This is a genomic window from Streptomyces sp. NBC_01537 (genome assembly GCF_045040445.1).
GTDB lineage: Bacteria > Actinomycetota > Actinomycetes > Streptomycetales > Streptomycetaceae > Actinacidiphila.
Genome location: NZ_CP109392.1, coordinates 8,105,529 through 8,335,522, shown reverse-complemented (window position 1 = coordinate 8,335,522; position 229,994 = coordinate 8,105,529). Strand labels below are relative to the sequence as shown.

Sequence of the window (229,994 nt, the reverse complement as noted above, 5' to 3'; positions counted from 1 at the left end):
CGGGCCGCACGGCGACGATCCTGATTTGGTCGCCATCGGGAGAAGGTACTGAGATCCGACCCAGCTTCATGTGTACAGCTCCTTCATCTATTCGAAACGTTTCGTATCGTATGACAGGCTGATGGCCTTGTCGATCCCGTAGTGCATTGGGGAATGAGGCCGCGCGTGGGTTAACTTGGCTCCGTGGCTGTACGAAGCGAATCGAGTCGTCGAGCGATCCTCGACGCGACCATGGATCTCCTTGTCCGCGACGGCAGGCGCGCCACCACGGTGCAGAAACTGACCATGGAGGCGATCGCCAAGCGGGCCAAGGTCAGCAAGGCGACGATCTACCGGTGGTGGCCGAACAAGGCCGCGGTCGTCATCGACGCCTTCATGGAGAACCACCTGGCGCACACCCGCATCCCCGAAGGGGTGCCGGTGCGCGACGCCCTCCTGGCGCACCTCAAGTCGCTGATCTCCCAGTACGCCGGCCCGCAGGGCAAGCTGGTCGCCCAGATCATCGCCGAGGGGCAGTACGACCCCGAGACGATGGCCAACTTCCGCGCGCGGTTCTGGCAGGAGCGCGCTGCGGCCGTCGAGAAGCTGATGCGCAGGGGAATCGACGAAGGCGTCTTCCGGTCCGACCTCGATCCGGGGACGGCAGCCCAGCTGTTCTACGCACCGGTCTACTTCCATCTCCTCTTCGGCGTCAGCCCGCTCGACGACGCGCTCGCGGAACAGCTCGTGGACCTGGGGATCCGCGGCCTGGAAGCCCATCCGTCGCCGGACGGAGAGTCCTGAGCTCCTCCGCCCGGCGGCGTCCCGAGTGCGCCTCAGGCCCTAGGGGGATCACACCGGCGGTGGGACGAACAATCCCCGGTCCGGGTCGTTGAACATCTCCTTGGACACGAACTCGTTCATCGGGTTGGAAGTCCCCCACACGTCCGAGGTCTCCGGGTCCTCTGTGCTGTACAGGTGGGGGTGCCAGGTGTCCTCGTCAAGGATCTCCAGCTCTGTGGTGTATTCCATGGTGTTGCCGTTGGGGTCGTGGAAGTACGTGAAGGTGTTGTCCCCGGCGCGATGCCGGCCGGGCCCCCAGACCTTGTGGACTCCGTCGCGCATCAGGCGGCCACTGCCGCGCATGTACTCCTCCAGCCCGCGCATCTCGAACGACGCGTGGTGCAGCGAGACATGCGGACACCGGGCGATCGCCATGCTGTGGTGCTGCGGGTTGCACCGCATGAACCACATGATCCCGCCGAGCTGCGGGTGCACGTTGGTGTCCGTGAGCCGGAAGTCCAGGTACTTCTCGTAGAAGGCCATCATGCGCTCGGGCTCGGGGGAATTGAGGACGACGTGAGACAGCCGCACCGGGATGTCCTCGCGCTCCTCGACCTTGCGATGGGTGCGAGCGGCGACCTCCGTGGAGATCTCGACGGTGCGCCCCTCCACGTCGAAGAACCGGAAGCCATAGCCGCCACCCAGCGTCTGCAGCGTGTCCGGCTCGCTGACCAGCTTCACGCCGTCGGTGGCGAGGCGGGTGGCGAGGCCGTCCACCGTGGCGCGGTCCGGGGCGCCGAAGGAGACCAGGTCGAGGCGCTTGTCCTGGGAGCGGCGGACCCGGACGACGTACTGCTCGGGCGAGCCCTCGGCGGCGAAGTACGTGACATCGCCGTCGGAACCGGCCTTGGTCAGCCCCCACTGCTGCTCGTAGAAGGCGACCTGCTTGTCGTAGTCCTGAACGGCGATGTCGACGTGCCGAAGGTGGGTGATGGGTTGGTCGTGCATGGTGAACTCCTGTGGGTGAAGCAGTGTTTGCACGCGCGCGGGTCAGGCCTGCAGGGTGTTCTCTTGCTGCGGCGGACTCATCTCGCGCCGGGGTTCCGGGGCGACTGCGAGAGGCAGGAGTCGGAGCAGCGCTTCGAGCTCTTCGGGGGTGTGTGCCGTCCCGAGCACATAGCGGTCGGGACGGACCAGGACGGCGGGGGCATCGACCGAGGTGAGCAGTTGGCCGACGTGCTGGGGGGAGGTCAGTACCGCGACCTCGGGCTCCTCCTCCAGCGCCTTGCGTACGGGATCGGGCAGCCCGGCCGTCAGTTCGGGCGTGGCCGCGAGCAGGAACCTGCGTCCCACGAGGTCGTCGAGCCGTGTCCCGTCGGGCAGCATCGGCTGCATCGAAAGACGTCCGGCGTGCGGGTCGGCCGGGCCCGTGTGCACACCCGGGCCCAGGGCGGGTGCAGACGGGTAGGCGTCGGCCGGGTTGGCGCGGATGTGCGCATCCCGCCGGGCGGCCATCACAGGGTCGGTGGTCTGGACGAGTCCGGCCATCGTCGCCGCCTGATGGACCCAGTACCTGGCGTGGTCCTTGCGTTCGGACTCGTAGGTGTGGAGCAGGGACTCGGGGGCTCTGCCACGTGAGACGAGCCGGATCTTCCACACCAGGTTGGCCACGTCCCGCAGGCCGGCGCACAGTCCCTGGCCGAACAGCGGAGGTGCCAGGTGAGCGGCATCACCCGCGAGGAACACATTGCCGACCCGCCACGACGTGGCCAACCGCGCGCGGAAGGTGTAAACGGCGATGCGGTCGGGATCGAAGTTCTGCGGCGTGAGAACACCTCGGCTCAACCGGGCGATGCCCGCCGGTGTGGCGATCTCCTCCCGGTCGTCTTCGGAGAGGACCTTGAACTCCATGCGCACCCGGTCACCGGGGAGCCTGATCCAGAGCGCGGGACGGGTGTGCCGGCCGAGGAAGACCATGTCCCCCTCGATGCCCGCCGTCCCTCGCAGGTGTCCGTCGACGACGAGCCACGGATCGTCGGTGCCGAGGTTCTCGCCGGATATCCCGAGCGTGCGCCTGACGGTCGAGGTGGCGCCGTCACAGGCGATGACCCATCGGGCGGTGAGCGTCTGTGTCGTCCCGTCCGGTGTTCGGACGGTACAGCAGACTGAGTCGTCACCTTGCTGGATGTCCAGCAGCGTGGTGCCGAGCCGGAGTTCCACATCGGCGAGCCGCGCCACTTCGGCGCGCAGCAGCCCGTCGACCTGAGGCTGGTGGAACAGGACCTCCGAGTACCATGCCTGGGGCCCCAGCTGCCCCGTGGCATGGGCCACCAGAGTCTCGCCGGCCTCGTTCTCCATGCGGTAGTCGCACATCGGTTTGATCCGGGCGGAGAGTTCCTCTCCCAGGCCCATGGCCTGGAAGGAACGCATGATCTCACCGTCGAAGTGCACGGCCCGCGCCTGTTCCCACAGCTCGGGCTCGCGTTCGATCCCCACGGCCCGTACACCGGCATGGCCCAGCAAAGCAAGGGCCATCACCCCGACGGGTCCACCACCGACAACGATGACTTCGTAGTCCTGTGACACCTGAACTCCATTAGCGGCTCGGGTACTTGGATGTACCGCTTGATCTCTGCACCCGCTCGCGTCCCCCGGACGACCTGGGCGCTCGGCGTCCGCGGCTCTAAGCGGTCTTGGTGAAGTCCGGTGCGGTACCGCGCCCCGTAAGGGGCGCGGGTAACTGCGCGACCAGCCCCCACCGGCCCGCGGTTTTGCCACCGTTCCTCCAGCGGAGCCCTTAGCGGCCCGTCGCGTGCCCTGGCACGGCGGGTCCGTCCACCGCGTCGGTGTCCGCGCCCGCCGGACGGGCGCGGTGCTCCTCATGGCCGGCTCGTCCGGACAGGCTGCCCGGGACCGGATTGCTCCCCGCCGACGGCGCACCGTCCGCCAGGACGATCTGCGCCCCCCGCCCGCTGAACTCGACGATGACGTCGTCACCGCGCCGCACCGTGACCTCACAGATCACTGAGCGGCCCTCCCACGAGCGGGTCACCGCTTCGGCGATCAGGTCGTCACCGAGGCGGCCGGGGCGCCGGAAGGCGATGTCCGCGCTCGCCGTGACGACCGGCGGGCCGAAGCTGTTGACGGCGCAGGCGAAGGTGGTGTCGGCCAACGCGAACACGAGCCCTCCGTGCACGATCGCGTGCCCGTTGACCATGTCCGGCCGGACCCGCATCCGTGCACGCGCCCGACCGTCGGCGGCCGACTCGACCTGTATTCCGAGGAGTTCGCAGGTACGGTCCTCGCTGAGCAGATGGCGCACGCTCTTCGCCACCTGACCGTCCGTGACGCGCTCCGCGTCATCGTGACGGCCGTCGGACGTGAACAGGTCGGGCGTCATGGACGCAGCTCCAGACCGAGCGGGCGGCCGTCGTACAGGTCATCGACACCAGGCGCCTGGTCGGGCATCATGCCGAGTTTGTCGCGCATCGTCAGGACGCACTCCAGACCGGCGCGAGCAGGAGCCAGCGAAGCGGGGCGGGTGCGCAGCGCCGCCCGGGCCGAGGCCGGTCCGTACCCGCCTCTCGTCAGCACGTCCAGGATCTGTTCGTCCCCAGTGGCGTGCAGCCACTTCCGCGCCGCCTCGAGGGCCGTGAGGTAGAGCGAGAGCTTTTCCCGCCCCGCCTGCCGCGTTGTAGGACCGGCCACGACACCCTGCCCAGGGAAGTCCGGCACCTCGTCCTCGACCGCGAGCAGCGAGACGAACCCTTCCTGTTGCGCCATCTCGTCCAGCGGCGGCCCCAGCCACGCCGCATCGATCGACCGTGAGCGCAGTGCCTCGAAGCGCTCGCGCACTCCGCCCACCGGCTCGAACTGGTACGCGCCGGGCGGGAGGCCATGCTGACCGAGGAGGTGACGGAGCACGACCGCGAAGCCGTTGTCCGGCGCATCGACGCCGAGCGTTGCGCCCCGCAGGCCTTCCAGCCCCCTCACCGAGGGCTGCGCGACCAGCCGGAGCGGTGTCGTCGACTCGATCTGGGCGACCACCCGGAGGTCGCCTCCGCCGGAGTTCCACACGACCAGGTTGTCGATGGCCGTGACGCCCGCATCGACGTCGTCGGTCAGGAGTCGGTCACGCTGATCCGTCGACGACTCGATCAGCACGGTCTCGACCTCAAGGCCGGCGTGGGCGAAGAAACCCAGCTCGTGGGCAACGACACACACGGGTGGCGGAACGAACACCGCCTGTCGAAAGCACGCCGTCATTGGAGCGCTCCTCTCTGCACGAGGTGCCCTCACACTAGGTCAATCGAAACGGAACGTCTAGGATCGCAGCCGGTAATCTTTTCATGCCTGCGACACGCAAGGGCGCGCTCGCAGGGCAGCGCGCACCACCCAGGTTGACCTGGCGAAATGAAGGAAGCCTGCGCTTCATACGAAACGGTCCGTTTAGTATCTCCCTCAGTGGAGAGCCGCCTTGGAGCCGGCCACCCCACGCACCCATTCGCCATCCTGAGAGGTGCATGACATGCCTGAAGCCGTCGTAGTCGCTGCCGCCCGCACGCCCATCGGGCGCGCTTTCAAGGGTTCCCTCAAGGATGTCCGCCCCGACGACCTCGCGGTGACGGCGGTCCGCGCAGCCCTCGACCAGCTGCCCGGACTGGACCCGACACGGATCGATGACCTTCATCTCGGCTGCGCCGAGCCGAGCGGCGAGCACGGTGCCAACATCGCCCGCCGGGTGGCTGTACAGCTGGGGCTGGACGAGGTGCCCGGCACCACGGTCAACCGTTTCTGCTCGTCCTCGTTGCAGACCGCCCGGATGGCCTTTCACGCCATCAAGGCAGGAGAAGGTCACGTCTTCGTCAGCGCGGGTGTCGAGTGTGTCTCCCGCTACCGGCACTTCGGACCCACCGGAGCGGATGCCGAAGACGTCTTGAACCCGGCATTCGAGCAGGCCAGGGACCGCACCTCGGAGGACGCGCGAACCAACCGCCTGTGGACCGATCCCCGCTCCGAGGGCCTGCTGCCCGACGTCTACGTAGGCATGGGGCAGACCGCGGAGAACGTCGCGGGCCTTTTCAAGATCAGCCGTCAGGAGCAGGATCACTACGCCCTGCGCAGCCAGCAGCTGTACGCCAAGGCCGCCGAGTCCGGGTTCCACGCCCGGGAGATCACCCCTGTCCGAGGGCCCGACGGCACGATGATCGCGACCGACGACAGCCCGCGCCCCGGCACGACGTACGAGGCCCTCGAAGGTCTCCAGCCGGCCTTCCGGCCCGGCGGCTCGGTCACCGCCGGAAACTCCTGCCCGCTGAACGACGGAGCCGCCGCCGTGGTCATCATGAGCGACGTCAGGGCGCGAGAGCTCGGCATCACTCCCCTGGCCAGGATCGTGGCCACCGGCGTGTCCGGCCTGTCCCCGGAGATCATGGGCCTGGGACCGGTCGAAGCCACACGGCGGGCCCTCGCGCACGCCGGCCTGTCGGTCGGGGACATCGACCTGTTCGAGATGAACGAGGCGTTCGCCGTTCAGGTCATCGCCTCCCAGCGCGAACTCCGCATCCCGCTGGAAAGGCTCAACGTGCACGGTGGGGCCATCGCGCTGGGGCATCCGTTCGGTGCGACCGGCGCCCGCATCATGACCACCTTGATCAACGGGCTGCGTACGCGCGACGCGCAATGGGGCGTGGAAACCATGTGCGTCGGAGGCGGGCAGGGCATGGCCATGGTGCTCGAACGCCTCAGCTGAATACCTCGTCGCGGACCTGGGGTCGTCGTAGCCAATGCTGGTCGCCGCGCCCGGCTGGAAACGCGCCAACCGGTCCACCCCGCCCGCCGCCCCGGAACCGCAGGGCTGCCTCTGTCAGGCCGGCGGCTCCGGAGCCGGCCCGCTGGTCCCCCGGACGACCAGCTTGGGGTCCAGCACCGCTTCCCGCGGCTCCAACGCCGGGTTCTCCAGCCGCTCCACGGCGAACCGCACCGCGTACTCGGCCATCAGCATCGCGTCCTGACGCACGGTCGTCAGGCCGATCGGCATCAGGTGGGAGAGGTGGCTGTCGTCGTAGCCGACGACCGACAGGTCACGCGGAACCTCGACACCGGCCCGGGTCAGGGACATCAACAGGCCCATCGCGCAACGGTCGTTGCCCGCCAGGACCGCCGTCGGCAGGGGCAGCCCGCTGTCCCGCTCCGCCAGGAGCAGGCGGCCGGTCTCGATGCCCGACCGCTCGGTGTGATCACCGGGAATCACCCGCAGTTCGGACTCCAGTCCGTTGCGGCGCATCGCGGCCCGGTAGGCACGCCTCCGCTCGGCCGAGCCGGGGCCATTGCCGCCGTCGATGTGCACGATCCGTCGGTGCCCCAGTTCGACGAGGTGGTCCATGGCCTGCCGTATGCCCTTGCTCTCCGCGGTGTGCACGCTGTCGACGCGGGCGTGGGGCACCCGGCGGCCGATCGAGACGGCGACCGTGCGGTGTCCGAGGGCGTCGAGGTCTGCGGCCGACGCGTCCGGGCCGAGCAGGAGGACCGCTTCGCAGCGGTGGCTGAGCAGCGCCTCGACCGCCTTGGCCTCCCCGCGCCTTTCGGCGGTGGCGGATAGCAGGATCTCGTAACCGAGTCGTTCTGCCTCGGAGTAGACGCCCTCGACCAGGTCGGCGTGGAAGCTCTGGTGGACGGTGAACATGAGGCCGAGAGTGCGGCTGCGGCCGCGGGCGAGCAGCCGGGCCGCGTTGTCCGGGCGGTAGCCGATCTCGTCGGCGACACGCAGGACCCGCTCGCGGGTCTCCTGGCTCGCCCCCGGCTGGTCGCGGAAGATGATCGAGACGAGCGCCCTGGACACGCCCGCCTCGGCGGCGACGTCGGCCATCGTGGGCCGCCGCCTGCCCGATGCATTCACCTGTTGAACCACCCTTCGACGCGCCCACCTTACGGGCAGTCCCGAAATCTCCCGGCAACAAGCTATTGACATGACATTTGGACAGGGGTCATCGTACTCGACTAGAGCGCGCTAGTAGAGCGCGCCAGTCAAGCCCTCCCAAGACAACTCCCGGAGTCTCCGGAGCGAAGGGACACCAGCGTGATGCCGTTCGAAGTGCTGACCATGGGCCGGGTCGGAGTGGATGTGTATCCTCTCCAGACGGGCGTGGGGCTGGCGGAGGTCACCTCGTTCGGCAAGTACCTGGGCGGCAGCCCGACCAACGTGGCCGTGGCCGCGGCCCGGTACGGGCGCTCCGCGGCCGTGATCACCAAGACGGGCCGGGACCCGTTCGGGGACTTCGTGCGGGCGGCGCTGGACGGCTACGGCGTGGACTGCCGTTTCGTCGGTACGTCGGACATCGCGCCGACCCCGGTCACGTTCTGCGAGATCTTCCCGCCGGACGACTTCCCGCTGTACTTCTACCGCCTGCCCAAGGCCCCCGACCTGGACATACGCCCTGAGGAACTGGACCTGGGCGCGGTGCGCGACGCCCGGATCCTGTGGATCACGGGCACCGGGCTGAGCGAGGAGCCGAGCCGTTCGGCCACCCTCGCCGCCCTCGGCCACCGGGCGAAGGCCGGTACGACGGTCTTCGACCTCGACTGGCGGTCGATGTTCTGGCAGGAGCAGGGCTCGGCACGGGCGTACTACGCCGAGGCGCTGCGTCACACCACCGTCGCGGTGGGCAACCTCGACGAGTGCGAGGTTGCCACCGGCGAGCGCGAGCCGTACGCCGCCGCCAAGGCGCTGCTCGCCGCCGGAGTGGAGCTGGCGGTGGTTAAGCAGGGGCCCAGGGGCGTCCTGGCCATGGGCCGGGACGGGACGGCCGTCGAGGTCCCGCCGGTACCGGTGGACGTCGTCAACGGCCTGGGCGCCGGTGACGCCTTCGGCGGCGCCCTGTGCCACGGGCTGCTGACCGGCTGGGACACGGCGCGCGCGGTGTCCTTCGCCAACGTCGCCGGCGCCATCGTCGCGGGCCGCCTGGCCTGCTCCGACGCCATGCCCACCGAGACCGAGGTGGCGGCGAAGCTGCGCGCGACGGTGCCTCAGGACCGGGCGACTCCAGACGACTTCGAACGTGAGGTGTGAGACGTGCTGTCCGACAATGTGAGCCGGATCGTGGGTGCCCGGGTCAACGACCCCGGGGCTGTCGCCACGGCAGCCGCCCGGCGTATCAGAGCCACCTCGCCGTTCGGCGAGCACGGCAAGGCCATGATCATCGCCGCCGACCATCCCGCGCGCGGCGCCAACGCCGTCGGCGGCGACCCCAGCGCCATGGCCGACCGCTCCAGACTGCTCGACCGGCTGTGCGTCGCCGTGGAGCGGCCGGGCGTGACCGGCGTGCTGGGCACGGCCGACATCCTGGAGGACCTGCTGCTGCTCGGCGTCCTGGACGGCAAGAGCGTCTTCGGTTCCATGAACCGGGCCGGGCTGGCGGGCTCGGTCTTCGAGATCGACGACCGCTTCACCGGCTACGACGCCCAGACCATCGCCGCGATGGGCTTCGACGGCGGCAAGATGCTCACCCGCATCGCCCTGGACGACCCGGCGACCCCGTCCGTCCTTCAGAACACCGCCCGCGCCGTCGATGAACTCAACGACCGCCGGCTCATCGCGATGGTCGAGCCGTTCATATCGCGGTGGCAGGACGGGAGGATCCGCAACGACCTCTCCCCCGATGCCGTGGTCAAGTCGATCACCATCGCCTCGGGACTCGGGCGGCGCACCGCCTACACCTGGCTGAAGCTGCCGGTCGTCGACGACATGGAACGCGTACTGGCCTCCTCCACACTCCCCGCGCTGCTGCTCGGCGGCGAGGTCAAGGACGCCGACGCGGCCTTCGCCTCCTGGGGCAAGGCCCTCAAACAGCCCACCGCTCAGGGCCTGGTCGTGGGCCGCTCCCTGCTCTACCCCTCGGACGGCGACGTGGCCGGCGCCGTGGACCGGGCGGTGAGCCTGCTGTGACCGACGTGAGCACGTACCACCTGCCGAGGGGGACGTCGGCCGACGGTCCGTACGACCTCCTGGTCACACCCGAGTCGGCGGGCTGGGGTCACTCAGGGCTCAGGATCCTGACCCTGGGGCCGGGCCAGGCGCACACACTGTTCACCGGGGAGTTCGAGTTCCTGGTACTGCCGCTGAGCGGTCGCTGCACGGTCGCGGTCGACGGGCAGACCTTCGAACTGGACGGCCGTAGGTGCGTGTTCGCCTCGGTCACCGACTTCGCGTACCTCCCCCGCGAATCGGAGGCCCTCATCGGCAGCGCGGCCGGAGGACGGTTCGCGCTGCCCTCCGCCCGTACCGAGCGGGGCAGCCTCCCCGCCCGGTACGGGCCGAAGGAGGACGTGCCCGTGGAGCTGCGCGGCGCCGGGAACTGCTCCCGCCAGGTCAACAACTACTGCCTGCCCGGCACCTTCGAGGCCGAGCAGCTCCTGGTCTGCGAGGTGCTGACGCCCGGCGGCAACTGGTCCTCGTACCCGCCCCACAAGCACGACCAGGCGCGGCCCGGGACGGAGTCCGAGCTGGAGGAGATCTACTACTTCCAGATCGCGGGCGAGAACGGCTTCGCCTACCAGCGGGTCTACGGCACCCAGGACCGGCCGATCGACGTACTCGCCGAGGTCCGCTCCGGCGACACCGTGCTCATCCCGCACGGCTGGCACGGCCCGTCGATCGCCGCACCCGGCTACGACCTCTACTACCTCAACGTCATGGCGGGCCCCGGGCAGGACCGCGCCTGGCTGATCTGCGACGACCCCGCCCACGGGTGGGTGCGCGGCACCTGGGACTCCCAGAGCGTCGACCCCCGTCTCCCCTTCGGCGGCGAGGAGGCCGGACGATGACGACCATCCGACTCACCACGGCCCAGGCCCTGGTGCGCTTCCTGGCGAACCAGTACAGCGAGCGCGACGGCCACGAGCAGCGGCTGATCCCGGGCGTCTGGGGGATCTTCGGGCACGGCAACGTGGCCGGGATCGGCCAGGCCCTGCTACAAGCCGCCGTCACCGGCGAGGCCGATCTGCCCTACTACCTCGCCCGCAACGAACAGGGCATGGTGCACGCGTCGGTGGCGTACGCCAAGATGCGCGACCGGCTGGCGACCTTCGCCTGCTCGGCGTCGACCGGCCCCGGCTCCACCAACATGATCACCGGCGCGGCACTGGCCACAACCAACCGGATCCCGGTCCTGCTGCTGCCCAGCGACATGTTCGCCACCCGCGCCGCCGACCCGGTCCTCCAGCAACTGGAGGACACCCGCGGCGGAGACGTCACCGTCAACGACGCCTTCCGCGCCGTGTCGAAATACTTCGACCGCATCTCCCGCCCCGAGCAGCTCATCCCCGCCGCGCTGGCCGCCATGCGGGTACTGACCGACCCGGTCGAGACCGGCGCCGTCACCCTCTCCCTGCCACAGGACGTACAGGCCGAGGCCTTCGACTGGCCTGCCGCGTTCTTCCGCCGCCGGGTCTGGCACATCGGCCGCGCGCTGCCCGAGCCGGATGCGGTCGAGCGGGCCGCCCGGCTCCTGCGCAGCGCCAGGAAGCCGCTGATCGTGGCCGGTGGCGGGGCCGTCTACTCGGGCGCCGAGACGCAGCTGCGGGCCTTCGCGCAGGCCACCGGCGTCCCGGTCGCCGACACCCACGCCGGCAAAGGCGCCGTGCCCTGGGACCACCCGTACGCGGTCGGCGGCATCGGCTCGACCGGCTCGTACGCGGCGAACGAACTGGCCAGGGAAGCCGACCTCGTCCTCGGCATCGGCACCCGCTACAGCGACTTCACCACCGCCAGCCACACCGTCTTCGCCAACCCCGATGTCACCTTCGTCAACCTCAATGTCGCCCGCCTGGACGCCGTCAAACACTCGGCCGAACCCCTGGTCGCCGACGCCCGCCTCGGCATCCAGGCCCTCGCCGCAGCGCTCACGGACTGGGCGACCGGACGGGAGTACCAAACGCACACCCGTGAGCTGATCGCCCGCACACGGAACATCGAGCAGGAGTGCCTCGCCCCCGACCGCAACACCGGCCCCCTGCCCGCGCAGACGCAGATCCTCGGCGCCCTGGGCGAGGTGCTCGACGACCGCGACGTGGTCATCAACGCCGCCGGCTCCATGCCCGGCGACCTACAACAGCTATGGCGGGCACGGGATCCGAAGGCCTACCACGTCGAATACGCCTACTCCTGCATGGGCTACGAGATCGCCGCCGGCGTCGGCGCCAAAATGGCCGACCCGTCCCGCGAGGTCGTCGTCCTCGTCGGCGACGGCTCCTATCTGATGATGGCCCAGGAGATCGCGACCATGGTCTCCGAGGGCCTGAAGGTCATCATCGTCCTCGTCCAGAACCACGGCTTCGCCTCCATCGGCTCGCTGTCCGAGTCGCTCGGCTCGCAGCGGTTCGGCACCAACTACCGCTTCCGCAACGGTGATTCCGGCCTCCTTGATGGCAGCGTCCTGCCCGTCGACCTCGCCGCCAACGCCGCCTCCCTCGGCGCCGACGTCCTGCACGCGACCTCCGTTGAGGAGTTCCGTACCGCGATGGAGAAAGCCAAGGCCGCGACCCGCACCACCGTCGTCCACATCGAGACCGACCTGTACGGGCCGAACCCTCCCGGGCACGGCTGGTGGGACGTCCCCGTCAGCCAGACCTCCGCCCTGGACTCCACCCGCGCCGCCTACGAGACGTACGCCGCCCACAAGCTCACCCAACGTCACTACCTGTAAAGCCCCGGCTGCGAAGGACCCCTCACCAGCCCTCAAGGTCGTCACCACCCGCCGGCCCCGGCCCACCCAGCACGTCACCGCTGGGTTCGGCCTCCCGACGTCCAGCTGACCCAACCCGGTGACGGCAGAGCCCTCTTCCTGCCCATCCCCACCCATTCTCTCCTCCAAGGACGTACACCATGGCAACGACGCCATCCGCCCTCCGCACCGTCGTGGGCAACCTGTGCCTCGGCTCCGCGCCCGATTCGTGGGGCGTCTGGTTCCCCGAGGACGAGCACCAGGTCCCGTACACCCGCTTCCTCGACGAGCTGGCCGAGGCCGGTTACCAGTGGCTGGAGCTCGGGCCGTACGGCTACCTCCCCACCGACCCGCAGCGTCTCAAGGCCGAGCTCGACGCCCGCGGCCTGCAGGTCTCCGGCGGCACGGCCTTTGGCGCGCTGCACCGCCCGGAGGCTTGGGACGAGATGCTCGCCCACGTCCGGCAGGTGGCCACGCTGACCGCCGCGGCGGGCGCCCACCACCTGGTCCTCATCCCGCCCATGTACCGGGACGAGAAGACCGGCGCGTTCACCGAGTCGCCGGAGTTGACCGCGCAGCAGTGGGCTGGCTTCGGCCGGGCCGCCGACCGGCTGGGCAGGCTGCTCCTCGACGAGTACGACGTACGCCTCGTCATCCACCCGCACGCCGACAGTCACATCCAGACGCAGCCGGAGATCGAGCGGCTGCTGAACGAGTCCGACGGCCGCTACACCAACCTCTGCCTGGACACCGGGCACGTCGCCTACGGCGGCGGCGACAACCTCGACCTGATCCGCCGTTTCGGCGAGCGGGTCGGCTACGTCCACATCAAGCAGATGGACCCCGAGATCCTCGCCCAGGTCGCTGCCGAGAACCTCTCCTTCGGCGAGGCCGTCAAGCGCGGGGTGTGCGTGTCGCCTCCGGCGGGAGTGCCCAAGCCGGCCGACGTGGTGGCTGAACTCGCCGCGCTGGACGCCGAGTTGTTCGTGATCGTCGAGCAGGACCTGTATCCGTGCGCCCCCGATGTGCCGCTGCCCATCGCGGTCAGCACGCGTGAGCACCTGGCCGGCTGCGGTCTGACCGGTATCCGGCGCCCCGCCGTCGACAAGTAGGTCCGGCACTGCTGAATCCCCTTCGTCCCCGGGCCGACAGCGGCCCGGGGCCCGCAGAAAGGACCACCACCCATGACTGTGCGCGTAGGCGTCATCGGCGCCGGCTGGATCGGCAAGGAGCACATCGGCCGCCTCACCGACACCGTCACCGGCGCCCGTGTCACCGCGGTCACCGACATCGACACCGCCCGCGCCGAGGAGGCGGCGGCGCCGGTCGGCGCCCGGGTCCTGCCCGACGGCGCGGCCCTGATCGCGGCGGACGACGTCGACGCCGTCCTCGTGACCTCCTGGGGCCCCACCCACGCCGAGCATGTGCTGGACGCGATAGCCGCCGGCAAGCCGGTGTTCTGCGAGAAACCCCTCGCGACGACCGCCGAGGACTGCCTGAAGATCATCGAGGCCGAGACGGCACACGGCCGCCGCCTGGTCCAGGTGGGCTTCATGCGCCGCTACGACGCCGGATACCGGCAGATGAAGCAGGTCATCGACTCCGGCCGCATCGGTGAGCCGCTGATCGTGCACTGCGCCCACCGCAACCCGGCCGTCCCGGCCTCGTACACCTCCGCCATGGCCGCCCTGGACACAGCGGTGCACGAGGTGGACGTACTGCGCTGGCTGCTCGACGACGAGATCATTTCCACCCAGGTGGTCACCCCGCGCGCCACGAGCAAGCGGTTCGCCCACCTGAAGGACCCGCAGATCATGCTCTTCGAGACCGCCAAGGGCGTCCGCATCGATCTGGAGGTCTTCGTCAACTGCCAGTACGGCTACGACATCCAGTGCGAGGCGGTCGGCGAGGAGGGACTCGTCCGGCTGCCCGACCCGCCCGCCGTCGGCCTGCGCAGCGCGGGACAGCACAGCACGCAGGTGCTCACGGACTGGGTGGGCCGCTTCGCGGACGCCTTCGACACCGAGTTCCGCGAGTGGATCGCGGGCCTCGCCGCCGGCGACCAACCCACAGGCCCCTCCGCGTGGGACGGCTACGCCGCCACCGTCATCACCAGCGCGACCGTCGAGGCCCTGGAATCGGGCCGCGTCGTCGCCACAGACCTCAAGCCCCGCCCCGCGCTCTACGGAGGTGCCGCATGAAGATCGCCCTCGACCCCTACATGTTCCGCGCCCTGCCGATCGACGACATGGTGCGCACGGTCGCCGAACTCGGCTACGAATACATCGAGTTGTCACCGCGCGACGACTTCATGCCCTTCTTCCTGCACCCGCGGGCGGACGACGAGCGCATCGCGCAGCTGAAGACCTCGCTGCGCACGCACGGGGTGAAGCTGTCCTCCGTCCTGCCCCTCTACAAGTGGTCCTCTCCTGACGAGACCGAGCGGCAGGCCGCAGTCCGCTGCTGGAAGCGGATGATCGAGATCACCTCCGACCTCGAATGCCCGCTGATGAACTCGGAGTTCAACGGCCGCCCCGAGCGCGCCGCCGAGAGCGAGGCCGCCTTCTGGCACTCCCTCGAAGAGCTGCAGCCCCTCTTCGAGCGGGAGGGCATCGCCTTGAACCTGGAGGCCCACCCGGACGACTTCTGCGAGGAGAACACCCCCGCTGTCGACCTGGTCCGCGCCATCAACAAGCCCTGGGTGAACTACCTCTACTGCGCCCCCCACAGCTTCCACCTCTCGGGCGCCTCGCAGGTCGGAGCGGACATCGCGGCGATGATGCGCTACGCCGGCGACAAGCTGAAGCACGTGCACATCGCCGACTCCTTCAACCACAAGGGATCCTCCGGCCTGCGCTACATCCTCAACCCGCCAGGCACCACGGCCCGCATCCACCAGCACCTGGACATCGGCCAGGGCGAGGTCGACTGGGACGCATTCTTCGGCACCCTGCGCGAGCTGAACTTCGACGGCGTCGCCACCGCCTGCGTCTTCGCCTGGGAGGAACGCGCCCGCGAATCCTCCGCGTTCATGCTCGACCGCATCACCAAGGAACTCCCCGCCTGAGACCGGCCGGCACACGCGGCGATCCCGCGTGAATAATTTCCAATAGAACCAGAGCACTCTATAAACCTCACTTACCGCAGCAAGTAAAGAAATCCTTGCCAAGCGCTGATCGACGCGCGGTAGGGCTATTTGACCTGCGGAAAAGCACTTCTCCACACACAAAAAAGGCGCACCTGAATATGCACCGAATCTCCGTAACCTATTCGTTAGAATTCGCCTCGGAAAACCGCATTGACACCTTCAACTAAAAGGGCATTAATTCTCACCAAAGAGGTTCCCCGCCAGGTCTTCGCCGAGACCAGGACCTCATTCCGTTCCGCGCCGCTCGAAAAATCCTCAGTCAGTCCCGCGCCCCCTGCGGGCCGACGGCGCCGGCGCATATTCCTCAAAGGAGAGGCTGGACCATGCCGCACACCGCTCACTCGCCCCGAAGAGCACGCCGGGTCTCCGGCTGGCGCGCACTCGCCGTCGTCCCCGCACTGGCTCTGCTCGCAGTGGGCTGTTCCCAGGGCACGGATGCCACCGCATCGGCTTCGGGCAAGGGAACGACGCTGAAGTCGGGCCTCGGCAGCAAGGCCAAGGACCGCAAGGTCACCTTCCTGCTCCCCCAGGACCCGGGAGACCCGTTCTGGACCACCATCGCGCAGGGCGCCAAGGACGCGGCGCAGCTGCTCAACCTCGACCTGAACATGCAGACCAGCTCGGGCGATCAGACCAAGTACAACGACCTGATCGGCAGCGCGGTCGCCGACAAGCCGGCGGCTCTGGCCGTCGTACTGGACGACCCCAACAAGTACACCGAGAACGTCTGCGCGGCCCAGAAGGCCGGCATCCCCGTGATGAGCTACAACATCACCCAGACGGGCAAGGTCGGCGCCTGCACGCTCGGCTTCGTCGGACAGGACTTCGAAGAGGTCGGCTATCTGCTCGGCAAGCGCCTCCTGGCCGACAACCCGACCATCGGCAAGGGCGATGTCGTCCTGACGCCCGTGGAGTTCCCGGACCAGGTCTACGCCGTCCAGCGCCACGCCGGCGTCCAGCGCGCCCTGGACGAGGTGGGCGCCAAGACGGACATCCTCGCCACGGGCATCGAGGACTCCGCCGCCCTGGACAAGATCACGCAGTACCTGCTCGGCCACAAGAAGACAGCCGCCATCGTCCCGCTGGGCGGCACCCCGCACCGCAACGTCGTCAAGGCCATGGAGGACTCCGGTGTGAAGGTGCCCGTCGTCGGCTTCGACCTGGCACCGCAGATCGTCACCGGTATCGAGTCCGGCGCCATCGACGCGGCGGCCGACCAGCAGGGCTACGTCCAGGGCTTCCAGACGGTCATGGAACTCGGCCTGAAGCTGGACTTCGGTCTCAGCCCGGCCAGCATCAACTCCGGTGGCAGCGGCCTGGTCGACAAGTCCAACGTCAGCATCGCCAAGGACCTCGCCGGCAAGGTCCGCTGACCACACCGCACCGACCTCCGGAGCCACCACATCCGCCGACGATTCGGCTCGGGGCGGCCAGGCACCATCGGCCGGCCGCCCCGCCACCTCAACCAGGAAGGCAGTACGACCATGAGCGAGCGGAGCGGTCAGGTGACCGCGGGAAGCATCCCGGTGGCAGGGGGCGCCGCCGTAGAGGAGGACGCCACAACAGGGGGCGAGACCGCCCAGAAGCGGACTCTCGCGGACTCCGCCCCCGCCACCACGACCGACCGGCTGGCCGAGCGCCTGCGCCAGGTCCGCGGGCGTGGCGCGCTGGAGATCGGCCTGGTCTTCGCCCTGGTGCAGCTCGGCTGCATCATCTACTACCTCGTGGACCCCGTGGGCTTCCCCTACCTGGACAAAGCGAACTTCAACGTCCTCAGCCAGAGCATCCCCGTGCTGGCGATCCTCGCCATCGGCGCCGGCGTCCTGATCATCGCCGGTGAGTTCGACCTGTCACTCGGCGCCAACTTCACCTTCTGCGCCCTGGTGTTCACCAGGTGGTACACCGACGGGGCGGGCGCCTGGACCGCCTCCGGCATGGCCCTGGTCACCGGTGTGGCGATCGCCCTTCTGAACGGCGTCCTCGTCACCAAGGCCAGGATTCCCTCCTTCATCGTGACGCTCGGCATGATGCTCTTCTGGGAAGGCGCGGCTCTCTTCTACAACGGAACCACGGCCGCCCTGCTGGTCCCCAGCGACACGGTCAAGCAGGTCTTCACCGCCGACCTCGGCTTCTTCCGCGGCCAGGTGCTGTGGCTGCTCGGCGTCGGTGTCCTGTTCTGGCTGCTGGTGCACCGGCACCGGCTCGGCAACCACATCTTCGCCGTCGGCGGCAACCCCGCGGCTGCCCGCGCGATCTCCATCAACCCCGACCGGGTCAAGATCATCGCGTTCGGCATCCTCGGGGTGTGCGTGGCGCTCGCCGCCATCCTGACCGCCGTCCGCACCGGTTCGGTCCAGCCCGGCACCGGTCGCGGCATGGAGCTCAAAGCGATCGCAGCCGCCGTCGTCGGCGGGGTCGCGCTGTCCGGCGGCCGCGGCAGCGTCCTGGGCATGGTCCTCGGCGCGGCCCTCATCCTCACCGTGCAGGACATCCTGCTTCTCGGCGGTGCGCCCGGCTTCTACCTGGACCTCTTCGTCGGACTGATCATCGTCGCCGCAGCCTTCTTCAACCGCATGATCGAGGGGATGGCGAAGTGAGCGCCGCCGAGCCCACCGCCGGAAACGGAGCAACCATGTCCCCCACTGCCGCTGCCACCGCGGAACGCACGGGTGAGGTCCTGCTGGAACTGTCCGGCATCACCAAGCGGTACGGAGCCAACACCGTCCTGGACGACGTCAGCTTCACCATCCACCAGGGCGAGGTCGTCGGCCTGCTCGGCGACAACGGCGCCGGCAAGTCGACGCTGGTCAAGGCGATGTCCGGAGTCGTCACCGTCCAAGAGGGCGACTACCTGTGGCGCGGCGAGAAGCTGACCACGATCAACCGCCAGGAGACCGAGAAGCGCGGCGTCGAGACGATCTTCCAGGACTCCGCCCTGGTGCCGTCCATGACCATCACCCGCAACATCTTCATGGGCCGCGAACTCACCAATCCTCTCGGGCTGATGAGGCTGAAGAAGATGGACGCGATCGCCGCACAGATCCTCGACAGCGTCGTCACCATCGAGGGCATCAAGAGCCCTCGCCAACTGGTCGGTTCGCTCTCCGGCGGACAGCAGCAGGCCGTGGCGATCGCCCGCGCGGTGCACTTCAAGCGCAGCCTGCTGATCCTGGACGAGCCGACCAGCGCACTGGCCGTACGCGCGACCGAGGCCCTCCTCAACTACCTGCTGCAGCTGAAGCAGGAGGGAGTCAGCTCCGTGCTGGTCACCCACAACCTGCACCACGCCTACCAGATATGCGACCGGCACATCGTGATGAACCACGGACGCAAGATCCTCGACGTACGCCGCAAGGACACCAGCGTCGAAGAACTCACCGCCGCCGTCGTCGAAGGGCCGGAGGGCCTGCGCCGCCACCGAGAGGGCAAACCCCTCGCCTAACAACACCCGCGCCGAAGTGACCCTTCCCCCAATGGCGAGGCCGGGCCTGCCGGACAGGACCGGCAGGCCCGGCCTCGTTTCAAAGCGAAGTGGCTGGTTGGTACCGGCTGCCCTGGGTTACTCCCAGTAGGTTCCAGCCAGGCTGCCGTCGTATCCGAGTACTTGGACGGCTGCCGTCACGCTCTCGAACATCTCGCAGAACAGCCAATTCAGCGCCGGCTGGGCACCTCAGCACGCATGACGACCCGTCATGACGTGCGTCAAACGTGCGTCACGTGCGTCGATCATGCGTCAAGATACCGCCCGTAACGCCCACAACGCACATGACGCACTCCGGCTAAAACCGCAGGTCAGACCCCCTTTGCGGCAGGCTCAAGGATCGCCACGCACTCCACGTGGTGCGTCATCGGGAATAGTTCGAACGCGCACCACCAGACCGGCCCGGTGGCCCTCGTCGGCACAGTACTCGGGCCGCGAACGAGGGAGGGGCCCGGGTCTCAGGCAGCGGCAGCGATGCGTCGGGCATCTCGCGGAGACGCCCGCGGACGTAGACTGCAGATGGCAGATGGGCACCAGGTCAGCCGGATGTCCTACGCGCAGCGTCACCAGCGCGAGCCGCGGCGGTGACGGACGCAGAGGTTACGTTCTGATTACCGACGGTGACCGGGTGGGGAATGTCGATCGCTTCGAGGACGGCCACGAGAAGGTCACGCAGCGGGCAGGAGCGGGGATAACGTTCACGGTGGGTCTGGCTCCCTGATGCCGAGGCGTCTGGGATCAAGGCGCGCCGTTCCGTGATGGCACACACCGGGAGGCGGCCCTGTGGCCCCGAGACCGGAGAGCGGGAACCAGGGCGGAGCGCGTGCATCGCAGTGCACATCGAGTGCACTCGAGAGGGAGAATCCCTGAGAAACGGCGAGAACTATCGAGACGTGTTTCCGCAGGTCAATGCGCACTTTGAGGAATCGCCCGAGGTCACAGAGAGTGCACCTCCACTGGTACTTCCAGTGGTTCACCGTGCTGTTCTTGACGGTCACTGTGGGCGCGGGGGCCCTGTACCGGGCGCTGAGCGCACAACGCGGGCACTCGGCTGAAGAACCCGCTCCGGCTCTCCCGGAACCGATTCGATAACCGCCGGGTAATCGGCGAACGAGGACCGCGGGAACAGCCGGTACGTCGGCACGTCGTCGACCTGCCAGAGCAGCACCGCGACAGGCCCCACCGTGGTCGACACCGCCTGGCCGGGACCGAAGGCCCGAGGATGCAGGTTCAACGGGCAGCCCTTCTCCAGCACCTGCCGGGCGGCCGGGCCGCTCAGCTCCAGTGTGGTGCGGTTCGCCGAGACGTCCACGGCCGATCCGGGGTCTCCTCCGAGTGCCTCCCGCAACTCGGCGGCCACGGCGGTCCCGTCGGCTTCTCGATGCGGCCGGCCGCATCGCAGGCGGGGTCGACGCGCAGGTTCACCATGGTGATGAACGGCCACTCGGTCAGCGTGACGCCGCGGGCACCGGTGATGACGGCGGCGCGCATCCGCTCCGCCTGATGTGCCAGGGGCTGGTTCGCAGGGCCACCGGGCCTGCGCTTGCGTCGATCGTCGGCTCAGCCATCTCGCCTGGTCCCTTCGGGGTCGTAGAGGACGGGTCGGCCACCTCGACGGGCACCAGGTCCTCGCCCACCGCGGCGAGCTGGGTCTCGCCGATCCTGGCCCGCCCGTCGGCGACGAGGGCGAGGGCGAAGGGGCGGCCGAGGGCCGGACTGTGGTAGCTGGAGGTGACGTGGCCGAGCATCGGCACCGGCCCGGCCTCGGGGGTGATGGGTACGTTGGGCGCGACGAGTTGGGTGCCCTCGGGCAGCCGGGTCCTGCGATCGCTCGGCAGCAGCCACCCGCATCTGGTGCCTGTTCGTCGACCGGCTGCCCGGCATGGCCGGCCACGTCGAAGAGCACGGCCCCTCGCTGGAGGCAATCGTCGCCGGTGACCCCGGCACAGCGGCACAGCTCGCCCGGAGCCATGTCGAGGGCTTCGAACGGGCCATTCGCGACGCCATCTGAGCTGCCCCCGGGAGGTCTCCGCGTCAGTGCGCGGCGCCCCGCGGATCCTCCCGGCGCAGGCGGGGCCTGCCCGCCAGGGTGGTCCACAGGTGGTGCGAGGCGGCGTCGTCCTCGGGGAGTCGGGCGATCATGTAGCGGACGCAGCGTTCGATCTTGACCCGCCACAGGCGGGCCGCCTCGTTTCCGTCGGCGTTGCGCAACGCGTCGTAGACGGCGGTGTCCTCGTCGGCGATGGTGTCGCAGGCCTGGCTGTAGTCCATGTCCAGAACCGTGACGAACATGCGCAGCCGGGCCGTGAGGCGTTCGAAGGTGCGGGCCGCCTGCGGGAGGTCCGCGGTACGGGCGAGGGCGTCCTGGAACCACAGGTCGACTTCACGCATGCGGGCGTGATCGCCGTCCCGGGCGGCGGCGTGGACCTCCGCCAGGGCCGCTGAGGCCGGAGCGAGATGCTCGCGGCCGAGCATGGCGACGCGGCGGATGAGCAGCGTACCGAGGCCGGCGCGCAGGGCGTAGAGATCGAGGACGTCCTTCGTCGTGACGGCGGGGACGGCGGTCGCGCCGTCCGGGAGCAGGTCGAGCATCCCCTCTTCGGCCAGCGCCCGCAGCCCCGCGCGGATGACCCGGCGTGAGAAACCCAGGCGGACCGCGAGCGGCGCCTCCCGGACACGGTCGCCGGGCCGGTGAGAACCGGCGAGGAGAGCTTCGCGCAGCAGGCCTACGACGGGGTCGGTGGTGATGGGGGCGCCGGGCGGAGCGTCGGGGGAGGTGATCCGGGGCGCCGTGGGGACGTCCGGGTGGCCGGCCGCGCGCCCGTCCGGGGCGTTCGAGTCGTTGTCAGGGCCGCAGATGGCCGGGATGTCGTACGGCGGGCGCGGAGCGGCGATCCGGGTGAAGGGAGCTGCGGAGGGCGTCCACGTGGTGGACCAGGTCAGCAGGGCCTCGCGCAGGCGGGGCAGGTCGGGGGCGGCCTCGCGAGGGAGCTGAGCACCGGCGGCGAGGAGGCGCTGGGTCTCGTCGGTCCACGTCGCCGAGGTGGGTGCGCGGTGCCAGCGCAGGCGCGGGGGCGGTAGCCCGGCCGTGTCCGGCCGCTCGGGGGTGCCGCACGCCTCCGCCGGTACGCCGTGCGCCAGCAGGTGCACGAATGTCCCGGCACCTGCTGCCGACGTCACCTGCTCCAGGAACGCGCGCAGGGCCGGAAGTTCCGTCCAGGGCGCGTCCTGCGTGTGCTGCTTGCCCCGCAGCGCTGCGAAGGCGCAGGCCACGGCCAGTACGTGGGATGCCTCCCGGTCCTGGCCGAACAGCCGGCCCGCGGCGGTCGGCGCAGAGGTGCGTACGGCCCCGCCGCCGCCCGCCCGGGCTGTCACGGCGAGCACGCACACCGGCGGGGCCACGAACAGACCGACCACTTCCTCGGCGCGGTCCGGCAGGGACCACGCCCGGCGCGGCCCGACCGTGGCGCGCGCCCTCGGCCGGACGCGGTGAGTCCGCCAGATCCGGCTCACCGTGCTCTGGCTCAGGCCGGTCTCGGCCGCCATGGAACGGGTCGACCAGGTTTGTCTCGCACCAGCCGGTGGCGGGGCGAGTGTGCGGCCGAGGACGTGCGCCACGGTGTCGTCGTCGGCAGCGGGAGGCCGCCCGGGACGGGGTTGCTCGTCCAGGCCGTCCAGCCGTTCGGCGAGGAAGCGTGCGCGCCACTTGCCGACCATGTCGCGCGAGATACCGAGGCGTTGGGCCACGGCGGTATTGGTGGGCTCGTCCGCGCACGCCAGCACGATCTGCGCACGCAGGGCCCGGGCCTGTGAGCAGGCGCGGCTGCGGGTCCTGAGCAGCAACGCGGCCCGTTCGTCCTCGGTGAGGATCACGGCGTTGCGGGGACGGCCGGCCATGACGGCAACCGTAGCCGAATTTCTGATTCAGATGTACCCCGGCATCCGCGGGACAGCGGGGGCATTGTTGGCGGTCCCCGGCCCTCACATACTTCGTTGCCACCGGGTGCCACGCTCCCGGGAGCCCGGGCCGATGACGCTCGCCGGGCAGCACTCACGACAGCGACAAGACATCAACCCCGACCTGCACCGGACCTGCGGTCCACGCGCTGCACTGCTCGCGCACCAACCACGTCATGCACAACCACGGGCGCTGATCCCGTCCTTCCAGAGAATCCGCGGAGGTGTGAGGTGACCGTCAACGACCCCTTGATGAGTCCGTTCGTCCTCAAGAACGTGACTCTGCGCAACCGCATCGTCAGCACGTCCCACGAGCCGGCGTACAGCGAGGACGGCCTGCCCAAGGACCGCTACCGCGCCTACCACGTCGAGAAGGCCCGTGGCGGCGTCGGGTTGACCATGATCGGCGGCAGCGCTCTCGTCAGCCGTGACAGCGCACCCGCATTCGGAAATCTGCAGCTCTGGAAGGACGAGGCGGAGCCTTGGCTGCGTCGGCTCGCCGACGAGGTCCACGAGCAGGGCACAGCCGTGATGACTCAGCTCACGCACCTCGGTCACCGCACCAGCAATTACGCCGACAACTGGGTCCCGGCGATCTCGGCGAGCAATGTCCGCGAGCCCGCACACCGCGCGTTCGCCAAGGCGGCCGAGCCATGGGACCTCGACCGGGTGCTGCAGGACTTCGTCGACGTCGCGCAGCGCTGCCGGTCCGCGGGGCTCGACGGCATTGAACTCATGACCTATGGGCACTTCCTGGACTCGTTCTGGACGCCTTTCTGGAACCACCGTGACGACGAGTACGGCGGCTCCTACGAAAACCGGATGCGGTACCCGCTCCGGGTCATTCGCGCCGTCCGCGAAGCGGTCGGTCCGGAGTTCGTCATCGGCGCGCGCATGACCTTCGACGAGGAGCGCGAGGGAGGCCTCGAGACGCACGAGGCACTGCGCATTGCCGAGGACATCACCGAAGCCGGGATCGACTTCATCAGCCTGATCAAGGGGTCGATCGGCACCGACGCCGACATGGCCCGCGTCATTCCGCCGATGTCCACGCCGGCCGCTCCTCACCTGGAGTTCGCCGGGCGGATCAAGCAGAGGCTCTCCGTCCCGGTCATGCACGCCGCCCGGATCAGCGATGTCGCCACCGCGCGGTACGCGATCGCCGAGGGCCTGCTCGATCTTGTCGGCATGACCAGGGCGTTGATGGCCGACCCCGAGTTGCCCAACAAGGTCCGTGACGGTCACACGGACCGGATCCGTCCGTGCGTCGGCGCCAACATGTGCATCGACGGCATCTACAGCTCCGGCTCGGCCTTCTGCATGCACAACCCGTCCACCGGCCGCGAGCTCGAGGTCCCCCAGCGCATCGACCGTGCGAGCAGGACGAGGCGCGTGGCGGTGGTCGGAGCCGGACCCGCCGGTCTGGAAGCGTCCCGCGTCCTCGCCGAGCGCGGTCACGACGTGCATCTCTTCGAGGCCGGCGACAAGGTGGGCGGGCAGCTGCTGCTGGCCTCGGTGGCCCCTCGCCGTCGCGATCTTCGCGGAATCATCGACTGGAGAACGGACGAGCTCGCCCGCCTGGGCGTTCCGATCTCACTGAACACCTACGTCGACGGCCCGACGCTCCTCTCGCAGCCATGGGACGTCGTGATCGTCGCGACCGGCGGCACTCCTGCGACACCCCGCATTCCCGGGGCCGGCCTGGTCCATGACACCTGGGACGTACTTGCCGGGGCGCGACGGCCGCAGGGGCATGTGATGGTCTACGACGACCACGGCGGCAACCAGGCGCTCGATGCGGTGGAGGCCCTCGTCCGAGGAGGCGCCACCATTGAGATCGTCACGCCGGAGCGAACGCTCTCACCCGACGTCGGCTCGCTCACGGCGTCCGGTTACTTCAACTCGCTTGCGGAGAACGGTGTCGCGGTCACCGTCCTCCGACGGCTGCACCGGGTCACCAGGACTCCGGAGGGCTTGGAGGCCGAACTCGGTGTGGACGGCTTCGCGTTCCGTGAGCACCGCACTTTCGATGCCGTCGTGGCTGAGATGGGCACCGATCCGGTCCAGGAGCTCTACGACGAGCTGCTTGATTCCTCGACCAACCTGGGGGCGGTCGACGTGGCGGAACTGCTGGCTCGCAGGCCCCAGTCGGTGGTGCGCAATGAAGACGGTTCGTTCCAGCTGTTCCGCATAGGGGACGCGGTGGCAAGCAGGAATGTCCATGCCGCGATGCTGGATGCGGCCCGCCTCTGCCGAACGATCTGAAACTCGTCGGCGGGCGACGGGTCAGAGCACGAGACACTCGCTCCCGGCCGCGTCCTGGCCCCCGTGGCGCGCCCGCTGGATCACCGCCCAGGCGGCTGCGGCGTCCTGTACGCCGATGCCGACGCTGCCGTAGAACACGATGTCGTCGGGATGCTTCCGGGCGGTCGCACGGCCCACGACGACGTCCCCGAGGCCGACGAGGTCCTCGCGTAGGAGGTCTCCCGACCGCAGTGCCGCCACGACCGGCCCGCAGTGCCCTGCGGCGGTGGCGGGGTCGTCGACGACGACGGCTCCCGCCCGGCGCAGCACCTCGGGGTCGGTCTCGCAGCGCGTCGGCTCGACGGATCCGACGCTCACCACGGTGCAGCCCTTCGCCAGCCAGGCACCGAGGACTACGGGCGTCTCGCTCAGCGTGCAGGCGGCGACGACATGGGCTTCCGCCACCGCCTCCTCGGCGGTCCTGGCGGCTGCCACCTCGATGCCGAGTTCGGCGGAGAGTTCGGCCGCGGCGGCCAGGCTGTTGCCCGGTGTGGGGCTCCAGATGCGCACCGTCCGCAGCGGGCGTACGCGGGCGATGGCACGTACGTGGGCCCGGGCCTGCACGCCGGAGCCGATGACCGCGAGCCGGGTGGCGTCGGGACGCGCGAGGACGGAGACGGCGAGGGCGCTCGCGGCGGCCGTGCGCAGGGTCGTCACCGTCGTCCCGTCCATCACGGCCACGGGGCGGCCGGTTTCCGGATCGAGCGCGGTGATCAGGGCGCTGACGTTGGGCAGTCCGCGCCCGCTGTTGCCCTGGTTGAGGCTGCCGAACTTGCAGACCGCGCCGGTGTCCGCCGACAGGCGGGAGGCGTAGCAGAAGACGATCGAGCCGTCGAAGCGGCTGGGATAGAGGATCTTGTCCGGCAGTTCGGCGGTCCGGTCGCCCAGGGCGGTGAACGCCGCCCGCTGGGACTCGATGGCGGTGTCGGGATCGAAGAGCGCCTCCACCTGACGCTGGGACAGGAAGAGGATCTCCTGCGGTGCTTCCGGCATGCGCTCCTGCCTCTTCGTTACGGGGCTCGCTACAGTAACCGGCTCCGGCGTCGGGCGGCGTACGGGCGCTGCGGCGCCGACCGGGCCCGCGTCGGCCGCCGCGGAGGACGCGCCGAGCGACACGCCGGCGGCGACGAGCAGGCTTCCCAGCAACTGCCCGGCACCGAAGCTTCCCGTGCCCACCACAGGTGCCGTCAGCGCGGCCGAGACCGGGATCAGGCCGGACAGCAGTGCCATGCCCACCGCGCCGATCCGGTGGATCGCGCCGAACCACAGCACGATGCCCAGCACCGTCACGGCCAGGATCTGCCACGCCAGGGCCGCAGCCTCCGCCCCGTCGGGCATCCGCACCCACGCCGAACCGTCGAGGGCCAGGCCCAGCGCCGCCGCCTCCACCGAGGCGATCGCGCACGCGCAAGTGGTCAGCAGCAGTGGCCCCAGCACTCTCAGCACCGGCACGACGAACAGGGCCATGACCACTTCCCCGCCCAGCGCCGCCAGCGACCAGAGCAGACCCGCCGCGTCCGTCCGCCCGAAGCCCTGGACCACCGCGGCCCCCGCCACCACGACCAGCGCTCCACAGGCCACCCGGCCCGAGGGGCGTCTCGACTCCATCAGCGGTGCCAGGATCGCCACCACCACTGGCGTGCATCCCACCACGACGCCAGGTACGGCGGGCTCGGCGGTGCGCTCGGCGGAGAGCACCGCCACGTTGAACCCGACCAGGCCCGCCGCCGACACCAGGGTGAGCCGCACCCACAGCCGTGGGGTGAGCCGGCGGACCGGCGCCCATCCGCGCCGGGTGCACAGGACGGCCAGCAGCAGGAACCCGAGGGCGTAGCGCACCGACTGCCCACCCAGGAACGGGTAGTGCGCCATCACGCTGCTCGCCACGAAGGACACGCCCACCAGCACGGCGGAGACGGTGCCCATCAGCACACCGAGCCGGTGCGACCGCGTCATCCGCGGCACGGCGCTCACGCCGGCCGCCCGAAAATCCCAGCGCCGGCAACCACCGCACTCGTCACTACCGCGCCACTTCCCTGTTCATGCCTCGTCGAAAACCCGAACCCCGGGTGCGCGAGTGGCCGCGCCAGGTGGGCGCACCCGCGCGCCCGGGGTGTGTCAGCCGCCGAGATAGGCGCTGACGATCTCCTGGTCCTCGGCCAGCTCGTCCGCAGGACCATGGAGTTTCAGGGAGCCGGATTCCAGAACGTAGGCGCGGTCCGCGACCTCGAGCGCGGCCAGGGCGTTCTGTTCCACGAGGAGCACCGTGGTGCCCTGCTCGCGGATCCGGACGATTGTTTCGAAGATGACGTCGACGAGCACCGGGGCGAGCCCCATGGAGGGTTCGTCGAGCAGCAGCAGCTGGGGCTTCGCCATCATCGCCCGCCCGACGGCGAGCATCTGCTGCTCGCCGCCGGACATGGTGCCCGCCTTCTGGTGGATGCGTTCCCGGAGCCGGGGGAAGAGCTCCAGGATCATCTCCCGGTCCTCGGCTATCCCCTCCTTGTCCTTGCGCAGGAAGGCGCCCATGTCGAGGTTCTCGTCCACGGTCATCTTGGGGAAGATCCGCCGCCCCTCCGGAGAGTGGGCGATGCCGCGCCTGACGATTTCGTGATCGGCCACACCGTTGAGCTTCTCGCCCTGGAAGGTCACGGTGCCGCGCCGCACCGGCAGCAGGCCGGATATGGCCCGCAGGGTGGTGGACTTGCCCGCGCCGTTGGAGCCGATGAGGGTGACGATCTCGCCTGGGTAGACGGTGAGCGACAGACCCTTCACCGCCGCGATGTTGCCGTAGTAGACGTGGATCTCGTCGAGTTCGAGCATCGGCTCGCGGGTCTCGGTCACGCCGTTGGCGCCGCTCATATCTTCTTGTCCCTTCCGGACTTCCCGAGATACGCCTCGATCACCCGCTGGTCGTTCCTGATGTCGTCGGGGCCGCCTTCGGCGATCTTCTCTCCTCTGTCGAGGACCGTGATCCGGTCGGAGACCTGCATGACGACACTCATGTCGTGCTCGATGAGCAGGACCGAGAGGTCCTTCTCGTCGCGCAGCCTGTGCACGAACGAGGTGAACGTCGCCGACTCCTGGGGGTTCATGCCTGCGGTCGGCTCGTCCAGCAGCAGGACGCTCGGGTCGAGCGCGAGCGCGCGGGCGATCTCCAGCCGACGCTGGTCGCCGTAGGAGATATTGCGGGCGTACTCGCCTGCGAACTTGCCGATGCCGACGAATTCCAGCAGCTCCCGAGCGGTCTCATGGGCCTCCCGCTCCTCGCGGCGCTGCCGGGGGGTCCGCACGATGGTGTGGAAGGGCCCCGCCTTCAGCTTGGAGTGCATGGCGACCTTCACGTTCTCCTCGGCCGTCATGAGGCCGAAGAGCCGGATGTTCTGGAACGTACGGGCCATGCCGAGGGCGGCGATCTTGTGCGGGACCAGAGTGGTGATGTCCCGGTCGCCGAGGACCACCCGGCCGCTGGTCGCCCGGTACAGGCCGGTGAGCACGTTGAAGAACGTCGTCTTGCCCGCGCCGTTGGGCCCGATCAGGCTGACCACGGACTGCTCGGGGATGGTGAAGCTGACGTCGTTGACGGCCACCAGGCCGCCGAACTGCACCGTGATGTGGTCGGCGCGCAGCTTCAGCCCGGTCTCGGTGTCCTGGGGCGCTGTCTGCGGAGTCGTCATGCCTTCTCCCCTGTTCCGTCGGCGGCGATGACGGGTTCCAGTTCCTCGTCCAGTTCGGGGGCCGCTTCCTCCATGTCGGCGTGCAGCGACTCCATGTCGGTCCGGCTGGGTTCCTTCAGGATCAGCCGGGTGCGGGATTCGGGCAGGATGCCCTCGCGCCGGAACAGCATCATCAGGACGAGGATGCCGCCGAACAGGAGGAAGTTGTACGAGGGGAAGTTGACGTTCGTCCCGAACTGTTCGTTGAAGGACGTGCCGAACTGCGGCAGCCCGGTGGAGTTGATCCAGGCGAGCACGAGCGCGCCCAGGATGACGCCCCAGACGTTGCCCATGCCGCCGAGCACGACCATCGCCAGCAGGGTGATGGAGATCGAGAAGTTGAACCGGTCGGGCAGCACACCGTTGACGTGCGTGGCGAAGGCGACTCCGCCCAGGCCTCCCGCCACCGCGCCGACCGCGTAGGCCGCGAGCTTGGTGCGCATCAGCGGTACGCCCATCATGCTCGCGGCGAGCTCGTCCTCGCGGATGGCCAGCCAGGCGCGGCCCAGCCGGCCCTCGCGCAGCCGCAGCGTGATGAAGACGACGAGCGCGGCGATCCCCACGAAGATCAGGTACTTCCACACCAGGTCGAACGGCCCGAGCTTGGTGGAGCCGATGGCGATCGGGTCGACCGGGGTGATGCCCTGGGCGCCGTTGGTCAGGTTGAAGCCACCGATGTTGTCGCCGTTCAGGAAGACCTGCGGGATGATCTCGCCGAAGCCGAGCGTCACGAGCGCGAGGTAGTCGCTCTTCAGGCGCAGGGTGGGCGCGCCGATGATCACGCCCCACAGTGCGCAGAACGCTCCTCCGACGATCAGCACCAGCCAGAAGCTGATGTGGATGCCCGGCCCGGACGCGCCGCCGAAGAAGTTGAAGTTGACATCGTAGAACTTGCCGGACATCAGCCAGCCCGCGACGTAGCCGCCGATGGCCCAGAAGGCGACGAAGCCCAGGTCCAGCAGGCCGGCGTAGCCGACCACGATGTTCAGACCGAGTGCGCAGATCACCCAGACCAGCGCCTCGTTGACCGAGGTGAGCGGCAGCCAGTTACGGAAGAACGTCTGGCCGTCGGGTCCGAGGCTGGGGATCATGTAGTAGTAGGCCAGGAACACCAGGACCGCCACGGCGGTGTATCCCAGCGGCCACCGCAGCCGGTGCGGTACGGATACGGATATGGAAGCCATGGGCTACACCTTCTCCGTGGTCGGTCGGCCCAGCAGGCCTTCGGGCTTGAAGACCATGAGCAGGATGAGGATGGTGAAGACCACTGTCTGGGACCACCTCTGGTGGAACCCGTAGGGCAGGCCGTCGTTGAAGCCCTGGATGACGCCGATCAGCAGGCCGCCCAGCACCGCGCCGGAGATGTTGCCGATGCCGCCGAGGACCGCGGAGGTGAAGGCGATGAGCCCCATCTGGTAGCCCAGGTTGTACGCCGTGGTGCCCACGACCTGCTGGTACATCACGCCTGCGGTACCGGCCAGCGCCCCGCCGATCAGGAAGGTGAAGGAGATGGTCCGGTTCACGTTGACGCCCATGAGCCGGGCGGCGTCCTGGTCCTGGGCGACGGCCCGCATCGCCTTGCCCTGCCTGGTGCTGGTGACGACCCACTTCAGCAGCAGCAGGACGGGCACGGTCACCGCGATGACGGCCAGCAGGCTGTAGTCGACCTTGAAGCCGCCGAACCCGAAGGACCCCTCGGGAAGAATGGTCGGCCACTGCTGGGGCGTCGAGCCGTTCCACTTCAGGCCGACGAACTGCAGGATGAAGCTCATGCCGACCGCGGTGATCAGCGGGGCGAGTTTGGGAGCCCGCCGCAAGCGGCGGTAGGCCACGAACTCCAGGGTCACGTTGACGCCGCCGCAGAAGGCCATGGTGGCGACCAGCGTGACGAGCAGGAGCACCCAGCCGAGGAGCGTGGAGGTGGTCTGGCCCATGACGGTGGTCAGCAGGAATCCGCTGAACAGGGCTCCGAGCATGAACAGGTCGCCGTGGGCGAAGTTGATCAGCTCGATGATGCCGTAGACCAGGGTGTACCCGAGCGCGATGAGCGCGTAGAGCATCCCGTTGTTGAGTCCGTCAGCGCCCGCCGAGAAGAACTGTGAGGGTGCGTGGATCAGGTTGACGCCGAGCCAGACGACGACGCCGAAGAGAATGGCGTACGTGACATAGCGCTGGAAAACCGCTTTGCGGTCGATCGTGGCTGGCACCACGACGCTGGTAGCAGCTGCTGCCATGAAGGGTCCTCGGGGGGTGAGATCACGTGCAGGGGAGCCGGCCGGAAGCCGGTCCGGGGCGGGCGGCACCTGGTCGGATGCCGCCCGCCCCGCAGGCCTCAGCTCAGCTGACGGGCCACGGCTTGAGGAACTTCTCCTCGTTGTCCTTGACGTTGATCACCGAGATGTCCAGGACGTCGACATCGCCCGTCTTCGGGGAGATGGTGAGCGTCTTGCCCACGGCCGACTCGTCGGCCGGGATGGATATCCCACTGCCCGAGAACACCTGGTCCCGGACGCCCGCCCGGGTCCCGTCGGACTGCTCGATCGCCTTCAGCATCACCTGCAGCGCCTCTACCGCGTACAGCGCGTAGTTGGTCGCCGGGTCGGCGCCGTACTTCTTCTTGTAGGCGTCGAGGAGCTTCGCGCCGACGCCACCCTGCTCGCGCAGGCTGGTGGTGGTCAGACCCGCGAAGGTGAGGTACGAGCCCTGGGCCTGCGCCAGCTTGTCGAAGTCCGGGTAACCGCTGAAGCCGTCAGGTGCTATCAGCTTCACCTTGGAGTTGTCCCCGAGGACCTTGACCTTGTCCTTGACCAGCTGGCCGCCGTTGTTGTCGAAGATGCCGCCGACGTAGATGCAGTCCGGGTTCGTCGCCTTGATGTTGGTGAAGAGCGCGGTGTAGTTCGGCTGCTTGAGGTCCCACGCCTCGTTGCCGAGCACCTTGATGCCCTGCTTCTTCGCCTCGTCCGCGAACGCCTTGGCGACACCGATACCGTACGTCTGGTTGTCGTTGAGGACGTAGCAGCTCTTGACACCCAGATCCTTGGCGGCGAACTGGGCTCCCGCCGCACCCTGGTAATCGTCGGTCGCGATGACGCGAGCGTAATTGCGCTTACCGGACGGGTAGTACTTCGCGGGCTCTCCCGGGTCCCAGGACTTCGTCAGACCGGGGTTGGTGTTCGCGTGCGACACCATCAGCATGGGGCCCTTCGGGTCCTGGTTCAGGACCGGGACCTCGATCTTCGCACAGCCGGAGTTGTAGGTGCCCATGACCGCGACCTCGTCGGTGTTGGCCACGTGGTCCTGCGCGTTCTTGGCACAGGTCGCGTCGTCCCAGGCTCCCTTGGCGGCAGTCGAGTCGTCGTAGACCTTGAGCTTCACCTTGTACTTGCCGGCCTTGCCGCCCACCTGGTCCAGGTAGAGCTTCATCGCGTTGATCGTCGACTCGGACGCGTCCTTGGACGCTCCCTGGAGCGGCAGGTCAACACCGATGACCATCGTGCCGCTGCTCGAGCCACCGTCCGAGCCGCCCGAAGCGCTGCCCCCGCAGGCACTTGCAGCGAGCCCGGCCACCGCGACCGTTGCGAAAATCTTGGCTGCTCTGAACATTCCACTCCTCAACGCCGAAGGTAATGGGAAATCTGGGGCTTCCACGTCACTTATAGGTCACGGCAAAGTTTTCATCAGGTTTCGGCATTGAATTGTTATCCATGCCGGGATGCGCCAAGAGGGCATGCGAGAACAGGGGGGCCCACGTGGGCCACCATCTCGCGAGGAATTAACTCGCCGGAAACGAATCTCCTGTATTCAGTCGACGAGACCGAAGAGTAACTTTCGGCGCCTTGGGTAACCTGCCGTTCCCGGCCGTGAGCCGATCCGGTCGGCCGTCACGCATTGCGCGGCGAACGCGCGTACTCCTATGTCCGTCGGCGCGTGCTGGACGGTCATGGGCATGTCTCCGTTGCGTGGCGGGAGCTTTCAAAGGGGTCAGCGGACGGCGATGCCGCCGCTGACGACAAGTGTTTCGCCGGTCATGTACGTGCCGTGGCACAGCTTCCAGACCCAGTCGGCGATCTCCTCGGGCTGGGCGGCCCGGCCCAACGGGATGGTGGAGACGGCCTGTTCGATACGACCGCCGGCGCGGGTGCCCGGGGTGTCGACCCAGCCGGGGGCGATGGCGTTGACGGTAATGCCGTCGGCGGCCAGCTCCTGGGCGAGGGAGCGGGTCAGGCAGACCACGGCCGCCTTTGAGGCGCTGTAGATCAGCTGGCCGGGCGAGACGGCGAAGGCGTCGATGGAGGCGAAGTTGACGACCGATCCGCCGCCTGCGCCGCGCAGTGCGGGGACGGCTTCGGCGGTGACGTTGAGGGTCCCGAGGACATTCACGTCGAAGATGCGCCGGTAGGTCGGCTCGTCGTAGTCGGCGAGAAGGGTGGGGGGATAGATGCCGGCGGCGTTGACGACAGCGCGCAGCCCCTCCGGGGAGCCGAGTGCCGTGGCAACGGCGGCCCGGTCGGTGATGTCCACCGCCACGGGCCGAAAGGCGGCCCCGAGCTCGTCGGCCACCTTGTCGAGGGCCGCGGTGTCGCGGTCCACACCGAGGACGGACCAGCCCTCGGCGAGGAACCGCTCCGCGACGGCCCGGCCCATGCCGCTGGCCGCGCCGGTCACCAGGGCCGCGGAGCGCGGGGGCCCCGAGTGCGTGGGCTCAGTGGGCGAGGAAGCCGCCATCGATGACCATCTCCGTTCCGGTGGTGAAGCTGGAGTCGTCGGACGCGAGAAAGGCGACGGCGCCGGAGATCTCCCGGACGTGGGCACGGCGGCCCATCGGGGTCTGCGGGATCACGCCGCCTTCCTTCTCGTGTTCGTTCATGGGGGTGCTGACTCCGCCGGGGCAGAGGGCGTTGACGCGGATGCCGTCGGCGGCCAGTTCGAGGGCGGCGGTCTTGGTGAGCGCGATCAGGGCGCCCTTGCTGGCGCAGTAGGCGACGTAGCCGGCGGCACCGACCACTCCGAAGATCGAGGCGACGTTGATGACCGAGCCGCCGCCGTTCTCACGCATCAGGGGTGCGGCTGCCTGGATGCCGAGCAGCGGGCCGGTGACGTTGACGGAGAGGGTGGCGTTCCAGTCCTCGGCGCGTTCTTCGAGGAGCGGGTTGACGTGGATGATCCCGGCGTTGTTGACCAGTACGTCCAGGCGTCCGGTGGCCGTCCGGGCATGCTGGACGGCCCGGGCCCAGTCGTCGGGTGATGTGACGTCGAGGTGCAGGAACTCCACGTCGAGCCCGGCCTCCTGGAGGCGGGCGGCAGTGGCCTTGCCCGCGTCGTCGAGGACGTCGCAGGCCAGGACCCGCGCACCTTCGGAGGCGAGCCGTTCGGCGTGCGAGGCTCCCTGACCGCGGGCACCGCCGGTGATCAGGACGGTCCTGCCGGACAGTCGTGCGCCGGCCGGCGTGCTGGGATGCGTACTCAATGCCGTCTCCTGGATGGGATGTACTGATCGGTGCGGCGGGCCCGGGCGTCGCGGCTCGGTTCCAGGACCGCTTCGCGGACTTGCTCAGAGGAGTTCCGCACGGGGAGACCTCCTTCACCAGCCGTGAGCGGGCTGGAGGGGGACGAGAAGGCTGGGGACCTGTGAACTGGCTCGGTGAGCGGGCCGGAGGGTGCGGGCCGGTCATGGTCCGGCGAGGTGATGTGCGTCCGCCCGTTGACCACCCCAGCGCTTGCGGAGAGTATGGAGACCTCCACGGCAATTGGTAAACCCTCGAAATTCCGAGGCTCCTCAAGGATCAGCCTTTGGCAAGCGCGATGACTCTGCAGCAGTTGACCTACTTCCTCGCCGCCGTCGAGCACGGCTCCTTCTCCGCGGCGGCGGAGGCGCTGTACATCGCGCAGCCGAGCCTGTCCGAGCAGATCCGGCGCCTGGAGCACTCGCTCGGCGTCCCGCTCTTCGTCCGCACCAACCGGAAGCTGGTGCTGACCGAGGCCGGACATCTGCTGCTGCCGCGTGCCCAGCACGTACTCGTCGCCACGAATGAGGCAGAGGAGTCGGTGCGCGGAGTGCGTACGCTCACCGGCGGCACCGTGGCCTTCGGCACCTTCAGCAGCGCGCAGCACCTGCTGCTGAGCGGCTTGATCACCGATTTCCGGGCCCAGCACCCGAAGGTGAGAATCCGTGTCGTGGGGCTGAACTCCTCCGAGGTCGCCGACGCCGTCCGTGACGGCGTACTGGAGGCGGGGCTTGTCGCCCTGCCGGTGGACGACCGCGGCCTGGACGTGAGCGGCGTCGTATGGACGTGCGAGGTCGTCTACCTCAGCGCCGATCCGTCGCGCGTCACCGAGCCGCCCACGGCGCAGCAGCTGGCCGAAGCGCCGCTCATCCTCCCCGAGGCGCGCTGGGGCAATATCGACCCCACCCGTCGCCAGCTGCTGGGGCGCGTCCAGAGAGCGGGCGTCTCCCTCAGCCCCGTGGCCGAGGTCGAATCCCCCGCCCTGGCCCTCACCCTCGCTGCCAGCGGCGTCGGCGACACCGTCATCTCCCTGCCCCTCGCCCGCTCGCTGGGGTATCTGGAGCGCCTGCACTCCGTCTCGCTGGACCCGCCCCTGCACGAGACGTTCGCGTTCATCACCCGGCGCGACGCCCACCTCTCCCCCGCCACGCGCGTGCTGATGGAACTGGTCACGAAGCACCTGGCGGCGCTGGAGACCTGTGACCCGGTGATCAGCCACATCGAGGGCGCCGGCGACGAGTGAGGCCCGGCCGCCCCTGACGAGCGCGGGTCGACCATAGGAAAAACCTATGGGCACGGCGTAAATCACGCATTCACCTAGAGCAGTGGTCCCGTCAATACTTTGGTCATCCTGACGGGCGGACCCACTCACCCCTGACCGCGTCTGGATGCAACGAAGCCCTCGCTCCGCACGCCAACCCCGCCCCGGTCCAAGGCCGCCGGGTGACGGCTTCGGAAGCCACCGTCCCGGACCACGAAGGGAACCCCCATGTCCCGCTACTGCGTCATCGGCGCCGGAGCCGCAGGCGTCTCCGCCCTCCAGCAACTGCGCCGGCGCGGCCACAGCGTCGACTGCTTCGAGAAGACGGACCGGGTCGGCGGCCACTGGCACACCGACTACGACGCCCTTCACCTCATCACCTCGCGCGACATGACTGCGTTCGAGGACTTCCCGATGCCCGCCGGGTACCCGCACTTCCCGCGCCGCGACCAGGTGCGCGCCTACATCGAGTCGTACGCACGCGAGCACGGCCTCTACGAGATCATCCGGTTCGGCACGGCCGTGACGAGCGTCGAGCCGGTCCCGGCCCCCGAGGGCGTCACGGACGCGCGGACGGGGTCGTACGGCTGGCGGGTGACCACCTCCGCCGGGGACGACGAGGTCTACGACGGCGTGCTCGTGGCCAACGGCCACCTGTGGGACCCCAAAATCCCGGACATCCCCGGCGAGTTCACCGGAAAGACGATCCACTCCGGCGTCTACAAGAACGTCTCGGAGCTGGGGGGCGACCGCATCCTCGTCGTCGGCGCCGGAAACTCCGGCTGCGACCTCGCCGTCGACGTCGCCCAGCACCGCCTGGACGCCGACATCGTCATCCGGCACGGCTCGTGGTTCCAGCCCAAGACGTACTTCGGCGTGCCACGCCAGGAAGTGCCGTTCCTGGCCGGCTTCTCGCCGCCGGAGCAGGACCTGATCAGCCGGCTCATGGCCCGCCTGTCGATCGGGGAGTGGAACGCCTACCCGGGCCTGCCCGAGCCCGAGGGAGCCACCCTCGCCGAGGGCCGCGCGGTCGTCAACGACCTCCTCCTGTACTGGATCCACCACGGCCGCATCACCGTCCGTCCGGGCATCGAGCGCTTCGACGGCAACACCGTCCACTTCAGCGACGGCACGGCCGGTGACTACGACACCATCCTGTGGGCCACCGGCTTCAACGTCCGGCTCCCGTTCCTCGACGACTCCCTCTTCCCCTACGCCGCCGGGGCTCCGGTGCGCTACGCGGGCGGCATCGTGACGGAAACCGCCGAGAAGCTGTACTTCATCGGCCTCATCGCACCGCGCGGTCCGCAGATCCCGGTCTACGGCGTGCAGACCAAGCTCGTGGCCAAAATGATCGAACTGCACGAGCAGGCGGGCCCGGGGGGCGCCCCGCTCGCCGGGTACCTGGCCTCCCTGCAGGAGCCCGAGACGGGCATCGACGTCGTCCGCGACGGCTGGCTCCGGCAGATGGCCGACACCGAGCGCCTGCTCGCCGCCTACGAGAAGTCCTCGGGCAACGGGGCACCCTCGCTCCAGCCGCTGTAACCGCAGTCCCGGGCGAGTGTCCGTCAGCCCCGCCCCCGGCACAGGTCCGGGGCGGGGCTGAGGGCGCGCGTTCAGAGGAAGCTGACGTTCTGGGCGAGGGCGAGCCGGCTGGAGTAGTTGATGGTGTTGGTGGCCGGGCGCATGTATGCGCGCCAGGCGTCGGAGCCGGACTCGCGGCCGCCGCCGGTCTCCTTCTCACCACCGAAGGCGCCGCCGATCTCCGCGCCGGAGGTGCCGATGTTGACGTTGGCGATGCCGCAGTCGGAGCCCTCGGAGGAGAGGAAGAGCTCGGCCTCCTGCTGGTCGCGGGTGAAGATGCTCGAGGACAGGCCCTGCGGAACATCGTTGTGCAGGGCGATGGCCTCCTCGAACGTGTCGTACGTCAGCACGTAGAGGACCGGGGCGAAGGTCTCCTCCCGGACGACGTCGGTCTGTTCGTCGACGCGGACGATGACCGGTTCGGCGTAGGCCGCCCCCGGGGCGGTGTCGGCCAGCCGGCGGCCGCCGCCCACGAGAACCTTGCCGCCCCGCGCCTGTGCGCGGGTGAGGGCGTCCTGCATGCTTTCGAGAGCCTTGGTGGAGATGAGCGGTCCGACGAGGGTGTTCTCGTCGAACGGGTCGCCGATGGGGAGCTTGGCGTACGCGGCCGTCAGCCGTGCGATGAGGGTGTCCGCGATGTCGCGGTGGACGATGAGGCGGCGCAGGGTGGTGCAGCGCTGTCCCGCGGTACCGGCGGCGGCGAAGACAATGCCCTGGACGGCGAGGTCGAGGTCGGCGGAGGGCGCGACAACGGCGGCGTTGTTGCCGCCGAGCTCCAGCAGAGTGCGCCCGAAGCGGGCCGCGACGCGGGGGCCGACCTCGCGGCCCATGCGGGTGGAGCCGGTGGCGCTGATGAGCGCGACGCGGGGGTCGTCCACGAGCTTCTCGCCGATGGTGCGGTCGCCGAGCAGCAGACGGTGTACGTCGAGGGGGGCGCCGACCTCTTCGGCGGCTTGGGCCAGCAGCCGGTCGCAGGCGAGCGAGATGAGCGGGGTGAGCTCGGAGGGCTTCCAGATCACGGTGTCGCCGCAGGCCAGGGCCACGGCGGTGTTCCACGACCACACGGCGGCGGGGAAGTTGAACGCGGAGATGACACCGACGACACCGAGGGGGTGCCAGGTCTCGGCGAGGCGGTGGCCGGGGCGTTCGGAGGCGATGGTGCGCCCGTAGAGCTGGCGGGACAGGCCCACCGCGAACTCACAGATGTCGATCATCTCCTGGACCTCGCCCAGCGCCTCCGAGCGGATCTTGCCCGCTTCGATGGTGATGAGGTCGGCCAGGTCGCTCTTGTGATCACGGAGCAACTCGCCCAGGCGTCGGACGAGTTCGCCGCGACGGGGTGCGGGGGTGGTGCGCCAGGTGAGGAAGGCCTCGCGGGTGGCGCTGATGGCCTCCTCGGTGTCAGCGGCGGTGGCGGCCGTCAGGCCGAAGAGGTCCTCGCCGGTGATGGGCGTACGGGCCTGGAAGTCGGCGCCTTCCTGAACGGTGACACCGATGCGCTCCAGGGCGGCACGGGCCCGGGCGCGCAGGTCCTCGGTGGTGGGCAGGGTGGTGCTGGTCATGATGCTCCCTTGGGGTTGAGGGGTGAGGAGGCCGGATCGGCGGGGTCAGCCGAGTGCGCCTCCCGGACAGGCCCTAGTCCCAGTTCCCTGGCGACCCGGGCGATGGAGCGGTTCTGCTGGTGCTCGTAGAGGGCGAAGGGGTCGAGGACTTCGCGGTCGATGGCGCCGGAGAGCCATTCGCTGTCGTAGGCGGCGCCTTCCTGGTCGTTGTTCCTGGAGCCCTCGCCGCTGAGGTTGGACTGGAAGATGCCGGCCGCGGAGCGGGGCAGGAAGTCCTCGTAGACAACGGGCTCGGCCCGGACCCAGCCCTGCTCCAGCAAGTCGCCGATGCCGGTCGGCGGGCGGCTTCCGTCCCGTGGCCGGTCGGGCGCGACCTGGTAGGTGAAGTACGCCAGCCCCTGGGTGGCGAGTTCTCGCTCGCTGCCGGGGACGTGCTCGGCCCACAGGGTGCGGGCGAGTTCGCTCCGGTCCTCCCCCAAGCTCTCGGCTTCGCTCGAGCAGGGGGGACCCCCATGGGGGTGGAGGGCGGCCTGCTGGTCGACGAGGGCGAGCAGGCGGTCGTAGAGGGCCCGGCCCTCGCGGGTGACGGCGATGCCACGGGCTTCGACCTCGCCGAACCGCACGCGCAGGGCACCGGTGATCACGCTGCCGTCCGGGGTACGCAGGGCGCGGGGCTCGGCCAGCGCCCGGAAGGACGTCTGACGCAGCAACAGGTCGGGGCCCTTCCAGTCCGGAGGGCCCTGGATGGCGTCGATCATTTCGACACCGCGCCGGGTCATGCGCCGGTAGAGCTCGTCGATGTCCAGGACGCGCGGGGTCAGGTGGTTGATATGGGTGCTGCGCACACCACCGATGTCCGCGGCGACGGCGGAGACCTTCTCCAGGGTCTCGTACCAGGCCTTGTCGATCGGCTCGGCCGACAATTCGAAGGCCTGCACGGCGAGCAGGAGGAAGCGTTCGGCTGCGGCGTCCGGCAGTTCCTTCTCCGCCTCGGCCCGGTCGGCCAGGGCGAGCAGCTCCGGCGGAAACAGCTCGCGGCCGGCGAGGAACGTCTCCAGGCGGGAGCGCAGACCGGCGTCGAAGAACCGCGGGTCCGCCGGGGTGAGCATGGACGTGAAGACGCGGAAGGGGTTACGTGCCAGTTCCTCGCCGTCGATGGGGCGGAACGCGGTCGATACGACGGGCACCGCGCTGGCGGCGGCCTCGCGCAGGTCGTAGAACCCCACCGGGTGCATGCCCAGAGCCCCGAAGATGCGGGCGACCTGCCGCAGTTCGCCGGGGGTGCCGACGCGGATGGCGCCGTGCCGTTCCGCGGTCACCCGGCTGATGGATCCCAGACGTTCCGCGTCGGCACCCTGCGCGCGCAGGACGTCCTCGTTGACCTCGCGCGAGACGTCCACGAGCGTGGTGTAGGCGGGGACCTCCCGCCCGTACATGTCCGAGAGCCGCGAGGCGAAGGCGGCGCGCAGTTGCCACTGGCTGATCATCGACGGTTCTGCCTCTCCATCGGGCTTTCGGTCGGGCGGTCGGGCGGGCGGGCGGTCACGGGAATTCACACCACGTGGGCTTCGGGGCGGATCTCGGCCCCGGCCCGGAAGCGGTCGGCGCTGAGGGGGGAGATGTCGATGAAGGGTTCGCGGTCCAGGCAGAGGTCGCGCACGATCTCGCCGACGGCCGGGGCCTGCAGGAAGCCATGGCCGGAAAACCCGGTGGCGTACAGGAAGTTGGCCAGTTCGCCGGAGCGTCCGATCAGGGCGTTGTGGTCCGGGGTGACCTCGTACAGTCCGGCCCAGCCGTCGGCGATCTCCATGTCGGCCAGCGCGGGGGCCTGCCGCCGCGCGGCGGCACGGAACAGCTCGAGCCAGTCCGGGGTCCAGGTGGTGTCGAACCCGTCAGGCTGGTCGGGATCGGCCAGGCCGAACAGCAGACCGTCGTCGCTGTTGTGGAAGTAGGCCGAGGTCGAGAAGTCGATGGTGAAGGGAATGCGAGGTGCCGGAGGTGTCAGCGGCTTGGTGAAAGCCAGCTGGCGACGCACCGGCCGCACCGGCAGGCTGACGCCGGCCATGTCGCCGATCTGCCCCGACCAGGCGCCCGCCGCGCAGATGACGGTGGAGCAGGAAATCGGGCCGCGGTCGGTGTGAACGGCGGTGGCACGGTCGCCGGCGGTGTCGATGCCGGTCACGGCGGTGTGCGGAGCGAACCTGACGCCGGCCCGGGCCGCGGAGTCGGCATATCCGTGGACGACCAGGGCGGGGCGGGCGTGGCCGTCGGCGGCTGAGTAGACGGCGGCCACGAGTCCGTCGGTGGTGATGTAGGGACACAGCCGGCGGGCCTCGTCCGGGCTGATCATGCGGCTGGGCACGTCCAGGCTGTTCTGGATCCGGACACTGACCTCGAAGTCCGCGGCCTGCTGGTCGCTGGTGAGCAGGAAGAGGTAGCCGACGCTGTCGAGACGGATGTCGGCGCCGGGGCGGTGCGCGAAGTCCTGGAAGGCCCGCAGACTCCGGTTGCCCAGTTCGATGTTGAGCGGGTCGGAGAACTGGGCCCGCACTCCGCCGATCGGTTTGCCGGAACTGCCGCAGCCCAGGTCGCCGCGCTCTACCACGACGATGTCGGTCACTCCGGCCTCGGCCAGGTGGAAGGCGATGCTGGCACCCATCACGCCACCGCCGATGATCACGACATCGGCGGTCGGCGGAACGGTGCGGAAGGTGGATGAGGTGGGCAAGAGGCCGATCCCTTTCCCGAGGCCGACGCCAGATCCGAAGAGGCATCCGTTCGGGGCGCGGCATGGGCTGTCAGTTTTGTGGTGAGAAGGGCTGATCAGCTATCTGCCTGTCATCGTGACGGCCCCCAACCGTTGACGTCTATGAACAGTTAGTGCGTCTGATCTATTAGGATCTCTATATGGACTGGACCAGCTCCCAGCTGCGCTCCCTGGTAGAGCTGCGCCGGCGCGGAACCATCACCGCGGTGGCACAGGCCCTGGGATACACCCCCGGCGGAGTCTCCCAGCAGATCGCCGCGCTGGAGAAGGCAACCGGCATGGAGCTGCTGCAGCGTGTGGGGCGACGGGTGGAGCTGACCGACGCCGGGATGACGCTGGCCGATCACGCCGAGCGGATCCTGTCCACGGAGGCCGAGGCGGTTCAGGCCCTTGAGCGCAGTCGCAACGAGATCTCCGGGGTGCTGCTGGTCGGCCTGTTCGCCACGGCCGCCGCCGAGATTCTGCCGCAGGCCCTGCGGCGGGTGCGCGAGGCCCATCCCGGGCTGGCCGTGCACAGTCGCGACATGGACGTGGACGAGGTGTACGACGCCGTCGCCTCCGGCGGCGTGGACCTGGCGCTGGGCCTGGACTACCCGGATCTGCCCATCCCTCGCGATCCGGCCCTGCGGGTGGTGCAGCTCTACCGGGAGCGGTTCTCACTCGCGGTGCCCGCCGGGTCGATGGACGGCCGCGAAGAAGTCGCCCTGACCGACACCCAGGACCTGGTATGGATCATGGCATCGGCCGACAGCTACTACGGCCGCGCCGTGCGCACCGCCTGCCGGCGGGCGGGCATCGAGCCGGATGTGCAGCACGAGGTAACGGACACCGCGGCCACCCTCGCGCTGGTCGAGGCGGGCATCGGGGTGAGCACCGTGACGGATCTGATGCTCAGGCTGCGCGCCTCACGCTTCGACGTTGTAAGGCTGCACGAGACGATCGAGCGGCACATCGTCGTGGTGTTCCGTTCCTCCGCCGAGCGTCGCCCCACGGTCGCGGCGCTGGTCGACGTCCTTCGGGCGGTGGCCGGGACCCGGCGCGGCATCCCGGCCTAGGATGGGCCTAGGCCGGGTGCAGATACGGCTCGCCGGCCGGCACCGCACGCCGCAGGGCATCGAGCATCGTGGCCAGCAGGGGATTGCTGTTCTCGGCGCGGTGCAACGCCATCACCCGGCGGTGCGCGGAGCGCTGCGTCAGGCGTGTGGCCTCGATCCCCTCACTGAGTACGTGACTGAGGGCCGGTACGACGGCCACTCCCAGGCCGGCGGAGACCAGCTCCCGCACCACGTCGTAGTTGTTGCTGCGGAAGGCGATCGCGGCATCGAATCCGGCGGCGGCACACAGCCGGGTGAGTGACAGGGCGCCAGCCGTGCCTTCCCGGCTGGTGATCCACCGCGCCCTGGCCAGGTGGGGAAGATGAGCGCCCAGGGCGCTGCCTTGTGCCCGCAGCAGTATGAGGTCCTCCCGCAACAGGTGATGGCAGGTCAGTCCGTCGGGCCACTGCCGCGGACTGAGCCCGTACTCGTACACCAGCGCGATGTCCAGGTCGCCGCTCCCGAGCGAGGCGATGAGCTCTTCGGGTTCACCCTCGTCAAGGTGGATCTGCGCGCGCGGATGCGTTTCGCCGAGCGCCGAGAGCGCGGCGGGCACCAGCCTGACGCTCGCCGTCGGGAAACTGCCCAGCCTCAGCCGGCCCGTGGCGCCGGTGGCGAGTTCCCGCACCTGGTAGTCCAGGTCGTCCATGGCGGCCAGCGCCCGCGCGCTGAGGTCGACCAGGCGGTGCGCCGCGGTGGTCGGACGGATCCCGTGCGCCTCCCGCTCGAACAGGACCAGCCCGGTCTCCTTTTCCAGGGCGGAGATCTGCTGCGAGATCGCGGAGGCCGTGTAGCCGAGGTCGCGGGCTGCGATGGCGAACGATTTGCTGCGGACGACGGCCTTCAATGTGAGCAGATGCAGAGGCTTCAGCAAGGCGGGCTCCTCAGAGGTGCGGAGGCCCGAGCATAAGTAATCCTTGGTCTGGGGCGTCAATGCTTTCGGTCTGCTGGGCCTTGTGGCGTGGCCTGGCCGGCGGACATCTTGGGGTGGCCGGGTCGAACACGACCGGCGAGCACAAGGAGCGAGCACCAGTGGCCACGACAGGGCAAGGCCTCGGCAGCATGGACGCGGCAGCAGTGACCGAAGCCCTCAGCCGGGGGAACTGCGGCGAGGTCGCCGGCGACGCCGGCCGCCGGGCACAGTACTCGGCAGATGCCTCCAACTACCGGCAGATTCCCCTTTCGGTGGTCTTCCCGCGCGAGCGCCTGCACGTCCTCAACGCCCTTGCCGTGTGCCGCCGCCTCGGCGTGCCGGTCACATCCCGGGGCGCGGGCACCAGCACCTCCGGGCAGGCCGTCGGTCCAGGGGTCGTGCTGGATTTCTCCCGCTATTTCAACCGTCTCATCGCCCTGGACCCCCAGGCGCGCACCGCGACGGTGGAGCCGGGCATCGTTCTGGACGATCTCCAGACGGCCGCCGCCGGGCACGGCCTGCTGTTCGGCGCCGATCCCTCCACGCACAGCCGGTGCACGCTCGGCGGCATGATCGGCAACAACGCGTGCGGAACCCACTCCTTGGCCTGGGGCCGCACCGCGGACAACGTCACGGAACTCGAAGTGGTCACCTACCGCGGCACGGTGGTCCGTCTCGGCGAGATGACCCAGGACGAGATCGACGAGGCCATGGCTGCCGGTGATGACCGCGCCCAGCTGATCGCCTCGCTGTACCGGCTCGCCCAGAGCAATCTGGCGGCGCTGCGCACCAAGCTGGGGCAGTTCCCCCGCCAGGTGTCGGGGTACGCGCTGGAGCACCTGCTGCCGGAGCGGCGCTTCAACCTCGCCCGTGCCCTTGTCGGCAGCGAGGGCACGCTCGCCGTGATCCTCTCGGCGACCGTCCGCCTCATCTCCCCGCCGCCCGCCCGGGCCCTGGTCGTCCTCGGCTTCGAGGACGCCTGCGCCGCGGCCGATGCCGTGCCCGCCCTGCTCAAGCACCGGCTGCTGGCGCTGGAGGGACTCGACCACGCGCTGACCGACATCGTCACCCGGCCGGAGACCCGCGCCGCGATCGACAACCTGCCCGCCGCCCAGGCGTGGCTGTTCGCCGAACTCGGCGGCACAGCCGACGAACTGCCGCTGCGGGCCGCGGAACTCGCCGGGACCGCCCGGCGGGCCACGGGCTTCACCGGCAGTGAGGTCGTCATCGATCCCGCGCGGGCCCGACGGCTGTGGCGGATCCGCGAGGACGGAGCAGGCCTGGCCACACGCCTGCCCGACGGCTCCGAAGCCTGGCCCGGATGGGAGGACGCGGCCGTCCCACCCGCTCAACTGGGCTCCTACCTGCGCCGGTTCACCCGGCTGCTCGCGCAGCACGATCTGCGGGGCGCGGTCTACGGGCACTTCGGCGAGGGCTGTCTGCACGTCCGTATCAACTTCGACTTCACCACCGCGCAGGGCACCGCAGTCTTCCGCGCCTTCGTCACCGACGCCGCCAAGCTGATCGCCGCGCACGGCGGCTCGCTGTCCGGCGAACACGGCGACGGCCAGGCCCGCTCCGAACTGCTGCCCCTGATGTACGGGCCCGAGGTCATCGCCCTGTTCGAGGAGTTCAAGAACATCTGGGACCCCGACAACGGCCTCAACCCCGGCATGATCGTGAACCCCCTGCCCGTCGACGGCAACCTGCGGGTCAGCCCCCACCGCACCCCGCTCCCCCTGACCACCGTCTTCCCCTTCCACACGGACGGCGGTGACTTCGCCAAGGCCACCCGCCGCTGCGTCGGCGTCGGCAAATGCCGCTCCGCAAGCCACCGCGGCGACGTCATGTGCCCCAGCTACCGGGTCACGCTGGACGAGAAGGACTCCACCCGTGGCCGCGCCCGCCTGCTGTACGAGATGACCCAGGGCGAAGTGATCACCGACGGATGGCGGTCCACGGAAGTCCGCGACGCCCTCGATCTGTGCCTGTCCTGCAAGGGGTGCAGTGCCGACTGCCCCGTCGGCGTGGATGTGGCCACCTACAAGTCCGAGTTCCTGCACCACCACTACAAGGGCCGGATCCGGCCCGCCTCCCACTACACGATGGGCTGGCTCCCCCTGCTGTCCCGGGCGGCCGCCCGTGTGCCGCGGCTGGTCAACGCCCTGACCTCCTCCCGCCTGGCCCCCCTCATCAAGCGGCTCGGAGGGATCGCCGCGCAGCGCGACATTCCCCGGTTCGCCGACCAGACCTTCCTGACCTGGTTCCGCGACCGCGCACCCCAGGGCGAGGGACACCGCGGCCCGGTCATGCTGTGGGTCGACTCCTTCAACAACCACTTCACCCCCGACGTCCTCAAGGCCGGAGTCGACGTGCTGGAGAGCGCCGGTTTCCGCGTCCAGGTCCCCGACGGCACCCAGTGCTGCGGACTGACCTGGATCACCACCGGACAGCTGGGCATCGCCCGCCGCATCGCCCAGCGCACCACCGCCGCCCTGGGTCCCGCCGCCGGCGCGGGCATCCCCGTCGTCGGCCTGGAGCCCAGCTGCACCGCCGCCCTCAGGAGTGACCTGCCCGAACTCCTCGACGGAAACGCCGACGCCCGCGTCATCGCCCGGTCCACCGTCACCCTGGCCGAGCTCCTCGTCCACCGGGCGCCCGACTGGCAGCCCCCACAAGTCGAAGCCACCTCGATCAGCCAGACCCACTGCCACCAGCACGCCACCTCCGGCTTCGGCGCCGACAGTGCGCTGCTGCGCCGCATGGGGGTCGACAACACGACGCTGGACTCGGGCTGTTGCGGCCTGGCCGGCAACTTCGGTTTCGAACGCGGCCACTACGACGTCTCCGTCGCCGCAGGCGAACAGGTACTGCTCCCCGCCGTGCGCTCGGCCGCACCGGACACGCACATCCTTGCCGACGGCTTCAGCTGCCGCACCCAGATCGCACAGCAGACGGACCGTACAGGCACCCACTTCGCGCAGCTCATCGCCCGCGCGCTGCCCCTACCGACAAGGAACACCCTTGACTGACGCACTCTCCCTCGTCGACGACTGGGGCCCCGAGAAGATCGTTGTCGTCTCCCACCGGCGCACCGGCATGAAGGGCGTCCTGGTCATCGACAACACCGCCCGGGGCATCGGCAAGGGCGGAACCCGCATGAGCCCCACCGTGACCGTCGGCGAGGTGGCCCGCCTCGCCCGTGTCATGACCTGGAAGTGGGCCGGCGTCGACCTCTTCTACGGCGGCGCCAAGGCCGGCATCGTCGCCGACCCCGCCTCGCGCGACAAGGAGGCGATCCTGCGGGCGTTCGCCCGGGCCCTGTCCAACGAGGTGCCCCGCGAGTACGTGATGGGGCTGGACATGGGGCTGACCGAGAGCGACGCCGCCATCATCCAGGACGAGCTGGGCGACCGCGGGGCCGCCGTCGGCACCCCCGAGCACCTCGGCGGCGTGGCGTACGACAAGCTCGGCGTCACCGGCTTCGGGGTCGCCGAGGCAACCGATGCCGCGGCCCGGCGCCAGGGCCTGTTCCTGGCCGGCTCCCGCGTCGCCATCCAGGGCTTCGGCGCCGTCGGTGCCGCCGCCGCCCGGCGGTTCGCCGAGCTCGGGGCCACCGTCGTGGCGGTCTCCACGGCCCACGGCGCCCTGCACGACCCCAGCGGCCTCGATGTCGAAGACCTCCTGGTCTCCCGCCAGGAGCACGGCGACCACTTCGTCACCCGCCTGGGCCGGGGCACCACGCTCGCTCCCGGGGCGGAACTCACCGTGGACTGCGACGTCCTGGTGCCCGCCGCACTGCAGGACGTCATCGACCACACCGCCGCGTACGAGATCAAGGCCAAGCTCGTCGTGGAAGGCGCCAATCTGCCCACGTCCGCGAAAGCCCAGGGCATCCTTGCCCAGCGCGGCATCACGGTGGTCCCCGACTTCGTCGCCAACGCCGGCGGCGTCGTCGCCGCCGCCTTCGCGATGGATGCCCGTTACTCCGGTTTCCGGCCGGACACCGCCAGGATCTTCGAGACGATCTCGACCAGGCTGCGGGCCAACACGGTCACTGTCCTCGAAGAAGCCGAGCGCCGAGAGGTAACCCCGCATGCCGCCGGCCGCGGCCTCGCCGAGGAACGCGTCCGTACTGCGATGCACAGCAAGGGGCGCATCCCGCGCGACTGATCCCGCCCTGGGGCGAGCATCCGCACGGATGCGCCCCCAGATGCGGGACCATGTCGACCGCTGCTGATCACAAAGCCGCAGATCAGGCACCCTTTGGTGCAGGTCCGTCATCGCCCCGCGCCGGGCCCGGTTCCCTGTCAGGCATCAGGGTCGCGGGCGTGCTTCTTCCGTTCGGCGAGTATCTCGATGAGTTCGCCGGCGCTCGCCATGGTGTGGCGTTCCACCTCGGCATCGATGGTGGCCGGGTCGCCGTCGAGGATCGCCTCGATGAGCCGCTCATGGACGTGCAGGGCGCGATCGGGATCGGAACGGGTGCTCTCGTCGACCATGATGGCGATGTTGATCTGGGCTTCCACGGTGGGCCACAAGCGTTCGAGCATGGTGTTCTCGGAGGCGGTCCAAACGGTCCAGTGGAGGTTGACGTGCGCCTGGTGGAGGCGGTTCGGGTCCTGGGCGGCGTGGGCCGCCTGGTACTCCTCCCAGCTGCGGCGGAGCTTCTCCTTCCGGGAGCCGTCGGGATCGTCGGCCAGGGCCCGGGCGGCCAGTTTTTCCAGGGCGACCCGGACCGCGGCCACGTCGGCGATGAACTTCTCGTCGATGTCGGTGACGACGACTCCGCGGTAGGGCTGCTGTTCGAGGAGTCCTTCGTGTGTCAGCTGGTAGACGGCCTCACGCAGGGTGGGACGGCTGACCCCCATCTGCTGGGCGATCTGGACCTCCCGAAGCCGTTGCCCCGGTCCCAGCTCTCCCGCCAGGATGGCCCGCCGCAACTCGTTCACCACGGCGTCGCGGCGGGTCTGGTTGTTGACCGGCCGGGGCCCGGTGGTTGCTTGGGGGGCGTGGTCACTCATGGGTCCTCCGCAGATTGTCAGACCACATAGTAGCCACCGCCATGACATCCTTGCGGTCCGGAAGCCGGAGAGTGGGCCGGCCGCCTCACGGGGCGATCAGGCGCCGTACTCGGTGACGCGCTCGGCGCTGACGGTGACGACGACTCTGGGCGTCGTCGCGGTCTCCTGCCAGGGCCGGCCCTCGTACTTGTGCGAGAGTTCGTCGATCAGCTCCGGCCCGCCGTCCCGGGTGATGGTGACCGGTCCACGGACGACGGCGTAGACGTAGGGGTTGTCGCGGTCGGTGATCAGGATGCCGGCGCGGGGGTCGCGCAGCAGGTTGAGGTGTTTTACGCGGCCCTCGACGGTGGAGAAGGCGATCCCGTCTCCGTCGTCGGTGGCCTTCACCCAGACTATGGACTGCTGGGGCAGGCCGTCCCTGCCGATCGTGGCGAGCGTCGCGAAGTTGGGCTCGGAGGCCAGTTTCCGTGCCAGTTCGGTGAGTTGGGGCATGTCGGTGACCTTTCGGCAGGAGACGAAGTTTCCGGGAGGGGGCGGCAGCAGGCCCCGCCCGGACCGGCGCAGCGGAGGCCGGCCCGGTGCGGTGGGCGGGGTCGCCCTTCCAGGTCGGCCGCCGGGGGCCGTTCAGAAGCGTACGGCGTCGATGAATGCCTGAAGTCCTGGTGTCTGCGGATCGTTGAAGGCCAGTTCCGGTGGCACGTCCTCCTTGATCAGGCCGTCCTCGAAGAAGCAGATACGGTCAGCGGCCTTGGAGGCGAAGGCCATGTCGTGGGTGACGATGCCGCATGCGATGCCTTCCTCCTCCTTCAGCTTGGTCAGCACGCCCAGCACCTCGGCCGCCACCGGCGGGTCGAGCGCGGACGTGATCTCGTCGCACAGCAGCAGACGGGGCCGCATCATCAACGCCCGTGCGATGGCCACCCGTTGGCGCTCGCCACCGGACAGCTGGGTGCACCGGCTGCGCAGGTGGTGTGCCATGCCCACCTCGGTCAGGGCCCGCTCGGCCCGCTCCAGCAGCTGGGCCTTGGACTCGCCGAGAGCGAGGCGGGGGGCGATGGTGAGGTTGTCGAGGACGTTCATGTGGGGCCACAGGGTGTAGCTCTGGAAGATCATTCCGATCTGGCTGCGGAGGTCCTTCCACGCGTCCTGGTACTCGCCGTCGCGCACGACGGCCTGGCCCGCGAGGTCGATGTCCCCGGCGTCCGGCTCCTCGAGACCGGCGATCACCCGCAGCAGGGTGCTCTTGCCGGAACCGCTCTTGCCGATGAGGACGGCGATCTCGCCGCTGCCGATCCGGAAGTCGGCCTCCTTGAGGACGGGGCGGCCGTGGAAGGACTTGCTCACACCGCGCGTGCGCACGAACGCGCCGTCGAGCCCCGCGTCGGCATCGGTGTCCGGTGTCTTGTCGAGGGTCGGGTTGGTCTCTGTCATCGTGATCAGACACCTTCCGGCTTGAGTACGGACTTGAGGGCGGGGTTGGCCAGGGCGGGCGGCCGCTGTCCGGGGCGCAGCCGTGCGAGCGTGCCACGCAGCCCTGACGTGGGCGGCTGGGCGCCACGCGAACCGCTGGTGATCAGGCGCCGCTCGATGTAGCTGGTGAGCAGGGTCGCGGGGAAGGCGATCACGAAGTAGAGGACGGCGACCAGGGTGAAGATCTCCATGGGCCGGTAGGTCTGGCTGGAGAGGATGTTGCCCTGGAAGGTCAGGTCCGCCAGTCCCAGCGCGGAGACCAGTGAGGTGTCCTTGAACATGCTCACGTTCAGGGACAGGATCGTGGGGATCTGCTGGCGGAAGGCCTGCGGCACGATGATGTGCCGCAGGATCTGCACCCGGTTCAGGCGCAGCATGTGCGCCGCCTCGATCTGCTCGACGGGCACCGACTGCATACCGGCGCGGTAGGTCTCCGACATGAACGCGGTCAGGTGCGCGGTGAGGGCAATGATGATCGAGAGCTTGCCGGGCAGGTCGAGACCGAGGAGCGCCGGAAGGGCGTAGAACACCCACAGCAGCTGGATCAGCAGCGGTGTGCAGCGGAACACCTCGATGTAGAACTGCGCCGGCCAGCGGATGACTTCGATCTTCGACATGCGGGCCACGGCGAGCGGGAAACCGAGGACGGCGCTCGCGACGATCACGATCGTCGAGATCTCCAGCGTCAGCCACAGCCCGTCCAGCAGCGTGGGCAGCGCGGGGCCGAGGACGCTCGTGTCGAACGAGTAGGCGAGGTTCACGGAATTCATCGCGGATTACCTCCGAAAGGACGGCGAGACCGGGTCAGGACTTGATCTCGAGGTCGCCCAAGGCGTCCACCTCGCGGTAGCCGGCCTCGGCGAAGGCGCGGTCGATCTCGCCGCTGGCCACCGAGTTGTCGATGGCGACGTTGAGGATGTCCATGGAGCGGGCGTCGATGCCGGCGGGGACGCCGTACGCCACGTGGTGCACGAAGATCGCCGGGTCGGGGACGATGATGCCGAGGGACTTGTCCTTGGTGGCCATGTCGACGGCGGTGCCCAGGTCGGTGAAGACGGCGATGGCCTTGCCCGCCTTCACGCCGGCGGCCGCGTTCTGGAAGGTGTCCACGCGAAGCTCCTTGGCCTTGGCCTGCTGCAGCGCCGCGTCCAGCGCGGAGCCCTGCGTGGTGGCGATGGGCTTGTTCGCGTCGAGGAGCTGCTTGCTGGTGCTGTAGTCGCTGTCACGCTCCGCCAGGAACACGCCCGGGTAGGACCAAGAGCCGTGGGTGAACCGGATCGCGAGGCTGCGCTCGACGGTCTGGTCGAGGTCGGCGGCGACGTCGTACTTGTCCGCCTGGAGCCCGGCGACGATGTTCTGCCAGGTGGTCGCCACCGTCTTGACCTTCACGCCGATGCCGGTCGCGAAGTTCTCCATGGGTATCAGGTCGGGTCCGGTGCACGTGCCGTCCGTCTTGACGACGATGGTGGGCGGGGCGTCGGCGCAGCCGACCCGCAGCACACCCGCCTTCTTGATCTTGTCGACCCAGGCAGCCTTGGCGGAGTCACCCGAACTGGCGACGGTCTGGGTCGAGCCGCCGTCCGAGCCGGCCTTCCCGCCGAAGTACCCGGCCAGCCAGGCCAGGACGAGAACTCCGACCACGTAGAAGGTGTACCTGCTCTGCTTGGTGAGGGCCATGGCTGGTGCTCCAGTGCTAGAGGCTGAGTGTGCGGGGTGTGGCATGGGGGGATTCGGTCTGTCCGGGGCGTGCGGGGCCGTGCTCGGCGGTACGTGAGCGGGCTCAGGTGGCGAGGAGAGCGCCGCCGTGGCGATGCCCCCTGCGACGGGCAGCTCCCGGCAGGTCTGTGTGGGGGGCAGGCGGTCTGCGAGTCGACGCACTGGAGGTGTCGCTCTCATGAGGCATCCGTAGATTGTCTGACAAGCAGCGAGATGTTCGGAAGGTTAGAAACGCGACTCCGCCGTGTCAATAGCCGAAATCTGGATGTTCCGATGAAGTGATCAGCCGACCCTGCGGCCCGCGATGACGGTCGCGCACCCCACGAACGGGGCCTTGACCTGGCCTTAAAGGGTGACGTGACGCCACTTCCGGCGCGTCGGGCAGCACGGCGTCCGACACTCAGGAACGGACCGCAAAACGGGCGCGTGGCCACGCAGGGCCGGTCGAGTCATTCACTTCCGGGCATTGACCGCGCCGGGTGATCCCGTCTACCGTCCCAACCAAGCCGCCGATTGTTTGACAATCTGCGATCTCGAAGGGAGGGCCCATGAGGTTCAGTCGCGCCTTGAACGTGGTGGACGCGCATGCCGAGGGCGAGTCCGGAAAGGTCGTCGTCTGCGGGGTCGGGCCGGTCCCGGGCGAGAACCCCTTCGACAAGATGCGCTACTTCGAGGGGCACTACGACCAGCTGCGCAAGCTCCTGGAGCCGACGGAGTACCCGGTGATGTCCGGCTCCAACACCATGTGCGTGGCCACGGTGCTTCTGGAGACCGGCGCGCTGCCCATGACCGAGCCCGTCACGCACCTCACGCTGGAGTCTCCGGCCGGCCTGAAGCTGGTCAACCAGCCCTCCTTCGTCTTCGTTGATGCCTCACCAGGAGAACCCGCTGATCCCCGGCATCACGAACGCCGTGTTCGCCGGGCCGCTCCACCACGAGCTGGACGAGGACGGCGCCGAGATGATCCGTCCAGGAACGCGACCGTCGACTCTCCCGGCCGGATCGACCGCTCCCCGTGCGGCACGGGCACCTCCGCCCGCCTCGCTGTACTGCACGCGTACGGCCTGCTGGAACAGGGGCAGCTCTTCCGGCACGAGTCGCTCATCGGCAGCCGGTTCGACGCCCGTATCGAGTCCACCACCACTCTGACCGCGCTGCGGCAGATGCCCTGACGACACGCTCGCGTGTCATGACATGACGCGGATCATTTGACGATCTCCAGTCGGGTACGTATGGCCGGCCCGCTGGTGAGAGGCGCCGCAGGCGCCCCTGTGAGGAGGTATACGACTTCATGCGGACCATCGTTGTGGGAGCCGGCGCCGTCGGCCTGGCCGCCGCCTACCGGCTGGCCAAAAGCGGCTGCGAGGTGACCGTTCTCGACGCCCGGAGCGCGGGCTCGGCCGCCTCGCACGGCAACGCGGCCAAGATCGCCCTGGCGGAGAGCGGCCCGGTGCCGGCGCCGGGCGTGATCCTGCAGTCCCTGAAGTGGATGCTGAAGCCGGACAGCCCGCTCTACGTCAAGCCCTCGCTCAACCCCGCCTTCGTGAAGTTCATGCTGACCATGGCACGGCACTGCACCGCGCGGGACTTCCGCCAGGGCCTGGAGACGACCCTGCGCCTCGCCGAGGGCACCATGGACCTCCTCGACGACTGGACCCGGGACGGCATCGCCTTCGAGATGCACAAGGCGGGCGTGCTGCTGGCCTTCGAGACGAAGGAACGCTACGAGGAGCAGCTCGCCTCCCTCGACATCTTCGAGAGCTTCGGCATGGTCGCCGAACACCTGCACGGAGACGCCGTACAGGCCAGGGAACCGGTGCTGAACAGCCGCATCAAGCACGGCCTGTTCTTCCCGGACGACCGCCAGGTCGAGCCCGACTCCCTCACCCGGGGCCTGCTCAAGCGGTGTACGGAACTCGGCGTCGAGATCCACGAAAACACCCCCGTACGCCGCTTCCTGCGCCAGGGCGACACCGTCACCGGCGTGCTCACCGACAAGGGCGAGTACACGGGCGACACCCTGCTGCTGGCCGGCGGCGTATGGACCGCCCGGATGGCCGCCCAACTCGGCGTCCCCCTGCCGATCCGGCCGGGCAAGGGCTACAGCGTCGACTACTCGCCCTCCCCGGTGCCGCTGCGCACGCCCCTCACGCTGGAGGACGCCCGTGTCGCGGTGACCCCGCTGAACGGCTATCTGCGGCTGGCGGGCACCATGGAGTTCGGCGGCCTGGAGGAGAGCATCAACCCCAGGCGCATCGCCGCGATCAAGCAGGCGGCCGCCGACTCCCTCACCGGCTGGGACAACCCGCCCGGAGAGGCCAGTCCGTGGGCCGGGCTGCGCCCGATGACCCCGGACGGCCTGCCGATCATCGGCCGTCTCGATCCCCTTCCCAACGTCTATGTCGCCTCGGGCCACGGCATGCTCGGGCTCACCCTCGCTCCGGCCACCGCCGAGATCATCACCGAGGCCATCACCACGCGCCGCCTTCCGTCCGTCGCCGAGGCGGTCTCGCCGCGCCGCTTCACCCGCCGGTGAATCGCACCGGCCTCCCACTGCCGACCCTTTTCCCTCATGCTGATATCAGGAGTTCCTTCATGAGCGCCCCCCAGTTCACCGGCATCCTCGCTGCCGTCGTCACCCCGCTGACCACGGACGGCTCGGCCGTCGACGCCGAGGGCATCCGGCGTCAGGCCGACCACATCATCGGCGGCGGCGTCCACGGCCTCGTGCCCGGCGGTAGCACCGGCGAGTTCACCACGCTGAGCCTCGGCGAACGCAAGCAGGTCACCGAGCTGTACGTCGAGGCCGCCGGCGGACGCGTCCCGGTCGTCGCCGGGACGGGCGCGCTCAGCACGGCGGACACCGTGGAGCTGAGCGTGCACGCGGAGAAGGCGGGCGCTTCCGCCGTGATGATCGTGCCGCCGTTCTACGACGCCCCCACCTTCGACGAAATGCGGGGCTTCTTCGGCGCGGTGTCCGACGCCATCGACATCCCGATCATGTACTACAACATCCCCTCGGCCACAGGCGTCAGCCTCGCGCCCGAGGAACTGGCGAAGCTGGCCCGGGAGACCGCGATCACCTCCTACAAGGACACCGGCGGCGACTTCACGTGGTTCTCCACCGTCCAGCAGCAGCACGCACAGGACATCACCGCCCTCAACGGCTGGGACACCCTCACCTTCGCCGCCCTCGCGAGCGGCGCGAAGGCCGGGGTGTGGGGCACCGCCAGCGTGATCCCCCAACTGTGCGCCGACCTGTACGACGCTCTCGCCGTCCGTGGCGACCTGCACGCCGGACGCGAGCTGTGGGCCAGGATCTTTCCGATCTGCCAGTTCCTGGAGTCCCACAACTACGCCTGCGGCATCAAGACCGGCCTCGGCCTCGTCGGCGTCAGCGCGGGCCCCACCCGCCGCCCCGTCCTGCCGCTCGCCCCGCAGTACGTCGCCGAGTTCCGCGATCTGCTCATCGCGGCCGGTGTCACGGTGACTGAGGAGAGCGTGGCCGCGTGATGGCCCCGTACCGCCGTATCGACGCGATCGACGTCCACGCCGAGGGCGAGCCGGGACGCGTGCTGATCGGCAGCCATCTGCACGTCAAGGGCGCCACGATGGCCGAGCGACTGCAGTACTGCGAGAAGCACCTCGATGACCTGCGCCGGCTCCTGCTCCGGGAGCCGCGCGGCTACCCGGCCCTGTGCGGCGCCCTGGTGCTGCCCCCGGCCGACCCGGCCGCCGACTTCGGCCTGGTGGTGCTGGAACAGGGCGGCTTCCGCCCCATGTCCGGCTCCAACCTCATCTGCGCGGTCACCGCACTCGTGGAGACGGGCGCGGTGCCGGTGAGCGAACCGGTCACGGAACTCACCGTGGACACCGCGGTCGGCCTCGTCCGCCTCCGCGTCGAGGTGTCCGGCGGCAAGGCCGCCCGGGTCACCTTCGCCAACGTCCCGGCCTTCGTGGTGGCCCTCGACCACGAACTGGACCTGCCCGAATACGGCCGTGTCCCGGTCGACATCGTCTTCGGCGGCCAGTTCTTCGTGCAGGCCCGCGCCGTCGACCTCGGCCTCACCCTGGAACGGTCCTCGGCCGGACAGCTCACGCGTGCCGGAGCCGTCCTGCGCACGGCGGCCCAGCAGCAGTTCCCGGTCAGTCATCCGCTCAACCCCGGCATCGACCAGATCGCCCTGACGATGATCCACGGCCCCTCGCCCACGCCCGGCGTCTCCGGCCGCAACACCGTCGTCCTGCCCAACGGCGAGGTGAACCTGGCCGACCCGGCCACCTGGACCGGCTCACTGGACCGCTCCCCGTGCGGCACCGGCACCTGCGCCCGCATGGCCGCCCTGCACGCACGGGGCGAGCTCCCTCTGAACACCCCCTTCGTCCACGAGTCGATCATCGGCACCACCTTCACGGGCACGCTGCTCGACACCACCCAGGTCGGGCCGCACGAGGCGGTGCTGCCGACGATCAGCGGACGCGGCTGGATCACCGGATTCAACCAGTACGTCCTGGACGACACCGACCCCTTCCCGCACGGCTACACCCTCGGCGACCTGTGGGGCGCCGCCGAACAGGAGCGCTGATGGAGACCACCGGAACGCAGTTCATCGCGGGCAAGCGCCGCCCCGGAACGTCCGGCGAGGAGTTCTCGGTGACCAATCCGGCCACCGGAGAGGTCCTGGCCACCGACACCCTGGCCGGCGCCGAGGACGTCGACGAGGCGGTCGCCGCCGCCAGGGACGCCTTCGCGGACTGGTCGCGCACCACTCCCGCCGAACGCTCCGAGACAATGCTGCGCTGGGCGGACCGACTCCAGGAGCGTGCCGAGGAGTTCGCCGACACCGAAAGCCGGATCGGCGGCAAACCGATCAGGCTGACCCGTGGCTTCGACATCCCCGGCACCATCGACAACGTCCGGTTCTTCGCCGGTGCGGCCCGCAACCTGGAGGGCCGCGCCTCCGGCGAGTACTCCGGCGACCACACCTCCACGATCCGCCGCGAACCCGTCGGCGTCGTCGGCTCCATCGCCCCCTGGAACTACCCGTTGCAGATGGCGGCGTGGAAGGTGCTGCCCGCCGTCGCCGCAGGCAACACCATCGTCCTCAAGCCGTCCGAACTGACCCCGCTGACCTCGGTGATGTTCGCGGAGGCGGCCCAGGAGGCGGGCATCCCGGACGGCGTCATCAACATCGTCACCGGCACCGGGCCCGCCGCCGGGCAGGCGCTGGTCACGCACCCCGACGTCGCCATGGTCTCCTTCACCGGTTCCACGGCGGTGGGGCGCCAAGTCGCCGCGCAGGCAGCCGGGCTGGTCAAGCGCGTCCACCTCGAACTCGGCGGCAAGGCTCCCTTCGTCGTCTTCGACGACGCCGACCTGGAGGCCGCGGCCCGCGGTGCGGTGGCCGGGGCACTCATCAACGCCGGCCAGGACTGCACCGCCGCCACCCGCGCCTACGTCCAGCGTCCGCTGTACGAGGCGTTCGTGGCCCGCGTCGCCGAGCTGATGGACGACGTACGCCTGGGCCCGGTCGACGACCCGGCCACCGACATGGGCTCCCTGATCTCCCTCCGGCAGCGCGACAAGGTCGCCGCCATGGTCGAGGGCGCCCGCCGGACCGGCGCCACCGTCGTACGCGGCGGAAGGATCCCCGACGGACCACTCGGCCGGGCCGCCTACTACGAACCCACCCTCATCACCGACGCCGCACAGGACTCGCCCATCGTGCAGCAGGAGATCTTCGGCCCGGTTCTCGTCTGCCTGCCCTTCGACGGCGACGACGAGGCACTCCGCCTGGCCAACGACACCCCGTACGGGCTCGCCGCCTCCGCCTGGACCACCAACGTCTACCGCGCCGGGCGGGCCGGCCGCGAGATCCAGGCGGGCTGCGTCTGGATCAACGACCACATCCCGATCATCAGCGAGATGCCGCACGGAGGCTACAAGACCTCCGGCTTCGGCAAGGACATGTCCGCCTACTCCTTCGACGAATACACCAACATCAAGCACGTCATGTCGGACATCACCGGCGCCCCGCACAAGGGCTGGCACGACGTGATCTTCACCAGCCACTGAACCACCGAATGGGAGTGTCATGACCGACTCGGCCGCTGCTTCCCGCTTCCGGGAGAAGGTCTGTGTTGTCACCGGCGCGGGCGGCGGTATCGGATCCGCGATCGCCAGGCGTCTGGCACGCGAGGGTGCCACCGTCGTGGTCTGTGACGTCGACGGAGCCGCAGCGGGCAAAGTCGCCGCGGAGATTGCCGCAGAGGGCGGGACAGCCGAGGTCTCGCGGTTCGACCTCGCGGACGCGAGCGCATGTGTCCAGGTCGTCGACAACGTGGTCGCCCGCCACGGACACCTCGACGTGCTGGTGAACAACGCCGGCATCAACCGACGCGGCGACCTCCTCGCCCTCTCCGAAGAGGACTGGGCGACCAGCTTCGCCATCAACGTGCACCCTCTGTTCCACCTGTGCCGGGCAGCGCTGCCGCACATGGCGTCCCGCGGCGGTGGAGCCATCGTCAACACAGCCTCGCAGTGGGGCCTGCAGCCGGCGCCGGGACACATCGCGTACAACGTGACAAAAGCCGCAGTCGTCGCCTTCACCCGCAGCCTCGCCCGGGACCACGCCAACCAGGGCGTCCGAGTCAACGCCGTGTGCCCGGGAGAGATCCGAACACCGATGGTGGAGGCGAATCTCGCCCGAACGGGACGCACCGTCGCCGACCTCGACGCTCTGGTCCCGTTCGGCCGCATCGGGACACCTGAAGAGGTCGCGGCGCTGGTCGCGTTCCTCGCCTCGGACGAGGCGCCGTACATGTGCGGATCCATTGTCGAGATCACCGGAGCGCAGGCAGTCGCATGAGCATCGAGACAACTTCCTCCGGCAGCCTTCTCCTTGCCGGAAAGACGGTCCTCGTCACAGGTGCGTCACGCGGCATCGGACTGGCGACCGCACTCGCCGCTCACCGCGAAGGCGCCTACGTCGTCGCGCACTGGGCCAGCAGCGAACAGGCCGCCCTCGACCTCCAGCGCCGCCTGGGAGACCGCGGATGTCTGGTCCGCGCCGATCTTCGTGACGCAGACGGGACGGAGACCATGTGGCAGGAGGCTCTGGCCTGGCGCGGCCGTGTCGACGTCCTGGTCAACAACGCGGGAGCCTGGCTCGGATCGCCTCTCGAAGACCCGGCACAGTGGCGCCAGGGGTGGGCCGACAACCTGGCCCTCAACCTCACCGGGCCTGCAGACCTCAGCCGCAACGCGGTGCTGCACTTCCGTGAGCGCGGCGCGGGCATCGTCGTCAGCGTGTGCAGCCGTTCCGCACACCGAGGGGACGACGCGGAACACCTGGCCTACGGCGCCGCAAAGGCGGGCTTGCTGGCCCTGACCAAGGGCATCGCCAGGGGATTCGCGGCCCACGGCGTCCTCGCCTACTCCGTGGCACCCGGGTGGGTCGCGACAGACCTCGCCGATGCAGGTGATGCGGATGGTGCGAGCGTGCCCCTGGGAGAGATCACTCCGCCGCAGGACGTGGCCGAGATGATCGTATTCCTGGCCTCAGGCCGTTCGCGTCATGCCACGGGCGCCACGATCGACATCACCGGCGCGGCCTACATCCGCTGAACATGGCCTGTGGAGAATGTCGATCGCTTCCAGGACGGCCACGAGAAGGTCACGCATCGGGCGGCGACTGCGTGGCCCCGAGACCGGGACCAGGGCGGAGCGCGTGCATCGCAGTGCACATCGAGGGCACTCGGCTGTCTCTGGCGAACCCGCTCCGGCCCTCCTGGAACCGACTCAATAGCCGCCGCCGTGCCGTCCTCGCCGTCCGGCCGGCCTCGCCTGACCCAAGCCGCGTGGTCGGCTCGGTCGCGGTCCTCCCGGCAGGTCAGCCCAGCTGCGCCGTGACGTGGTCGATGACCTCGCGGAACTCCACCGTCGGCGAGAAGTCCACGTACTCGCAGTCCTCCAGCGCCACGGGGACATGGCCGGGCGGCCAGTAGAAGGCCTGGCCCGCCTCGTAGATCTCGTCCCCCTCCTTCGTCAGCATCTTGAGCCGCCCCTTGAGCACGTATCCCCAGTGGGGGCACGGGCACATGTCGTCCGGCAGACCCTTGAGGGCCGGGCCCATGTCCGTGCCCTCGGGGAAGCGGACGAACGCCACCGTGATGTCGTCGCCGATCTCCTGCATGCGCAGCTCCATGCCGCCGCCCGCGATCGCGACCGGTGTGTCACTGCGTGTGGTCGCTGTCATTGCTCCTTCTCCTTCCTCCCTCCTTCCAGTCTCGCCGGTAGGGTCTGCGCATGCAGCGCGGATTCAGCCCGTCCGGCGTTTGAGGACACGCCCGGAGGGCGTTCGGGGTCCGGGGCGGAGCCCCGGCGGGTCCGGGCGGAGCCCGGAAACGACCTCCGGTCAGGGCGCGGCCAGCAGCGCTTCGCCCTCGCGCCGGAGCTTGGGCAGTACGTGCTCGGGGCAGCCCGCCACCCGCAGCGCGGCGTCGGCCGTGGCGGCGGCGAAGGCGGCGGGGTCGTGTTCGTGGTCGCGGCCGGGCGAGGAGCGGCGGATGAGGATGACGCCTTCGATGAGGCCGAAGACGAGGTCGGCGCGGACGGCGAGGTCTTCGGGGGCGAGGTCGGAGCCCGCGGTGGTGGCGGCCAGCAGGGAGGCGTAGGCGGCCTTGAGGTCGTCGCGGACGGCGCGGAAGGCGGCGAAGCGGTCGGCGCGGACCTCGGGCAGCAGATAGAGGGCGCCGAGGTTGTGGGGGCCGGTGCTCAGGAGAGCGGCGTCGGCACGGCAGAGGGCCCAGAGGCGCGCTTCGGCGGGGACCTCGTGGCGGGCGGCGAGGCCGAGGGCGAGGGCGAGGGAAGGGCGGACGGTGCCCTCCAGCAGGGCGGCGAGCAGGTCTTCCTTGCCGCCGAAGTAGTGGTACATGGAGGCCTGGCGCATGCCGGCCCGTTCGGCGACTGCACGGGTCGTGGTGGCGGCGTAGCCGCGCTCGGTGAAGAGCTCGGCGGCTGCGGTGAGGAGTTCCTCGCGGGCCGTGAGGCCGCTGTCCGGCCGCGTCTGCGCGCGCGGCCTTCCGACGCGCCGTCCCGTGGTGCTCATCCGACGATCGTCGCACATGCGCGCGGGCGGTCGGGACCGGACGTGGCGTGAGTGGTCGGTAACTCGCCCGAAACGGCCGGGCAATCGCACCGAAGCCACGCCCGCCTAATTTCTGTCGTGCGACAGAAATAGGGCCCGTAAACCGGAGAACCGACCGCAGAACCACAGAACCGGAGGTGCAAGCCGTGGCCACAGGGACGACACACGGAGCCCGGGACCATGCCCGCGCGCAGGAGGGCTCACGGGCCGATACCATGCCCATCCTTCCCGCGCGGGACTGGCCGACGCCACCGCCCGGCATCGCACCGGACCGCGTCATCTGGGCCGAGACCGTGGCCGGCGGCAACTACACCCACAAGGCCCTCGCACGCGGCGCCGAGCTCCGCCTCACCGACCTCGCCGGGGACGCCTGCGCGCACGTCCTGCTCTACGCGGACGGCCGCCCCTGGGAGCGGCTGAACGCCGCCGACACGGTCAAGGTCCTGTGGAACGCGTACCTCGGCGAGGGCCACCTCCTCCTCTCCGACCAGGGCCGCGTCCTCGCCTCCGTCATCGCCGACACCAGCGGCCACCACGACGCGCTGTGCGGCACCTCCACCGCCGTACGCAACACCGCGCGCTACGGCGACGGCTCGCCGCAGGGCCCCTCCCCCGCCGGGCGGGAGCTGCTGAAGCTGGCCGCGCTGAAGAACGGGCTGGAGCCGCGCGACCTGCCGCCGTCGGTCTCCTTCTTCCAGGGCGTACGGGTCGTGGCCGACGGAAAGCTCGAGTTCACCGGATCCGCCGGACCGGGGGCCGCCGTGACCCTGCGCGCCGAGCAGCCGCTGACCGTGCTGATCGCCAACGTCCCGCACCCGGTGGACCCGCGCCCGGACTACGTGTGCACCCCGCTCGAAGTGCTGGCCTGGCGCGCCGGGCCCACCGCCCCCGGCGACCAGCTGTGGGAGGCCACGCCCGAGGGCCGCCGCGCCTTCCTGAACACCGCCGACCACCTCGCCGCCAGGGGGATCGCATGAGCGTCACCACCACCAGCACCACCACCGTCCCGGCCCGGGCGCCCTGGTCCGCCGTGGTCCGCAAGGGCCAGCACCTCACCATCACCGACCTCGGCGGCAACCAGGCCGTGGACTGTCTGCTGTACGACGCCCACGACACCGCCGTCCGCTACAGCGCGCCCGACACCATCCACGCGCAGGGCAACATCTTCCTGACCACCGGCAGCGTGCTGCTCTCCAACGAGCACACCCCGCTGATGACCGTCGTCGAGGACACCTGCGGCCGCCACGACACGGTCGGCGGCGCCTGCTCCAAGGAGTCCAACACCCTGCGCTACGGCCACCACACCTGGTCCCAGCACGCCTGCGTCGAGAACTTCCTCGCCGAGGGCGCCAAGCACGGCCTGGGCAAGCGCGACCTGGTCAGCAACATCAACTGGTACATGAACGTCCCCGTCGAGGAGGACGGCACCCTCGGCATCGTGGACGGCATCTCCGCGCCCGGCCTGAAGGTCGTGCTGCGCGCCGAGACCGACGTCCTCGTCCTGGTCTCCAACTGCCCGCAGATCAACAACCCCTGCAACGGATTCGACCCGACCCCCGTAGAGATGACGATCAGCGAGGACGCAGAGGACGTAGAGGACGCATGCGCATGACGGGCTTCGACACCCTCCTCGTCGCCAACCGGGGCGAGATCGCCGCCCGCATCATCCGCACCGCCCGCCGCCTCGGCCTGCGCACGGTCGCCGTCTACTCCGACCCCGACCGCCCCGCGCCCCACGTCCGCCTCGCCGACCAGGCCGTACGCCTCGGCCCGGCCCCCGCCAAGGCCAGCTACCTGGACGTGGACGCCGTTCTGGAGGCCGCCCGCAGCACCGGCGCGGGCGCGATCCACCCGGGCTACGGCTTCCTCTCCGAGGACGCGGACTTCGCCCGCCGCTGCGAGGCCGCCGGCCTGGTCTTCGTCGGCCCGACCCCGCACCAGCTGGAGCTGTTCGGCGCCAAGCACACCGCCCGCGCCGCCGCCGAGGCCGCCGGGGTGCCGCTGCTGCCGGGCACCGGGCTGCTGCCCGGCCTGGAGGCGGCCACGACGGCGGCCACCGCGCTCGGCTATCCCGTCATGCTCAAGGCCACCGGCGGTGGCGGCGGCATCGGGATGCAGGCCTGCCACTCCCCCGCCGACCTCGCGGAGGCATGGGAGCGCGTGCAGCGGGTCGCCGCCGCGTCCTTCTCCTCGGCCGGGGTCTTCCTGGAACGCCTCGTCGAACACGCCCGCCATGTCGAGGTCCAGGTCTTCGGCGACGGCCACGGCCGCGTCCTCACCCTCGGCGACCGCGACTGCTCCCTCCAGCGCCGCAACCAGAAGGTCCTGGAAGAGGCCCCCGCCCCCGGCCTCCCCGACTCCGTACGCGCCCAACTCGCCGACACCGCCCGCGCGCTGTGCGCCTCGGTCGGCTACCGCTCCGCCGGGACCGTGGAGTACGTCTACGACGCCGCCCGCGAGCAGGCGTACTTCCTGGAGGTCAACACCCGCCTCCAGGTGGAGCACCCGGTCACCGAGGAGACGTACGGCGTCGACCTGGTCGAATGGATGCTGCGGCTGGCCCGTGGCGAGGCCTTCGAGCCGACCCCGCCCGCCCCGCGCGGCCACGCCGTCGAGGCCCGGATCTACGCCGAGGACCCGACGCGCGGCCACCGCCCCAGCGCGGGCGTGCTCACCCAGGTCGTCTTCCCCCCGGACGTACGGGTGGACGCCTGGATCGAGACCGGCACCGAGGTCACCACCTCCTACGACCCGATGCTCGCCAAGGTCATCGTCCACGGCGCCGACCGCGCCGACGCACTGGACCGGCTCGCCCGCGCCCTGGACGGCACGCGCATCGACGGCATCGAGACCAACCTGGGCCTCCTGCGCGCGGCGGCCGCCGAACCCGCCCTGCGCAGCGCGGCCCACACCACCGCCACCCTCACCTCGGTCACCGACCCCACCCCCCGCATCGAGGTCGTCCGCCCCGGCACCCTCACCACCGTCCAGGACTGGCCCGGCCGCACCGGCCTGTGGCATGTCGGCGTACCGCCCTGCGGCCCCATGGACGACCTGTCCTTCCGCCTCGGCAACGAGGCCCTGGGCAATCCCGAGGGCGCCCCCGGGCTCGAATGCACCCTCCAGGGCCCGCAGTTGCGCTTCACCCACCCCACCACCGTCTGCGTCACCGGCGCGCCGGCCGCCGTCACGGTGGACGGCACGCGCATGCCGCAATGGGAGCCGTTCACCGTCCCCGCCGGAGCCGTCCTGGACATCCCGGCCCCGGCGGAACACGGCCTGCGCACGTACGTTCTCTTCGCGGGCGGCCTCGACATCCCCGCCTTCCTCGGCAGCGCCGCCACCTTCACCCTCGGCCGCTTCGGCGGGCACGGTGGGCGCACCCTGCGCGCGGGGGACGTGCTGCACGGCGGCGTGCAGACCGCGACCGGCATGCGCATACCGCCCGACCGCCGCCCCGCCTTCGCCGCCGAGTGGCTGATCGGAGCGGTCGAAGGCCCGCACGCCGCCCCCGAGTTCTTCACCGAGCAGGACATCCACGACTTCTACGCCGCCGAGTGGAAGGTCCACTTCAACTCGGCCCGCACCGGGGTGCGCCTCGTCGGCCCCAAGCCCCGCTGGGCCCGCACCGACGGCGGCGAGGCCGGCCTGCACCCGTCCAACATCCATGACACCCCGTACTCCGTGGGCGCCGTCGACTACACCGGCGACATGCCGGTGCTCCTCGGCCCCGACGGCCCCTCCCTCGGCGGCTTCGTCTGCCCCGCCACCATCGTCACCGGTCAGCGCTGGAAGCTCGGCCAGCTCCGCCCCGGCGACATCGTCCGCTTCGTCCCGGTCACCGACAACACCTCCGCCGACCGCCCCGCCCCCTCCCGCCCCGCCCACCAGGACGGCGGCGTCCTCGACCGGCTCCCGGCGACCGACGCCCGCCCCAGCGTCACGTACCGCCGCAGCGGCGACGACAACCTGCTCATCGAGTACGGCCCCATGCAACTCGACCTCGCCCTGCGCATGCGCGTCCACGCACTCGCGGAGCGCCTCGCCGCCGACGGCCTGCCCGGCGTCATCGACCTCACCCCCGGCATCCGCTCCCTGCAGGTCCATGTCGACCCCGAGATCCTCCCCACCCCCAAACTCCTCGACCTCGTCCGCGAGGCCGAGGCCGAACTCCCGCCCACCGACCAGCTCCGCGTCCCCAGCCGCACCGTCCACCTCCCCCTCTCCTGGGACGACCCCGCCACCCGCGAGGCCATCGCCCGCTACATGGCCGGCGTCCGCGACGATGCGCCCTGGTGCCCCTGGAACATCGAGTTCATCCGCCGTGTCAACGGCCTCGACTCCGTCGACGACGTCTACCGCACCGTCTTCGACGCCGAATACCTCGTCCTCGGCCTCGGCGACGTCTACCTCGGCGCCCCCGTCGCCACCCCCCTCGACCCCCGGCACCGGCTCGTCACCACGAAGTACAACCCCGCCCGCACCTGGACCGCCGAGAACTCGGTGGGCATCGGCGGTGCGTACCTCTGCGTCTACGGCATGGAAGGCCCCGGCGGCTATCAGTTCGTGGGCCGTACGGTGCAGGTCTGGTCGAGCCGCAAGTCCGAACCCGAACAGCCCTGGCTCCTGCGCTTCTTCGACCGCATCAAGTGGTATCCGGTCGAGGCGGACGAACTGCTCGACATGCGCGCCGACATGGCCGCCGGCCGGCTCCGGCTCCGCATCGAGGACGGCGAGTTCTCCCTCGCCGACCACCAGCGCTTCCTCGCCGACAACTCGGACTCCATCGCCGCCTTCCGCGCCCGCCAGGCCCACGCCTTCGGCGCCGAGCGCGACGCGTGGGAGGCGGCCGGCGAGTTCGCCCGCGCGGAGGCGGCGGTGGCGCCTGCCGCCGCGGCTGCCGATGTCACGGTGCCGGACGGGGGGTGCGCCGTGGAGGCCGAATTCGCGGCGAGCGTGTGGCAGGTGGCCGTACGGCCCGGTGAGCGGGTGCGGGCGGGGCAGAAGCTGCTCGCCCTTGAGGCCATGAAGATGGAGTCCGCGGTCGAGGCGCCGGTAGACGGCGTCGTGGCCGAGATCCTGGTCGGGCCCGGGGACCAGGTGGACGCCGGCACGGCTCTGCTTACGCTGGCCCCGGCATGACGGGGCTTCCCCCACCCCGCCCCTTCCCGAAACCAGGGGCAAGCCCCCTGGACCCCCGAACGCCCTGCGGGCGTGTCCTCAATCGCCGGACGGGCTGAATTTTCAGCCCGTCCGGCGATTGAGGACCGGGTCCGGGCAGAGCCCGGTTTCGGGAAGGGGCGGGGTGGGGGAACACCCCTTTCGCCCACAGACCTGCATCTACCAGCCCACCACCCCAAGGAACCGCGATGACCGGACCCGCCCTCACCCGCGTGCGCGCCGCGTACAGCCGGATCGGTGAGACAGACCGCCCCGAGATCTGGATCGGCCTGCGCCCGCAGGCCGAGACGGAAGCCGAAGCCCGGGCGATCGACGCACGCGTCGCCGCAGGCGAGAGCCTCCCGCTCGCCGGGACCGTCGCCGCCGTCAAGGGCAACATCGACGTGGCCGGGCTGCCGACGACCGCCGGGTGCCCTTCGTACGCGTATGAACCGGCACAGGACGCCCCGGCCGTGGCCCGCCTCAGGGCTGCCGGGGCGGTGATCCTGGGCACGACGAACCTGGACCAGTTCGCGACGGGCCTGGTAGGGACCCGGAGCCCGTACGGCGCGGTGCGCAACGCGCATGACCCGGACCGCGTCAGCGGCGGTTCGAGCAGCGGGTCGGCGGTGGCCGTGGCGCTCGGGATCGCCGATATCGCGCTGGGTACGGACACGGCGGGCTCGGGCCGCGTACCGGCCGCGTTCAACGGGATCATCGGGATCAAGCCGACGTACGGGCTGGTCCCGACGGAGGGCGTGGTGCCGGCGTGTGCCAGCCTGGACTGCGTGACGGTGTTCGCCCGCGGCATCCCGGAGGCGGAACGCGCATTCGGCGTACTGGCGACCCCCACGGGAAGGACGGCGCAGCTGCCGGCCCGCCGCCCCGGCCCGTGGCGGGTGGCGGTACCGGCCACGGAGCAGCTGGGCGAGCTGGACCCGGGCTGGGCGGAGGCCTTCGAGGCGGCGGCGAGCCGCCTCGAGCACGCCGGAGCGGAGCTCCGGCGCATCGACCTCGCCCCGTTCACCGCCGCGGCGGAGCTGCTGTACGAGGGCGCGTTCGTGGCTGAGCGCTACACCGCCGTGGGCAGCTTTATCGACAAGAACACAAATTCCCCGGACCTCGACCCGACGGTCGCCCGGATCATCACCGCCGCCCGCGAGCTCCCGGCGCACCGCCTCTTCGCCGACCGGGACCGCCTGGCGGTCCTGCGCGAGCAGGCGATGACGGCGCTCGGCGACGCCGACGCGCTGCTGCTGCCCACAGCCCCCGGCCACCCCACTCTCGCCGAGGTCGCGGCCGACCCGCTGGGCGCGAACGCCCGCCTGGGGCGGTTCACCAATTCCGCCAATCTCCTGGACATGTGCGGGATCGCCGTCCCCGCGGGCGAGGTCAGCGGGCTCCCCTTCGGCGTGATGCTGATGGGCCCGGGATTCACGGACGAGCGCGTCGCCGCGGTCGCGAGGCTGCTGACGCCGGTCACCCGGCTCGCGGTCGTCGGGGCCCATCTGTCGGGGCAGCCCCTGAACCACCAGCTCGTCGGCCTGGGCGCACGGCTGGCCGCCACGACCACCACCGCTCCGGAGTACCGGCTGTACGCGCTCGACACCGAACCGCCGAAGCCCGGCCTGGTACGGGTACCGGCCGGGGAGAACGGTGCGGCGATCGAGGCGGAGGTCTGGGAGCTGCCGGTGGAGGGGCTCGGAGCCCTTCTGGCCGGGCTGCCGCGCCCCATGGCGCTGGGGAGGGTGACGCTCGCGGACGGCACGAGTACCCCGGGATTCCTGTGCGAACCCGCAGCAGTCGAACGCGCTGCCGATATCACGCATCTCGGCGGATGGCGCGCCTATCTCGCCAATTCGTGAATCGGCGTGATCCTTTCGAACGCCACATTTCCCCGCCGTAAATGAATCGAGCGGCCGCGCGACCATAAAGAGACAGGAGTTCGATCAGGCCCGGCGGGCATCGTACGACCCCGCCCGGGTCGCCCACCGGCGCGTTCCGCACCACCCCGCACGCCCCCACCCTGTTGACAGAATTCCGGACGCCGTCAACCGACGCCAACAGTCGTCGCACGTCACACGAACTACCTCCCGTCCCATGCCGGTTCATGTCGCGGGCGGCCACCCTTGACCGCTTCTGCGTGTCCCTGCCACCGTTCTCTCGGATTGCACAGGGGGGAATTCATGGCAGGGGAATCAGGAATACGCCGCCGCGCCGTCATAACCGGTCTCGGCGTCATCGCACCCGGCGGCAACGGCCGCAAGGCTTTCTGGGAACGCATAACCTCAGGCGTGAGCGCCATCCGCGGCATCACCCTCTTCGACCCGACCGGACTTCGCTCCCGCATCGCCGGCGAATGCGACTTCGACCCCGAGGCGCACGGCCTCGGCCCGCGCGACATCCGCCGCATGGACCGCTGCGTGCAGCTCGGCGTCGCCGCCACCCGGGAAGCCCTGGAGGACAGCGGGCTCGACATCGGGGCCGGCGCGCAGAACCCGGACCGCATCGCGGTGAGCATGGGTACGGCCATCGGCCCGGCCACCCGCATGGAGAGCGAGTACGTGGTTCTCAGCGACCGCGCCAAGCTGTGGGTGGTCGACCACACCTACGTCATGCCGTACTCGTACGAATCCCTCATCCCCAGCAGCCTCGCCGTGGAGACCGCCCGGCTGGCCGGCGCGGAGGGACCGGTCGGCCTGGTCTCCAACGGCTGCACCACCGGCCTGGACGCCCTCGGGCACGCCGCCGCACTGATCGAGGAGGGCTCGGCCGACATCGTCGTCGCCGGCTCCTCGGACTCCCCCATCACCCCCACGGCCGTCGCCGCCTTCGACGTCATCAGGGCCACCTCGCCCAACAACGACGACCCCGCCCACGCCTCCCGCCCCTTCGACCTCCACCGGGACGGATTCGTGCTCGCCGAGGGCGCCGCCACCCTCATCGTCGAGGAACTCGGGCACGCACAGCGCCGCGGGGCCCACATCTACTGCGAGATATCGGGCTACGCGGCCCGCAGCAACGCCTTCCACATGGCGGCCCTCAAGAACGACGGCCTGGACCTGGCCGAAGCCATCCGGGTAGCCCTCGACCGCGCCGAAGTGGCCCCGGAGGACCTGGACTACATCAACGCCCACGGCTCCAGCACCCCGCAGAACGACCGGCACGAGACCAACGCCTTCAAGACGGCGCTCGGCGAGCACAACGCCCGCCGCACTCCCATCAGCTCCATCAAATCCGTCATCGGCCACCCGCTGGGCGCGATCGGCTCGATGGAGATCGCCGCCTGCGCGCTCGCCATCGAAGAGGGAGCCGTGCCGCCCACCGCCAACCTCCACACCCCCGACCCGGACTGCGACCTCGACTACGTCCCGCTCACCGCCCGCGAGCAGCGCACCGACACCGTGCTGACCGTCGCCAGCGGCTTCGGCGGCTTCCAGTGCGCGATGGTGCTGACGAAGGCGGCAGCCGCGTGAACGCCGTGGTCACCGGCATCGGCATCGTCGCCCCCAACGGTCTCGGCACGGAGGCCTACTGGCAGGCGACACTGGCCGGGCGGACCGGCATCCGCCCCATCAGCCGCTTCGACGCCGACGGCTTCCCGTTGCGCCTCGTCGGCGAGATCGACGGCTTCACCGCCACCGACCACCTCCGCCAGTTCCGCGTCATGCAGACCGACCGCATGACCCATCTCGCCGTCGCCGCCACCTCCATGGCCCTGTCCGACGCCGGACTCGACCCGGCGGCCGACGTCCCCGAATACGACTTCGCCGTGGCCACCGCCAGCTCCATCGGCGGCGCCGAGTTCGGCCACCGGGCCATCGAACGGCTGTGGAGCGAGGGACCGCGCAAGATCGGGGCCTACCAGGCCATCGCATGGTTCTACGCGGCCACGACCGGCCAGATCGCCATCCTGCACGGCATGAAGGGCCCCGGCAGCGTGCACGCCGCCGAGCAGGCCGGCGGGCTCGAAGCCATCGCCCAGGCCCGGCGCGCCCTGCGCAACGGGGCACGGGCCGCAGTCACCGGCGGCACCGAGGCCCCGCTCGACCCCGGCGCCCTGGTCGGCCAGCTGCCGAACGGCCGCCTCAACCTCGGCGCCGACGACCCGGCGACCGCGTACGCCCCCTTCGCCGCGACGGCCTCCGGCCATGTGCCCGGCGAGGGCGGCGCGATCCTCGTCCTCGAAACCGCCGAGGCCGCGCGCGAACGCGGCACCCGCGTCCACGGCACCCTCGCCGGGCACGCGGCCACATTCGACCCGGCGCAGGGTCTCGGGCGGCCTCCCGCCCTGCGCCGGGCCATCCAACTCGCCCTCGCCGACGCCGCGCTCTCCCCGGCCGACATCGACGTCGTCTTCGCCGACGCCCTCGCCACCCGCGCAGACGACCGCGCCGAGGCCCGCGCCCTCTCCGAGGTCTTCGGCCCCTACGGTGTCCCCGTCACCGCCCCCAAGTCCATGACCGGCCGCCTCTACGCGGGCGGCGCCGCGCTCGACACCGCCACGGCGCTTCTCGCTCTGCGCGACCAGGTCATCCCGCCGACCGTCGGCGTCGACCGGGCCGCCCCCGACTGCCCCGTCGACCTGGTCATCGGTCAGCCCCGGGCGGCCCGGTTGCGCCACGCGCTGGTGGTGGCCCGGGGGTACGGGGGTTTCAACTCGGCGCTGGTCGTGGCCGGGGCCTGAGGGGGGAGGGGGCAAACGCCGGACGGGCTGTTTTTCAGCCCGTCCGGCGTTTGAGGAACACTCAACTCAGCCCACCGACGAGTACGCCACAACACCCCGCAGCAGCCCGTCGACCGCCTTGCGGGCATTGCGCCCGACCGGGCTGCCGTCGGGCGCCGCGGCAGCGATCTGCCCCAGCACGTCGATCAGCTGCTTCGTCCAGCGGACGAAGTCCCCGGCCGGCATGTCCGCATCGCGCAGCACCGCGTCCAGCCCGTGCCCCGAGGCCCACCGGTAAGCGGGCCAGGCGAACCCGAGGTCGGGCTCGCGCTGGCCGACGCCCTCGGCCTGGTTGATGCGGTGGGTCTCCTCAAGAGCGTCGAGGCGGCCCCAGATGCGGACCATCTCGCCGAGCGCGTCCCGGGCGTTGCCGCTGGGGAGCCGCGGCGGCATGGCGTCGTCCGCGGCGCGGGCTTCATAGACCAGGGCCGAGGCGCAGGCTGCGAGCTCGGCGGGGCCAAGCCCGTCCCAGACGCCATCCCGCAGGCATTCGCTGGCCAGCAGGTCGAGCTCACCGTAGAGGCGGGCGAGCCGACGGCCCTCGGGGGTGACGGTGTCGCCCTCCAGGTAGTCCAGGTCGGTCAGAAGGGCGCAGACGCGGTCGAAGGTGCGGGCGATGGTGTTCGTACGGCCTTCGATGCGCCGTTCGAGCTGACGGGTGTCGCGGTGGAGCCGGTGGTAGCGCTCGGCCCAGCGGGCGTGGTCCTCTCGCTCGTCGCAGCCGTGGCAGGGGTGGGCGCGGATGTCGGTGCGCAGCTGGGCGATCTCGCGGTCGTCGGCTGCCTCCGAGCGGGATCTGCGGTGCTTGGGCGGCCCGACGACACCGGCCGTGCCCGCCTTGGACCGCATCGCGGAGGCGAGGTCGCGCCGGGACTGGGGGCTGCGCGGGTTGAAGGACTTGGGGATGCGCATGCGGTCCAGCGCCTCGACGGGGACCGGGAAGTCGATCGGGGCGAGCCGCTTGACCTGTCTTTCCGCCGTGAGGACCAGCGGCCGCGGCCCGTCGTGCTGGAACTGCTCGCCCCGGGGGGCGTGCTGGCCGGTGGAGCGCCCGGCGGGGACGCCGGGATCGAGCACCAGGGCGAGCCCGGCGAACTTGCCGGCCGGGACGTGGATGATGTCGCCGGGCTTGAGCTTCTCCAGCGCATCGGCCGCGGCGGCCCGCCGCTGGGCGGTGCCCTGTCTGGACAGTTCGGTCTCGCGGTCCTTCAACTGTCTGCGCAGGTTCATGTATTCGTCGAAGTCGCCGAGGTGGCAGGTCATGGACTCCCGGTAGCCGTCCAGCCCCTCCTCGTTGCGCTGCACCTGCCGCGAGATGCCGACCACCGACCGGTCGGCCTGGAACTGCGCGAACGAGGTCTCCAGCAGTTCCCTCGACCGGTGCCGCCCGAACTGGCCGACCAGGTTGACGGCCATGTTGTACGAGGGCTTGAAGGAGGACCGCAGCGGATAGGTGCGCGTCCCCGCCAGACCGGCGAGCGCCGCCGGGTCGAAGCCGCGCTGCTGCCAGAGCACCACCGCGTGGCCCTCGACGTCGATGCCGCGCCGCCCGGCCCGCCCGGTCAGCTGGGTGAACTCCCCCGGGGTGATGTCGGCGTGGGTCTCGCCGTTCCACTTGACGAGCTTCTCCAGGACCACCGACCGGGCCGGCATGTTGATGCCGAGCGCCAGTGTCTCGGTGGCGAAGACCGCCTTGACCAGGCCGCGTACGAACAGCTCCTCGACGACCTCCTTGAAGGTCGGCAGCATGCCGGCGTGGTGCGCGGCGACTCCCCGCTCCAGGCCCTCCAGCCACTCGAAGTAACCGAGGACATGCAGGTCCTCGTCGGGGATGGACTTCGTCCGCTCCTCGACGATGGCCCGGACCTTGAGCCGGTTCTCCTCGTTGTTGAGGCGCAGGCCGACGGCCAGGCACTGCTGGACGGCGGCCTGGCAGCCGGCCCGGCTGAAGATGAAGGTGATGGCGGGCAGCAGCCCCTCCGCGTCCAGCCGCTCGATGACCTCGACCCGGCTGGGCGTCCAGACCCGGCTGCGCTGCCGCCGCTCACGCTCGCGGTCCGCCTCGCGGACCTTGCCGCGGCCGCGCCCGAAGCCGTTCTGGCTCTCCATGCGGGCCACGCGGACGAGATCGGGGTTGACCTCGCGCCGGGCCCGGTCGGGGGTGGCCGGGGTGGCGGCCGTGGTGCCGGGGGTGCCGCCGCCCTTCTCCTCGTACAGGTCGTACATACGGCGGCCGGCGAGCACGTGCTGCCAGAGCGGGACCGGGCGGTGCTCGGAGACGATGACCTCGGTGTCGCCCCGTACGGTGTCGAGCCAGTCGCCGAACTCCTCGGCGTTGGAAACGGTGGCGGACAGGGACACCAGGGTCACGGACTGGGGAAGGTGGATGATGACCTCCTCCCAGACCGCGCCGCGGAAGCGGTCGGACAGGTAGTGCACCTCGTCCATCACCACATAGCCGAGGCCGTCGAGTGCCTGGGAGCCCGCGTACAGCATGTTGCGCAGGACTTCGGTGGTCATGACGATGACGGGGGCGTCGCCGTTGACGCTGTTGTCGCCGGTGAGGAGGCCGACCTTCTCGGCGCCGTAGCGCTTCACGAGGTCGGTGAACTTCTGGTTGGACAGCGCCTTGATCGGCGTCGTGTAGAAGCACTTGCGGCCCTCGGAGAGGGCCAGGTGGACGGCGAACTCGCCGACAATCGTCTTGCCGGAACCGGTCGGGGCAGCTACCAGCACGCCCTTCCCGGCCTCCAGGGCCTGGCAGGCCTCGATCTGGAACTCGTCCAGGTCGAAGTCGTACAGCTCACGGAACGGGCCGAGGGCGGTGGCCTGGTCGGCCGCCCTGAGCTTGGCAGCGGCGTAGCGCTCGGCGGGGGACATCTCGTCACTCATCTTGAAAACGAGAGTACCGGCAGCCACTGACAGTGGGCGTGATCTTTATCCGTTCATAGCCCTGGGAGGTGGCAGGGAGTCCGGACGGGCCCTGGGTCAGGTCGCGTCGTCGTACCCGTCCGAGCCGCCTTCGAGCTCCTCGCGGCGGCTGGCCTGCTCGGGCAGCCCCGCCCCGACCGCCTCGGGAGTGAGGTCGAGATCGGAGGCCTCGTCGTCGTCCAGGTCGGCGTCGGGGTTGCCACGCCGGCGGCGACGGTCGTTGAGGAGGGAGATCGCGACGGCGATGAAGTACAGCACCCAGATCGGCCCGGCCAGCGCGAGCATGCTGAGCGGGTCGGTGCTCGGGGTCGCGATGGCGGCGAAGACCGTGATGCCCATGATCATGCCGCGCCACCAGCCGAGCATCTTCTTACCGCTCAGGATCCCGGCGAAGTTGAGCAGCACCAGCAGCAGGGGCAGCTCGAAGGAGAGGCCGAAGACCACGACCATGCGCGTGACGAGGTCGAGGTAGTCGTCCAGCGGCAGCAGGTTGTCCACGTTGGCCGGCGTGAAGCCGATCAGGACGGTGGCCGTCGTGGGGAGGATCTTGTACGCGAAGAAGGCCCCGGCCAGGAAGAGCGGGAAGCCCGCTCCGACGAAGCCGAGGGCGTACTTCTTCTCGGCCTTGTGCAGGCCGGGCGCGAGGAAGGCCCACAGCTGGTAGAGCCAGATCGGGGTCGCCAGCACGACGCCGGCCATCAGGGACACCTTGAGCGCGAGCGTGAACGGCGTGAGCAGGCCGTTCATCGTGATGTGCGCGCACTGCTTGTCCTGCGCGGTCTGCTTGGCGATCTCGTTCAGCGAGGCACTGCAGCCGACGGCCTTCAGCACCGGATCGACCAGGAAGGCGATCAGCTGGTTGTAGTACAGCGCAGCGACGACAGTGACCAGACCGATGGCAAGAACAGACTTGAAAAGCCGGTTGCGCAGCTCGCGCAGGTGCTCCGCGAGGGGCATACGGCCCTCGGGGTCCTTGTCCAGCTTTTCCGGCTTGCGGGCAGACTTGAGCAACCCACGTCCTCATCTCGTGCGGCAGCCGTCGTCGCCGTCGGCTTGGTGTGCCTGTCGTAGTGGCCTGGAGCGGCGCTGCTCAGCCCTGGGTGGTCTGGTGGGGCTGGGCCTGCGGGGTCTCGTTGACCGGACGGGCGCTGGTGACATCACCGGGGGCGGCCTGGATGGTCTTGGGCGCCGCCTGCTGCTCAGCGGTGGTGTTGTCGGCGGGCGGGCCGGCGGGAGCGACGTCGTCGTTCTTCATCGCCTTGGCCTCGCTCTTGAGGATGCGCATCGACTTGCCGAGGCCGCGCGCCATGTCGGGGAGCCGCTTCGCCCCGAAGAGCAGCAGAACCACGACAAGGATGAGGATGATCTCAGGGGCGCCGAGCTTGCCGAACATAAGCGAATACCTTCTCACCGAGGCGGCGTGGGTCCATGTCTGCCGAATACACCGGACGGATGTCCGATCTTTCGTTCTGCCAGCGATCGTAACCTGCGGGGGTGAACGTCTGGCAATCCCCCGGCATCCACGTGGTTTGCTGCCCCCGCCGCTCTCCTTTGGGGCTGCGTTGGCCAGCGTACCTCTCGATCATGTGAAGAACGAGGGGCCAAAGGCCCTGCCGGAGCCCGAGCGGCCTCCACAGCTCGCATACCAGGCATCGGCTCAGCGCCGGGCGGTGTCCCCGGCCCGCCTGATCAGCGGTTCTGTGGCCCGGCTGAGATCATGTGAAGCTCGTGAGAGTTCGTCGGTGCTGCGTCCCAGCTGCCGCGCCAGGTCCTGGACCGCGGCGAACACGCGGATGCCGAGGACACCGAGCAACAGGATGCCGGCGGTCGCGAGGCCGACGTAGAAGTAGAGCCACCACATACCGGCCGAGCCTAGCGGGCCAGCCGCATCGTGCTGACCCCGCCGCCGGTGAGCAGCTCGATGATGCGGTCACCGGCCGGCTTGCGCACCACCTCGCCGCAGTCGGGGCAGGTGAAGGAGTAGAAGGTCGTCTTGTGGCTGCCGCCTATCGCGAGCCGCATTTCGCTCGCGGCCAGCTCGAAGCGGCCCCGGCATTCGGGGCAGGCAGCCTTGAACACCACGCTGGGAACCATCGCCGCATCCTCCCCGCTACTCGCCGTACGCCGCCAGGGCCTGCGCGGCGGCCCGCTGGGCGCTGTCCGCGAGGTCCTGGGGCGAGACGATCCGGCCGTCGCGGCCCAGCCGCAGGGCAAGTCTGCGCAGGGACCCGGGGTCGGGAGTGCGCAGGGTGATCCGCAGGCCGCCGTCGGGGAGCTCCTCGGCGAGGTCATGGGGGTAGTACTCGGCGACCCAGCGGCCGCCCGGGCCGACCTCGACGACGACCTCGGGGTCGTCACCGGCCGGCTGGACCAGGCCCTGCGACAGGTCCCGGGGCTCCACCCGCGGCGGGTCCGAGGCCTGGTCCAGGATCTGGATCTCGGCGACCCGGTCCAGCCGGAAGGTACGCCGGTCCTCCGACAGATAGCACCAGCCCTCGACATAGGTGTGACCCACGGTGAACAGCCGGATCGGGTCCACCTCGCGCTCGGTCAGCGCGTCCCGCGACGGCGAGTAGTAGCGCATCCACAGCCGCCGCCCCTCGGTGATCGCCCGGTCCACATCCGCGAAGACGCTGCCCTCGGCCTCGAAGGTCACCGAAAGGCCCGCACTGGCCCCCGCCACCTCGCCCGCCGCCGCCTCCACCTTCGCCGTCGCCCGCAGCAGCGCCTGCCGGTCGCTCTCCCGCAGCCCCGGCAGATTGGCCACCGCCCGGGCCGCCACCAGCAGCGCGGCGGCCTCGTCGGCGGCCAGCCGCAGCGGCTGCGCCACATCGTCCACGTTGTGCCACCAGATCCGCTCGCCGTCGGTGTCGATGTCGAGCAGATCACCGCCCCGGAAGCTGGTGCCGCACAGCGGCAGTACGTTCAGGTCGCCGATCAGCTCGGCCTCGGTGACCCCGAAGGCCCGGGCGACATCGCTGACGCGCGCCCCCGGCCGTTCGCGCAGATACGTCACCAGGGACAGCATCCGGCGGGTCTGGTCGATCGCGTTCGCCATGTTCGGCGTGCCCCCTCAGCCCTTGGCCACGGCGCGCAGCCGGTCGATGACATCGGCCCGCAGCTCCGCGGGTTCCAGGACCACCACATCCGGCCCGAACTCCACCAGCCAGGCCTCCAGGCCGTGCCCGTACGGGATCTCCAGCTCGTCCCACTCGGCATCGACCGGCAGTATCTCCACGGAGCGCGCCCGCAGCGGATACCCCGAGTCGCGGCGCAGCCGGATCCGGGCGGTGCCGGTGGCGCCCTCCCCGGCCCAGCTCGCGACGGCGGCGCGTACGTCCACGTGGTCCGGCACCGGGGCGGTGAACCCGCCGCCGCGGACCTTGACCCGGCCGGTGATGCGGGAGAGCCGGAAGACCCGGACGGCACCCCGGTCGCGGTCCCAGCCGGCCACGTACCAGTGGCCGCGCCAGCACTCCAGCGCCCAGGGCTCTACCTGGCGAGGCTCGGGACGGGCGGCATTGGACTTGCGGTAGTCGAAGGCCACCGCCCGGCGCTCGCGGGCGGCGGTCATCAGCGGCTCGAAGGCCGGCTCGGGCGCCGGGATCCGGGGTTCCAGTGCGCTGTGCCCGCCGGACAGGGTCTGCTCCGCGGCGTCGTCGAAGGGCACACCGGCCGCCCGCAGCTTCTGCAGGGCGCCGCTGGCGGCCTCGGCGAAGCGGGCCTGCTGCCAGACCTTGGCGGCCAGGGTGAGGGCGGCGGCCTCCTCGGCGTCCAGAGCGATCTCGGGGAGCCGGTTGCGGTCGCGGCGGGCGAGGTAGCCGATCTCGCCGTCCAGGCTCTCGATGGTGTCGATCACCAGGCCGAGCTCGCGCAGATCGTCCTTGTCCCGCTCGAACATCCGGTTGAAGGCGTCGTCAGCGCCCTCGTGGTAGGCCTCGATGGATGTGCGCAGCTCGCGCTTGCTGACCGGGCGCCGGGTGTTCATCAGGCACAGCGCCAGGTTCATCAGCCGCTCGGCCTTGGCAATGGCCACTCGACGCAACCGTCCTTGTCCTGGATTCACGTTGCAGTTGCTCTCGATCGAGACCGTATCGCGCAGACGCTGCCCGGCAAAACCGGTCCCGGAAACCGCGAGAGCCCCTGCCGGGCAGGGGCTCTCAGCAGTGAACTGACGTCGTCAGACGGACAGCAGGTCCACGACGAAGATCAGCGTCTCGCCGGGCTTGATGGCCGGGGTCGGGCTCTGGTTGCCGTAGGCGAGGTGCGCGGGGATGGTCAGCTGACGGCGCCCGCCGACCTTCATGCCGGCCACGCCCTGGTCCCAGCCCTTGATGACCCGGCCGCCGCCGAGCGGGAAGGTGAAGGGCGAGTTGCGGTTCCAGCTGGCGTCGAACTCCTCGCCGGTGCTGAAGGCGACGCCCACGTAGTGGACCGTCACATTGTGGCCCGACTTGGCCTCCGGGCCGTCGCCCTCCCAGATCTCCTTGATTTCCAGCTCGACCGGGGGCTCGCCGCCGGGGAAGTCGATCTCGGGCTTCTCGATGCTCACGTGCTTGCTCCTCGTTGGATTTGCGGCAACCTGCTCATTCTTGCAGGTCTCAGGGCCGCGACTGCGGGACCGGCTAGAGGACGGCCAGGATGTCGACGGAGAAAACCAGCGTCGAGTTGGCCGGGATGCTGCTCTGCGCGGTGGAGCCGTAGCCCAGGGACGGCGGGATGACCAGCAGCAGCCGGCTGCCGACCTTCTTGCCCGTCAGGCCCTGCGTCCAGCCCTTGATGACCTGGTTGAGGGCGAAGGAGGTCGCCGATCGGTCCCAGCTGCTGTCGAACTGCTTTCCGGTCTTCCACAGCACGCCCTTGTACTGGACGACGACCGTGTCGGTGCTCTTGACCGCCTTGCCGTCACCCTCGATGACGTAGTTCGAGACGAGCTTGCTCGGCGGCGTCTTGGAGGACGGGACGGTGACGGACGGGGCCTTGCCGTCGGTGTTGGTGCCGATGACGGGCAGGCTCGCGTCGGTCTGCTTCACCACCGTGCCCTTGGCGTTGGTCGGGACGGTGGTGGTGGAGACGATGTCCACGACGAAGACCAGCGTGGAGTTGGCCGGGATCGTCGTGCTGACCGCCTGGCTGCCATAGCCGAGGCTCGGCGGGATCACCATCACCACCCGGCTGCCGACCTTCTTGCCCACCAGCGCCTGGTCCCAGCCCTTGATGACCGAGCTGGTGCCGATCGAGGTGGTGATGGCCTTCTTCTGGTCGTAGCTGTTGTCGAAGACCTTCGCCGACTTGTAGATCTGGCCCAGGTAGTTCGCCGAGATGAAGTCACCCTTCTTCACGGTCGCGCCATTGCCCTGCACCGTCGTCTCGGTGAGCAGCGTCTTCGACGCGGTACCGGTGCCCTTGGCGACCGTCGGCTTCTCGCCGAACTTCGCTCCGGCGGTGATCTTGGGAACAGCCCCGGTCGCGGAATCGGAAGAGCCCTTGTCATCGCTGCCGCAGGCCGCTGTCAGCAGCAGCGCGGGGACGATGAAGAGAGAAAGCAAGGGAGCGGAGCGACGCTTCCTTACAAGGGTGGTGGTGGGCGACGGGTGGGCAAGTCGGCGCACAGTAAATGCCTCAGCTCATTGGTGGTATCTGCGGGACAGCCCTTGGGCGGTCGGTTCGGTGCGCGCCACTCTACGACGCGCGAAGGGCCCCGTACGAGTAACGTACGGGGCCCCGCGTCGCATTCACATCAACTGCTATGGGAAGCACCACAGGTGCTCCAAAGGCGCTCACATACCGGCGATGAGCTTCTCCACCCGGTCGTCGACCGACCGGAACGGGTCCTTGCACAGCACCGTGCGCTGCGCCTGGTCATTGAGCTTGAGATGCACCCAGTCGACGGTGAAGTCCCGGCGCTGCTCCTGCGCACGGCGGATGAAGTCGCCGCGCAGCCGGGCCCGGGTGGTCTGCGGGGGCACCGACTTGGCCTCGAAGATCTTCAGGTCGTTGCAGATCCGCTTGGCCTGGCCGCGTTTCTCCAGCAGGTAGTACAGCCCCCGGCGGCGGTGGATGTCGTGGTAGGCGAGGTCTATCTGCGCGATGCGCGGGTGCGACATGGTGATGTTGTCGCGGGCCCGGTATCGCTCGATCAGCTGGTACTTCATCACCCAGTCGATCTCGGTGCCGATCGCGGCGAGATCGCCGCTGCCGATGGACTGCAGGGTGCGTCCCCACAGTTCGAGGACCTGCTCGATGACACCGCTGCGGATGCCGCGGCGCTCGCAGAAGTCCACCGCCTTGGAGTAGTACTCCTCCTGGATCTCCAGGGCGGAGGCCTCCCGGCCCGACGCCAGGCGCACCTTGCGGTGGCCGGTGATGTCGTGGCTGACCTCGCGGATGGCCCGGATCGGGTTCTCCAGGGTCAGGTCGCGCATCACCGTGCCCGCCTCGATCATGCGCAGCACCAGGTCGGTGGCGCCGACCTTGAGCAGCATGGTCGTCTCGGACATATTGGAGTCGCCGACGATGACGTGCAGGCGCCGGTAGCGCTCGGCGTCCGCGTGCGGCTCGTCACGGGTGTTGATGATCGGACGGGAACGGGTGGTCGCGGAGCTGACGCCCTCCCAGATGTGCTCGGCCCGCTGGCTGACGCAGTAGACCGCGCCTCTGGGGGTCTGCAGCACCTTGCCCGCGCCGCAGATCAGCTGCCGGGTGACGAGGAAGGGGATGAGGATGTCGGCGAGGCGCGAGAACTCCCCGTGGCGGGCCACCAGGTAGTTCTCGTGGCAGCCGTAGGAGTTCCCGGCGGAGTCGGTGTTGTTCTTGAAGAGGTAGACGTCGCCTGCGATGCCCTCTTCGTGCAGCCGCCTTTCGGCGTCGACGAGGAGGCCTTCGAGAATGCGCTCGCCGGCTTTGTCGTGGGTGACCAACTCCGTCACGTTGTCGCACTCGGGAGTGGCGTACTCCGGGTGCGAGCCGACATCGAGGTAGAGGCGGGCGCCGTTGCGAAGAAATACGTTGCTGCTACGACCCCATGACACGACACGGCGGAAGAGGTACCGCGCCACCTCGTCCGGGGACAGACGCCGCTGTCCACGGAACGTACATGTGACGCCGTACTCGTTCTCCAGCCCGAAAATGCGGCGGTCCATGACTGAACATTACGCCTGATGCGTGGATGTGAAACCGGGTTCGGGCGCGGCGATTCGATCTTTTTCAAGTGCGCCCGCGGGGTTTGGGAAGGCAAGAAACCGGCCAGTAGCGACCATGACCAGCAGCGCCACCAGGCCGCCCGCACCCGCCACGGCGAAGGCCGCCGACGCTCCCCCGTACTGGGCCGCGGGCCCCGCGGCGGCCGTGCCGACGGCCGCGCCGACGCCGAAGGCGGTCACCAGCCACGAGAAGGCCTCGGTGACCGTCCCCGCCGGCGCGTGCCGGTCGACGACCACGAAGGCGCAGGCCAGCGATGGGGCCAGGAACAGACCGGACAGCCCCGCCAGGGCCGTCATCGCGGCCACCCCGGGGACCAGGGCCAGCGGCAGGTAGCAGAGCGCCAGGCCCGCCGTGAGCAGCCGCAGCCGCCGCTCGGGGATCCCGGGCCAGTGCCGGGCCCCGTAGACCAGGCCGCCGAGCAGCGCGCCGAGGCTTAGGGCCGACAGGAGCTAGCTGGACACCATGCCGCCGCCGTGCACGTCGGCGTACGCGACCGAGGCGACCGCGATCGAGCCGAGCGCGACCCCGACGAAGAAGAACGTGCCGGTCATCGCCACCAGCCCCGGCGCCCGCAGCGGCCCCAGCCAGTCCGCCGCACGCGGCTCCGCCCGCCACACCCGGGAGGGCGGCGAGGTGACCACGGACAGCGCCCCGGCGACCCCGACCGCCGCGATCCACAGCAGGGCCGCCGTCTCGGAGAACGCGGCCACCAGCAGGGTCACCAGCAGCGGGCCCAGCGCGAACATCACCTCCTGCGCGGCGGCGTCCAGCGCGTACGCGGCGTGCACCCGGTCCGCCCGCTTCAGCACACTCGGCCACAGCGCCCGCAGGCCGCCCTCCAGGGGCGGCGTGAACAGCCCGGCGACCAGCATGGCGGCGTAGGCGAGCGGGAGCGGCTCGGGGCCGCTGAAGGCGAACACGGCCATGCCCGCGGCGGAGAGCAGGGCCGCCGGGAGCATCACCCGGGGCTGCCCGTAGCGGTCCACGGCCCGGCCCAGCAGCGGCTGGCCGACGGCGGTGGCGATGCCGTAGACGGCGGACAGGACCCCCGCGAGGGTGAAATCGCCGCCCTCGGAGCGGGTGAGCAGCACGATGCCGAGGGCCGCGGTGGCATTGGGCAGCCGCCCGACCAGGGTGCCGGCGAGCAGCCGGGCCGCATGGCGGGTGCGCAGCAGATCCAGGTACCCGGCTGCCATGTGCTGCCCCCGCTTCTCCGTGAGTGTTACGTATAACGCGCTGGTCTATACGTAGCATGGGCGCACAGCGCGGGTCCACCCCACGGACGTCCCCGCGCGACCGCGAGACGAGAGGACCGGCTCCGACGTGACGCGCACGGGCAGCCCAGCGCCACCGGCCAGACCCACCAGCCGGGACGTGGCCCGCGCGGCCGGAGTCTCCCAGGCCACCGTGTCCCTCGTCCTCGGCGAGAAGTGGCGCGGCCGGGTCTCCGAACGCACCGCCGGCGCCGTACGCGACGCCGCCGAGGCGCTCGGCTACCGGCCGAACCTCGCCGCCCGCAACCTGCGGCTCGGCCGCACCCGCACCGCCCTGCTGGTCGTGCCGTCGATCACCAACGAGTACTTCGCCCGCGTCTACACCGGCGCCGCCCGGGTAGCGGGCGAGAACGGCTTCGGCGTCGTCCTCTACCCCTCCCCCGAAGGCGTCGGCCCCGCCCGCGACCCCTTCGGCTCCGCCCAGGCCGCCCTGGACGGCATCATCGCCTCCTCCATGGCCGCCGACGCCCTCGCCGCCATCGCCGACGGCGGACTCCCCCTGGTGATGCTCGACGCCGACCCCGCCGAGGCCGGCCCCGCCGCCACCGTCAACCTCGCCATCGCCGACGGCATGCGGCAGATCGCCCGGCACCTCCTCGGCCTGGGCCACCGGCCCGACCGCATCGCCCACCTCGCCGCCGGCATCGACACCTGGACCTTCCGCGTACGCGGCCAAGCCCTCACCGACGCCCTCGGCACCACTCCCCCCGCCGAGCGCTCCGCCCTCGACTTCGAGGACGCCCGGCACGCCACCGAACGCCTCCTCACCCGCCCCGGCCCCCGCCCCACTGCCCTCATCTGCGACGACGACATCCTCGCCATCGGCGCCTGCAAAGCGCTGCGCCGCCTCGGGCTCCGCGTCCCCGACGACATCTCCGTCACCGGCTACGACGACTTCGCCCTCGCCAGCGCCGTCGAACCCGAACTCACCACCGTCCGGCTCCCCGCCGACGCCGTCGGCGCCGACGGCATGACAGCCCTCCTCCACACCCTCGAAGGCCGCCCCGTCACCGGCGTCGAACTCCCCGTCCAGCTCATCGCACGCGGCTCAACGGCAGCGCCCCGGCAGGCATGAAGCCGACCGGGGCGCTTTCGATACGTTGGATACGGCGGACGGGCTACTCCTCCGCCTCATCCGACGGCTCGTCCGTCTTCGTCGCCGAAGCGTCCTCCGCCTCCAGCAGACGGCTGAGCTGACGCCCCAGAATCCGCTTGAACTTCCGCTGCTGCGGCCGCGTCCGGTCCAGCACCGCGACCTCCAGCTGCTCGGCCGTCAGCTGACGGTCCGTGCCGTTGGTGTCCCGGCCCAGCGACTCCACCGCCAGCTTCAGCGCCTCCGCCAGCGACATCCCGTCACGGTGCCGCTGATCCAGATAACTGCCGATCTGGTCCGAATTACCACCGACCGCCACCGCACCGTGCTCATCCACGATCGAGCCGTCATGCGGCAACCGGTAGATCTGGTCGTCCTCCGGCCCCGGACCGACCTCCGCGACGATCAGCTCCACCTCGTAGGGCTTCTCGCCCACACTGGAGAAGATCGTGCCCAGCGTCTGGGCATACACATTGGCCAGCCCGCGCGCCGTGACGTCATCACGGTCGTAGGTATAGCCCCGCAGATCCGCGTACCGGACGCCGCCGATCCGCAGATTCTCGAACTCGTTGTACTTGCCCACCGCCGCGAAGGCGATCCGGTCATAGATCTCGCTGACCTTGTGCAGCGCCCGGGACGGGTTCTCGGCGACGAAGACGATGCCGTCGGTGTACTGCAACACGACGACGCTGCGGCCGCGCGCGATGCCCTTGCGGGCATACTCGGCGCGGTCCGCCATGGCCTGCTGAGGTGAGACATAGAACGGCGTCGACACCGGCTATCCGTCCCTTTCTGTCAATGGCGGGTACATGGATCTGTACATCTACTCAGAGCAGCTCGGCCCGCGGGCCGTCCGGCTGCTCCAGCCGCCGCTCGATGATGGAACGGGCGATCTCGGAGGACTCGTCCTCCGACAGCTTCTTGAAACCGTCCTCCGTGATCACGGTCACGATCGGGAAGATCCGGCGCGCCACATCCGGACCACCCGTCGCCGAGTCATCGTCGGCCGCGTCATAGAGGGCCTGCACGACGAGCGTCGTCGTCTGCTCCTCCGTCAGATCCTTGCGGTACAGCTTCTTCAGCGCCCCGCGCGCGAACACCGACCCCGAGCCGGTGGCCGCGAACCCGTGCTCCTCCGAGCGCCCGCCCGTCACGTCGTACGAGAAGATCCGGCCCTTCTCACGGTCCGTGTCGTACCCCGCGAAGAGCGGCACCACGGCCAGGCCCTGGAGAGCCATCCCCAGATTGCCCCGGATCATCGTCGACAGGCGGTTCGCCTTGCCCTCCAGGGACAGCACCGCCCCCTCGATCTTCTCGTAATGCTCCAGCTCCAGCTGGAACAGCTTCACCATCTCCACGGCCAGGCCCGCGGTGCCGGCGATGCCGACGGCCGAGTACTCGTCCGCCGGGAACACCTTCTCGATGTCCCGCTGCGCGATCACATTGCCCATCGTCGCCCGCCGGTCACCCGCGAGGACCACCCCGCCGGGGAACGTCGCCGCCACGATCGTCGTGCCGTGCGGCAGCTCCACCGCGCCGAGCGTCGCCGGCAGCGGGCGGTTGTGCGGGAGGAGCTGCGGCGAGTGGTCGCCCAGGAAGTCGAAGAACGAGGACGAGCCAGGCGTCAGGAAGGCAGCTGGTAGACGCCCGGTGCTACGAGTGTTGGCTTCCACACGTTTCCTTCCACGTAAGCGGCTGCCCGCCGTATGACGTCGGGCTGATCCTTGAACTGCCCCAGTGCGGCGTTGCAGCTGAAGCACAGTACGCCACGGACCCTACCCGTCTCGTGGTCGTGATCCACATGTTCTGCGGAGGCTGCCAAACAGATACGGCAGATGCCGAATTGCTCGGCGACCATGGCGTCCCGTTCGGCTTCGGTCATGCCGTACTGACGCTTGAGATGGCCTTGCCGCCCCAGGACTGCCCGACACGCCTTACAGCGTGTCGACAGACCGTCGGATGCGGTCGCATTGCGATGCCACTCGCTGTGCGGCTTGACCTCACCGCACATCCGGCAGAGCTTGTGCCCGGCCGGAACATCCGCCTTCTCCCGTACCGGCTTTCCCATGGCCTCGCGGCGGCGCCGGTAGTGCGCGGCACCGTATTCCGCCACGCACTGCCGACATCGCGACTGAAGCCCATCGCGCCGATTCCTGTCCCGCGCGAAGGCGACGGGAGGCAAGTCTCTCTTGCAACCCGGGCAGTGCTTCGAGTCCGGTTCACCGACCGCTTCCATCCCCCGCTACCTTCGATTCGAAGGTGAAAGCGCGCCGAGCCCCTTACTCCCCGCCTTTCTGCACGAAGGACCGCACGAAATCCTCGGCGTTCTCCTCGAGTACATCGTCAATTTCGTCAAGTACGGAGTCCACGTCGTCCGACAGCTTCTCCTGCCGCTCCTTGAGATCCTCGGAGCCCTGCGCGTCCTGCGCGGTCTCCTCGACCTCCTCCGTCGAACGCGTGGCCTTCTGCTGTCCGCCGCCGGTGTCCTTCGTAGCCATGTCCCTCACCCCGCTCCGGTGTCATGTCCTACAAGATCAGTTCAGACCCTACTAGGAGGGTCTGACATAGACCCTCGAATACTTCTTGCCTGGTCTAACGTACGGGGCCTACCTGGATGATTCCCGGTTCTGGCCCATTTCAGCCGCGCCTCAGCCCCCGGACAGGATCCGGACCAGGTCTTCTGCGGTACGGCAGCGGTCGAGGAGTTCCTTGACGTGGTTGCGGGTCCCCCGCAGCGGCTCCAGGGTGGGGACGCGCTGAAGCGAGTCCCGGCCCGGGAGGTCGAAGATCACGGAGTCCCAGGAGGCGGCGGCGACGTCGTCGGCGTACTGCTCGAGGCAGCGGCCGCGGAAGTAGGCGCGGGTGTCCTCCGGGGGCTTGGTACGGGCCCGGGTGACGTGGTCCTCGTCGAGGAGCCGCTGGATGCGGCCGCGGGCGACGAGGCGGTTGTAGAGGCCCTTGTCGGGGCGTACGTCGGCGTACTGGAGGTCGACGAGGTGGAGGCGGGCGGCGTCCCAGCCGAGGTTGTCCCGGCGGCGGTAGCCTTCCATGAGCTCTCGCTTGGCGATCCAGTCGAGCTCGCCGGACAGGCTCATGGGGTCGGTTTCGAGGCGGTTGAGGACGTCTTCCCAGCGCCCGAGGACGTCCTTGGTCTGGTCGTCGGCGTCGGTGCCGAAGCGGTCCTCGACGTATTTACGGGCCAGCTCGCAGTACTCCATCTGGAGCTGGACGGCGGTGAGTGTCCGGCCGCTGCGCAGGGTGATGAGCCGCCCCAGGGTGGGGTCGTGGCTGACCTGGTGCAGGGTGCGGACGGGCTGGTCGACGGCGAGGTCGACGTTGATGAAGCTGTCCTCGATCATCGACAGGACCAGGGCGGTCGTGCCGAGCTTGAGGTAGGTGGAGATCTCGGAGAGGTTCGCGTCGCCGATGATCACGTGCAGCCGGCGGTACTTCTCGGCGTCGGCGTGCGGTTCGTCCCGGGTGTTGATGATGGGGCGCTTCAAGGTGGTTTCGAGCCCGACCTCGACCTCGAAGTAGTCCGCTCGCTGGCTGATCTGGAAGCCGTGCTCGTGGCCGTCCTGGCCGATTCCGACCCGTCCGGCGCCGGTGACCACCTGCCGGGACACGAAGAACGGCGTGAGATGCCGGACGATGTCCGAGAAGGGGGTCTCCCGCTTCATCAGGTAGTTCTCATGGGTGCCGTAGGAGGCGCCCTTGTTGTCGGTGTTGTTCTTGTACAGGTGGATGGGCTGGGCGCCGGGAAGCTGGGCCGCGCGCTCGGCGGCCTCGGCCATGATGCGCTCGCCGGCCTTGTCCCACAGGACCGCGTCGAGGGGGTTGGTGACCTCGGGCGAGGAGTACTCGGGGTGGGCGTGGTCCACGTACAGCCTGGCGCCGTTCGTCAGGATGACGTTGGCCAGGCCGATGTCCTCGTCCGTGAGCTGGCTGGAGTCCGCGGTTTCGCGGGCCAGGTCGAAGCCGCGGGCGTCCCGCAGCGGGTTCTCCTCCTCGAAGTCCCAGCGGGCGCGGCGCGCCCGGTGCATCGCCGCCGCGTAGGCGTTGACGATCTGGGATGAGGTGAGCATGGCATTGGCGTTCGGGTGACCGGGGACGGAGATCCCGTACTCCGTCTCGATACCCATTACTCGCCGTACGGTCATGCGGCCCTCCTTGCCCGGCTCCGGCCCGTGCTGGGCCGGACGCTCAAGTACCGCTTCGCATATGGCCCTAGAGCGGCTCGTGGTGCCATACCGATGAGCCTAGAACGCGATGGCGGCGCTGGGGAGATCATTACGCGCTTTCTTCGGGGTCTTCCGGGTGGTGTCGGGGTGTGGTCGGGGGGCTTCGGGGGGTGAAACGGGTCCGGCTGCGGGTGCCCCTGCGTGGGCACCCGCAGCCGGAGGGTGGTCGCTCTACAGGTACTGGCCGGTGTTGGCGACGGTGTCGATGGACCGGCCGGTGTCGGCGCCCTGCTTGCCGGTGACGAGCGTACGGATGAACACGATCCGTTCGCCCTTCTTGCCGGAGATGCGGGCCCAGTCGTCCGGGTTGGTGGTGTTGGGCAGGTCCTCGTTCTCCTTGAACTCGTCCACGCAGGCGGCGAGCAGGTGAGCGACGCGGAGTCCGCGCTGTTTGTGGTCGAGCCAGTCCTTGATCGCCATCTTCTTGGCCCGGTCCACGATGTTCTGGATCATGGCGCCGGAGTTGAAGTCCTTGAAGTAGAGGACTTCCTTGTCACCGTTGGCGTAGGTGACCTCCAGGAAGCGGTTCTCCTCGGTCTCGGTGTACATCCGCTCGACCACGGCCTGGATCATGGCGTCGACGGTGCCGGCGCTCGATCCACCGTGTTCCGACATGTCCTCGCTGTGCAGCGGGAGGGTCGGGACGAGGTACTTGGAGAAGATGTCCTTGGCCGCCTCGGCGTCCGGCCGCTCGATCTTGATCTTCACGTCCAGGCGGCCGGGCCGCAGGATCGCGGGGTCGATCATGTCCTCGCGGTTGGAGGCGCCGATGACGATGACGTTCTCCAGGCCTTCCACACCGTCGATCTCGGCGAGCAGCTGGGGGACGATGGTGTTCTCCACGTCCGAGCTGACACCGGAACCTCGGGTCCGGAAGAGGGATTCCATCTCGTCGAAGAAGACGATGACGGGGGTGCCCTCGCTGGCCTTCTCCCTCGCACGCTGGAAGACCAGGCGGATCTGCCGCTCGGTCTCGCCGACGTACTTGTTGAGCAGTTCGGGGCCCTTGATGTTCAGGAAGTAGCTCTTGCCCTGGGGCTGCCCGGTGACCTCGGCGACCTTCTTGGCAAGGGAGTTGGCGACTGCCTTGGCGATGAGGGTCTTACCGCAGCCCGGAGGGCCGTAGAGCAGGACGCCCTTGGGCGGGCGCAGGTCGTACTCCTTGAACAGCTCGGCGTGCAGGTAGGGCAGTTCCACCGCGTCGCGGATCTGCTCGATCTGGTTGCCGAGGCCGCCGATCTGGCGGTAGTCGATGTCGGGGACCTCTTCGAGGACGAGGTCTTCGACCTCGCTCTTGGGGACGCGCTCGTAGACGTATCCGGAGCGCGGTTCCAGGAGCAGGGCGTCGCCGACGCGCAGGGCGCCGTCGAGCAGTGGTTCGGCGAGCCGGACCACCCTTTCCTCGTCGGTGTGTCCGATGACCAGGGCTCGTTCGCCGTCCTCAAGGACTTCCTTGAGGGTGACGATGTCGCCGATGCTCTCGAAGGCCATGGCTTCCACCACGTTGAGTGCCTCGTTGAGCATGACTTCCTGGCCGCGCCGGAGTTCTTCCAGTTCGACGGACGGGCTGACGTTCACCCGCAGCTTGCGGCCGCCGGTGAAGATGTCGGCTGTTCCGTCCTCGTTCGCCTGCAGGTACACGCCGAAGCCGGCAGGCGGCTGTGCGAGCCTGTCGACCTCCTCCTTGAGGGCCACGATCTGGTCGCGGGCCTCGCGGAGCGTGTTCGCCAGCCGCTCGTTCTGAGCGGACACGCCTGCCAGACTGGTCTGCAGCTCGACGATCCGCTCCTCGAGAATTCTCGTGTGACGCGGAGAGTCGGCGAGCTTACGTCGCAGGACGGCGATCTCCTGCTCAAGAAAGGCGACCTGGCCCGTTTGGTCATCCTGACCACGGGCAGATCGGCCGCCACGGTTGATGTCGTCGTCGTGGGCCGCCACGGTCCTCACCTCCTCCAAGGGGAGCTGGACGTTTCCAGACCCTACCTGTGCCGGTAGGGGTGTAAACCCCTAGATCACTAAAGACGGTCGGGGTGTGTCCGATCTTCACCCTTGCGCACGTCCTCTCGCGAGGTGAATACCCACCCAGCAACATCGGAAAGCGGGCGCGGGTATCGTCGATTCGGTCAACGCCCGTCAGGGGCGGTTCCATCCCGGTTCCGACCGGACTATGAACGGCAGGCGATGTTCCCGTGAGCGAGGCAGTGGGCGAGGCTCTGGAAGTCTGGATCGACCAGGACCTGTGCACCGGCGACGGGATCTGTGTGCAGTATGCGCCCGAGATCTTCGAGCTTGATATCGACGGGCTCGCCTACGTCAAGGGCGACGATGACGAGCTGCGCCAGGCACCCGGAGCCACCGCGCCGGTGCCGCTGCCGCTGCTGACCGATGTGGTGGATTCCGCCAAGGAATGCCCTGGCGACTGCATCCATGTGCGTCGGGTTTCGGACAGTGTAGAGGTGTATGGGCCGGATGCCGTGTGACGTGTCACACGGCTGTTGAGGCGAGCGGCCCGGGGATCGCGTAGTACGTGCCCGAGCGCCACTGCCAGGTGTAAACCCGCTGCTGATCGGGGCAGCATCGGGGTACGTCCTCGCTGGAGTAGCCGAGGACGGTGGCGGTGACCGTGCCGTCTTCGGTGATCCGGAGGTCCTTGATGCTGCGCTGGTCCTTGGGATTCACCAGGGTCTCGACGATGCGGGGCGCCTGGCTGCCCGCGGCGCCCTGGGAGAGCACGTAGACGCCGCTGGGCGGGGTGCCGGTCTCGGAATGGCAGCGGACCACGGCGACGGTCTCGGGGCGGCCGTCGTGGTCCAGGTCGCCGGAGGCGTGGCTGACGACGTCCACGGGGCCTCCCGCGCAGTCCAGGGGGTAGTGGGCCTTCCCGGCGTCGGGGGCTCCGGAGACGTGCCGGGCAGCGGCGGAGGCGGCGTCGGCGGGCTGGACGAGGCTTCCGGCTCCTATGACGGCGGCTACGACGGCTGCCGTGGTGATCCAGTGCACCGAGCGGGCTCGGGTGTGCGGGAGGGCCGGGGCCGGGCCTGCGGAGGGCTGCACTCGCCTTTTCTCCTGTGGAGTTCGTGGACTTCTGGAGTTCGTGTTGCTGGTGTGGCCAGCATGGTGCCATATGTCACACGGGGGCGGTACGACCGGGTCCCGGTGCCCGCAACGGTGTCGCCGCCGGTCCCTGGCGGGATTCCGGCGGCGACGGTGTTCGGGTTGCGTTCTGTCTAGTCGGTCTCGGGCGTGGCGGCGGGCGCGGCGGGCTTGCCGCCGCGGCTGGCGCTGCCGGGACCGGTGTAGTCCTCGCCGTACGCACCCGGGGCGGGCCTGCGGCGGCGCAGCGGGGGCTCGACGCCGTCCGCGAGGCGGCGGGCGGTGAGGAGGAAGCCGGTGTGCCCGATCATGCGGTGGTCGGGGCGTACGGCGAGGCCCTCGACGTGCCAGGTGCGGACCATGGTCTCCCAGGCGGACGGCTCGTTGAAGGTGCCGTGTTCGCGGATCGCCTCGACGGTGCGGGCGAGCTGGGTGGTGGTGGCGACGTAGGCGCAGACGATGCCGCCGGGGACGAGGGCCTTGGAGACGGCCTCCAGGCACTCCCAGGGGGCGAGCATGTCCAGGATGACGCGGTCGACGTCGGTGTCGCTGAGGTTGTCCTGGAGGTCGCCGACGGTGAGCTGCCAGGCGGGGTGGGGGCCGCCGAAGTAGCGTTCGACGTTGCCGGTGGCGATCTCGGCGAAGTCGGCGCGGCGCTCGTAGGAGTGCAGCATGCCCTGGTCGCCGATGGCGCGCAGCAGGAAGCTGCTGAGGGAGCCGGAACCGACGCCTGCCTCGACGACGCGGGCGCCGGGGAAGATGTCGGCCATGGCCAGGATCTGCCCCGCGTCCTTGGGGTAGACCACGGCGGCGCCGCGGGGCATGGACAGGACGTAGTCGGGGAGCAGGGGGCGCAGCGCGAGGTAGGCGACGTTTCCCGTGGTGCGGACAACACTGCCCTCGGGAGCACCGATCAGCTCGTCGTGCGAGAAGGCACCCTTGTGGGTGTGGAACTGCTTCCCGGCTTCGAGCGTGAAGGTGTAGTGGCGTCCCTTGGGGTCGGTGAGCTGGACCTGGTCCCCGACCTGGAAGGGGCCGCGACGACGGGCGGCACCGGTCGGTTCGGACATGGCGCTAACCCTACCGGCTCACCGGAGCCCCGATTCCCCACGGTGCGGACCCTTCGGTCGACGCCCAGCCCACGATCTGCGGCCGACCTCGGCGAGTGAGCCGAAGCGGAGCGGCCGCTGTCGAAAGGGAGAACGCGCGGAGGCTCGCGAGGAACGAGCGAGTCGAGCACGATCGACCGTCGACAGTGGCTGAGCGCAGCGGAGGCGAACCGAGCCCAAAAAAGGAGGAGGCAGTGGCTGAGCGCAGCGGAGGCGAACTCGCCGCTAAGAAGGCTGTCGCGCCATCGCGGCCAGGAAGGCCCGTTCCACGTCGGCAGTGGAGAGCACGCCGTAGATCTCGCCGGTCGGCTCGACGACCAGGTACTCGGTCGCCGGGGTGGCCCGCAGGGTGTCCAGGAGGTCCTCTCCGGCCAGCTCCGCCGAAACCTTCATTCCGGGCTTGATGTCCTGGGCGAGGCCGGAGACGGCGACCCAGGGGCGGCGGTGTTCGGGGACGCCGACGATGGCGGCCTCGCGGACGACGGCGGTGGGGTCACCGGCGCCGTCGACGACTACGAGGGCGCGGGCTCCGGCCTCGTTGGCGCGGCGCAGGGCCTCGGACAGGGGGGTGTCGGAGGCGACGGGGACGGCGCGGCGGGTGAGGGTGCGGGCCTGGAGTTCGGGGAGGTGCTCGCGCAGCCGGGCCATGCGCAGGCTGTTGCCGGCGCCGGTCCAGATGATGGCGGCGAGGATGGCGGCGAGCAGGGCGTCGGTGAGGGAGTCGAAGCCGGTGGAGCCTTCGCTGCCGTCGGAGACGCCGCCCGCGTAGGAGAGCAGGGGCAGGCCGATGAGGACGGCGATGGCCAGCGCGCGGCCGGTCCAGGCCGCGGCGACGGTGCCGGTCATGGGCTTGCCGGTGATCTTCCAGACCACGGCGCGCAGCATCCGGCCGCCGTCGAGCGGCAGGCCGGGCAGCAGGTTGAACGCGGCGACGATCAGGTTGCTGATCATGAGCCCGGCGAGCAGTACGCCGGGGACGGTGCCGGGATCCACGGCCTGCATGCCCAGCCAGAAGACGCCGGAGAGGACCAGCGAGAGCAGCGGGCCGACGAACGCGAGGACGAATTCGCGGCCGGGGGTCTCGGACTCCTTCTCGATCTCGGAGACGCCGCCGAAGAACTGGAGCTGGATGCGGCGTACGGGGAGGTCGAAGCGGAGCGCGGCCACGGTGTGGGCGAGTTCGTGGACGAGTACGGAGGCGTAGAAGGCGACCGCGAAGAACAGGGAGACGAGGTAGCGGAGGTTGCCGAGCTCGGGCAGTACGCGGTCGAGCTGGCCGCCGAAGACCCAGGTGATGAGGGCGGCGACGAGGAACCAGCTGGGGGCGACGTAGACGGGCACGCCGAAGATGCGGCCCATCAGGAATCCTCCGCCGGGCGGGCGCTTGGCAGGCCCGTCGCCGGAGCCGGGGTGCTGCGCGCCGTCCGACGGCGATTGCCCGTTCTCGCTCACTTGTTCCCCTCGTTGATGCTGGATCTGCCTTGATGGTATTGCCCGCTCGCGCGGAGCGGACACCGGCTGTCGGTGGTACGCCGTAAGGTCCTGCCATGAGTTCCACTACTGACGCCGTCCCGCCGCGGCCACCGTCGTCGCTGTCGCCTTCGCGTGCGTCGGACTTCATGCGGTGCCCGCTGCTGTACCGGCTGCGGGTGATCGACCGGCTGCCGGAGAAGCCGAGCCCCGCGGCCACCCGGGGCACGGTGGTGCACGCGGTGCTGGAGCGGCTGTTCGATTCACCGGCGGCGGAGCGGACGCCGGACCGGGCACGCGCGATGGTGCCGGGGCAGTGGGACAAGCTGCGGGCGGAGCGGCCGGAGCTGGCGGAGCTCTTCGCGGACGAGGGCTCGGAGCTGGCCCCGTGGCTGGAGAGCGCCGCCGCGCTGGTGGAGCGGTGGTTCTCGCTGGAGGACCCGACGCGGCTGGAGCCGGCCGAGCGCGAGCTGTACGTGGAGACCGAGCTGGAGTCGGGGCTGACGCTGCGCGGCTATGTGGACCGGCTGGATGTCGCCCCCGCCACCGGCGATCTGCGGGTGGTGGACTACAAGACCGGCAAGGCCCCGCGCCCGGAGTATGCGGACGAGGCGCTGTTCCAGATGAAGTTCTACGCCCTGGTGCTGTGGCGGCTGCGCGCGGTGGTGCCGCGCCGGCTCCAGCTGGTCTATCTGGGCAGCGGGGACGTGCTGACGTACGACCCGACGGAGGCGGATCTGCGGACGGTGGCGCGCAAGCTGGAGGCGCTGTGGGACGCGATCCGGCTGGCGACCGAGACGGGTGACTGGCAGCCGCGCAAGGGGCCGCTGTGCGGCTGGTGCGACCACCAGGCGGTGTGCCCGTCCTTCGGGGGCACTCCCCCGCCCTATCCGCTCCCTGTGGTGGGGAAGAATGAGGACTCGTCAGTCACCACCTCAGTGACCGCGTAAGGAGATCCCGTGGCGATTCGCGTCCTGCTGGTGGACGATCAGCCGCTGCTGCGCACCGGCTTCCGGATGATCCTGGAGGCCGAGCCGGACCTGGCGGTGGTCGGGGAGGCCGGGGACGGCCAGCAGGCCCTGGACCAGGTGCGGGCGTTGCAGCCCGATGTGGTGCTGATGGACATCCGGATGCCCCGGATGGACGGGGTGGAGGCGACCCGGCAGATCACCGGACCGGGCCGGGACGGCCCGGCCAAGGTGCTGGTGCTGACCACCTTCGACCTGGACGAGTACGTGGTGGAGGCGCTGCGCGCCGGGGCCAGCGGTTTTCTGCTCAAGGACGCGCCCGCGACCGAGCTGGTGCAGGCGATCCGGGTGGTCGCCGGCGGCGAGGCGATGCTCGCGCCGAGCATCACCCGGCGGCTGCTGGACAAGTACGCGGGCCGGCTGCCGTCCGGCGAGGACGCGGTGCCGCAGCCGCTGCACACGCTGACCGAGCGCGAGGTCGAGGTGCTGAAGCTGGTGGCGCGCGGCCTGTCGAACGCGGAGATCGCGGCCGAGCTTTTCGTCAGCGAGACGACGGTGAAGACCCATGTCGGGCATGTGCTGACCAAGCTGGCGCTGCGCGACCGGGTGCAGGCGGCGGTCTACGCGTACGAGAGCGGGCTGGTGCGCCCCGGGGCCCAGTAGTCCCGGGGCCCCTACTCCCGGGCGCCGGCCCTCAGGAGTCGGTCTTCTCGATCTCCCAGAAGCGGAAGACGGCCGCGGGGTCCAGGCTCCACTCCAGGCCGGTGATGCCGTTGCGGGCGACGACGTACTGCTTGCCCTGCCAGAGCGGGATGACCGGCACGTCCTCGGCGACGGTGGTCTGGATCTTCTTGAAGTCCTCCACGGCGGCGGTGCGGTCGGACTGGGCGGCCGTGCCCGGGATCAGGGAGCCGGTGATCGTCGTGTTGGTGTAGTTGTTGAAGAGCACATTTCCCTCGCCGAAGAACGGCGCGGTGAAGTTGTCGGGGTCCGGGTAGTCGGGGACCCAGCCCTTGACGTACGCGGCGTACTTGCCGGCCTCGATGTTCTTGGCGTACGTGTCGGCGTCGACGCTCTTGACGGTGACGTCGAACAGTCCGGTGGCGTTGAGCTGCTTGGCGATGGTCCGCAGTTCCGCGACGGTGCCGGTGCCGTAGCGGACCGGGGTGGCCCAGAGGGTGAAGGCGACCTTGTCGGTGATACCGGCGGCGGTGAGCACGGACTGGGCCTTCGCGGTGTCACCGCCCTCGCCGTAGCGGTCGAAGAAGGAGGTGGTGTGGCCGGTGAGGCCGGCCGGGACGATCGAGTAGAGCGGCTCCACGGTGCGCTTGTAGACATCGCGGATCATCGTCTGGCGGTCGATGACGTAGGCGACGGCCTGCCGTACCGCCTTCTTGCCGACCACGTCGTCGTCGAGGTTGAAGACGAGGTGCTGGATCTCGGCGCCGTTGCCCTCGATCACCTGCAGGGTGCCCTTCCCGCTGGCGTAGGCCGCCTGGATCCTGGCTATGTCGGCCGTGGCCAGGCCGCGGTAGGCGAAGTCGACGGTGCCGTCGGTGACGGCCTTCTTGAGGGTGTCCTCGTCGTTGTAGAAGCTCATGGTCACGCCGGAGTTCTTGGCCTTGGCGTCGCCGCTGTAGCTGTCGTTGACCTTGAAGACGGCCTTCTTGTCCTTGTCGTACGAGTCCAGCGTGTAGGGGCCGGAGCCGACGGCCTTGCCATCGGTGCGCAGGGCATCCATTTTGTACTCGGTGTGGTCCACGATGGAGCCGGCGGCGGAGGCCACCTTCATGGGGAAGGTCGCGTCGGAGTACTTCAGGTGGAAGACGACCTTCTCGGCCGAGGGGGTGTCGATCGATTTGACGGAGCCGAGCAGGGCGCCTGCCGGGCCGTTCTCGTCATTGATCTTGATGGTGCGCTCGAAGGAGTACTTGACGTCCTCGGAGGTCAGCTTGTCGCCGTTGCTGAACTTCAGCCCGGACCGCAGGGTGCAGGAGAAGGTCCGGCTCTCCTCGTCGGTGAACTCGCAGTGCTCGGCGGCGTCGGGCTGCGGCTTGGTCGAGCCGTCGGGGAAGGCGAGCAGCGACTGGAAGACGTTGTTGAAGACGATCCAGGAGCCCACGTCGTAGCCGGCCGCCGGGTCCACGGAGGTGATCTTGTCGGTGATGCCCATGGTGACGGCCTGACCGCTGGAGTCACCACTGGAGGTTCCGGAGCCGCAGCCGGCGACCACCACCGCCGTCATTGTCACAGAGAGCGGAAGGGCCAGCCGCTGGACTCGATTCCTCACGAGCATTCCTCACAGGTATTTCGGCCTCACCAAAAAGGCCACGCGGATCCGGGGCGCGGAACATCCCCGGGATCCGCGCGACCGAGGGGTCATCCTGTCACGCCGTGACCCAGTTCCCAGTACTGGGTGGTGGATGACGAGTTGATGAGCCACTCGACACCGGTGATTCCGTCCCGGGAGGCGACATATCCCTTGGACTGCCATACCGGGATCAGCGGGATGTCCTTGGCGACGATGTCCTGCATGGTCCCGAAGTCCGCGACCGTGCTGTTCCGGTCCGCGTCCGCCCGGGTGCGCGGGAGCAGCGTGTTGTTGATCTCGTTGCTCTTGTAGGGCAGGTCCAGGAAGTTCTCGCTGATGAACGGCGCGATGTAGTTGTCGGCGTCCGGGAAGTCCGGGGCCCACCCCATGCCGTAGAAGGCGAACTTGCCGTCGATCGCGTTGCCCACGAAGGAGTCGTACGCCACCTTCTTGAGGCTGACAGCGAAGAGCCCGCTGGCGTTGAGCGACTTCTGCAGCCAGAGGGCTTCCTCGCCCGCCGAGGAGCCGGCCGTGGTGCGGTAGGTGTAGGTGATCTTCACCGGGGTGCTGATGCCGGCGTCCTGCAGGGTCTTGGCCGCGTGGGCCTGACTGGGCTCGCCGTACATGTTGTAGAACGAGTTCTTGTGGCCGGCGATGCCCTGCGGAACGATCGAGTAGAGCGGATCGACCGTGCGCTCGAAGGTGTCGCGGGTGAGCGTGGAACGGTTGATCAGCTGGGCGATGGCCTCGCGGACCGCCTTCGGCGCCACCGAAGCGTACTTCGTGTTGAAGAACAGATAGCGGGTCTCGGTGCCGGAGGCCTCGGTGAGGGTGACGCCCTTGACCTTGCCCGCCTGGAGGTCCGTGATCTGGGCCGGCTTGAAGGCGCTCGAGCCGCCGACGACGTCGATGGTGCCGTCGGCCAGGGCGTTCTTCATCTTGGCGGAGTCGTCGAAGAACTTGATCTCGATGCCGCTGTTCTTCATCACGACATTGCCGTTGTAGTCCTCGTTCTTCGACAGAACGGCCTTGTCGCCCTGGGTGAAGGAGTCCAGCTTGTACGGACCGGAGCCGACGAGCTTGAGGCCCTCGTACGGCTTGTCCGCCTGGTACACCTGGCTGTCCACGATGGCACCGGCGGGCGTGGCCAGCTTGTACGGGAACGTGGCGTCGGAGGCCTTGAGGTCGAAGATGACCTCCCGGTCGCCCTGGGTCTCGACCTTCTTGAGGCCGGAGAGCAGGCTGACCGGACCCAGATCGCTCTTGATCTTGAGCATCCGGTCGAAGGAGAACTTCACGTCCTCGGCGGTCAGGGCGTCGCCGTTGCTGAACTTCAGCCCCGAACGGAGCTTGCACCGGTAGGTCTCCGACTGCTTGTCGGAGAAAGCGCAGCTCTCCGCGGCGTCGGGCTGCGGGGTGGTGCCGCTGCGCGGGAGTCGGAGCAGCATCTGGAACGTGTTCGACAGGATGTTCCAGGTGGCCGCGTCGTACGAGGTGGCCGGGTCGAGCGGGGACGGGTTGTCCTTCGACACGACGATGGAATCCGTGCTGCCGACAACGATCGCGGAACCGTCGGAACCGCTGCCGCCCGAGCCCCCACAACCAGCCAGTACAGGCGCACTCAGACCCAGCAGGGCCGGCAGCACCAGTAGCTTGCTCTTCATCCTCGTTGTTCTCCCTGTTCCGGCCGTCGGCCGCGTGTCGTCCTGGTACGTCATTGGCGCCGGCCGTCGACAGCGTTGGGGGCTCGCACGCTCGGGCGACGATACCGAGGTTGAGTAAGTACGGCACCAAAGATGAGACGAACTTGTGCAAGGGCTGCGACGGCTGCGGCATTGACGTGCGAGGACAGTACTTCGAACGCCAGGCTGCAATAGAACACGGGGACGTTGAGGCGGAATCACGGACATGTAACGGGGCCGGTCATTCCGATATCCGGACACCGGAACGTTCCGGTCGCTTAGGGCAGCAACACGGACACAACGACACCACCCTTATTGGGCGTCAAAGCCCCGCAGCACCCAATGGGCCACCTGTCGACGGCCTTTGAAGTGATGAGAATCACTTACTCGCGTGTATTCCGAATACACGCTCAGTGCACGGCCGTAATCAGAGAGCGCAGAAAAGTCAGATCGATGTGTTCCAGGGATCGAACAACGCTCCTGCCGGGTGCCGATTCAATGGGCGCGATGGACGGCACGGCCACCACCCGGCAGCCGGCCGCCTCCGCCGCGGTGACGCCGGTCGGGGTGTCCTCGATGACGACGCAGCGGGCCGGATCGGCGCCGAGACGGGCCGCCGCGACCAGATAGGGCTCGGGGTGCGGCTTGGTCCTGGCGACCTCGTCGCCGGCGATGGACAGGGCGAAGTTCTCCGGGCCGAGCGAGCGCAGTACGGAGTCGATGATGTGCCGGTGCGAGGCGGAGACCAGCGCCGTGGGCACCCCGTGGGCGCCGAGTTCGGTCAGCAGCCGGCGCGCACCGGGCATCAGGGGCACGCCCCGGTGGATCAGCTCCGTGAAGCGCCGGTTGATCAGGGCCGACAGCTCGGCGAGGGTGGCGTTCGTGCCGGTGACCGAGATCAGGTGGCCCAGGCTGCGGGTCATCGGACCGCCGACCACGACCTCGCGGTGGGCCTCGTCGATGTAGTGGCCCATCTCGGCGAAGACCTCGACCTCCGCATCCCACCAGAAGCCCTCGGTGTCCACGAGGGTGCCGTCCATGTCGAGAAGCACGGCCTGCAGTGCCGAACCGTCGGCCGGACGGTTGTCCACGGCGGGAATTGTGCTGGTCATACGGCCCACTCCTCGCGCTGTCCAGGGGAGACGAAGGCCGGTCGCCATGGCTCCACGGTGGTGGGGCGGGCGACCGGCCTCTACCGGACCGTCCAGTCTACGACTTTCCAAACGGATTCGCCCGTTCACACAGATGTAGCCATTGAGGCCCTTGTGGCTTAAGTGATTGATGGGAACATGTCGCCCCGACCTGTCGTGCTCATTCCCATTTCGTCTCACAGGAGCCCTGCTTGAGAACCACCCGTATCGCCGCCATGGCGGCGCTGCTCACCGCCGCCGTGGTGCTTCCCCCGGCTCAGGCCGCGCTGCCGGCGGCGCAGCCGTCCCCGGCGAAGATCTCGGCCCTGTCGGCGAGCGTCCAGAAGAAGCTGGGCAGCTCGCGTACGGCGGGCGCGTACCTCGACGGCGCCGGGCGGCTGGTCATACCGGTCACCGACGCCGCGGCCGCCCGCACGGTGCGGGCCGCCGGTGCCACGCCCAGGCTGGTCGCCCACAGCGCCGCCCAGCTGAGCACGGCCCAGGCCGGGCTGGACCACTCGCTCACCATCCCCGGCACCGCAACCTCGGTGGACCCGGTGACGAACAAGGTGGTCATCACCGCCGACGTCACCGTCAAGGGCGCCCGGCTCGCAGCTCTCAAGGCGGCCGCCGCGAAGCTGGGCTCCATGGCCGTCATCGAGCGCACGGCCCACCGGATCACCACCAAGCTCCGGGGCGGCAACGCCGCGTACTACGGCGACTACCAGTGCTCGGTCGGCTTCAACGTCGTCAGCGGCTCGACGTACTACTTCCTGACCGCGGGCCACTGCGGCAACGACGCGGTCACCTGGTACAGCGACTACGACGAGACGGTCAAGGCCGGGACCACGTACGACAGCGAGTTCCCGACCAATGACTACGCGCTGGTGAAGTACAGCATCACCAGCCACCCGGGGACGGTGAACTACAACAGCACGACCAAGGACATCAGCTCCTACGGGACCCCCACGGTCGGCCAGACCGTCTACAAGAGCGGCGGCGTCTCCGGCACGACCAGCGGCACCGTCTCGGCGCTGAACTCCACGGTCACCTTCGACGACGGCAGCAAGGTCTACGGCACCATCAAGACCACGGCCTGCGCCGACGGCGGCGACAGCGGCGGCCCGCTCTTCAGCGGCTCCGTCGCCTACGGCATGCTCTCCGGCGGCGACGGCGACTGCGACAGCAACCCCACCGGACCGAACTGGTTCCAGCCGGTCGGTGAGGCGCTGACGGCGTACGGCGTGAGCATTTACTGAGAGGTCCGTGCAGGTCAGGTGGGCAGCTGCGGGCCGTGGTCGGCTGGTCGCGCAGTTCCCCGCGCCCCTTGGGGCATCGTGGCTAGGGTCTGTCCGGTCGATCTTGGTCGGATAGGCCGAGATCGACCGGACAGGCCCTAGCGCGCGTTGAAGTACTTGGCTTCGGGGTGGTGGATGACGATGGCGTCCGTGGACTGCTCGGGATGCAGCTGGAACTCCTCCGACAGCACCACCCCGATGCGCTCCGGCTCCAGGAGCCGGGCGATCTTGGCGCGGTCCTCCAGGTCGGGGCAGGCGCCGTAGCCGAGGGAGAAGCGGGCGCCCCGGTACTTCAGGGCGAACATGTCCTCCACGTCGCCGGGGTCCTCGCCGGCGAAGCCCAGCTCCGAGCGGACGCGGGCGTGCCAGTACTCGGCGAGGGCCTCGGCGAGCTGGACGGACAGGCCGTGCAGCTCCAGGTACTCGCGGTAGGAGTCGGTGGCAAACAGCTCGTTCGCGGCCTCGGAGACCCGGTTGCCGACGGTGACGACCTGCATGCCGATCACATCGGTCTCGCCCGAATCCTCGGGGCGGAAGAAGTCGGCCAGGCAGAGCCGGCGGCCGCGCCGCTGGCGGGGGAAGGTGAAGCGGGTGCGCTCGGTGCCGTCCTCGCCCAGGATGATCAGGTCGTCGCCCTTGGAGACGCAGGGGAAGTACCCGTACGTGACGGCCGCCTCCAGCAGTCCGTCGGTCTGCATGCGGTCCAGCAGGCCGCGCAGCCGGGGCCGGCCCTCGGTCTCCACCAGCTCCTCGTACGTCGGGCCGCCGGCGCGGGCCTGCTTCAGCCCCCACTGGCCCTTGAACAGGGCGCCCTCGTCCAGCCAGGAGGCGTAGTCCTTGAGCGGGATGCCCTTGACGACCTTGGAGCCCCAGAAGGGCGGGGTGGGCACGGGGTTGTCCGTGGCGACGTCGGAGCGGATCTGGCCCCGGTTCTCCTCGGGCTCCTCGATGACGGGCTCGCGCTTGGCGACCCGGCGCTGCTTGAGCTCGGGCAGGACCGCGCCGGGGACGCCGCGCTTGACGCCGATGAGGGCGTCCATCAGGCGCAGGCCCTCGAAGGCGTCACGGGCGTAGCGGACCTCGCCCTCGTAGATCTCGTGGAGGTCCTGCTCGACGTACGCCCTGGTCAGGGCGGCGCCGCCGAGGATGACGGGGTAGTCGGCGGCGAGGTTGCGCTGGTTGAGCTCCTCCAGGTTCTCCTTCATGATCACGGTGGACTTCACCAGGAGGCCGGACATGCCGATGACGTCGGCGCGGTGCTCGACGGCGGCGTCCAGGATCGCCGAGACGGGCTGCTTGATGCCGAGGTTGACGACGGTGTAGCCGTTGTTGGACAGGATGATGTCCACCAGGTTCTTGCCGATGTCGTGGACGTCGCCGCGGACGGTGGCCAGCACGATGGTGCCCTTGCCCTCGTCGTCGGTCTTCTCCATGTGGGGCTCGAGGTAGGCCACGGCGGTCTTCATGACCTCGGCGGACTGCAGCACGAACGGCAGCTGCATCTGGCCGGAGCCGAACAGCTCGCCGACGACCTTCATGCCCTCCAGGAGGGTGTCGTTGACGATCTCCAGGGCCGGGCGCAGGCCGAGCGCCTCGGTCAGATCCTGTTCGAGGCCGTTCTTCTCGCCGTCGATGATGCGGCGCTGCAGGCGCTCCTCCAGCGGCAGCGCGGCGAGCTCCTCCGCGCGGCCCGCCTTGACGGACTTCAGGTCGACGCCGTCGAACAGCTCCAGGTAGCGCTGCAGCGGGTCGTAACCCTCCCGGCGGCGGTCGTGGATCAGGTCCAGGGCCACCTCCACCTGCTCCTCGGGGATCCGGGCGATGGGCAGGATCTTGGACGCGTGGACGATCGCGGAGTCCAGGCCGGCCTCGACGCACTCGTTGAGGAAGACCGAGTTCAGCACGACGCGGGCGGCCGGGTTGAGGCCGAAGGAGATGTTGGACAGGCCCAAGGTGGTCTGGACGTCCGGGTGGCGGCGCTTGAGCTCACGGATGGCCTCGATGGTGGCGACGCCGTCCTTGCGGGACTCCTCCTGGCCGGTACAGATGGTGAAGGTGAGGCAGTCGATGAGGATGTCCGACTCCAGCACGCCCCAGTTGCCGGTCAGGTCGGCGATCAGCCGCTCCGCGACCGCCACCTTGTGCTCGGGGGTGCGGGCCTGGCCCTCCTCGTCGATGGTCAGCGCGATCAGCGCCGCGCCATGCTCGACCGCGAGCGAGGTGATCTTCGCGAACCGCGATTCCGGGCCGTCGCCGTCCTCGTAGTTGACGGAGTTGATCACCGCCCGGCCGCCGAGCATCTCCAGGCCCGCCTGCAGCACCTGCGGCTCGGTGGAGTCCAGCACGATCGGCAGCGTCGAAGCGGTCGCGAAGCGCCCCGCGATCTCCTTCATGTCGGCGACACCGTCCCGGCCGACGTAGTCCACGCACAGATCCAGCAGGTGCGCGCCCTCGCGGATCTGCTCGCGCGCCATCTCCACGCAGTCGTCCCAGCGGCCGTCCAGCATGGCCTCGCGGAACTTCTTGCTGCCGTTGGCGTTGGTGCGCTCGCCGATCGCCAGGTACGAGGTGTCCTGACGGAAGGGCACGGTCTGGTAGAGCGAGGCCGCGCCCGGCTCGGGGCGCGGGGAGCGCTCGGCGGGGGTGAGGTCCCGGACGCGCTCGACGACCTGGCGCAGATGCTCAGGGGTGGTACCGCAGCAGCCGCCGACCAGGGAGAGGCCGTACTCGCGTACGAAGGTCTCCTGGGCGTCGGCCAGCTCGGACGGCGTCAGGGGGTAGTACGCGCCTTCCCGGGCCAGGATCGGCAGGCCGGCGTTGGGCATGCAGGCCAGCTGGATGCGGGAATGGCGGGAGAGGTAGCGCAGGTGCTCGCTGTAGGCCTCGGGGCCCGTGGCGCAGTTCAGGCCGATCATGTCGATGCCCAGCGGTTCCAGCGCGGTCAGAGCGGCGCCGGTCTCCGTGCCGAGCAGCATGGTGCCGGTGGTCTCGACGGTGATCGAGACGATCAGCGGCAGGTCCAGGCCGGACGCGTCCAGCGCGCGGCGGGCGCCGAGGACGGCCGCCTTGGTCTGCAGCAGGTCCTGGGTGGTCTCGACGATCAGAGCGTCGGCGCCGCCGGTGATCATGCCCTCGGCGTTGCGCTGATAGGCGTCGCGCAGGGTGGCGTAGGCGGCGTGGCCGAGGGTGGGCAGCTTGGTGCCGGGGCCCATGGAGCCCAGGACCCAGCGCTGCTGTCCGGTGTTCGCCGTGAACTCGTCCGCGACCTCGCGGGCGATGCGCGCGCCGGCCTCGGACAGCTCGTACACGCGCTCAGGGATGTCGTACTCGCCGAGCGCCGCGTGGTTGGCCCCGAAGGTGTTGGTCTCGACGCAGTCCACGCCCACGGCGAAGTACGCCTCGTGGACCGAGCGCACGATGTCGGGGCGGGTGACGCTCAGTACCTCGTTGCAGCCTTCCAGTCCCTGGAAGTCGTCCAGTGTCGGGTCCTGGGCCTGGAGCATCGTGCCCATGGCCCCGTCGGCCACCACGACGCGGGTGGCGAGGGCCTCCCGCAGTGCTGCGGCTCGGGCGGTTGCGGACAAGAGGGACGGCTGGGCCATGGATCTGCTCCCTGGGATGCGACGGCTGTCGGCTTTGCGGGTCCGATGCGATCACACCCGCACGCGAGCCAGACTAACGCGCGGTACCCCACGGCTCCTGGGCATTCCGAGGGGCGGACGCAAAGTGTCACACTCGACTCTGGAAAGATGTGGTCGGCATCGTCTGACGCCGTTCAGCATTGTCGACCCACTTCTGGCCGTCATTACGGAGGGTGTTACATGCCAGGACCCATCCAGTCGCTCACCAGGGCGGCTGCGATCCTGCGGCTGCTCGCCGGCGGGGAGCGGAGGCTCGGCCTGTCGGACGTGGCCTCGTCGCTCGGCCTCGCCAAGGGGACGGCGCACGGGATCCTGCGCACACTCCAGCAGGAGGGGTTCGTCGAGCAGGACCCGGCCTCGGGCAAGTACCAGCTGGGCGCCGAGCTGCTGCGGCTGGGCAACAGCTATCTGGACGTCCACGAGCTACGGGCCCGCGCCCTGGTCTGGACGGACGACCTGGCCCGCTCCAGCGGCGAGGCGGTCTACCTCGGGGTGCTGCACCAGCACGGCGTGCTGATCGTGCACCACGTCTTCCGGCCCGACGACAGCCGGCAGGTGCTGGAGGTCGGGGCGATGCACCCGCTGCACAGCAGCGCGCTGGGCAAGGTGCTGTCGGCGTACGACCCGGTCGCCCACAACGAGATCATCGACCTGGAGCGCGAGGCGCTCACCTCCCGCACCATCACCGAGCTGCCCGATTTCGAGGGCGTACTGGACCTGACCAGGGCCCGGGGCTGGGCCTCGGACCTGGAGGAGACCTGGGACGGGGTGGCCTCGATCGCCGCGCCGATCCATGACCGGCGCAAGATGCCGGTGGGCGCGGTGGCGATAACCGGTGCGGTGGAGCGGGTCTGCGACGGCGGGGAGATCCGCGCGCAGCTGGTGGCCGCGGTGCGGGACTGCGCCCGCTCGGTCTCGCGCGATCTCGGCGCCGGGCGTTTCTGAGGCCTTTCGGCACCTTCCGGGGCATCCCGCGTTTCTGAGATGTTTCTGAGACTTTTCGTACTTTCAAGAGTCTTGGCTCACACCCCCCTTGACGTGCGCGGCATCGCGGATGAACACTTCCGTTCGACGGTCGACATTGTCGAACACCTGCCGACGGAGTCGGTAGGATGTACGAAGTTCGAGACCGCCATTGCCCTTCCCCTGGACAAGGACAAAGGAGTCGCGGGTGTCCAGCGACAACATCTTCATCGGCGAGACCATCGGTACCGCCATACTCATCCTGCTCGGCGGCGGTGTCTGCGCGGCGGTCACTCTCAAGAGCTCCAAGGCCCGCAACGCCGGCTGGCTCGCCATCACCTTCGGGTGGGGCTTCGCGGTGCTGACCGCGGTCTACATCTCCTCCAGCCTCTCCGGTGCGCACCTCAACCCGGCCGTCACCATCGGCATCGCGGTCAAGACCGGTGACTGGAGCGACGTCCCGGTCTACATCGCCGGCCAGATGGTCGGCGCGATGATCGGCGCCGCGCTGGTCTGGGTCGCCTACTACGGCCAGTTCCAGGCCCACATGGACGACCCCGAGCTGGTCGCGGTGGCGGACCCGGAGGGCCCGGTCACCGGCAAGGACGCGCAGCCCGCGCCCGGCGGCCCGGTGCTCGGCATCTTCTCCACCGGCCCCGAGGTCCGCGTCGTCTGGCAGAACCTGGCGACCGAGATCATCGGCACCTTCGTCCTCGTCCTCGCGGTCCTCACCCAGGGCCTGACGAAGGGCCTCGGCCTCTCCGGCACCGGCGCCCTGATGACCGCCTTCGTGGTCGTCGGCATCGGCCTGTCGCTCGGCGGCCCCACCGGTTACGCCATCAACCCGGCCCGTGACCTCGGTCCGCGCATCGTGCACGCCCTCCTGCCGCTGCGCAACAAGGGCGGCTCGGACTGGGGCTACGCCTGGATCCCCGTCGCGGGCCCGATCATTGGTGCCGTGCTCGCGGGCGGCCTCTACCGCATCGCCTTCGCGTAACCCTCAGCCCGCAGACTGACGACCGAAGAGACTCAACGAGGAGTACACCGTGACCGACGCTCACACCACCGGCCCCTTCATCGCGGCCATCGACCAGGGCACCACCTCCAGCCGCTGCATCGTGTTCGACAAGGACGGCCGGATCGTCTCCGTCGACCAGAAGGAGCACGAGCAGATCTTCCCGAAGCCGGGATGGGTCGAGCACGACGCCGCCGAGATCTGGACCAACGTCCAGGAAGTGGTCGACAGCGCCATCACCAAGGCCGGCATCACCTCGGCCGACGTGAAGGCCATCGGCATCACCAACCAGCGTGAGACCACGCTGCTGTGGGACAAGGCCACCGGCGAGCCCGTCCACAACGCGCTGGTCTGGCAGGACACCCGCACCGACGCCCTGTGCAAGGAGCTCGGCCGCAACGTCGGCCAGGACCGCTTCCGCCGCGAGACCGGCCTCCCGCTGGCCTCGTACTTCGCCGGCCCGAAGATCCGCTGGCTGCTGGACAACGTCGAGGGCCTGCGCGAGCGCGCCGAGCGCGGCGAGATCCTGTTCGGCACCATGGACAGCTGGGTCATCTGGAACCTCACCGGTGGCCCCAACGGAGGCGTGCACGTCACCGACGTCACCAACGCCTCGCGCACCCTGCTGATGAACCTGGCGACCCTGGAGTGGGACGAGAAGATCCTCGCCTCCATCGGTGTCCCGGCCGCCGTGCTCCCCGAGATCCGCTCCTCCGCCGAGGTCTACGGCCACGCCGCCTCCGGCCTGCTCGCCGGTGTGCCCGTCGCCTCCGCGCTGGGCGACCAGCAGGCGGCCCTGTTCGGCCAGACCTGTTTCGCCGAGGGCGAGGCCAAGTCGACGTACGGCACCGGCACCTTCCTGCTGATGAACACCGGCGACAAGCCGGTCAACTCGTACAACGGCCTGCTGACCACGGTCGGCTACCGCATCGGCGACGAGAAGCCGGTCTACGCCCTCGAGGGCTCGATCGCCGTCACCGGTTCGCTCGTGCAGTGGATGCGCGACCAGATGGGCCTGATCAAGAGCGCGGCCGAGATCGAGACGCTGGCCTCCTCCGTCGAGGACAACGGCGGCGCCTACTTCGTGCCGGCCTTCTCCGGTCTGTTCGCCCCGCACTGGCGCTCCGACGCCCGTGGTGTCATCGCCGGCCTGACCCGGTACGTCACCAAGGCGCACATCGCCCGTGCCGTGCTGGAGGCCACCGCCTGGCAGACCCGCGAGATCGTCGACGCCATGACCAAGGACTCCGGCGTCGAGCTGGCCGCGGTCAAGGTCGACGGCGGCATGACCTCCAACAACCTGCTGATGCAGACCCTCGCCGACTTCCTGGACGCCCCCGTGGTCCGTCCGATGGTCGCCGAGACCACCTGCCTCGGCGCCGCCTACGCCGCCGGTCTGGCCGTCGGCTTCTGGGCGGACACCGACGAGCTGCGCGCCAACTGGCGCCGGGCCGCCGAGTGGACCCCCAACATGGACGCGGCCCAGCGTGACCGCGAGTACAAGAGCTGGCTCAAGGCCGTCGAGCGGACCATGGGCTGGATCGAGGACGAGGAGTAAACACAAAATGAGCACCCTGCAGAGCGTCCCGACCCTTGGGACGCACCCGACCGCCGGCCGCAACCCCGGCCGTTCCGAGACCCGGGACCTGCTCAGCCACGCCACGTACGACCTACTGGTGATCGGCGGCGGAATCCTCGGCACCTCGGTGGCCTGGCACGCCGCGCAGTCCGGGCTGCGGGTGGCCATGGTGGACGCCGGCGACTTCGCCGGCGCCACCTCCTCCGCCTCCTCCAAGCTCGTCCACGGCGGTCTGCGCTACCTGCAGACCGGCGCGGTCAAGCTGGTCGCGGAGAACCACCAGGAGCGGCGCGCGCTCGCCAAGGACGTCGCGCCGCACCTGGTCAACCCGCTGACCTTCTATCTGCCCGTCTACAAGGGCGGACCGGTCAGCGCCCCCGTGCTCGGCGCCGGGGTCTTCGCCTACACCGCGCTGTCCGCCTTCGGCGACGGCGTCGGCAAGGTGATATCCCCGGCCCGCGCCGCGGCCGACAACCCCGGCCTGAACACGGAGAACCTCAAGGCCGTAGCCGTCTACTACGACCACCAGATGAACGACTCGCGGATGGCCATCATGACGGTCCGCGCCGCCGTCGAGGCCGGGGCGGTCGTCCTCAACCACTCCGAGGTCACCGGGCTGCGCTTCACCCGGGGCCGGGTCAGCGGCGCAGACCTCAAGGACCGGCTGGACGGCACCGAGTTCGGCGTCGACGCCCGGGTCGTGCTGAACGCCACCGGCCCGTGGGTCGACCACCTGCGCAAGATGGAGGACGCCGGCTCGGACCCCTCGATCCGGCTCAGCAAGGGCGCCCACGTCGTCCTCAAGCGCAAGGCGCCCTGGAAGGCCGCCATGGCCACCCCGGTCGACAAGTACCGCATCACCTTCGCCCTGCCGTGGGAGGACCAGCTGATGCTGGGCACCACGGACGAGGAGTACACCGGCGACCCGGCCGACGTACGGGCCACCGAGGCCGACATCCAGCAGATCCTGGACGAGGCCCGGCTGTCCGTGAAGGACGAGCACCTGGACCGCGACCTCATCACGTACGCCTTCGCCGGGCTCCGGGTGCTTCCCGGCGGCCCCGGTGACGTGAAGAAGGCCAAGCGCGAGACGGTCGTCACCGAAGGCCGCGGCGGCATGCTGTCGGTGGCCGGCGGCAAGTGGACCACGTACCGGCACATCGGCCGCACCGTCATCGGCAAGCTCGCGCAGCTGCCCGGCGGGCCGCTCCGGGAGGACATGGTGCCGCTGGCCCGGCTCCCCAAGCGGATGCCGCTGCCGGGCGTCGCCAACCCGAACGCGGTCGCCCACCGGCTTCTCGTCGACCGCGACCCCGGCAGCCGTATCGACCCGCTGACGGCCCGCCACCTCGCCACGCACTACGGTTCGCTGTCCTTCGACATCGCGCGGCTGGTGAACGAGGACCCGTCGCTGGGCGAGCGCATCCACCCCGACGGCCCGGAGATCTGGGCGCAGGTCGTCTACGCGCGGGATCACGAGTGGGCGCAGACGGCCGATGACGTGCTGCGGCGCCGTACGACGCTCACCGTGCGGGGTCTGGACGACGCGGCTGTGCGGGAACGGGTCGAGGAGCTGCTCGCGAAGCGGGCCTGACCGGGGGTCCCGGGGTTCCGGGGTTCCGGGTGAGGGGGCGGCACCGTGCGTACGGTGCCGCCCCCTCGCCTCAGGCGGACGGCCTGCCCCCGGCCCGCGGCGTTGATCGCAGGGCCTTGATCACCCAGTCGAAGACCGGGCCGAGGCTGGGTCGCTGCGGCCAGCCGTTGATGGCCGAGAGCAACTGCCAGTAGCGCTCCATGCGCGAGTCGTTGCCGGTCTCGAAACGGATGAGCAGCCAGTGGCGGAAGTCCGGGCCGTCGGTGCGGTCGAACAGGTCCGCGTACTGCGGGAGCAGGTCGTCCAGGAGATCCTGGGCCGCCGCCGAGTCGGGGGCGGTGCCCGCGTCGAGGGCGGCGGTGACCTTGGCCGTGGTGAGCTCGACGAGCTGCTTGTCGGCGCCGGAGCCGCTGCGGGCGCCTGAGGCGCGCTCGGCGGCCTGGTACTCGGCCGCGCGGCGTACGGCGGACCGGAAGTCCGCGTCGCCGACGAGTTCGCCCAGCTCCACCCAGGCGTCGACCTGCTCGGGGGCCGGGTCGTCGGGCAGCTCGGGCATGGCGGCCCGCATCATCGCCACGAATTCGGGGTGGGCGTCCAGGCCGCCGAACGCCTCGTCGATGAAGTCGTTGATGACGCGTCGGCGTTCCTCGTCGGACAGCTTGGCCAGCTTGTGCATGAGTTCCATCTCCTCGGGACTGGACCCGCGCTTGGCCACGGCGCGCAGTACGGCCCGGCGCAGCCGCAGTGTGCGGATCTGGACGTCCACGGCCTCGGCGTGCGCGGCGGCCACCTCGGCGACGGTGATCTCGCGTTCCAGCACCCGCTGGACGGTGGCGAGGTCGATGCCGAGGTCGCGCAGCGTACGGACGAGTTCGAGGCGGGCCAGCGCGTCGATGTCGTACAGCCGGTAACCGGCGGGGCTTCGGTCGGTCGGCGGGACCACCCCGCGGTCGGAGTAGAACCGGATGGCCTTCACCGACAGACCGGTGCGCCGGGCCAGTTCCCCGATGGAGTAGAGCGTCTCGCCGTCCATGTCCCTCACCTTGCTGTCTCCCGTCGCGGGAGAGTCCAGTCCCTCGCCCCAGCCATTACCCTGGCTGAAAATGACCTTTCTGTGGAAGGACTCCGTGGAGTGACACCGCATCTCGCCCACGGTATGGGCCATGAGCCGGTCGCGCCGGACTGGCCGCCGCTGACGGACGGCGAGGCCGCCGCCGTGCTGGGCGGGCGCGGGCCGGTGCGGGTGCTGTGGCGCAGTCCGCGGCCGTTGTCGGCGGCTGCGCTGGTGGAGCAGGCGGGGCGGGGGCTGGTTTTCGTCAAGCGGCACCATGTGTCCGTACGCACGGCGGAGTCCCTCGGCGAGGAGCACGGCTTTCTGCGGCATCTGCGGGAGCGCGGCGCGCCGGTGGTCGAGGTGCTGGATGTGGTCGCGCTGGGTGAGTGGGTGTACGAGGTGCACACGGCGGGCCGGGGTACGGATCTGTATCAGGACGCGCTGTCGTGGACGCCGTTCGCCTCGGTCGGGCACGCGGCCGCCGCCGGCGCGGCTCTGGCGCGGCTGCACGCGGCCGCCGAGGGCTACGACGCTCCGCGCAGACGGCCGCAGCCGCTGGTGGCGTCGTTCACGGTGTTCGCGTCGGCGGACCCGTTGGCCGGGCTGGAGCGGTACGTCGCCGAGCGGCCCGCGCTGGGCGCGGCGCTGGCCGGGCGGGCGTGGCGGGAGGATGTCGTACGGATCCATCTGCCGTTCCATGAGCGGCTGGCGCCGTTCCTGGACAAGCTGGAGCCGATGTGGACGCACAACGACTGGCATGCGTCGAATCTGCTGTGGGACGCGGGGACTTCCCAGGTCTCGACAGTGCTGGACTTCGGGCTGAGCGACCGTACGACGGCCGTTCATGATCTGGCGACGGCGATCGAGCGGAATGTGGTGCAGTGGCTGGATCTGCCTACCGGGCAGGTCCGGGTGGAGTTCGAGCATCTGGACGCACTGCTGAGCGGCTACTCGGCCGTGCGGCCGCTGAGCGGGGCCGAGGCGGCCGCGCTGCCTGAGCTGCTGCCGCTGGTGCACGCGGAGTTCGCGCTGTCGGAGGTGGACTACTTCCACGGGGTGGTGGGGTCGGCCCAGAACACGGCGCTGGCGTACGACTACTTCACTGCGCATGCGCAGTGGTTCGGCGGGGAGCGGGGAATGGAGCTGCTGCGTCGGGTGCGGCAGTCCGTGGGCGGGCGCTGACCCCTGCCGCTACCGCTTCTCCAGCAACGCCCGTACGTCCTCCGGCCCGGCGAGCCCGTCCCGGTCCACGATCAGCGCCCTGCCCAGCAGCAGCGCTTCGCGCGAGGCGGGGCCCGGGTCGGGGAGGGTCGTGAGGTCGGTGAGGTGGGCGAAGCCGATGATGCGGCGGATGATCTCGGCGCCGGCGAAGCCGAGGCTGTCGGACCAGAGGCGGCGCAGGAAGCGGTCCAGGTAGGCGTCGTCGAAGAAGGTGTCGACGCGGGTGGGCCACAGGCGGCGGAACTCGGTCTCGAAAGCCTGCCAGCTCAGCGCGAGCTGGTCGGCGTGGTCGCCCTTGATGCCGAGGGCGCGGGCGCGTATCCCGGAGACCAGTGCGTTGCCCCAGTACAGGCCGAGGTCGAAGCCGATCGGGCCGACGAAGGAGAACTCGGGGTCGAAGACGCGGACGACGGGGGTGCCTTCCCGGTTGCCGACCATGATGCTGCCGGTGTGGAGGTCGCCGTGGAGGAGGGCCTGGGCGCCGGTCATGAAGGTGTGCCGGAGGTCGGCGACCTCGGTACGCAGCAGGGGGTCGGCGCGGAAGGCGGCGGCGAGGTCGTCCAGGGCCGGGTGCCAGTGGTTGTGCTCGTGCTCGATGTAGGGCTCGGACAGGACGACGTCTTCGGTGATCTTGCACAGCTCGGGGCTGACGGAGGCCGCGATGAGGGCCTTGCGGTCGGCGGAGGACATGCCGAAGTCGCTGGTGGCGAAGGAGAGCGCGGCGACGAACTCGCCGACGTGGCGGGAGGTGTCGCCGTAGGAGCCGCCCTCGTTCAGGACGGTGCGCAGGACCCGGAGGTCGGACATGTCCTCCATGGTCAGCGCGTAGTTGGCGGCGTCGTAGCCCAGGATGGCCGGAATGGTGTCCGGGGCCACGGCGGCGACCTGGGCGTACGCGCGGGCCTCGGCGTCGGCGCGGCTGGGGCTCATGGGCCAGGAGGGGCCGGCGACGCGCACCCAGGGGAGAGCCTGTTTGACGGCGAGGCTGTGGGTGGGGCCGGTGGCGATGAAGACCCGGTTCATGTTGCCGTCGGAGACCTCGCGGACGGTGAGGTGCTCGCCGTCGGCATGGCCGCGCTCGCGGAGGTAGGCGGCGATGTCGTCCGCTTCAAGGATTCGGTACGTCTGCGTCGTCGTCATGCGCGCTTTCCTCGGGACAGGGTGAAGCTGAAGACCAGGGCGAGGATGAGGACGGTGCCCTCGACCACGTCCTGGGTGTAGTAGGGCAGGCCCTTGATGGTCAGGCCGGTGGTGATGATGCCGATGAGGACGGCGCCCAGGGCGGTGCCCCAGACGTTGGGCTTGCCGCGCCCGAGGACGGAGGTGCCGACGAGGGCGACGGCCACGGCTTCGAGCAGCTGGGACGTACCGGCGGAGACGTCGCCCTGGCCGATGCGGGCGGCCAGGATGAGGCCGCCGATGGAGGCGAGGACGCCGGACAGGACGTACGCGAGCGCCCGGTACCGCCCGGTGCGGATGCCGGCGAGGCGGGACGCCTCGGCGTTGGCGCCGATCGCGTAGAGGATCCGGCCCCAGCGGGTGCGGGCGAGGAAGACGTACGCGAGGACGGTGAGGCCGCCGAAGATGAGGACGGAGACGGGGATGCCCGCCACGGTGCCCCGGTCGATTTCGAGGAAGCCGTCGGTGAACCTGCCGGGGGCGGTGGTGCCGTCGGACAGGGTCATGCCCGGGGAGATGGACTGGCCGTCGACGAGGATGAGCTTGAGGCCCTGGATGACGAACATCGTGCCGAGTGTGGCGAGCATGTCCGGGATCTTCATCACGACGATGAGCAGGGCGTTGACCAGTCCGGCCAGGGCCCCGGCGGCGATGACGGCGATGATCGCGACGACGCCGACCTGGTTGTGGACGACCATCGTCTTGGCGGCGACGGTGACACCGAGCCCGGCGACCGCGCCGACCGACATGTCCATCCCGCCGACGGCCATGGTGAGGGTCACGCCGAGGCCGAGGATGGCGGCGACGGACACGTAGCGCAGGGTGTCGAGGAGGGTGGCCGAATCGCGGAAGGCGGGCTCGCTGAGCGAGAAGTACGCGAAGAGGGCGACCGTGACGAAGATGAAGCCGTACTTGATGACGGCGCCCTGGATCCGGATGCGGGTGCCCTGGGACACGGGGGCGGCGGCGGTCGTGCTCATCGGGAGTGGCTTTCTGTAGGGCCCGGCCTGAGGGCGATGGTCTCGATGACCTGGTCGCGTTCGGCGTCCGCGCCGTACGCGTCGAGCCGGATCTCGCCCTCGCTGAGGACGATGACGCGGTCGGCAACCTCCAGTACCTCGTCCACGTCGGCGGACAGGACGAGGACGGCGGCTCCGTCGGCGGCCAGCGCGCGGGCGCGGCGGCCGATGTCGCGGCGGGCGCCGATGTCCACGCCTCGGAACGGCTCGTCCAGGATGAGGACGCGCGGGCGCTCGGCGAGCCAGCGGCCGACGACGACCTTCTGCTGGTTGCCGCCGGACAGCTCCTCGACGGTGCTGTTCTCGTCTCGGGCGACGACGCCGAGTTCGGTGATGGTGCGGCGGCCGAGGGCTGCTTCCTGGGAGCCGCGGACGAGTCCGGCGCGGGAGAGGGACTTCAGGAAGGGGAGCGAGATGTTCGCGGCCACCGACCAGCCGGGGATGAGGGCGTCCGCGTGCCGGTCCTCGGGGACGAGGTGCACGCCGGCGCGGATCGCGTCGGCGGGGCGGCGGGGCCGGTAGGGCCCGCCGTCCAGTTCGAGGGCGCCGGACGGGAAGGGCTCGGCTCCGAAGAGGCCCCGGGCCAGCTCGGTCTTGCCGGCGCCCAGCAGCCCTACGACGCCGGTGACTTCGCCGGACCGGATGTCCAGGTCCTGCGGGCGGCGGCCCGGCAGAAGCGGTACGCCCCGGAGGGCGAGCACGGTCGCGCCGCTCCCCTGCCCGGCGCCGTCGGTCGGGCGGGCGGTGGCCGCGCCCTGCGGCTGGGCGAGCATGGCGCGCAGGGCCCGGTCCCAGTCGAAGGGCTTGGCCAGGTCGTCGGTGAGACGGCCGTCCCGAAGGACGACCAGCCGGTCGGCGAGGGCGTCGATCTCGCCGAGCCGGTGGGACACGTACAGGACGGCTATGCCGTCGGCGCGCATCCGGCCGACGATGGCGAAGAGCCGTTCGGCCTCGGCGGCGGACAGGGCGGAGGTCGGCTCGTCGAGGATGAGCAGCTTGGGGCGGGTGGACAGGGCCCGGGCCAGGATCAGCAACTGCTGGTCGGAGATGCCGAGTTCGGCGACATCGCGGCGCAGTACGTCTGCGCCCCAGCCGAGGCCGAGGGTGGCCTGGATCTCCTGGGCGCGGGCGAGCAGCCGCCGGCCGTTGAGAAGCGGATTGCCCCGGCCCTGGGCCAGTTCCTCGAAGACCAGGTTCTCGGCGACGGACAGGCCGGGGACGACGCCCTCGCTGATCCGCTGGTGGACGGTCTGGATGCCCAACTGCCGGGCGGCCAGCGGCGACTGGAGTGCCACCGGCCGGGCGCCGACCAGCACCTGGCCGCCGTGGTCGGCGTGGACGCCGGACAGGATCTTGATGAGGGTCGACTTGCCGGCCCCGTTCGCCCCCAGCAGCGCGATGACGCTGCCGGGGGCGATGTCCAGGGAGACGGAGGTCAGGACGGGCTTTCCGCCGAAGGACATCGAGATGTCGAGCAATGAGACAGATGTCTCACTGGTTGGATCAGTGGGCGACATTGGCGATCCAGTCCGCCGTGCTCACCTTGCTGAGGTTGAGCGCCGGGAGCGCGGAGCGCAGCTCGTCCATGTTCTTGATCTTCTTGCTGACCAGGAAGTCCCGGGTGATGGCGACGGCCGGGAACTCCACCGAGGTCTTGTTCAGCTGACCGGCCAGCTCCAGCGCGGCGGTGCGGACCACGGCCGCGCCGACGGCGGACGGGTCGGTGCCCGCCGTGGCGACCCAGGGGCTGTTGTCGGCGGTGATGGCCTGGATGTCGGCGTTGGAGATGTCTGCGCCGAAGACCTTGACCTTGCCCGCCAGCTTCTTGTTCTGGACGGCGAGCAGGGTGCCCTTGGCCAGTTCGTCGTAGGGGGCGAAGATGCCGGTCACGTCGGAGTGCTGGGTGAGGGCGGCGCTGACCAGCGGGACGTTGTCGGTGGCGGTGGAGTCGGTGACCTTGCCGACCTTGAACTCCTGGGTCCAGCCGTTGGATTCGACGGCCTTCTTCCAGACGCTGTCGCGCTTGTCGAGGGCGGCGTAACCGGCGACGTTGACGTAGCCGACCTTGGCGTTCTTGCCGAGGTCCTTGGCCATCACGTCCAGGACGGCGGAGGCCATGCTGGCGTCGTCCTGTTCGGTGCTGATCACCTTGGAGTTCGTCTGGTCCACGTCGTAGACGACGACCTTGATGCCCTTCTTGACCGCAGCGTCGATCTGCGGCTGGATCGTGGCCGGGAAGCCGTGGTCGACGATGATCGCCTTGGCGCCGGAGTTGATGGCCGAGGACAGGTCGGTGGCCTGCTTGGCGTTGTCCGCCTGGGCGTCGTAGACCGTGAGGTCGATCCCGAGGGCCTTGGCCTGCGCCTTGGCGCCGGTGCCCCACTGCTCGAAGTAGTCGCCGGCGCCGCTCTGGCGGACCAGGGCGACCTTGACGGCGCCCTTGCTGAAGGGGGCGGGCTTGGCGGCTGTCGCAGCGGAGGCGGAGGCCGCGGTGTCGGCGGTGCCGCTGGAGGCAGAGCCTGAGGAAGTCTGCGAGCAGCCGGCCGCGAGGAGCACGGAGGCGGAGGCGAGGGAAATCGTGGCAAGCGGAAGTCTGGCGGTGCGGGACACGGGGAAGCTCCATGGGTGGTGCGTTGCGTGGAAGGGGGCTCGGAAACGGAGGACGGCAGGCGTCAGCGACAGCTGGCCGTGGTCATCCGGAGCAGGTCCACGTACAGCCGCCGTACGAGCAGCAGCTTCTTCATGGGAAAATCATGGGAATCTTTTCGGCCATTAGTCAAAGCCCGAGACATTTGTTCTCACCTGCTGAGACATCGCCTTCGTCACACCCGGTGACCCCTCCCCTCCGGGTTACGATCCGAAAACCGGCAACCACGCATTCCTGGAGCTCCCGATGACCCTTCTCACCACGTGGCCGGAATCCGGCCCCGAGACCGTCGTACGCCGCACCGCCGAGCCCGCCGAGATCGCGGCGGCGCTGGCGGACATCGGTGTGCGGTACGAGCAGTGGCCGGTACGCGACGATGTTCCGGCCGACGCCGACAGCGAGACCGTGTTCGCCGCGTACGCTGCCGAGATCGAGAAGCTCAACACGGAGGAGGGCTTCGTCACCGTCGATGTCGTCGCCCTGCACCCCAGCGACGACCCGGAGTTCCCGGCGAAGGCCAAGGCCGCCCGCGAGAAGTTCCTCAGCGAGCACACCCACGACGACGATGACGAGGTCCGCTTCTTCGTCGCCGGCGCCGGCATCTTCTATCTGCACGTCGGCGGTGAAGTGCACGCCGTCTACTGCGAGAAGGGCGACCTGCTGGGCGTACCGAAGGGCACCACCCACTGGTTCGACATGGGCACGAATCCGTCCTTCACCGCCATCCGCTTCTTCCACGAGGAGGACGGCTGGATCGGCACGTTCACCGGGGACAGCATCGCCCTGCGCTTCCCGGACTTCGACACGATCCACGCGGGGCGCGACGCGTGATCGGCTTTTCCGCGGACGCCGTGGTGCTCGATATCGAGGGCACCACGAGCGCCACCGGTTTCGTGGTGGACGTGCTGTATCCGTATTCGCGGAAGAGGTTCGCCTCGCTTTTGCATGACAGAGCGTCAGAACCCGCCGTTGCCACGGCGATCGGGCAGGTCCGCGAGCTCATCGGCGAGCCGGACGCCGACCCGGCGCGGATCGAGCAGGCACTGAATTCCTGGCTGGACGAGGACCGCAAGGCCACCCCCCTGAAGACCCTTCAGGGCATCGTCTGGTCCGAGGGCTTCGCGGCCGGCGACCTCGTCTCGCACTTCTACGACGACGTCGTGCCGGAGCTGCGCCGCTGGCACGCGGCCGGCGTGCGGCTGCACGTCTACTCCTCCGGCTCGGTAGCCGCCCAGCGCGCCTGGTTCGCCCACTCCCCCGCCGGCGACCTGCTCCCGCTCGTCGAGGGCCTGTACGACACCGAGAACGCCGGCCCCAAGCAGTCCCCGGACTCCTACCGGGCCATCACCGCCGCCATCGGCACACCGCCCGGCCGGACGCTCTTCCTGTCCGACCGCCCGGCCGAGCTGGACGCCGCCCGTGCGGCGGGCTGGCTCACGGTGGGCGTACGGCGGCCGGGCGAGCCGTACTTCGAGACGGGAGTGGGCGACCACCCCGAGGCGGCGGCCTTCACCGACCTGACCATAGCCACCGGCTCTTGACCGTAAAGGAAATCCAGCAGTGACCGAGCTCGCGCCTGCCCCCGACCTGCACAAGGCCGGGGCCGTCCTGGCCGCCGAGGCCGCCCGCTATGCCTCCTTCGGGTGGATGCGCGGCACCTCCGGCAACCTCTCGGCCGTGCTGTCCCGCGACCCGCTCCGCCTCGCCGTCACCGCCAGCGGCCACGACAAGGGCGAACTCACCGCCTCCGACGTGGTCGTGGTCGACGAAGCGGGCGCCGCGACAGGCCCCGGCAAGCCCTCCGCCGAGGCCGAGCTGCACGCCCGCGTCGCCCTGCTGACCGGCGCGGACGCCGTGGTGCACGTCCACACCGTGGCGTCCGTGGTGATGGGTCACCGCGAGCCCGGCGGGATCGTGTTCAAGGACCTGGAGATGCTCAAGATCTTCGGCCACCCCGCCGAGGGCGAGGAGATCACCCTCCCCGTCATCGCCAACAGCCAGGACATGCGGGTCCTCGGCGACCGCCTCGAAGCCGCCCGCGACCCGCGCATGCCCGCCGTCGTCGTCGCCGGCCACGGCATCTACGCCTGGGGCCCGGACCCGCGCAAGGCCCGGCACCACACCGAGGTCGTGGAGTGGCTGCTGGAGCTGGAGCTGGCGCGACGTTAGCGGAGGCGGTCGCCTGGGAGTTCGCCCGCCGAGACCTCCAGCACGCCGCGCTCGGTGACGAGGGCGGTGACGAGGGTGCCGGGGGTGACGTCGAACGCGGGATTGTGGCCACGGGATCCTGCGGGGGCGGTACGCACGCCGGACCAGTTGAGGATCTCGGCCTCGTCGCGCATCTCGATGTGGATGGCGTCGCCGGTGGCGGTGGCCAGGTCCACGGTGGTGGTGGGGGCGGCGACGATGAAGGGGATGCCGGCGTGGGCGCAGGCCAGGGCGACGCCCACGGTGCCGACCTTGTTGGCGGTGTCGCCGTTGGCGGCGATGCGGTCGGCGCCGACGATGGCGGCGTCGATCTCACCGCGCAGGATGGTGCCGGCGGCGGCGCCGTCGGCCTGGACGACGTGCGGGATGCCGTCGTGGTCCAGCTCCCAGGCGGTGAGGCGGGAGCCCTGGAGGAGGGGGCGGGTCTCGTCGGCGTGTACGAGCTCGACCAGGCCGCGGGAGTGGAGTTCGCGGATGACGCCGAGGGCGGTGCCCCAGCCCGCGGTGGCCAGAGCGCCGGTGTTGCAGTGGGTGAGGATGCGCAGGGGCCGGTCCGGAGCCGTCCGCTTCAGCAGCCAGTCGGCGCCGTACGCGCCCATGTCGTGGTTGGCCTTCAGGTCCTCGCGTACGACGGCGTCCGCCTCGGCGAGGACGGCCGCCAGGCCCTGCCCGGCGAAGGGCGCGACCCGGTCGACGCACACCGCGAGGTTGACGGCGGTGGGGCGGGCCTCGCGGATGCGGGCGATGGCGGCGAGCAGCTGGTCGCGGGTCCAGCCTTCGCGCTCGCCCTGGAGGAGGGCGATGGCCACGCCGTACGCGCCCGCGGCACCGATCGCGGGGGCGCCGCGCACGACGAGCCGGACAATGGCGTCGACGAGCTGGTCGACCTCGCGCACGGCGATGCGGTCGAGGCGGGCAGGGAGAGCGGTCTGGTCGATCAGCGACAGGCCGTCTCCGGTCCACTCGACGGCGCGCAGATCCTGGCTCGTTTCGTCGGTCATCGGGCTCTCCGGGGTGGCGTCGGCGGTGCGACAACCGTACCCGACCTGCGGGAATCACCGGCCCGGACCCGTTCCGGCAACAAAGGCCGCGTAGGATCCGGCCGCATGACCGCTGACGCCCTCCCCATTTCCCGCATCCCGCGCACCGGGCTGCCGCCGCGTGCGGTGGTCGTAGGTGACCCGGCCCGCGCCGCCGAGGTCGCGGCGCTGCTGGACGACGGCCGGGAGGTGTCGCACCACCGGGAGTACCGGACCTTCACGGGCAGCTGGAAGGGCACCCCTGTCGTCGTGTCCTCGCACGGTGTCGGGGCGCCCGGGGCGATCTGCCTGTTCCAGGAGCTGGCGGACGCAGGTCTACGGACGATCATCCGGCTCGGCACGGCGGGCGCGATCCGGGCCGGGATCGGCGACGGCGATCTGGTCATCGCGGAGGCGGCGGTCCGGGACGACGGGGTGACGCAGCAGCTGCTGCCGCCGGAGTACCCGGCCTTCTCGGCGCCGGAGGCCGTACTGGCGCTGCAGCGGGCGGCCGTGGCGGCGGGGGCTCGGCATCACCGGGGCGTGGTGTGGACGCGGGCGGCCTTCCAGCCGGGGTTCATCCCGCTGCCCGGAGAGGCGTACACGCGGGCCGGGATCGCGGCGATCGAGATGGAGCTGTCGGCGCTGCTGGTGCTGGCCTCGACGCGCGGCCTGGTGGCGGGCGGCATCGTGGTGATCGACGGGGCGAACGCGGACGAGCTGGTCGATGTGGAATCGACCGGCGGGTACGACCCGCACCGGGATGTGGTCGCCGAGGGGGTCGCGCTGGGCAGCCGGGTAACGTTGGACGCCGTGCATCTGCTGGCGGCGGCCGAAAGCGAGGGCGAGAAGTGACCGAGGTCGATCTGCTCGTGCACGGCGGGGACGTCCTCACCGTGGACGCCGCCGGCACCGTCGTCCCGGCGGGCGCCGTGGCCGTCCACGACGGCGAGATCGTGGCCGTCGGCCCGGCGGCGGAGCTGCGCCCCCGGTTCAAGGCCGCCGAGGAGATCGACGCGACCGGCTGCCTCGTCCTCCCCGGCCTGATCAACACCCACACCCATCTCGCGATGACCCTGCTGCGCGGCTGCGCCGACGACGTCACGCTCCAGGCCTTCCTGGAGATCGTCATCCCCCGCGAGGCCGAGCTGCTCTCCCCCGGGCATGTCGCGGCCGCCCTGCGGGTCGCGGTCGCCGAGAGCGTACGGTCCGGGGTGACCAGCGCGCTGGACATGTACTGGTTCCACGAGGCGGCCGAGGCGGTCGCGGCGGAGACCGGCTGGCGGCTGCACACCGGGCCGACCTTCATGGACGTCCCCGGTCCGCCGGACGGCCGGGCGTACGGGGAGCGGCTGGAGTGGGCGCGCAGGGACCTGGCCGCGCGCGCCGAGGCCCCCGCGAGCGGTACGCGGCCGGTGGTCTTCGCGCACAGCGTGTACACCCTCTCCCCGGCCCAGTTGCTCGACATCTTCGCCCTGGCCCGCGAGTACGGCGCCCTGCTGCACATCCACGCCGCCGAGAACGCCGCCGAGGTGGAGACCGTGGTCTCCGCGCACGGCAAGCGCCCGGTCGAGCTGCTGGACTCCCTCGGCCTGCTCGGCCCCGACGTCCTGCTGGCGCACGCCGTCGACCTCAGCGACGCCGAGATCACCGCCATCGCCCGCACCGGGACGTCCGTCGCCCACTGCCCGGTGTCCAACCTCAAGCTCGGCTGCGGCATCGCCCGCGTCCCCGATCTGCTGTCGGCCGGTGTCACGGTCGGCCTCGGCACGGACGGGGCCGTCAGCTCCAACACCCTGGATCTGCTCGGCGCGATCCGCGTCGCCGCCCTCGTCCACAAGGCCGGCGGCGACCCGACCGCCGTCACCGCCGAGCAGGCGGTGCGGATGGCCACCATCGAGTCCGCCCGGGCCCTCGGCCTCGACGGCCGGCTCGGCTCCCTGGAAACCGGCAAGCGGGCGGACCTGCTGGTCCTGGACCTGGCCCGGCCGCATCTGACGCCGCGCCACGACCCGTGGTCGATGGTGGCGTACGCCGCCGCGGCGTCCGACGTACGCGACACCGTCGTGGACGGCCGGATCCTGATGCGCGACCGCGCACTGCTCACCCTGGACGAGGCCTCGGCTCTCGCCGCCCTGCACGAACTGGCCGACACCGCATGACCGTTCAGCCCACGCAAGCCACTCAGCCCATTCAACCCACCAGGGGCTTCACCGGCCGCAGCACCGCCGCCGACCGCGACCCCCGCCTTCCCCCGGGTCAGTACGACGCCCGCGACACCTGGCCCGTGCTGTCCGCCGAGGTCACCCCCCAACTGTCCGAGGCCGACTGGACGTTCCGTGTCGATGGCCTCGTCGCCGCGCCCCGCACCTGGGGCTGGGAGGAGGCCCGCGCCCTCCCCCGCTCCGAGTACCGGGGTGACATCCACTGCGTGACGACCTGGTCGAAGTTCGGCGTGCGCTTCGCGGGCGCGAGCCTGGACGACTTCCTCGCCGAGGTCCGGCCCCAGGCGGCGGCCACGCATGTCGTCGCGTACTCCCACACCGGCTACACCACCAATCTCCCCCTGGCCGATGTGACCGGCGGCCGGGCCTGGATCGCCTGGGAGTACGACGGCGAGCCGCTGGCCCCCGAACACGGCGGCCCGGCCCGGCTGATCGTCCCCCATCTGTACTTCTGGAAGAGCGCCAAGTGGATCGCGGGCCTGCGGCTGCTCGACCACGACGAGCCCGGCTTCTGGGAGGCCAACGGCTACCACCACCGGGGCGACCCGTGGGCCGAGGAGCGCTACAGCGGTGACTGACACCTTCACCCCGGCCACCGCCTTCGCCGTCCCCGGCCGGATCGCGGTCAGCAACCGCGCCGCCGCGCTCTGGCAGCGCGCCGTCATCACCGAGATCCGGCACGAGACCGCGAACGCCGCCACCTTCCGCCTCGCGGTGCCGCGGTGGCAGGGCCACCTCCCCGGCCAGCACCTCATGCTGCGGCTCACCGCCCCCGACGGCTACACCGCCCAGCGCCACTACTCCATCGCCTCGGCCCCGGACGACTCCGGCCACATCGAGCTCACCCTCGACCACGTCCCCGGCGGCGAGGTCTCCGGCCACCTCCACACCGTCGCCCGCCCCGGCGACACCGTCGAAGTCCGCGGCCCCCTCAGCGGCTTCTTCGCCTGGCCCGGCGACCGCCCCGCCCTCCTGCTCGGCGCCGGCTCCGGCGTCGTCCCCCTCATGTCCATGCTCCGCCACCACCGCCTCCTCGCCCTGGACCTCCCCCTCCGCCTCCTCGTCTCCGCCCGCACCCCCGCCGACCTCATCTACGCCCGCGAGTACGGCCCCGAGACCACCCCCGTCCTCACCCGCACCGAAGGCCGCCTCTCCGCCGCCCACCTCGCCCCGTACCTCGGCGACGGCCAACCCCCGGGCGGCTGGGAGGCGTACATCTGCGGCAGCAACGGCTTCGCCGAACACGCCTCACGGCTCCTGGTGGCCGGCGGGCAGCCCGTGGACCGGATCAGGATCGAGCGATTCGGCTGATCAGCGGAAACAGGGTATTCTGATCACGTTGTACCGGGACGTGGCGCAGCTTGGTAGCGCACTTGACTGGGGGTCAAGGGGTCGCAGGTTCAAATCCTGTCGTCCCGACGGTACGAAGGGTCCTCGCGGGCGAAAGCCCGCGTGGGCCCTTTTCTCTACTGGCTGCCTCGCAGCTCGGCCGGTATCCGACGGAATGCCGGGCTCATGTCGAGGCCTTCCAGGCCTGGATGATCGAGACCCGGTCGGCCGCCACCGCGCTGAACCAGTACAAGGCGTTGCCGAAGTTCTTCACGTGATGTGGATCTGAACACCGATGCGGTGCACTTCCACGGCAAGGGCAGTAAGGACCGCCGGGTGCGGGTCGGGCCGCGCACGGCGCGGGCGGTCAGCAGGCACAGCTTCGCGTGCCAGTGGAAGCGCGTCGGCGGCGACACCGGCGGCCTCCTCGCCCTGATCGTCAGGGTGCGGGTGTTCCTTGCCCCGGCGGGTTCACCCCGTTCGGCACCACTCCGGCTGGGGTGGTCAACCTGATCGTCTCGCTCGCCCTGTTCTACATCCTGTTCAAGATCCCGTTCTGTCCTGGTGCGCCGGGTTCATGTTGCGGCGTCCTTGAGGTTGATTTCGCGCCAATTTGGTTTCCGCTGGAATTTCTTCCTCCGCATGTGCCGCGGCGGGGCGAAATTTGACGGACAGTCAAGGTATTACCCGAAGGGTTGACAGCGCATCGAGGGCTGTGTTGTTGTTCTCTTCGGGAGCGGGACGACCGTAAGGTTGACGCCTGGCGATCTTCCCTGCTCACGCGCACCAAAGACGGGGAATTACGGGGAACCACGGGGAATTACGGGGATTGACATGCCAAACAGAGCGTCTTCTGGCGCGCTCATAGCCTTCAAACCGAAATTAACAGACAATCCGGCTCTCGTTTGCGTGCCCTGGGCCGGGGCCGGGGCGGCGCCGTTCCGCGCCTGGGCGTCGGTCTTCGGGACCGCCGCGACCGTCTACGGGGTGCGGCTGCCCGGCCGGGAGAGCCGCATCGACGAGCCGTTCTTCGAGGACGTCGACTCCCTGGTCAAGAGCATCGTTGCCGAGGTCGAGTCGCTGGGCGACCGGCCGATCGTCCTGTTCGGACACTGTTCCGGCGCCCTGCTGGCCTACGAGGCCGCGCGCACCCTGGGCCAGCGGGTGACGCGCCTGGTCGTCGCCTCGCAGCTGCCGCCGGCCGAGGCGGCCCGGACCGCGGCCGACGAACTGGGCTCCCGGGAGTCGCTGGCCGAGCGCTATCTGGGCGAGGACGTCGCCGACGATTCCGAGATGCGTGCACTGGCACTGGAAATCCTGGAAGCCGATATCCGTGCCGTTTCCGGATATCAATTCGCGCCCGGCCGACTGCGCATTCCGATCACGGTATTCCACGGAATGAATGACCGCGAGATAAGATCCGCGGACCTTGCCGGCTGGACTGCCGAAAGCACGATTCTGTCGGAAATACACGAAGTGGCGAATGCCGATCACATGTTCAGTGGTGCGGCATGGGCAAATCTTGCCGAGCTGATCGCCGTTGAGCTGGGCCTCGTAACGGTCTGACGTATATCCGACCACACCACATTTCCCGATGAGTATCAGCGGGCGCAGCGGACGTGGGCCGGGCGCGCGACGACGTCCACTGTGGACCGTCGGCGGACCGGCACGCCGTCGACGCCCGTCCCTTCACCCTGGACCGCTACCGAAAGGTCTTCTGTCATGCAAGGGGTCAAGTCCGGTTGGCGTCCCGTCGGACGCACGCAAGTCCTCGCTCGGCGCGACCTCGTCGCCGAGAGCGACCACTTCGCCATCCGTCCGTGCGGGCCCACCATCGGTGCCGAGATCTCGGGGCTGTCGCTGGTCGCGCCCATCCCGCCGGCCGCGCGGGCCGACCTGCGGCGGGCCTTCCGGGACTGGAAGGTGCTCTTCTTCCGCGACCAGCATCTGTCCAGCCGTGACCACGTAGAGCTGGCCCGCGTCTTCGGCGACCCGCTGTTCCTGCCGATGCCGGACAAGGGCGACTTCCCCGAGGTGACCCGCGTAGCCGCGGGGCCGGGCGAACCCGGCGCCGAGAACGTCTGGCACAGCGACGGCTCGGGCGACGAGAAGCCCTCGCTCGGCTCGATCCTGCGCGCCCTGCACGTCCCGCCCGCCGGTGGCGACACGCTCTGGGCGGACATGGTCGCGGCCCACGACGGCCTGCCCGACGACGTCAAGGAGCGCATCGCCAACCTGCGCGCCGTGCACGATCCGCTGACCATCTACGACGGCTACGACGAGGTCGCGCGGGAACGCGACGGCCGGGGCATGTTCCCCGTCAGCGAACACCCGGTGGTGCGGGTGCACCCGGAGACCGGGGAGAAGATCCTCTACGTGAACCGCTTCTACACCACGCGCATTCTCGGCGTGGACAAGGCGGAGAGCGAGGAGCTGCTGGCGTACCTGTGCGACCAGGCGCACTACCCCGAGTACCAGGTGCGCTTCCACTGGACCGACGGCGCCGTCGCCATGTGGGACAACCGGTCCACCCAGCACTACGCGGTCTCCGACTACTACCCGCAGACCCGTGTGCTGGAGCGCGTGAGCATCGCGGGCGACCGTCCCCAGGGCCCGCGGAGGCCGCTGCGCAACGCCGTGCGAAGGGAAGCCTGCGTTGCGAACCGTTGACCCGACTACGACCGTTCCGTCGACGGACCCGTCGACCGATCCGTCGACCGACGAGCGCCACCGCGTCGTGGCCGGGCTGTTCGCCGAGGTCCTCGGGCTGGACGCCGACGAGCTCGGGCCCGACGACGACTTCTTCGACGAGGGCGGGAACTCGCTGCTGGCCACCCGCCTGGTGAACGCGGTCCGGGCGCGGTTCGGCGTGGAGCTTCCGCTCAAGGCGCTGTTCCGGGCTCCGACGGTCGCCGGGTTGGTGGCTTCCATCGGCTCGGCGCCGAGCCCCCGCCCAGCGCTCGTCCCGCGGGACAGGTCGGGGCTGGTCGCCGCGTCGTTCGCCCAGCACCGGCTCTGGGCCGTCAACCAGTTCGAAGCGACGGGCGGCGTGTTCAACGTGCCGATCGCCGTGCGGATCCGCGGCGCGCTCGATGCCGGTGCGCTCGCCGCCGCGCTCCGCGATGTCGTGGTCCGCCACGAGAGCCTGCGTACGGTCTTCGTCGACGTGGACGGCGTGCCCTGGCAACGGATCCTGGAGCCCACCGCGGTGCGGGTGCCGCTGCGCCGGGAGACGGTCGCGGACGCGGACCTGCCGGCCCAGCTCGCCGCCGCCGCGCGGCACGTCTTCGACCTGGCCGTGGCCCTGCCGATCGCGGCGTGGCTGTTCTCCACGGGGCCCGACGAGCACGTCCTGCTCGTCGTGATGCACCACATCGCGGTCGACGACGGCTCGGTGCGGCCGTTGTTCCAGGATCTGTCCCGGGCCTACGCGGCCCGGTCCGAGGGACGGGAGCCGGCGTTCGCGCCGCCGCCCGTGCAGTACGCGGACTACGCGGCCTGGCAGCGCGAGCTGCTCGGCGCCGAGGCCGACCCGCGCGGCCTCGGCAACAGTCAGATCCGCTACTGGCGGTCCGCGCTCGCCGGCGCGCCCGACGAGCTCGTGCTGCCGTTCGCCCGGCCCCGCCCGGCGACGCCGTCCTACCGCGGCGACCGTGTGGCCGTCACCGTGGACGCCGAGTTGCACGCGGCGCTGGCGGCGCTGGCCCAGTCGACCGGCACCAGCCTCTTCATGGTCGTCCACGCCGGGCTCGTGGCGCTGCTCCGCAGGCTGGGCGCGGGTCCCGACATCGTCGTCGGCGCCCCGGTGGCCGGGCGCACCGACGCGGCCTTGGACGACGTCGTCGGGTTCTTCGTCAACACGCTCGTGCTGCGGGTCGACTGCGCCGGGCGACCGGACCTGCGCACCGTGCTCGACCGGGTCCGGGAGGCGGACCTGGAGGCGCTCGGGCACCAGGACGTCCCGTTCGACCGCCTCGTCGAGGCGCTCAACCCGCCGAGGTCGCTCGCCCGGCACCCGCTGTTCCAGGTGATGCTGACGATCTTGGGCGACGACGGCGAGCTGCTGCGGGCCCCCGGGCTGTCCTGCGCCGAGGAGCGCATCGAGCTGTCCTTCTCGCGGTACGACATGTGGCTGGGCCTGGTGGAGTCGAGGTCTCCCGGCGGCGAGCACGCCGGCCTCTCCGGGGAGCTGCGCTACAGCACGGACCTGTTCGACGCGGCGACGATGCGGGACCTGGTCGACCGGTTCGTCGGAGTCCTGCGCGAGCTGGCCGCGGACCCGTCTCGCCCCGTCATCCCCACCGCGCAGCCCATGACGCCGGCCGCCGTCCGGCGAAAGGTGCTCGCGCATCCGGCCGGACCAGAAACAGGGAGGGAACGCACGTCATGATCGTGAACGTCTTCAGCATCGGATCCGCCCCGCCCAACGCCATCGCCGAGGCCGCGGAGCCCTACGGCGGCTGCACGTTCGTCGTCGAGCCGGATGACGCCGCCGCGCTCGCGTCCGTGCCGGTCCTGCAGGAGCTCGGCGAGGTCGTCGTCGCCGACGGTGTCGACGCGTGCGTCCGCGCGCTCGCCGGGCGGGTCCCGGCCGGGGTCGTCACGTTCGCCGACCGGGGCCTCCGGCTCAGTGCCGGGCTCGCCCGGCACTACGGGCTGCCCGGCCTGTCGGAGAAGGCGGCGGAATGGTGCTGCGACAAGATCGCCCAGCGCGAGCGGCTCAACGCGTGCGGCGTCGGCGACGTGCCGACGGCGCCGCTGCGGGGCGGCGTCTATCCGGCCGAGGTACCGATGCCGGCCGTCGTCAAGCCGCGCGAGGGCGCCGGCAGCGAGGACACGGCCTTCGTCCACTCCGCCGAAGAGTTCCGCGACCTGATGACGCAGCTGTCCCCGGACCGGCCCTACGTCGTCGAGCGCTACATCGAGGGCGTCGACACGCCGTTCGGGCCGTTGCTGACGGACTCGGTCTCCGTCGAGAGCGCCGTCGACGCCCGCGGCGCGGTCCGGCACATCGGCGTGACGCTGCGGCTGCCGCTCGCCCCGCCGGCCCGCGACACCGGCCTCGTCTTCCCGGTGCACCGGGACAGCCCGCTCACGGGGACCCTGCTGGAGCTCGCCGCCGCGGCGATCGCGGCGGTGGACTTCACCGCCGGCATCACGCACATCGAGTTCAAGCTCGGGCCCGACGGGCCGGTCGTCATCGAGGTCAACGGGCGGCTCGGCGGCGGCCTCTACCGGCTCATGCCCCGGGTCGGGACCGTCGAGCCGGTGGGGCTGGCCACGGCGCTGGCGGTCGGGGAGCCGCTGCCGGACGCGTTCGCCGAGCCCACCGGCCACGCCATGCACTACTACGCGCAGCCGCCCTACGGCGCTGTGGCGGTGTCGGCGCTGCCGTCGCCGCGGACCGTGCGCGGCGTGCCCGGCGTGTTCGGCGCCGACCCGCGCACCCGGGCCGGCGCGCCGGTCCACTGGCGGCAGGGCTCGGCCGGTCGCGTCTACGACATCTGGATAGCGGCAGACACGCTGGCCGAGCTCGACCAGCGGAGGGCGGCCGTCGACGAGCTGCTGGAGCAGACGACCGAGTGGGAGTACGAGCGATGACCAACGTCTCGTTGTCCGACCTCTCATTGTCCGACCTGTTCGAGCGGCAGGTCCGGCGCACGCCGGACGCGTGCGCGATCCAGCACGGCGAGGGCGCGCTGACCTACGCCGAGCTCCTCCGGCACAGCACGGCGCTCGCCGCGGAACTGCACGCCGCCGGCGTCGGGCTGGAGCACGTCGTCGGCCTCGACCTGCCGGTCGGGCCGCGGCTGGTGGCGGCGATGCTCGCCGCCGGGCGGCTCGGCGCGGCGTTCCTGCCGCTCGACCAGCGCGACCCGCGCAGCCGGCGGGACCACCTGCTGGCCGACGCCAGGCCCGCGGCGGTGGTGTTACAGGACGGCCTCCTCGCCCCGGACGCCCCGCCGCAGCGGCTGCTGGACCGGGTGCCGCGCGTCGCGTCCCCGGCCGCGTACCTCAACTACACCTCGGGCTCGACCGGGGAGCCCAAGGGCGTGGTCAACGAGCAGCACGCGATCGTCAACTACATCGAGGCCGCGATCGCCGAGTACCGGCTCGCCCCGGCCGATCGGCAGTTGCAGTTCTCGTCCATCGCGTTCGACATCGCGCTCGAGGAGGTGTTCACCGCGCTCTGCTCGGGCGCGACGCTCGTGCTGCGGGACGAGGACTTCCGCTACGAGGACGTGGAGGACTTCCTGCGGCTGGTCGACGAGCGGGGACTGACCGTGGTCAACCTCCCGACCGGCGTCTGGAACCAGTTGGGCCGCGCGCTCCGGCAGGTCCCGCACGTGCGGCTGCCGGCGGCGGTGCGGCTGATGATCATCGGTGGCGAGGCCGCCGGCCCGGACGCGGCCGAGGCCTGGCACGCGGCGGCCGTGCACCCGGAGTTCCGGATCGTCAACACCTACGGGCCGACCGAGGCCGCGGTCGCGGTGAGCTTCGCCGAGTTGACCGCGGGCGGCCCGGTCACCATCGGCCGCCCCATCCGCGGCGTCGGGCTCGTCGCCGTCGACGCCGACCTGCGCACGGTGCCCGACGGGGAGATCGGCGAGCTGCTGATCAGCGGGATCGCGCCGGCGCGCGGCTACCTGGACCGGCCGGACGAGACCGCGGCGCGGTTCGGCACCACGGCCGACGGCGCCGAGGGGCGCTGGTTCCGTACCGGCGACCTGGGCCGGGTCCGGCCCGACGGGCTGATCGAGTTCCACGGCCGCGCGGACGACCAGGTGAAGGTCCGCGGCGGGTTCCGGGTGGAGCCGGGCGAGGTCGTCAACGCGCTGCTGACGCATCCGGGCCTCGTCGAGGCCGCGGTGCTCCCCGTGGACCTCGGCGCCGGCCGGACGCTGGCGGCGTTCGTGGTCGCGGTCGACGCCGCGGCCCCGCCGCGCGCCGCCGACCTGCGCGACCACCTCGCGGCCCGGCTGCCCGACTTCATGGTCCCCGCGTCGTTCACGCCGGTCGCCGCGATCCCGCTGACCGACCGCGGCAAGGTCGACGCCGCGGTACTGCGGGCCCTGCTGAGCGAGGTGCGGTCGCGCCCGGAGCCCTCCGGAAGCGTCGCGGCCGCCGTCCGGGAGAGCTGGGCGGCGGCGCTGGGCGGCGAGCCCGAGGACGAGTCCGCGGACTTCTTCGACGACGGCGGGGACTCGATCGCCGCCGTGGAGTTCCTCGGGCAGCTGCGGGCCCGTCTCGGGCAGGCGCCGCCGCTGCGCGAGCTCTACCGCGCGCCGCGCTTCGGCGACGTCGTCCGGCAGCTGACCCAGGACCCGACCGACGCGTCCGTCACCGCCGCCTAGCGGCGTATCCCCCCTATCCATCGAGCAAGAGGTTTGCCCCATGCCATTGGTCCTGTCACGGCTGAAACGCTGGCCGTTCACTCCCGGTCAGGCGAAGTTCCGCAAACTGTGGGCGGCGGAGTCCGTCTCGCAGATGGGCGCGCAGGTGAGCATGGTCGCCTTCCCGCTGGCGGCCATCCTGATCCTGAACGCCGGCACGGTGCAGGTGGGTTTTCTCGCCGCGGCCGAGCGGGCGCCCTACCTGCTCTTCGGCCTGCTGGCCGGGGTCTTCGTGGAGCGCTGGAACCACCGCGTCGTGATGATCGCGGCGGACTGGACCCGCGCGGCGGCGATCGTGACGATCCCGATCCTCGCGTGGACCAACCACCTGTCGATCGCCCTGATGTGCGTCGTGGTGTTCGTGGTCGGGGTGGCCACCGTGTTCTTCGACATCGCCTACCAGAGCATCCTCACCTCGGTCGTCGACCAGCGCGACCTGATCAACGCCAACCGCCTCCTGGAGAGCAGCGCCGTGGTCTCCCAGGTCGGCGGCCCCGGTATCGCCGTGCTGATCCTGCGGGTCCTGTCGGCCCCCTACGCCATCGTCGTCAACGCCGCGACGTTCGCCTTCTCGGCGCTCTTCCTGCACTCGATCGGGCAGGTCAGGGCCGAGCCGGAGGAGTCGCCGGAACCCGCGTCCATCCGCCGGGAGCTGCTCAGCGGGCTGGTGTTCATCCGGAAGACCCCGTTCCTGCGCTGGATCGCCCTGATCGCCGGGACCTGGAACCTGCTGCTCCAGGCGCTGATGGCGGTGTTCTTCGTGTTCCTGTCGCACGAGCTGCACCTGAGCGCGTCGGCCATCGCCACGGTCGTGTTCGTGGGCGCCATCGGCGGCGTGTTCGGCATCGCCGTGATGGGGCGGATCAACGCGTGGTTCGGCGTCGGCCCCACCGTGTGCATCGCCACCGGGGCCAGCGCCGTCGGCGGCATCGTGCTCGCCTTCGCCGGCGGCGCGCCCACGCTGGCGGCGGTCGTCGTCGGGGCGGCCTTCTTCCTCCAGAACGCCAGCAATCCGCTGTTCGACGTCAACGTCATCACCATCCGGCAGACCATCACGCCGCAGCACCTGATGAGCCGCACGACGGCGGCCATCCGCACAATCATCTGGGGCGCGCTGCCGCTGGGCGCACTCGTCGGCGGTTTCCTCGGCGCGGCCATCGGCACCCGCTCCTCGATCGTCGTGCTCGGCGTGGCGCTGCTACTGCCGGCCGGCCTCACGCTCATCTCGCCGATCCGCAAGATCCGGGCGATCTCGGACGTGGAGCCCGAGCCTCCGTCCACGGATTCGTCCACCAATCCGAACGCCGATCCGGTTCCGGGTGCCGCCGAGCGCCCGCTCAAAACTGCCTGATTACCACAGGGGAGATCGTGAACGTCAACGCGCAACAACGTCCAGCACTCCGGGACATCCGCCGCCGCACCGTTGCCGTGGCGGACGGCCCGGCGGTCACCGTCACGCCGCCGACCGCGGAACGTCTTCCGGCGACAGTCACGGCCGACGTGCCCGGCGTCGACCTGGCCGCCTGGCTGGCGGCGAGCCGCGAGCCGCTGCGGGAACTGCTGCACAGCCACGGCGCGGTGCTGTTCCGCGGCTTCGGCATCTCCGGCGCCGAGGGCCTGGAGCGGCTCGTTCTCGCCGTGTCGCCCGAGGCGATGAACTATGTGTACGGATCGACGCCGCGCACCCGCGAGATGCGTCAGGTTTACACGTCCACCGAGTACCCGGCCAGCGAGTCGATCCCGATGCACAACGAGCTGGCCTACGCGACGATTTGGCCGATGCGGCTGTGGTTCCTCAGCGACAGGGCGGCCCAAACCGGCGGTGCGACGCCGCTGGCCGACAGCCGCCGGGTGTACGAGCGGATCCCGCAGGACGTCCGGGACCGCTTCGCGGCGCACGGCGTAATGTACGTGCGCAACTACGGCAGCGGCATGGACCTGACATGGCAGCAGGCCTTCGAGACCGAGGACCCGGCCGAGGTGGAACGGTTCTGCGCGGACTCGGGGATCGAGTTCACCTGGCTGCCGGGCCGGCGGCTGCGGACGCAGCAGGTCGCGCAGGCCGTCGTGCGGCACCCGGTCACCGGCGAGTGGGCCTGGTTCAACCAGGCGCACCTCTTCCACACGGTCAGCCTGCCGGCGGACGTACGCGGGTCGCTGCTGGAGGCGCTGGACCCGATCGATCTGCCGCGCAACGCGCTGTACGGCGACGGCACGCCGATCGAGGACGAGGTGATCGCCACGATCAACGCGGCGTTCGACGCCGAGTACCGCGCGGAGGCCTGGAGCGACGGCGATGTGCTGCTGATCGACAACGTGCTGACCGCGCACGGCCGGCAACCGTACACCGGACCGCGGAAGGTACTCGTGGCGATGGCCGAGCCGGCCTCGTCGGTGCCGGGCGGTGAGCGATGAGCGCCGGCACCGTGGACGCGTTCGCGATCTCGCCGCAGCAGGAGCTGACGTGGCGGAAGGCGGAGTCGCGGGGCGGGCGGGCGGTCCCGGTCACCGTGGTGGTCGAGCTGCGCGGTCCGCTGGACCTGGATCGGTTGTACGGCGCGGCCCGCCGCGTCATCGAGCATCACGAGATCCTGCGGACCGAGCTGCGGATCCTGGACGGCTACGTGGCGCCGGCCCAGGTGATCCGGCCGCACCCGGAGCAGGTGCCCGGCGCCGAGGCGGACGCCGCTTCGGCGGGCGCCGCTTCGGCGGGCGCCGCCGAGGACTGGTACCCCGAGGCGGTGGTCGAGTCGACGCCGGTATCTCTGGCGGTGCGGCGCGTCGGCCCGAATCGGCACGTGCTGCGGCTGCGGGCCTCGGCGGCCGTGCTGGACCGTGCGGGCGCGGCGGTGCTGATCGACGAGCTGGCCCGGGCCTACGCTGGCGCCGGCGCCGGCGCCGGCGAGGATCCGTTGCAGTACGCGGACCTCGCCGAGTGGCTGCGGGAGCGGGTCGGGGACGGCCGTTTCGAGCACCCGCGCTACCTGCGCGAGGTCGACGACGACACCACCGCGCTGCGACTGCCCTTCGAGCTGCCGGTGCGCTGCGGTGATGGCAGCACGGCCGCCGCCGCGATCGAGCTGGCGGACGTCCTCCCGCCCGACAGCGCCGACCGGCTCGCCGCCGTCGGGGGCGACCTCCGCGACCTGCTGCTCGCCGCCTGGCAGGTCGTGCTGCACCGCTACACCGGCGCGGACCGGCTGCTCACCGGGCTGGTGGACGGCGGGCGCTCCGCACCGGAGCTGGCCGGCGCGCTCGGCCCGCTGGCGAGGCTCTTGCCGCTGCAGGTCGCCGTCGCCGCCGACACGCCGTTCCGCGACCTGGTGCGGCGGTGCCACGCCGCCTTCGAGCACGCCGAGGGCGAGTCGGAGCTGTTCGACGCCGCGTGGTGGTCGACCCGCGACACCCTGGACGTGATCGCCTTCGACCACGTCGACCTGGGCGCCCCCCGGGCGGCCGGCGACCTGCTGTTCGCGCCGGTCGCCGTCCACGGCGTGCACCCGGGCGCGGGTCTCGCGCTGCTCGTCGACCAGGTCGGGGCCTGCGCCGCGCGGGTCGCGCTCGGCTACGACCCGGCCCGGTTCACCGAGGCCGACCTGGCCGGGCTCGGAACGGTGCTGCGCACCGTGCTGGCCCACGCGGTCGCGGACCCCGACACACACGTCGGCGCGCTGCGCGTCTGGCCGGACGGTGCGGACCAGCCGGACCGGGCCGTCGCGGAGATGCCGGCCGGCGGCGCGGTGCGCCTCGTGCCCGCACGCTTCGCCGAGCAGCGCATGCGGAACCCGGACGCCACCGCGGTCGAGGATTCCGCCACCACGCTCAGCTACGGGCAGCTGGACCGGTTCGCCGACCGCCTGGCCGCCCGGCTCGCGGCCGCCGGGGCCGGTCCGGGCTCGGTCGTCCCGGTCCTGCTCGAACGGGGCGCGCCCACCATCGGCGCGATGCTGGGCATCTGGCGGGCCGGTGCGGCGTTCACCGTCCTGGACGACACCACGCCGCCGGGCCGGATCGCCGCGACCCTCGCCGACACCGGGACCGGCGTCGTGGTCACCAGCGCCGCGTTGGCGGGGCGGCTCGCGGAGTCGGCCATACCCTGCCTCCTGATCGAGGATCTGCCGGACGAGGAAGCCCCCGCAGCGGTCCGGTCGGATCCCGATCCGGCCGCCCTCGCCTACGTCGTCTACACCTCCGGCAGCACCGGCCGGCCCAAAGGCGTGGCGGTCAGCCACGGTGCCCTGGCCACCTACGTCCACGAGGTCGGGCAGCGGCTGCCCGGCGCGGCGGGATCGTCGTTCGCCGTCATCACGACCGTAGCCGCCGACCTGGGGTACACGGCCGTCTTCTCGGCTCTGGCCTCGGGCGGGCGCCTGTCCGTCGTGCCGCGGTCGGCGGCCACCGACCCGGCCGAGCTGTCGGCCTGGATGAGCGATCGCGAGATCGACTGCCTGAAGATCGTCCCTTCGCACCTGGCCGCGCTGCTCAACGCCGCCGAGGATCCGGCCCGGGTACTGCCGCGCCGATTGCTGGTCGTCGGCGGTGAGGCGTGCCCGATCGACCTGGTCGAGCGGGTCGCGGCGATCGCGCCGGAGTGCGTGGTCGTCAACCACTACGGCCCGACCGAGACCACCGTCGGGGTCTGCACCTTCCCGGCCGGCGCGTCGCCCCTCGACCCGCGGGCCAGGACCGTACCGATCGGCACCCCGCTGCCGGGCACCCGCGCCGCGGTCTGGGACGGCACGGGCCGGCCGGTGCCGGCCTGGATGCCGGGGGAGCTGTACCTCTCCGGTGCCCAACTGGCCGACGGCTATCTGAAGCAGCCGGAGCGGACCGCGGAGCGCTTCCTCAGCGCGCCCGCCGCGCCGGGTGGTGCGCCGGTCCGCTGGTACCGCACAGGCGACGTGGTCCGCGCCCTTCCCGGCGGCGAGCTGGAGTACCTGGGTCGTACCGACGACCAGCTGAAGATCAACGGCTACCGGGTCGAACCGCAGGAGATCGAGGCGGTGCTGCGCGGACACCCGGGCATGCGCGAGTGCCTGGTCACGGTCGCGGGCCCGGATCGGGTGCTTACCGCCTTCGTCGCGCTGGAAGCGAGCGGGCCCACGGTCGAGGAGCTGAGCGGGCACCTGCGCACCGTGCTGCCCGAGCACATGGTCCCGAAGGCGTTCGCCGTCGTCGCCGCGCTGCCGCGCACCGCCAACGGCAAGGTCGACCGGGCCCAGCTACTGGCCATGGACAGCACGGCGGGCCGCGCGGCGGCCGCGGTGCCCCCGCGCGACTCGCTGGAGCTGCGAATCCTCGAGATCTGGAGGGCGATGCTGGGCTCGGACCGGTTCGGCGTCACCGACGACTTCTTCGCCGTGGGCGGGCACTCGCTGCTGGCGCTCCAGCTGCTGGCGGCCGTGTCCCGCAAGCTCGGCGCCCGGCTGCCGATCTCGGTCCTCTTCGAGAACGGCACCGTGGAGGGACTCGCCAGGGCGGTCCGGGCCCAGGCCGAGTGGCAGTCGACGGTGCTCGTCCCGATGCGTCCCGATGGCACCCGGCCGCCGGTCTACTGCGTCCACGCCGGTGGCGGGAGCGTCATGGGCTACCTCGACCTGGTGCGTGCGATGCCGGCCGACGTCCCGGTGTACGGCCTGGAAGCGGTCGGGCTGGACGGCCGGCGCGCGCCGGTGCCGCACGTCCGCGAGATGGTCGAGCAGTACGCCGCCGAGATCGGCCGCCGGACCGAGGCCGACGCGGTGCCGAGCACGATCGTCGGCTGGGGCCTCGGGGCTGTCTTCGCCTACGCTCTGGCCGAACGGCTGCGCGGCCTCGGTCACCGGATCGGGACGCTGGTCGTCATCGACGGCGCCGCGCCGGACACGCGGGCGCTCAGGGCGGTGGTCGAGGGTACCTCCGACGACGACTACTACGCGGGCATGACCAACCGACAGATCGTCGAGCGGTTCGCGGCGCACTACGGCCTGCCGCTGACCGCCGCCGACCTCGCGGGCCGCTCCGTCGCGGAGCAACAGGCCCTGCTGGCCGCGGCGATGCGGGACCGCGACGTACTCACCCCGGACGCGGGCGCCGAACACTTCGAGACGCTGTTCGCGCTCTACCGGTCGAACATCGCCGCCTGCCAGGAGTATGTGCTCGGCTTCCGGCCGGAGTTCGGCGACTACGACGTGCTGCTGGTCCGCACCGACGAGGAGTCGGCCGTCGTCGGGCCGGACGGTGCGCTCGGTTGGCGGACCCTGTTCGGCGACCGGGTCACGCAGGTCTGGCTCCCCGGCGACCACTACTCGGTCATGAAGCCGCCGATCGTCGGCCGGCTGGTTCCGTTCATCGACAAGGCACTCAGCGGCCTCGCGTAGTGGCCTGAGTGAGGCTCCCGCCGGACCGCGGTCGTCCCCGTCCGGGTCCGCGCGGGAGCCTCACGCCCGCCTGGTCGTTCTAGAGATCGGCCGATGCCCCGGGGAGCAGGCGCGTGTAGGGCGCGCCGCTGTGGTTCCCCAGCCACCAGTCGACGTTCTCGAACCCGCGCTCGTTCACCGTGGCGTCGTGGATGGCGAACGCGCGGCCCGGCTTGACCGCCCGCGTGAACTCCACCGCGAGGCCGAGGTGCAGCCACGGCCCGGCGACCGGCACAAGCAGCGTCTCGACCGGCTCGTCCGGGACGAACAGCGAGTCGCCTGGGTGATAAACCCCTTCGACGACGAAGCCGACGTTGGCGCAGCCGGGCAGCTCGTCGACGATGTCGGCGTGCCGGCCGCCGACGACGCGCACCGTGAAGCCGCCCGCCGAGATCGTGTCGCCCGCCGCGACCGGCGTCGCCCAGTCGCCGAGCGCGGCCGCGACGTCGGCGGGGGCGTGCACCGTGAGACCGGGGTTGGCGGCCCGCGCCGCCACGAGCTTGTCGGTGTCGATGTGATCGTCGTGCTCGTGGGTGACGAGCACCGCCGCAACCCCGGACAGGGACTCCGGCTCGGTGTAGATGCCTGGATCGATGACGAGCGAGCGGCCCTCGGCCTCGAGGCGCACGCACGCGTGACCGTACTTCGTCAGACGCATCGCAGCATCCTATCGGACCGGCCGTCCGTGGCCCCGCGGTAAGTGCCCACGTACGCCTACGAGTTCGCCGAGAGCGACACGCCCTGCTTCGCCTCGGTCTTCCTCCTCCAGCACAAGAGCGGGACGGCCAGGGTCCTGACCTACGGCCGGAGAAGCGCACGGGCACCCTGGACGCACCGGCGCGCCCGCTCCCGCGTCGCTTCTCCGGCCTCGTTCATCTTCGCCGAGCTCTTCGAGCAGGCCCGGTCGGACGGCAAGCTGCCCGGCCACGTCGACACCGCACACCTCGCGCGGCCGGCCCAGTCGATGGTCAGCGAGGGCGCCCGCCACTGGGCCGCGGGCGTGTACGGCGACCGGTCCTTCGCCGAGATCGTCGGCCGGGACATCGCCGCACTCGTCGCCGGTTTCAGCGGGCACGCCGTGGCGTGACCGACCGGTCGCCTCCCTACGTCTTCTTACGTCATCCGCCCGTTACTCCGCGACGTTCCCGGTGAAACATGGGCGCTGATAATCAGCCGTACACATTCCGCGTTCTCAGCTCGTGCGCCACCTTCACGCACCCCCGGCTTCCAGCGACTGGGGCTTCGATGGACATGAACGCGCACGCCGTAGTGGGACCGGTTTCCGCCGATCCGTACCCATGGCCCTACGACACGTCCGTACCCGCGGCCCGCGTCGCGGTGCTCTGCATCGACTGGCAGACGGACTTCTGCGGCCCCGGCGGCTACGTGGACGCCATGGGCTATGACATCTCCCTGACCAGAGCCGGACTGCCGGCGACGCAGAAGCTGCTGGCGCATGCGCGCAGCACGGGGATGCTGGTGGTCCACACGCGGGAGGGGCACAGTCCGGATCTGGCGGACCTGCCGGCGAACAAGCGGTGGCGGTCGGCGCGGATCGGGGCGGAGATCGGCGGGGCGGGGCCGTGCGGGCGGATCCTGGTCCGGGGGGAACCGGGCTGGGAGATCGTATCCGAAGTGGCCCCCGTTCCCGGGGAGGTGATCGTGGACAAGCCGGGCAAGGGGGCGTTCTACGCGACCAACCTGGACCTGGTGCTGCGCAACCGGGGCATCACCCATCTGGTGCTCACCGGGATCACCACCGATGTGTGCGTGCACACCACGATGCGCGAGGCCAACGACCGCGGTTACGAGTGCCTGATCCTCTCCGACTGCACGGGTGCCACCGATCCGGCCAATCACGAGGCCGCGCTGCACATGGTCACCATGCAGGGCGGCGTCTTCGGCTGCGTCTCCACCTCCGAGGAGCTGATCGCGGCGACGACGGTTCCGGCCGCGCCGTAACGCAAGCCCCGTCACGCCCGACCGAAGGACGGCCGCAGATGGCAACTGTCCCGCCACCGCTTCAAGTCGACGCCGCTCCCTACCCGTTCTCCTTCGACCCCTTCGCCACGGCACTCGTCCTCATCGACATGCAGCGGGACTTCCTCGAGCCCGGTGGATTCGGCGAGAGCCTGGGCAACGACGTGAACGAACTACGGCGCACCATCGCCCCGTTGCGGGCGGTGCTCGGCGCGTGCCGGGCGGCCGGGATGACCGTCGTGCACACCCGCGAGGGGCATCTTCCCGACCTGTCCGACTGCCCGCCGAGCAAGCTCCTGCGGGGCAGCCCCAGCCTGCGGATCGGCGACCCGGGCCCGAAGGGCCGCATCCTGGTGCGCGGCGAGGAGGGCCACGACATCATCGAGGAGCTGTACCCGGTCGCCGGTGAACCGGTCATCGACAAGCCGGGCAAGGGCGCTTTCTACGCAACGGAGTTCGGCGATCTGCTCGCCTCCCGGGGCATCCGCAGCCTGGTCGTCACGGGCGTCACCACCGAGGTGTGCGTGCACACGACGGTCCGCGAGGCCAACGACCGCGGGTACGAGTGCCTGGTGCTGTCGGACTGCGTGGGCTCGTACTTCCCGCAGTTCCAGCGCGCGGGGCTGGAGATGGTCGCCGCCCAGGGCGGCATCTTCGGCTGGACCGCGGAGTCGGCGGCGTTCCTCGCCGCGCTGGCCCCCGTGACGCCGGCCCCCGTGGCACCCCAGCTGTCCTGACCCACCCCAGCCCCTCCACCGCTCCGCCCGCACGAAGGGTGATTCCGCCATGCTCACTTTCCGCCGCAACCCCGCTCCCGAGCACTCCGACAGCACCCCCATGCCGCTGCCCCTGTGGGTGCGGGGCGACACCAACGCGTTCTTCGGCCTCGGCGTCAACGTCCTGGTGAACGTACTGACCCTGACCGGGCTGTGTCTGGGCGTGCTGCATCTGCGCGGGCACGACGTCTTCCACACGATCCTGCCCGCGCTCGGCATCGCGCTGATCGTCGGCAACATCTACTACGCCGTCCTGGGCCGCCGCCTCGCCCTGCGGGAGGGGAGGCCGGACGTCACGGCGCTGCCCTACGGGCCGAGCGTGCCGCACATGTTCATCGTGGTGTTCGTCATCATGCTCCCGGTCTACCTGAGGACCAAGGACCCGCTGCTGGCCTGGAAGGCGGGGGTGGCCTGGGCGTTCATCATCGGCGTCATCGTGCTCATCGGCGCCTTCGTCGGTCCGTACATCCGCCGCTACGCACCCCGCGCGGCGCTGCTGGGCACACTGGCCGGTATCTCGATCTCCTTCATCTCGATGCGGCCGGCCGGGCAGATGTGGGACAAGCTGTGGATCGCCCTGCCGGTCCTGCTGCTGCTTCTGATCGGCCTGATGACCGACATCAGGCTGCCCGGCAACATCCCCATCGGCCTCGCCGCGCTGCTGGTGGGCACCGCGATCGGCTGGGCCGGCGGGGCGATGTCCGGGTCCGAGGTCTCGGCGGCGGCCGGTGACATCGCCTTCGCGCTGCCCGGCTTCCACTTCGGCACGCTGTTCTCGGGCCTGGGCGACACCGCTCCGCTGCTGGCCACCGCCATTCCGCTGGGCGTCTACAACTTCACCGAGGGCATGACGAACGTCGAGAGCGCGGCGGCCGCCGGCGACTCGTACAACCTGCGCTCGGTGCTGCTCGCCGACGGCGCCGGCGCCGTGATCGGCTCGGCGCTGGGCTCGCCCTTCCCGCCCGCGGTGTACGTCGGCCACCCGGGCTGGAAGAAGGCGGGCGGGCGTACGGGCTACTCGCTGGCCACGGGCGCGGTGATCGCGCTGATGTGCTTCCTGGGCATGTTCGGGCTGCTCGGGGCGATCTTCCCGGTGGCCGCGATCGTGCCCATCCTGCTCTACATCGGACTGCTCATCGGGGCCCAGGCGTTCCAGTTCTCGCCGAAGGCGCACGCGGCGGCGGTGGTGGCCGCGCTGATCCCCAACCTGGCCTCCTGGGCCGTCGGCCAGATGGACAACGCCCTGGCGGCGGCCGGTACCAGCGCGGCGAAGGTGGGCGAGGCGAACCTGGAGTCCGCCGGGGTGGTCTACCACGGGCTGATGGTGCTCGGGCAGGGCGCGATCCTGGCGGGCCTGGTCTTCGGGGCGCTGGTCGCCTTCGTCATCGACAAACGGTTCGTGCCGGCCGGGGTGGTGGCCCTGGTGGGCGCGCTGCTGTCCTTCGTCGGGCTGATCCACGCCCCGCAGGTGGGCTGGAACGAGAGCGGCGGCGTGTCCCTGGGCTATCTGTTCGCAGCCGTGCTGTGCGGCGCCTTCGCCCTCACCCGGCCCCAGGCCCGCGTCCCCGACGCGGAGGAACTGGAGCTGGAGCGGCTGCACGGCGGCACCGTCGCGGAGCCGGCAGCGTGACGGACCAGCCGGAGACCGTCGCCGAAGTGGCGGCGGCCTTCACCGCGTACGAGGAAGCCCTCGTCAAGGACGACCAGGAAGCCGTCGCCGACGCCTTCCGGGACTCCCCCGACACGGTCCGCTTCGGCATCGCCGACCGCCAGACCGGTGCCGACGAGATCCGCGCCTGGCGGCGGCAGCAGCCCCCGCTGCCGCCGGGCCGCACCCTCTTCGACACCAGGATCAGCACCTTCGGGACGGATTTCGCGGTCGTCACCACGCTCTTCTCCTACCCCGGCGGCACCGCCACCGGCCGCCAGACCCAGGTGTGGGCGCGGTTCCCCGAGGGGTGGCGGATCGTCAGCGCCCATGTGTCGGAGGTGCCGGGGGTGCCGGAGGTGCCGGGGGCACCAGGGTGTTGAGGGCCTTGTCGAGCCGTGCCCGCCGGATCTCCGGCGTACGCGCCTGAAGCAGCGGCAGGATCAGCAGGTACCGTCCGGTCTTGTCGAGCGCCTCGAACGCCTTCCCGGCCTGCGGGTTCGCGTCGAGCACCGCCGCGAGATCGGCCGGCACCGTCACCGCCTTCTGCGACTCGTACGCCCGCTCCCACCGCCCGTCCTCCTGCGCCCTGCGGACCTCCGCCAGCCCGGGTTCGCGCATGCGGCCGGCGGCTGTCAGTGCCGCGACCTTGTCCACGTTCACCTGCGACCACAGGCTCCTGGGCCGGCGCGGCACGTACTTCTGGAGGTAGTACTGCTCGTCCAGGGACCGCCGCTGCCCGGAGATCCAGCCGTAGCACAGCCCGATGTCGACCACCTCGTCATCGGTGACCGTCGCGATGCCGGACTTCTTCTTCGCCACCTTGATCCACACACCCTCCTGGCGTGTGTGGTTTGCGGCCAGCCAGCCCTCGAACGCCTCGGCGTCCGCGAAGGCGATGATCTCCACTCCGTCGAGCTCATCCATGCGGTTGAGACTAGGGCCCGTCCGGCCGATCTTGGTCGGATGGGCCGCGGCGTCCGGCGCGGTGCATCGCAAGGCGCCGGGGCGCCCGCAGGGTGGTTTCCTGTGGGCGTTTCGGCAACGCCGCGAGGTGCCGCCCGCCGGGCCAGCGGCTGATGTCGCTGTGGCGTCGCGGACCCGGCCAAGATCGGCCGGACAGGCCCTGAGCCTCAGTTGGCGAAGACCCGCGTCTCGGCGTCCACGATGATCTCCTCGGGCGTGGGCGGCCGGAGCAGCGTGGCGACGAACGTGTCGGCACCGGGGTCGCCCGTGTCCCGGGCGCGGGCGATGGTGGCGGAGACGTCGTAGCGGGTGGTCCGGAGCTGGATGCCGGGGCCGAGGAGGGCCCAGTACGCGGTGCCGGGTTCGCCGTGGTGGTAGGGCAGGCCGACGCTGCCGGGGCCGACGCTGCGGCGGCCGGCGACTGCTCGGTCAAACTGGAGGTGGGTGTGGCCGGTGACGAGGGTGGGGGCGTCGACGGAGTCGGCCAGTTCGGTGAAGCGGGCGGATGTCGTTTCGGGGGTGACCAGTTCGTGGTCGCTGCGCGGCGAGCCGTGGCAGAAGAGCACCGGGCCGAGTCCGTGGACCTCGACGAGGAGGCTGAAGGGGATGCGGGCGAGGAAGGCCATGGCCTCGGGCGAGTGCTGCGCGGGGATCCAGGACTGGCGGGGCGCGGCGGGGGCGCTGGTGCCCGCGGCGATCTCCAGGGCGAAGCGGTCGCCGTTGCCGCGTACGCACAGGGCGCGCTTCCCCAGCGCGGCGATCCGCTCGTAGGTCTGCTGCGGTTCGGGACCCCACGTCAGGTCCCCGCACAGGACGATCAGATCGGCGGTGGCGACATCCGGTTCGGCCAGCACGGCCTCAAGCGCGGGGATGTTGGCGTGGACATCGGACAGCGCGGCGACCCGGGCGACGGGGCCGTGGCGGCGCGGCGGCCCTTCCCAGCTCGCGGGGCCGTAGAAGGCGTTGTCGACGCCGGTCATCGCTCATTCCCTCCGGTTTTCTTCATTGTCATGCACAGGCAGTTCTTATGGCGGCTCTTTTCCTGACCTGACCTTTACCCGGCTGAGCTGGCAGTGTGTGAACCGAATCCGCCGGAGAGCCGTAGGCGTCAGTGCGGACCACTGGGCTTTTTGCACGGAAGGACCTTCGGGTTGAACACGGATACGGAATCAGCAGAGACAGCCACGGCAACCACGGAGGCGGACCCGACGCCGGACAGCCCGGCCGCCGAGCCCACCCCGGCCGCCAAGGACAGGCGTTGGCAGATCTGGCGCGGCCTGCGCGGCTGGCGGGAGAGGTACCCGGCCACGGCGCGGGCCGTGTCGTGGGGAACGACCGGACTGGCCGCCGTGCTGGTGTACTTCGCCCTGCTGATGCCGAACCAGCTCCCCCTCCTCACTCCCGGCAGGTTCATACGCATACCGGCGGAGGCGGTTCTCGGTGCCGCGCTGCTGCTCGTGCTGCCGCCGAGGCCGCGGCGGGTGGCGGCCGCGCTCGGCGGGGTGGTCATCGGCCTGACGGCCATCCTCAACGCCGTTGACATGGGCTATTACTCACAGCTCGACCGGCGCTTCAACCCGATGCTCGACTGGATGCTGTTCAGCGACGCCGAGTCGTTCCTGAAGGACTCGATCGGCCAGGTCGCGGCGATCGCCGTCGCCGTCGTAGCCGTGCTGCTCGTCCTGGCCGTGCCCGCCGTGATGGCCCTGGCGGTCGTCCGCCTGAGCAATGTCCTGGTACGCCACCGCGCCAGGGCGAACCGGGGCGCCCTGGTGGCCGGAACGGCCTGGATCGTCTGCGCCACGCTCGGCCTGCAGATCGCCGGCGTGCCCGTCGCCTCCAGGAGCGCCACCTCCGCCCTCAGGAGCCGGGTGGAGCAGGTGAACCAGACCCGCCGGGACGATGTGGTGTTCGCCAAGCAGGCCGCCGTCGACAAGTTCGCCGACACCCCGGCCGACCAGTTGCTCACCGGGCTGCGCGGCAAGAACGTCATCTTCACCTTCATCGAGAGCTACGGCCGCAGCGCCATCGAGGACCCGGTGGAGGCGCCGGGGGTCGACGCGGCGCTCACCGCCGGCACCAAGCAGCTCAACGCGGCCGGTTTCGCCTCCAAGAGCGGCTGGCTCACCTCGTCGACGTACGGCGCCGGCAGCTGGCTGGGACACTCCACCTTCATGTCGGGCCTGTGGATCAACAACCAGCAGCGCTACAACACCATCACCGGGAGCGACCGCATGTCCCTCACCGGTGCCTTCGCCAAGACCGGCGCCTGGCGGACGGTCGGCATCATGCCCGGCGTTCAGCGGGCCTGGCCGGAGGGGAAGTTCTACAAGTTCGACAAGATCTACAACTCCTCGCAGCTCGGCTACCAGGGCCCGAAGTTCAGCTGGTCGACCATGCCCGACCAGTACACCCTGGAGGCGTACCAGCGGCTGGAGGCCGGCAAGAAGCAGGACAAGCCGCTGATGTCGATGATGATCCTGACCTCCAGCCACAACCCCTGGGCCCCGCTCCCCAGGACGATCGGCTGGGACCAGATCGGCGACGGCACCGTCTACAACGCCATTCGGCAGGCGGGCGCCGACCCCGTGAAGGTGTGGCAGCACGCCAAGGACGTGCAGGCCGCGTACGGCCAGTCCATCGAGTACTCGGTGAGCAACCTCATCGACTACGTGACGAAGTACGGCGACAAGAACACCGTGCTCGTCTTCCTCGGCGACCACCAGCCCAACACCACGGTCTCCGGCACCCACGCCAGCCGGGACGTGCCCGTCACGATCGTCGCCCACGACCCGGCCGTCCTCAAGCGGATCGACAGCTGGAACTGGACGGACGGCCTCCAGCCCGCCCACAACGCCCCGGTGTGGAAGATGAGTTCCTTCCGCGACCGCTTCCTGACCGCCTACGGCCCGCAGTCCGGCGTCTCCTAGGGCCTGTCCGGTGGATCTCCGTGGGTGAAGGAGCGGGGTCTGGTGCCTGCGATCGCAAGGCGCCGGAGCGCCCACAGGGTGGTTTCCTGTGGGCCCGCCGCGCCAGCGGCTGATGTCGCAGTCGGCAACGCCGCGAGCTCCCCCAGCCCCTGGGGGCTGGGAGGTGCCCCCAGGTGCCAGGGCACGCGACGCCACGGCCGCGCCGCGCCGGCGGCTGAAGGAGAACAGCCGCCGGACAGGCCCTAGGGTCCTGACCGCTCACGGCCTGCGGTAGATCGAGATCGAGTGGCCGACCTCGTCGATGGGCCGGCCACTGCTCTCGACCAGCGCCGCCAGCCTGCCCTGGGCCCTGGCGACCGAGGAGTCCGACACGACCAGCAGCCCGTGCACCTCGCCCGGGGGCACCGTGCGCGGGTCGGACGCCTCGATCCCGTACCAGGACGGCACTCCGCTGCCCTTGTAGACCAGCCAGATCCGCTCGCCCGGATACCGTTCCTTCAGCCGGTCGGCCAGCCGCCCCAGGTCCTGGCCCCAGTCGACGTTCGAGTCGTGCAGGCGCAGGTGGGTCTTCGACGGCCCGCCGAACGCCTCGTTGGAGTACGGCAGGTAGTACGGGAACGTCAGCAGCGAGCTGACCGCGACGAACGCCACCAGCCCCGCCGCCGCGACGCGCCCCCACCGCCGGCGCCGCCGGACAGCGGTCACCCCGGCCGCCGCCACCGCCAGGAACATCGGCACGAAGAGGGCGTACCGCACGCCCAGGTCCCGGTTGCCCGTCATGGCGGCGGCCAGCAGCAGGAGCGGCGCCAGCAGCACGTACGGCGCCGCCGGCCGCAGCCGGGGAACCGTCAGCATCGCGACGGCGCCGGCGAGCCACAGCGCGAGCATGCCCAGCGGGGTCTTCACCAGCAACGCGGCCGGCAGGTAGTACCAGAGCGAGCCGTAGTAGCTCCGCCCGAACAGGAACCCGCCCCACTTCAGGTCCTCGAAGCCGAACTGGACGCGCATCCCGTCCCGGAACGGCTGCGGGAACGGCAGCCAGTCCACCGCCAGTGCGCGCAGCCCGTGCACGGGCGCCAGGTCCGCGGGCGCCGTCCAGCGCAGCCGCGGGTCCACTGCGAGATACGCCGCCCACACCACGGCGACCGCGACCAGCCCCATGCCGGCCGCCGCCCCGACGCCCGCCGCGAGCCGCCGCACCCTCCCGCCCACCGGGCGGGCGTACCAGACCGACACGACGGCCAGTAGCAGCAGCAGCGGAACCGCCGACAGCGCGCTCATCTTCGTCGCGACGGCCGCCCCGAGCGCCATCCCGGCCAGCGGGACGTACAGCACCGGCCGCCGCCGCGCCCGCCACAGCAGCCAGACCGACGTCAGCAGGAACCCGGCCTCCGGCACATCCAGCGTCGCCAGCGACCCATGCGCGATGAGGTCCGGCGAGAACGCGTACAGCGCCAGCGCCACCACCGCGCCCACCGCGCCGGTGAGCTCCCGGGCGAACGCGAACACGACCAGCCCGAACAGCAGCGTCAGCGCGATCACCGGCAGCCGCGCCAGCAGCATCAGCCGCCACGGATCGTTCCCCGATTCGTACAGCAGCCGCCGTCCGAGCTCCGTCTGGTCGCCCGCGAAGCCCGGGTCCAGACGCGGGTGGGCAAACTCCACCCCGCTCGCGATGATCAGCTTGCCCAGCGGCGGATGCTCCGGGTTGTACCGCAGGCTGTGCTCCTGTGCGTAGACCACCGCCGTGCCCACGTACACGGGCTCGTCGATGGTCGGGGTCTGCCGCACGGCCGTCGTGACCATCGCGAACGCCATCTGCGCCAGCAGCACGACCACGACGAGCGCCAGCAGCCACCGCCGGTGCGTCCGGCAGCCCCGCCGCAGCCGCTCGTACCGGCCCGACGACCTCCCGACAGGCTCGGTGACGTTCACGTTGTCGATGACACTCGGCTCGCGCACAGCAGCAGACCTTACTCAGATCGAACCGGCTTGGCTGGATCTCAGGGGCCCGCGATGGCTTCGATCACCTCGGCCAGCGCCGCGAGGCTGTGGCCGCTGACGAACGCGTCGCAGTGCGGCAGCGCCGCGGCCATGCCGCCCGCGAGCGGGGCGTAACCGGGCGACGCCTTACGGGGGTTGACCCAGACGATGCGGTGGGCGAGGCGGCGCAGGCGGGCCATTTCGCGGGCGACGGCGGCGGGGTCCTCGCTCTCCCAGCCGTCGGAGAAGATGACGACGACGGCGCCGCGGGCGAGGCCGCGGCGGCCGTAGCGGTTGTTGAAGTCGGCGAGGGCGTGGCCGATGCGGGTGCCGCCGGACCAGTCGGGGGCGGTGCGGCCGGCACGGCGCAGGGCGGCGTCGGTGCCGGAGCCGGAGCCGGAGCGGCGGAGGACGGGGGTGAGGCGGGTGAGGCGGGTGGCGAAGACGAAGGCCTCGGCGTGGGCGTCGGCGGCGGCGCGGGGGAAGAGGCGGAGGTAGGCGCGGGTGTAGGGCTCCATGGAGCCGGAGATGTCGCAGAGCAGGACGAGGCGGCGGGGGCGGGGCCGGGGGCGGGAGCGGGCGAGGCGGATGGGGTCGCCGGCGGTGCGGTGGCTGCTCCGCAGCGTGCGGCGCAGGTCGATGCGGCGGCCCCGGGGGTCGGCGGCGCGGCGGCGCGTCATGCGCAGGGGCGGTCGCAGGGTCAGGGCGGCGAGGAGTCGTTCCAGGGCGGCGAGTTCGGCCGGGTCGAGGGCGTCGAAGTGCTTGTGGGCGAGGCTCTCGGCGGTGCTGGCGATGAGGCGCAGGCCGTCTGAGCGCCGGGGGCTGTCCTGGTGGCGGCCGCTGTCGCCGGACGGTGAGGGAATGCCGCCGGCCAGCGGTGCGGGGGCGGAAGGAGCGGCGGAGGGTGCCGGGGGCTGCGTCGGATCGGGTACGGCCGAGGGCGGGCCGGGGTCGGGGCGGTGGTGTCCTACGGCGGTGCCACCGCCGAGCAGCAGGTCGAAGACTCGGTCGAAGGGCTCGATCTGCTCGCGTCCGGTCACGAAGGCCAGCCGCGCCGCCCAGTAAAGGGCCGTACGGTCCACCGGGGGCAGCAGGCGCAGGGCGTCGAGGAAGACGACGGGGCGTTCGGGGGTGACGTCGAGTCCTGCGCGGCGCAGTTCCTGTCCGAGGCGGCCCGCGAACTCGGCCTGGGAGAAGGCCGGCAGGCCGATGTCAGGCATCGGGCACGCCGACGAGCCAGTCCAGGCCCCGCTCGCGCACCAGCTCCTGGTCCTCGCGGTACTTGAGCAGGGTGCCGAGGGTGGTGTCGGCCGCGTCGGCGTCCAGGCGGCGTACGCCCAGCAGGGCCAGCGCGGAGATCCAGTCGATGCTCTCGGCGATGCCGGGGGCCTTCTGGATGTCCAGGGTGCGCAGGCGCCGTACGGCGGCGGCGACCGGGGCCGCCAGCTCGGCCGAGGTGCCGGGGACGCGGCGGCGGACGATCTCGATGAGGCGGTCGGTGCCGGGGTGGTCGATCCAGTGGTAGAGGCAGCGCCGTTTGAGGGCGTCGTGCAGGTCGCGGGTGCGGTTGGAGGTGAGCAGGACGACCGGCGGCACGGTGGCCCGTACGGTGCCGAGCTCGGGGATGGTGACGCTCGCCTCGGCGAGCACCTCCAGGAGGAAGGCCTCGAAGTCGTCGTCGGCGCGGTCGATCTCGTCGATCAGCAGCACGGCGGGGGCGGGGCCGGGATGGGTGAGGGCGGCCAGTACGGGGCGGCGCAGGAGGAACGCCTCGGTGAAGAGGTCGGCCTCGGCCAGACGTTCCTCGCGGGCCTCGGCGAGGCGGATGCTGAGCAGTTGGCGGGGGTAGTTCCACTCGTACAGGGCTTCGGCGGCGTCCAGTCCGTCGTAGCACTGCAGCCGGATCAGCGGGCTGCCCAGGATCTCCGCGACGGCCTTGGCCGCCTCGGTCTTACCGACGCCCGCCTCGCCCTCCAGGAGCAGTGGCCGCGGCAGCCGCAGGGCGAGGAACAGGGCGCCGGCCAGGCCCCGGTCGGCGAGGTAGCCGGTGGATTCCAGGGCGGCGCGCAGGGTTTCCAGGTCGGGGACGCGGGCCGCGACCAGGTCGTTCGGCTGGTTCACCCGGCCTCCGCGTACCTGTCCCGGCAGGCGGGGCAGCAGAACCAGTGCCGCTCGCCCCCCGCGTCGGTGTGCGGGGTGTCGGCGGCGATCGCCACGGTCATCCCGCACACCGGGTCGACGGCCGACCGCGGTTCGGGCCCGGCTGGGGTCGCCGCCCGTACGGACGCGATGATCTCCGCCAGGATCGACACCGCGACCTCCTCCGGCGTGCGCGCGCCGATCCACACCCCGGCCGGGGTGTGGATCCTGGCCCGCTCGTCCTGCGTCAGCTCCAGCCCGGCGACCACCGCCGCCCCGCGCTTCGGGCTGGCCACCAGCCCCACGTACGGGACCCCGGCCCGTACCGCCGCCGTCAGCGCGGGCGCCTCGTCCCGTCCGTGCGAGGCGACCACGACGGCGTCGGGGTCGGGACTCCCGTCCGGCGTGATCTCGTAGCCGAGCACCGGGCCGAAGGCCAGCAGCGCGTGGGCGATGGGGGTGTCGCCCAGGACCGCCACGCGTGGGGCGGGGCGCAGCGGTTCGAGGAAGATCTCCAGTTCGCCGCCGGACAGGCAGGGATTGGCCACGGCCAGCGCGCCGTCCTCGATCTCGCCGTCCTCGATCTCGCCGGGTTCGCCGGCCCCCGGCGAGATGCGCAGGAGCAGCGACTCGCCGCTGCGCAGCGTGCGCAGAGCCTGGACGCGTACGGTCGCCTCGGCGCACACCCCGCCGACGAAACCCTCGATGCGGCCGTCCGCCAGCACCAGGGCGGTGTCCCCCGGGTGTGCGCTCGCCGGGCGGCGGGCGCGCACCACGGTGGCCTTCACGAACGGGACGTGCTGGGCGGTCAGTTCGGCCATCCGTCGTTCCAGGACGCTTCCCGGGGTCACTGCGGCGCCTCCACCCCGCCCTGGCTCATCGCCTGCCACACCCGGCCGGGCGTCAGAGGCATGTCCGCGTGCCGTACGCCGATGGCGTCGAGCACGGCGTTGACGACAGCCGGGGGCGAGCCGACGGTGGCGGACTCGCCGATGCCCTTGGCGCCGATGGGGTGGTGCGGGGAGGGGGTGACTGTGTGGCCCAGCTCCCAGGCGGGGACTTCGAGGGCGGTCGGGAGCAGGTAGTCCATGAAGGAGCCGGACAGGCAGTTGCCGTCCTCGTCGAAGGCGATCAGCTCCATCAGGGCCATGCCGACGCCGTCGGCGAGGCCGCCGTGCACCTGGCCCTCGATGATCATCGGGTTGATGCGGGTGCCGCAGTCGTCGACGGCGATGAAGCGCCGCACCTTGACCGCGCCGGTGCCGGGATCGACGTCCACGACGCAGATGTACGCCCCGAAGGGGTAGGTCAGGTTGGGCGGGTTGTAGACGGTGGTCGCCTCCAGGTGGCCCTCGACGCCCTCGGGCAGCTCCAGCGACCCGTGGGCGGCCAGCGCGATCTCCTGGATGGTCTTCGTGGCGGCCGGGTCGCCCTTGACCGACCACCGTCCCTTTGTCCATTCCAGGTCGTCCGGGGCGACCTCCAGCATCGCCCCCGCGATGATCCGGGCCTTGTCGCGGACCTTACGGGCCACCACGGCGGCCGCCGCGCCCGAGACGGGGGTGGAGCGGCTGCCGTAGGTCCCGAGCCCGAAGGGGGTCTGGTCGGTGTCGCCGTGGACGACGTCGATGTCCTCGGGCGGGATTCCCAGTTCCTCGGCGACGATCTGGGCGAAAGTCGTCTCGTGGCCCTGCCCCTGGGTCTGGACGCTGAGCCGCACCACGGCCTTCCCCGTGGGGTGCACGCGCAGTTCGCACCCGTCGGCCATGCCCAGGCCCAGGATGTCCATGTGCTTGCGCGGGCCCGCCCCCACCGTCTCGGTGAAGAAGGACAGCCCGATGCCCATGAGTTCGCCCCGGGCGCGCTTCTCCTCCTGCTCCTTGCGCAGGTCCTCGTAGCCCGCGAGGTCCAGCGCCTTGCGCAGACAGGCCGGGTAGTCGCCGGAGTCGTAGACCCAGCCGGTCTTGTTCTCGTACGGGAACTGCCCGGGGCGCAGGAGATTGCGCATGCGCAACGCGGCCGGGTCGGCGCCGATTTCGTCGGCCAGGCAGTCCACGAGCCGCTCGATCAGGTACACGGCCTCGGTGACCCGGAAGGAGCAGGCGTACGCGACGCCGCCGGGGGCCTTGTTGGTGTAGACGCCGGTGACCTGGCAGTGCGCGGCCTCGATGTCGTACGAGCCGGTGAAGATGTGGAAGAAGCCGGCCGGGTACTTGGTGGGCTGGGCGGTGGAGTTGAAGGCGCCGTGGTCGGCGAGCACCTTGACGCGTACGGCGAGGATCCTGCCGTCGCGGGTCGCGGCGATCTCTCCGGCCATGTGGTAGTCGCGGGCGAAGGAGGTGCTCATGAGATTCTCGGAGCGGTCCTCCATCCACTTCACGGGGCGCCCGGTGAGGATCGAGCCGACGACCGCGCACACGTAACCGGGGTAGATGCCGACCTTGTTGCCGAAGCCGCCGCCGATGTCGGGGGCGATGACCCGGATCTTGTGCTCGGGCAGCCCGGCGACCATGGCGTAGAGGGTGCGGTGGGCGTGCGGGGCCTGGGTGGTGGCCCACAGGGTCAGCTTGCCGTCGACCGGGTCCATGTCGGCGACGCAGCCGCAGGTCTCCAGCGGGGCGGGGTGGACGCGCGGGTAGAGCATCTGCTGGGCGACGACCACCTCGGCGCGGTCGAAGATGCCGTCGGTGGCCGCCTTGTCGCCGGCCTCCCAGTCGAAGATGTGGTTGTCGGTGCGGCCCTCGAGGTCGTCGCGGATGACCGGCGCGTCGGGGTCGAGCGCGTGCCGGGCGTTGACCACCGGGTCCAGCGGCTCGTACTCGACCTCGATCAGCTCGATGGCGTCGCGGGCGGCGTAGTGGTCCTCGGCGACGACGAAGGCGACCTCCTGGCCCTGGAAGCGCACCTTGTCGGTGGCCAGGACCGCCTGGGTGTCCATCGAAAGGGTGGGCATCCAGGCCAGGTTGAGGGTGGCCAGGGTCGCGCCGGTGATCACCGCCCGGACCTTGGGGTGGGCCTCGGCGGCGGAGGTGTCGATGGACACGATGCGCGCGTGGGCGTACGGGCTGCGCAGGGCGGCGCCGTGCAGCATGCCGGGCAGCCGGACGTCGTCCACGTAGTGGCCCTTGCCGCGTACGAAGCGCGGGTCCTCCTTGCGCTTGAGGCGGCCGAATCCGATGGGGCGTTCCTCGGTCCGTTCCTCCACCGACGTCATGGGTCAGCTCCCTGCCGGTGTCTGTGCCGCCTGGTGCTCGGCGGCCCATCGGATGGCTTTGACGATGTTGAGGTAGCCGGTGCAGCGGCACAGCTGCCCGGAGATCGCCTCGCGGATCTCCTGCTCGGACGGGTCCGGGTTGCGGTCGAGCAGGGCCCGGCCGGTGAGCATCATGCCGGGGGTGCAGAAGCCGCACTGCAGGCCGTGCTCCTCGATGAAGCCCTGCTGTACGGGGTCGAGGGTGACCCCGCCGTCGGCGAGGCCCTCCACCGTACGGATCTCGTGCCCGGCGGCCATGGCGGCCAGCACCGTGCAGCTCTTGACGGGCTCGCCGTCCATCAGGACCACGCAGGTGCCGCAGTTGCTGGTGTCGCAGCCCCAGTGGGTGCCGGTCAGACCCAGGTCGTCGCGGAGGAAGCGCACCAGCAGGTGGCGGGCCTCGATCTCCCGGGTGTGGTCCTCGCCGTTGACATTGACGGTGACCTGCATCGTCATATGGCTCATGCCTCCGTTGCCGCAGCTCTGGCCACTGCCCGCCGCAGTGCCCGCCTGGTCAGTTCACCGGCCAGGTGACGCTTGTACTCGGCGCTCCCCCGGCCATCGGTCACGGGGGTGCAGTCCTCTGCCGCGCGCCGGCACGCCGCCTCGTACAGCGCCTCGGACGGCTCTGCGCCCAGCAGCAGCTCCTCCACCCGGCTCGCGTTCACGCTGCCCGAGCCGACCGCCGCGAGCCCCACGCCCGGCTCGGCGATCCGCCCGTCGCTCAGCGACAGCGCGACTCCGGCCGCCGCGACGGCCCAGTCGCCCGCCTTGCGCTCGACCTTCTCGTAGGCGCTCCCGGAGGCGGACAGGACGGGGAGGCGTAGCTCGATGAGCATTTCCCCGGAGCCCACCGCGGTCTCGTAGGGCCCCTGGTGGAACTCGGCCATGTCCACGGTCCGCGTCCCGTCGCGGCCCCTGATCACGGCACGGGCGTGCAGCGCGCCGCAGACGGCGGAGAGGTCCTCGGAGGGGTCGGCCTGGCACAGGGAGCCGCCGATGGTGCCGCGGTTGCGGACGGGCGGGTCGGCGATCACCCGCTCGGCGTCGTGGATGATCGGGAAGTGCCGGCCGACGAGTTCGGATTCGAGCAGAGCGCGGTGCCGGGTGAGCGCACCGACGCACAGTTCGTTCTGTTCCTGTCGGATGTAGTCGAGTTCGTGCAGGTCGTTGATGTCGATCAGGACCTCGGGGCGGGCGAGCCGCAGCTTCATCATCGGCAGCAGGCTGTGCCCCCCGGCGACGACCCGTGCCTCCTCGCCGAACCGTTGCAGCAGCTCAAGCGCCTGGTCCACGCTCTCCGCCCGCTGATAGTCGAACGAAGCGGGTACCTGCACGGCATCCTCCCTCTTTCTCCGGTGCCCGCACCCTGGCCCCGGTGGGCGGATCGGTCAACGACGAATGAAGCGAATACTTAAGAGGTCTACAAACGAAAGCGTTCGAACAGATGTAATAACTGTTATGACGCTGACGCAGCTCAGAGCCTTTGTCGCAGTGGCCCGTCTGGGCTCGGTGAAGGCCGCCGCCGCGTCACTCGGCGTCACCGAACCGGCCGTGTCGGGGGCGGTCGCCGCGCTCCGCCGCGAACTCGGCGACGTGCTGTTCATCCGGGCCGCTGGGGGCATCAGCCTCACCTCGGGCGGCCGGCGGCTCGCGGCCGGGGCGGCGGAGATCGTCGGCCTGGCCGAGGAGACCCGCAGCCGCGTACGGGAGGCCGGCACCGGGACCGCGCACTTACGGGTGGCGTCCACCGAGACCAGCGCCGAGCAGATCCTCCCCGCGCTGATCGCGGCCTTCGGACGCCGCCAGCCGGATCTGGACGCCGCCACCCTCGCGGTGCCCGCCGCCGTCTTCCCCGAACTGCTGCGGGACCGGCGCGCGGATGTCGCCGTCGGCCCGGCGCCGCAGCAGCACCCCGGCATCGAGTCGACGCCTTTCCTTCGCTTCCAGCTGGTCGTCGTGGCCGCGCCGGACCACCCGCTGGTCCACCAGCCGCGCATCGGCCTCGCCCGCCTCGCCCGCGAGCCCTGGCTGCTCGGACCCGCCGGCCTGGACCCCGGCACCCTCGCCGGCGCCTTCCTCGCCCGGGTCGGCGTCGACCCCGACACCGCCATCGCCTTCCCCAGCGCCACCGCCTCCCTCAACTCGGTGGCCGCCGGGGCCGGGCTGTCCATCGCCTTCCGCCACGTGGTGCGCGAGGATCTGCGCCGGGGAGTGCTGGCCACCCTCGACGTCCCCGGTACACCGATCAACGGCATGCTCTACGCGAGCGCGCTCAAAGGCGACCGCAGGTCCGCCACGGCCGCCGCCTTCTGCCGGTTCGTCACCACGCCCGCCGCCACGCAGGCCCTGATGTCCCGGCCGCAGGGGGTGCCGATGAGCGCGTTCCGCCCGGCGGTGCACGTCACGATCTGGAGTTAGGCCCTGCCGGGCGACAGGACCTAAGCGAAGGCTGAAGACCGCATTGACGGCCCCGTCGGCAGCAAGGAGGCTCGTCCGCCATGGACTTCACCAACGAGTTCCGCGTGAGTCTGCCGGTCGGACCGGCCTGGGCCCTGCTCACCGACCTCGAACGGATCGCCCCCTGCATGCCGGGCGCCCAGCTCACCGGCGTTGAGGGCGAGCAGTACACCGGCGTCGTCAAGGTGAAGGTCGGCCCGATGACCGTCCAGTACAAGGGCGTCGCCGCGTTCGAGGAACAGGACGCGGACGCCCGCACCGCCGTCCTGCGGGCACAGGGCCGCGACGTCCGGGGCCAGGGCAACGCCGATGCCCGGATCACCGCCCGGCTCGCCCCGGACGGGGACGGGACGCGGGTCACGGTGGAGACGCGGCTCACGATCACCGGCAAGGTCGCGCAGTTCGGCAAGGGCATGATCGAGGAGATCAGCAAGAAGCTGCTGGCGCAGTTCGCCGACGCGCTGGAGGCCCAGTTGGCGACGGCGGAGGAGGCGCCGGTGGAGGAGGCGCCCGAGGCAGCGCCCGAGTCGGCGCCCGAGGCATCCGTGGCGGCCGTGCCGGTCCCCGTCATGCCGGCCCAAGTCGCCTCCGTCGCCCCGCTGGAGCTGATGAGCGTCGCCCGTGGCGCCCTGCTCAAGCGGGCGGTGCCGGCGCTCGTCGCCCTTGTCGTGGTCATCGCGCTCGCCGTCTGGCTCGCCCGTTAGGGGTTGGGGGTCCCCATGCGTGAGGTCATCGCCGCGATCCACCCGTGGTACGCGGCCGGGCTGACCACCGGCCTGGCCACCGTGGTCGCCACGTACGACAGCGCGCCCCGGCAGCCCGGGTCGGCAATGGCGGTGTCGCAGTCCGGCGAGGTCATCGGCAGCGTGTCGGGCGGCTGCGTCGAGTCTGCCGTCTACGAGGCGGCCCAGGAGGTGATCCGCACCGGCCGGCCGCTGCTCCAGAGCTACGGCATCAGCGATGACGAGGCCTTCGCGGTCGGACTGACCTGCGGCGGAACGCTGGAGGTCTTCGTCGAGCCGGTCTCCCGCCGCGCATTTCCCCAACTGCCCGCCCTGCTCGCCGCCATACGGACGGCCGAGCCGGTGGCGGTCGCCACGGCGATCGCCGGCCCGGCCGTCGGCGCCCGGCTCGTCGTCTGCCCCGACGGCCGTTCCGGGACCCTCGGCTCCGCCCCACTGGACGACGCCGTGACCAGGGACGTCCTCCTCATGCTCGCCCGAGGCGCCACCGGGCTGCGCCGCCACGGACCCCACGGCGAGCTGACGGTCTTCGTGCAGTCCTTCGCTCCCCCGCCCCGCCTCCTCGTATTCGGCTCCACCGACTTCGCCGCCGCCCTCACCCGCCAGGGCGCCCTGCTCGGCTACCGCGTCACCCTCTGTGACGCCCGCCCCGTCTTCGCCACCGCCACCCGCTTCCCCGAGGCCGACGAGGTCGTGGTCCAGTGGCCGCACCGCTACCTCGCCGCCGAGGCCGCCGCCGGCCGCCTCGACGGCCGTACTGTCGTCGCCGTCCTCACCCACGACCCCAAGTTCGACGTCCCCCTCCTCCAGGTCGCCCTCCGCCTCCCCGACCTCGCCTTCGTCGGCGCCATGGGCTCCCGCCGCACCCACGAGGACCGGCTGCGCCGACTGCGCGAAGCCGGACTGACCGAGCCCGAGCTCCGCCGGCTCTCCTCCCCCGTCGGCCTCGACATCGGCGGCCGCACCCCGCAGGAGACCGCCGTCTCCATCGCCGCCGAGATCATCGCCCACACCCGGGGCCGCACGGGGCGCCCCCTGGCCGGCACGGCAGGCCGCATCCACGCGTAACCGGACTCGGCCACCGGGATACCCTGCCCCACGTGAGACCTCGGCTCCGGCCCCCAACCGCACTGCTCCTGCTGTCCGTTCTGCTCGGCGGATGCGCGACGGCCCCGCAACAGGCCGAAGGCCACTGGCGGCCACACGCCCGCACCGCCTGGCAGTGGCAGCTCAGCGGAAAGATCGACACGGGGGTCGATGTCCCGGTGTACGACATCGACGGCTTCGAGAACACCGCCGCGACCGTACGCCGCCTGCACGCCGACGGCCGCAAGGTGATCTGCTACATCAACGCCGGCGCCTGGGAGGACTTCCGCTCCGACCGCGCCGCCTTCCCGTCCTCCGTCCTGGGCAAGGGCAACGGCTGGGACGGCGAGCGCTGGCTGGACATCCGGCGCCTCAAGGTCCTGCGGCCCATCCTGGCCAAGCGGTTCGACATGTGCCGCGCGAAGGGTTTCGACGCCGTCGAGCCCGACCAGATGGACGGCTACACCAACGACACCGGCTTCGACCTGACCGCCGCCCACCAGCTCGCCTTCAACCGGATGATCGCCGAGCTGGCACACGACCGGGGCATGGCGGTCGGGCTCAAGAACGACCTGGAGCAGATCCCGGAGCTGGTCGGGGACGTCGACTTCGCGGTGAACGAGCAGTGCGCGGAATTCGACGAATGCGCGCTGTACAAGCCGTTCATCAAGGCGGACAAGGCGGTCTTCCACGTCGAGTACGGCCTGCCCACCGCCACGTTCTGCCCCACGGCCAAGCGCCTCGGCCTCAGCTCCATGCTGAAGCACCTCTCGCTGGACGCGTGGCGGCGTCCCTGCTGAAAGCCTCCTCTTGTTCATGACCGGTCAACCACACTGTGGTGGGATCGGCCCGGTCCACAGGACGCACCCGCAGGAGGCCACAGGTGTCACCCATGCCCGCATCCGAACCTTCTTCCGCCAGACCCGTCAGCCGCCGCCGTCTGCTGACCGGCGCCGCCGTCATCGCGGGCGCGCAGGCGCTGAACATCCGTACCGCCCACGCCTCGACGGCTGTCCGGCAGGACCCGTTCCAGCTGGGCATCGCCAGCGGCGACCCGCTGCCCGACGGGGTCGTCCTGTGGACCCGGCTGGTCGCCGACCCCTACGACGCCGCCTCCATGGGCAGCCGCCCGGTGCGGGTCGAGTACGAGATCGCCGCCGACCCGCACTTCCGCCGGATCGTGCGGCGCGGCAGCGAGACGGCGACGGCCGCCCACGGACACAGCGTCCACGCCGACGTACGCGGGCTGGCCTGCGGCCGCGACTACTGGTACCGCTTCCGCGCCGGAAGCCACCTCAGCCCGACCGGCCGGACCCGCACCGCTCCGGCGTACCGCTCGCGCCCGGACGCCCTGCGCATCGGCATGGTCAACTGCCAGGACTGGCAGAACGGTTACTGGCCCGCGTACAGCGCGCTGGCCGAGGAGGACCTCGATGTGGTCCTGCACGTGGGCGACTACATCTACGAGTACGACCCGAGCAGCGCGTACGCCGACCGGCTGCACACCACCCCGCAGACCCCGGGCCTGGACCAGCTGTCCACGCTCTCCGACTACCGCGCCCGGCACGCCCAGTACAAGACCGACCCCGCCCTCCAGGCCTCGCACGCGGCATTCCCCTGGATCGTCACCTGGGACGACCACGAGGTGGAGAACAACTACGCGGGCCTCGTCGACGAGATCGACGACACCGGCGCCAAGCACCAGGACCCGGCCGCGTTCGCCCGCCAGCGGGCCGCCGCGTACCAGGCGTACTACGAGCACATGCCGCTGCGCCGCCGCTACGTCAACGGCTCCGCCGACTACCGCCTCTACCGCCGCTTCGACTTCGGCGACCTGCTGCGCCTCAACGTCCTGGACACCCGCCAGTACCGCACCGACCAGCCCGGCGGCTTCCCAGACGACTTCGGCACCGTGGCCTCCGGCCTCGGCAACACCGACGGCACCCTCACCGGCTCCGGGCAGGAGCAGTGGCTGCGCCACGGCCTCGCCCGCTCCGGGGCCCGCTGGAACGTCATCGCCCAGCAGGTGATGATGAGCCAGATCCGCTTCCCCAATTTCCTCGACCCGGCGCACCCGCTCCCGCCGATCGCCAACCTCGACCAGTGGGACGGCTACGACCCGGCCCGCGCCCGGCTGCTGAACTTCCTGCGCGACGCCCAGGTGGCCAACCCGGTCGTCCTCGCCGGGGACATCCACTCCTCCTGGTTCAGCGATCTGCGGATCGACCGCGACGACCTCGACAGCGACCCGGTCGCCGTCGAGTTCACCGCGACCAGCGTCAGTTCCGACTTCCCCATCGCCTTCGACGCCCCGCTCAAGGCGTACAACCCGTATCTGAACCCGCATGTCCGCTACTTCGACGGCTCGCTGCGTGGCTATCTGCGGCTGAACGTGGACCGGAGGCATTGGGTGACCGACGCCCGTACGGTGGCGAGCATCGCGGTCCGCGAGTCGCCGGTGAGCACGAGCGCGTCGTGGTCCGTCGTCGCAGGTGAGCCGGGCCTGCAACCTTGAGGCCTGCTCACGCGTCACAGTTGTACCGGGGACCCGAGCAAGGGGAGTACGAGATGGCGTTGGTGCACGACACCGCAGCGGCGGAGGCGGAACCCTCCGAGGAGAACTGGCTGTTCGCGGCGGCCGCCGACGGACCCGCCGAGACCCCGCCAAGCAACCGCGGCAAGCTACTGATCGGGCTGCTCCTGCTGCTCGCCATGGGCATCGGGGCCGTCGCCCTGGTCCTGACGCTAGCCCCGTGGGCCAACGCGGTCGGCGGCTGCGGCGGGGGCTGACGGGCCGGGGCGGCCCGTCCCGCCCAGGAGGTACGGAAGACGCCGGGTCAGGAATCGGCGCGGGAATTCGTCCCGCAGCCGCCACAGCCCGGCGTCGACCACGAAGTGGGCCATCACGGCGCCCAGATAGGCCCCGTACAACGCCCGTCCGGCCGGTGCCGCATCGTGCAGGTGCGAGGCCAGGTTGAGTGCGGTGCCGAGCAGCAGCCCGATGTTCAGCAGCAGCGCCAGGCTCACCAGCCTCGACAGCCCGGGCCGTTCGCCGCCCGCGACCAGGGCCATGATCAGCAGGTACTGGTAGCCGTGGGCGGCGGTGAGGCCCGCCACGGCCGCGTAGGGGGACGTGAAGAGGAACACGGGCAGGAAGAAGAACAAGGAGAGCGCGTAGACCGCCGCGAAGGCCGGGCCAGGCCTCGTGCGCCTGCGCAGCAGCAGAACGCAACCTGCCGCCACCGCCACCGCGTACGCGACCGCCGCCACCGGGAACAGGAACCTCAGCCGCAGGTCCAGCGTCAGCTGCAGCAGCTCGGGACGGGACAGCAGCGCCACGATCCCGGCCACACCGGCGGCGGTGACCGCCCGGCGCTCGCCGTTCCCGAGCCGGCCGGCGCCGTACGCGGTGGCACTGAGCGCGGCCAGGCCGAGGTTCTGCTTCTGGAAGTGGAAGAACTGCCAGGCCAGGAAGGCGGGCAGCAGCCACACGAACGCCCTGGGCGGCATGGCGCCGGCCAGCACGGCCGCCCCGGCGACCAGTGCGAGCGGTGCCAGCACATAGCGGCCGCGCCGGGCCAGCATGTGCGCCCGTACCTCGGGCACGCTCCAGAACCAGGCCGTGGTGGCGACATGCACCGACGTGCCGAGGAACAGCAGGCCGCCCAGGGCACTGGGCGCGAGCGCGATGGTCACCGCGTAACTGCCCAGTGTCAGCAGTACGGTCCCGCTCAGCCAGATCCCTCGCCCCCGCCGCATGAGGTCAGGATATGGGGTACAGCTTGGCGAACTCCTCGGCGGTCATCCCGAACAGCACCTCGTCGTGGTACTGCCCGTTGGCGTAGTCGTGGTCGCGCAGCCGTCCTTCCTCCGTGAAGCCGAAGTTGAGGTGGAAGGCGATCGAGGCGGCGTTGAAGGACCAGGCGCTGGCCTCGCACTTGTGGAAGCGGCGCTCGCGGAACATGAAGGTGAGCAGCAGCCGCAGGGCGTCGGAGGCGTAGCCGCGCCGGTGGTGCTCGGGGCCGAGTGCGATGCCGTACTCGAAGCGGCCGCAGGGAAGCGCGACATGGTGGGTGCTGATCGACCCGACGAGCACGCCATCGTCCAGGGACTCGATGGCCAGGGAGAAGCCCTCCTCACCCGCCTTGGGTTTCTCCGTCGAGCGTTCCTTGGCCCAGGCCTTGGCGGCCTCGGCGGACTGCGGGAGCTGCACCTGCCATCCGTTGCGCTGCACATCCGAGTCCACCTCGAAGGCCCGGAACCGTTCCCAGTCCTCCGGCTCGATGCCGCGCAGCCGCACCGCCCGCCCCACCCACATGGAATTCATACGTCCACGGAAGCAGCCCCGGGCAGCCCCTGTCCAAGGAGTTTCGGTGCGATAGTCGGACCCATGATCCCGCCCGCGATCCTCGACCGTTTCCTCACCGAACTCCGGGCCACCTCCGTACCGCTGGTCGCGTTATGGGTACACGGCTCGCTTGCCATGGGCGACTACCAGCCGGGCCGCAGCGATCTCGACCTCGTCGCCGTGGTCGAGGCGGAGCTGGACGAGACCCGGAAGAGCCAAGTGGACATGCTCCACCGCCGGCTCATCGCCGAGGACCCAGGGGCGGAACTGCTGCACTGCAACTACCCGGTACGCTCCCGGCTGGCCGACGACACCGCCCTGCGTCATGTGACCTTCCGCCACGGCCATCTCACCGAGACCCCCGTCACCCCGGTCACCCGCCGCGAACTCCTCACCGCCGGCCTCGTTCTGCACGGCCCCTCCCCCGCCGGGCTCGTGCCTCCGGTGAGCGACCAGGACCTCAACGCCTTCGTCCGGGCCGACCTGGCCGGCTTCTGGCGCCCGGTCACCGGCAAGCCCCTGCCCTGGCTGCGCGATGTCTGGGTGGACTCGGGCCCGGTCACCCTTGCCAGAGCCACCGTCACCCTGCGCGAGGGCCGCCTCATCACCAAGGGCGAGGCCCTGGACGTCCTCGCCGAGCTGGGCGCGCCCGCCGAGCTGATCGACGGCATCCGTGCCCGGCGCTACGGGACCCAGCTGCCTCCCACTCCCTGGTACCGGCGGCCGCGGCGGGCCCGGCTGGCCCGGACTTTCGTGCGCTCCGGAATCGACAGGGCGCTCGGCCAGGCATAATGAGCAGCGATACATCGGAGGTCTGAGAGGCATCCGGAGACCGAAGAAAGGAGTCGCTCGTGGCGGTCACCGACGAGGCGATCGAGAAGATCAAAGGCATGATCGTCTCAGGCGCGCTGCGCCCCGGCGACCGGCTCCCCAAGGAGAGCGAACTCGCCGCTGACCTGGGCCTTTCTCGTAATTCGCTGCGCGAGGCGGTCCGCGCGCTGTCGCTGATCCGGATCCTGGACGTACGGCAGGGCGACGGCACCTATGTGACCAGCCTGGACCCGCAGCTGCTCCTGGAGGCGCTGAGCTTCGTCGTGGACTTCCACCGCGACGACACCGTGCTGGAGTTCCTGGCCGTACGACGGATCCTGGAGCCCGCCGCCACGGCGCTGGCCGCCGCCCGGATCCCGGAGGCGGCACTGGACGCCCTGCAGGCGCAGCTCGATGCGCTCGGCGAGCAGCCCTCGGTGGAGGAGCTGGTCGCCGCGGACCTGGAGTTCCACCGGGGCATCGTGCAGGCCTCGGGCAATTCGGTTCTGTGCTCCCTGCTGGACGGCCTCTCGGGGCCGACGACACGGGCCAGGATCTGGCGCGGGCTCACCCAGGAGGACGCGGTGAGCCGCACCCTGCACGAGCACGGGGCGATCCTGGCGGCGCTGCGCGACCGGGACGCGGAGGCGGCCCGCTCGTGGGCGACGGTGCACATCGCGAGCGTCGAGCAGTGGCTGCGCTCGACCCTCTAGCGGTCCGGGTAGATTAACTGCCTTCACTCACACGGGGGTTGAAGGATCGGATGTCTGACCAGGAATCGCCGTCCCCACAGGGGCACAAACCGCCGCCACGCCGTCCCGCCGTCCGTCGTCTGCGCCGGGCCGCGGCCGTGCTCGCCCTCGTCCTCCTGCTCCCGGTCCTCACGGCCGGCATCGCGCTGCGCCTGGAGTACGCCGGGGATCCCGACGCCGCCGGGCGCACCCGGGGGCGGGACGCCGTCTGGCTGGGCCACGCCTGGGTGGACGGCCGCCGGGACGCGGCCGACCTGACCGCGCTCCTGCGGCGCGTCAAGGGCACCGGCATACGCGACCTCTATGTGCACACCGGTCCGCTTGAGCACGACGGGAGCCTGGATTCCGCCCTGTACCCCGGCTCCGCGTGGCTGATACGCGAGGTGCACAGCGCGCTCCCCGGCGTCAGGGTCCAGGCCTGGCTGGGCGACATCGTGTCGCACGGGGGCTCGCCCGGGGTGCGTACGGACGACCCGGCGACCCGCTCCCGTATCCGCGACAGCGCGGCACAGGTGCTGGACGCGGGGTTCGACGGCGTGCACTTCGACCTGGAGCCGATGCACTCGGGCGACCAGGGCTTCCTGGCGCTCCTGAGGGCCACCCACGAGATGACCGGGGCCCGCGGGGCCCCGCTCTCGGTGGCGACCCACCAGATCGACCCGCTTCCCTCCGCGCACTCCGCCTTCGACAAGTACTGGTCCCAGCAGTACTTCGGGGAGGTCGCCCGCCTCGTCGACCAGGTCGCGGTGATGGCGTACGACAGCTGGATGCCGCTGGAGAGCCTGTTCGGCGGCTCGGTGGCCCATCAGACCGCCCTGGCGCTCGAGGTGGTTCCGGCCGGTGTGGACCTGCTGATCGGCCTGCCCGCGTACCACACCCACACCGCGGGCCATCACCCTTCCGCCGAGACCGTCAAGGCGGCCGTGCGCGGCGCGCGCCTCGGGCTGGCCCGGCATGCGCACGACCGCGAGGGCTTCGGTCTGGCCCTGTATGTCGATTTCGCCGCGACCGAAGAGGATTGGGCCGCATACCGCTCTTCGTGGGGTGAGGTGTGAAAGGTGCGGCCCGACGAGTACGTCCGATGACTCTGGGGATCATCCCCGTACAAGGCTGCGGCACGGGCCACGGGAAGCCGTAGGCTGGTGCCGGAAAATAGAGCGACGAAAGCCGCGACGAGAGTACTGCTGCAAGGAGGCGCTGGGTGATCGAGCTGGAGGGCGTGCCCGAGCTGATCGACCCGGTCATGGTGGCCGCGTTCGAGGGCTGGAACGACGCCGGGGACGCCGCCTCCACGGCGGTCGGCCACCTGGACAAGGAGTTCAAGGGCGAGGTCTTCGCGGCTCTGGACGCCGAGGACTACTACGACTTCCAGGTCAACCGGCCGACGGTGTGGCTGGACGGCGGCGTACGAAAGGTCACCTGGCCCACCACACGGCTGTCCGTCGTCCGTATCGAAAGCCCCAAACCCCGTGACCTGGTGCTGGTGCGCGGCATCGAGCCGAGCATGCGCTGGCGGTCGTTCTGCAACGAGATCCTGGGCTTCGCGCACGAGTTGGGCGTCGAGATGGTGGTGGTGATGGGCGCGCTGCTGGGCGACACCCCGCACACCCGCCCGGTCCCGGTCACCGGTGTGACCTCCGACCCGGATCTCGCCGCCGCCCTCAACCTGGAGGAGTCCCGGTACGAGGGCCCGACCGGCATCGTCGGCATCCTCCAGGAGGCCTGCACGCACGCCGGCATCCCCGCCGTGAGCCTGTGGGCGGCCGTCCCGCACTACGTGTCCCAGCCGCCCAACCCCAAGGCCACCCTCGCCCTCCTCAACCGCCTGGAGGACCTGCTCGACCTGCGCATCCCGCTGGGCGAGCTCCCCGAGGACGCCCGCGCCTGGCAGGTCGGCGTCGACCAGCTCGCCGCCGAGGACACCGAGGTCGCCGAGTACGTCCAGTCCCTGGAGGAGGCCCGCGACACCGCCGAGCTCCCCGAGGCCTCCGGCGAGGCCATCGCCCGCGAGTTCGAGCGCTACCTCCGCCGCCGCGACCCCGGCCAGCCGGGACACGCCACGCAGACCGGCGAGCCGCTGGAAGGCCCGTACCTGCGGGACCGCCCGCAGCCGCCGCCGCGCGAGACGAAGTCGGACGAGGACGACGGCGAGCCGGGCGACGAGGACTGAGAGGACTGAGAAGCGCCGCCGCCCTCGCTGAGGGCGGCGGCGCTCATGTCCTGCGGCGGATCACGTCTCGCGTCAGAGCGCGACGCCCAGCAGCGCGTCCACCGCTCGGGAGATCACCCCGGGCGCCCCGGTGTCCGTACCGCCCTCGCGCTCCTGGAGAGCGGCCCAGCGGTCCACGGCGGCCAGTGCCGCCGGCGCGTCCAGGTCGTTCGCCAGCGCCTCGCGGATCTCCTCCACCACCGCGTCCGCCGACGGCCCGTCCGGCCGCGACACGGCGGCACGCCACCGGCCGAGCCGCTCGGCGGCCTCGGCGAGCACGCCGTCCGTCCACTCCCAGTCGGACCGGTAGTGGTGCGCGAGCAGGGTGAGCCTTATGGCGGCCGGGTCGACGCCGTCGTGGCGCAGCTTGGACACGAAGACCAGATTGCCCTTGGACTTGGACATCTTCTCGCCGTTCAGCGCCACCATCCCGGCGTGCACATACGCCTTCGCCATCGGGAACTCACCCGTCAGCACCTGCGCGTGCGAAGCGCCCATCTCGTGGTGCGGGAACGCCAGGTCCGAGCCGCCGCCCTGCACGTCGAAGCCCATCCCCAGATGGTCCAGCGCGATCGCCACGCACTCGATGTGCCATCCCGGACGCCCCGGCCCCAGACTTCCCCCGTCCCAGCTGGGCTCGCCCTCCCGGGCCGACAGCCACAGAATCGGGTCCAGCGGGTTCTTCTTCCCCGCCCGGTCCGGGTCGCCACCGCGCTCGGCCGACAGCAGCCGCATCGCGGCGGCGTCCAGGTTCGACACCTTCCCGAAGTTCGGGTCCGACTCGACGGAGAAGTACACATCCCCTTCGAGCTCGTACGCCGCCCCCGCGTCCCGCAGCCGCTCCACCAGCGGCACGATCCCCGGAATCGCCTCCACCGCGCCGATGTAGTGGGCAGGAGGCAGCATCCGCAGCGCCGTCATGTCCTCGCGGAACAGATCGGTCTCGCGCTCCGCCAGCCCCGTCCAGTCCTCGCCGTCCCGCGCCGCCCTCTCCAGCAGCGGGTCGTCGATATCCGTGACGTTCTGGACGTAGTGGACCTGGCGCTTCGTGTCCAGCCACACGCGCTGCACGAGGTCGAACGCGTTGTACGTGGCCGCGTGCCCCATGTGGGTGGCGTCGTAGGGAGTGATCCCGCAGACATAGATGCGGGCGACCGGACCGGGGGCCAGGGTTACCCTGCCACCGGTCGCGGTGTCGTGGAGACTGAGGTCGCGTCCGCTGCCCGGAAGGGCGGGGACGTCTGAAGCGGGCCAGGCATGCATGTCATGAGATTAACCGCCCGCCTGATCAGCAAACGACCCCACTGCCTGCGCTTCGCGTGATCCCCGTCATGAATTTCAGCCCGTCCGGCGTTTGAGGACACGCCCGCAGGGCGTTCGGGGGTCCAGGGGGCTTGCCCCCTGGTTCGGGAAGGGGCGGGGTGGGGGAAGCTAAATCGGCGGCCAGGGGATCGCCGGCCACTCGCCACTGGGCTCGGGGTGACGGCCGGCCGCCAGAAGGCCAGCCACCCGGTCCCGTACGGCCTGAAGCTCGCTCCCGGTGATCAGCCCGGCGAGGCGCGCACCGAGCCCGCCATCAGCCAGCTCCGCCGCGAGCCGCTCCAGGACCTCCCGGGCCTCCGCCTCGAGCGGCTCCCCCGCCCAGCCCCAGAGCAGCGTGCGCAGCTTGCCGGCGGCGTTGAAGGTGACGCCGTGGTCGATGGCGTAGAGCCGCCCGTCAGGGGCCGGCAGCAGGTGCCCGCCCTTGCGGTCGGCGTTGTTGATGACGGCGTCGAGGACGGCCAGCCGCCGCAGCCGGACGTCGTCGGCGTGGACGAGCAGAGCCGTACGGCCCTCGCCCACCTCGGCGAAGCCGACGGCCTTCCAGCCGGGCCCGGGCTCCTCGGAGTCGAGGAGGGCGAGCAGCCCGCCGCCGTCCGGCTCCTCGGCCGCCGTCTCGATCCAGAGCTGGCACATGCCCTCGCCGTAGGGGCCGTCCCGCAGGACGGTCGGGGGCACCAGCCCCCACCCGGTGGCCTCGGAGACGAGATACGCGGCGAGTTCGCGGGCGGCGAGCGTGCCGTCGGGGAAGTCCCACAGGGGCCGCTCGCCGGCGACGGGCTTGTAGACGCAAGCGGCGGCCCGGCCCTCGTACTCGACGCCGCAGTAGAGCACGGCATTGGACGCGTCACGCAGACGGCCGCGTACGGTCAGCTCACCGTTGGCGAGGAGAGCGAGATCAGCCGTCACCGTCAGGCTGTCGCTGACCGCCGGTACCCGTTCTGACGCGGGCATACGTGTCCTTCCGGGTCCAGGGGCAGGCTGCAGAGCGGGCACGGCGGGCGGCCGGCGGAGACTACGTCGAGGGCGCGCTTGGCGAAGGAACGGGCCTGGGCGCCGGTGAGGCGGACCCGCAGCAGCGGGGGGCCGTTCTCGTCGTCCTGGAGGAGCAGCTCCTCGGCCGCTTCCAGGTCGTCGTCGGTGTCGGCGTCGATCTCGACGAGTGCCTGGGCCTCCAGGATCATCCGCTCTTCCGCGCCGTCCCAGGCCAGGGCCATCGTGCCGACCCGGAACTCCTCCTCGACCGGCACTTCGAGCGGCGCGGTGTCGGCCAGTTCGGCAGGGGCCACGGCGGGCACCGGCGCGGACCCGGAGGTCCGCCGGACGACCTCGTCGAGCAGCTCGTCGATCCGCTCGGCCAGCGCCTCGACCTGGGTCTTCTCCAGCGCCACGCTGGTGGTCCGGCCCGCGGCGGTGGCTTGCAGGAAGAAGGTGCGCTGGCCGGGCTGGCCGACCGTCCCGGCCACAAACCGGTCCGGCTTGTCGTAGAGGAACACCTGACGCGGCACTTCCCGCTCCGTTTGCTCGTTCTTGGGGGGCACTTGTCGGCCTGTCGCCAGCCCGTACCGGCTCACCCGTACAGGCTCACCACCCTACTGCGGACTGCGGACGCTGATCACGAGGCACCCGTGCCGCCACCGACCACCGCGTCGTCCGACACGGCCTCGATCCGGGGCGCCAGGGCAGCGAGGTCACCGGTGTCACCGAGCCGCAGCAGGTAGGGCCGTTGCGCGGTGTAGCGGATCACGGTGAGAGAGCAGGGGTCGACGGCGAGCCGCTGGAAGAGGTCCAGGTGCATGCCGAGCGCCTCCGCGGCGATCGACTTGATGATGTCGCCGTGCGAGCACAGCGCGAAGACCGCTTCCGGGCCGTGCTCGGCCTCGATCCGGTCGTTCCACTCCCGCACCGCGTCGACCGCGCGGGCCTGCATGGCCCGTACGGACTCGCCGCCCTCGCCGGGGAAGACCGCCGACGACGGATACCGCTGAACGGTGCCCCACAGCGGCTCCTCGGCCAGTTCGACGAGCTTGCGGCCGGTCCAGTCGCCGTAGTGGCACTCGCCGATCCGGTCGTCGGTGTGCAGCGGCAGCCCGGGGCGGGTGTCGAGCAGCGGCTGCACGGTCTCGCGGCAGCGCTGCAGCGGGCTGGTCACCACGGCGGCCAGCGGCAGCCCGGCGAGCCGGCCGGCCAGCGCGCCCGCCTGCTCACGGCCGCTGTCGTCCAGGGCTACGCCCGGGCTCCAGCCGGCCAGCACGCCGTCGCTGTTGGCGGTGGACCGGCCATGCCGGACAAGGATCACGGTGGGCATGCACGTCACCCTACGTCGGGCGCCCGACGCGCAGGGAACCGGCCGGTCCCGGCTCTGCTCAGCCGCGCCCGGACAGGCCCTAGACGGCTTCCGCGACCGGCGTCGGGCCGCCCATCGCGTCGCGCCGGGCGGGCATCGCGAGCGTCACCATGCGCCGCCAGCCGTGCAGCCGCTCGTACGCGTACACCGCGTGGATGCCGGCCTGCAGCGCCAGCGCCTTGGGTTCGGGCCAGCGCAGGATGCGGCCCATGTTCGCCATCACCGCGAGGCTGACATCGCGGTAGACGCGGATCTCGGCGAGCGCGCACTCGCGCAGGGTGCGCTGGATGACGCGGCCCTGCCCGGCGCGGGCGAGGGACAGCAGTTCCTCGTGGCAGTAGGCGAGGTGGTTGTCCTCGTCGTGCGAGATCATGCGCATGGCCCTGCCGATGTCCGGGTGGTCCCCGAAGTGCCTGGTGAGCAGCGCCATCTGCTCGGCCGCGCGCTGCTCGGTCACCCGGCTGTGGGACAGATACGTGACGATGTCCTGTTCGGACAGCGGCTCGTCGCGGCGCAGCTTGTCGTGGGCGAGGCCGATGCCGGAGCGCTCCAGCAGCATCGTGTAGTCGGTCTCCGGCGGCACTGGGGCGGGGTCCAGACCGCGCTTGTGCAGCAGCGCGTTGAAGATCCTGCCGTGCTTGTCCTCGTCCGCGCCGTGCCGGGCCACCTTGGGCGCCAGCTCCCGCTGGGAGACGGGGACGAGGGCGGCGATCCGGCCGTTCTCCCAGCCGCCCTGGGACTCGCCGCTCGCGGCGATCGAGCAGAAGAGCCGGAACGATTCGTCGTTGTCGAGGATCTCCTGGAAAAGACTCTTGGCCGACAGCATCGCGTACCTCCCGGAAACGGACATATGCAAATCAAAATTCAAGTCTCGCGTCGGCGATCGGGCAACAGGGAGGCACCCGCCCGGCCGTAACTCCTGGCGTTCAGGTGCGTTGTGTTTAGTGACGGCCGTGGCGGGGAAGACCCCCGAGCCCCCACCACGGCCGCAGAATCGCAGTGATTCGCGACCCGACGTGACTTGTCGTATCTCCTGGGTAAGGTGCACACGGCGAGGGAAACACCAGGGGTCGGGATCGCGAAGCAGGTGCAGGTGGACATGTTCAGCAAGGCCACGAAAAGCCGTCCGACAGCGAATCGGCTGGGGCCGGCCGGCTCGGACTGGTCGCCGTACGACCGCCTGGACGACGCGGCGCACGCCTATTTCCTGCACGCCGACATCGCCCTCGAAGCGATCGCGGGAGTCATCGGACGCCGCCGCGTCCGCGGTTTCACACTGGAGCGGGTCGTCGACCTCTCCGAGGCCGGCACTTCTGTCTGGCAGGAGGCCGCCGTCTGCGACGGCCGCCGCCTCATCCTCTGGCACAGCGAGGAGCTGGCCGACGACGACGCCCCCGGCGGCACCGTCCTCGACTCCTCCGTCCAGGTCCTTCCCCTCGGCGCCATCGGCCACGTCGGGATGCGCACCCTCGTCGGCCGCGACGAACAGGGCGGCCGCGTCGACCGCGGCGTCTTCGTCGTCCTCGCCACCGCCATGCCGCACGAGCTCAGCGCCGTCCCCACCGGCGACGCCGACGGCACCGTGGCCGCCGCCCGCTTCCGCCCGGAGGCGTTCCGCTTCAGCAAGTCCCTCGACGACGGCGGCCCGGGCCAGATAGCGCGCCTGATCGACTTCGGCCGCCTCCTGGGCCGCCTGGTGCCGGGCTAGGCATTTCAGCCCGTCCGGCGTTTGAGGACCGGGGGTCCGGGGGCAGAGCCCCCTCACGCGGCGCCAGCCACAAATCGGCTGGGGCCGGGATGGGGCGGGGTGGGGGATTCTCCCCGTCCTTACGCCACCCCGGCCAGCTCGAGCGCCTCAACGCCCGCCCGCAGCGCGGCGACCCGCTCATCCAGCGTGAACCCCGCAGGGGTGAGGCTCAGCGTCGTGACGCCCGCCTCCGCGTAGGCCCGCATCCGGTCCGCGATCCGCTCCACCGAGCCCAACAGCGTCGTGGAGTCGATCAGATCCCGCGGCACCGCCGCGCCCGCCCCGGCCTTGTCGCCGGCCAGGTACTTGTCCTGGATCTCGGCCGCTTCCTTCTCGTAGCCCATCCGCTGCGCGAGCTTGTTGTAGAAGTTCTGCTGGCGGCTGCCCATGCCGCCGACGTACAGCGCGGTGTACGGACGGAAGAGGTCCGCGAGCGCGTCCACATCGTCGCCGAGCGCGATGGGGACGGTCGGGCAGACGTCGAAGCCGTCCAGCGTCTTGCCGGCCTTGGCGCGGCCCGCGCGGATGGGGGCGAGCGCGGTCTCCTCGATGTGCTCGGCGGACGGAAAGATGAGCAGCGCGCCGTCCGCGATCTCGCCGGTCTGTTCGAGGTTCTTGGGGCCGATCGCGGCGATGTAGAGCGGGATGTGCTCGCGCTCGGGGTGGACGATGAGCTTGAGCGGCTTGCCGGGGCCGCCGGGCAGCGGCAGGGTCCAGTGCTCGCCCTCGTAGGACAGCTTCTCCCGCGTCATGGCCTTGCGGACGATCTCGACGTACTCGCGCGTCCGGGCCAGCGGCTTGTCGAACTTGACGCCGTACCAGCCCTCGGAGACCTGGGGGCCGGAGACGCCGAGGCCGAGGCGGAAGCGGCCGCCGGACAGGGAGTCCAGGGTCGCGGCGGTCATGGCCGTCATCGCGGGGGTACGGGCCGGGATCTGCATGATCGCCGCGCCGACGTCGATCCGCTCGGTGTGGGCGGCGACCCAGGAGAGCACGGTCGGCACGTCGGAGCCGTACGCCTCGGCGGCCCAGCACACGGCATAGCCGAGCCGGTCCGCCTCCTTGGCGACGGCGAGGTTGTCCGAGTCCATCCCGGCGCCCCAGTAACCGAGGTTGATCCCGAGCCTCATACCGCTCCCCTTACCGATCAGTAACGTCGTTGTTCCCCGGACCATATCGCTCCGGCGGCGATCCGGAGCAGGTCCGGGGCCTGTCGGCTTCGTCACCTCACCCCACAAACGGCCTCTGGCCAGTACTCTCACCGGTCATGGAGCAACGGCATCTCGGTCGCACCGGCCTGCGCGTGTCCCGGCTCGGGCTCGGCACCCTCACCTGGGGGCGGGACACCGGAGAGCGGGACGCGGCGGACCAGTTGAAGGCCTTCTGGGAGGCCGGCGGGACGCTCGTGGACACCGCCGACGTCTACTCCGACGGCAGCGCCGAATACCTGCTCGGGCGGCTGATCGAGGACCTGGTCCCCCGCTCCGACCTGGTGATCGCCACCAAGGCGGGCAGCGTGCCCGACCCCGACCGCCGCTTCGACGGCTCTCGCGGCCACCTGCTGGCGGCGCTGGACGCCTCGCTGCAGCGGCTCGGCACGGACTACGTGGACCTGTGGCAGGTGCACGCCTTCGATCCCACGTCCCCGCTCGAAGAGACCCTGCAGGCCCTCGACCTGGCCGTCGCCTCGGGGCGCGCCCGTTACGTCGGGGTCTCCAACTACTGCGGCTGGCAGCTCGCCAAGGCCGCGACCTGGCAGCGGGCGGTGCCGGGCCGCACCCCGCTGGCGAGTACGCAGATGGAGTACTCCCTGCTCCAGCGCGGCATCGAGCGCGAGGTGCTGCCCGCCGCGCTGGACCTGGGCGTCGGGCTGCTCCCCTCCTCCCCGCTCGGACGCGGCGTGCTCACCGGCAAGTACCGGCACGGCACCCCGCCGGACTCGCGCGGCGGCTCGGAGGCCATGGCGCCCTTCGTCGCGCCCTACCTGGACGAGCCCGCCCGGCGCATCGTGGACGCCCTGGCCATAGCGGCGGACGGGCTGGCCGTGACCCCGCTGCAGGTCGCGCTGGCGTGGATCCGCGACCGGCCCGGGGTGGCCGCGCCCATCATCGGCGCGCGCAACGCGCAGCAGCTCACGGCGGCATTGTCAGTGGAGGCCCTTAGTCTTCCGGGAGAGATCTGCGAGGCGCTGGACGATGTGTCGGCGCCCCTGCACCGCTATCCGGACCACGACTGGAGCACGCTCTGATGACCGACGACCACGACGCCGCCAACGCCGGGACGAAGCTGTCGCCCGAGCTGCGCGACCTGGCGGCGGCGGTAAAGGCGATCGAGCGCGGCGAGAAGCCGGCGGCCCCGGCCCCCCGCAAAGCCGCCGCCCCCGCGGCCCCTGCCGCCCAGGCCGCTCCGGCCCCGGCCGCCGCCGAGCCGCCTCGCGTGCGCCCCGTCATCCCCTCCTCCGCCGACGCGCTCTCCGACGCGCGGGCCGTACTGGCGGCGGGCGGGGCTCCGGAGACGCTCGCGGAGCCCGCCGTCGCCGCGCTGGGCGAGCGGGCCGGGGAGCTGCTGCGGGAGGACCCCTGGCAGGTACTGGCCCTGCCCGGCGTACGGGTGGAGCACGCCGACGGCTTCGCGAAGGCACTGCTGGGCGGCGAGGGCGGCCCGGACGACGAGCGCCGCCTGCGGGCGCTCGTCAGCTGGCTGCTGGAGCGCGCGGCCGAGCAGGGCCACACGGCGCTCGAAGCCTCCGTACTCCAGGCCGCGTTGGGCAAGCAGTCGGTGGCCGACCCGGAGGAGGCGCTGCGGGCGGCCGTGGCCGACGGCGGCGTACTGGTCTTCCACGACGCGGAGGACACGCCCGCCAAGCGCACCGAGGAGGACGAAGAGGCGCCCGTACGGCTGTTGTTCGGCCTGGACCGCTACGCGCTCGCCGAGGAGAGCCTCGCGGACGGCCTGAACCGGCTGCTCAACACCTTCGAGGGCGCCGACGGGGATGCCGATGGGGGTGCCGATGACATCCCGGCGGACTGGGAGGGCGCGGCGGCCGCCGCCGCGTCGCCGTCCGCCGCCGCGCTGATCCGGGCGGCCGCGCGCAGTGGCCTGGTGGCGCACACCGGCGGCGAGGCGGCCCGCGCCGAGCCCGTCGCGCTGGTGGCGGCGGCCCGGTCGCTGGGCCTGCGGGCGTACGCGGCCGCGTACGCCCGCGGCGACGGGGACACGGTGGTGACCGTCGCGGGCCTGCTGGCGGGTACGCAGGGGCCGGGGCGCGACGAGGACGGCTCCCTCGCCCTGGACCTGCTGGCCGTGCTGGACGCGCCGATGCTGGACGTCGAGTCGGCGGCGACGCTGGTGGAGGCCGTGCCGGACGGTGCGCGGCTGGTGCTGAGCGGCGATCCGGGCGTGCTGTGGTCGGTGGGCCCGGGTCGGGCCTTCGCGGATCTGCTGGCGGCGAAGACCTGTCCCCAGGTGGCGTCGCGGACCCCGGATCCGGGGCCGATCGGCGAGCTGGTCTCCGGCATCGGCATCGGCGAGCTGGAGCAGGTCGAGGCCCCCGGCAAGGAGGTCGTGACCGTCCCGGTGCGCGATGCGGGCGAGGCGGTGCACCGTACGGTCCAGCTGGTCGCCGACTCGGTGCCGCGTGCGATCGGTGTGCCCGCCGACCGGACACAGGTCATCACCCCGGGCCACGGCGGCGCGGCCGGCACCCGCGTGCTCAACGCCGCCCTGAAGGAGCGCCTCAACCCCGGCCCCGGCCGCTTCGGCGGCTTCGACCCGGGCGACCGGGTGGTGCACGGCGCCGCCTTCGGCACCGTGGTGACCGCTGACGCGGACGGGCTGCACCTGGACTGCGGCGGCGCCCCCCTGGTCGTACCGCGCGACGCGGTGGCGGCCGGCGCCGTACGGCACAGTTGGGCGGTGACCGCTCACCAGGCGGCCGGGATGCGCTGGCCGGCGGCGGTCGTGGTGCTGCCGGGAGACGCGGCCGGTGCGCTGACCCGGGCGTGGGCGTACACGGCGTTCGGCCGGGGCGAGCGCCATCTGTCCGTCGTCCAGGGTGTGGGCGAGGCGCTGGCGCGGACGGTCGCCGAGCTTCCGGCCAAGCAGCGGACGACCCGCCTGCGGGCGGTGCTGCGCGAGCAGGCGGGCGCGTAACTCCGGGGCGGATCAGCGGTCGGGGTCGAGGGCGTCCAGCTCGTCGTCGAAGACCGCGCTGACGTCGAAGCGGCAGATGACGAGCTGGGGGTCCGCCTGGTCGAAGGGGGCTCCCAGCCACTCGCCCGGTTCGGCGGCCTCGGCCACCGCGGACACCCAGAGCGTGGAGTCGCCCTCCTCCAGGCCGAACTCCTTGTGCCGCTGGGCGATCTCATCGGGTTCGTACTCCCCGAAGAGCACCCCGACAGCGGTGTTGACGCTCGCCCCGGCCGTTTCGTCGTCCGCCCCGGCGACCCGCTCGGCCTGGGCGAACAGCCGCTGCGGCTCGGCCACCGTGTAGTCGCGCCGGATCAGCACACTGATCGCGGCCGGGTCCTCGGGACCGGCGTACTCGGGCAGGTTGTCGCCGGAGGGCACCTCGAAGGGGGTGACCTCGTCATAGGCCTCGTAGAGCAGCTCATCGTAGGCTTCCGCCGCCGCGGCGAGGGCGTCGAACGCGGTGTAGATCGCGGGGTCGTCCTCCCCGCTGCGGCTCTCGATCGCTTCGAGGTGGCGGTCCAGCGCGGTCTTGACCGCCTCGGCGGCGGCTCGTACCTCGGCAACGTTGGGCTGCACAGCATCAGACATGAGGCAGACGCTATCCCTACCAGGGTGTTCCCCGCACAATAGATGCGATGCCCGAATACGAATTCAGAGAGATGTACGTGCCACGGGGTGTGACCCGCCAGGAGGCACAACGGCTGCTGACCGACCACGCGGAGTACGGCCACTGGGAGTTGGACCGGGTCCGCCTCTACCCCGACGGCAGCCGCAAGGTGCGGCTGCGACGCCGGATCATCCGCCAGGTGAGAGCCACGTGGTGAGCGCCGGGTAACGGTGCGTTGACACAACGTGGAGCGGGGCCCCGCAACTCACGGGGCCCCGTTCCATGCGGCTCTTGAAGCTCTGCCAGCTCTGGTAGCTGTCAATGCTGCCGTCGTGCTGCTCTCAGCCCCGGACCTTGCGGGAGCGACGGAAGAGCACCGCGCCGCCGAGGAGCATGCCGGCGCCGGTCACCAGGGTCAGGCCCAGGTTCTCCGAGCCGGTGTGGGCGAGCTGCGGGCCGGACGGCGTCATCGCCTGCTGGCCGTGCGGCTGCCCGGGGTGGCTCGCGTGACCCTGCTTCACCGGCTGGTGCGGCTTGGCGGGCTGGTGCGGCTTGGCCGGCTGGTGGCCGGACGGCTTGCCGGGGTGGTGCGGCTGACCGGGGTGACCGGGGTGACCGGGGTGCTGCGGGCCCTTCGTGCCGTGCCCGGGGTGGTGGGCGTGGTGGCCCGACCCCTCCACGTTCGCGCAGGTGTTGCCCAGCGCGGGGTTGGCCGCGGCGATGCCGTTCACCGAGTTGCCGCACACGTTCACCGGCACATCGACGGGCACCTGGACGACATTGCCCGAGACGACGCCGGGCGAGCCCTTGGCGATGGCCTCGGCGGAGGAACCGCCGCCGTGGTGGTCCGAACCGTCGTGGCCCGAGCCGTCACCGGAGCCGTGGCTCCAGCCGTGGTCGGACCCGTGGCCCGAGCCGTGGCCCGAGCCGTGGCTCCAGCCGTGGTCGGAACCATGGCTCGAACCGTGGCTCGACCCCTGGCCGGAACCGTGGCTCGACCCGTGGGCGTCCTTGTGGCCGCCGCTCGCGTTGACGCAGGTGTTGCCCGTCGCGGGGTTGAGCGCGCCCACGATGTTGATTGTGTTGCCGCACGCGTTGATCGGCACATGGACCGGCACCTGGACGGTGTTCCCGGAGAGCACACCCGGTGAGCCGGCGGCCACACTCTGAGCGTTCGAGTCGGCGTAAGCCAGCCCGCCGGTGGTCACCGCCAGCACACCGCCCGTGGCGACGGCGGTGAGCAGGCCCTTCTTCGCGACCTGTCGCATGATTCTCCCTGCCTTGGAACTGCTGTGAACTGCGTTGGAACTGCCGGGGAAAGAGCAGAAGGAACAAAGGAACGGAGCCGTGTCGGCCCCGGAACGCTGTGAGCATTCCGGGGCCGACCGGGGTCAGGCCCTCAACGGGCCCGACGCAACGTCACTTGTTGATGCAGGTGTTGCCGATCGCCGGGTTCAGCAGCCCGCCGAGGTTGACGGTGTTGCCGCACACGTTGATCGGGATGTGCACCGGAACCTGAATGACATTGCCGGACAGCACACCCGGGGAACCGACAGCGGCGGCCTGAGCGCCGGCGTCAGCGACGGCCACGCCCGCGCCAGCAGCCACGAGACCACCGGTGACAGCGGCAGCAGCGACGACCTTCTTGATCATTTTTCCTCCTCGTTGGCAAAACGGCCCCAACTGCGGACCGCATACGACACAACGACCTCGGAGGGAGGCGGGCTACTACCGCCCGGATTCATTCACTCTTTTCGGCTAAACAGGCAGGAAGGCGAAACCAAGGGGCGATTTTGTCAGCACTGGTTTCAGCAGTCGTCGAGGAAACGGTCCAGCACCCGGACCCCGAACTTCAGCCCGTCCACCGGCACTCGCTCGTCCACACCGTGGAACATCCCCGCGAAGTCCAGCTCCGGCGGCAGCTGCAGCGGCGCGAAACCGAAGCAGCGGATCCCCAGGTCGTCGAAGGACTTCGCGTCCGTACCGCCGGACAGCATGTACGGCACCGCGCGCGCGATCGGGTCCTCCGCCTTGAGCGCCGCCGTCATCGCGTCCACCAGCGACCCGTCGAAGCCGGTCTCCAGGGCCTTGTCCGAGTGCACGTCCTCCCGCTTCACGCGCGGGCCCAGGATCCGGTCGAGGTCGGCGAGGAACTCCTCCTCGTACCCCGGCAGGAAGCGCCCGTCGACATGGGCCGTCGCCTGCCCCGGAATCACGTTGACCTTGTATCCGGCGCCCAGCATCGTCGGCGCCGCCGTGTTCCGCAGCGTCGCCCCGATGATCTTGGCGATGCCGCCCAGCTTGGCCAGCGTCGCCTCCATGTCCTCCGGGTCCAGCTCCGTGCCCAGGGCGTCGCCCAGCTCGTCCAGGAACGACCGCACCGTCTTGGTGACCCGCACCGGGAACTTGTGCCGCCCCAGACGGCCGACCGCCTCGCACAGCTCTGTGATCGCGTTGTCGTTGTTCGTCATCGACCCGTGGCCGGCCGTGCCGTCCACCGTCAGCCGCATCCAGTGCATGCCCTTCTGGGCCGTCTCGATCAGATACAGCCGCAGATTCTCGTTCACCGTGAACGAGAAGCCCCCGACCTCGCCGATCGCCTCCGTCACCCCTTCGAACAGCTCCGGGTGCTTCTCCACCAGGTGCCGCGCCCCGTAGACCCCGCCGGCCTCCTCGTCCGCCAGAAAGGCCAGGACGATGTCCCGCGGCGGCTTGCGCCCGCTGCGCAACCGGTCGCGTACGACCGCCAGCGTCATCGCGTCCATGTCCTTCATGTCGACCGCGCCCCGGCCCCACACGCAGCCGTCCGCGATCTCCCCCGAGAACGGGTGATGCGTCCAGTCATCGGCGTTCGCCGGCACCACATCGGTATGCCCGTGGATCAGCAGCGCCGGTCGCGACCGGTCCTCCCCCGCGATCCGCGCGACCGTCGAGGCACGCCCCCGGTGCGACTCGAAGATCTGCGGCTCCAGCCCCACCTCCGCGAGCTTCTCCGCGACATACTCCGCCGCCGCCCGCTCCCCCGGCCCCGAATGATCACCGTAGTTGCTCGTGTCGATCCGGATCAGGTCCCGGCACAGGTCCACCACCTCGTCCTCGCCGGCGATCGTACGGGGGGCCGAGTGCGACTCGCTCACGCTGTCTCCTCCTCATTCGGGCTTCCCCGCCATCCTCCCCCGCCTGTCTACCCCGCGCCCACGAGGACCCGTGATCGGGGCACCTCCGAATGTTTGCTATCGTTTCCTACGTCGCCGCGGCCGCGAGGCAGGCGACGAAACACCTGGTCCGGGTGGCGGAATGGCAGACGCGCTAGCTTGAGGTGCTAGTGCCCTTTATCGGGCGTGGGGGTTCAAGTCCCCCCTCGGACACTTTTTCAATGCAGATAAGTGGTGCTGGTCGAGTCTCGGCCGGCACCATTCGTGTTTTCGTGTTCGTGGCGATCAACGCCGGGCCGGCCCCATGCGCGCGGCTTCGGACAGCACCCGCCGGCGGGTGCTGCTACTCGACGGTGACCAGGACTTCGACCGGATCGCACTCGGGTGCTGAGGCGAGGAGACGGATCTTGCCAGGGCCCGTCGGGCGGAGTACGGCCAAGGCACGGCCTTCATACGTACGGCGCTCGGTGGCGTCGAAGCGTTCCTCGGTGGACGGATCCGCGCTGCCGAAGCCGAGCAGGACACCAGCCCCGGAGACGTCCACGCGCACCGGGCGGTCGGCCGCGGTGTGGAGGGTGCCGTCGGGGTCCGTCAGGGTGAGGGTGATGTACGCGAGGTCGCCGCCGGTCGCCGTGATGACCCGGCGGTCGGTCTCGGCGCGCAGGCGCGCCGGGCCGATCGCGGAGCGCAGGGTGTGGCGGCCGGTCTCGGCGCCGTCGCGGTAGGCGATGGCGAGGAGTTCGCCGGGCTCGTACGCCGTGTCGAACTCGGTGCGGAAGCGGTGCTTCCCGCCCACCGGCCGGCGCCCGAGGGAGCGGCCGTCGAGGAGGAGCTCGACCTCGTCGGCGTCGCCGTAGACCTCGATCGTGATCGGTTCGCCTTCGAAGCCGGGCCAGGTCCAGGTCGCGACGGTGTCGCTCCATGCCCAGGGCGTCCCGGCGTAGGTCCTGTCGTGGTGCTGCGGACGCCGGACGGCCAGGTAGGGCTGGGCGCGCAGGCCGAAGACGATCTCGCGGTAGTAGGAGGCGGGGCGGCGGTGTCCGGTGATGTCGATGTCGCCGCAGCCCGCGACCAGGTAGGGATACGGCGCGGTGTGGGAGGGGCGGTGCGTGTCGGAGGTGAGGTACTGGGGGCGGCCGATGCCGACCTCGCCGAGGTAGTCCCAGCCGGTCCAGGTGAAGTCGCCGATGACGTGGCCGTGCTGCTTGACCAGGCGCCAGTTGCCGTCGATGCGGGTGGGGAAGGTTTCGGTGCCGAGGATGATGCGGTTGGGGAAGAGGTCCTTGTCCAGGGCGTAGCGGGCCTCGGCGTAGTTCATTCCGGCCACGTCGAGCACGGCGAAGGACTCGGCGGTCTTGTGCGTGACGAGGCCGGAGGCACTGATCGCGTTCATCGCGTCTCCGGCGTCGGCCATGAGGGTGTTGATGCCCTTGCCGTCGTCGGCCGCCTTCTCCTGGGAGCGCTGCATCAGGGCTCCCAGGTCCGCCATGACGGCCAGCATGCCGTTGACGGCGTTGGTGACGTAGCGGGTGTTGTCCAGGGCGCGGACCTTCTCGGCGAGCTTGCGGCCCCATGCGGCTCCGGCAGGCGATCCGGTCTCGGGGATCTCGTTGCCGATCGAGTAGAGGATCACGCTGGGGTGGTTGACGTCCTTGGCGACCATCGCCTCGATGTCGCGCTCCCACCACTCGGGGAAGTTCAGGCTGTAGTCGAACTCGCTCTTGGCCGAGGTCCACACGTCGAAGGCCTCGTCCACGACGAGCATGCCGAGGCGGTCGCACGCCTCCAGCATCGCCTTGCTCATGGGGTTGTGGGACATGCGGATCGCGTTGAACCCGGCGTCCTTGAGGAGCTGGACCCGCCGTTCCTCGGCGCGGGCGAAGGTCGCCGCGCCCAGCACGCCGTTGTCGTGGTGGATGCACGCGCCGCGCAGCTTGACCGTCCCGCCGTTGATCCGCAGCCCGTGCTCGGGGTCCAGGCTCAGCGAACGGATGCCGAAGGTGACGGTCTCGGCGTCCACTTCCCCGTCCCGGTCCGAGTCCTTCAGGGTCACGCGGGCCGCGTAGAGGGCCGGTGACCCGGGGCTCCACAGCTGCGGGCCGCGGACGTAGAGGCGCCGGCGGGCGGTGGCGGGCTCGCCGGGCAGCAGCGTGAGCTTCGAGAGGTCGGTCGCGACGACGCTCCCGTCGGCGTCGCGGATCTCGGTGACGACATCGACGGTGCGGATCGCGATCGAGTCGTTCTCGACCCTCGTCGCGACCTCGACCACCGCCCGCCCCCCGTCGATGTCCGGGGTGGTGACGCGGAGCCCGTCGGGCGCGATCCGGACCACCTCGCCGACGAGCATCCAGGTGTCGCGGTAGATGCCCGCGCCGGTGTACCAGCGCGAGTCACGATGGGTGCGGGCCTCGACGCGGATCTCGTTGTCCTGGCCGAAGCGCAGGAAACGGTCGGCGTCGATGAAGAAGTGCGAGTACCCGAAGGGCCGCTGCCCGGCATAGTCCCCGTTGACGTACACAACGGCATCGCGGTACACGCCCTCGAACTCGAAGAGGATCCGCTTGCCCCGGTGCTCCTCGGGAACGGAGAAGGTCTTGCGGTACTCGTACGTCCCGCCCGGGAAGTACGCGCCGGCGCCACCCTCCATCGTGACCTCGCCGCCCGGGGCGGCACGCTCCCGCCCGGTCATCGCGTCGTGCGGCAGCGTCACCGGCCGGTAGGGAGTCTTCGGGCCGGACAGCTCGGCGAAGGGATTGACCTTGGGCCGGGTCTGCCAGTCGTCGTTGAAAGATACGCGGATCAAATTCTTGACCTCCCTCTGTTCGAACACCCTGATCTGCTGCGCCGCCGCTACTAATGCGCATTACTAATGCGCATGAGCAAGCTACCATGGACAAGCACAGCAGGACCACGCACTCCCGTCCACGAGCAGAAGGCCATGACGCGACCCGCCAAGCGCCCCACCAGCACTGATGTCGCACGCGCCGCCGGCGTCTCGCAGACCACGGTGAGCTTCGTGCTGAACGACAGACCCGGGCAGTCGATCTCCGAGGCGACCAGACGCCGCGTCCTCGATGCCGCCCAGGGCCTTGGCTACCGGCCCCACGCCTCCGCGCGCACCCTCGCCGCCGGGCGCAGCGACATCGTCCTGCTCTCCGTCCCCGACCTGCCGGTCGGCGCGAGCATCAACCGGATGATCGAAGAACTCGCCGTCTCGCTCGCAGAACACGGCCTGACCCTCGTCACCCACCTCGTCAGCGCGCACGGGCGCCCCCTGCCCGAGGTGTGTGCCAGCGTCGACGCCTCGGCGGTGCTCGGGTTCGAACCCTTCGACCAGGACACCGTCGAGGCCCTCCGCCGGCTCGGCGTCACCGTCGTGCCTCCGGCGAACGTGGACCACTCTCTGGCCATGCGGCCGATCGGCCGCCTGCAGGCCGACCACCTGATCAGCCGCGGACACCAGCGGATCGGCTACGCCCTGCCCGAGCACCCCGGCTTCCGGCGGATGGCCGAAGACCGCCTCCGTGGCGTCATGGACGCCTGCACCGACCTCGGCCTCGCCCCGCCCGTCGTGCTGAGCACGAGCCTGGAGATCGCCGCTGCCGCCCGGGCCGTGACGGGCTGGATGAGCGAGTCCGTGACGGGCGTGTGCGCCTTCAACGACGACACGGCGATGGCCGTACTGGCAGGGCTGCGCGAGCAGGGCCTCACCGCCCCCGCCGACCTCGCCGTCATCGGGGCCGACGACATCCCCACTTCACCCCTGACGGCTCCGCCGCTCACCAGCATCCGCTTCGACCTGCACGAGGTGGGCCGCCGTCGCGCCGAAGCGGTCATCGCCGGCCTGTCGGGCCGCGAACCCCACCTCACCTTCGCCTCGGTCAACCCGCAGGTCGTGCAGCGTTCATCCACCTGACCCACGCGGGCCGACGAGCGGGAAATGGCAGGCGCTGAGGCGGCCGGGGGCGGCTTCGGTCAGCGGTGGGCGTTCGGTGCGGCAGAGGTCTCGGGCGTAGGGGCAGCGGGGGTGGAAGGCGCAGCCGGCGGGGCGGTCGGAGGGGTTGGGGACGTCGCCGGTGAGGACGATGCGTTCGCGGGGAGCAGGGTCGGAGCCGTCGTCGATCTCGGGGACGGCGGAGAGCAGGGTCTCGGTGTAGGGGTGGGCGGGGGCTGCGTACAGCGCTTCCGCGTCGGCGAGCTCGACGACCTCGCCGAGGTACATGACGGCGATGCGGTCGGAGACGTGCCTTACGACGCCGAGGTCGTGGGCGATGAAGACGTACGTGAGCCCGAACTCGTCCTGGAGGTCGGCGAAGAGGTTGAGCACCTGGGCCTGGACGGAGACGTCGAGGGCGGAGACGGGTTCGTCGGCGACGATCAGTCTGGGGCGGGTCGCGAGGGCTCGGGCGATGCCGATGCGCTGGCGCTGCCCGCCGGAGAACTCGTGGGGGTAGCGGTCGAGGTGGGCGGCGGACAGGCCCACGACCTCGAAGAGCTCGGCGACGCGGTCGCGTATCGCGCGTGCGCTGCCCTGCCGGTGGACCTTGAGCGGCTCGGCGACGATGTCGCCGGCGCGTCGGCGGGGGTTCAGGGAGGCGTAGGGATCCTGGAAGATCAGCTGGAGCCCGGCGCGTACGGGGCGCAGCCGCCGGGCGCCGAGGGCGGTGATGTCCTGGCCGTCGAACTCGACGCGGCCGCTGGTGACGTCGGTGAGCCGGACGAGGCAGCGGCCGAGGGTGGACTTGCCGCAGCCGGACTCGCCGACGACGCCGAGGGTCTCCCCGGCGCGGACGTCGAGGGAGACCCCGTTGACGGCGTGGACGGCTCCGGCGCGGCCCGCCGGGTAGCGCTTGACGACCTCGGAGGCGCGGAGCAGGACGGTCATGGGGTGGTCTCCTCGCGGCGCAGGGCGGCGCGGTCGTCGGTGGGCAGCCAGCAGGCGTCGCGGTGTGCGCCGCCGGTCAGCGCGGGCCGTTCGTCGCAGGCCGCGTGCCGCATCCGGCAGCGCGGGGCGAAGGCGCAGCCGGCGGGGATGTCGAGCGGTGAGACGGGCATACCGGGGATGGCGGGCAGCCGCCGCAGGCGGGGGCCGGTGACGCGGGGGACGGAGTCCAGCAGGCCCCAGGTATAGGGGTGGCGGGGGGTGCGGAAGACCGCCGGGCGGGGGCCTTCCTCGACGGCCCGGCCGCCGTACATCACCAGGACGCGGTCGGCGATCCGGGAGACCACGCCCATGTCATGGGTGATCAGGACGATGGCCGAGCCGCCGGCGTTCTCCCGCCGCATCAGGTCCAGGATCTGGGCCTGCGTCGTCACGTCGAGCGCGGTGGTCGGCTCGTCGGCGATCAGCAACGCCGGCCCGCAGGCCATCGCCATCGCGATGACGGCCCGCTGGCGCATGCCCCCGGAGAACTCGTGCGGATAGCTGTCCACGCGCCGTGCCGGGTCGGGGATGCCGACCTCCTCCAGCAGGCCGATCGCGCGGGTTCTGGCCTCCTGCCGGGTGATGTCCTCGTGGGCGCGGATCTGCTCGGCGATGTGCCAGCCGACCGTGTAGACCGGCGTGAGGGCGGTCATCGGGTCCTGGAAGACCATCGCGATGTCCCGGCCCCGGATCGCGCGCAGCTCCTTGTCCGGCATGGTCACCAGATCGCGGCCCCGGAACAGCACCTGGCCGGTGACCGTGGCGTTGGGATCGCGGATCAGGCCCAGCAGGCCCAGCATGGACACGCTCTTGCCGGAGCCGGACTCGCCGACCACACCGAGGACTTCGCCGGGAGCCACGGAGAAGGACAGCCCGTCGACGGCGGTGACGGTGCCGCGCCGGGTGCGGAAGGAGACCTTCAGGTCCCGTACGTCGAGGAGTGGTTCAGACATGGCGGGCCCTCGGATCCAGCTTGGCGTACACGACGTCGACCAGCGCGTTGGCGAGGACGACGAAGAAGGCGGCGTACAGGACCGTGCCCATGATCACCGGCAGGTCGACGTTCTGGAGCGCGTCGTACGTGAGCTTGCCGACCCCGGGCAGGCCGAAGACCACCTCGGTGAGAAGGGCCGCCCCGCCGATCAGCGCGCCGATGTCGAGGCCGAACAGCGACACGAGGGGAATCAGCGAGCAGCGCAGCGCGTGCCGGATGAGGATCCGGCGCTCGGAGACGCCCTTCGCGCGTGCGGTGCGCACGTAGTCCTCGTTGAGCGCGGCGACCACCTCCGAGCGCAGTACGCGGGCGTAGAACCCGGCGTACAGGGCGGCCAGCGTCAGCCAGGGGAAGAGCAGGTGCAGCGCCCACTGGAGCGGGTCGTCGGTGAGGTTGACGTAGCCCAGTGGTGGCACCCAGGCGAAGACCGAGTCGTGCAGGCGGTTCTGGGTGAAGAGGTTGACGACCTCGCCGAGCCAGTACACCGGCAGGGAGAGGCCGATGACGCCGACGAACATGATCAGCGGGTCCACGAGGGTGCCGCGCAGGGCGGCCGCGGCGGTGCCCATGAGGACGCCGGCGATCAGCCAGATGACGGCGGCGCCGAGCACGAGGGAGAGGGTGACCGGCATGGCGTGGGTGATCTGCGGGACGACCCGGGAGCCGCGGTTGACGAAGGACTCCAGGTCGCGGGTGACCAGCAGGTGCTTCATCAGCAGCAGATAGCGCATCGGCAGCGGCCGGTCGAGTCCGAAGGTATGCCGGACCTGGGCGAGGGTGGCGGGGTCGGCGTTGCGGCCGGCGATGCGGGCCGCCGGGTCGACGCCGGGAGTGGCGAAGAAGATCAGGAACACCAGCACGCTGATGGCGAACAGTACGGGGACGGCGGCCGCGAGGCGCCGCAGGGCGAAGGAGAGCACTCACACCACCCCGCCGCGCACCCGGGCGCCCGGGTCCAGCGTGTCGCGTACGCCGTCGCCGAGGACGTTGAGCGCGGCGGCGGTGAGCGCGATGAGCAGGCCGGGGGCGATGGTCACGGCGGGCCGGGTGTAGAGCAGCCCGAGGCCGTCGTTGATGATCGTGCCCCAGCTCGCGTCGGGCGCCTGGACGCCGACGGAGAGGAAGGACAGGGCGGACTCCGTGAGCATGTTGAGCGCGGTCATCAGGGGGATGAAGACCAGCACGGTCGGCAGGACGTTCGGCACCACCTCGCGGCGCATCACGCGCGTCACGGGCGCGCCCGAGCCGATCGCCGCCAGGATGTACTCGCGGTTGCGCAGCGCGATCACCTGGCCGCGCAACGGCCGGGCCACGTACGGGACGTAGACCGCGGCGATGATGGCGATCGGCACCCACAGGCTGCCCGGCCGGACGGTGACCGGACCGAGCCGCAGCCCGTTGGTGAGCAGCACCACCGACAGGCAGATCGCCAGCAGGTAGACCGGGAACGCCCAGACCACGTCCAGCACCCGGGAGATCACCCCGTCCAGCCAGCCGCCCGCGTACCCGGCGACGATGCCCAGCACCGCCGCCGCCAGGCAGCACAGCACGGCCGAGGTGAGGCCGATGAACAGGCTGTTGCGGCCGCCGTAGAGCAGCCGGGCCATGACGTCGCGGCCCTGGTTGTCGGCACCGAGGAAGTAGTGGGCCGGGTCCCAGGTGGGGCCGATCGGGGTAACGCCGAGGCCGAGGCCGGTGGTGCTGGGGGTGAGCACCGGGACCGTCTTGCCGCCCACGACCGTGGTGCCGGAGACGGCGGAGCGGAACGGGTCGGTGTGCGCCACGTGGCCGGCGTACAGCGGGGCGCACAGGCAGGCCGCCACGATGAGGACGAAGAATCCGGCCGCCGCCATCGCCGGCCTGTTGCGGGCCAGCTGGCCCATGGCGGTGCGCCATGGGCCGGCCGGGCGTGCTGTTGTCACTTCACCCACAGCTGGTCCACGAGCATGTAGAACTGCTTGCTGAACTGGTAGTTGCCGACCCGCGTGGATGTGAAGTCCACCAGCTTCGGGGTGAACAGCGGCACCAGCGGCGACTTGGCCATGACCGCCTGGTCGACCGCGCCCCACTTGGTGTTGGCGGCCGTCATGTCGGTGCGTTCGGTGGCCAGCGCGTCCTGCATCTGCGCGTCGACCGTCTTGTCGCAGAAGCCGGCGATGTTGATGCTGGAGTCGCTGCCGGCGTGGAAGGACCCGCAGGACAGCAGCACGTTGAGGAAGTCCGAGGCGGCCGGGTAGTCCTGGTACCAGGAGGTCAGGGCCAGCTGCACCTTGTTCTTGGTGTTCTGGATGTAGGTGAACTGGATGTTCGCCGAGAGCGGCTTGAGAGTGGCCTTGTAGCCCAGCTGGGTGAGCAGGCTCTGCAGGTACTCGCCTATCGACTTGTTGACCTCGTCGTCCGGGACGACGATGCCGACCTCCTGCCCCGCCGTCCCGGAGGCCTTGACCAGCGCCTTGGCCTTGGCGAGGTCGGGCGCCTTCCAGGTGGTGCCGCCGCCCTTGGTGTAGTCGCAGGTGTCGGTGTGCCCCGGGAAGCCGGGCGGCAGCACGGTGCAGACCGGCTGGGCCAGGTTGGTGCCGCCGTAGAGGCGGACGGCGGCGCTGCGGTCCACGGCCCAGTTGATGGCCTGGCGGGCCTTGAGGTTGTTGAACGGCGCCTGGTTGACGTTGAGGGTGAGGTAGTACATCGCGGTCAGCGGGCTGACGTGCACCTGCTTGGCGTACTTGGTGCCGATCTCGTTGAGCCGGTCGGCGGGCGGCGGGTCGAACATCCAGTCGGCCTGGCCGTTCTCCACGGCGGTGACCTCGGCCTCCACGGTCAGGCCGAAGGTCTCGTCGATCTCGTCCGGGTAGCCCTGCGGCTGGGCCTCGCGCGACCACTCCTTGAAGTACGGGTTGCGGACCAGCTTCAGCGCCTTGTTGGGGTCGTAGGAGGCGGCCTTGTACGCGCCGGTGCCCGGCAGCGGCGTCGTGCCGGCGTCTTTGGCCGGGGAGCCCTTCGGCACGATGCTGGCGTGCGGCACCGCGAGTTTGTAGGGGAACTCCGGGTCGGCGGCGGTGAGGTTGATGGTCACCGTGTCGGCCGCGGCGTCGCCCACGACGCCCTTGGGCAGGGTGCAGCCGGCGGGCTTCTTCAGGCAGGCGTCGGCACCGACGATGCCGTTGTAGAAGGACCCGGCGGTGGGGCTGGAGACGGTGAAGACGCGCTCGAAGGAAGCCACGACGTCGTCGGTCGTCAGCGCCTTGCCGTTGGAGAACTTGATGCCCTTGCGGAGGGTGAAGGTGTACGTCTTCCCGCCGTTGGTGACCTTCGGCATCGACGCGGCCAGATCGGGGACCACGGTGAAGGAGGCCTGGCCGCCGACCTTCTTGAAGGCCAGCAGGCCGTCGTACATGCCCTGGTAGAGCTGCCAGTACTGGAGCGTGTAGTTGACCTGCGGGTCGAGCGAGCCGGCCGCCGACTTGGCCACCAGGTGCAGGGTGCCGCCCTTGTGCGCGCTCTGGAAGGCGGCGGGCGCGCCGGAGGCGGAAGTCGGGGCCGTGGAGGTGGAGTCCGCGGTGCCGCCGTCGCCGGAGGAGGAGCAGGCGGTGGCCAGCAGGGCGAGGGCGGCGGTGCCGGTGACGAGGACGGTACGGGTGGCGGAGCGGGGCATGGTGGCTCCCAAGGGGGGTCGATCAGGCTCGGTCATACGGAGTCGAGGAATGCGCCGACGACCTGCAGATAGCGCTCCTCCTCCTCGATGTGCGGCATGTGGCTGGAGTCCTCGAAGATCTCCCAGCGCACATCGGGGATGCGGTCGGCGAACGGCTGGACGGTGGCGGGGGTCGCCTCGTCGTGGCGTCCGGACACCAGCAGGGTGGGGACGTCGATCAGGTGCAGGCGGTCGATGACCGTCCAGTCCTTGAGGGTCCCGATGACATGGAACTCATTGGGGCCGTTCATGGTGTGGTAGACGGTCCCGTCCTCGGCGACCTTGGCCCAGGTGGCGTCGACCTCCGGCGGATTGGGCGTTACCCGGCACACGTGCCGGGCGTAGAAGACCTGCTCGGCGGCCTTGTACGCGTCGCTGTCGGTGGTCCCGGCCGCCTCGTGCGCGAGCAGGGTCTCCTGTACGGCGGGCGGCAGCTCGGCGCGCAGTCCGGCCGCCGCCGCGAGCCACAGCTCCATGGAGGCGGGCGAGTTGGCGATGGTCAGGCTGCGCAGGCCCGCCGGGCGGCGTACCGCGTGCTCGGCGGCGAGCATGCCTCCCCAGGACTGGCCGAGCACGTGGTACCCGTCCTGGATGCCCAGGGTCGCGAGCAGGCTGTCGAGTTCGTCCAGGAAGAGCTGCACGGTCCAGAAGTCCGCGCCCCGGTCCGGGAGATGGGTCGACAGGCCGATGCCCAGCTGGTCGTAGTGGATCACCGGGCGGCCCTGCTCCGCGATGCGGGCGATCCGCAGGGTGTAGTCGTGCCCGGCCCCGGGCCCCCCGTGCAGGACCACCAGCGGCTCCGGGCCGCCACCGAGGGTGCCGGTCACGCGGTACCAGGTCCGCCAGTCCTTGAAGAGGGCCAGACCGGTGCGGTCGGGCTCGGGGATCGCCACAAAGCCTCCCATGCGGGCACAGGAATGCCCGATGCAGGTGAAGAGGGGGTGTTGGGTGCGTTAGGGGTGTTAGGGGTGTTGCGTCAGATGGCAGTCATACTCATGAGGAAAAGGTCTGCTGGCAATACCTTTTGTAAGGGCATGAAGATAAGTAACTGCGTGTTAACGTGACGCCCTACGACCAGCGCACCGAGGAGGAGCCCTGACCGTCCCCGCCGGGCCGGACGGGCCCGACCGCGATCTGTCCCGCGTGCTGGAGCAGGTGCTCGACGGCGGACCGTCTCCGGTACTCAGTCCCGTACGGGTGGTCACCGTGGCCGACGAGGTCGCCGACCGGCTGCTCACCGCCATCGCCGTGGGTGACTTCCTGCCCGGCCAGCGGATCCCGCCCGAGCGCGAACTCTGCGACCTCCTCCAGGTGAGCCGGTCCACCGTCCGGGAAGCGATCGCCCGGCTCCAGGCCTCCGGCGTCGTCGAGATCCGCCGGGGCCGCAACGGCGGCGCATACGTCCGCGAGAGCTGGACCGATGTCTCCGCCGCCGCCGTCCGCCGCACCCTGCTGCCCCGCTGGGAGGAGCTGGAGCAGCTCTTCGACCTGCGCGGACTGGTCGAGGGCATGGTCGCCGGCGCCGCCGCCCGGCGCCGCCGGCCCGAGCACGTCGAGCTGATGCGCGAGGCTCTCGCCGGCTACGCCTCCGCCGAGACCCCCCGCGCCGAGCAACTCGCCGACAGTGCCTTCCACGAGGCGGTCTGCCAGGCGACCGGCAACCCGCAGATCGTCGGCCTCAGCCGGGACCTGCTGACCAAGGTCAGCTTGGGCTTCCCCGTCGAGCCCTGGGGCCGCGGCGAGCCGTCGGCCTTCCGGCGCGCCCTGAAGGAGCACACGGAGCTGTTCGAGGCGATCGCCTCCGGCGATCCCGACCACGCGGCGGAGCTCGCGCGCGAGCACTTCGCCATCAGCGCCGGCATGATCCGCGACGTGCTCACCCGAGGCCTGGCCGGCGGAGACTCCGCAGGCCGGACCGGATCGCGCTGATCCGCCACACCCCTGCACCCTTGCCCTTATGTGCCGCCTGTGTGACATGCGCCATACCCCACGCGGCACAAACGATCCTCTTTAGTAGCCGACGGCCACTGACATATGGGAATCATCCATCCCGCAACGGACATATTCCGCGCCCGATCGCGACGGCGTGCCGTCCCGTTCGGCGCTTCCGCCTGTCCGTGCGGCGGCGATGACTTCTGACGGTGCGACAGGTCCGGTCGGCGGCTCCGAATGCTCCGGGCTGCACGTCGGCGCATCCGTATCAAGGCCTCTTTTCGCTACGAATCCGCGTAGTACTCAGCCCTCGTTGCCCGGGTCCACGGCCCTCCTGAGAATGACGGGGCCGCAGGCGCACCCGGCCCGCACCGGACGCCGACTGCTTCGACGCGCCCCCGTGCGAAGTGATCACTGGGGCAGAGATTCTGAGTACCGCAGCCGATACACCGAGTGAGGTCAGACATGAGCGAACACCGCAGGACAAGGCGCTTCCGGAAGACAGCCGCTGTCGCTCTCGCCGTGGTAGCCGTGGGCGTGCCCTCAGTCGCCATGGCCTGCATGGACGGGCCGGACGACTCCGGCGCCCGGTCCTACGGCCACTGGAGGAGCGCGTCCCACACGCACGCCTCGGCCGACTGGCACCAATGGGCCGAGGCCAAGGCGAAGGCCGCCGCCGCGGCCAAGGCCAACGCCGCCAAGGCCAAGGCGAGCCCTGCACCGACTGCGACGGCATCCCCGACGGTCAAGGCCGTCGCGAGCGCCCCGGCTTCCGCGGCCTCGTCCTCGGGTGCCACGGCACGCGTGGTCGCACTGGTCAACAGCGCGCGGAGCAAGGCCGGATGCTCGGCCCTCACCGTCAACGCGAAGCTGACCAAGGCCGCCCAGAGCCACAGCAACGACATGTCCGACAGCCAGACCATGTCGCACACCGGCTCCGACGGGTCCTCTCCCGGCGACCGCATCACCCGCGCCGGTTACGACTGGAGGACCTACGGCGAGAACGTCGCCTACGGCTACCCCACACCGGAGAGCGTGATGGCCGGCTGGATGTCCAGTCCCGGGCACAAGGCCAACATCCTGAACTGCGCGTTCAAGGAGATCGGCGTGGGCCTGGCGCAGGACGGCTACTACTGGACGCAGGACTTCGGGGCGGCCAGGTAGGCGGTCAGCGGCGCGGGAAGGTGTACGAGTAGCCGGCCGCGTCCAGCCGGTCGAGGAGTATGCGCAGCGCCTCGACGCTCTGCGAACGGTCGCCGCCCGCGTCGTGCATCAGGACGACGGCACCGGGCCTCAGCTCGGCGTTGATGTTGTTGAGGATGGCGTTCACGCCGGGGCGCTTCCAGTCCTCGGAGTCGACGGTCCAGCCCAGCGGGCGCAGGCCCCGGGCGGCGGCGATGTCCCGGATGGCGGGAGAGAAGTCGCCGCCCGGCGCCCGGTAGTACCAGAGCTTCGCCCGGGGACCGGCCGCCGCGGCGATCTCCCGCTGGGCGTCGACGATCTCGTGGCGGTTGTAGTCGCGCGATTTGTGGCTCTGCTGCTCGTCGTGGTGCACGGAGTGGTCGCACAGCCGGTGCCCGGCCGCGGTGATCCTCTTCACCAGGCCGGGGTTGGCCCGGGCATTCGGCCCTATCTCACAGAACGTGGCCTTGGCGTGATGCTGTGCGAGCAGCCGCAGGACCTTCGGGGTCCAGCGGGGGTCCGGACCGTCGTCGAAGGTCAGGGCCACGGACCGGCCGCGGCCCTCCGCGGCGTGCTCGATCATGTCCGACGTGGTCGCCCGGCCGAGGGACGCCCTGCCTGCGGTGTGGTGCTTGCGGGACGGTCCGTGCGACGCCGACCGGGCCTTGGGCACGGTCGGCGTCGCACGGACCGGCCGGGGCGAGCTCGACGACGGCGCGGAGTGCTGCTCCGGCACCACGGACGGCCGGCGGGGCACGTCCGGGACGACCATGGCCGCGGATCCGCTCGGCGTACCGTGCTGAGCGCCGCATCCCGCGATCGCGGTCCCGGCGAGCGTCGCCGCGAGGACCGCGAGCGTTCCCTTCACGCTGTTCGTCAGCGCCACGTCTGTACCTCCTGGCTGGGATGGCGCCCAGCGTAGGAAGAGACACGGCGTTGACCCAACGATTTCCGGCGGAATGTGACTATTCAGGCATTTGGGAGGGTGCCGTGGACAGCGGCGTACAGGCCGCCGTCCACAAGGATGTCGATGCCGGTCAGGAACGCCGCTTCGCCGGCCGCACGAACCCGACGACCGCGGCGACCTCCTCGGCCCGGCCCGTACGACCGAGGGGCGTCTGCCGCACCAGCCTGTCCATCGACGGATGGACGGCCGCTTCCTGCTGCCCCTGGGGCGTGTCGATGACGCCGGGCGAGACGGAGCAGACCCGGGCGCCCACCGGCCCGAGCCGCACCGCCTCCTGCCGCACGAAGCGGTGCACGCCGTGCTTGGCCCAGGCGTAGGCCACTCCGGTGTCCTCGACGGCCGGCCCGAGGGAACCGTGAATCCGGTCGAGGAAGCGCTCGTCGAGCGGGTCGTCCAGGATCGCGGCCAGGGCCGGATCGGCTGCCATGTTCGCGAGCAGCGGGGCCATCGAGGCGAAGCACACCATCGCCGTCCCGGTGGTGGCGAGCGGGCGGAGCGCCTCGGCGAGCATCGCGGTCCCCACCAGGTCGACGGCGAAGATGCGGCGCCAGTCGGCCATGGTGGGCGAGATGCCGGCGGCGTGGGCGACCGCCCGCAGCGTGCCCAGTTCCGTGACACGAGCGGCGAGCCCGGCCAGGCCGTCACGATCGGTGACGTCGAGGACGAACGGCTCGACGGCGGATCCGTCACCGGCGGCCGCCAGCTCCTTGGCGGCCGCGCTGACGGTCGCCTCGTCCCGGTCCACGAGCAGCAGCGTGTCCACCGTGCCCATGAGCCGCCGCGCACATGCCAGCCCCATCCCGCGCCCGGCGCCGGTGACGATCCCCACGGTCGTCATGACTTCATCGCCCCGCACCAGTACCGCTCCAGGCTCGGCTGCGCCTTCCGGCTCAGCAGCTCGACGCGAAAGCCCGTCGTACTCCGGTAGAACGCGAAGTACGGGACCCCGTCGGGATCCATACGCACCGCCTCGGCCGTGTATCCCTGGCCTTCGAGTTCGGCGGAGTCCGCCGCCACGTCGTCCGACCAGTAGCCGATGTGATGGATCCCGGACCCGGCCGCCGGCTCCCACAGGGTCCCCGGGATCCGCCCCACGATCTCCAGCCGGGGTTCCGTCGTCGAGTACGCACACCTCATGTTCAGGACGGCATCACCGGTCGGCAGCCGCACCTCGGCGGGCCCGCCGATCTCGCCGCACCACTCGTACCCGAACAGGGAGGACAGCCTGGCCAGCGTCCCCTCGAAGTCCTCGACGACGACGCCGACGTGGAACTGATCCTCGGGCCTCATCGCGTCTCCTCATTTGAGAATTGCACTCTCACTTCGGAGAGAGATGTTCTCACGGGCAGCACGGCGCTTCCAGCCCTCGGCGGCATCGAGTACCGCCATCCCGGCGTCGGCACCGACTACTACGGAGGGCGAGCGGTGACCGGAATGGTTTCACCGGGCCCGCCGGCGAACGTACGCGGGCACCGCGCTATGCCGTGGCCACGAACGCGTTGACGCCGGTCAGGTCTGCCGACAGGGCCCACAGGCGCGCCGCCTGCGCTGGGTCGGTCGCGTGTCCGTGTACGCCGGGGCCCGAGCCGTCGGGGGCGGCGGGGTCGGCGATGTCGCAGTCCTCGCAGTAGACGCCGCCCATGCCGGCCAGTTGGGGGGAGGTGGCGGCCCAGACCTGGGTGGCGGCGCCCTGGGCGGGGGTTTTGAAGGTGGGGTCGGTGGGGTTGCCGTCGTTGTCGATCCAGCCGGCGGCGACCATCTCGGACTTGGGGAGGTGGCGCTGGAGCGGGGTGAGAATGCTGCCCGGGTGCAGCGAGAACGCCCGCACTCCGGCGTCGCGGCCGAGGGTGTCGAGGTGCGCGGCGAACAGCACGTTGGCTGTCTTCGCCTGCCCGTAGGCCTGCCAGGCGTCGTATCCACGCTCGAAGTGCACGTCGTCCCAGCGGATGCCCGTGATGCCGTGGGCGCCGGAGGAGACCGCGACCACGCGGGCGCCGCCGCGGGCGATCGCGGGCCAGAGCCGGTTGACCAGGGCGTAGTGGCCCAGGTGGTTGGTCGCGAACTGCGCTTCCCAGCCGGGGCCGACGCGGGTCTCGGGGCAGGCCATGATCCCGGCGTTGTTGATCACGATGTGGAGGTCCCGGCCCGTTGCCAGGAACCGCTCGGCGAAGCCGCGGACGCTGCCGGGATCGGCCAGATCGAGCTCGTCGATCTCGACGCCGCCGATACCGCCGCCGATACCGCCGATGGCGCCGACCGCCTGCTGCGCGACCGTACGCCGCCGGGCCGGAACGATGACGCGCGCTCCTGCGCGGGCCAGCGCGCGAGTCGTCTCCAGGCCGATCCCGGAGTAACCGCCGGTGACGAGAGCGGTCCTGCCCGACAGATCGATCCCGGCGAGGACCTCGTCCGCGGTGCTGCGGTGGCCGAAGCCCGATCCGATCCTGCGCTGAGGTGTTGTCATGACGGGGACGCTAGCTCCTAGACCGCGGTCTAGGTCAACGGCGTAGGCTCGGCTCCATGACCGGAACCCCGCAGGAACTGAGCATCGGGCAGGTCGCCGAACGCACCGGCATGAGCGTGCACGCCCTGCGGCTCTACGAGCGTGAGGGTCTCCTCGCCGGCCAGGTCAGACGCGCGCCGAACGGCCGCCGCGCCTACAGCGAGTGGGACGTGGAGTGGCTCACCAACTGCACGAGGTTCCGGGCTACCGGGATGTCGCTGGCCACGATCCGGCGCTACGCCGAGCTGGTGCGCCAGGGCCCAGGCAACGAGGACGAGCGCCTCGCACTGCTGCGCCGGCACCAGCGGCAGGTCGTCGACCGCATTGCCGAACTCACCGAGTGCCTCGACCTGATCACCCGAAAAGTCGCCGTCTACGAAGAGCAGGAGCACACGTCATCTTGACGACATCGACGACAGCAGAGCGCTTCCCCCTGGGCGCCGTGACCACGGTCGCCGAGCTGGAGCACGACCCGCACTCGCGGCTGGCGGCGCTGCGCGCGAAGGAGCCGGTGTCCTGGGTGCCGGCGCTGGGCGGGTGGCTGGTCACCCGGCGGGACCTGGCGATGGGGGTGATGCGGGACGCCGTCACGTTCACGGTGGACGACCCCCGCTTCACGACCGCGCGGGTGGTCGGACCGAGCATGCTGTCACTGGACGGCGCCGAGCACGCCCGGCATCGCGGGCCGTTCACCGACCCGTTCCGGCCCCGGGATGTGGACGCCCGGTTCGGCGCCTTCGTGGAGCGCGAGGCCGCCCGGCTGGTCGAGGGGATCCGGCCCGCGAGGAGCGCCGAGCTGCGTCGCGCGGTGGCCGGGCCGCTCGCGGTCGCGGTGGTGGCCGAGTCCCTGGGCCTGGCCGACGCGGACGCGAAGGCGGTGCTCACCTGGTACGACGCGATCGTCGGCGCCGTCTCCGACATCACGGCGGGCCGGGCGGCGGACCCGGCGGGAGCGGCGGCCTTCGGGGAGCTGCGGGACAGTGTCGAGACCACGGTCGCCGCCGGGAGCAGTACGTCACTGCTGGTCGCGGCGGCGGAGAGCGGGCGGCTGGAGTTGCCGGAGGTGGTCTCCAACGCGGCGGTGCTCATGTTCGGCGGGATCGAGACCACCGAGGGCATGATCGCCAATGCGGTGCTGCACCTGCTGAGCGACCCCGAGCAGCTCGGTCTCGTACGCGCCGACCCGGCTCTCGTGGACGCCGCCCTGGAGGAGTCCCTCCGCCTGGAGCCGGCCGCGGCGGTGGTCGACCGCTATGCCACCGCCGACGTCACCCTCGCCGGCGCGGCGATACGCCGTGGCGACCTCGTCATCGTCTCGATCGCGGGTGCCAACCGCGACCCCGCCGTCTTCGACGATCCCGACCGCTTCGACCTGCGGCGCGACAACGCCCGACTGCAACTGGCCTTCGCCCAGGGCCCGCACTTCTGCCTCGGCGCCCACCTGGCCCGGCTGGAGACCCGCGCCTGTCTGCTCGCGCTGCTCCGGCGCCTCCCGGGCCTGCGGCTCGACCCGTCGTCGCCCGCCGCGCCGCACGGCCTGGTCTTCCGCAAACCGCCGAGCCTCCGCGTCATCTGGGACGCGGAGGCGTAGGCCTGTCCTGCGGGCTCACGCCTTCAGCGCCACGCCCCCGTACATGGCCACCGCACTGTCCGGTACCTGGTGCTCAGGGTCGACGTCGGGGCGCCAGTTGTGGACGAGCTGCACTCCGGGCTCGATCAGCTCCAGGCCGTCGAAGAAGCGCTCCACCTCGGCCTTGCTGCGCTCGCGGGGCGGCATGCCGCGCGCCTTGTACTCGGACACCACGTCGATGGCCTTGGGGCTGGAGTCGGTGGTCACGGTGGACAGGGCGAGGAAGCTCCCCGACGGCAGGTCCCGCATGTACCGCTCCACCAGGCCGTACGCCTCCTGGTCGTCGAGCACGAACTGCAGAACCGCGATGACCGACAGCGCGACCGGCCGGTCGAGGTCGAGCGTGTCGTGCAGCTCCGGAGCGGTGAGGATCGTCTCCGGCTCGCGGAGGTTGGCGTGGATGTACGCGATCCGGCCGTCTGGCGTGCCATTGAGCCGGTGCCGGGCGTGGGCCAGCACGATCGGGTCGTTGTCGACGTAGACCACCCGGGCCTCCGGGGCGATCTCCTGCGCGATCTCGTGCACGTTCGGGGAGGTCGGAATGCCCGTGCCGATGTCGAGGAACTGGCGGATGCCGCGCTCGGCTGCGAGATGACGCACGGTGCGGTGCATGAACTTCCGGTTCTCCCGCATCGACGTGCGCAGGCTCGGCCAGTTCTTCAGCATCTGCTCGGCCGCTTCGCGGTCGGGCCCGTAGTTGTCCTTGCCGCCGAGTATGTAGTCGTAGACCCTCGCCGAGTGCGCGACGCTGGTGTCGATCTCGATCTCCGGAGGTTCGTGGCCGAGACTGCGCCGCGTCCAACTCATGTCACTGGACATGCCGTACGTGCCTCCTGATCCGCAACCGCGTGGCACCCGATCCTGCCGGGTCGGCACAGTCTACGTCGGTCAACCGGCAGCATCGGTACGGTTGTTCGACTCGTCCGGCCGCAGCGTGATGTGGTCGGGTTCCAGCTCCAGGAGGACGCGGTCGCAGATGTCGAGGGCCTCGGTGAAGTCACGGGGCAGCTCAAGGCGGCCGGCGCGGTCGACGGTGGCGTATTCGCTGGCGGTTACGGATTCCCGGCCGTGTTCGTCGATGGTGGTGCGGCGGACGACCTCGGAGGCGGTGCGCCCGTCGCGCGAGGCGACGGCGAGGTCGTGGGTGACCACGACGACGGTCGTGCCGAGTTCGTCGTTGGCGGTGCGGAAGGCCTCGAAGACCTGCCCGGCGGTGGCGGAGTCCAGTTCGCCGGCGGGTTCGTCGGCCAGGATGACGGCGGGCCCTCCGGCAGTACGAAGCCCACATCGGCCCCCCTTGCCGCGGCAAGCGGCCGGAGCAGCTCCGCCGGCGGCCGGTCGGCCAGGTCGGCCCGCAGCCGCATCACCTCGGCGGCGTCCCGGGTGTCCATGGCCAGTACGGTCGCCTCGCGGTTCTGCGCCAGCAACGCCTCGGTCCGGCCGACGGGGGTGACGGCGGCCACGCCCGGCATCGCGTCGTACACCCCGCCCTGCCCGAACGGCGGGGTGGTGGAGCCGGTCACGCGGATGTCGGTGCCGACCGCGAAGTCCGCCTGGTCGCGCTGCGAACCGGCCCAGCTGGTGCCCTCGCCGATCGCGAACACGCCCATTGCCACGGCGAGTACGAGCAGCAGCGCCGGACCGGCCCCAACTGGTCGTCGTCCAGGACCTGGTGCGGACCTACGGCAGCGGGGCCACCGCCGTGCAGGCCGTGCGCGGGGCGTCCTTCAGCGTGCCGCGCGGCGAACTCGTCGTCCTGAAGGCCGTTCCGGCTCCGGCAAGACCACCCTGCTGAATCTGGTGGGCGGCCTGGACCGCCCCGACTCCGGCCGGGTCAGCGTCGACGGCACCGAACTGGCCGGTCTCGGCGAGAATGAGCTGCTGGCGCTGCGCCGCGACCGGATCGGCTTTGTCTTCCAGTCCTTCGGCCTGATCCCGATCCTCACCGCCGCCGAGAACGTCGGAGTGCCGCTACGCCTGCGCAGGACCGAGCGCCGTGAACGCGACGCGCGCGTCGCCCTGCTGCTGTCCCTGGTCGGCCTCGACGACCACGCCGCCCAGCGCCCCGGCGAGCTGCCATAGCCCGCGCCCTCGCCAACCGCCCGGCCCTGCTCATCGCCGACGAGCCGACGGGCCAGCTCGACGCGGACACCGGGCGGGCGGTGATGGAGCTGCTCGGCGCCATCGTGCACAGCGAGAACGTCACCGCGCTGGTCGCCACCCACGACCCCCAGCTGATGGAACTCGCCGACCGCGTCATGGAGCTGCGGGACGGCCGGATCGTCCAGGACCGATGAGATGACGCGCGGGACTCCCCGGCCCGGCCCCGTCCGGGAGCCCGGGAAGTCCCGCGCACCGCTACCGGCTCGGCGCCACCAGCAGGGCCCCCGCCAGCACGGCGCTCAGCAGGGCCACGGCCGCCTGCGCGGCCGGCGGCGCCGCCCCGTGGGCGAACACGGGCGCGAAGACGGGCGCGTTGACGTGTGCGTACGCCAGGAGATGGGCCACCCCGAGCCCGGCGGTGAGACCGGCGGCCGCCACCCGTACCGGCGGCGCCGCCCCCGCGAGCAGGCAGCAGGCCAGGACGAGACACAGCACGGCTGCGGCGAGCGGCACGAACTGCCCTGCGGACAGCGCGGGATGCAGCTCCATGACGCCGCCGGGCAGGTGCGCGGCCCCGCACCCGGCCACGGCGACGGCGGCGCTCAGCCGCAGCGCCGTACGGAGGCGCCCGGCCGTCGGGCGGTCGTCCGGAGAGCGGACGGGTGCGGACGACCCCGTGCGCAGCGGTGGCGACGGCGGGGTGTCGGGAGGCGGCTGCTCCGGGCGCGCGTCCGGGGCGGCCTCCTCCAGCAGTCCGATCAGCTGGACCAGGTCCTCCAGGGGCCGGGTGACCGCTGCCGCGTGGACGGCCTGGTCCGCGGTGCCGGACTGGTGCGGCGTGTTCCTGAGCAGGCTGATCAGCCGGGGCACATCGGCCACCGGACGGTTCACGGCGGCCAGCCGTACGGCCTCGGCGGCCGTGCCCGGGTCGTGCGAGGGCCCGCTGAGCAGCTGGACGAGGCTGGTCACATCGTCCAGGGGGCGCTGGACGGTGGCGGTGCGCAGCGCCTGTTCGGCGGAGCGGCGGGTGCCGGGGACGGCGTTGAGGAGGCTGACCAGGTGCGCGACCTCGCTCATCGGTCTGGCGAGTGCGGCGGTGTCGATGAGCCCGCTCACTGCGGACTGACTGGGAGTGACGGAATGCGGTGTGGCGGAATGCGGTGTGACTGTCATCTACTGCTCTGTTCCAGGGGACATGAAGCGGTGACCCGGACGTCGACGATCGGGAAGTGCCAGTGGGCACTCAGCCAAGACTTAGCCCGTCCCCCGTGGTCCTGCCACCCGGGCCGCACGCCTGAACGGCTCCGACCGGCCTGCGCATGCGGCGCCCGTAAGGCGGTTCGGCGGCATGCGCATTACGCCGTCTGGACCATCGCGCCCGGGAGCCGGACCCGCTTGTCCTCAATCGCCGGACGGGCCGGATTTCCGCCGCCACTCCTGGACGACCTGCTCCACGTCGAACGGCGTCAGATTCAGCGGCGGCCCGGCAGGCGGCCGCCGGATCGCCTCGCGGATCTTCTCGTTGACGTCCCCGATGATCTGCCGCACCTCGCGCTCCGAGCGCGCCTGCGCGGCGGCCTCGACCGCGTCCTCCGCCTGCTTGCGCAGCGCGAGCGTCGGCGGCAGCACCGACAGCCCTTCGCGGTGCATCTTCTCCTTGACCCACCACAGCTCGTCGTACGGCGTGTCCAGGCTGGCCAGCGGCTTGCCGAAGCCCGGCAGCTCCTTGAAATCGCCTCGGTCCGTCGCCTCGCGGATCTGCTTGTCGACCCATGACTCGAAGCTGACCCCGGGCGGTTTGCGCTCTGTCACCCTTCCGAGGCTACAGTCCGGCCATGGCGCTGCGCAGCTGGCTCGATGACGTGCCCGAGGACTCCCCCTTCGGGATCTCCAACCTCCCGTACGGGGTGTTCACCACCGCCGACGCCCCTCAGCGGCGGCGTATCGGCGTGGCCATCGGCCCGTACGTCCTCGACGCGGGCACCGTCCATCCGCTGCTCGACGCGCCCGTCCTCAACCCGCTGCTCGCCGCCGGCCGCCCCGCGTGGACGGAGGTACGCGCCCGGCTCACCGGCCTGCTGACGGACGAGGCCCACCGGGCCGCCGTGGAGCCCTTGCTGCTCCGCCGCGACGAGGTGACGCTGCACCTGCCCTTCGAGGTCGCCGACTACGTCGACTTCTACGCCTCCGAGCACCACGCCGCCAACCTGGGCCGCATCTTCCGCCCCGGCTCGGAGCCGCTCACGCCCAACTGGAAGCACCTGCCGATCGGTTACCACGGCCGGGCCGGGACCGTCGTCGTCTCCGGGACCCCGGTGACCCGCCCGTGCGGCCAGCGCAAGGCCCCCGCCGAGGATGCCCCCGCCTTCGGCCCGTCCCGGCGGCTGGACATCGAGGCCGAGGTGGGCTTCGTGGTCGGTGGCCCGACGGCGATGGGCGAGCCGGTGCCGCTGGAGGAGGCCGACGACCACGTCTTCGGCGTCTGCCTCGTCAACGACTGGTCGGCCCGCGACCTCCAGGCCTGGGAGTACGTCCCCCTGGGCCCTTTCCTCGGCAAGTCCTTCGCGACCTCCGTCTCCCCCTGGATCGTCCCCCTGGACGCCCTGCGCTCCGCCCGGGTCGCTCCGCCGCCCCGCGATACCGGGCTCCTCCCCTATCTCGCCGACCGCGACCCGGCGGGCCCGGCGGGCCTGGACATCTCGCTGGAGGTCCGCCTGAACGGCGCCGTGATCTCCCGGCCGCCGTTCGCCGCGATGTACTGGACCTACGCCCAGATGCTGGCCCATATGACCGCCAACGGCGCCTCGTTGCGCGCCGGGGACCTCTTCGCCTCCGGCACGGTCAGCGGGCCGGACCCCGGCACCCGGGGCGCGCTCATCGAGCTGACCTGGAACGGCGAGCAGCCGATCGTCCTGCCCGACGGCACGACCCGCGCCTTCCTGGAGGACGGCGACGAGGTCGCCATCACGGCGACGGCTCCGGGGCCCGGCGGCACGAGGATCGGCTTCGGCGAGGTGGCGGGGCGGGTGCGCCCGGCCCGGTCCTGAGGACGAACCGCAGGGCGGCGAGGCCGGTGGCCGAGCGGCTCGCGCCATCACCCGCGGCTTCCGGACCCTGCCCGTCCGGGTCCGCTGACGGCGCCGCGAGAGCGGCAGGTCACGGCTGTGGTCGAGCCGGCGCCGCTCAGGCGCCGAGCATCATCGAGCCGCCGCCCACCGCCAGCAACTGCCCGGTCACGAAGCGGGATCCCGGGCCGGCCAGAAAGACGAGTACCGGGCCGAGGTCGCGCACCGGGTCGCCGAGTTCGTCGGCGCCGAGGGAGCCGGCGATCGGCCGGGTCTCTGCCGTCCGCTTCTTGATCACCGTCGCGGCCTCCGGCCCCAGGAACTCGCGGAAGCGTTCCGAGCCGGGGGTCTCGACGGCCGGCGCCACGGCGTTGACCGTTATCCCGTACTGGCCCCAGGCCTTGGCGGCCGACCTCGTCCAGCTGTGCACCGCCCCCTTGGCCAGTGCGTAGCTCGACGACCACGTGATGCCCGTGACGGCCTCGCCCGACCCGAGATTGATGATCCGGCCGCCCTGGCCGGCGTCGCGCATGACCCGGTAGGCGGCCTGGTTGGTGAACACCGTCGCCTTGACGTTGGTGTCCAGCATGAAGTCGAGATTCTCCTCGGTTATCTCACCTGCCGGGCCCGGGCCCCAGGTTCCGGCCGAGTGCAGCACGACGTCGAGACCCCCCATCGCGTCGGCTGCGGCGGCAACGGCTTTGTCCGCCTGCTCGGGACTGCGCAGATCGCATTGCAGCCAGGTCGCCGCCGCACTGAGTGAGTCGGGCGGCGGCGAATTGCGATACGTCGCCGCGACCGTGGCCCCCTCTGCGGTGAAGACCTCCACCGCGGCCGCGCCGATCCCGCTCGCGGCACCGGTGACCAGGATCCGCCGGCCGTGCAGTTGTCCGTTCACTCGTTCTCCTCGTGATGCGTAGGTCCTCATGGGCCGACGGCCAGGAGTTCGCGCGCCGCGTCGACGCACCGGCCGAGTCGTTCGTGCGGGCCGACACCGGCCCGGGCCTGCGAGCGCAGCGGCACCTCCAGCCCGATGACGACGTCGCCGGGCAGTGCCGCCAGCACCTCGGTCAGCGGGAGTTCACCGGTCCCGGGAACCATCCGCTCGAACATCGCCTCCTGCGCGTAGTCGGGGATGACGGGAACCAGTGGGGCGTCGCTCAGCTGGACGTACCCGACGATGCCGGGGTCGAGCGCGGCGATGTCGGCGGGTCCGGATCCGGATCGGATCACGTGCATCACGTCGATGAGCAGACGGAAGTCCGGCCGGCCGACCTGGCGGATGGCGTCGACCGCCGTGGGGAGGTCGGGGATGGTCAGCCCTGGGCCCGGTTCCAGCGTCGTCTCCATTCCGAACGATGCCGCCGTCTCGGCGAGGAGGCCGAACTGGTCGATGCTGCGATGCGGGTCCGGGTCGACGGAGACGGTGTTGACCCGGCGGATCCCGAGCTCGGCCATGATCGCGAGATCGCCGCTCCGGTCGCGGATGTCGGCACCGCTGCGAACGGTCATGCCTTCTCCGAGCGAGATCGAGACGCCGCGGTCGCGCATCGCGGCCGTCATCTCGCGCCGTAGCGGCGGATCGTCTCTCAGGCTGAACGGCGGATGGCTCGGCGGGTCGTAGGGGTACGACGTCAGGCCGGTGGAGATGTACTTGCAACCGAGGTCGGCGGCCAGGCAGACGAAGTCGACCGGAGGCAGTCCGAAGACGCTGAGGAACTCGATCCCTAATCTGTCCATGAGCACCGACCGCTTTCGCGCAACTGGAGTCGCATCAATATGGCCGATCCGGCAGAGCCTGACAAGGGGGCGGGGACGCGCGCCGGCGAGCGTCGGCGCTACGACAGCCCGCTGCGCCGCGAGCGTACGAACGCGACCCGGCAGCGGATCCTGGAGGCGGGTTCCGCACTGGCCCACGGCTTCCCGACCTGGGACTGGCGCGGCCTGAGCGCCGGAGCGGTCGCGGACCGGGCAGGCGTCAACAAGGCCACCGTCTACCGGCACTTCCCCACCGAACGGCTGCTGCATGACGCGATCATGCAGCGGCTTGAAGACGAAGCCGGCATCTCCTACGACGACTTGAGCCTGGGCACCGTCAACGCACTCGTCGAGCGCGCGCACGCGCACCTGTCGTCCTTCGCCGGCCGCCCCGATGCCGAGGGGGAGGCGCCCACCGTCGGCGCCGACCAGCGGCGGCGCGATGCCCTGTTGCGCGCCGTCACGTCCGAGACGCCGGGCTGGCCCATCGCCCGGCGCCGGATGGCGGCGGCCGTCCTGGACGTCCTGTGGAGCAGGAACACCCACGAGCGCCTCACCGAAGCGTGGGGGCTCGACGCCGAGCAGACGACAGAAGCCGTCACCTGGGGCATCGCCCTGCTCACGGACGCCGTCCGGGAGGGCCACAGCCCCGGCCCTCGAGACGCGTGATCCCGGGAAAGACTCATCACCCCTGGGGGAGCTGGCTCGTCACACCGTCGAGGAAGACGGCCATGCCGTGGGTGAACACGTCGTCGACGGATGCCGCCACGAACGCCGCACCGGCCGCCCGCAGGGCCGGGAGGCGGTCGGCGGGCAGTCCGTCGAGGAGCTGGTCGAAGCCGTCGGACCCGGCAGCTCCCTGCGGAGTGCGGCCGAGGGCGCTGCGCTGGATGGTGGCGGAACCGGCAACGAACTCGATCATCGCGATCGTCGTGTAGGCCGCCCGCTCGTCGGTCAGCCCGGCCTGGAGGAAGAGCCCGAGTGCGGCGTCGATGAGACGCAACATGTTCGGCCCGAAGGTCGATCTGCTCCGTGCCGCCGAGACCGGCAGCGGTTGGTCGAGAATGACCCGCCGCATCTCGCGCATCAGCACCTCGACGTCGGCACGCCATCCCCGGCCGGTGGCGTCGAGACGGATATCGCCCAGAACATGGTCGACGATCAGGGCGATCAGCTCCTCGCGGCTGGCGATGTGCCGGTAGAGAGAGGCGCTGCTGGTGCCGAGCCGGTCGGCGACGGCCCTGACGGTCAGCGCGCCGAGACCGCCCTCCCGCAGGACCTCCAGGGCGGCGTCGATGATGCGCTCGGTGGAGAGGCCGCCGGCGCGCGGCCTGCGCCGGGCCGCGGCCTCGGCACGCTCCGCCCACCAGCGGGCCGACCCGGGCGCGGCCGGCCCCGGCGCATGCTCCTGCGCGCAGAGCCTGGAACTGCTGGAACTGTCGGTCTCCACGGCTGATCACCCCTTCGCCGGATCGTCTGCGCCAATCCTTGACAGTATGCGAGCAACGATCGCATACTCGGTCGACGAAATGCGATCAATGATCGCACAGGGTACGCCCCGGCTCGATCGCGCGGCGACTGGCGGCGACTGTCCGACATTCCGAAAGGACTGCCCACGATGTCAGAGCAGCGACGTGGCCGCAGAATCGCCATGACCCCGGCCGAAGTCGACGCCTTTCTCGCCGAGGAGCGAACCTGCCGGGTGGCCACATCGAGTCCGAGCGGACCGCACGTGACTCCCCTGTGGTTCGTGTGGGACGGAGCTGCACTCTGGCTCAACTCGACGGTGAAAAGCCAGCGTTGGACCGACATCGCCCGCGACGGGCGGGTAGCCGTCCTGGTGGACACCGGCCACGCCTTCAACGAACTGCGGGGCGTGGAGATTCGCGGGGATCTGGAGAGCGTCGGCGACGCTCCGCGCACCAATACCCCCGACCCGGATCTGGAGATTCCGGAACGGCTCTTCGCCCGCAAATACGCTGGCCGCGACGAGATGCACTACGACGGGCGGCACGCCTGGCTGCGTCTGACGCCCACGAAGATCACCAGCTGGGACTTCCGGAAGATGTGACGAGAGGTTCGAACATGACCGACGACCTGTACTGGGATCCCTTCGACGCGGACATCGACATCGACCCGCACCCGCTCTGGCGCCGGATACGCGATGAGCAGCCGGTCTACCGCAACGACAAGTTCGGCTTCGTCGCCCTCTCCCGGTTCGAGGACGTCGACGCGGGCCTCATGGACCCCACCACGTACAGCTCCGCCCACGGCACGGTCCTCGAACTCATGACCCCGGAGCCGATGCAGACCGGGCACATCATCTTCATGGACCCCCCGGCGCAGACCACGCTCCGCGTCCTGGTCTCCCGCGCCTTCACCCCCCGGCGGATCGCGGCGCTGGAGGAACACATCCGGGCGATCTGCGCCGAGCTCCTCGACGCCCGGATCGGCGGCGGCGGGTTCGACTATGTCCGGGACTTCGCCGCCCAGGTCCCCTCCCTGGTGATCTCGCAGCTGATGGGCGTCGACCCGGCCGATCGCGAGGAGATCCACCGCACGATCGACCAGACCTTCCACCTCGAGGAGGGCAAGGGGATGGTCAACGACATCTCCCTTGCCGCCCAGATCAAGCTGCACACCTACTTCGCCGAACAGATCGAGGCGCGGCGCGACAACCCGCGCGACGACATGATGACCAGCCTCGTCCAGGCCGAGGTCACCACCCCCGAGGGCACCCGCCGGCTCAGCACCTCCGAGGCCGCCAACTTCGCCAACCTGCTCGTCAGCGCCGGCACCGAGACCACCGGCCGCCTGATCGGCTGGGCCGGCGCGCTGCTCGCGGCCCACCCCGACCAGCGCGCCGAGCTGGCCGCCGACCCGTCCCTGATCACCAACACCGTGGAGGAGACCCTGCGTTACGAGGCGCCCTCCCCCGCCCAGGGCCGCGTCAACACCCGCGACGTCGAGATCCACGGCACCACGATCCCCGCCGGATCCAAGATCCTGCTGCTCACCGGCTCCGCCGGCCGCGACGAACGCAAGTACCCCGACCCCGACCGCTACGACATCCACCGCCGCTTCGACAGCCATGTCTCCTTCGGACACGGCGCGCACTTCTGCCTCGGCGCCGCACTCGCCCGCCTGGAAGCACGCGTAGCGCTGGAAGAGACCCTGCGCCGCTTCCCCACCTGGGACGTGGACCACCAACGCGCCGTGCGCCTGCACAGCAGCACCGTACGCGGCTACGCGGAACTGCCCATCGCCGTCTGATCGCCGCTCAGGTCAGGGCCACCGCCGCTTCACCCGCGTGAACGAGATCCGTCGGAGGCCTCGGCCGTGACCGCCGGTTCCGGGGCGGGCGGCGGGTCGTCGAGAAAGTCGGCCGTGGGTACGTGGAACAGGGTGCCGGTGACCGCTGTGGAGAAGTCGAGCAGCCGGTCGTGGCTGCCCGGCGGATCGCCGATGAACATGTTCTCCAGCATGCGCTCGATGACCGCCGGGGTGCTGCAGTAGCCGATGAAGTACGTGCCGAACTCGCCGCGCCCGGGCGCACCGAAGGGCATGTTGTCGCGCAGGATCTGCCGCTCGGTGCCGTCCGGGTCGGTGATCGTGGTGAGCGCGACGTGCGAGTCGGCCGGTTTGAGGTCGTCGGGCAGCTCGATGTCGGAGAGCTTGCGGCGGCCGACGGCCCGTTCCTGCGTCTCGACCGGCAGGGCGTTCCACCCGGTCAGGTCGTGCAGGTACTTCTGCACGATGACGTAGCTGCCGCCGGTGAAGTCCGGGTCCTGGTCCGGATCGGCGGCCCCGATCACGACGGCGGTGTCCGCGGCGCGTCCGGTGGGGTTCTCGGTGCCGTCCACGAAGCCGAGCAGATCGCGTTCGTCGAAGTACTTGAAGCCGGACACCTCGTCGCGGACGGTGACCGCGCCGCGCAGCCGGTCCATCAGCTGCGTGGCCAGTTCGAAGCACAGGTCCGTCTGCCCCGCCCTGATGTGGAAGAGCAGGTCCCCCGGGGTGGCGGGGGCGGCGTGCCGGGCGCCCGCCACCTCCCGGAAGGGATGCAGCTCGGCCGGTCTGGGCCCGGCGAACAGCCGGTCCCAGGCAGCCGATCCGATACCGGTGACGCAGGTCAACGCCCCTTCCGGGACCCGGAAACCGACTGACCGCACCAGACCGGCGAGGTCGCTCAGCAGCTCCCGTACGACCGGCTCCCCGCCGGGATCGACGGTCACGACCAGAAAGACGGCGGAGCTGGTGAGCGGGCTCAGCACTGCCTGCGAGACGGGTTGCGGCTCGGGCACGAACACTCCTGATCCTTCGGCGGACACGGAGGCCTGAACGGAGGCCGGACTCGATCAGCCTCTCATCCCGAGCCCGCTTCTTCGCGGCGTCTTCGATGATGCCGGCGACGCTCGATCGCCCCAGGACGTCGGTGGTGGGGGCATCGAGTTGCACCGCCCACGGCCGCACGGTCAGCCGCCCAGCGGCCTCTTGTCGTTAATCGTGAAATGCGAGATGCGAGTCTTGATCAACCATCGGCCGTCACGCTGGACGTATTCGTCGTTGTACCGAATGCTGCTGTCGGTAATGAACTCCTTGCCGTCCTCCTCGGTGACGAGCTTCACCTGACAGTAGGAGATTCCCGTTGCGGAGTCGCCGTCGACGTCGGCAACCAGCTGACCGTTCTACACCTGAACCTTGGTGTCGGGTGTGAACAGCGACATCTGGTCTGCGATTCGCTTCTCGTCACCCAAGTTGGAGAACGTGTCCACCAACCGCTTCAGCTCGGACTTGGCCTCTAGATCTTGCAATGACATGAGCTCTTCTCTCTTTTCTCATGGGCACGTTCAGCTTCAGCCACCGTGGGTCAGCGGCCGATGAGCCGCATGCCCGCCTCGTCGTGGTGGTCGCCGGCGGCGGGGGTGAGGTTGTTGAGCGCCGCGAGTTGCCCGGCGCTCAACTCGACGCTGTCGGCGGCGACGTTCTCCTCGACACGCTCGACGCGCTTGGTGCCGGGGATGGGGGCGATGTCGTCGCCCTGGGCCAGCAGCCAGGCGAGGGCGACCTGCGCGGGCGTGGCGCCGACCTGGGCGGCCACCGCGGCGACCTCGTCGGCCAGGCGCAGGTTGCGCTGGAAGTTCTCGCCGGTGAAGCGCGGGTTGGTCTTGCGCCAGTCGTCGTCGGCGAAGTCGTTGGTGGAGCGGATGTGGCCGGTGAGGAAGCCGTGGCCCAGGGGCGAGTAGGGCACGAAGCCGATGCCGAGCTCGCGCAGCACCGGCAGCACCTCCGCCTCGGGGTCACGGGTCCACAGGGAGTACTCCGACTGCAGCGCGGCGACCGGGTGCACGGCGTGGGCGCGGCGGATCGTCTCGGCCCCGGCCTCGGACAGCCCGATGTGGCGGACCTTGCCCTCGGCCACCAGTTCGGCCAGGGCCCCGACGGTGTCCTCGATGGGTGTGTCCGGGTCGACCCGGTGCTGGTAGTACAGGTCGATGTAGTCGGTGCCGAGCCGCTTCAGGGAGCCTTCGACGGCGGCGCGGATGCTCGCCGGGCTGCTGTCGAGAGCACCGGCACCGCGGCCCGTGTGCGACACGAAGCCGAACTTCGTCGCCACCACGACCTGGTCACGACGGCCCTTGACGGCCCGGCCGACCAGTTCCTCATTGGTGAAGGGCCCGTAGACCTCGGCCGTGTCGATGAGGGTGACGCCCAGGTCCAGTGCCCGATGGATGGTGCGGATCGACTCGGCGTCGTCCGCGCTGTGCCCGGTGTAGAACGCGCTCATGCCCATCGTGCCCAGACCGATGCGGGAAACGTCCAGGCCGCCCAGCTTGACGTGCTGCATGGCTACTGCTCCGTGTCTCTCTGTGGAATGCCTCTGAACAGCATCGACTGTGCCCGCATCGGTCGCCACGTGGGAGACCGCGCTGTGCCGGGGAGCGGCGTTCCGGGGTGCGACAGGGCCCCCTACACGCCTACCGCGCAGGTCACGACCGGTCTCTACCGGCCGGTGGTGAGCACCGCGGTGCGGCGTGACCAGGAGCCTTCGACCGCGGTGGCGAGGAGGAACGCGGCGACGTCGGCCCGGGAGATCCTGGGCAGGCCGGGCAGGCGATCGAGCTCGGCCAGGTCGATGGCGCGGACGTTTTCCGTGCTCGGCTTGCCGGTCAGCAGCACCGGGTAGACCAGCGTCCAGTCCAGGGGGGAGGCGGTGAGGATCTGCTCACCGGCGGCCTTGTCGGCGAAGGTCGCCCTGCCGCCCTTGTAGAGGAAGCGGAGGATCGCGGAGCCCTTGGGCAGGGACTCGCCGACTCCGAACGCCGACATGATCACCAGTCGTTTGGTGCCGCCCTCCTCGGCAGCCTCGACGAGCGCGCGCGTGCTGTCGGCGATCAGGTTTGCCGGGTCTTTGGCCTTGCCGAGCCCGAGCGTGCTGACCACCGCGTCCGTGCCGTGCATGGCCTCGGCCAGCGCACGGGCGTCGCGGACGTCACCGGCAACCACGGCCAGCCGATCGCGCGGGGTGAGCTTGGCGGGGTTGCGTACGAAGACGACCACTTCGTGTCCGGCCGCGGTGGCCTGCTCGACAAACAGGCCACCGGTGGCGCCGGTGGCACCCAGGACGAGGAATTTCATCGGACTCAGTCTCCGTTCAAGAGTCCCAGTGACTCATGCTTACGAAAATATAGTACTTCTTTTTCGTAAGCAGCGGGACCATCTAGTATGGGCCCATGAGCCGAGGGACCGAACGCGTTGACGGGATGAGCGTGTTCGACCCGGACTGCACGTCGCGGGAGGTGCTGGAGCACGCCACGGGCCGGTGGGGCGCCTTGACCCTCGCCGCTCTGGTCAACGGCCCGTTGCGGTTTGCCGAGGTGGGCCGCGCGGTGTCCGGGGTCTCCGACCGGATGCTCTCGCAAACCCTCCAGCGGCTGGAGGCGGATGGGCTCGTCTCGCGGACGCAGCAGTCCACGATCCCGCCGCGGGTGGACTACGACCTCACCGATCTCGGACGACCGATCGCCGAGCGCATCTGCGACCTGATCGAGACGATCTACGAACAGCTGCCTGGCATCGTTACTCACCAGCGTGCCCTTCGAGCGGCCGAAGCATCACCAGCGCGGGACACGTCCGACTGACGTCGCACGGCCAGAGCCGGCCGTGGCCGGCAGTGCCTGCGGAAACCCGACCAGGTGTCAGGACGGCTTGCCCGCCCCCGCGGCAGCCGCCAGGCTCGGCTGGAGGCGGCGCGCGGCGTCGAGGTGGTCGGCGGTCCAGATGATGCGAACGGCGGTGTCCGTGGCCTGCCCGTGCTCGTCACTCAGATCGCGGCGGAGGGACTCGACCAACTCCGCTTCGGCCACCGGATTGCGCGGCAGCGGGTCCCGGACGGGGGTGGCTTGGCCCAGGTCGGCGGCCAGGTCCCGGTACCAGCCGGACACCCGGCCTACAGCGCCCAGGAGGACGCGGCGCGCCTCGGTCCGGTCCTCCGGCTGGGCCTGCTGCTCGCCGGCGCGCTGCCACAGGCCCAGCACCGCGTCCGCCGCGAGGCGCAGGCCCACGATGCCGGTGACCAGGGTGGTCATCTCGGCCAGGGGCACCGGTTTCGGGCCGCGTTCGGCAAGGTAGCTGCGGAAGGCGTGCCCCCTACACGCCCGCCGCGCAGGTCACGGCGCTGCAACACTGAAGGCATGACCAGTGAGCAGCAGGGCGTCAGCGGCGGCACGGAGCTGGGTCGCTTCCTGAGCGCCCGCCGGGCCCGGGTGACCCCCGAGGAGGTCGGCCTGGCGGCCGGCTCCGGCCTGCGCCGTACGCCCGGGTTGCGCCGCGAGGAACTGGCCACCCTGGCCGGGATCAGCATGGACTACTACGTCCGTCTGGAACGCGGCAAGGAGACCCGTCCCAGCCCGTCCGTCGTCGATGCCCTGGCCCGCGCTCTGCTGCTGGAGGAGGACGAGCACGAGCACCTGCGCAGCCTGGCCGCGCGCGCCGCCCGCACCACACCGGAACCGCCGTCGGCGCCCAGCCGCACGGTGCGGCCCGGGGTCAAGCTGCTGCTGGAGAGCCTGCGGCCCAACCCCTCCTACGTGGTCAGCCGCACCAACGACCTGCTCGCCCACAACCCGGCCGGGCTTCGGCTGTTCGCCGGGATCGAGGAATGGCCGGTCAAGCAGCGCAACGTCGCACGCTACGTCTTCCTCCACCCCGCGGCCCGCGAGGTGCTCGACGACTGGGAGATCTCACTGCGCGGCTGCGTGGCCCGCCTGCGCGCCCTCGCCGGCACCGACCCGGACGCCCCCGACCTGACCCGGCTCGTCGGCGAACTCCTCCTCAAGAGCCCGGAGTTCGTCCGCCTGTGGGAACGCTACGACGTCCGGGGAAACACCCAGGGCCGCAAGACCTACCACCACCCGGAGGTCGGCACCCTCACCCTGGGCTACCAGTCCATGCAGCTGGAAGGCACCCCTGGGCACCGCCTGGTCACGCACTACGCCGAACCCGGCACCCCCGAACACGACGCGATACTCCTCCTCGACATGGCCGCGCACGAACACTCCCCGAACGGTGCGGCACGCAGGAACACCCCGGCCGCCTGACGCCGCCACCAGGACAACAGGAGTCACCGTGGACGCATCCCCCGACCAGAGCGCTCGCGAGGAGGTCATCAAGGCCTACCGCGCCTTCCTGCAGGCGATGACCGACGGCGATACCGACGCGCTCGACGACATGCTCGACCACGGCTTCACCCTGACCCACATCACCGGGTACGTGCAGCCCAAGGCCGAGTGGCTGTCGCAGATGCGGACCGGACAGTTCGTCTACCACGGGATCGAGGAGAAGAGCGTGACCGCCGGAGTCACGGGCGACACAGCCCGCCTGGTCGGCCGGATCGTCACGGACGCGACGGTCTACGGCACGCACGCGAACTGGCCGCTGCGACTGACCATGGACTACACCCGCGAGAGTGGCACCTGGACCGCGCTCCGCTCAGTCGCCTCGACCTGGTGATCCGTCCATCGCAGAGTGGGGCGGTGCGCTCCATGAGCGCTGCAGGATCTCCTGTCCTCGCATGGGGTTACGGTTGTGTTGTGTATGACAGCGCAGTCAGTCACAACGACCTCTGACATCATGGGGCTCGGACGTGCGGCAGCCCGGGAGGCACCATGGCGCGAGGGACAGGACGGGGCGGAAGCTCCGCCGCGCCGCGCAGTGTGGATGTGGCCCAACTGGCGGGGGTCTCGCAGAAGACCGTGTCCAGGGTCTTCAACAATGAGCCGTACGTCTCCGCCGAGGTACGCCAACGCGTCCTCGATGCCGCCGGGGAACTCGGTTACCGGCTGAACAACGCAGCCCGGGCGCTGGCCTCCGGGCGGACCCGCACCATCGGCGTGGTGACGCTCGGGACTGCCTTGTACGGGCCCGCCTCGCTGCTTCTGGGCATCGAGCGAGCCGCCCGGGACACCGGTTACGCGCTCCGCGTGGTCAACACGCTCGAAGGCGACCCGGGCGGTATTGCCGGTGCCGTGGAGGCACTTCTCGAGCAGGGCGTGGACGGCATCGTCGTCTCCGAGCCGATCGACGAGGGAGCGGTCTCCATCCCCGTCGACGTGCCGGTCCTTGTCCTCGGCGCTCCACCCGCCTTCGACGGACCCCGGGCGGTGTCCGCAGGGGTGGGCGCCGACCTGCTGGCGCGCGCGGCTACCGAGCATCTGCTGGATCTGGGACACGCCACCGTCCATCACCTTGCCGGTCCGCAGCGGTGGTACGCCGCCAGGGACCGTCTTGAGGGATGGCGAGCGGCACTGGCGGCACATGGCAGGAGTGAACCGCCCGTCGTCGAGGGCGACTGGTCGGCCGCGTCCGGATATGCGGCAGGCCTCGATCTGGCTTCCGACCGGGACGTGACCGCGGTGTTCGCCGCGAACGACGACATGGCCATCGGTCTGATCCGCGCACTGGTGGAAGCCGGCCGGCGCGTGCCGGACGAGGTCAGCGTCGTCGGTTTCGACGACATCCCGGTCGCCGCCTACGTGGCTCCTCCCCTGACCACGGTGCGGCAGCCGTTCGACGCCGTGGCGCAGGAAGGACTCAAGCTTCTTGTGCACGCCATCGAGAACCCGCAGGCAGACCCGCTGCTGGCGAGCGACCCACCGGTCGAGCTCGTCGTCCGCGCCTCGACCGCTCCCCCGCCCGACTGAAAGGCGCGTTTCTTCTTGAGTGAAGAAGAATTCCTCAATGGTCGGGCATTACGGCGTGGGCCTTTCGTGGCATTGATGGACCGCTTTTCCCGTGCGGCTGCTAGAGTCCGGGCGCATGGACGGCAGCGTGTACGTGGGTAATGCGGGCAAGGACGCGGCGTTGGACCGAGGATGGATTCTCGGGCACTTCAAGGACCTCGATGACCCTCGCCACAGCGAGGAAGTAGAGGTCAAGTGGGGTGTTCACCCGCGTGCCGACGAACGGCTGGAGTGGGTGAGGGGTGAGGAACGGACGACTCTCCTGGTGCTCATCAGTGGCCGGTTCCGCGTGGAATTCCCGGAACGCAGCGTTCTTCTGGAGCGGCAAGGGGATTACGTCGTGTGGGGTCGCGGAGTCGACCATTCGTGGTTCGCGGAAGAGGAATCCGTGTTGTTGACGGTTCGGTGGCCGTCCATACCCGGTTATGCGGTGGATCGGGAGCCGAGCGACTGACCGCGTCCGCCACGGACGGAGTGGTTCCGTCCGTGGCGGACGCGGCCGGTCAGACGGGGGCCGACGCCCCCGGGTTGCCGTAGTAGGCGTTGGGGCCGTGTTTGCGGGTGTAGTGCCGGTCGAGCAGGTGCGGGGGCGGCGGGGCGGCGGGGGCCAGGGCGAGGGTGTGGATGGCGATGTCGGCGACGGCTTCGCAGATGATGGCGTGTTCGAGGGACTTGCGGGCGGTGGCCCCCCAGGTGAAGGGGCCGTGGTTGGCGACGAGGGCGCCGGGGACTTCGGCTGCCTTCTGGTCGTCGCCGTCCAGCATGTCCACCATGATCTGGCCGGTGTTGTACTCGTAGTCCTTCGCGCACTGCTCCGGGGTGAGGTCGGGAGTGCAGAGGATGGGGCCGTTGAAGGTGTCGGCGTGGGTGGTGCCCAGCACCGGTATCTCCCGGCGTGCCTGGGCGAAGGCCACCGCGTGGGTGGAGTGGGTGTGGGTCACGCCGCCGATGGACGGGAACGCCAGATACAGGCAGCGGTGGGTCTCGGTGTCGGTCGAGGGCCGCAGGTCGCCTCCGACGACGGCGCCGTCGGACAGGCGTACCGTCACCAGGTGGTCGATGGTGAGGTCCTCGTAGGGGACTCCGGAGGGCTTGATGACGAAGACCCCTGCTTCCCGGTCTATCCCGCTCACATTGCCCCAGGTCAGGGTGGCGAGGCCGACCTGGGGGATGGCCAGGTTCGCCTCCAGTACCTCCTGCCGCAGGGCGTCGCGGTCGGTGCCGGTCATCAGGTCTCTCCTTGGGGTCACAGGGCCTGGGCCAGGCGGTGGTAGGCGGCGTTCCACCTGATCTCCTTGGCGAGCTGTCCGGCGGTGGTGTTCTCGTCGATGGTGAGCAGTTCGACGCCGGTCATGGAGGCGTAGTCGGTCAGGGTCTCGATGTCGACGGCCGCGCTGAGCACGGTGTGGTGGGGGGCGCCGCTGAGCAGCCAGCTCTCGGCGGATTCGGCCAGGGAGGGGCGTGGCTTCCAGACGGCCCTGGCCACCGGGAGGCTGCGCAGCGGTTCGCTGGGGGTGATGACGTCCACGGCGTTGGCGGTCAGCCGGAACCGGTCGCCGAGGTCTGCCAGGCCGACGACCAGGGCGGGGCCGGGGGTGGCGTCGAAGATCAGCCGGACGGGGTCCTCGCGGCCGCCGATCGACAGCGGGTGGATCTCGCAGCGGGGGCGGCCGGCGGCCACGGACGGGCAGACCTCCAGCATGTGCGCGCCGAGGATGCGCGGGGTGCCCGGGCCCAGGTGGTAGGTGTAGTCCTCCATGAAGGTGGTGCCGCCGGGCCGTCCCAGGCCCATGACCTTCATGGTCCGCAGCAGCGCGGAGGTCTTCCAGTCGCCCTCGCCGCCGAATCCGTAACCGTCGGCCATGAGCCGCTGGACGGCCAGGCCGGGCAGCTGGCGCAGGCCGCCCAGGTCCTCGAAGTTGGTGGTGAACGCGGTGAAGCCGCCGTCGGTGAGGAAGGCGCGCATGCCGAGTTCCAGGCGGGCGGCGTACAGCAGCGAGTCGTGGCGGTCGCCGCCCGGGCGCAGTACGGGGGCGAGTTCGTACAGCTGCGCGTAGGTGGCGGCGAGTTCGGCCGTTTCCTTGTCGGTGACGGCGTCCACGATGGCGACCAGGTCGTTGACCGCGTAGGTGTTCACGGAGAACCCGAACCGCATCTGCGCCTCGACCTTGTCCCCTTCGGTCACCGCGACGTCGCGCATGTTGTCGCCGAACCGCGCCAGGCGCAGGGAGCGTGCCGCGCTGCGACCGGCGGCGGCGCGGGACCAGGCCGCGATGCGCCTGACGACCCTGGGGTCGGTGGCGTGACCGGCGACGATCTTGCGTTCGACGCCGAGCCGCGCTTCGATGTGGGCGAACTCGCGGTCGCCGTGGGCGGCCTGGTTGAGGTTCATGAAGTCCATGTCGATGCTCGACCAGGGCAGCGACAGGTTGTACTGGGTGTGCAGGTGCAGGACCGGGCGGTCCAGGACGCTGAGCCCGGCGATCCACATCTTGGCGGGTGAGAAGGTGTGCATCCACACGATCACCCCGACGCAGGCGTCGGAGGCGTTGGCCTCCTGGCACAGCCTGCGGATCGACTCGGCCTCGGTGAGAACCGGCTTCCACACGATCCGCATCGGGATCTCCGGCGTGGAGCCGAGGATCTCGGCGATCTGCCGGGACTGGTCGGCGACTTGGCGCAGCGTGTCGTCACCGTAGAGGCCCTGGCTGCCGGTGAGAAACCAGATCTCCCGGTCCGGATGGGCGGGGGCAGGGGCGGGGGCGGGGGTGGGGGTTGTCATGGTGCTGTCCTTTCGGGGCAGACGGGGCGCGTCAGGCGGATGGTGTGGCGGACGCCTGGGAGCGGATTCGGCGCAGGCGGTGCATGACCTCGTTGGCGCCCCTGCCGAAGTAGTCGTGCAGCAGCCGGTACTCCGCGTACAGGCGGTCGTACGCCACGGCGCGCTCGGGGTCGGGCAGGTGGACGCCGCGGTGGACCTTGCCCATGGCGCCGGCAGCGGCCCGGATGTCGGCGTACGCCCCGGCCGCGACGGCGGCGTGCATGGCCGCCCCGAGAGCGGGGCCCTGCGCGGAGTCGATGACGCTGAGCGGACGGCGGGTGATGTCGGCGTAGATCTGCATGAGCAGGGCGTTCTTGGTCAGGCCGCCCGCGATGATCAGTTCCCGGACCGGTACGCCGGCGGTCTCGAAGGCCTCGATGATGGTGCGGGTGCCGAACGCGGTCGCCTCCAGCAGCGCGCGGTAGACCTCCTCGGGGCGGGTGGACAGCGTCAGCCCCACCAGCACACCGCTGAGGTCGTGGTCGACCAGGACCGACCGGTTGCCGCTGTGCCAGTCCAGGGCGATCAGACCGTGCTCCCCCACCTCCTGCTCGGCCGCCAGCGCGGTGAGGTGCTCGTGCGCGTCGCGGCCCGCTGCGGCGGCGTCCTGGGCGTACGAGGCGGGGAACCCGGTACGGACGAACCAGCCGAAGATGTCACCGACGCCACTCTGCCCGGCCTCGTATCCCCACAGGCCCGGCAGGATGCCGCCGTCCACGACACCGCACATGCCCGGCACTTCGGCCCACTGGTCAGAACTCATCACATGGCAGGTCGAGGTCCCCATGATGGCGACCATCTGCCCCGGCTCCACCGCGGCGGCCGCGGGCGCCGTCACATGGGCGTCGACATTGCCCACGCACACCGCGATGCCCTCCGGCAGACCCGTCCACGCCGCGGCCTCCGCCGTCAGGCCACCCGCCCGAGCCCCCAGCTCGCCGATCGGCTGGTCCAGCTTGCCGGTCACGAAGTCGGCAAAGCCGGGGTTGAGCGCGGCCAGGTAATCGCGGGAGGGGTAGGCGCCGTCCTGGAACTGGCCCTTGTAGCCGGCGGTGCAGGCATTGCGTAGGTAGGTGCCGCACAGGCGCCAGACGATCCAGTCCGCCGCCTCGATCCAGCGGTCGGTCAACCCGTAGAGTTCGGGATCCTCCTCCAGCAGTTGCAGAGCCTTGGCGAACTCCCACTCCGAGGAGATCTTTCCGCCATACCGCTCCAGCCACGGCTCCTTGCGCCCGGCGGCCAGCGCGTTGATGCGGTCGGCCTGCGCCTGTGCGGCGTGGTGGCGCCACAGCTTGACATAGGCGTGCGGGCGGCCGGCCAGCCCGGGCAGCTCGCACAGGGGCGTGCCGTCCGCGAGGACCGGCAGGACCGTGCACGCGGTGAAGTCCGTGCCGATACCGATCACCTGCTCCGGCCGCACACCGGCACGGGCCAGCGCCTCCGGCACCGCCGTGCGCAGTACGTCGATGTAATCCGCGGGCACCTGCAGGGCCCAGTCCGGCGGCAGCCCCGTGCCGTCGGGCAGCTCCCGGTCCAGGACCGCATGCGCGTACGCATGCTCCGCCGTCCCCAACTCCGCCCCGTCGCGTACACGGACCACCACGGCCCGCCCTGACAGCGTGCCGAAGTCGACTCCGACTACGCAGGGTTCGGTGCTCGCGCGGTCATCGTGCTCTGTGTTCACAACCTGCCGTCCTTCTGCTGAGAAATCGTGCTGGAGGCGTACCACGGAGAAGGTCCGAGATATCGACCAGCGTTCGAGATTGCGAATCGGAGTTGGGGAGGATTCGTCGATACGAGGGTGACTGCGCAATCATGTCTACGCAGTCAGATGCGACGCGTCAAGAGTCCGCAGCGCATGTTCTGGGCCTGGTCGAAGGAGACCAGGCCCAGATCCGTGGGCCTACTGGACGAGCTCCCAGTCCTGCGAGCCGTCCGTGAGCGCGGTCTGCAGGGTCAGCTGCGCTCCGGCGGACGCACCGGTCAGGTACAGGCTCGTGTTCTTGACCGACTGCAGTTTGTAGAACCCGTCGCTGGTCTTGACGAGGTTCCAGCTGCCGGTGTCGCTGTTGTCGACCCACTGGCCGATCTTCTGGCCGGCCGTCGCGTTGCCCGTCCAGATGGCCGCCGCGCGGCCGCCCGACTTGTTCAGCAGGCTCACGCCGCCGCCCGGCTCGGTCGTGACGTGCCAGTACTGGGTGTCCGGGTTCGCCGCCGAGCCCGGGGCCTCGAGTCGGACGTCGGGAACGTCCGCGTTGCCGATGTTGGCGTCGTTGGTCTTGTTCCCAGTGCCGATGACCTGGTCGGTCTTGCGGTTCACCAGCTGGTAGTAGGCGCCGTCGGAATGGCCGAGGTCGGCTTCGGCGTAGGCGATCGTGGAGGTGCCCTGGTTGTTGAGGATCGCGATGCGGCCGGTGGCCGCCACGTACTGCAGGTTGCGGCTGTATCCGGCCGGCGAGGTCGTCTGGCACTCCTTCCACGTGCCGTCGCTGCGTCCGCCGTCGTTGACCCAGACGTTGCCGCTGCCGGCCGCGTTGTAGACCAGGCGCCCGCCGGGAAGCCTGATGAGGACCGGGCTGCCGCCCGTCGTGAGGGCGTGGGAGCCGGTGTCGAGCGGCAGTGAGTTGACGCCCGTGCCCGTGGCGGAGCCGGTGTAGAACTTCAGCGGGTCGTCGGCGAGCACGTACCTGGTGTTGGCTCCTCCGCCCCAGTACTCGAAGGTCAGCAGCCACTTGCCGTCCGTCGTGCGGACGACGTTCGCCATGCCCGGCCGGCCGCCGCCGATCTCCGTCTTGCCGCCGCCCATGTTCTGGGTCAGTCCGGCGACGTCGACGACGGGGGCGCTCCACGCGGCGCTGGCGCCGTCCCAGGTCTTGTGGGCGAGGATCTGGCCCTGCGAGTCCGTGGCGGTGTCGTTGGCGGGGTCCAGGGTGGGGACGCCGGTGGTCGCGTTGAAGCCGGTGTAGTCGTTCTCGTCGGAGTAGTAGCAGACGAGCTGGCCCTTGTAGACCATCAGGTACGGCTCCCAGATGGGGTCCACCTGGTGGTTCGTGTTGGCGGCCGCGATGTTCTGGCCGACCGCGCCCGCGCTGCCGCCCTGCCAGCCGCCGGTCGCGACGACGTTGACGACCTTCCACGTCGCGCCGTCGTCGGTGCTGGAGTACAGGGCGATCGCCAGGTCCTTGCGGTCGCCGTCGTTGCTCGGCGTCCAGTTCGGGTCGGCCGCCTTGTGCTCCTTGTAGTAGTAGTCGTCGCCCGACACGACGCTGGCGAGGAGAAGCGTGCCCTGCTTCAGGTTGCCGACGTCCTGCGGAAGCACGTACAGGTACGGGTTGGTCCAGTTGCTCGTGTACTTCGCGTACTGGGGGTCGCTGGACAGATACGCCGGAGCCTTGACCTCCGACAGTGACTGCCAGGTCGTTCCGTGGTCGTCGCTCTTGTAGACCGGGAGGGTCTGCTGGTCGGCGCTTCCCGTCGCCGTCACGACCGTGGACTTCTCGAACGACGCCACCAGACGGCCGCTCGGCAGCTCCGCCGACTTCGGGTAGATCGCGCAGTTGCTTCGCCCCTTCAGGCACGGCTGGCTGCCGAGCTGGTAGAGGATCCCGCCCGTCGGGTCGTACGCCTGCGCGCTGACCATGGGTATCGCGAGGATCACGGATGCTGCCGCGAAGGTTCCGAGGGCTCGTCCAAGCCTTCTTCTCTGCATGGCCCCTCCTCAGGGGATGGATCAGGATTGGCTGGTTGCTTCAGGGGCCGGCGCGCTGTCGGCGTCGGTGGAGACGAGAACGCGTACGTCCCAGGCACCGAGGGACAGCGCCGAACCCGCGAAGATGGGGGTGCCCGTCAGGGCGTCGGAGAGGTCTGCCGGGGCGGGGACGCTCGCGGGCTCCCAGCTCCAGTTGTGGACAATGTGGACGCGGCGTCCGTCGGGTGAGGTGCCGGTGGTCGCGGTGACCGACGCGGGGAGGTCGCGCCACCCGCTGCGCGCGGCGGGTGCCAGCCACTCGGCCAGTGCCTGGGCGAGGTCGCGGCCGGGGACGGCGCCGACGGTGGTGACGCGGCCCTCGCCGTGGCGGCGGGTGGTGACCGCCGGCCAGCGGCCGAAGTGCGGGTGCTCGTAGTCCGCGAGGACGTCGGCGTCGACGACCGTGAGGCCCTCGATCCACTGCGTCGCCGTGGCGCCCGCGGGCACCTCGAACGGGCCGCCGGGGACCGCGCGGACCGGGACGTCGCGTGTGAGGTTGCTGAACTCGTCGTACTGGACGCCCGCGGCGAGGACAAGACGTCCGGGTGTCGGCTCGTGGCGTGCCCGGGCCTCGTGGTCGGCGTAGGCGGTGCGCGGGCCGAGGACCAGGTGGCCGCCCGCCCGGGCGTAGGCCTCCAGCCAGACGAGCGTGGTGTCGTCGACGACGTACAGGGCCGGGGCGACGAGGACGGGGTGGCGCTGTACGGCCTCTTGCGGCGTCATCCCCTCCCGCTCGCCGCGCGGGTCGTGCAGCTGGCGGGCGTGGACGATGCGCACCTGGCGGCCGGCGTCGAAGGCGCCGCGGTAGAAGGGGTCGAAGATGCGGTGGTAGGCGGCGGCGTCGGGTTCGCCGTCGGCGGTCGACAGCGGCGGGTACTTCTGCATGAGCCACTTGCTGGGCATCGAGTAGACCATCGTGATGTCGGCGTCCGGCTCCAGCCCGGCCACGAGCGCGCCGGCCGTCTCGAACTCCGCACCGAGACGGGCGATCTCGGCATACGTACGGCCCGGCAGGCCGCTGTGCGGGAGCACGCCGCCCCAGTAGGTCTCCGCGCCGAAGCGCAGGGTCTGCCACTGCCAGTACTCGATCAGCCGCGCACCGCGCGCGACGTGCGCCCAGGCGGCCTGCCGCCACTGGCCGTCGTAGCCGGGCCGGTTGTCCCAGGCGAAACCGATGCTCTGGGCGTTGGTCTCGGTGACCAGGAACGGCGACTGGAGCGACGAGAACATCCAGTCCGCCGTCTGGTACATCGACCACACCCCGGTGGTCTTCCACACCTGCTCGTGGGCGTCGGGAGTGGGGTCGGGCAGCAGCAGGCCGTCCTGCATGTCGTAGTACGGGTTGCCGGAGGCGATGTCGAGGCGGTCCGACATCTCGTCGTCCTCCACCCCTTGGCGGGTGTAGGAGATGCAGGTGGTGACGAAGTGTTCGGGCTTGGCGTACTCGCGGACGATGTCGGCCTGCCAGCCGATGAACTCGGTGACCTGCCGGGCCTGGAACTCCCGCCAGGCGACGTCGTACTGGGGCTGCTCGTTGCCGTCGGGCGTCCACAGGTCGGCCCAGGTGGAGAGACGGTGCGACCAGTAGACCAGGCCCCACTCGCGGTTCAGCGTCTCGACGTCCCCGTACTTCTCCCGCAGATGGTCCACGAAGCGCTGGAAGACACCGCGGTTGTGCAGGAGGTGCAGGCCCGGCTCGTTGTCCACCTGCCATCCGATGACCGCCGGGTGGCCGGCGTACCGGGCCACCATCTTGCGGATGACCCGCTCGGCGTGGAACCGGAAGGCGGGGTGGGTGAAGTCGATCTCCTGGCGGGCGCCCCAGCCGAGGCGCTGACCGGTGGCGTGCTCGGCGGTGATCTCCGGGTACTGACGGGCCAGCCACGGCGGCGCGGCGTACGTCGGCGTGCCGATGATGACGGAGATGCCGCGCTCATGGGCGCCGTCGAGCACGGGCTGGAGCCAGTCGAGGTCGAATCGGCCGTTCTCCGGCTCCCAGGTCGACCACACCGACTCGCCGACCCGGATCACGGTGAAGTTCGCCTCGGCCATCAGGTCCAGGTCGGTCTTCAGCCGTTCGTCGGGCGGCGTATGGGAGCCGTAGGCGGGCGTGTACTCGTGGTAGTACGCGGCACCGAAGAGGACACGGGCAGGCAGAGCCACCATGAAGGGGAACCTCCGAGGAGATGGGAGTGGTAGGTAAGGGGAATGCGCGTTACTGCTTGACGCTGCCGCTGGCCAGGCCGCTCTGCCAGTAGCGCTGGAGCAGGAGGAAGGCGGCGATGAGCGGGACGACCGAGAGCGTCGACCCGGTGACGACGAGGGCGAGCATGTCGCTGCTGGAGCCGGCCCCGCCGTTCTGGGCCTGGGCGGCCCAGGAGGAGAGCCCGACGGTGACCGGGTAGAGGCTGGGGTCATTGAGCATGATCAGCGGCAGGAAGTAGTTGTTCCAGGTCGCGACGAGCGTGAAGAGCACGACCGTCACCAGGCCCGGGGCCAGCAGCCGCAGGGCGATCCGGAAGAAGATCCGGGTCTCGCCGGCTCCGTCGATCCGGGCGGCCTCGATGAGGCTGTCCGGGACGGCGTCCTCGGTGTAGACGCGCATGAGGTAGAGGCCGAAGGGGTTGACCAGCGAGGGCAGGATGATCGCCCACGGGGTGTTGACCAGGCCCACCTTCGCGAACAGCAGATAGGTCGGGATCGCCAGGGCGGTGGCGGGGACCATGACGGCGCCGAGCACCAGGTTGAAGCCGACGCCGTTGCCGCGGAACCGGAACTTTGCGAAGCCGTAGCCGGCTGCCGCTGCCAGGAGCGCGGCCCCCAGCGCACTGACACCCGCGTACAGCACGGTGTTGAGCAGCCAGTGCCAGAAGATGCCGTCGTCGTGGGTCAGGGTCTCCCGGGTGTTGGTCCACAGCTGCGGGGCGTGCGAGAACCACAGGCCGAAGGTGTTGAACAGGTCCTGGGTGCTCTTGGTCGAGGAGATGACCAGCCAGAACAGCGGCAGGAGGAAGTACGCCAGGACGGCCAGCATGGCGATCGTCAGCGGGGTGCTGCGGCGCCGGGCGGCCGGGGTCGAGGCCGGGGTCGCGGTGGTCACGAGGCCCTCCTGCGGTTCGCGGTGAGCAGGACGGTGTAGGAGACGATCACGATGACCAGCCCTAGGAGGAAGGAGACCGTGGCCGCGTAGTTGACCTGCTGGCCGGTGAAGGCGAGCGAGTAGGCGTAGAGGTTCGCGGTGTAGGCGCTGTCGATGACGTCCGGGGCGATGTTCATCAGCAGCTTCGGCTCGTTGAACAGCTGGAAGCTGCCGATCACGGAGAACAGCAGGGTGAGCATGAGGGCGGGCTTCAGTGCGGGGATCTTGATGGACCAGGCGATCCGCCAGGCACCGGCCCCGTCCATGGCGGCCGCCTCGTACAGCTCGGTGGGGATGGTCCGCAGGGCGGCATACAGAATGATCATGTTGTAGCCGACGAACTCCCAGGTCACGATGTTCGCCAGGCTCCCGAGCATCCAGCCGTTGCTGAGGAAGTGCGGGGCCGGCAGGCCCAGCTTGTCGCTCAGCTGGGCGAAGGGGCCGAAGCTCGGCCCGTAGAGATAGCCCCACATGAGGGTGGCGACCACGCTGGGGACGGCGTACGGGACGAAGATGCCCAGCCGGATCAGCTTCGCGAGCCGCAGCAGGCCGCTGTCGAGCGCGAGGGCGAAGAGCAGGGCCAGCACCAGCATCAGCGGGACCTGGATCACGAAGAACGTCGCGACCCGGCCGACCCCTCGCAGGAAGAGCGGGTCCTTGACGGCGGTGACGTAGTTGTCCAGCCCGACGAACGAGGTCCCGCCGATCAGCTTGCTCTGGAACAGGCTGAGGTAGGCGGCGTAAACGAGCGGGGCGAGGAAGAGCAGGACGAACAGCACCATGAACGGTGCGACGAACAGCGGACCCACCGCACCGGGGCGCACGCCGGGGAGCCGGCGACGCTTCGCCCCTGCTCGGCGCGGGTCCTGGCGGGAGGCCGCGACTGCGGCAGTCATCATCAGGCCTTTCTGCGGTTGAGGGCTGTCGGTGGCGGGGTCCCGCGGGGGAGCGCGGGACCCCGCCGGCCGGCGGCTAGCCCTTGACGGTGAAGCCCTGGTTCTTGGCGTACGTGGTGATGCGCGACTGCCACGTGGCGAGCGCGGCGACGGCGTCGCCCTTGTCGGCGAGGGACTTGCCGACGGTCTCGGTCCAGTCCGTCACCACCTGGTCGAGGAAGGGCGGCCACTGGAAGTCGGGGTTGACCGTGGCGCCGATGTCGGCGAACACCTGGTTGACCTGCTGGCCGCCGTAGAAGGCGGGCTTCTGGCCGACGTAGCTCGCGTCCGCGAGCAGCGCCTTGGTCGCCGGGAAGAAGAACTGCTCGGTGGCGAAGAGCTTCGCGCTGGCGGGGTCGCTGTTGAGGAACTGGGCGAACATCGCCGCCGCGATCGGGTTCTTGGTCGCCTTGATGACCGCGCTCGTCGAGCCGCCCCAGTTGCCCGCGCTCGGGGTGGCGGCGTCCCACTGCGGCAGCGGGGCCGCGCGCCACTTGCCCGCGGTGGACTTGGCCGAGCCGGCGAGGAAGACCGGGCCCCAGGCGGCGGTGAGCCAGGTGGCGTACTTGCCCTTGTTCAGCCCGGCGTACCAGGAGTCGCTGAAGTCGGGCTCGACGCCGATGACGCCTTCCTTGGCGAGCCCGCCCCAGTAGGCGGCCAGCTTCTTGGAGACCGCGCCGTCGACGTTGATCGCGATGTCGCTCTTGCCCGAGGTCGCATACGGCTTGGCGCCCGCCTGCCACATCAGGCCGTGCCAGGCGGCGGGCTGGTTCGCCGCCATGTTGGTCAGGTAGACGTCCGGGTCGGCCTTGTGGAGCTTGCGCGCCGCGGAGCCGAACTCGTCCCAGGTCTTCGGCACCGCGATCCCGTGCTTGTCGAAGATGTCCTGCCGGTACAGCATGCCCATCGGGCCGGTGTCCTGCGGGATCGCGAAGACCTCGCCGTTGCTGCCGCTGACCTGCGACCACGTCCAGTCGACGAACTTGTCCTTCAGGTCGGACGCACCGTACGGCCGCAGGTCCAGCAGGCTGTCGGTGATCGTGAACGTAGGGATGTACTGGTACTCGATCTGCACGACATCCGGGGCTCCGGTGCCGGCCTTGAGCGCCGTGCGCAGCTTGGTGTACTGCGGGGTGCCCTGACCGGCGTTGACGACCTTGACCTTGACCGCCGGGTACTTCTTCTCGAAGAGCGCGACCTCCTTGGCGATGTTCGGGACCCATGTCCAGAACGTCAGCTCGGTCGGGGTCGTCATCGCCTTGTCGATGTCGGCCTGGCTGACCGGCTTGGCGGAAGCGGAAGAGCTGCCGGAGCTGCCGTTGCCGCCGCCGCACGCGGCCAGAGCGGCGGTCAGGGAGGCGGCTCCCGCCGAGGTGAGGAGGAGCCGACGGCTCATCGGGGAGGGGCCGGACATGGATGTGGACGTGTTTCTGGGCATGGTGAACTCCCGCCAGTGGCGAAGATGACGGCACGCCTGACAAGGGCGTGCGGGGATGTGGTGGAGGAGAGGCGCGGACGGCGCCGAGCGGGGCTCGAACGCCGACGGGGCCGGGTGCGCGTCCTCGTGGACCGGGGCCGACGCCCTTTCCGTGTGCGGAGGTGGCGGTCGCGGCCGAAGAACAAGGGGACGAACCAGAGGCAAGGACGGTATGGGGACTTGGCTCAGCGCCTGCTGGGTTCAGGAACGCCCCTGTGCCGATTGTGCGGCGGTGGCGTCCGGAGGGGCGGGGCGTGACCGGAAGAAGGGGCTCGTCCTGGGGGTCACGCGCCGGCCCTGAGGTCCTGCTGTCCGAACTGACCGGTGTTGTTCAGTGGTGGGTGGACAGGCCTCCGTTCAGGAGCGGCGGATGGAGCACGCTCCCGCGGGAACGGGAGGCGGCACGCCGGCCATGAGCTGGGGCCGTCCGGCTGGGCGGTGGCGCGGTCGAGGTGCGGATGATGAGGTCGATCGGTGGATCGCTCGACGCTAAGGGATCTACGTCCGGGTTCTCGATGGCATGCACCAAACGCCTGAGTCCCTCCTGTGCCACGGCGTCGAACTGCTGCCGCACCGTGGTCAGGGGAGGAGTCACGTAGGCGGCGACCGGAATGTCGTCGAAGCCGACGACACTGACGTCCTCGGGCACGCGCCGTCCGGCCTCCGTCAGCGCGCGGATCAGGCCGATCGCCATGTCGTCGTTGGCGGCGAACACCGCGGTGACGTCACCGTCCTCGGCCAGTTCGCGTCCCGCCCGGTACCCGGACGCGGCCGACCAGTCGCCCTCGACGGCCGGCGGTACGTCCCTGCCGTGTGCGGTAAGCGTCGCCCGCCATCCCTCGAGGCGGTCCCGGGCGGCGTACCACCGCTGCGGACCGGCCAGGTGATGGACCGTCAGATGACCGAGGTCCAGCAGGTGCTCGGTGGCGGTGTGGGCCATCAGGTCGGCGCCGCCCCCTGCGGTCAGCACCATGGGTGCGGTGACAGGCGGTGGCGCACCGAGGACGAGGACAGGAACGTCGACGCGAAGGGAAGCGCCTCCGTTGCCTCCTTCGGCACCTTCCTCGTCGATCGGTTCGGAGATGACGATGCCGTCCACACCCTGATCGAGGAGTGAGCCCACGGCACCGGCCATGCCTGCCGGGTCGCCTTCCATCGTGTTGACCACGCGCAGCGCGTAGCCCCTGTCCCGGACGCCCCGCTCAACGCCCATGAGCAGCGAGGCGGGTCCGTACAGGGCTGTCCCGAGCGTCACCACGCCGATGGACCGGGTCCGTCCGGAGGCCAGTGCGCGGGCGGCGTTGTTCAGCCGGTAGCCGAGCTCCTCGGCGGCGTCGAGCACGCGCTTGCGCACCTCGGCCGAGACATACTGCTCGTCGTTGAAGACCCTCGACACCGACTTCTGCGAGACCCCGGCCAGGCGGGCCACGTCCACGCTGCGCGGAGTCGCGGCGCTCCCGCTCCGCACTGTCCCTCGCGTCATGGTGTCTCCCGATGGCTGGATGCACGAACCCGATGTCGCCAGGACCGCCCTTGACTGGCTACGCAGTCATGTCTACGCAGTCATAAGGCTGTCGTCAAGAGTTCGCAACGCATCCGTAACACCAAATTCGGGACGACGCGGGGCGAGTACGCGGGCGGGATGTTGTGCACTTTCTTGACGACAGTCACGCAAGCGCCTAAGTTCGCGGTGTCCTTCCCCCGGTCAAGGGAGACCACGATGCCCCCGTCCCCCGTCGCATTACCGCCCCCGTCCAACGCCCCCCACACGGAGGAGATCCCCGCATGACGACCGGCACCCGCACCCGTACGGCCCGCCGCACCGCCTGCGCCGCAGCACTCCTGCTCGCCCTCACCGCCGTGCCGACCTCGGCCGTGGCCGCCGCCGCGAACACGACCCACGTGGAAGGTCAACTCCCCTCGGGTGCGACGTACTTGATGGACGTGCCCACCACCTGGAACGGCACCGTCCTGCTCTTCAGCCACGGTTACACGGCCGGCCCGGCCAACCCCGCCCAGGATGCCCCGGACGATGCCACGAAGGCCCTGCTGCTGGAGAAGGGCTACGCGCTCATCGGCTCCTCGTATGCCACCACCGGATGGGCGGTCACGGACGCGGTGCCCGACCAGCTCGCCACCCTGACCGCGTTCACCGAGCGCTTCGGGGCGGCCTCCCGCACCATCGCCTGGGGCAGGTCGTACGGCGGACTGGTCACCACCGCCATCGCCGAGCGCCACCCGGACCGGATCGACGGTTCCATCTCCCTGTGCGGCCTGGTCCACGGCGGCGTCGCGAACTGGAACAACACCCTCGACCCCGCCTTCGCCATCAAGACGCTCCTCGCGCCCGGCTCCGAGGTCCCGCTGGTGAACATCGCGGACCAGACGGCCGCCAACGACGCGGCGAACACCCTGACGAACGTGGTCGACTCGGCGCAGACGACGGCCGGAGGACGGGCCCGCATCGCCCTCGCCGCCGCCCTGCACAACATCCCGGTCTGGAACCAGCCGACGCAGACCCGGCCCGCCGCGACCGACTGGGACGCCCAGCAGTCCAACCAGTACGACGCCGTCAAGGGCCTGCTGAAGATCGCCGCCTTCAACCGGCGGCAGGAGGCCGAGGCCCGGGCCGGTGGCAACATGTCCTGGAACACCGGCGTCGACTACGCGAAACTGCTCGGCCGGTCCTCCGTCCGCAAGGAGGTCACCGAGCTGTACAAGAAGGCCGGCCTGTCCCTGAAGGCCGACCTCGCCGCCCTCAACCGCGCCCCGCGCATCAGCGCCGACCCGGCCGCCGTCGCGTGGATGAGCAGCACCAGCTCCTTCACCGGCAGGCTGACCAAGCCGCAGTTCGACGCCCACACCATCGGCGACGCACTCGTCCCCGTCCAGACGGAGAGCGCCCTGAAGCGGGCCGTCACGGCAGCCGGCTCTTCGGCCCTGCTGCGTCAGGCGTACGTCGACAACGCCGGCCACTGCACGTTCAGCACCGCCGAGCAGCTTGCCGCGCTGCACACACTGGAGGCCCGCCTGACCACGGGCAAGTGGCAGGGCACGGACCCGGAGTCCCTCAACTCCCGTGCCGCGGAGGCCGATCCGACGAGCGCCGCCCGCTACGTCACATACCGCCCCACGCCGTACCTGCGGCCGTACGACCTTGCCCACCGCGCCGACGGCCAGTGACACCGTACGACCGCCCGCCGCGCTGCCGGTGGGCGGTCGTACCCTTGCCACCGTGGAGGACAACGACATCCCGGGCACCTCGGACGGCCCGCAGCCCCGCCCGCAGTTGCTCATGCTCGCCTTCTTCGGCAACCACGTCCTGGAAGAGGGTGACCGTGACCTCTGCGTCTACTCGGGCAGCATCATCGACGTACTCGGCCGCGTCGGAGTCGGCGAACATGCCGTACGCTCCACGCTGACCCGCATGGTCAACCGGGGCCTGCTGCAACGCCAACGGGAGGGCCGCAGGATGTACTTCGGCCTGACCCCGCAGGCGACCCGCGTCCTGCAGGACGGCCGCACCCGCATCTGGAAACAGGGCGCGGTCAACGACGACTGGGACGGCTCCTGGACGCTGCTGGGCTTCTCCCTCCCCGACTCCTGGAAACGCCAGCGCCACGACCTGCGCTCCCGGCTCGCCTGGTCCGGATTCGGGGCGCTGTACAGCGGGCTGTGGCTCGCCCCCGGGAACGTGGACGTCGCCGGCGTCGTCGCGGAACTCGGGCTCACCGACCACGTCAAGATCTTCCATGCCCGGGCCGACCAGGCCACCGACATCGAGCTGATGATCCGCGACACCTGGGACCTGGACAGCATCGCCGCCCGCTACACCACCTTCGACAAGCGCTGGACCGCCCACCTGGGCACGGGGGCCGGAGACGATCCGATCGGCGCCCGACTGCGGCTGGTCAGCGAATGGCTCTGGACCATCCGTACGGACCCCAGACTTCCCGCCCGGCACCTTCCGCCCAACTGGCCGGCCCGCCCTGCCCAGGAGACCTTCCGGTGCGTCGCCGAACAGACTGCGGCCCCCGCGCAGCGGATGGCACGCGAACTGCTGGAGACCACACCGTCGCGGTAAATCCCAGCTCAGCGCACGCGCCCCCGCGGCTTCAGGGGCACAGG

The 229,994-nt window shown here is 70.5% G+C and carries 206 protein-coding genes, 2 tRNA genes and 4 pseudogenes (2 of these 212 cut by a window edge); 99 read left to right on the top strand and 113 right to left on the bottom strand.

Going from position 1 to position 229,994, the window contains the following annotated elements; genetic code table 11:
* Positions 1-70: the 5' end (the start) of a fumarylacetoacetate hydrolase family protein gene (locus tag OG607_RS38300; RefSeq protein ID WP_405733779.1), read on the bottom strand. It extends 950 nt beyond the left edge of the window; 70 of the gene's 1,020 nt are visible here — the first part of the coding sequence; its start codon is at positions 68-70; its stop codon lies off the left edge, out of view.
* Positions 71-183: 113 nt separating this feature from the next.
* Here OG607_RS38300 and OG607_RS38295 point away from each other — a divergent pair, with 113 nt between their 5' ends.
* A complete protein-coding gene (locus tag OG607_RS38295) occupies positions 184-783 on the top strand; it encodes a TetR/AcrR family transcriptional regulator (protein ID WP_405733776.1) in 600 nt (199 codons plus the stop codon).
* 48 nt (positions 784-831) lie between these two features.
* Here OG607_RS38295 and OG607_RS38290 read toward each other — a convergent pair whose 3' ends face one another.
* The 4 genes from OG607_RS38290 to OG607_RS38275 form a co-directional block, all read right to left on the bottom strand.
* Positions 832-1,770 (bottom strand): VOC family protein, encoded by a 939-nt coding sequence (locus OG607_RS38290; protein ID WP_405733774.1) that lies wholly within the window; start codon positions 1,768-1,770, stop codon positions 832-834.
* A 42-nt stretch (positions 1,771-1,812) separates the two neighbouring features.
* Entirely contained in the window at positions 1,813-3,348 is a 1,536-nt protein-coding gene (locus OG607_RS38285) for a bifunctional 3-(3-hydroxy-phenyl)propionate/3-hydroxycinnamic acid hydroxylase (protein WP_405733771.1), read from the bottom strand.
* 211 nt (positions 3,349-3,559) lie between these two features.
* Complete coding sequence (locus tag OG607_RS38280; protein ID WP_405733769.1) at positions 3,560-4,162, bottom strand: PaaI family thioesterase; 603 nt, start codon at positions 4,160-4,162, stop codon at positions 3,560-3,562.
* A complete protein-coding gene (locus tag OG607_RS38275; protein ID WP_405733766.1) occupies positions 4,159-5,028 on the bottom strand; it encodes an ABC transporter substrate-binding protein in 870 nt (289 codons plus the stop codon). Before OG607_RS38275 ends, OG607_RS38280 begins: the two co-directional genes overlap by 4 nt.
* 262 nt (positions 5,029-5,290) lie before the next feature.
* Here OG607_RS38275 and OG607_RS38270 point away from each other — a divergent pair, with 262 nt between their 5' ends.
* Entirely contained in the window at positions 5,291-6,514 is a 1,224-nt protein-coding gene (locus tag OG607_RS38270; RefSeq protein WP_405733763.1) for an acetyl-CoA C-acetyltransferase, read from the top strand.
* Between the two features lie 114 nt (positions 6,515-6,628).
* On the opposite strand, the gene OG607_RS38265 is transcribed toward OG607_RS38270, so the two are convergent.
* Positions 6,629-7,630, bottom strand: coding sequence for a LacI family DNA-binding transcriptional regulator (locus tag OG607_RS38265; protein WP_405733761.1), 1,002 nt, complete (start codon positions 7,628-7,630; stop codon positions 6,629-6,631).
* Positions 7,631-7,843: 213 nt separating this feature from the next.
* Between OG607_RS38265 and iolC the strand changes: the two genes are divergently transcribed.
* The 10 genes from iolC to OG607_RS38215 all read left to right on the top strand — a co-directional run bounded on the left by iolC (position 7,844) and on the right by OG607_RS38215 (position 19,072).
* On the top strand, positions 7,844-8,830 hold the full coding sequence (gene iolC, locus OG607_RS38260) for a 5-dehydro-2-deoxygluconokinase (RefSeq protein WP_405737323.1): 987 nt from the start codon (positions 7,844-7,846) through the stop codon (positions 8,828-8,830).
* A gap of 3 nt (positions 8,831-8,833) precedes the next feature.
* The gene (locus OG607_RS38255) at positions 8,834-9,706 is read left to right on the top strand and encodes an aldolase (protein ID WP_405733758.1); all 873 of its coding nucleotides are present in this window, start codon (positions 8,834-8,836) and stop codon (positions 9,704-9,706) included.
* Positions 9,703-10,584 (top strand): 5-deoxy-glucuronate isomerase, encoded by an 882-nt coding sequence (gene iolB, locus OG607_RS38250; protein WP_405733755.1) that lies wholly within the window; start codon positions 9,703-9,705, stop codon positions 10,582-10,584. Before OG607_RS38255 ends, iolB begins: the two co-directional genes overlap by 4 nt.
* Entirely contained in the window at positions 10,581-12,464 is a 1,884-nt protein-coding gene (iolD, locus tag OG607_RS38245; protein ID WP_405733752.1) for a 3D-(3,5/4)-trihydroxycyclohexane-1,2-dione acylhydrolase (decyclizing), read from the top strand. The genes iolB and iolD overlap by 4 nt, the downstream gene beginning before the upstream one ends.
* 179 nt (positions 12,465-12,643) lie before the next feature.
* Positions 12,644-13,594: a TIM barrel protein gene (locus OG607_RS38240; protein WP_405733749.1), complete on the top strand. Its 951-nt coding sequence runs from the start codon at positions 12,644-12,646 to the stop codon at positions 13,592-13,594.
* Between the two features lie 72 nt (positions 13,595-13,666).
* Complete coding sequence (locus OG607_RS38235) at positions 13,667-14,683, top strand: Gfo/Idh/MocA family protein (RefSeq protein WP_405733746.1); 1,017 nt, start codon at positions 13,667-13,669, stop codon at positions 14,681-14,683.
* Positions 14,680-15,549, top strand: coding sequence for a sugar phosphate isomerase/epimerase family protein (locus OG607_RS38230; protein ID WP_405733743.1), 870 nt, complete (start codon positions 14,680-14,682; stop codon positions 15,547-15,549). The genes OG607_RS38235 and OG607_RS38230 overlap by 4 nt, the downstream gene beginning before the upstream one ends.
* A 404-nt stretch (positions 15,550-15,953) precedes the next feature.
* Positions 15,954-17,003, top strand: coding sequence for a substrate-binding domain-containing protein (locus OG607_RS38225; RefSeq protein WP_405733740.1), 1,050 nt, complete (start codon positions 15,954-15,956; stop codon positions 17,001-17,003).
* A 111-nt stretch (positions 17,004-17,114) separates the two neighbouring features.
* Positions 17,115-18,227: an ABC transporter permease gene (locus OG607_RS38220; RefSeq protein WP_405733737.1), complete on the top strand. Its 1,113-nt coding sequence runs from the start codon at positions 17,115-17,117 to the stop codon at positions 18,225-18,227.
* A gap of 35 nt (positions 18,228-18,262) precedes the next feature.
* Positions 18,263-19,072, top strand: a complete 810-nt coding sequence (locus tag OG607_RS38215; protein ID WP_405733734.1) for an ATP-binding cassette domain-containing protein — start codon at positions 18,263-18,265, stop codon at positions 19,070-19,072.
* Between the two features lie 1,033 nt (positions 19,073-20,105).
* Here the strand turns inward: OG607_RS38215 and OG607_RS38210 are convergent.
* Positions 20,106-20,423, bottom strand: coding sequence for a sarcosine oxidase subunit gamma (locus tag OG607_RS38210; RefSeq protein ID WP_405733731.1), 318 nt, complete (start codon positions 20,421-20,423; stop codon positions 20,106-20,108).
* A gap of 248 nt (positions 20,424-20,671) precedes the next feature.
* Positions 20,672-20,952, bottom strand: a pseudogene (locus OG607_RS38205) (glycine cleavage T C-terminal barrel domain-containing protein); the annotation flags it as partial.
* Between OG607_RS38205 and OG607_RS38200 the strand changes: the two are divergent.
* Positions 20,952-21,122, top strand: a pseudogene (locus OG607_RS38200) (GntR family transcriptional regulator); the annotation flags it as partial. The pseudogenes OG607_RS38205 and OG607_RS38200 sit on opposite strands and share 1 nt — an antisense overlap.
* Before the next feature lie 23 nt (positions 21,123-21,145).
* Here OG607_RS38200 and OG607_RS38195 read toward each other — a convergent pair.
* On the bottom strand, positions 21,146-23,008 hold the full coding sequence (locus tag OG607_RS38195; RefSeq protein ID WP_405733728.1) for a helix-turn-helix domain-containing protein: 1,863 nt from the start codon (positions 23,006-23,008) through the stop codon (positions 21,146-21,148).
* 291 nt (positions 23,009-23,299) lie between these two features.
* Here OG607_RS38195 and OG607_RS38190 point away from each other — a divergent pair, with 291 nt between their 5' ends.
* Positions 23,300-25,333 (top strand): FAD-dependent oxidoreductase, encoded by a 2,034-nt coding sequence (locus OG607_RS38190; RefSeq protein ID WP_405733725.1) that lies wholly within the window; start codon positions 23,300-23,302, stop codon positions 25,331-25,333.
* Positions 25,334-25,354: 21 nt separating this feature from the next.
* Here the strand turns inward: OG607_RS38190 and OG607_RS38185 are convergent, their stop codons facing one another.
* The 6 genes from OG607_RS38185 to OG607_RS38160 all read right to left on the bottom strand — a co-directional run bounded on the left by OG607_RS38185 (position 25,355) and on the right by OG607_RS38160 (position 32,580).
* Positions 25,355-27,328: an EamA family transporter gene (locus OG607_RS38185; protein ID WP_405733723.1), complete on the bottom strand. Its 1,974-nt coding sequence runs from the start codon at positions 27,326-27,328 to the stop codon at positions 25,355-25,357.
* Between the two features lie 162 nt (positions 27,329-27,490).
* Positions 27,491-28,234 carry an ABC transporter ATP-binding protein gene (locus tag OG607_RS38180; RefSeq protein WP_405733720.1) on the bottom strand — a complete coding sequence of 248 codons (744 nt, stop codon included), beginning with the start codon at positions 28,232-28,234 and terminating at the stop codon, positions 27,491-27,493.
* Positions 28,231-29,049, bottom strand: a complete 819-nt coding sequence (locus tag OG607_RS38175) for an ABC transporter ATP-binding protein (protein ID WP_405733718.1) — start codon at positions 29,047-29,049, stop codon at positions 28,231-28,233. The genes OG607_RS38180 and OG607_RS38175 overlap by 4 nt, the downstream gene beginning before the upstream one ends.
* Positions 29,046-30,272 carry a branched-chain amino acid ABC transporter permease gene (locus tag OG607_RS38170; RefSeq protein ID WP_405733715.1) on the bottom strand — a complete coding sequence of 409 codons (1,227 nt, stop codon included), beginning with the start codon at positions 30,270-30,272 and terminating at the stop codon, positions 29,046-29,048. The genes OG607_RS38175 and OG607_RS38170 overlap by 4 nt, the downstream gene beginning before the upstream one ends.
* Before the next feature lie 3 nt (positions 30,273-30,275).
* Entirely contained in the window at positions 30,276-31,322 is a 1,047-nt protein-coding gene (locus tag OG607_RS38165; protein ID WP_405733712.1) for a branched-chain amino acid ABC transporter permease, read from the bottom strand.
* 103 nt (positions 31,323-31,425) lie between these two features.
* The gene (locus tag OG607_RS38160; RefSeq protein WP_405733709.1) at positions 31,426-32,580 is read right to left on the bottom strand and encodes a branched-chain amino acid ABC transporter substrate-binding protein; all 1,155 of its coding nucleotides are present in this window, start codon (positions 32,578-32,580) and stop codon (positions 31,426-31,428) included.
* On the opposite strand from OG607_RS38160, the gene OG607_RS38155 reads away from it, so the two are divergent.
* Positions 32,573-32,782, top strand: coding sequence for a hypothetical protein (locus tag OG607_RS38155; protein WP_405733707.1), 210 nt, complete (start codon positions 32,573-32,575; stop codon positions 32,780-32,782). The two genes, OG607_RS38160 and OG607_RS38155, sit on opposite strands and share 8 nt — an antisense overlap.
* Positions 32,783-33,069: 287 nt before the next feature.
* Here the strand turns inward: OG607_RS38155 and OG607_RS38150 are convergent, their stop codons facing one another.
* Together OG607_RS38150 and OG607_RS38145 are read right to left on the bottom strand one after the other, a co-directional pair.
* Positions 33,070-33,813, bottom strand: a complete 744-nt coding sequence (locus OG607_RS38150) for an SDR family NAD(P)-dependent oxidoreductase (RefSeq protein WP_405733704.1) — start codon at positions 33,811-33,813, stop codon at positions 33,070-33,072.
* A complete protein-coding gene (locus tag OG607_RS38145; RefSeq protein ID WP_405733701.1) occupies positions 33,791-34,555 on the bottom strand; it encodes an SDR family NAD(P)-dependent oxidoreductase in 765 nt (254 codons plus the stop codon). The genes OG607_RS38150 and OG607_RS38145 overlap by 23 nt, the downstream gene beginning before the upstream one ends.
* Before the next feature lie 323 nt (positions 34,556-34,878).
* On the opposite strand from OG607_RS38145, the gene OG607_RS38140 reads away from it, so the two are divergent.
* Positions 34,879-35,835, top strand: a complete 957-nt coding sequence (locus OG607_RS38140; protein ID WP_405733698.1) for a LysR family transcriptional regulator — start codon at positions 34,879-34,881, stop codon at positions 35,833-35,835.
* A 246-nt stretch (positions 35,836-36,081) separates the two neighbouring features.
* A complete protein-coding gene (locus OG607_RS38135) occupies positions 36,082-37,398 on the top strand; it encodes a flavin-containing monooxygenase (RefSeq protein ID WP_405733695.1) in 1,317 nt (438 codons plus the stop codon).
* A 71-nt stretch (positions 37,399-37,469) separates the two neighbouring features.
* On the opposite strand, the gene OG607_RS38130 is transcribed toward OG607_RS38135, so the two are convergent.
* The 3 genes from OG607_RS38130 to OG607_RS38120 form a co-directional block, all read right to left on the bottom strand.
* Positions 37,470-38,999, bottom strand: coding sequence for an aldehyde dehydrogenase family protein (locus OG607_RS38130; RefSeq protein ID WP_405733692.1), 1,530 nt, complete (start codon positions 38,997-38,999; stop codon positions 37,470-37,472).
* Positions 38,996-40,486, bottom strand: coding sequence for a 2-oxoadipate dioxygenase/decarboxylase family protein (locus tag OG607_RS38125; protein ID WP_405733689.1), 1,491 nt, complete (start codon positions 40,484-40,486; stop codon positions 38,996-38,998). Before OG607_RS38125 ends, OG607_RS38130 begins: the two co-directional genes overlap by 4 nt.
* Before the next feature lie 65 nt (positions 40,487-40,551).
* Positions 40,552-41,727 (bottom strand): NAD(P)/FAD-dependent oxidoreductase, encoded by a 1,176-nt coding sequence (locus OG607_RS38120; RefSeq protein WP_405733686.1) that lies wholly within the window; start codon positions 41,725-41,727, stop codon positions 40,552-40,554.
* 179 nt (positions 41,728-41,906) lie between these two features.
* On the opposite strand from OG607_RS38120, the gene OG607_RS38115 reads away from it, so the two are divergent.
* A complete protein-coding gene (locus tag OG607_RS38115) occupies positions 41,907-42,821 on the top strand; it encodes a LysR family transcriptional regulator (protein ID WP_405733683.1) in 915 nt (304 codons plus the stop codon).
* A 7-nt stretch (positions 42,822-42,828) separates the two neighbouring features.
* Here the strand turns inward: OG607_RS38115 and OG607_RS38110 are convergent, their stop codons facing one another.
* Complete coding sequence (locus OG607_RS38110; protein ID WP_405733680.1) at positions 42,829-43,734, bottom strand: LysR family transcriptional regulator; 906 nt, start codon at positions 43,732-43,734, stop codon at positions 42,829-42,831.
* A 158-nt stretch (positions 43,735-43,892) separates the two neighbouring features.
* Between OG607_RS38110 and OG607_RS38105 the strand changes: the two genes are divergently transcribed.
* Positions 43,893-46,805, top strand: coding sequence for an FAD-binding and (Fe-S)-binding domain-containing protein (locus tag OG607_RS38105; RefSeq protein WP_405733677.1), 2,913 nt, complete (start codon positions 43,893-43,895; stop codon positions 46,803-46,805).
* Positions 46,798-47,946 (top strand): Glu/Leu/Phe/Val dehydrogenase, encoded by a 1,149-nt coding sequence (locus tag OG607_RS38100; RefSeq protein ID WP_405733674.1) that lies wholly within the window; start codon positions 46,798-46,800, stop codon positions 47,944-47,946. Before OG607_RS38105 ends, OG607_RS38100 begins: the two co-directional genes overlap by 8 nt.
* A gap of 137 nt (positions 47,947-48,083) precedes the next feature.
* Here OG607_RS38100 and OG607_RS38095 read toward each other — a convergent pair whose 3' ends face one another.
* The 5 genes from OG607_RS38095 to OG607_RS38075 all read right to left on the bottom strand — a co-directional run bounded on the left by OG607_RS38095 (position 48,084) and on the right by OG607_RS38075 (position 51,944).
* Positions 48,084-48,797: a GntR family transcriptional regulator gene (locus OG607_RS38095; RefSeq protein WP_405733672.1), complete on the bottom strand. Its 714-nt coding sequence runs from the start codon at positions 48,795-48,797 to the stop codon at positions 48,084-48,086.
* Positions 48,798-48,893: 96 nt separating this feature from the next.
* Positions 48,894-49,289, bottom strand: coding sequence for a PPOX class F420-dependent oxidoreductase (locus OG607_RS38090; RefSeq protein ID WP_405733669.1), 396 nt, complete (start codon positions 49,287-49,289; stop codon positions 48,894-48,896).
* 132 nt (positions 49,290-49,421) lie between these two features.
* Positions 49,422-50,228: an amino acid ABC transporter ATP-binding protein gene (locus OG607_RS38085; protein WP_405733666.1), complete on the bottom strand. Its 807-nt coding sequence runs from the start codon at positions 50,226-50,228 to the stop codon at positions 49,422-49,424.
* Between the two features lie 5 nt (positions 50,229-50,233).
* Entirely contained in the window at positions 50,234-51,037 is an 804-nt protein-coding gene (locus tag OG607_RS38080) for an amino acid ABC transporter permease (protein WP_405733663.1), read from the bottom strand.
* Positions 51,038-51,071: 34 nt separating this feature from the next.
* On the bottom strand, positions 51,072-51,944 hold the full coding sequence (locus tag OG607_RS38075; protein ID WP_405733660.1) for a transporter substrate-binding domain-containing protein: 873 nt from the start codon (positions 51,942-51,944) through the stop codon (positions 51,072-51,074).
* A 587-nt stretch (positions 51,945-52,531) separates the two neighbouring features.
* Between OG607_RS38075 and OG607_RS38070 the strand changes: the two genes are divergently transcribed.
* The 7 genes from OG607_RS38070 (at position 52,532) to OG607_RS38040 (ending at position 59,610) form a co-directional block, all read left to right on the top strand.
* Positions 52,532-53,155 (top strand): proline racemase family protein, encoded by a 624-nt coding sequence (locus tag OG607_RS38070; RefSeq protein WP_405733658.1) that lies wholly within the window; start codon positions 52,532-52,534, stop codon positions 53,153-53,155.
* Between the two features lie 119 nt (positions 53,156-53,274).
* Positions 53,275-54,519 (top strand): NAD(P)/FAD-dependent oxidoreductase, encoded by a 1,245-nt coding sequence (locus tag OG607_RS38065; RefSeq protein WP_405733655.1) that lies wholly within the window; start codon positions 53,275-53,277, stop codon positions 54,517-54,519.
* A gap of 59 nt (positions 54,520-54,578) precedes the next feature.
* Positions 54,579-55,496 carry a dihydrodipicolinate synthase family protein gene (locus OG607_RS38060; RefSeq protein ID WP_405733652.1) on the top strand — a complete coding sequence of 306 codons (918 nt, stop codon included), beginning with the start codon at positions 54,579-54,581 and terminating at the stop codon, positions 55,494-55,496.
* Positions 55,496-56,569 carry a proline racemase family protein gene (locus OG607_RS38055; RefSeq protein WP_405737320.1) on the top strand — a complete coding sequence of 358 codons (1,074 nt, stop codon included), beginning with the start codon at positions 55,496-55,498 and terminating at the stop codon, positions 56,567-56,569. The genes OG607_RS38060 and OG607_RS38055 overlap by 1 nt, the downstream gene beginning before the upstream one ends.
* Positions 56,569-58,059 (top strand): gamma-aminobutyraldehyde dehydrogenase, encoded by a 1,491-nt coding sequence (locus OG607_RS38050; RefSeq protein ID WP_405733650.1) that lies wholly within the window; start codon positions 56,569-56,571, stop codon positions 58,057-58,059. The genes OG607_RS38055 and OG607_RS38050 overlap by 1 nt, the downstream gene beginning before the upstream one ends.
* A gap of 19 nt (positions 58,060-58,078) precedes the next feature.
* On the top strand, positions 58,079-58,852 hold the full coding sequence (locus OG607_RS38045) for an SDR family NAD(P)-dependent oxidoreductase (protein ID WP_405733647.1): 774 nt from the start codon (positions 58,079-58,081) through the stop codon (positions 58,850-58,852).
* Complete coding sequence (locus tag OG607_RS38040) at positions 58,849-59,610, top strand: SDR family NAD(P)-dependent oxidoreductase (protein ID WP_405733644.1); 762 nt, start codon at positions 58,849-58,851, stop codon at positions 59,608-59,610. The genes OG607_RS38045 and OG607_RS38040 overlap by 4 nt, the downstream gene beginning before the upstream one ends.
* A 265-nt stretch (positions 59,611-59,875) precedes the next feature.
* On the opposite strand, the gene OG607_RS38035 is transcribed toward OG607_RS38040, so the two are convergent.
* Together OG607_RS38035 and OG607_RS38030 are read right to left on the bottom strand one after the other, a co-directional pair.
* A complete protein-coding gene (locus OG607_RS38035; protein ID WP_405733641.1) occupies positions 59,876-60,241 on the bottom strand; it encodes a hypothetical protein in 366 nt (121 codons plus the stop codon).
* A 159-nt stretch (positions 60,242-60,400) separates the two neighbouring features.
* Complete coding sequence (locus tag OG607_RS38030; RefSeq protein ID WP_405733638.1) at positions 60,401-61,093, bottom strand: TetR/AcrR family transcriptional regulator; 693 nt, start codon at positions 61,091-61,093, stop codon at positions 60,401-60,403.
* Positions 61,094-61,278: 185 nt separating this feature from the next.
* Here OG607_RS38030 and OG607_RS38025 point away from each other — a divergent pair, with 185 nt between their 5' ends.
* From OG607_RS38025 to OG607_RS38000, 6 genes are all read left to right on the top strand, one after another.
* A complete protein-coding gene (locus OG607_RS38025) occupies positions 61,279-62,109 on the top strand; it encodes an urea amidolyase associated protein UAAP1 (protein WP_405733635.1) in 831 nt (276 codons plus the stop codon).
* The gene (locus OG607_RS38020) at positions 62,106-62,744 is read left to right on the top strand and encodes an urea amidolyase associated protein UAAP2 (protein WP_405733632.1); all 639 of its coding nucleotides are present in this window, start codon (positions 62,106-62,108) and stop codon (positions 62,742-62,744) included. The genes OG607_RS38025 and OG607_RS38020 overlap by 4 nt, the downstream gene beginning before the upstream one ends.
* Positions 62,735-66,274 carry an urea carboxylase gene (gene uca, locus OG607_RS38015; protein ID WP_405733629.1) on the top strand — a complete coding sequence of 1,180 codons (3,540 nt, stop codon included), beginning with the start codon at positions 62,735-62,737 and terminating at the stop codon, positions 66,272-66,274. The genes OG607_RS38020 and uca overlap by 10 nt, the downstream gene beginning before the upstream one ends.
* Before the next feature lie 227 nt (positions 66,275-66,501).
* Entirely contained in the window at positions 66,502-68,157 is a 1,656-nt protein-coding gene (gene atzF / locus OG607_RS38010) for an allophanate hydrolase (RefSeq protein WP_405733626.1), read from the top strand.
* A gap of 321 nt (positions 68,158-68,478) precedes the next feature.
* Positions 68,479-69,768 (top strand): beta-ketoacyl-[acyl-carrier-protein] synthase family protein, encoded by a 1,290-nt coding sequence (locus OG607_RS38005; RefSeq protein ID WP_405733623.1) that lies wholly within the window; start codon positions 68,479-68,481, stop codon positions 69,766-69,768.
* A complete protein-coding gene (locus OG607_RS38000; RefSeq protein ID WP_405733621.1) occupies positions 69,765-70,979 on the top strand; it encodes a ketosynthase chain-length factor in 1,215 nt (404 codons plus the stop codon). Before OG607_RS38005 ends, OG607_RS38000 begins: the two co-directional genes overlap by 4 nt.
* A gap of 66 nt (positions 70,980-71,045) precedes the next feature.
* On the opposite strand, the gene OG607_RS37995 is transcribed toward OG607_RS38000, so the two are convergent.
* From OG607_RS37995 to OG607_RS37945, 11 genes and pseudogenes are all read right to left on the bottom strand, one after another.
* On the bottom strand, positions 71,046-73,910 hold the full coding sequence (locus OG607_RS37995; RefSeq protein WP_405733618.1) for a DEAD/DEAH box helicase: 2,865 nt from the start codon (positions 73,908-73,910) through the stop codon (positions 71,046-71,048).
* A gap of 96 nt (positions 73,911-74,006) precedes the next feature.
* Positions 74,007-74,960 carry a twin-arginine translocase subunit TatC gene (gene tatC / locus OG607_RS37990; RefSeq protein WP_405733615.1) on the bottom strand — a complete coding sequence of 318 codons (954 nt, stop codon included), beginning with the start codon at positions 74,958-74,960 and terminating at the stop codon, positions 74,007-74,009.
* Positions 74,961-75,039: 79 nt separating this feature from the next.
* Complete coding sequence (gene tatA, locus OG607_RS37985) at positions 75,040-75,342, bottom strand: Sec-independent protein translocase subunit TatA (protein ID WP_405733612.1); 303 nt, start codon at positions 75,340-75,342, stop codon at positions 75,040-75,042.
* A gap of 264 nt (positions 75,343-75,606) precedes the next feature.
* On the bottom strand, positions 75,607-75,810 hold the full coding sequence (locus tag OG607_RS37980) for a hypothetical protein (RefSeq protein ID WP_405733609.1): 204 nt from the start codon (positions 75,808-75,810) through the stop codon (positions 75,607-75,609).
* Between the two features lie 11 nt (positions 75,811-75,821).
* The gene (locus OG607_RS37975; RefSeq protein WP_329320077.1) at positions 75,822-76,043 is read right to left on the bottom strand and encodes a hypothetical protein; all 222 of its coding nucleotides are present in this window, start codon (positions 76,041-76,043) and stop codon (positions 75,822-75,824) included.
* Between the two features lie 16 nt (positions 76,044-76,059).
* The gene (locus OG607_RS37970; protein ID WP_405733606.1) at positions 76,060-77,007 is read right to left on the bottom strand and encodes a helix-turn-helix transcriptional regulator; all 948 of its coding nucleotides are present in this window, start codon (positions 77,005-77,007) and stop codon (positions 76,060-76,062) included.
* 15 nt (positions 77,008-77,022) lie between these two features.
* Positions 77,023-77,985: a helix-turn-helix transcriptional regulator gene (locus OG607_RS37965; RefSeq protein ID WP_405733603.1), complete on the bottom strand. Its 963-nt coding sequence runs from the start codon at positions 77,983-77,985 to the stop codon at positions 77,023-77,025.
* 144 nt (positions 77,986-78,129) lie between these two features.
* Positions 78,130-78,501, bottom strand: a complete 372-nt coding sequence (locus OG607_RS37960; RefSeq protein WP_329320074.1) for an FKBP-type peptidyl-prolyl cis-trans isomerase — start codon at positions 78,499-78,501, stop codon at positions 78,130-78,132.
* 73 nt (positions 78,502-78,574) lie between these two features.
* A complete protein-coding gene (locus OG607_RS37955; protein WP_405733600.1) occupies positions 78,575-79,498 on the bottom strand; it encodes an FKBP-type peptidyl-prolyl cis-trans isomerase in 924 nt (307 codons plus the stop codon).
* A 231-nt stretch (positions 79,499-79,729) separates the two neighbouring features.
* Positions 79,730-81,091 carry a Pup--protein ligase gene (pafA, locus tag OG607_RS37950; protein ID WP_405733597.1) on the bottom strand — a complete coding sequence of 454 codons (1,362 nt, stop codon included), beginning with the start codon at positions 81,089-81,091 and terminating at the stop codon, positions 79,730-79,732.
* 9 nt (positions 81,092-81,100) lie between these two features.
* Positions 81,101-82,348 (bottom strand): annotated as a pseudogene (locus OG607_RS37945) (MFS transporter).
* 127 nt (positions 82,349-82,475) lie between these two features.
* Here OG607_RS37945 and OG607_RS37940 point away from each other — a divergent pair.
* A complete protein-coding gene (locus OG607_RS37940) occupies positions 82,476-83,501 on the top strand; it encodes a LacI family DNA-binding transcriptional regulator (RefSeq protein WP_405733595.1) in 1,026 nt (341 codons plus the stop codon).
* A gap of 43 nt (positions 83,502-83,544) precedes the next feature.
* Here OG607_RS37940 and prcA read toward each other — a convergent pair whose 3' ends face one another.
* The 6 genes from prcA to arc form a co-directional block, all read right to left on the bottom strand.
* Positions 83,545-84,294 carry a proteasome subunit alpha gene (gene prcA, locus OG607_RS37935; protein WP_329320069.1) on the bottom strand — a complete coding sequence of 250 codons (750 nt, stop codon included), beginning with the start codon at positions 84,292-84,294 and terminating at the stop codon, positions 83,545-83,547.
* A 52-nt stretch (positions 84,295-84,346) separates the two neighbouring features.
* The gene (prcB, locus tag OG607_RS37930) at positions 84,347-85,192 is read right to left on the bottom strand and encodes a proteasome subunit beta (protein WP_405733591.1); all 846 of its coding nucleotides are present in this window, start codon (positions 85,190-85,192) and stop codon (positions 84,347-84,349) included.
* The gene (locus tag OG607_RS37925; RefSeq protein WP_405733588.1) at positions 85,144-85,755 is read right to left on the bottom strand and encodes an endonuclease VII domain-containing protein; all 612 of its coding nucleotides are present in this window, start codon (positions 85,753-85,755) and stop codon (positions 85,144-85,146) included. Before OG607_RS37925 ends, prcB begins: the two co-directional genes overlap by 49 nt.
* A 43-nt stretch (positions 85,756-85,798) precedes the next feature.
* Positions 85,799-86,017: a ubiquitin-like protein Pup gene (locus OG607_RS37920; RefSeq protein ID WP_329320065.1), complete on the bottom strand. Its 219-nt coding sequence runs from the start codon at positions 86,015-86,017 to the stop codon at positions 85,799-85,801.
* A 150-nt stretch (positions 86,018-86,167) separates the two neighbouring features.
* Entirely contained in the window at positions 86,168-87,679 is a 1,512-nt protein-coding gene (gene dop / locus OG607_RS37915) for a depupylase/deamidase Dop (protein ID WP_405733585.1), read from the bottom strand.
* A gap of 252 nt (positions 87,680-87,931) precedes the next feature.
* Positions 87,932-89,698, bottom strand: a complete 1,767-nt coding sequence (gene arc / locus OG607_RS37910) for a proteasome ATPase (RefSeq protein WP_405733582.1) — start codon at positions 89,696-89,698, stop codon at positions 87,932-87,934.
* A gap of 251 nt (positions 89,699-89,949) precedes the next feature.
* Here arc and OG607_RS37905 point away from each other — a divergent pair, with 251 nt between their 5' ends.
* Positions 89,950-90,240 carry a ferredoxin gene (locus tag OG607_RS37905; protein WP_405733579.1) on the top strand — a complete coding sequence of 97 codons (291 nt, stop codon included), beginning with the start codon at positions 89,950-89,952 and terminating at the stop codon, positions 90,238-90,240.
* Between the two features lie 4 nt (positions 90,241-90,244).
* Here the strand turns inward: OG607_RS37905 and OG607_RS37900 are convergent, their stop codons facing one another.
* The 3 genes from OG607_RS37900 to OG607_RS37890 all read right to left on the bottom strand — a co-directional run bounded on the left by OG607_RS37900 (position 90,245) and on the right by OG607_RS37890 (position 93,414).
* Positions 90,245-90,814: a hypothetical protein gene (locus OG607_RS37900; RefSeq protein WP_405733576.1), complete on the bottom strand. Its 570-nt coding sequence runs from the start codon at positions 90,812-90,814 to the stop codon at positions 90,245-90,247.
* Positions 90,815-90,987: 173 nt separating this feature from the next.
* Positions 90,988-91,923 (bottom strand): tRNA (adenine-N1)-methyltransferase, encoded by a 936-nt coding sequence (locus tag OG607_RS37895; RefSeq protein WP_405733574.1) that lies wholly within the window; start codon positions 91,921-91,923, stop codon positions 90,988-90,990.
* Positions 91,924-92,187: 264 nt separating this feature from the next.
* Positions 92,188-93,414: a site-2 protease family protein gene (locus OG607_RS37890; RefSeq protein WP_405733571.1), complete on the bottom strand. Its 1,227-nt coding sequence runs from the start codon at positions 93,412-93,414 to the stop codon at positions 92,188-92,190.
* A 95-nt stretch (positions 93,415-93,509) separates the two neighbouring features.
* On the opposite strand from OG607_RS37890, the gene OG607_RS37885 reads away from it, so the two are divergent.
* Positions 93,510-94,382, top strand: a complete 873-nt coding sequence (locus OG607_RS37885) for a RecB family exonuclease (protein WP_405733568.1) — start codon at positions 93,510-93,512, stop codon at positions 94,380-94,382.
* Between the two features lie 9 nt (positions 94,383-94,391).
* Positions 94,392-95,063 (top strand): response regulator, encoded by a 672-nt coding sequence (locus tag OG607_RS37880; RefSeq protein WP_405733565.1) that lies wholly within the window; start codon positions 94,392-94,394, stop codon positions 95,061-95,063.
* Positions 95,064-95,094: 31 nt separating this feature from the next.
* Here OG607_RS37880 and OG607_RS37875 read toward each other — a convergent pair whose 3' ends face one another.
* From OG607_RS37875 to OG607_RS37865, 3 genes are all read right to left on the bottom strand, one after another.
* Positions 95,095-96,696, bottom strand: coding sequence for an ABC transporter substrate-binding protein (locus OG607_RS37875; RefSeq protein ID WP_405733562.1), 1,602 nt, complete (start codon positions 96,694-96,696; stop codon positions 95,095-95,097).
* A gap of 83 nt (positions 96,697-96,779) precedes the next feature.
* Positions 96,780-98,375 (bottom strand): ABC transporter substrate-binding protein, encoded by a 1,596-nt coding sequence (locus OG607_RS37870; protein WP_405733560.1) that lies wholly within the window; start codon positions 98,373-98,375, stop codon positions 96,780-96,782.
* Between the two features lie 428 nt (positions 98,376-98,803).
* Positions 98,804-99,505 (bottom strand): HAD family hydrolase, encoded by a 702-nt coding sequence (locus OG607_RS37865; protein WP_405733557.1) that lies wholly within the window; start codon positions 99,503-99,505, stop codon positions 98,804-98,806.
* 230 nt (positions 99,506-99,735) lie between these two features.
* On the opposite strand from OG607_RS37865, the gene OG607_RS37860 reads away from it, so the two are divergent.
* Positions 99,736-100,782: a S1 family peptidase gene (locus OG607_RS37860; protein WP_405733554.1), complete on the top strand. Its 1,047-nt coding sequence runs from the start codon at positions 99,736-99,738 to the stop codon at positions 100,780-100,782.
* 137 nt (positions 100,783-100,919) lie between these two features.
* Here the strand turns inward: OG607_RS37860 and metH are convergent, their stop codons facing one another.
* Positions 100,920-104,423, bottom strand: coding sequence for a methionine synthase (metH, locus tag OG607_RS37855; protein WP_405733551.1), 3,504 nt, complete (start codon positions 104,421-104,423; stop codon positions 100,920-100,922).
* Between the two features lie 219 nt (positions 104,424-104,642).
* On the opposite strand from metH, the gene OG607_RS37850 reads away from it, so the two are divergent.
* From OG607_RS37850 to OG607_RS37835, 4 genes are all read left to right on the top strand, one after another.
* Positions 104,643-105,407, top strand: a complete 765-nt coding sequence (locus tag OG607_RS37850) for an IclR family transcriptional regulator (protein ID WP_405733548.1) — start codon at positions 104,643-104,645, stop codon at positions 105,405-105,407.
* A gap of 226 nt (positions 105,408-105,633) precedes the next feature.
* A complete protein-coding gene (locus OG607_RS37845; protein WP_405733545.1) occupies positions 105,634-106,422 on the top strand; it encodes an MIP/aquaporin family protein in 789 nt (262 codons plus the stop codon).
* Positions 106,423-106,471: 49 nt separating this feature from the next.
* Positions 106,472-107,998 (top strand): glycerol kinase GlpK, encoded by a 1,527-nt coding sequence (gene glpK / locus OG607_RS37840; protein WP_405733542.1) that lies wholly within the window; start codon positions 106,472-106,474, stop codon positions 107,996-107,998.
* A gap of 7 nt (positions 107,999-108,005) precedes the next feature.
* Positions 108,006-109,613 carry an FAD-dependent oxidoreductase gene (locus tag OG607_RS37835; RefSeq protein ID WP_405733539.1) on the top strand — a complete coding sequence of 536 codons (1,608 nt, stop codon included), beginning with the start codon at positions 108,006-108,008 and terminating at the stop codon, positions 109,611-109,613.
* 70 nt (positions 109,614-109,683) lie between these two features.
* On the opposite strand, the gene OG607_RS37830 is transcribed toward OG607_RS37835, so the two are convergent.
* The gene (locus tag OG607_RS37830; protein WP_405733536.1) at positions 109,684-110,646 is read right to left on the bottom strand and encodes a MerR family transcriptional regulator; all 963 of its coding nucleotides are present in this window, start codon (positions 110,644-110,646) and stop codon (positions 109,684-109,686) included.
* 99 nt (positions 110,647-110,745) lie between these two features.
* Between OG607_RS37830 and OG607_RS37825 the strand changes: the two genes are divergently transcribed.
* On the top strand, positions 110,746-111,849 hold the full coding sequence (locus tag OG607_RS37825; protein WP_405733533.1) for a phosphotransferase enzyme family protein: 1,104 nt from the start codon (positions 110,746-110,748) through the stop codon (positions 111,847-111,849).
* Between the two features lie 9 nt (positions 111,850-111,858).
* Here OG607_RS37825 and mtnK read toward each other — a convergent pair whose 3' ends face one another.
* Genes mtnK through OG607_RS37805 form a run of 4 tightly spaced genes read right to left on the bottom strand, consistent with a single transcriptional unit; the run spans position 111,859 to position 116,696 of the window.
* Positions 111,859-113,028, bottom strand: coding sequence for an S-methyl-5-thioribose kinase (mtnK, locus tag OG607_RS37820; protein ID WP_405733530.1), 1,170 nt, complete (start codon positions 113,026-113,028; stop codon positions 111,859-111,861).
* Positions 113,025-114,047, bottom strand: coding sequence for an ABC transporter permease (locus OG607_RS37815; protein WP_405733528.1), 1,023 nt, complete (start codon positions 114,045-114,047; stop codon positions 113,025-113,027). Before OG607_RS37815 ends, mtnK begins: the two co-directional genes overlap by 4 nt.
* Complete coding sequence (locus tag OG607_RS37810) at positions 114,044-115,603, bottom strand: sugar ABC transporter ATP-binding protein (protein ID WP_405733526.1); 1,560 nt, start codon at positions 115,601-115,603, stop codon at positions 114,044-114,046. The genes OG607_RS37815 and OG607_RS37810 overlap by 4 nt, the downstream gene beginning before the upstream one ends.
* Positions 115,590-116,696, bottom strand: coding sequence for a substrate-binding domain-containing protein (locus OG607_RS37805; protein ID WP_405733524.1), 1,107 nt, complete (start codon positions 116,694-116,696; stop codon positions 115,590-115,592). Before OG607_RS37805 ends, OG607_RS37810 begins: the two co-directional genes overlap by 14 nt.
* A gap of 283 nt (positions 116,697-116,979) precedes the next feature.
* On the opposite strand from OG607_RS37805, the gene OG607_RS37800 reads away from it, so the two are divergent.
* From OG607_RS37800 to mtnB, 3 genes are read left to right on the top strand one after another with little or no spacing between them, the layout of a single operon-like run.
* The gene (locus OG607_RS37800) at positions 116,980-117,564 is read left to right on the top strand and encodes a 1,2-dihydroxy-3-keto-5-methylthiopentene dioxygenase (protein ID WP_405733522.1); all 585 of its coding nucleotides are present in this window, start codon (positions 116,980-116,982) and stop codon (positions 117,562-117,564) included.
* Positions 117,561-118,274 carry an acireductone synthase gene (gene mtnC, locus OG607_RS37795; RefSeq protein WP_405733521.1) on the top strand — a complete coding sequence of 238 codons (714 nt, stop codon included), beginning with the start codon at positions 117,561-117,563 and terminating at the stop codon, positions 118,272-118,274. Before OG607_RS37800 ends, mtnC begins: the two co-directional genes overlap by 4 nt.
* Positions 118,275-118,293: 19 nt before the next feature.
* On the top strand, positions 118,294-118,902 hold the full coding sequence (gene mtnB / locus OG607_RS37790) for a methylthioribulose 1-phosphate dehydratase (protein ID WP_405733520.1): 609 nt from the start codon (positions 118,294-118,296) through the stop codon (positions 118,900-118,902).
* On the opposite strand, the gene mtnA is transcribed toward mtnB, so the two are convergent.
* The gene (mtnA, locus tag OG607_RS37785) at positions 118,899-119,942 is read right to left on the bottom strand and encodes an S-methyl-5-thioribose-1-phosphate isomerase (RefSeq protein WP_405733518.1); all 1,044 of its coding nucleotides are present in this window, start codon (positions 119,940-119,942) and stop codon (positions 118,899-118,901) included. The two genes, mtnB and mtnA, sit on opposite strands and share 4 nt — an antisense overlap.
* A 105-nt stretch (positions 119,943-120,047) precedes the next feature.
* Here mtnA and OG607_RS37780 point away from each other — a divergent pair, with 105 nt between their 5' ends.
* The 15 genes from OG607_RS37780 to OG607_RS37710 all read left to right on the top strand — a co-directional run bounded on the left by OG607_RS37780 (position 120,048) and on the right by OG607_RS37710 (position 137,267).
* The gene (locus OG607_RS37780) at positions 120,048-120,815 is read left to right on the top strand and encodes a nucleoside phosphorylase (protein ID WP_405733516.1); all 768 of its coding nucleotides are present in this window, start codon (positions 120,048-120,050) and stop codon (positions 120,813-120,815) included.
* Positions 120,812-122,122: an amidohydrolase gene (locus OG607_RS37775; protein WP_405733514.1), complete on the top strand. Its 1,311-nt coding sequence runs from the start codon at positions 120,812-120,814 to the stop codon at positions 122,120-122,122. Before OG607_RS37780 ends, OG607_RS37775 begins: the two co-directional genes overlap by 4 nt.
* Before the next feature lie 29 nt (positions 122,123-122,151).
* On the top strand, positions 122,152-122,763 hold the full coding sequence (locus tag OG607_RS37770; RefSeq protein WP_405737317.1) for a sulfite oxidase-like oxidoreductase: 612 nt from the start codon (positions 122,152-122,154) through the stop codon (positions 122,761-122,763).
* Positions 122,756-123,496: a ferredoxin reductase gene (locus OG607_RS37765; protein WP_405733512.1), complete on the top strand. Its 741-nt coding sequence runs from the start codon at positions 122,756-122,758 to the stop codon at positions 123,494-123,496. The genes OG607_RS37770 and OG607_RS37765 overlap by 8 nt, the downstream gene beginning before the upstream one ends.
* A gap of 34 nt (positions 123,497-123,530) precedes the next feature.
* Positions 123,531-123,604: transfer RNA gene (locus OG607_RS37760), tRNA-Pro, on the top strand.
* Between the two features lie 189 nt (positions 123,605-123,793).
* Positions 123,794-124,027 carry a hypothetical protein gene (locus OG607_RS37755; RefSeq protein WP_405733510.1) on the top strand — a complete coding sequence of 78 codons (234 nt, stop codon included), beginning with the start codon at positions 123,794-123,796 and terminating at the stop codon, positions 124,025-124,027.
* Complete coding sequence (locus OG607_RS37750) at positions 124,015-124,182, top strand: hypothetical protein (protein ID WP_405733508.1); 168 nt, start codon at positions 124,015-124,017, stop codon at positions 124,180-124,182. The genes OG607_RS37755 and OG607_RS37750 overlap by 13 nt, the downstream gene beginning before the upstream one ends.
* A 241-nt stretch (positions 124,183-124,423) precedes the next feature.
* Entirely contained in the window at positions 124,424-125,080 is a 657-nt protein-coding gene (locus tag OG607_RS37745) for a thioesterase II family protein (RefSeq protein ID WP_405733506.1), read from the top strand.
* A 156-nt stretch (positions 125,081-125,236) separates the two neighbouring features.
* Positions 125,237-126,184: a TauD/TfdA dioxygenase family protein gene (locus OG607_RS37740; protein WP_405733503.1), complete on the top strand. Its 948-nt coding sequence runs from the start codon at positions 125,237-125,239 to the stop codon at positions 126,182-126,184.
* Complete coding sequence (locus OG607_RS37735; RefSeq protein ID WP_405733500.1) at positions 126,171-127,904, top strand: condensation domain-containing protein; 1,734 nt, start codon at positions 126,171-126,173, stop codon at positions 127,902-127,904. The genes OG607_RS37740 and OG607_RS37735 overlap by 14 nt, the downstream gene beginning before the upstream one ends.
* Positions 127,901-129,115, top strand: coding sequence for an acetyl-CoA carboxylase biotin carboxylase subunit family protein (locus OG607_RS37730; protein WP_405733497.1), 1,215 nt, complete (start codon positions 127,901-127,903; stop codon positions 129,113-129,115). Before OG607_RS37735 ends, OG607_RS37730 begins: the two co-directional genes overlap by 4 nt.
* Entirely contained in the window at positions 129,112-130,869 is a 1,758-nt protein-coding gene (locus OG607_RS37725) for a non-ribosomal peptide synthetase (protein WP_405733494.1), read from the top strand. Before OG607_RS37730 ends, OG607_RS37725 begins: the two co-directional genes overlap by 4 nt.
* A 40-nt stretch (positions 130,870-130,909) precedes the next feature.
* Positions 130,910-132,259 (top strand): MFS transporter, encoded by a 1,350-nt coding sequence (locus OG607_RS37720; RefSeq protein WP_405733491.1) that lies wholly within the window; start codon positions 130,910-130,912, stop codon positions 132,257-132,259.
* A gap of 17 nt (positions 132,260-132,276) precedes the next feature.
* Positions 132,277-133,323, top strand: a complete 1,047-nt coding sequence (locus OG607_RS37715; protein ID WP_405733488.1) for a TauD/TfdA family dioxygenase — start codon at positions 132,277-132,279, stop codon at positions 133,321-133,323.
* Complete coding sequence (locus tag OG607_RS37710; protein ID WP_405733485.1) at positions 133,320-137,267, top strand: non-ribosomal peptide synthetase; 3,948 nt, start codon at positions 133,320-133,322, stop codon at positions 137,265-137,267. The genes OG607_RS37715 and OG607_RS37710 overlap by 4 nt, the downstream gene beginning before the upstream one ends.
* A 79-nt stretch (positions 137,268-137,346) precedes the next feature.
* On the opposite strand, the gene OG607_RS37705 is transcribed toward OG607_RS37710, so the two are convergent.
* On the bottom strand, positions 137,347-137,964 hold the full coding sequence (locus OG607_RS37705; RefSeq protein WP_405733482.1) for an MBL fold metallo-hydrolase: 618 nt from the start codon (positions 137,962-137,964) through the stop codon (positions 137,347-137,349).
* Positions 137,965-138,006: 42 nt separating this feature from the next.
* On the opposite strand from OG607_RS37705, the gene OG607_RS37700 reads away from it, so the two are divergent.
* The 5 genes from OG607_RS37700 to OG607_RS37680 all read left to right on the top strand — a co-directional run bounded on the left by OG607_RS37700 (position 138,007) and on the right by OG607_RS37680 (position 142,093).
* Positions 138,007-138,393, top strand: coding sequence for a hypothetical protein (locus tag OG607_RS37700; protein ID WP_405733479.1), 387 nt, complete (start codon positions 138,007-138,009; stop codon positions 138,391-138,393).
* A 158-nt stretch (positions 138,394-138,551) separates the two neighbouring features.
* Positions 138,552-139,268 (top strand): cysteine hydrolase family protein, encoded by a 717-nt coding sequence (locus tag OG607_RS37695; protein WP_405733476.1) that lies wholly within the window; start codon positions 138,552-138,554, stop codon positions 139,266-139,268.
* A gap of 38 nt (positions 139,269-139,306) precedes the next feature.
* Entirely contained in the window at positions 139,307-140,023 is a 717-nt protein-coding gene (locus OG607_RS37690; protein WP_405733473.1) for a cysteine hydrolase family protein, read from the top strand.
* 49 nt (positions 140,024-140,072) lie between these two features.
* Complete coding sequence (locus tag OG607_RS37685; RefSeq protein WP_405733470.1) at positions 140,073-141,692, top strand: regulator; 1,620 nt, start codon at positions 140,073-140,075, stop codon at positions 141,690-141,692.
* Complete coding sequence (locus OG607_RS37680; RefSeq protein WP_405733467.1) at positions 141,689-142,093, top strand: AtzH-like domain-containing protein; 405 nt, start codon at positions 141,689-141,691, stop codon at positions 142,091-142,093. Before OG607_RS37685 ends, OG607_RS37680 begins: the two co-directional genes overlap by 4 nt.
* Here OG607_RS37680 and OG607_RS37675 read toward each other — a convergent pair.
* The gene (locus OG607_RS37675) at positions 142,032-142,637 is read right to left on the bottom strand and encodes a YdeI family protein (RefSeq protein WP_405733465.1); all 606 of its coding nucleotides are present in this window, start codon (positions 142,635-142,637) and stop codon (positions 142,032-142,034) included. The genes OG607_RS37680 and OG607_RS37675 overlap by 62 nt on opposite strands.
* Positions 142,638-142,843: 206 nt before the next feature.
* On the bottom strand, positions 142,844-143,656 hold the full coding sequence (locus tag OG607_RS37670) for a metallophosphoesterase family protein (protein WP_405733462.1): 813 nt from the start codon (positions 143,654-143,656) through the stop codon (positions 142,844-142,846).
* Positions 143,657-143,827: 171 nt separating this feature from the next.
* Between OG607_RS37670 and OG607_RS37665 the strand changes: the two genes are divergently transcribed.
* The gene (locus OG607_RS37665; protein ID WP_405733459.1) at positions 143,828-145,606 is read left to right on the top strand and encodes a sulfatase-like hydrolase/transferase; all 1,779 of its coding nucleotides are present in this window, start codon (positions 143,828-143,830) and stop codon (positions 145,604-145,606) included.
* Positions 145,607-145,864: 258 nt separating this feature from the next.
* Here the strand turns inward: OG607_RS37665 and OG607_RS37660 are convergent, their stop codons facing one another.
* The 7 genes from OG607_RS37660 to OG607_RS37630 form a co-directional block, all read right to left on the bottom strand.
* The gene (locus tag OG607_RS37660) at positions 145,865-147,424 is read right to left on the bottom strand and encodes a phospholipid carrier-dependent glycosyltransferase (protein WP_405737315.1); all 1,560 of its coding nucleotides are present in this window, start codon (positions 147,422-147,424) and stop codon (positions 145,865-145,867) included.
* A 185-nt stretch (positions 147,425-147,609) separates the two neighbouring features.
* Positions 147,610-148,809, bottom strand: coding sequence for a vWA domain-containing protein (locus tag OG607_RS37655; protein ID WP_405733457.1), 1,200 nt, complete (start codon positions 148,807-148,809; stop codon positions 147,610-147,612).
* Positions 148,802-149,710: an AAA family ATPase gene (locus OG607_RS37650; RefSeq protein ID WP_405733454.1), complete on the bottom strand. Its 909-nt coding sequence runs from the start codon at positions 149,708-149,710 to the stop codon at positions 148,802-148,804. The genes OG607_RS37655 and OG607_RS37650 overlap by 8 nt, the downstream gene beginning before the upstream one ends.
* A complete protein-coding gene (locus OG607_RS37645) occupies positions 149,707-150,579 on the bottom strand; it encodes an XdhC family protein (RefSeq protein WP_405733451.1) in 873 nt (290 codons plus the stop codon). The genes OG607_RS37650 and OG607_RS37645 overlap by 4 nt, the downstream gene beginning before the upstream one ends.
* Positions 150,576-152,942, bottom strand: a complete 2,367-nt coding sequence (locus tag OG607_RS37640; RefSeq protein ID WP_405733448.1) for an aerobic carbon-monoxide dehydrogenase large subunit — start codon at positions 152,940-152,942, stop codon at positions 150,576-150,578. Before OG607_RS37640 ends, OG607_RS37645 begins: the two co-directional genes overlap by 4 nt.
* 3 nt (positions 152,943-152,945) lie before the next feature.
* On the bottom strand, positions 152,946-153,431 hold the full coding sequence (locus OG607_RS37635) for a (2Fe-2S)-binding protein (RefSeq protein WP_405737312.1): 486 nt from the start codon (positions 153,429-153,431) through the stop codon (positions 152,946-152,948).
* 11 nt (positions 153,432-153,442) lie between these two features.
* Positions 153,443-154,318 carry an FAD binding domain-containing protein gene (locus OG607_RS37630; RefSeq protein WP_405733445.1) on the bottom strand — a complete coding sequence of 292 codons (876 nt, stop codon included), beginning with the start codon at positions 154,316-154,318 and terminating at the stop codon, positions 153,443-153,445.
* A 124-nt stretch (positions 154,319-154,442) separates the two neighbouring features.
* On the opposite strand from OG607_RS37630, the gene OG607_RS37625 reads away from it, so the two are divergent.
* The 6 genes from OG607_RS37625 to OG607_RS37600 all read left to right on the top strand — a co-directional run bounded on the left by OG607_RS37625 (position 154,443) and on the right by OG607_RS37600 (position 160,060).
* Positions 154,443-155,402 carry a LysR family transcriptional regulator gene (locus OG607_RS37625; protein WP_405733443.1) on the top strand — a complete coding sequence of 320 codons (960 nt, stop codon included), beginning with the start codon at positions 154,443-154,445 and terminating at the stop codon, positions 155,400-155,402.
* A gap of 80 nt (positions 155,403-155,482) precedes the next feature.
* Positions 155,483-156,145 carry an SRPBCC family protein gene (locus OG607_RS37620; RefSeq protein WP_405733440.1) on the top strand — a complete coding sequence of 221 codons (663 nt, stop codon included), beginning with the start codon at positions 155,483-155,485 and terminating at the stop codon, positions 156,143-156,145.
* Between the two features lie 15 nt (positions 156,146-156,160).
* Positions 156,161-157,252: an XdhC family protein gene (locus OG607_RS37615; RefSeq protein WP_405733437.1), complete on the top strand. Its 1,092-nt coding sequence runs from the start codon at positions 156,161-156,163 to the stop codon at positions 157,250-157,252.
* 32 nt (positions 157,253-157,284) lie between these two features.
* Positions 157,285-158,070, top strand: a complete 786-nt coding sequence (locus OG607_RS37610; protein WP_405733434.1) for an endo alpha-1,4 polygalactosaminidase — start codon at positions 157,285-157,287, stop codon at positions 158,068-158,070.
* A 92-nt stretch (positions 158,071-158,162) separates the two neighbouring features.
* Positions 158,163-159,785 (top strand): alkaline phosphatase D family protein, encoded by a 1,623-nt coding sequence (locus OG607_RS37605; RefSeq protein ID WP_405733431.1) that lies wholly within the window; start codon positions 158,163-158,165, stop codon positions 159,783-159,785.
* Positions 159,786-159,838: 53 nt separating this feature from the next.
* Positions 159,839-160,060 (top strand): hypothetical protein, encoded by a 222-nt coding sequence (locus OG607_RS37600; RefSeq protein WP_405733429.1) that lies wholly within the window; start codon positions 159,839-159,841, stop codon positions 160,058-160,060.
* On the opposite strand, the gene OG607_RS37595 is transcribed toward OG607_RS37600, so the two are convergent.
* Entirely contained in the window at positions 160,016-161,029 is a 1,014-nt protein-coding gene (locus OG607_RS37595) for a hypothetical protein (protein ID WP_405733426.1), read from the bottom strand. The genes OG607_RS37600 and OG607_RS37595 overlap by 45 nt on opposite strands.
* A 4-nt stretch (positions 161,030-161,033) precedes the next feature.
* Positions 161,034-161,597, bottom strand: coding sequence for a GNAT family N-acetyltransferase (locus OG607_RS37590; RefSeq protein ID WP_405733423.1), 564 nt, complete (start codon positions 161,595-161,597; stop codon positions 161,034-161,036).
* 63 nt (positions 161,598-161,660) lie between these two features.
* Between OG607_RS37590 and OG607_RS37585 the strand changes: the two genes are divergently transcribed.
* The 4 genes from OG607_RS37585 to OG607_RS37570 all read left to right on the top strand — a co-directional run bounded on the left by OG607_RS37585 (position 161,661) and on the right by OG607_RS37570 (position 165,350).
* Positions 161,661-162,410: a nucleotidyltransferase domain-containing protein gene (locus OG607_RS37585; RefSeq protein ID WP_405733420.1), complete on the top strand. Its 750-nt coding sequence runs from the start codon at positions 161,661-161,663 to the stop codon at positions 162,408-162,410.
* 59 nt (positions 162,411-162,469) lie between these two features.
* Positions 162,470-163,141, top strand: a complete 672-nt coding sequence (locus OG607_RS37580) for a FadR/GntR family transcriptional regulator (protein ID WP_405733417.1) — start codon at positions 162,470-162,472, stop codon at positions 163,139-163,141.
* Between the two features lie 50 nt (positions 163,142-163,191).
* Complete coding sequence (locus OG607_RS37575; RefSeq protein ID WP_405733414.1) at positions 163,192-164,235, top strand: hypothetical protein; 1,044 nt, start codon at positions 163,192-163,194, stop codon at positions 164,233-164,235.
* A gap of 146 nt (positions 164,236-164,381) precedes the next feature.
* Complete coding sequence (locus OG607_RS37570) at positions 164,382-165,350, top strand: PAC2 family protein (RefSeq protein WP_405733411.1); 969 nt, start codon at positions 164,382-164,384, stop codon at positions 165,348-165,350.
* A gap of 72 nt (positions 165,351-165,422) precedes the next feature.
* Here OG607_RS37570 and mshC read toward each other — a convergent pair whose 3' ends face one another.
* The 5 genes from mshC to OG607_RS37545 all read right to left on the bottom strand — a co-directional run bounded on the left by mshC (position 165,423) and on the right by OG607_RS37545 (position 169,882).
* Positions 165,423-166,652, bottom strand: a complete 1,230-nt coding sequence (gene mshC, locus OG607_RS37565; RefSeq protein ID WP_405733408.1) for a cysteine--1-D-myo-inosityl 2-amino-2-deoxy-alpha-D-glucopyranoside ligase — start codon at positions 166,650-166,652, stop codon at positions 165,423-165,425.
* 168 nt (positions 166,653-166,820) lie between these two features.
* Positions 166,821-167,663, bottom strand: coding sequence for an SCO1664 family protein (locus OG607_RS37560; protein ID WP_405733405.1), 843 nt, complete (start codon positions 167,661-167,663; stop codon positions 166,821-166,823).
* Positions 167,621-168,217 (bottom strand): DUF3090 domain-containing protein, encoded by a 597-nt coding sequence (locus OG607_RS37555; protein ID WP_405733402.1) that lies wholly within the window; start codon positions 168,215-168,217, stop codon positions 167,621-167,623. Before OG607_RS37555 ends, OG607_RS37560 begins: the two co-directional genes overlap by 43 nt.
* Positions 168,218-168,324: 107 nt before the next feature.
* Positions 168,325-169,017, bottom strand: coding sequence for a histidine phosphatase family protein (locus OG607_RS37550; protein WP_405733399.1), 693 nt, complete (start codon positions 169,015-169,017; stop codon positions 168,325-168,327).
* A 79-nt stretch (positions 169,018-169,096) separates the two neighbouring features.
* Positions 169,097-169,882 carry a ferritin-like domain-containing protein gene (locus OG607_RS37545; protein ID WP_405737309.1) on the bottom strand — a complete coding sequence of 262 codons (786 nt, stop codon included), beginning with the start codon at positions 169,880-169,882 and terminating at the stop codon, positions 169,097-169,099.
* Between the two features lie 273 nt (positions 169,883-170,155).
* On the opposite strand from OG607_RS37545, the gene OG607_RS37540 reads away from it, so the two are divergent.
* Positions 170,156-170,764: a hypothetical protein gene (locus tag OG607_RS37540; protein ID WP_405733397.1), complete on the top strand. Its 609-nt coding sequence runs from the start codon at positions 170,156-170,158 to the stop codon at positions 170,762-170,764.
* A 119-nt stretch (positions 170,765-170,883) separates the two neighbouring features.
* On the opposite strand, the gene OG607_RS37535 is transcribed toward OG607_RS37540, so the two are convergent.
* Positions 170,884-171,933 (bottom strand): LLM class F420-dependent oxidoreductase, encoded by a 1,050-nt coding sequence (locus OG607_RS37535; RefSeq protein ID WP_405733394.1) that lies wholly within the window; start codon positions 171,931-171,933, stop codon positions 170,884-170,886.
* A 137-nt stretch (positions 171,934-172,070) separates the two neighbouring features.
* Between OG607_RS37535 and OG607_RS37530 the strand changes: the two genes are divergently transcribed.
* Positions 172,071-173,051: an aldo/keto reductase gene (locus OG607_RS37530; RefSeq protein WP_405733391.1), complete on the top strand. Its 981-nt coding sequence runs from the start codon at positions 172,071-172,073 to the stop codon at positions 173,049-173,051.
* Complete coding sequence (locus OG607_RS37525) at positions 172,982-174,955, top strand: helix-hairpin-helix domain-containing protein (RefSeq protein ID WP_405737306.1); 1,974 nt, start codon at positions 172,982-172,984, stop codon at positions 174,953-174,955. Before OG607_RS37530 ends, OG607_RS37525 begins: the two co-directional genes overlap by 70 nt.
* Before the next feature lie 12 nt (positions 174,956-174,967).
* Here the strand turns inward: OG607_RS37525 and OG607_RS37520 are convergent, their stop codons facing one another.
* On the bottom strand, positions 174,968-175,582 hold the full coding sequence (locus tag OG607_RS37520) for a hypothetical protein (RefSeq protein WP_405733388.1): 615 nt from the start codon (positions 175,580-175,582) through the stop codon (positions 174,968-174,970).
* Positions 175,583-175,629: 47 nt separating this feature from the next.
* On the opposite strand from OG607_RS37520, the gene OG607_RS37515 reads away from it, so the two are divergent.
* A complete protein-coding gene (locus OG607_RS37515; protein ID WP_405733385.1) occupies positions 175,630-175,818 on the top strand; it encodes a DUF5703 family protein in 189 nt (62 codons plus the stop codon).
* Positions 175,819-175,942: 124 nt separating this feature from the next.
* Here the strand turns inward: OG607_RS37515 and OG607_RS37510 are convergent, their stop codons facing one another.
* The 3 genes from OG607_RS37510 to OG607_RS37500 all read right to left on the bottom strand — a co-directional run bounded on the left by OG607_RS37510 (position 175,943) and on the right by OG607_RS37500 (position 178,738).
* On the bottom strand, positions 175,943-176,869 hold the full coding sequence (locus OG607_RS37510; RefSeq protein WP_405733382.1) for a chaplin family protein: 927 nt from the start codon (positions 176,867-176,869) through the stop codon (positions 175,943-175,945).
* 151 nt (positions 176,870-177,020) lie between these two features.
* Positions 177,021-177,254, bottom strand: coding sequence for a chaplin (locus tag OG607_RS37505; protein ID WP_405733379.1), 234 nt, complete (start codon positions 177,252-177,254; stop codon positions 177,021-177,023).
* Positions 177,255-177,409: 155 nt separating this feature from the next.
* On the bottom strand, positions 177,410-178,738 hold the full coding sequence (locus OG607_RS37500; RefSeq protein ID WP_405733376.1) for a M20/M25/M40 family metallo-hydrolase: 1,329 nt from the start codon (positions 178,736-178,738) through the stop codon (positions 177,410-177,412).
* Positions 178,739-178,884: 146 nt separating this feature from the next.
* On the opposite strand from OG607_RS37500, the gene OG607_RS37495 reads away from it, so the two are divergent.
* Positions 178,885-178,969, top strand: a tRNA-Leu gene (locus OG607_RS37495).
* Between the two features lie 130 nt (positions 178,970-179,099).
* Here the strand turns inward: OG607_RS37495 and OG607_RS37490 are convergent.
* Complete coding sequence (locus OG607_RS37490) at positions 179,100-181,559, bottom strand: glycoside hydrolase family 2 TIM barrel-domain containing protein (RefSeq protein ID WP_405733373.1); 2,460 nt, start codon at positions 181,557-181,559, stop codon at positions 179,100-179,102.
* A 135-nt stretch (positions 181,560-181,694) separates the two neighbouring features.
* Here OG607_RS37490 and OG607_RS37485 point away from each other — a divergent pair, with 135 nt between their 5' ends.
* Positions 181,695-182,672, top strand: a complete 978-nt coding sequence (locus OG607_RS37485; protein WP_405733370.1) for a LacI family DNA-binding transcriptional regulator — start codon at positions 181,695-181,697, stop codon at positions 182,670-182,672.
* Here the strand turns inward: OG607_RS37485 and OG607_RS37480 are convergent.
* Genes OG607_RS37480 through OG607_RS37455 form a run of 6 tightly spaced genes read right to left on the bottom strand, consistent with a single transcriptional unit; the run spans position 182,661 to position 189,270 of the window.
* Positions 182,661-183,641, bottom strand: a complete 981-nt coding sequence (locus tag OG607_RS37480) for an ABC transporter ATP-binding protein (RefSeq protein WP_405733367.1) — start codon at positions 183,639-183,641, stop codon at positions 182,661-182,663. The two genes, OG607_RS37485 and OG607_RS37480, sit on opposite strands and share 12 nt — an antisense overlap.
* Complete coding sequence (locus tag OG607_RS37475) at positions 183,638-184,633, bottom strand: ABC transporter ATP-binding protein (protein ID WP_405733364.1); 996 nt, start codon at positions 184,631-184,633, stop codon at positions 183,638-183,640. Before OG607_RS37475 ends, OG607_RS37480 begins: the two co-directional genes overlap by 4 nt.
* Positions 184,626-185,594 carry an ABC transporter permease gene (locus tag OG607_RS37470; protein ID WP_405733361.1) on the bottom strand — a complete coding sequence of 323 codons (969 nt, stop codon included), beginning with the start codon at positions 185,592-185,594 and terminating at the stop codon, positions 184,626-184,628. The genes OG607_RS37475 and OG607_RS37470 overlap by 8 nt, the downstream gene beginning before the upstream one ends.
* A complete protein-coding gene (locus tag OG607_RS37465; RefSeq protein ID WP_405733358.1) occupies positions 185,595-186,596 on the bottom strand; it encodes an ABC transporter permease in 1,002 nt (333 codons plus the stop codon).
* Positions 186,593-188,326, bottom strand: a complete 1,734-nt coding sequence (locus OG607_RS37460; RefSeq protein WP_405733355.1) for an ABC transporter substrate-binding protein — start codon at positions 188,324-188,326, stop codon at positions 186,593-186,595. Before OG607_RS37460 ends, OG607_RS37465 begins: the two co-directional genes overlap by 4 nt.
* Positions 188,327-188,358: 32 nt before the next feature.
* Positions 188,359-189,270: a proline iminopeptidase-family hydrolase gene (locus OG607_RS37455; RefSeq protein ID WP_405733352.1), complete on the bottom strand. Its 912-nt coding sequence runs from the start codon at positions 189,268-189,270 to the stop codon at positions 188,359-188,361.
* A 238-nt stretch (positions 189,271-189,508) separates the two neighbouring features.
* On the opposite strand from OG607_RS37455, the gene OG607_RS37450 reads away from it, so the two are divergent.
* Together OG607_RS37450 and OG607_RS37445 are read left to right on the top strand one after the other, a co-directional pair.
* Positions 189,509-190,294: a FadR/GntR family transcriptional regulator gene (locus tag OG607_RS37450; protein WP_405733349.1), complete on the top strand. Its 786-nt coding sequence runs from the start codon at positions 189,509-189,511 to the stop codon at positions 190,292-190,294.
* Between the two features lie 534 nt (positions 190,295-190,828).
* A complete protein-coding gene (locus OG607_RS37445; RefSeq protein ID WP_405733346.1) occupies positions 190,829-191,461 on the top strand; it encodes a CAP domain-containing protein in 633 nt (210 codons plus the stop codon).
* 4 nt (positions 191,462-191,465) lie between these two features.
* Here OG607_RS37445 and OG607_RS37440 read toward each other — a convergent pair whose 3' ends face one another.
* The 4 genes from OG607_RS37440 to OG607_RS37425 form a co-directional block, all read right to left on the bottom strand.
* On the bottom strand, positions 191,466-192,365 hold the full coding sequence (locus OG607_RS37440; RefSeq protein ID WP_405733344.1) for a polysaccharide deacetylase family protein: 900 nt from the start codon (positions 192,363-192,365) through the stop codon (positions 191,466-191,468).
* Positions 192,366-192,516: 151 nt separating this feature from the next.
* Positions 192,517-193,284, bottom strand: coding sequence for an SDR family oxidoreductase (locus tag OG607_RS37435; RefSeq protein WP_405733341.1), 768 nt, complete (start codon positions 193,282-193,284; stop codon positions 192,517-192,519).
* Complete coding sequence (locus OG607_RS37430) at positions 193,281-193,736, bottom strand: VOC family protein (RefSeq protein ID WP_405733338.1); 456 nt, start codon at positions 193,734-193,736, stop codon at positions 193,281-193,283. Before OG607_RS37430 ends, OG607_RS37435 begins: the two co-directional genes overlap by 4 nt.
* 187 nt (positions 193,737-193,923) lie before the next feature.
* A complete protein-coding gene (locus OG607_RS37425; protein ID WP_405733336.1) occupies positions 193,924-194,910 on the bottom strand; it encodes an SDR family NAD(P)-dependent oxidoreductase in 987 nt (328 codons plus the stop codon).
* 56 nt (positions 194,911-194,966) lie between these two features.
* Between OG607_RS37425 and OG607_RS37420 the strand changes: the two genes are divergently transcribed.
* Entirely contained in the window at positions 194,967-195,353 is a 387-nt protein-coding gene (locus tag OG607_RS37420; RefSeq protein WP_405733333.1) for a MerR family transcriptional regulator, read from the top strand.
* Complete coding sequence (locus OG607_RS37415; RefSeq protein ID WP_405733330.1) at positions 195,350-196,540, top strand: cytochrome P450; 1,191 nt, start codon at positions 195,350-195,352, stop codon at positions 196,538-196,540. Before OG607_RS37420 ends, OG607_RS37415 begins: the two co-directional genes overlap by 4 nt.
* Before the next feature lie 15 nt (positions 196,541-196,555).
* On the opposite strand, the gene OG607_RS37410 is transcribed toward OG607_RS37415, so the two are convergent.
* Both OG607_RS37410 and OG607_RS37405 read right to left on the bottom strand, forming a co-directional pair.
* Positions 196,556-197,398: an SAM-dependent methyltransferase gene (locus tag OG607_RS37410; protein ID WP_405733327.1), complete on the bottom strand. Its 843-nt coding sequence runs from the start codon at positions 197,396-197,398 to the stop codon at positions 196,556-196,558.
* Positions 197,399-197,467: 69 nt separating this feature from the next.
* Positions 197,468-197,731, bottom strand: coding sequence for an AbrB/MazE/SpoVT family DNA-binding domain-containing protein (locus tag OG607_RS37405; RefSeq protein WP_405733324.1), 264 nt, complete (start codon positions 197,729-197,731; stop codon positions 197,468-197,470).
* A gap of 457 nt (positions 197,732-198,188) precedes the next feature.
* Between OG607_RS37405 and OG607_RS37400 the strand changes: the two are divergent.
* Positions 198,189-198,876 (top strand): annotated as a pseudogene (locus tag OG607_RS37400) (ABC transporter ATP-binding protein).
* Positions 198,877-198,937: 61 nt separating this feature from the next.
* Here the strand turns inward: OG607_RS37400 and OG607_RS37395 are convergent.
* Together OG607_RS37395 and OG607_RS37390 are read right to left on the bottom strand one after the other, a co-directional pair.
* Positions 198,938-199,798: a hypothetical protein gene (locus OG607_RS37395; RefSeq protein WP_405733321.1), complete on the bottom strand. Its 861-nt coding sequence runs from the start codon at positions 199,796-199,798 to the stop codon at positions 198,938-198,940.
* Between the two features lie 285 nt (positions 199,799-200,083).
* The gene (locus OG607_RS37390; protein WP_405733318.1) at positions 200,084-200,494 is read right to left on the bottom strand and encodes a DUF1992 domain-containing protein; all 411 of its coding nucleotides are present in this window, start codon (positions 200,492-200,494) and stop codon (positions 200,084-200,086) included.
* Positions 200,495-200,517: 23 nt separating this feature from the next.
* Between OG607_RS37390 and fahA the strand changes: the two genes are divergently transcribed.
* Entirely contained in the window at positions 200,518-201,729 is a 1,212-nt protein-coding gene (gene fahA / locus OG607_RS37385; RefSeq protein ID WP_405733315.1) for a fumarylacetoacetase, read from the top strand.
* Between the two features lie 136 nt (positions 201,730-201,865).
* Here the strand turns inward: fahA and OG607_RS37380 are convergent, their stop codons facing one another.
* Together OG607_RS37380 and OG607_RS37375 are read right to left on the bottom strand one after the other, a co-directional pair.
* Positions 201,866-202,645, bottom strand: coding sequence for an SDR family NAD(P)-dependent oxidoreductase (locus tag OG607_RS37380; protein ID WP_405733313.1), 780 nt, complete (start codon positions 202,643-202,645; stop codon positions 201,866-201,868).
* A 26-nt stretch (positions 202,646-202,671) separates the two neighbouring features.
* Positions 202,672-203,487, bottom strand: a complete 816-nt coding sequence (locus OG607_RS37375; protein ID WP_405733310.1) for a sugar phosphate isomerase/epimerase family protein — start codon at positions 203,485-203,487, stop codon at positions 202,672-202,674.
* Between the two features lie 39 nt (positions 203,488-203,526).
* On the opposite strand from OG607_RS37375, the gene OG607_RS37370 reads away from it, so the two are divergent.
* Entirely contained in the window at positions 203,527-204,174 is a 648-nt protein-coding gene (locus tag OG607_RS37370) for a TetR/AcrR family transcriptional regulator (protein ID WP_405733307.1), read from the top strand.
* A gap of 16 nt (positions 204,175-204,190) precedes the next feature.
* Here OG607_RS37370 and OG607_RS37365 read toward each other — a convergent pair whose 3' ends face one another.
* On the bottom strand, positions 204,191-204,955 hold the full coding sequence (locus OG607_RS37365) for a TetR/AcrR family transcriptional regulator (protein WP_405733304.1): 765 nt from the start codon (positions 204,953-204,955) through the stop codon (positions 204,191-204,193).
* A gap of 201 nt (positions 204,956-205,156) precedes the next feature.
* Between OG607_RS37365 and OG607_RS37360 the strand changes: the two genes are divergently transcribed.
* Together OG607_RS37360 and OG607_RS37355 are read left to right on the top strand one after the other, a co-directional pair.
* Positions 205,157-205,576: a pyridoxamine 5'-phosphate oxidase family protein gene (locus tag OG607_RS37360; protein WP_405733301.1), complete on the top strand. Its 420-nt coding sequence runs from the start codon at positions 205,157-205,159 to the stop codon at positions 205,574-205,576.
* A 14-nt stretch (positions 205,577-205,590) separates the two neighbouring features.
* The gene (locus OG607_RS37355) at positions 205,591-206,778 is read left to right on the top strand and encodes a cytochrome P450 (protein ID WP_405733298.1); all 1,188 of its coding nucleotides are present in this window, start codon (positions 205,591-205,593) and stop codon (positions 206,776-206,778) included.
* Positions 206,779-206,807: 29 nt separating this feature from the next.
* Here the strand turns inward: OG607_RS37355 and OG607_RS37350 are convergent, their stop codons facing one another.
* From OG607_RS37350 to OG607_RS37335, 4 genes are all read right to left on the bottom strand, one after another.
* On the bottom strand, positions 206,808-207,809 hold the full coding sequence (locus tag OG607_RS37350) for a Dyp-type peroxidase (RefSeq protein WP_405733295.1): 1,002 nt from the start codon (positions 207,807-207,809) through the stop codon (positions 206,808-206,810).
* Positions 207,810-207,980: 171 nt separating this feature from the next.
* A complete protein-coding gene (locus OG607_RS37345; protein ID WP_405737304.1) occupies positions 207,981-208,184 on the bottom strand; it encodes a nuclear transport factor 2 family protein in 204 nt (67 codons plus the stop codon).
* 191 nt (positions 208,185-208,375) lie between these two features.
* Entirely contained in the window at positions 208,376-209,353 is a 978-nt protein-coding gene (locus tag OG607_RS37340; RefSeq protein WP_405733292.1) for an aldo/keto reductase, read from the bottom strand.
* Positions 209,354-209,508: 155 nt separating this feature from the next.
* The gene (locus OG607_RS37335; protein WP_405733289.1) at positions 209,509-210,144 is read right to left on the bottom strand and encodes an NAD(P)-dependent oxidoreductase; all 636 of its coding nucleotides are present in this window, start codon (positions 210,142-210,144) and stop codon (positions 209,509-209,511) included.
* 95 nt (positions 210,145-210,239) lie between these two features.
* On the opposite strand from OG607_RS37335, the gene OG607_RS37330 reads away from it, so the two are divergent.
* Positions 210,240-210,647: a winged helix-turn-helix transcriptional regulator gene (locus OG607_RS37330; protein ID WP_405733286.1), complete on the top strand. Its 408-nt coding sequence runs from the start codon at positions 210,240-210,242 to the stop codon at positions 210,645-210,647.
* Between the two features lie 57 nt (positions 210,648-210,704).
* On the opposite strand, the gene OG607_RS37325 is transcribed toward OG607_RS37330, so the two are convergent.
* Positions 210,705-211,094, bottom strand: a complete 390-nt coding sequence (locus OG607_RS37325; RefSeq protein ID WP_405733283.1) for a hypothetical protein — start codon at positions 211,092-211,094, stop codon at positions 210,705-210,707.
* A gap of 105 nt (positions 211,095-211,199) precedes the next feature.
* On the opposite strand from OG607_RS37325, the gene OG607_RS37320 reads away from it, so the two are divergent.
* The 4 genes from OG607_RS37320 to OG607_RS37305 all read left to right on the top strand — a co-directional run bounded on the left by OG607_RS37320 (position 211,200) and on the right by OG607_RS37305 (position 214,200).
* Positions 211,200-212,105, top strand: a complete 906-nt coding sequence (locus tag OG607_RS37320) for a helix-turn-helix transcriptional regulator (RefSeq protein WP_405733280.1) — start codon at positions 211,200-211,202, stop codon at positions 212,103-212,105.
* A 28-nt stretch (positions 212,106-212,133) separates the two neighbouring features.
* Positions 212,134-212,517: a nuclear transport factor 2 family protein gene (locus tag OG607_RS37315; RefSeq protein ID WP_405733277.1), complete on the top strand. Its 384-nt coding sequence runs from the start codon at positions 212,134-212,136 to the stop codon at positions 212,515-212,517.
* A 155-nt stretch (positions 212,518-212,672) separates the two neighbouring features.
* Complete coding sequence (locus tag OG607_RS37310) at positions 212,673-213,707, top strand: LacI family DNA-binding transcriptional regulator (protein ID WP_405733274.1); 1,035 nt, start codon at positions 212,673-212,675, stop codon at positions 213,705-213,707.
* A gap of 115 nt (positions 213,708-213,822) precedes the next feature.
* A complete protein-coding gene (locus OG607_RS37305; protein WP_405733271.1) occupies positions 213,823-214,200 on the top strand; it encodes a signal peptidase I in 378 nt (125 codons plus the stop codon).
* Positions 214,201-214,249: 49 nt separating this feature from the next.
* Here the strand turns inward: OG607_RS37305 and araD are convergent, their stop codons facing one another.
* The 9 genes from araD to OG607_RS37260 all read right to left on the bottom strand — a co-directional run bounded on the left by araD (position 214,250) and on the right by OG607_RS37260 (position 227,349).
* Positions 214,250-214,975: an L-ribulose-5-phosphate 4-epimerase AraD gene (araD, locus tag OG607_RS37300; protein WP_405733268.1), complete on the bottom strand. Its 726-nt coding sequence runs from the start codon at positions 214,973-214,975 to the stop codon at positions 214,250-214,252.
* A 17-nt stretch (positions 214,976-214,992) separates the two neighbouring features.
* Positions 214,993-216,528: an L-arabinose isomerase gene (gene araA / locus OG607_RS37295; RefSeq protein WP_405733265.1), complete on the bottom strand. Its 1,536-nt coding sequence runs from the start codon at positions 216,526-216,528 to the stop codon at positions 214,993-214,995.
* A gap of 31 nt (positions 216,529-216,559) precedes the next feature.
* Entirely contained in the window at positions 216,560-218,251 is a 1,692-nt protein-coding gene (gene araB / locus OG607_RS37290; protein WP_405733262.1) for a ribulokinase, read from the bottom strand.
* 219 nt (positions 218,252-218,470) lie between these two features.
* Positions 218,471-220,276, bottom strand: a complete 1,806-nt coding sequence (locus OG607_RS37285) for an RICIN domain-containing protein (protein ID WP_405733259.1) — start codon at positions 220,274-220,276, stop codon at positions 218,471-218,473.
* 21 nt (positions 220,277-220,297) lie between these two features.
* Positions 220,298-222,481 carry a beta-galactosidase gene (locus tag OG607_RS37280; RefSeq protein WP_405733256.1) on the bottom strand — a complete coding sequence of 728 codons (2,184 nt, stop codon included), beginning with the start codon at positions 222,479-222,481 and terminating at the stop codon, positions 220,298-220,300.
* Positions 222,482-222,530: 49 nt separating this feature from the next.
* Complete coding sequence (locus OG607_RS37275; protein WP_405733253.1) at positions 222,531-223,415, bottom strand: carbohydrate ABC transporter permease; 885 nt, start codon at positions 223,413-223,415, stop codon at positions 222,531-222,533.
* Positions 223,412-224,350, bottom strand: coding sequence for a carbohydrate ABC transporter permease (locus OG607_RS37270; protein WP_405737302.1), 939 nt, complete (start codon positions 224,348-224,350; stop codon positions 223,412-223,414). Before OG607_RS37270 ends, OG607_RS37275 begins: the two co-directional genes overlap by 4 nt.
* Positions 224,351-224,426: 76 nt before the next feature.
* A complete protein-coding gene (locus OG607_RS37265) occupies positions 224,427-225,827 on the bottom strand; it encodes an extracellular solute-binding protein (protein WP_405733250.1) in 1,401 nt (466 codons plus the stop codon).
* Positions 225,828-226,197: 370 nt separating this feature from the next.
* A complete protein-coding gene (locus OG607_RS37260) occupies positions 226,198-227,349 on the bottom strand; it encodes a LacI family DNA-binding transcriptional regulator (RefSeq protein ID WP_405733247.1) in 1,152 nt (383 codons plus the stop codon).
* 302 nt (positions 227,350-227,651) lie between these two features.
* Here OG607_RS37260 and OG607_RS37255 point away from each other — a divergent pair, with 302 nt between their 5' ends.
* Together OG607_RS37255 and OG607_RS37250 are read left to right on the top strand one after the other, a co-directional pair.
* A complete protein-coding gene (locus OG607_RS37255) occupies positions 227,652-229,049 on the top strand; it encodes an alpha/beta hydrolase family protein (RefSeq protein ID WP_405733244.1) in 1,398 nt (465 codons plus the stop codon).
* Between the two features lie 52 nt (positions 229,050-229,101).
* Positions 229,102-229,950: a PaaX family transcriptional regulator C-terminal domain-containing protein gene (locus OG607_RS37250; protein ID WP_405733242.1), complete on the top strand. Its 849-nt coding sequence runs from the start codon at positions 229,102-229,104 to the stop codon at positions 229,948-229,950.
* An 8-nt stretch (positions 229,951-229,958) separates the two neighbouring features.
* On the opposite strand, the gene OG607_RS37245 is transcribed toward OG607_RS37250, so the two are convergent.
* Positions 229,959-229,994, bottom strand: the 3' portion of a protein-coding gene (locus tag OG607_RS37245; RefSeq protein ID WP_405733239.1) for a pirin family protein. 933 nt of this gene lie beyond the right edge of the window; only the last 36 of its 969 coding nucleotides appear in the window; the start codon falls outside the window, past its right edge — the gene reads right to left on this strand; it ends in the stop codon at positions 229,959-229,961.

Excerpts from the sequence above, each read along its gene's own strand:
- iolD (WP_405733752.1), top strand. The coding sequence starts at position 10,581 with ATGACGACCATCCGACTCACCACGGCCCAGGCCCTGGTGCGCTTCCTG.
- OG607_RS37995 (WP_405733618.1), bottom strand. The coding sequence starts at position 73,910 with ATGAGTGACGAGATGTCCCCCGCCGAGCGCTACGCCGCTGCCAAGCTC.
- OG607_RS37595 (WP_405733426.1), bottom strand. The coding sequence starts at position 161,029 with ATGCGGCGGGGGCGAGGGATCTGGCTGAGCGGGACCGTACTGCTGACA.
- OG607_RS38265 (WP_405733761.1), bottom strand. The coding sequence starts at position 7,630 with ATGGCCGACGTCGCCGCCGAGGCGGGCGTGTCCAGGGCGCTCGTCTCG.
- OG607_RS38235 (WP_405733746.1), top strand. The coding sequence starts at position 13,667 with ATGACTGTGCGCGTAGGCGTCATCGGCGCCGGCTGGATCGGCAAGGAG.
- OG607_RS37875 (WP_405733562.1), bottom strand. The coding sequence starts at position 96,696 with ATGCTCGTGAGGAATCGAGTCCAGCGGCTGGCCCTTCCGCTCTCTGTG.
- OG607_RS38290 (WP_405733774.1), bottom strand. The coding sequence starts at position 1,770 with ATGCACGACCAACCCATCACCCACCTTCGGCACGTCGACATCGCCGTT.
- OG607_RS37375 (WP_405733310.1), bottom strand. The coding sequence starts at position 203,487 with ATGGACAGATTAGGGATCGAGTTCCTCAGCGTCTTCGGACTGCCTCCG.
- OG607_RS37540 (WP_405733397.1), top strand. The coding sequence starts at position 170,156 with ATGTTCAGCAAGGCCACGAAAAGCCGTCCGACAGCGAATCGGCTGGGG.
- OG607_RS37510 (WP_405733382.1), bottom strand. The coding sequence starts at position 176,869 with ATGCGACAGGTCGCGAAGAAGGGCCTGCTCACCGCCGTCGCCACGGGC.
- OG607_RS37360 (WP_405733301.1), top strand. The coding sequence starts at position 205,157 with ATGACCCCGGCCGAAGTCGACGCCTTTCTCGCCGAGGAGCGAACCTGC.
- OG607_RS37640 (WP_405733448.1), bottom strand. The coding sequence starts at position 152,942 with ATGACGTCGGTGGAGGAACGGACCGAGGAACGCCCCATCGGATTCGGC.
- OG607_RS37435 (WP_405733341.1), bottom strand. The coding sequence starts at position 193,284 with ATGACGACCGTGGGGATCGTCACCGGCGCCGGGCGCGGGATGGGGCTG.
- OG607_RS37410 (WP_405733327.1), bottom strand. The coding sequence starts at position 197,398 with ATGTCCAGTGACATGAGTTGGACGCGGCGCAGTCTCGGCCACGAACCT.
- OG607_RS37515 (WP_405733385.1), top strand. The coding sequence starts at position 175,630 with ATGCCCGAATACGAATTCAGAGAGATGTACGTGCCACGGGGTGTGACC.
- OG607_RS37895 (WP_405733574.1), bottom strand. The coding sequence starts at position 91,923 with ATGTCCGAACCGACCGGTGCCGCCCGTCGTCGCGGCCCCTTCCAGGTC.
- OG607_RS38070 (WP_405733658.1), top strand. The coding sequence starts at position 52,532 with ATGAGGTTCAGTCGCGCCTTGAACGTGGTGGACGCGCATGCCGAGGGC.
- OG607_RS37460 (WP_405733355.1), bottom strand. The coding sequence starts at position 188,326 with ATGCCCCGCTCCGCCACCCGTACCGTCCTCGTCACCGGCACCGCCGCC.
- OG607_RS37975 (WP_329320077.1), bottom strand. The coding sequence starts at position 76,043 with ATGGTTCCCAGCGTGGTGTTCAAGGCTGCCTGCCCCGAATGCCGGGGC.
- mshC (WP_405733408.1), bottom strand. The coding sequence starts at position 166,652 with ATGCATGCCTGGCCCGCTTCAGACGTCCCCGCCCTTCCGGGCAGCGGA.
- araA (WP_405733265.1), bottom strand. The coding sequence starts at position 216,528 with ATGACAACCCCCACCCCCGCCCCCGCCCCTGCCCCCGCCCATCCGGAC.
- OG607_RS37850 (WP_405733548.1), top strand. The coding sequence starts at position 104,643 with ATGCCAGGACCCATCCAGTCGCTCACCAGGGCGGCTGCGATCCTGCGG.
- OG607_RS37710 (WP_405733485.1), top strand. The coding sequence starts at position 133,320 with ATGAGCGCCGGCACCGTGGACGCGTTCGCGATCTCGCCGCAGCAGGAG.
- OG607_RS37335 (WP_405733289.1), bottom strand. The coding sequence starts at position 210,144 with ATGAAATTCCTCGTCCTGGGTGCCACCGGCGCCACCGGTGGCCTGTTT.
- tatA (WP_405733612.1), bottom strand. The coding sequence starts at position 75,342 with ATGTTCGGCAAGCTCGGCGCCCCTGAGATCATCCTCATCCTTGTCGTG.
- OG607_RS37870 (WP_405733560.1), bottom strand. The coding sequence starts at position 98,375 with ATGAAGAGCAAGCTACTGGTGCTGCCGGCCCTGCTGGGTCTGAGTGCG.
- OG607_RS38005 (WP_405733623.1), top strand. The coding sequence starts at position 68,479 with ATGGCAGGGGAATCAGGAATACGCCGCCGCGCCGTCATAACCGGTCTC.
- OG607_RS37355 (WP_405733298.1), top strand. The coding sequence starts at position 205,591 with ATGACCGACGACCTGTACTGGGATCCCTTCGACGCGGACATCGACATC.
- OG607_RS37625 (WP_405733443.1), top strand. The coding sequence starts at position 154,443 with ATGACGCTGACGCAGCTCAGAGCCTTTGTCGCAGTGGCCCGTCTGGGC.
- OG607_RS38035 (WP_405733641.1), bottom strand. The coding sequence starts at position 60,241 with ATGACAGCGACCACACGCAGTGACACACCGGTCGCGATCGCGGGCGGC.
- OG607_RS38150 (WP_405733704.1), bottom strand. The coding sequence starts at position 33,813 with ATGGCGGCTTCCTCGCCCACTGAGCCCACGCACTCGGGGCCCCCGCGC.
- OG607_RS38060 (WP_405733652.1), top strand. The coding sequence starts at position 54,579 with ATGAGCGCCCCCCAGTTCACCGGCATCCTCGCTGCCGTCGTCACCCCG.
- OG607_RS37635 (WP_405737312.1), bottom strand. The coding sequence starts at position 153,431 with ATGCAGGTCACCGTCAATGTCAACGGCGAGGACCACACCCGGGAGATC.
- OG607_RS38225 (WP_405733740.1), top strand. The coding sequence starts at position 15,954 with ATGCCGCACACCGCTCACTCGCCCCGAAGAGCACGCCGGGTCTCCGGC.
- OG607_RS37615 (WP_405733437.1), top strand. The coding sequence starts at position 156,161 with ATGCGTGAGGTCATCGCCGCGATCCACCCGTGGTACGCGGCCGGGCTG.
- OG607_RS37660 (WP_405737315.1), bottom strand. The coding sequence starts at position 147,424 with ATGGCGTTCGCGATGGTCACGACGGCCGTGCGGCAGACCCCGACCATC.
- OG607_RS37675 (WP_405733465.1), bottom strand. The coding sequence starts at position 142,637 with ATGGATGAGCTCGACGGAGTGGAGATCATCGCCTTCGCGGACGCCGAG.
- OG607_RS37780 (WP_405733516.1), top strand. The coding sequence starts at position 120,048 with ATGACCGCTGACGCCCTCCCCATTTCCCGCATCCCGCGCACCGGGCTG.
- OG607_RS37480 (WP_405733367.1), bottom strand. The coding sequence starts at position 183,641 with ATGACCGTCCTGCTCCGCGCCTCCGAGGTCGTCAAGCGCTACCCGGCG.
- OG607_RS37260 (WP_405733247.1), bottom strand. The coding sequence starts at position 227,349 with ATGACGCGAGGGACAGTGCGGAGCGGGAGCGCCGCGACTCCGCGCAGC.
- OG607_RS38135 (WP_405733695.1), top strand. The coding sequence starts at position 36,082 with ATGTCCCGCTACTGCGTCATCGGCGCCGGAGCCGCAGGCGTCTCCGCC.
- OG607_RS38175 (WP_405733718.1), bottom strand. The coding sequence starts at position 29,049 with ATGACGACTCCGCAGACAGCGCCCCAGGACACCGAGACCGGGCTGAAG.
- OG607_RS37695 (WP_405733476.1), top strand. The coding sequence starts at position 138,552 with ATGGACATGAACGCGCACGCCGTAGTGGGACCGGTTTCCGCCGATCCG.
- OG607_RS37830 (WP_405733536.1), bottom strand. The coding sequence starts at position 110,646 with ATGGACGGCGAGACGCTCTACTCCATCGGGGAACTGGCCCGGCGCACC.
- OG607_RS38170 (WP_405733715.1), bottom strand. The coding sequence starts at position 30,272 with ATGGCTTCCATATCCGTATCCGTACCGCACCGGCTGCGGTGGCCGCTG.
- OG607_RS37535 (WP_405733394.1), bottom strand. The coding sequence starts at position 171,933 with ATGAGGCTCGGGATCAACCTCGGTTACTGGGGCGCCGGGATGGACTCG.
- OG607_RS37725 (WP_405733494.1), top strand. The coding sequence starts at position 129,112 with ATGACCAACGTCTCGTTGTCCGACCTCTCATTGTCCGACCTGTTCGAG.
- OG607_RS38280 (WP_405733769.1), bottom strand. The coding sequence starts at position 4,162 with ATGACGCCCGACCTGTTCACGTCCGACGGCCGTCACGATGACGCGGAG.
- OG607_RS37560 (WP_405733405.1), bottom strand. The coding sequence starts at position 167,663 with ATGCCCGCGTCAGAACGGGTACCGGCGGTCAGCGACAGCCTGACGGTG.
- OG607_RS37620 (WP_405733440.1), top strand. The coding sequence starts at position 155,483 with ATGGACTTCACCAACGAGTTCCGCGTGAGTCTGCCGGTCGGACCGGCC.
- OG607_RS37305 (WP_405733271.1), top strand. The coding sequence starts at position 213,823 with ATGGACGGCAGCGTGTACGTGGGTAATGCGGGCAAGGACGCGGCGTTG.
- OG607_RS37545 (WP_405737309.1), bottom strand. The coding sequence starts at position 169,882 with ATGCTGTCGGCCAAGAGTCTTTTCCAGGAGATCCTCGACAACGACGAA.
- OG607_RS37690 (WP_405733473.1), top strand. The coding sequence starts at position 139,307 with ATGGCAACTGTCCCGCCACCGCTTCAAGTCGACGCCGCTCCCTACCCG.
- OG607_RS38040 (WP_405733644.1), top strand. The coding sequence starts at position 58,849 with ATGAGCATCGAGACAACTTCCTCCGGCAGCCTTCTCCTTGCCGGAAAG.
- OG607_RS38075 (WP_405733660.1), bottom strand. The coding sequence starts at position 51,944 with ATGGCCCTCACCAAGCAGAGCAGGTACACCTTCTACGTGGTCGGAGTT.
- OG607_RS37865 (WP_405733557.1), bottom strand. The coding sequence starts at position 99,505 with ATGACCAGCACAATTCCCGCCGTGGACAACCGTCCGGCCGACGGTTCG.
- OG607_RS37330 (WP_405733286.1), top strand. The coding sequence starts at position 210,240 with ATGAGCCGAGGGACCGAACGCGTTGACGGGATGAGCGTGTTCGACCCG.
- OG607_RS37670 (WP_405733462.1), bottom strand. The coding sequence starts at position 143,656 with ATGACCGGCGTCGACAACGCCTTCTACGGCCCCGCGAGCTGGGAAGGG.
- OG607_RS38080 (WP_405733663.1), bottom strand. The coding sequence starts at position 51,037 with ATGAATTCCGTGAACCTCGCCTACTCGTTCGACACGAGCGTCCTCGGC.
- OG607_RS37970 (WP_405733606.1), bottom strand. The coding sequence starts at position 77,007 with ATGGCGAACGCGATCGACCAGACCCGCCGGATGCTGTCCCTGGTGACG.
- OG607_RS37550 (WP_405733399.1), bottom strand. The coding sequence starts at position 169,017 with ATGCCCACCGTGATCCTTGTCCGGCATGGCCGGTCCACCGCCAACAGC.
- OG607_RS38030 (WP_405733638.1), bottom strand. The coding sequence starts at position 61,093 with ATGAGCACCACGGGACGGCGCGTCGGAAGGCCGCGCGCGCAGACGCGG.
- OG607_RS38085 (WP_405733666.1), bottom strand. The coding sequence starts at position 50,228 with ATGACAGAGACCAACCCGACCCTCGACAAGACACCGGACACCGATGCC.
- OG607_RS38090 (WP_405733669.1), bottom strand. The coding sequence starts at position 49,289 with ATGCCCCAACTCACCGAACTGGCACGGAAACTGGCCTCCGAGCCCAAC.
- OG607_RS37740 (WP_405733503.1), top strand. The coding sequence starts at position 125,237 with ATGCAAGGGGTCAAGTCCGGTTGGCGTCCCGTCGGACGCACGCAAGTC.
- pafA (WP_405733597.1), bottom strand. The coding sequence starts at position 81,091 with ATGGACCGCCGCATTTTCGGGCTGGAGAACGAGTACGGCGTCACATGT.
- OG607_RS38195 (WP_405733728.1), bottom strand. The coding sequence starts at position 23,008 with ATGGCCGGCCGTCCCCGCAACGCCGTGATCCTCACCGAGGACGAACGG.
- OG607_RS37320 (WP_405733280.1), top strand. The coding sequence starts at position 211,200 with ATGACCAGTGAGCAGCAGGGCGTCAGCGGCGGCACGGAGCTGGGTCGC.
- OG607_RS37980 (WP_405733609.1), bottom strand. The coding sequence starts at position 75,810 with ATGTGGTGGCTCTACTTCTACGTCGGCCTCGCGACCGCCGGCATCCTG.
- OG607_RS37600 (WP_405733429.1), top strand. The coding sequence starts at position 159,839 with ATGGCGTTGGTGCACGACACCGCAGCGGCGGAGGCGGAACCCTCCGAG.
- OG607_RS38095 (WP_405733672.1), bottom strand. The coding sequence starts at position 48,797 with ATGAGTGACCACGCCCCCCAAGCAACCACCGGGCCCCGGCCGGTCAAC.
- OG607_RS37430 (WP_405733338.1), bottom strand. The coding sequence starts at position 193,736 with ATGAGGCCCGAGGATCAGTTCCACGTCGGCGTCGTCGTCGAGGACTTC.
- OG607_RS38275 (WP_405733766.1), bottom strand. The coding sequence starts at position 5,028 with ATGACGGCGTGCTTTCGACAGGCGGTGTTCGTTCCGCCACCCGTGTGT.
- mtnK (WP_405733530.1), bottom strand. The coding sequence starts at position 113,028 with ATGACGACGACGCAGACGTACCGAATCCTTGAAGCGGACGACATCGCC.
- OG607_RS37425 (WP_405733336.1), bottom strand. The coding sequence starts at position 194,910 with ATGACAACACCTCAGCGCAGGATCGGATCGGGCTTCGGCCACCGCAGC.
- OG607_RS37925 (WP_405733588.1), bottom strand. The coding sequence starts at position 85,755 with ATGGAAGCGGTCGGTGAACCGGACTCGAAGCACTGCCCGGGTTGCAAG.
- OG607_RS37575 (WP_405733414.1), top strand. The coding sequence starts at position 163,192 with ATGTCTGACCAGGAATCGCCGTCCCCACAGGGGCACAAACCGCCGCCA.
- OG607_RS37705 (WP_405733482.1), bottom strand. The coding sequence starts at position 137,964 with ATGCGTCTGACGAAGTACGGTCACGCGTGCGTGCGCCTCGAGGCCGAG.
- OG607_RS38185 (WP_405733723.1), bottom strand. The coding sequence starts at position 27,328 with ATGACGCGGTCGCACCGGCTCGGTGTGCTGATGGGCACCGTCTCCGCC.
- OG607_RS38125 (WP_405733689.1), bottom strand. The coding sequence starts at position 40,486 with ATGATCAGCCAGTGGCAACTGCGCGCCGCCTTCGCCTCGCGGCTCTCG.
- OG607_RS37370 (WP_405733307.1), top strand. The coding sequence starts at position 203,527 with ATGGCCGATCCGGCAGAGCCTGACAAGGGGGCGGGGACGCGCGCCGGC.
- OG607_RS37815 (WP_405733528.1), bottom strand. The coding sequence starts at position 114,047 with ATGAGCACGACCGCCGCCGCCCCCGTGTCCCAGGGCACCCGCATCCGG.
- OG607_RS37475 (WP_405733364.1), bottom strand. The coding sequence starts at position 184,633 with ATGTCTGAACCACTCCTCGACGTACGGGACCTGAAGGTCTCCTTCCGC.
- OG607_RS37455 (WP_405733352.1), bottom strand. The coding sequence starts at position 189,270 with ATGGGAGGCTTTGTGGCGATCCCCGAGCCCGACCGCACCGGTCTGGCC.
- fahA (WP_405733315.1), top strand. The coding sequence starts at position 200,518 with ATGGCGCTGCGCAGCTGGCTCGATGACGTGCCCGAGGACTCCCCCTTC.
- iolC (WP_405737323.1), top strand. The coding sequence starts at position 7,844 with ATGCCGTTCGAAGTGCTGACCATGGGCCGGGTCGGAGTGGATGTGTAT.
- OG607_RS38065 (WP_405733655.1), top strand. The coding sequence starts at position 53,275 with ATGCGGACCATCGTTGTGGGAGCCGGCGCCGTCGGCCTGGCCGCCGCC.
- OG607_RS38130 (WP_405733692.1), bottom strand. The coding sequence starts at position 38,999 with ATGACCAGCACCACCCTGCCCACCACCGAGGACCTGCGCGCCCGGGCC.
- OG607_RS37585 (WP_405733420.1), top strand. The coding sequence starts at position 161,661 with ATGATCCCGCCCGCGATCCTCGACCGTTTCCTCACCGAACTCCGGGCC.
- OG607_RS37885 (WP_405733568.1), top strand. The coding sequence starts at position 93,510 with ATGAGTTCCACTACTGACGCCGTCCCGCCGCGGCCACCGTCGTCGCTG.
- OG607_RS38230 (WP_405733743.1), top strand. The coding sequence starts at position 14,680 with ATGAAGATCGCCCTCGACCCCTACATGTTCCGCGCCCTGCCGATCGAC.
- OG607_RS38050 (WP_405733650.1), top strand. The coding sequence starts at position 56,569 with ATGGAGACCACCGGAACGCAGTTCATCGCGGGCAAGCGCCGCCCCGGA.
- OG607_RS37505 (WP_405733379.1), bottom strand. The coding sequence starts at position 177,254 with ATGATCAAGAAGGTCGTCGCTGCTGCCGCTGTCACCGGTGGTCTCGTG.
- OG607_RS37835 (WP_405733539.1), top strand. The coding sequence starts at position 108,006 with ATGAGCACCCTGCAGAGCGTCCCGACCCTTGGGACGCACCCGACCGCC.
- OG607_RS37485 (WP_405733370.1), top strand. The coding sequence starts at position 181,695 with ATGACGCGACCCGCCAAGCGCCCCACCAGCACTGATGTCGCACGCGCC.
- OG607_RS38020 (WP_405733632.1), top strand. The coding sequence starts at position 62,106 with ATGAGCGTCACCACCACCAGCACCACCACCGTCCCGGCCCGGGCGCCC.
- OG607_RS37720 (WP_405733491.1), top strand. The coding sequence starts at position 130,910 with ATGCCATTGGTCCTGTCACGGCTGAAACGCTGGCCGTTCACTCCCGGT.
- dop (WP_405733585.1), bottom strand. The coding sequence starts at position 87,679 with ATGACCGTACGGCGAGTAATGGGTATCGAGACGGAGTACGGGATCTCC.
- araD (WP_405733268.1), bottom strand. The coding sequence starts at position 214,975 with ATGACCGGCACCGACCGCGACGCCCTGCGGCAGGAGGTACTGGAGGCG.
- OG607_RS37280 (WP_405733256.1), bottom strand. The coding sequence starts at position 222,481 with ATGGTGGCTCTGCCTGCCCGTGTCCTCTTCGGTGCCGCGTACTACCAC.
- OG607_RS37255 (WP_405733244.1), top strand. The coding sequence starts at position 227,652 with ATGACGACCGGCACCCGCACCCGTACGGCCCGCCGCACCGCCTGCGCC.
- OG607_RS37420 (WP_405733333.1), top strand. The coding sequence starts at position 194,967 with ATGACCGGAACCCCGCAGGAACTGAGCATCGGGCAGGTCGCCGAACGC.
- OG607_RS37520 (WP_405733388.1), bottom strand. The coding sequence starts at position 175,582 with ATGTCTGATGCTGTGCAGCCCAACGTTGCCGAGGTACGAGCCGCCGCC.
- OG607_RS37605 (WP_405733431.1), top strand. The coding sequence starts at position 158,163 with ATGCCCGCATCCGAACCTTCTTCCGCCAGACCCGTCAGCCGCCGCCGT.
- OG607_RS38240 (WP_405733749.1), top strand. The coding sequence starts at position 12,644 with ATGGCAACGACGCCATCCGCCCTCCGCACCGTCGTGGGCAACCTGTGC.
- OG607_RS37265 (WP_405733250.1), bottom strand. The coding sequence starts at position 225,827 with ATGCCCAGAAACACGTCCACATCCATGTCCGGCCCCTCCCCGATGAGC.
- OG607_RS37340 (WP_405733292.1), bottom strand. The coding sequence starts at position 209,353 with ATGCAGCACGTCAAGCTGGGCGGCCTGGACGTTTCCCGCATCGGTCTG.
- OG607_RS38165 (WP_405733712.1), bottom strand. The coding sequence starts at position 31,322 with ATGGCAGCAGCTGCTACCAGCGTCGTGGTGCCAGCCACGATCGACCGC.
- OG607_RS38215 (WP_405733734.1), top strand. The coding sequence starts at position 18,263 with ATGTCCCCCACTGCCGCTGCCACCGCGGAACGCACGGGTGAGGTCCTG.
- OG607_RS38055 (WP_405737320.1), top strand. The coding sequence starts at position 55,496 with ATGGCCCCGTACCGCCGTATCGACGCGATCGACGTCCACGCCGAGGGC.
- uca (WP_405733629.1), top strand. The coding sequence starts at position 62,735 with ATGCGCATGACGGGCTTCGACACCCTCCTCGTCGCCAACCGGGGCGAG.
- OG607_RS37285 (WP_405733259.1), bottom strand. The coding sequence starts at position 220,276 with ATGCAGAGAAGAAGGCTTGGACGAGCCCTCGGAACCTTCGCGGCAGCA.
- OG607_RS37310 (WP_405733274.1), top strand. The coding sequence starts at position 212,673 with ATGGCGCGAGGGACAGGACGGGGCGGAAGCTCCGCCGCGCCGCGCAGT.
- atzF (WP_405733626.1), top strand. The coding sequence starts at position 66,502 with ATGACCGGACCCGCCCTCACCCGCGTGCGCGCCGCGTACAGCCGGATC.
- OG607_RS38115 (WP_405733683.1), top strand. The coding sequence starts at position 41,907 with ATGGACTGGACCAGCTCCCAGCTGCGCTCCCTGGTAGAGCTGCGCCGG.
- OG607_RS37810 (WP_405733526.1), bottom strand. The coding sequence starts at position 115,603 with ATGTCGCCCACTGATCCAACCAGTGAGACATCTGTCTCATTGCTCGAC.
- OG607_RS37800 (WP_405733522.1), top strand. The coding sequence starts at position 116,980 with ATGACCCTTCTCACCACGTGGCCGGAATCCGGCCCCGAGACCGTCGTA.
- OG607_RS37730 (WP_405733497.1), top strand. The coding sequence starts at position 127,901 with ATGATCGTGAACGTCTTCAGCATCGGATCCGCCCCGCCCAACGCCATC.
- OG607_RS38180 (WP_405733720.1), bottom strand. The coding sequence starts at position 28,234 with ATGAGCGGCGCCAACGGCGTGACCGAGACCCGCGAGCCGATGCTCGAA.
- OG607_RS38155 (WP_405733707.1), top strand. The coding sequence starts at position 32,573 with ATGACCATCGTGCCGCTGCTCGAGCCACCGTCCGAGCCGCCCGAAGCG.
- OG607_RS38270 (WP_405733763.1), top strand. The coding sequence starts at position 5,291 with ATGCCTGAAGCCGTCGTAGTCGCTGCCGCCCGCACGCCCATCGGGCGC.
- OG607_RS37325 (WP_405733283.1), bottom strand. The coding sequence starts at position 211,094 with ATGACCACCCTGGTCACCGGCATCGTGGGCCTGCGCCTCGCGGCGGAC.
- OG607_RS38045 (WP_405733647.1), top strand. The coding sequence starts at position 58,079 with ATGACCGACTCGGCCGCTGCTTCCCGCTTCCGGGAGAAGGTCTGTGTT.
- OG607_RS37270 (WP_405737302.1), bottom strand. The coding sequence starts at position 224,350 with ATGACTGCCGCAGTCGCGGCCTCCCGCCAGGACCCGCGCCGAGCAGGG.
- metH (WP_405733551.1), bottom strand. The coding sequence starts at position 104,423 with ATGGCCCAGCCGTCCCTCTTGTCCGCAACCGCCCGAGCCGCAGCACTG.
- OG607_RS37920 (WP_329320065.1), bottom strand. The coding sequence starts at position 86,017 with ATGGCTACGAAGGACACCGGCGGCGGACAGCAGAAGGCCACGCGTTCG.
- OG607_RS37655 (WP_405733457.1), bottom strand. The coding sequence starts at position 148,809 with ATGCCTGACATCGGCCTGCCGGCCTTCTCCCAGGCCGAGTTCGCGGGC.
- OG607_RS37530 (WP_405733391.1), top strand. The coding sequence starts at position 172,071 with ATGGAGCAACGGCATCTCGGTCGCACCGGCCTGCGCGTGTCCCGGCTC.
- OG607_RS37685 (WP_405733470.1), top strand. The coding sequence starts at position 140,073 with ATGCTCACTTTCCGCCGCAACCCCGCTCCCGAGCACTCCGACAGCACC.
- OG607_RS37590 (WP_405733423.1), bottom strand. The coding sequence starts at position 161,597 with ATGAATTCCATGTGGGTGGGGCGGGCGGTGCGGCTGCGCGGCATCGAG.
- OG607_RS38160 (WP_405733709.1), bottom strand. The coding sequence starts at position 32,580 with ATGGTCATCGGTGTTGACCTGCCGCTCCAGGGAGCGTCCAAGGACGCG.
- mtnA (WP_405733518.1), bottom strand. The coding sequence starts at position 119,942 with ATGACCGACGAAACGAGCCAGGATCTGCGCGCCGTCGAGTGGACCGGA.
- OG607_RS38220 (WP_405733737.1), top strand. The coding sequence starts at position 17,115 with ATGAGCGAGCGGAGCGGTCAGGTGACCGCGGGAAGCATCCCGGTGGCA.